Origin of the sequence: [Clostridium] aminophilum DSM 10710, assembly GCF_000711825.1 — a bacterium.
GTDB lineage: Bacteria > Bacillota > Clostridia > Lachnospirales > Lachnospiraceae > Clostridium_R > Clostridium_R aminophilum.
Map to the genome: position 1 here is coordinate 1 of NZ_JONJ01000008.1, position 171,458 is coordinate 171,458.

Below are 171,458 nucleotides of genomic sequence, written 5' to 3' on the forward strand. Positions count from 1 at the left end.
CGGATACACAGGTGCTGGATTCGTAACCGGAACCTCTGTAAAAGAGATGTCTGTTGCCTGCAATGCGGCACGTCGGCTTTTTCGAAGCCAGTAGTAATACGCGTTTTGGGAAAGATCGTGTTCCTGGCAATAGTCTTTGATCGTGAGTCCGCTGGATTTCTGATCCCTGATGATAGCAACCCAGTTCTGCAAACGAATCTGGGAAGTAGCTAATTGAGTATCCATGAGAAACCTCCTGTGAAAACTGGGAAAAGTTGACACCAACTTTTTCAAGTTTTGAAAGTGACAGAATAATTATCTCATGGCCGAGATGCCGTATCACGGCACCGACTATTTACCGTTTACGTGGTTTCGTAGAGGAAAGCTTATTGGAAGAGAGGACGATTCAATGGAAAAAAGAATTGACTTTACAACGGGCGCGATCGTGTTACCGCTTCTCCGGTTTGCCGGACCGGTTCTTATGGCATTGTTTCTGCAGGCTATGTATGGAGCGGTGGATCTTCTGGTTGTTGGAAAGTTTGCGGATTCGACCGATGTATCTGCCGTTTCGACCGGTTCCCAGATTATGGCTACTCTGACGAATATTATCAGCAGCCTGTGTATGGGCATGACCATTTTTCTCGGTCAGAAAATCGGAGAAAAACGTGCGGATGAGGGAGGACAGATTGTCGGCAGCGGACTGGCACTGTTTGCGGTGATCGGGTGTTTTCTTACGGTATTCATACCGGTTATCGCGCCGGGGCTTGCCATGACCATGCATGCTCCGGAGGAAGCATTCGGGCTGACCACCGCATATATCCGAATCTGTGGAGGCGGGATCATCGTTATTATGGCCTACAATATGATCGGTGGTATATTCAGAGGCATAGGCGATTCGAAGACTCCGCTGATCACGGTTCTGATCGCGTGTATCTGCAATATCATCGGTGACATTTTACTGGTGGCTGTTTTCCACATGGGAACAAAAGGCGCGGCTTATGCGACCGTAGGTGCGCAGTTTATCAGTGTTGTCATTTCTTATCTTCTCATTTCACATAAGACACTGCCGTTCACACTGGAAAAGAAAATGCTTACATGGAACAAGCGCATCATCCGAAGAATTCTTGTGCTCGGAATACCGATTGCCGTACAGGATCTGCTGGTTGGCATATCCTTTCTTGTGATACTTGCCATCGTGAATTCCATTGGATTGATTGCCTCCGCCGGAATCGGCGTTGCGGAAAAGGTATGCGTGTTCATCATGCTTGTGCCCATGTCTTTTATGCAGTCGATGTCAGCTTTTGTCGCGCAGAACAGAGGAGCGGGAAAGCTGGACAGGGCATTCCGGGGATTCCGGGCTGCGGTTGGGATTTCCTTTATCTTTGGCGCGGTAATGTTTTATACGGGATTTTTTCACGGAGATCTGCTCTCGGGAGTATTCACTTCGGATGAGGCGGTTGTTGTGGCAGGAGCAGAGTACATAAAGGCGTATGCGATAGACTGCCTGTTTACCTGCTTTCTGTTCTGCTTTATCGGATTCTATAATGGAATGGGATATACGACATTTGTCATGGCGCAGGGCATCCTTGGAGCATTTGCGGTCCGGGTGCCGGTATCCTTTTTGATGAGCCGGATGATGCCGGGGTCTCTCTTCCATATCGGTCTTGCGACACCCTGTTCCACCGTCCTGCAGATTGTTTTGTGTTTTGGCGGTCTGATATACATATCGCGCACGAAGAAATAATAAGAGCAATATGAGCAATAAGCAGATCCGTTGACGAAAGAGATATTCCATTCGCGCAACAGAAGTCCGAAACATCTGGAACAAACTTATCGGTATACAAAGGAAAGCGCCCGGAAACTTCCCGGGCGCTTTCCTTTGTATGGTACGTTGTGATTTGTTGTATTTAATATAGTACAGAATCTGATGACGGAAAAACAGGAATTCTCGGATGAACAGACAAGTCGAAACTTGTCATTGGAGTCGCTGCCACACGTTTTTATACAGTAGAAGCAACCGTTTCTGAAAATGAGCCCTTTTACTTTGGATAATCTTTACGGTACTATAAAACTGGTGTGGCAATAGTCTTTAAATGAGGAATAACGGTATAATCAGATGAATTACGAGATTGATGGAACCAGCCGGATTCCGGCTTACATTCAGCTTTATCAGATGCTTCGCAGTGACATCATTGCGGGCGTTTATTCCTATGGAAGCAAACTTCCGTCCAAGCGGACGATGGCGGAGGAGACCGGTGTAAGTGTCATTACGATCGAGCATACGGTGGAACTTCTCTGCGAGGAAGGGTACACGGAGGCAAGACCCAGAAGCGGCGTCTATGTCATTTTCCAAAAAAGCGACTTTCAGGGTATGCCGGCGATGATTGAGATGGAGCATTCTTCTGCAGGACACAGGATGGAAGCTGATGGAAAAACATGGAGAAGAGAGGTGACGTTTGCTGACAGATCAGAGTCTGTGTCGGCTGGTTCGACGACTTCGGCGGATCCCCTGACGTCAGCGTATTCTACGGCCTCGGCGCACACTCCGGTATCGGCGGGGTCTCCCGGGGCTTCTTCCGCACAATTCCATCCTCATCCTCATCCCCATGTTTCCTCCGGTTCCGAGTTTCCGTACACAGTGCTTGCAAAAACGATGCGCCGTGTTCTGCTGGATTATGGCGAGCGGATCCTTGTGAAATCGCCGAATGACGGCTGCGCAGAACTCCGCTCGGAGATCAGCGCATACATGGCGCGGAGCCGCTCGATCCATGTGAAACCGGATCAGATCATCATCGGCTCGGGGGCGGAGTATCTCTACAGCCTTGTGGCGCAGATGTTCGGGAAAGAGACGGTATTTGCGCTGGAGGATCCGTCCTACGGAAAGATCCGTCAGGTTTACGAGGCATACGGCATCCGGTGTGACATGCTTCCGCTAAAGCCGGACGGCATCGCTTCGGAGGACCTTCGAAAGACCCGGGCGACGGTTCTTCACATCACGCCGTTTAACAGCTATCCCACCGGGATCTCGGTCGGCGGAACGAAAAAACAGGAATATCTTGGCTGGGCCGCGCAGCGGGGCGGCATCCTTATCGAGGACAATTATGACTCGGAGCTTACCATATCGGGCAGGGCGGAGAATTCCCTGTTTTCGATGACTGAGCAGGAAAATGTCATCTACATGAATACCTTTTCCCGGACGATCGCGCCGTCGATCCGTGTGGGCTATATGATCCTTCCGGAGCGGCTGATCGAGATTTTTCACCGGCGGCTGGGATTCTATTCCTGCACCGTTCCGGCGTATGATCAGTATGTTCTGGCAGAGCTTCTGCGGAGCGGGGATTTTGAGCGCCATATCAACCGGGTGCGGCGGAGAAAACGGAAAGAAAAGAAGACGGAAAACTTTACAAAACGGTAGTGGGAGAGGCAGATTTCTAAACAGTGTAAATTGTCCGGCTGCATCGAATTGAATACAATAAAGCTATAGAATATCAGCATCATTCAGGGGGGATTTTCATATGTATGAGGCGGATTTTGAAGCGGTAGCCGGAAATGCGGAGAAAAAGATAGCGTTTATGGAGACAAATCCGGTCGGTTACTTTGTCTCTGCCGCGGTGGCAGGTTCGTTTATCGGATTCGGAAATATATTGACCAATGTCATCGGAGGACAGCTGGCCGGCGCTCCGGCGACCAAGATCGTGATGGGCGGTGCTTTCAGCGTGGCGCTCAGTCTTGTGGTCATCGCGGGCGCGGAGCTCTTCACCGGCAACAACATGGTCATGGCGGCCGGTATGATGAAAAAGAAGGTGACACTCTCGCAGACTCTGAAGTTCTGGATCACCTGCTGGCTGGGCAATCTCGCAGGTTCCGTTCTTCTGGCGCTTTTATTCCGGTATTCCGGACTGTTTGGAGAGGCGACGGAGGCATTTCTTGCCAAAGGTGCACAGGCGAAGGTGGCGGTGCCGTTTCTTCCGCTGGTGATTCGCGGAATCCTCTGTAATGTGCTTGTCTGCCTCGGCGTCTGGTGCGCAGGCCGCTGCAAGTCGGAGAGCGGAAAGCTGATCATGATTTTCTGGTGCATTTTCACCTTTGTCATCTGCGGGTTTGAGCACAGTATCGCGAATATGACGCAGCTGACGCTGGCGCTCATTGCACCGGCAGGCCCTGCGATCACGATCGGCGGTTATGTCTACAATCTTCTGACGGTCACGATCGGCAATATTCTCGGCGGTGCGGTGTTTGTCGCGCTTCCGTATTATCTCGCCGGAAAACGGGACTGAACAGATCGTGCCTCCGGACTGAACGGATCGTGCCTCCGGACTGAACAGATCGGTCCTCCGGCCTGAACGGATCGGGCCTTCGGGACTGAATGGATCGGGAACCGGGAGCGAACGATTCGGAAACTGGTATGACGATAATCGAAATATAATAACGGAAATACAGGAAAAAGGTACAAAATACCGCCGCATCTTCCGGAAGTCAGGGAGGATGCGGCGGTTGTTTTGAATTTTTATGCCTTTGTGAGCACATCGTCTCCGTCGGAGATCAGTGCTCCCTGAATCGCGTTGACGGAATTCTGCGAAATCTTGCCGGCCTGCTGGAGATGGCTCAGAACTTTGGCGCGGTAGACGGTGCTGATTTCTTTGTTCGGAATGGAGAGCTCGCAGATCATGTTGCCGGTTCCGCTGATGCCCTTGCGTTTCGCTTTCAGATATCCGCTCGCGAGAAGGAAGCTGTACATATGGCTCGGGTCGGTCGTGGACATCGGATAGGTGACGCCGGAGTCGAGCGGAGCCAGAACCGCACTTCCCTGCAGGAGATTGTTCATGCGGGTGCTGATATCGTTGGTGGCATTTTTCAGGATGTCATCCAGAATCGCGTTGTTGCCGGTGGAAACCCAATAGGTATCCGGAGTACAGCCATCGTCCACGTAGCTGATGATGGACCACGGGTTGAAGATGGTTGTGTCGCCGATCAGATACCCGTCGTACCATTTGCGGATCTCGCGGTACTTGTTGCCGAGGTGATAGTATTCCAAAAGCTTCTGGACTTCTTCCTCGGTGAAACCGAAATAGGATGCATAATCCTTATCGATCATGGAGTGAACCCGGAGGTTGTTCAGTCCGCTGAAGAGGCTTCCCTGCGCAAATTTCAGAATTCCGGTCATGAAGCCGAAGGACAGATGCGGATTGTCCTTAAAGCCGCCGGAGAAGAAATTGCGCATAAATCCGGTGACTTCTTTATAGAATCCCTTTGAGTAGCCCTGTTCAATGGGGGTGTCGTACTCATCGATGATGATGATCGGGGCGACACCGTAATACGCGTCGAGCATTGCGGTCAGGTATTCAAGAGAAGCCGAGAGCTCGATATCGGACGCCTCGGCGTTGAGGATTTTTTCAAAGTATTCCTTCTGCTTGCGCGAGAGCGTTTCGCCTTCGAGAACCTGACGGTGACGGTCAAACTCTGCCTGGAGAATGTGGGCGATCTTCTGTTTGGAAGACTTCCAGTCCGGGTATTTCACATCTTTGAAGGTCAGGGAGATCACCGGGTAGCGTCCCTGATAGTCCTGATAATCCTTGCCGCATTTCCATATGTTTTTGTCGGAGAAATACACGCTGGTGTCATAATCCGCCTTCTCAAAGAAGACGCGGAGCATATCCATGTTGAGCGTTTTTCCGAACCGCCTCGGACGCAGGAAGAGGGAGACATACGGCTTCTTGTCGAGAATATCCCGGATCAGAAGGGTTTTGTCGACATAGTAGTATTCTTTCTGCACTTTCACGTAATCGGAGATGCCGACCGGAAGAGGAAGAAGACGGGCGTCGCTCTGAGCGGCAGCCTTCGTGAATTTACCGGTTTTGATGCGGAGATCCTTCGGACGGTCCGCATTGTCCGGAATTTTCCAGCTGCGGCCTTCCTTCACGGCACCGGCAATCTTGCCGCTTCGGCACATTTGTGTCACCCATCGTTCGGAAACTCCCCAGAATTTTGCGAGCTCATTGACAGTAAGCATAGGTATACCTCACTTTTTGATGAGAATAATGTAACTATACGTGCGGAATAATTCCTTAATAATCAGCTTTATTGTAACATTCCGCATTTTTGATGTCTATATTGTATAAAAGATAATATAAGAAAAAGCAGTAAGGGGATTTGCCCGAAATCATCGCGAAAAGACCGGCAGATCGGGGAGAGCAGATCCGGAAAAAGCAGATTAAGAAAGCCGTCAGCATTTTGTCAGATACATTCGGAGAAAAATAATATAATATGAGGTTATCCGCCATAAAGATAATGGTCATAGGGTATCTATTTTATAAGAGAACAGGAAAATCATAAATCAGGAGGAGAGAGTTATGAGGAAAATTTGGCTTGCCGTGATGGCGGCGGCGCTTCTTGCGTCCGCCGGCTGTCAGAATGCCGGGAAGGCGCAGGAAAAGGATTCTGCGGCACAGAACGCTTCGGAAACCGGAAGCGCGGAGAAGGATACTGCCGGAGAGAGTTCTGCGGCGGAGGAGAACGAGAGTAAAAAGGACGCGGAACCGTGCTATCCGTATCATATCACCAGCAAAAACAAGGGGGATTGGAAATACTCAAAGAATGAAGAGGCATTGTTGGTCGCTTCGAAATACAATCTTCTCGGTGCGGATGTGTATGTGAATCCGGATACCGGACGTGCGGATGAGGTGAAGCCGGAAATTCTCGCGGCCGTGGACAAGATCAACGGGGATACCGAAAAAATCTCGAAGAACTTTGTGAAGGATAATGCCGCCGAAGCGGAGGAGATGAGAGCGCAGCACGCACAGGACGATTTGTTTAATTCGTTTGAAAATGAGAACATCGTTAGGCCGGTTCGCGCGGATTCGGGATGCCTGACGGTTGTCCGGGAGAATTACAGCTTTCTCGGCGGGGCGCACGGCTTCAGTGAGACGACGGCCTACACCTTCGACGCAGCTACCGGAAAACGGCTGAAACTGGCCGATATCGTGAAAGACACGGAGAACATTCCGGAGATTCTGGCTGCGGAAGTGCCGAAACAGAATGAGAATGCGGACGGCCTGTTTGATCAGGACGGAAAAATGAGTGACGGCGAAAAACTTTCGGACCGGATCCGTGAGATGATGAAAGGGGACGGATATGAAGGGGAGAATGACACCGCATATCTGAACTGGTACGCGGATCGCGACGGCTTGCAGTTTGTGTTCAATCAATATGATATCGGACCGTATGCGGCCGGAAAGTTTTATGTCAAACTGAAGGCGGAAGATTACCCGGAACTGATCGACGCCCGTTTCTTTGAAGTGCCGGAGCAGTATATTGAAGAGCTGGAGGAGGGAAAGACGTATTCCATCGGCGGAGCCGACCTCAAAGTATCATTCCAGTATGATCCGTCGGATGGCAGCAGCTACATCGAGACGCTCAGGGTGGACTATGACGGAAAACAGGCAACGTATCAGCCGTATTCCTATCGGGAATCCATCTATCACCTTCACACAAAAGACGGAGATTATCTGTACTGCAATGACTTTACGGAAAATGACTGGCAGAGCCTGAGCTCCCTCAAGCTTTCAAAAACGGAAGAAATGAAGTTTAATCAGGAAACGGCAGGAGTCTATGACGCGGTTATGATCGATCCGGAGGCGATGATTCTGGGCGGCCGCACGGAACTGCTGTCCTCCATGCAGATGGAGCGAAGCTATCGTGCGGGAAAAGACGGAAGACTTGAGCCGAATGACAAATATTTTGCGCTTAAGCCCTGGGAGGATTTCCAGCTGACGCTGAAACAGGATATCGAACTGGATGTTCTGGAGTCGCTCGAGACGGAGAAAACACATCGGGAAACGGTCAAGAAGGGAACCAAAATCTCCTTTATCCGTACCGATGACAAGTCGATCACGGACTGCCGCACCGATGACGGCAGGATTGTCCGCTTCCATGTGAACGGGGATGTATGGCCGCACATTGTGGAGGATAAGTACCCGATTGAGGAACTTCTCGACAATACGATTTTTGCGGGTTAAGATGGACGCGTCATACAGAACGAGGCGAACCGCGTTTGGCGCGTGTCAGGCATTTTTGCGGCAGCCGCCAGGGCCTCCTGTAGGAAGGGGCGGAGCTGCGTGAATAAAACAGAGCGGCAGCCCGGGCTTTCGAGGCCCGGACTGCCGCCTTTTTTTGGAAAAAAGAAGATAACGCTGCGGTCAGGAATTCTGGCGGTTCAGATAAAGTTCGATGTTGGTGGGATTTGGATGTTTGGCCCAGCTGGCACTTTCTTTCTTCGAACCGGAATAGATCCGGAAATCGTATTCTTCGGAAACATCGTTCCAGCCGTACTCGACCAGATACCAGTCCCATCCGCCGATTCCGTTGACGGTGGTGTTTGAAGCCTTGACAGAAAGGGTATCAAGGTTCAGGCCGGCGGCTTTCATGGCATCTTCGACGCCCTGATTGTGAAAACGGGTTCCTTCCGCTGTTTTCGTCGGCTCGCCGTCGATAATTACGTCTGTTTCTGCGCAGCAGTATACGGTTCTCCCGGAATAATCACTGCTCGGTCCCGAAGATGGATCCCGGGTCACCAGTACCCAGAAGCCGATCTCCTTTTTGTCACCGTGTTTTGCGCCACGATAGTCGAATTCGTCGGCATTTACAATGTTTGCCAGGACGGCCCGGATGGAACGCGCATTGGCGAGATCGACCGCACGGCGGGATTTCTCCAGCCTGGAGCGAAAGATCGGGACGCAGATGGCGATCATCACGCCGATGATGGCGATGACAATAAGCAATTCAACCAGAGTGTAGCCTTTCCGGCTTCGGTTTTCGTTATGCATGGTGGTTCAACTTCTTTTCGTGTTTTGGTTTGATGCTGGAAGCGGAGATACAGCACTTCACTGCATCAACAATTTTCATGTATTCAGGTTTTGCTTGACGTTGGGAGCAGGGATACTGCACCAAACAAAATATCGGCGAAAAGGGACAAAAATTAATATAATTTTGAATAATAGGGTTTGTATATTCAATCACGAAAAACGATGTCATCAAAAACACCGTCAAATGCCTGATTTATGACTGAAAAGGTGATAGAATACTTGCTGTTTCAAGGTATAATAAAGAAAGTTATATATAGTATGAACAAGAATAAAACAGGATGGCAGGTGATGATATGATTCTGAAAGAATGTGACCGGGGCATGGTCTATATGCCGGAAGGCGAGGTAAAGATCCCCGTTGAAGTCCGTTTCAGCAAGGAGAATATTACATTATACTTTGAGGGCTTCCACTTTCAGGATGCCCGGATTCAGGCAAGGGTGGATTTCTATGATGTTCAGAAAGGACTGATCACGACGGAGTCGGAGGTTCTGATCAAGAGAAATCCGGCATATCCGACCAGCCCGTATCCGTGGATTGGCGAGTGCAATGTCATCAAGTGTAATGAGACGAAGCAGCGTCAGATGGATGTCCGCGCGTCTGTGGACATTGAGTGGCAGTTTTATCATGATGATCCGAAGCTGGGCGGAGATTTCTTCGCAACGATCCGGAATCTCAGCGCAGGCGGCGTATACATCGAGACGGTGGAGACTCTGGCACCGAAGGAACTGGTGCGCTTTCGCTTTAAATTCAACAAAAAAGACCGGACCTTCCTTCTCGAAACCGTATGGGGAAAGAAGGCGGATGAGATCCATATGGGATACGGTCTCCGGTTTATCAACCTGCAGCCGGGAGATGAGGCGAACATCCGCAATTATGTATTTCGGAGACTGATCGAGAATCACCGCGCGGGTGAAGAATAAATGGCAGGCCGGATATGAGTTCAGGGAATTTAATCATAAAGAATATATTATAACAGTTATAAAAATACGATTATAAAATACCCATATTTTCATTTTTGTTCAACTAAAAGATGAGGCATTTTGCACAATGAAAGAACTGCAGAATGACCTCGTCTTTTCGTTTTTTCGGTCGAAACTCACAAAAAACACCGATAGAATTTGGAAGAAAACAACGAAAATAATGCATATAAATCAATAAATTTGCGATAAATCAAAAATATTGACATACATTTTGACCGGTTCTATACTCTGCCCATACCTCGAGGAAACAGATCACGATAAGCAGATGCCGTAAATGGCAGACGGTATTTCGAAGCAGTACAGAGGAGGGTATTATCATGTCTTATGTTGATAATGTGTACGAGAACGTAGTTTCCTATTATCCGGATCAGAAGGAGTATCATCAGGCAGTAAAGGAATTTCTGGAGTCTGTCCGCACTGTCGTAGAGAATGACGAAGAGAAGTATCAGCAGGAAGCGATGCTTGAGAGAATGGTCGTTCCGGACAGAGAGCATTCTTTCCGGGTAACATGGACGGATGATCACGGCGAAGTTCAGGTCAATCACGGTTACCGCATTCAGGTCAACAATGCGCTCGGCCCGTACAAGGGCGGACTTCGTTTCCATCCGACCGTAACACAGGGCATGATTAAGTTCCTCGGCTTCGAGATGGTTTATAAGAACGCACTGACCGGTCTTCCGATCGGCGGCGCAAAGGGCGGAGCCGATTTCGACCCGAAGGGGAAATCCGATCGCGAGATCATGCGGTTCTGTCAGGCCTATGTCGGAGAGCTCTTCAAGTACACCGGCCCGAATATGGACGTGCCGGCCGGAGATATCGGTGTCGGCGGCCGTGAGATCGGATACCTTTTCGGAATGTATAAGAAGCTGACGGACCAGTTCGACGGAACACTGACCGGAAAAGGGCTTACCTTCGGCGGTTCTCTGGTCAGAACCGAGGCTACCGGCTACGGCCTGATGTATTTCGTGGATGAGCTCCTGAAGGATCACGGCCAGGAGATCAAGGGCAAGACCGTCACGGTTTCCGGTGCCGGAAATGTTGCAATCTTCGCAATCGAGAAGGCTCAGCAGATGGGCGCGAAGGTTGTTACCTGCTCCGATTCCAACGGATGGGTTTACGATCCGGACGGCATTGACCTCGATCTTCTGAAGGAAGTGAAACTTGAGAAGCGCGCAAGACTGACCGAGTATGCGGCTAAGAGACCGAACGCAGAGTACCATGAGGGTCACGAGGGGCTCTGGGCAGTCAGGACAGATATCGCTCTTCCGTGCGCAACACAGAACGATATCAATCTGGACGACGCAAAGGCACTGGTTGCAAACGGCACCTATGCGGTATGCGAGGGCGCAAACATGCCGACCACACTGGAGGCAACCGAGTATCTCCAGAAGAACGGCGTTATCCTCTGCCCGTCCAAGGCCTGCAACGCCGGCGGCGTCAGCGTATCCGAGCTCGAGATGGCACAGGATTCTGAGCACCTCTACTGGAGTTTCGAAGAGGTTGATTCCCGTCTCAGCGATATCATGAGAAATATCTATCACATCATCGCCGATGCGGCGAAAGAGAATAATCTCGGCGAGAACTATGTTGCCGGTGCCAACATCGCGGCGTTCAACCGTGTTGCAGAGGCGATGGCTGCACAGGGAGTATATTAAAAGAAAACAGATGTTACCGGTCTGAAGAGCGGGAATCTGCTGCGGCAGGTTCCCGCTTCGTTTGTATATTGGGAAGGGTTGTATTACACTTCAGGGGAAGAAGAAAGCCCTTTTTACTAATATATAAGCGATATATATACGAATACATAGATAGAAAATGATCGCTTACATAACAAATATGAATCTGTACATAGCAAATTGGAAGCTGTACGTAGTAAAGTTGAATACGCACGTAGTAAATATGGATTCATACGCAGTATATACGGACACGGAAAACGGAGGTTGTTATGGCATATATTGATGAGATTATCGGGCGGATTGCGGAAGAGTATCCGGAGCAGAAGGAATATCAGCGGGTTGTGAGAGAATTTCTGACTTCCATTCGGCCGGTTGTAGAGAAAGAAGAAGAGAGATACCGCGCGGACGCGATTCTAGAGCGCATGATGTTTCCGGACCGCGAACATGCATTCCGCGTGACCTGGATCGACGATGCGGGCAACACCCGTGTCAATCACGGATACCGCGTGCAGTTCAACAATGCGCTCGGCCCATATAAAGGCGGCATCCGTTTTGAGGAGGATGTCAATGCGGACAAGATGAAGGCCCTCGGGTTTCAGATGGTCTGGAAAAATGCGCTCGCAGGGCTTCCGGCCGGAGGCGCAAAGGGAGGCGCGGATTTTTCGTGGAAAGGAAAATCCGACCGGGAGGTCATGCGCTTCAGTCAGGCATATGCAAAGGAATTGTTCCGGTATCTGGGGGCGGATGAGGATATTCTCACAAGCGATATTGGTGCCGGCATCCGTGAAATGGGGTATCTCACCGGGCAGATCCGGAAACTGACGAACATCTGCGACGGCAGGGTCGTCGGAAAGGGAAGCGCTTTCGGCGGAACACATCTTCGCGATGAGGCGATCGGATACGGAATTCCGTATTATGCGGAAGCGGCGCTGAAAATGGCGGGAGAGAGCGTGGAAGGAAAGACTGTGACGCTGTCCGGAGCGGGTATGGTAGCCATCCATGCGGCGCAGAAGGCGGAGGAGCTGGGCATGAAAGTGCTCACCGCATCCGATTCCGACGGATGGGTGTATGATCCGGAGGGAATCGAACCGGATCTTCTTCGGCAGGTAAAACTGGAAGAGAAGGCGAGAATGAGCGAGTACGCAAGACGGCGTCCCGGTTCGGAATACCATGACGGTCCGGAAGGAATCTGGGAGGTGAAATGCGACATTGCGCTTCCCTGCGCGGTATCGCATGAGATCGGGCTCGACCAGGCAAGGTTCCTTGCGGAGAATGGAACGTTTGCCGTCTGCCCGGGATCGAATGAACCGGCGACGCCGGAGGCGGTGGAATATCTCAAAGCGCATGGCGTGCGGCTTTACCCGTATCAGGCCTGCAACGCGGGCGGTGTAGTGGTGACGAGTCTGGAGTTTTCTCAGGATGCCATGCATCTGCGCTGGAGTGAAAAAGAGGTGGAGTACCAGCTCCGTTATCATATGTATGAGATCTGCCGGCTGGTGGAAGACACCGTACAGGAGTGCGGTCTGAAAAATGATTATATTGCCGGGGCGGATATCGCCGCGTTTCGCCGGGTCTACGATGCGATGTGCGCGCAGGGAATCGTCTGAACAGCCGGAAAAGCGCGGACGAACTGCATTTTTTTAAAATTTATAATAGGGAATATGCACAAAAAAACATCCACAATTTCGGTGACTATTTTTGAACACATTTGATTGAATCTGACTATTTTTGATGATAACATGAGGATACAAAATCAAAAACGTGCAGAGGATTGATCGGCACGGTGATGGAGGTGAGCACTACGCTGACAGAGGAGAGATATGACTCGATTCTTGCCATCGTAAACAGTGAGAGGAGTGCGACGGTTCAGGAACTGGCAGAGCGGCTGAATGTGTCGGAATCGACGGTCCGGAGGGATCTGACTGCACTGGATAAAATCGGACGTCTGATCAAGGTGCACGGCGGCGCGACGGCAGTGGAACTGGAATACTCGACGCGGGACCTGTCAATGAGGGAAAAGCAGAGCCTGAACTATGAGGAAAAAGAACAGATCGCCGCATATGCGGCAAAACTGATCAGGCCGGATGATTTCGTATACATTGACGCCGGATCCACCACGCAGCTTCTGGTGGAGAAGATCACGGAACTCAGCGCCACCTATGTGACGAATTCCATCAGCCACGCTTCGGTGCTTGCGGCAAAGGGCTGTACGGTGTTCATTCTTGGCGGACGTGTCAAGAGCATTACGGATGCGCTGGTCGGCAGCCGGACAGTGGCGGCGCTGGAGGATTACAATTTCACAATCGGTTTTTTCGGAACGAACGGTGCGGATGAGAAACACGGATACACGACGCCGGATCTTGTGGAATCGATGGTGAAAAAGACCGCGATGGAGCACACGCATCATCGCTACGTTCTCTGCGATCACTCCAAGCTGGGAACCATTTCCTCGGTGAAGTTTGCCGAGTTTGGTTTTGCGACGGTGATTACGGGAACACTGAGCAGTGACAAATACAGAAAGTGCAGAAATGTAGTGGAGGTGAGTGGCCCTGATTTACACAGTAACGTTTAATCCGTCGTTGGATTACATTATCCGGGTGGATGATTTCCGGATCGGGGAAGTGAACCGCACTTCTTATGAAAAGATTCTTCCGGGAGGAAAGGGAATCAATGTCTCGATTGTTCTGAAGAATCTGGGACATGAGAGCACCGCACTCGGATTTGCCGCCGGTTTCACCGGACGTGAGATTGAGCGCCGGCTTGCGGAGTACGGCGTAAAACCGGATTTCATCCCGCTGGAAGAAGGATTTTCCAGAATCAACGTCAAGATGAAATCGAAAGAAGAGTCGGAGATCAACGGACAGGGTCCGAAGATCACGGAAGCGGCGATCGAGGCATTGTTTGAAAAACTGGATGCCATGAACGGGGACGACATCCTGGTGATCTCGGGAAGCATCCCGAACACGCTGCCGAGTGATATGTACGAGCGGATTCTGGCGCGGTATCAGGAGAAGAAGATTCCGGTCGTAGTGGATGCGACCAGAGATCTGCTCACAAGGGTTCTGAAGTTCCATCCGTTCCTGATCAAGCCGAACAACCATGAACTTGGTGAGATCTTCGGCGTGGAGCTGAAAACGCAGGAGGAAGTCATTCCTTACGCGAAGAAGCTGCAGGAGATGGGGGCGAGAAATGTGCTGATCTCTATGGCAGGAGAAGGTGCGGTATTCATCTCGGAAAAGGGAGATGAGCTCCGGAGCGGTGCACCGAAGGGAAAAGTGGTAAATTCCGTCGGCGCAGGTGATTCGATGGTGGCAGGTTTTCTGGCCGGCTATCTCGAGACTTCGGGGGATTACCGGACGGCGTTCCGGATGGGTCTTTCCGCGGGAAGCAGCAGTGCATTTTCCGAGGAACTGGCAACCCGAAAAGAGGTTGAGGAGTTGCTGAAGACATTCTGAGAAGGGTAGAAAGAAGGGGTAAAAGGATGAGAATTACGGATCTTCTGAAAAAAGAGAGCATCCGCATCGGAGGCAGTGCTTCCGGAAAGGCCGACGCCATTGACCAGATGGTCGAACTGATGGTGGCCGGCGGCAATATTGCGGATCCGGAAAAGTATAAAAATGCCGTTAAGGCAAGAGAAGAAGAGAGCACGACCGCGATCGGCGACGGCATCGCGATCCCGCATGCAAAGACCGATGCGGTGAAGGCGCCGGGACTTGCGGCGATGACACTGCCGGAAGGCGTGGATTATGCGTCGCCGGACGGGGAAAAATCCGATCTGATCTTCCTGATCGCGGCACCAAATACGGAGGACAATGTTCACCTTCAGGTTCTGTCCCGTCTGTCCACACTTCTGATGGATGATGATTTCTGCGATGCGCTTCGCGGGGCAGAGGATGCGGACGCATTTCTTGCCGTGATCGATAAAGCGGAGAACGAGAAGCTTGAGGCGGAAGAGAAGAAGGAAGAAGAGGCGAAGGCGGCAGCAGGAAAGATTCAGATTGTTGCGGTTACCGCATGCCCGACCGGAATCGCCCACACCTATATGGCGGCGGAGGCGCTGGAGAAGGCGGCAGCAAAGCTTGGGTACACCATCAAAGTTGAGACAAACGGCTCCGGCGGAGCGAAGAATCTTCTGACCGCCGAGGACATCGCCGGCGCGGAGGGCGTCATCATTGCGGCAGACAAGAATGTCGAGATGGCCCGCTTTGACGGAAAGCCGGTTTACAGCACATCGGTTTCCGCCGGAATCAACAAGCCGGAGGAACTGATCGGAAAGATCATGAATCACGAAGCCGCAGTATACAGTGCCGGAAAGAAGGCAGTGTCCGACACGGCAGCGGTGTCTGCGGAGAAGGAATCTGCGGCCCACACCTTATACAAACATCTGATGAACGGTGTATCTCACATGCTTCCGTTCGTTGTCGGCGGCGGTATTCTGATCGCGATCGCCTTCCTTCTGGATGTGGCACATGCCGGAGAAGGATTCTACGGCTCGGGCACACTGCTCGCGAAGTTCTTCAAGCAGAGCGGTGATGCGGCATTTGGCTTTATGCTTCCGATTCTTGCAGGATTTATCGCCATGAGTATTGCGGATCGCCCCGGACTGGCAGTCGGCTTTGTCGGCGGCGCAATCGCGAAGGAAGGATTTACCTGGTCCTATCTTGCCGATCAGGTCAATGTCGGCGTAAACGGTGCCGAACCGGTGATTGAGCTCGTCAGTGCCGGCTTCCTCGGCGCTCTCCTTGCCGGTTTTGCGGCAGGATATCTCACCAAGGGACTGGAGAAGGCCTGTGATGCGCTTCCGGATGCACTGGAAGGAATCAAGCCGGTTCTGATTTATCCGCTGGTCGGCATTCTGATGATCAGCCTGATGATGACAACCGTGAACCCGGTTATGGCAGCAATCAATACCGGCATCACCGGTTTCCTGAACGGAATGGGCACTTCGAATCTTGTGATCCTCGGCGCGATTGTCGGCGGTATGATGTCCATCGATATGGGCGGCCCGATCAACAAGGCGGCGTATGTATTCGGAACGGCTGCGATCGCAACCGGAGAGACCGGAAAGATCATTATGGCTTCGGTTATGGTCGGTGGTATGGTTCCGCCGATTGTGATTGCCCTCTCCACTACATTCTTTAAGAACCGCTGGACGAAACGTGATCGCCAGGCAGGACTTGTGAACTACATTATGGGTCTCTCCTTCATCTCGGAAGGTGCGATTCCGTATGCGGCGGCAGATCCGGGACGTGTTCTTCCGTCCTGTATTTTGGGATCCGCGATCGCGGGTGCGATCTCCGCGGCATGCCGCTGTGCAAGCCCGGCTCCGCACGGTGGTTTCTGGGTAATTGCGGTTATCAGCAATCCGCTGATGTATGCGGCTGCACTCCTCATCGGATCGGCGGCCGGCGCGCTTCTTCTCTCCCTTCTGAAAAAGCCGGTCAGCATGGATTCGGATGTAAACTGATCGCCTGCATTTTCCGGTGATCAGCGGCGCATAACCCCCGCGATCTCCCCTCGGGAAAGAGGGGGAATGGAGTCTGCTTGCGGACCTTGTTCCCGGCGGCACTTCTTCACGAAAGGGTGAAGGAAGCTCCGCAGGAGACGGGAAACTGTGAGAGAAAAAAGTGCAATACAAAAACGGTAATGCAAAAACAGTAATACAAAAACAATGTAATACAGGAATATTTCAGTCATGAAAGGACAATACGATGAAAACTTTTGATTACGTAATTCAGGACAACGACGGAATTCACGCAAGACCGGCCGGCGAGCTGACCAAGCTGTGCAAGACTTTCAGCAGCCTGATCCAGATCAGCAAGGACGGCAAGACCGTAAAGGCAACCAAGATTCTCGGCATCATGTCTCTCGGCGCAACCAAAGGAAGCACCGTAACACTTTCTTTCGAGGGAGACGATGAGGAAGAGGCTTGTGCAGCCGTAAAGGACTTCCTTGAGAAGAATCTCTGATCGATGATTCCGGGATAGGCCAGGAACGCGGATCCGTCGGCTGACGGACACGCCGGAACGGGATGAAGGGCTCCGGCCCGCAGTTCCCGCACTATATTCGTATTATTCGTACTATATGGAAGGTTCGGACAGTGGAAAACTGTCCGGACCTTTTTTTCAAAAGGTATTCCTGCTGTTCATGGTTGTATCACGGTCGTTCACCCATCATTTTTCGCCGTTCGCCCAGAATAATTGAGTATTTTATAAAAATTTTATAAACTTTAATCCGTAATCGTTATTTCTTAAACAAGAGGGGTTTGAGAAGCAATAAGGAGGGTATTCATGAAGAAATTGTTCAAATCGGCAATTTCCTGTGTCCTGCTTGCAGCAACTGTGGTTTCCATGTCAGGCTGCGGCGGCGCAGCATCATCTGCCGCAGCGAACGAGACGGCAGCAGAAGACACCAATGTCAAGCCGTCGAAAGTCGGAATCGATCGCCCACGTGAGTTTGTTACCGTAGCGACCGGTCCTACCAGTGGTATCTATTATCCGATCGGCGGAGCCATCGCAAAGGTTCTGAACAACGCAGGATATAAGACCAGTGCTCAGGCGACCGGCGCATCGGTCGAGAACATCAACCTGATCACACAGGATGACGCAGAGCTTGCCATTGCCATGCAGGATTCCGTTGTGCAGGCATATGAAGGTTTTGCTGCATTTGAAGGAAAGAAGAAAGACGATCTTCGCGCGGTCATGAGACTTTGGCCGAACTATGTACAGCTGGTAACCGTTGAGGGAACCGGAATCAACAGCGTAGAGGACCTGAAGGGCAAGAGAGTCGGCGTCGGCGCTCCGAACTCGGGCGTAGAGCTGAACGCGAGAATGATCTATGAGGCATACGGAATGACTTACGAGGACAGTAACGTCGATTATCTGTCCTACGGTGAGGCCATCGACCAGATGAAGAACGGCCAGTGTGATGCGGCCTTCGTAACATCCGGTATTCCGAACTCCACCGTATCAGAGCTGGCATTCAGCTATGATATGAAGATCGTTCCGATTAACGGCGAGGGCCGTGACCGCCTGATTGAGAAGTATCCGTTCTTCGCGGCGACTACCATTCCGGTGGGAACCTACGGCAACAATGAGGAGGTTGATACAGTATTCGTATACAACATCCTTGTTGCAAACGCGCAGCTTTCCGATGATCTGGTATATGACATGCTCGACTGCATTTTCAATGATGTTGCTGCCATCAAGGCCAGCCACAACACTGCGGATAAGAACATTGACGTCACCTTCGGTGTCAATGATTTGAAGATTCCGCTGCACAACGGCGCGGCAAAATGGTGGAAAGAGCACGGATACGAGACACCGCTCAATCCGTAAGGAAGAGATATGAGATTCGATAAACATCTGAGACTTCAGGCAATGCTCGCGGCCGTGATGACCGCATTGGGACTGGCGCTGATTCCGGGCTCTTTCCTGCTCCGGAGATATTTCCCGGAGGAGGTTCTCATCTGTGAGAATCAGGAGACCGGCGAGATCTACGCCCAGATTCCGATCCGGACGGGGGACAGCGTTGAGTTCCGGTGGATCCACTCTTTTGAGCATATTCCGTGGAATGAATACTATCGGGTTCGCGAGGACCGGACGTTTCTTCTGGAGACGATCTCGGTCGCGGGATTCGGAGCGGGCATTCCGGCGGAAATGGACGTGGACTACCGCTATGAGGACGGCCTGGTTTATATGGACAACATCGGAAGCGTATTCGACCGATTCAACTTCTTCAGCTCGGATACGGCGCTGCAGTCCATTCAGGTGAATGAGAAGGAATGGATCAAAGGTTCCGACATGCCGTATCACGCAAAGGTGACGGTCTATGTCGGTGAAAAATGAAAACAGAATTCTCCGCCGGCGGTGAAGACACCGACCCGGACGGAGATCCTACATGAAGGAGGGTAAGGGTTTGAGCGATAATAAAATGAGCGCGAACCAGACTGCGGATGGAGCGGCGGAGACCGCACCGGCAGTGAATGAGCAGGAACTTCTCGAAAAGTTCGACAAGGAGAGCAAGACGAGAACATTTGTCTCCCCGGTGATGGATAAGCTTTTCAAGATCGTCTGCATGGTGATCACGATCTATCATCTGGTATTTGCAGCAGGTCTCTACACACCGGAGACACTGCGTCACAGAGCAATTCACGTGGCAATGATGCTGGTGCTTTCATTTGCCATGTATCCGGCAACCAAGAAGGCAAGCCGCAAGAAAATCGCATGGTATGACTGGATTCTGATCGCACTTTCGATCGTGACCGCCGTATACATGTATGTCAACTACAAGGCCATTGTAAACCGCGCGGGTGTTGTGAATCCGACCGACGTCATGATCGGTGCGATTCTGACCGTGCTGGTTCTGGAGGCAACCAGACGCGTATGCGGACTGGCTCTTCCGATCCTGTCCCTGATCTTCGTGTTCTACGCCCTGATGGGACGCAGAGCAGGTATGATTCCGGTCAACGTGCCGGGAATCTTCCTCCACAGAGGATACACTCTGCCGAAGATCTTCAGTAACTTTTACACCAACACCGAGGGTATCTTCGGTTCTTCCGTCAACGTAGCATCTACCTATATCTTCCTGTTCATCTGCTTTGGTGAGTTCATGAACAAGTGCGGAATGGGTAAGTTCTTCAATGACATTGCGACCGCACTTGCCGGATGGTCCAAGGGCGGCCCGGCAAAGGTAGCGATCATCGCTTCCGGTCTTCTCGGAATGATCAACGGTGCAGCCGTTGCCGTTGTTGTTACCACCGGTTCCTTCACCATCCCGCTGATGAAGCGCGAGGGTTATGACAAAGAGTTCTCCGGTGCGGTTGTTGCGACCGGTTCTGTCGGCGGACAGCTGATGCCGCCGGTAATGGGTGCTGCAGCATTTATCATGGCAGAGACTCTGGGAATCCAGTACAGCTCCCTGCTGATTTCTGCAGCGATCCCGGCTGTCATCTATTACATGGGTATTCTGTTCCAGATTCAGATGCGTGCTGACAAGCTGAAAATGAAGCCGACCCCGAAGGAAGAGCTGCCGAAGATCAGCGAGGTTATGAAGGAGTCCGGACATCTGGCAATTCCGATCATCTTCCTCGTATACATGCTGTTCTTCTCCGGCAAGACCGTTATCATGGCTGCGTTCTACTCCATCATCTGCACCATCGTGGTAGCACAGCTCAGAAAGAACACCAGAATGAGCCTGAACGACATTCTGGGCGCACTGCAGAAGAGTGCAACTTCCACGGTATCCGTAGCGATTGCCTGCGCCTGCGTAGGATGTATCGTCGGCGTATGCTCCATCACCGGATTTGCACTGAACCTGGCAAATGCCATCGTTATGATCGGCGGAAAGAGCCTGCTGTTCACTCTGGTATTCTCCATGATTACCTGTATGATCCTCGGCATGGGACTTCCGTCCATTCCGTCCTACATCATCACTTCCACCGTTGCCGCTCCGGCTCTGGTACAGCTCGGTATCCCGGCAATCGCAGCCCACATGTTCTGCTTCTACTTCGCGATGTTTGCAAACCTGACACCGCCGGTAGCACTGGCATCGTTTGCGGCGGCAGGTATCTCCGGCGGCGATCCGATGAAGACCGGATGGGCATCCGTAAAACTGGCACTTGCAGGATTTATCCTTCCGTACATGTTCGTTTACAACACAGAGCTTCTGCTGCTTGATACCCCGATTGCAACAGGCCTGCGTGTAGCGATTACCGCGATCATCGGCGTATTCCTGATCTCGGTTGCGGTTGAGGGCTTCCTCTATGCAAATGTCAATGTGGTTCTCCGTGCAGCGGCTCTCGTCGGTGCGTACCTGCTGATCGATTCCGGTATGGTTACCGACCTTATCGGCGTAGCGATCGCCGTTGTTCTCTTTGTGGTTCAGAAGGGAATCCAGAAGAAGAACGGTATCACACCGACTGCGGCGTAAGATAAGACCTTAAGACATGATTTTCAGACATGATTGATATGCAGCCATGGCCTGCCGGAGAAATATGTTCCGGCAGGCTGTGACCGGATCCGCAGCCTCGCATCACCGGATGCGGGGCTGCTTTTTCGTTATACAGGAAAGCACCTCACATTTCCTGTGAAATGAAAAATGCTCTGCGGGACTGCGCACACCGCATGAACGGCAGATGTCACCTTGCGGTGACCAGCGGCGGCGCGCCCAGTTCGCAAGCACCCTTTCAGGAGCGAGAGGGTGGGGAGCCGAAGTCCGCTTGCGGACTTTGCGCCGCCGTCACGTTCGAGCGTAAATGCTCGCGTGGTTCGCGGCTTATGTAGTATAATGATTTCCAGAAATGAGATGGAAGGAGACGGTGAATGGATTACGAGGTTTTCATGAGCCTTCTGATGAATATATCGATCCTCGTGCTGATTGCGGAGGGAATGACGAGTCTTCCGGTTTTCCGGAGAATTCTTGCCGGTGAACTGTACGGGGGCCTGGTTGAGGGACGTTTTTCCGGGAAAAGGAAGGCGGAGCCGGCAGAGGAACGGCGCAGTGAGGGCGAACCCGCGCAGGGCGAAAGTACGGCCGCCTTTCGCATGGTCCGGGGCATTCTGCTCGGCGTCTGCTTCGGCCTGTTCTGCATCGTCTCGGACTGCATCGGCGTTCAGATGAATGGTTCGATTCCGAATGCCCGTGTGATCGGCATCCTTTCCGCCGGCATCCTCGGAGGACCGGAGGCGGGAATCCTGACCTCACTGATCGCGGCACTCCACCGCTATCTGGTCTTTCCACAGCGGGCAAGCACCCTTGCGTGCATTGCGGCGACATTTATTCAGGGGGGCATCGGCGCGGCTCTCGGAGAAATGATCCGCCACGGGAAAATGAAGAGCCAGATGAGGGCGGTCGTTTTGTTTTTTACGGCATTTGTATCCGGTCTGATTCATCTGATTCTGGTCTACGCGCTGGTGGAAGACCGTATGACAGCCGTGGAGATCGTTCGATCCGTGATGATTCCGATGCTGATCATGAATTCGCTCGGGATCATGATTTTCTTCGGCGTATTCAACTCCGCCATGCGGCAGTCGGATCTCGAAGCGGCGGCGAAAGTCAGCAATGCCCTGCGCATTGCCGAACAGTGCGCACCGTTTCTCCGGAACGGGCTGGAGGCGGACGGAAGCGCGGATGAGATTGTGAACATTATCCGGAATGAGGAGCCGGCCTGTGAGGGCGCGGCGATCGTGAAGGATTTCCGTTTTCTTGCCAGAAGCGGGGAGTTCGGCGGAATTACCCTGAATGAGGACAACTATCCGAGACTTCTGATGGCGGCAAAGACTTATAAGAATACGAGAATCAGCCATGTTCCGGTACCGGAGGACGCATTTTATCCGCTCTACGGCAAAAGCCTGATCATGGCCGCACCGATTCAGCCGGATGAGGCGAACTGCTATATTCTGGTTATGCTGTTCCGGCGCGGCGTGCAGTTCATGAAGGCGGATGAGGAAGTCATCGGCGGACTGGCGCATTTTCTGACTTCCCAGCTTCAGCTGGCGAAGATGGAGCACCAGAAGGATGAGCTGCAGAGAGCGGAATACCGCGCGCTGCAGTCCCAGATCAATCCGCATTTTCTCTTCAATGCGCTGAACACGATCTCCTGTTTCTGCAGGGAAAAGCCGGACCGCGCGAGAGAACTTCTCCAGTCGCTGAGTTCGTATTTCCGGAATATGCTGACGGACAGCAATAAAAAGGTTACACTGGAAAAGGAAATGGAGCATGTGGAGGCGTATCTGGAACTTGAGAAGGCGCGGTTCGAGGAGCGGCTGATCGTGGACATCGAAGCGGAGCCGCAGGACTGTGTCTGCCGGGTGCCGAATCTGATCCTTCAGCCGATCGTGGAAAATGCCGTGCATCACGGCGCCATGCAGCGAGAGGTCGGCCGGGTATCCATCCGGATTCACCGGGAAGAGATCAGTACCCTGATCGATGTGGAGGACAACGGGCCCGGGATTCCGCAGTATGTTCTGGATCGGCTTCACGGAGCCGAGACGGAGAGCTTTAAGAGTATCGGCATCGGAATGCTGAACGTGCAGGAACGGCTTCGGGCTGTTTACGGCAAGGCGGCGGGCATGCAGATTCTGACCGGAGAGAGCGGAACAACAGTGCGCCTGGTGCTGCCCAATAATCTAAAGACGGAGGAGGATTCGGAATGAAAATCGCAGTAGTGGATGATGAGAGACCGGCAAGAAGCGAGCTGATCTGGCTTCTTCAGCAGTGTGAGCCGGATGCGGAGATACAGGAGGCATCGACTGCGGACGCATTTCTGAAACTGCTGGAAGAGGATCATTTTGACGTCTGCTTCGTCGATATCAATCTGAATGGGGCAAACGGGACCACCCTCGCGTCCATGGTCCGCTCCAAGGCGCCGGATACCAAGATCGTCTTTGCGACGGCATACCGGGAGTTTGCGGTAAAAGCGTTTGAACTCGGGGCGCTCGACTATGTTCTGAAACCGTTTGATCTCGAACGGATCCGCAAGACCATGGAACGCGTCCGCAACTGGCGAAATCCTTCGGTTTCGGCGAATTCCTCCGCGTCGGGCACGGACGGAAACCATGCGGCGGAGACGGAGACGACGGCGGGCGGTGACCGCGGCCACGAGATTCTGGCGGAAAAACCGGACAGTATCCTCCTGACGCTTGGGACCGGTTTCAGAATTGTGGAAGTGAAGGATATCATCTATATTGAGGCGCAGAACCGACAGTGCCTGGTCCACACGAAGAACGGTTCCTTTGAACAGAAGGAAACCCTCGGGTATTATGAGCAGAAGCTTGCAAGACACCGGTTTTTCCGCATCCATAAGAGCTATATGATCAACCTTGACCGGCTCGAGGAGATGGTGCCGGGGTACAACAACGGCTACAGCGTCCGCATGAAGGGAAGGGACGAGCAGCTCCCCATCGGCCGGACCCAGCTGAAAGACTTCCGGAGCCTGTTTGGAAAATAACGATACATACTAAAAAACAACAGATAAAAGCATAAAAATAAGAATATAACGTACAGAGGATTGTGCGGGATGCGTCGAAAAACGACGTATTCCGCACAATTTTGTCGTAATAAGAAAAAAGCGCAGAAGAACCGCTGCCGGAAGACGGAGAAAGCAAGGATATACGTGGATATACAGGGATTGTCACGCATTCCGATAAACTGGGAGGACAGACAGGAATTATTATGATAATTATGATAAAAAAACGGAATATACAGTTGAAAACGGTTTCGCCGGGAATATAATTAAGGTAATAACAGGCAATCGCCGACCCGGGGGTGCAGGGTCGACAGGGCGAATACTACAGGAGGGGAATAGTATGATAAGCTTTGTTATTTGTTTATGTTTACTTATTGGCGGATACTTCACCTACGGCAAACTTGTCGATAACACCTTCGGACCGGATGATCGTGAGACACCGGCCGTTGCAATCAATGACGGTGTTGACTACGTTGTAATGCCGCAGTGGAAGCTTTTCCTGGTTCAGCTGCTTAACATTGCCGGCCTCGGCCCGATCTTCGGCGCACTTCAGGGTGCACTTTGGGGCCCGATCGTATTTCTCTGGATCACCTTTGGTACGATCTTTGCCGGTGCCGTTCACGATTATTTCTCCGGTATGCTCAGTGAGAGAAATAACGGCGCATCCATCGCCGAAGTTACCGGTAAATATCTCGGCGACAGGATGAAGGCAGTCATGAGAGTATTCTCCGTTGTTCTTCTGGTCATGGTAGGTACGGTATTTGCAGTAGGACCGGCAGGACTTCTGGTTAAGCTTCTCGGCGAAAAGGGTGTGACAGGACCGTTTGCGAATACCGCGGTATGGCTTGCCATCATTCTTGCGTACTATTTCATCGCAACCTTTATCTCCATTGATAAGATCATCGGTAAGATTTATCCGCTGTTCGGTATCTGCCTGATCGTGATGGCAGTCGGCGTTGCAATCGGAATGCCGATGAACGGATTCCACACACCGGAGATCTGGACAAACTTCTACAGCATGCATCCGGCAGGCACACCGGTATGGTCCTTCATGTTCATTACCGTAGCCTGCGGCGCAATCTCCGGCTTCCATTCCACACAGTCTCCGCTGATGGCAAGATGCCTGAAGTCAGAGAGACAGGGTCATTTTGTATTCTACGGTGCCATGGTGGCAGAGGGTGTCATCGCACTTGTATGGGCGGCGGCAGGATGTTCGATCTATGCGGTCACCGATGGACTGAATACCGGACTTTCCGAAGCTCTCGGCGCAGGACAGTCTGCAGCAATCTATGATGTCTGCGTAAAGACCATGGGCTCTCTCGGTGTTATCCTTGCCATGCTCGGCGTTATCGCATGTCCGATTACTTCCGGTGATACCGCATTCCGTTCCGCAAGACTGACTCTTGCCGACTGGATGGGCCTGGATCAGGGTTCCTATGTCAACCGACTGAAGCTCTGCGTTCCGCTGCTCGGCTGCGGCGCATTCCTCGGATTCGGAAACTCCTTCGGACTCTTCTCTTACCAGGTTATCTGGAGATATTTCTCCTGGACCAACCAGACACTGGCCATGCTTGTTCTCTGGTCTGCATCCATGTATCTGGCTTCCGAGAAGAAGAATTTCTGGATCACTGCGGTTCCGGCAACCTTTATGTCCGCAGTATCCGCAACATACTTCAGCATGGCTCCGGAGTGCCTTGGCCTGATTCCGTTCTTTAAGAACAATGCGTCCTTTGCATATCCGTTCGGAATTGTGGTTGCTGCCGTATTCCTGGGACTGTTCATGAAGGCGTCTGCAAAGCACAGACAGTTCGGAGGAACGAAAACTGCCGCATGATCACTGCGCAGGATTCGCCATCTCGCACCGGATGACGGTTAAAATCCGATCACAGAAAGCTACAGTTTTACAAACAAACATCGTTCTCTGACAGAGAACCGACAGGGCGGACGGAGTTTTCTTCATCCGCCCTTGACATACACGGGCAACGGGCCGAAGCTCATGTGCGCACGGGCTTTGGCGGCTGCCGTGATACTGTGTGTCATCCGCAGGGCGGATTCACAGCGTTTGCGCGGGCGAAAACCGAAAAATGTGTTTCGTGTGTTTTGCCCCGCCGTGTCATGGGATTGCCTCCGGCTTTTCCGGAGATGAAGATACGGAAGAAGCCGGAAAAAACAGATGGTTTCAGGGGGAGTGAATATGATTTTAAAACCGGTATGTATCGGCACATCACAACTGAGGGATGACATTCTGAAGGAAGATGCCCGCAAATGCCTTCGGATCGGTCCGTGCGGACTCGGGGAGAAGGCACTTTATATCGGCAGTCTCTTTCTGGAACGCCGGTGCTACATCCGATACAGAGACATCAGCCGCTGCTTTAAACGTGTCGCCATGAGTAAGGGAGGCTTTACCGGAAAGGGAGTGTTTGGGTCCATCGCTTATCTTGTGGTTCAGACCCGTTCGGGGGAAGAGCATCAGTGCAGTTTTAAATTTGAGGACGAAGTCGATCTGTTTCTCGCGCAGCTGAAGACCTCGCATCCGGATATCCGCCTTCACAGCGAAGAAGCGGAGCGGAAACTGAGAGAGGCGGAGGCGAAGGAACGCGCCAGATATCTGGACAAACTCTCTCCGGAACAGAACGCGGCAGTGCGGGATCTCACCGCCGCCGAACACGCGCTCCGCAGACACCCGGTCCAGTATACACAGCTGGCACATGCCGCGAAACAGAAACGCATCATTGACCATATCAGTCCGACCTATCGCCTGGCTGCCATGGTCGTGTTCGGACTCGCCGCCGCTGCGGCCCTGTTCGGCGTATATTCCATCGTTCATGGAATGGGCGGAGCCGTTTATTTCGTGCTTTTTGGCATTGCGACGATCTTTGCGGTGATTTCTTCGAGAATTCTGCCGACCGGCCGCAATAACAGGAAGGCGGCACAGGAAGACTGGGAGTCGGCACTTCAGGCGATGGCTAAGATCGTGGATGAGGAGTCGGACGGCCGGGATACATTTCCGGTTCCGGCGCAGTACGCGCATCCGGTTGTCTTAGAGCGCATGATCCGTGTGGTCCGCGAGGGAAGAGCATCCTCGGCGGCAGAGGCATTGGCGGTGGAGAAGGAAGATCTTCGAAAGCTGAATTATACCGTGGAAGTGTCCCAGAAAGAGCACGATGAAGTGGTCATGGTGAAGCCGATGTTCCTTGTGATGAACTACGAGTGAGGCTGAACGGCGGAGCGGTGAACTGCCGGATGAAAGTTTCCCGGAGAAAGTTCCGGATCCGATTCGGTTCAGGAGGCGGAAGGGACGGACGAGACGGGAATTGAAAAGATTTACGGATGAGAGAGCCGGACGGGGGATTGGATTCTGACCTGTCCGGCTTGATTCTGTTTCAAGGGTTTTCACGGTCTTTCGGCGGTTTTTTGACTGTTTTTTAACGGTGTGATATGCTATACTGTCGAGGTTAATGTGGCAAACTATGTTCGGAGGGTAACATGTCACCGGAGAACGCAATCGAAGTAAAGAACGTTGTTAAAATATACAAGCTCTATAACAAGCCGATCGATCGTCTGAAGGAGTCGATGAATCCGACTCACAAGAGCTATCACAAAGATTTCTATGCGCTGAACGATATTTCCTTTGAGGTAAAAAAGGGAGAGACCGTCGGCATTATCGGAACCAACGGATCGGGAAAATCCACGATTCTGAAGATCATTACCGGAGTGCTCACCCCGACATCCGGAACGGCGCAGGTAAACGGAAAGATTTCCGCGCTTCTGGAACTCGGAGCGGGATTCAATCAGGATTATACCGGGATTGAGAATATCTACATGAACGGCACGATGATGGGATACACCAAAAAAGAGATGGATGAAAAACTCCAGGATATCCTTGATTTTGCCGAGATCGGCGATTTCGTCTATCAGCCGGTCAAGACCTATTCCAGCGGTATGTTCGTCCGGCTGGCATTTGCGCTCGCCATCAATGTCGATCCGGAGATTCTGATCGTCGACGAGGCGCTGTCGGTCGGAGACGTCTTCTTCCAGGCAAAATGCTACCGCCGTATGGAGGAGATCCGCAAGAACGGTACCACCATCGTGATGGTTACGCATGATATGGGTTCGATCATCAAATACTGCGACAAGGTTGTCGTGCTGAACAAGGGCGACTTCGTCGCACAGGGAAGCGCCGGGAAAATGGTGGATCTGTACAAAAAGATTCTTGCCGGCCAGATGGATCAGCTGAGAGAAGAGCTGGAGATGAACGACTATTCCGGAGAGAAGGAAGTCGTTGCCGAGAAGTCCGGAGCACTCGCCCACGGAGAGGGTGCCGCTGGCGGCGCGAACAAAAAGATGCTGGACCAGATGGTGATCAACGGAAACCGCGAAGAGTACGGAGACGGCCGCGCCGAGTTCATTGACCTCGGTCTTCTCGATCAGAGAGGCAATGTCACGAACCTTCTCCTGAAGGGGGAAACGTTCACCATCCGTGAGATTATCAAGTTCCATGCGGATATTGCCGCACCGATCTTTACCTATACGATCAAGGACAAGAAGGGCACGGATCTGACCGGAACCAATACCATGTACGAGGGGACGGATATCAAGCCGGTGAAGAAGGGTGATGTCTACGTCGTGGAATTCCGCCAGAAGATGAATCTTCAGGGCGGTGAGTACCTCCTCTCCATGAGCTGCACCGGATTCGAGCAGGGAGAGCATGTGGTCTATCACCGGCTGTATGACGTGATCAGCATGACGGTCATTTCCAATAAGAACACGGTCGGTCTGTATGACATGGATTCTCAGACCGCGGCCACGAAGACCACGGAAGATCATCTGCAGGAAGCGATTGCGGAACTGGGGAAGGAATAAGGAAAACAACATGAACGGAACGAAGATCAGGGACTTCGGGGAGGAAGTCCTGGCGATTCTTAAGAGATATCACGGCGATACGGAACGGATTCTGCGGGAGAACCGGAATCTGGCTTATCTCCGCGCATTTGCGCCGCTGAGAGAAAATCTTCTGGAGTGGATTGACGTGCGGGAGGGCGCGGAAATTCTGCAGCTCGGCGCGGATTATGGCGCTGTGACGGGACTTCTGGCAAAGAAGGCGGGGCATCTGACCGTGCTTTCTGCGGAGAACGCGTCCCGGAAAGCGGCAGAGTTTCGATACGGTGAGCTGGATCATGTCACCTTTACCGATCGGATCGAAGAGGGCGCGGTCTATGACTGCGTTGTCGCGCTGGGACCGGAGGCATTCGATGCGCTTGCCGGGATGAAAGACAGCCGGAATGAGAACAGCGGGGATGAGAACAGCCGGAACGGGAACAACCGGAACGGGAACAGCGGGGATGAGAACCGTCGGAACGGAAACCACCGGGAGGAAGATGCGGTACGGAAAACGGACGCAAGGGCACTGCTGGAGCAGGCGAAGCGTCTGGTGAAAGACGGCGGCCTTCTGATTGCGGCGGCAGAGAATACGTACGGCTTAAAGGTTCTGGCCGGAGCAGAGAGAGAAAATATCTCCTTCACAAAGGAACAGATGACAGCGACTCTTCCAGATGCGGCCTTCTATTATCCGATGCCGGACTGGCGCTTTGCCGTGGAAATCTTCTCCGACCGCTATCTGCCGAAGCAGGGCGATCTTGCCGGGACGCGGATGATCTATGATTATCCGGAGTATCTTCCGATGAATGTCGGCGCGGAGTTTGAGAAGACCGTGGAAGACGGCAAATTCCCGGATTTTGCCAATTCCTATCTCGCCGTGTGGCAGAAGACGCGGGCCGGTGAATCTCCGGTGAATGCCGCGTCGGACCGTGAGCTTCCGGCCTATATCAAGTATAACAGTACCCGTGAGGCGGCATATCAGATCAAGACAGAGATCTATGAGCGCCCGGAGCGGAATGTCGTAAAGACCGCCCTCTGCCCGGAGGGAAGAGATCACATCACATCGTTTGCGGAGAAATACCGCCTGCTCTCGGAGCAGAATGCGGAGCTTCACTATGCGAAGCCGGAAATCATTGCGGATGGCATGAGTGCCCGCTTCCCGTATTTGGAAGGAGAGACTCTCTCGGAGATCATCACAGAGAAAATCGGAAATGCGCTCGGTGAGGGAAATGCCGACGGAGCGGATGCGCAGGGCGATCTCTCCGCAGTGTTCGACATCATCCGGTCCTATGCGGCGGACATCTTCCGCGTGGCACCGGAGAAGACAGGACCGTTCCGGCTGACCGATTCGTTTCTGAACGTGTTCGGCGCTTCCGGAGAGCTGTTTGATCCGTTTGAGCGCACCAATGCGGAAGGAAAAGAGAATCCGCACCGCACGCGGGAGGAACTGGAGGCACTGCTGGCAGATGAATCGTGGGCGGCGTCCAATATCGATGCGCTCTTTGCGAATATGATCCGCACAAAGGACGGCATGTACGCGCTGGACTATGAGTGGGTGTTCCTTTTCCCGGTTCCGGCCGGATTTGTGAAATACCGCATTTTATCCTACTGTAAGCAGATGCTGCAGGGCTTTTTCAGCGGCATGACCGAGGAAGAATTTCTGGGACATTTTCCGGAGTTTGTCCGCACTGAACCGGAACTGCTGGATCTCTACCGGAAGATGGAGCGCGGCTTCCAGGCGCACGTTCACAGCGCAGATCAGTACGACCTGCAGGAAAAATACATTGTTCCGACCCGGACCATCCGCGATCTGGCGCAGGTCCATCATGAGCGCGACGAGCTGAAAGAGCGGGTGGAGCAGCTGAAGGCGGAGCTTTCCGCCAAGGACACGGAGCTGAAGAAGGTCCGCGAGGTGCAGAGACTCACCAACAACCATGTGACGAATCTGACCGCCATCATCGATGCGCTCCGCCATGAAAACGGGGAGATGGCGAAGACGCTGACATATCTGAACCGCCACGAAGCGCTGATCTTCAAGGGGAAGAGAAAACTCGGAAAAGCGTTCAACCGCCTGTATCCCCAGGGATCGGCAGGCAGAAAGCGCCTCGGCTACATCAAGCGCGGAATTCTGAATCCGGCGGAGGGAATCCGTCTTCTCACAACGGAAGAGGGTAAAAACCTCGTCAAAGGAGATTTTGAGATCGGCGCGGAGTACCGCACATACGGAAAGATCCGGCTGCCGTATTATGAGAATCCGACGGTTTCCATCGTGATTCCGGTATACAATCAGATCCATTACACCTACCTCTGTCTGCAGTCCATTCTGGAACATACTACGGATGTGACGTATGAGGTGATCATCGCGGACGACGTGTCGAAGGATGCGACGGAGCATCTTACGGAGTTTGTGGACAATGTGGTGATCTGCCGGAATGCCACGAACCAGGGATTCCTTCGCAACTGCAACAATGCGGCGAAGTCAGCCCGCGGAAAATATGTGATGTTCCTGAACAACGACACCCAGGTGACGGAGGGATGGCTTTCGAGTCTTGTGCATCTCATCGAGTCGGATGACAGCATCGGCATGGTGGGTTCAAAACTCGTCTATCCGGACGGCCGGCTGCAGGAAGCCGGCGGCATCATCTGGAGCGACGGTTCCGGCTGGAACTACGGCCGTCTCGATAATCCGGATAAGCCCGAGTACAATTACGTCAAGGACGTTGACTATATCTCCGGCGCGGCTATTCTTCTCTCAACCGCGCTCTGGAAGGAAATCGGCGGTTTTGACGACCGGTTTGCGCCGGCGTACTGTGAGGATTCCGATCTGGCGTTTGAGGTCAGACGTCATGGAAAACGGGTGGTCTATCAGCCGCTTTCCAAGGTCATTCACTTTGAGGGCGTATCGAACGGAACCGATGTCAACGGTACGGGACTCAAGCGCTATCAGGTGGAGAACAGCCGGAAACTGAAAGAAAAGTGGAAGGATGTCTTCGCGCATCAGTGTGAAAACACCGGGAATCCGGATCCGTTCCGCGCGCGTGAGCGCAGCATGGGCAAGCCGATGATCCTTGTGGTTGACCACTATGTGCCGACCTATGACCGTGACGCCGGTTCGAAGACGACGTTCCAGTATTTAAAAATGTTCCTTCAGGAAGGCTATCAGGTAAAATTCCTGGGCGACAACTTCCTGCACGAGGAGCCGTACACGACCGCGCTTGAGCAGATGGGAATCGAGGTGCTCTACGGAGCGGAGTATGAGACCGGTATCTGGGACTGGCTGGAGAAACACCAGAACGACATTGCGGTCGCGTATCTCAACCGTCCGCACATCGCGACAAAATATGTGGACTTTATCGCGGAACACACGAACATTTCCATGATCTTCTACGGGCATGACCTTCATTTTATGCGTCTCTACCGGGAGTATGAGCTCTCGGGTGACGTGAAGAAGAGAACGGAGTCCGAATACTGGAAATCGGTGGAATTTACGCTGATGCACAAGGTTGCGATCAGCTATTATCCGTCGCAGGTCGAGATCGACGCGATCCATGCGCAGGATCCGGAGATTCCGGCGAGGGCGATCACCGCGTATGTCTATGACGAATTCAAGGAGAAACTGAACCTCGACTTCGAAAAGAGGGAAGGTCTCCTGTTTGTCGGAGGCTTTGCGCATCCGCCGAATGCCGATGCGGTTCTGTGGTTTATGGACCATGTATGGCCGGAGATTCACGAGGCGCTTCCGGAGGTGAAATTCCATATTGTCGGCTCCAAGGCGACCGATGAGATCAAGGCACTTCATGATCCGGAGAACGGCGTCATAGTCGAGGGATTTGTCTCGGAGGAACGTCTCGGGGAACTCTATGAGACCACCCGGATTGATGTGGTTCCGCTCCGGTACGGTGCGGGCGTCAAGGGCAAGGTGGTTGAGGCACTCTATAACGGTATGCCGATCATCACGACATCGGTCGGCGCGGAGGGAATTCCGGAGGTGGAGACGGTTCTCCGCGTGGAAGACGATCCGGCGGCATTTGCGGACGCGGTCGTAAAACTCTATCAGGATCCGGAGGCTCTTGCACGCATGGCGCAGGGCACACAGGACTATGTGAAGAAGAATTTCTCCACGGAGGCGGCCTGGAGCGTGATCGAGGAAGATTTTCGCATCGCCGGCGCAAAAACGCCGAAAGCGTGACATTCACCGGATAGATGAACACAGATGCGTACGAGCGCAACGTCTGAGAGATCCCCTCAGGAATGATGGGATGGAGAAGCCGAAGCCCGGCGTGCGGGATGCGCCGGGGAATTTTGAAGATAAAGCAGGAAGAGGCATAATTACATGAAAGCAATTCTGTTGGCCGGCGGACTCGGCACGAGACTCCGCAGCGTTGTGGCGGACCGGCCGAAGCCGATGGCGGACGTGAACGGAAAGCCGTTCGCGGAGTACCTTGTGCATGCGCTGGCGTCACAGGGAATCCGGGAGATCACCTTTGCGGTCGGTTATCTCGGGGAGATGATTGAGGAGTATTTCGGCGACGGCTCGAAATTCGGCGTGAAAGCGCGGTATGCGTACGAGAAAGAACTTCTCGGAACGGCCGGCGCGATCAAAAATGCGGCCAAGGCGATGGATCCGGATTTTGACCGGGTTCTCGTTCTGAATGCGGATACCTTCTATGCGATGGATTATTCCCGGTGTTTTGCCTGCGCGGAAGAGCAGGATCTGGATATGGCACTGGTTCTGCGCGAGGTGCCGGATATCCGCCGCTACGGCGAGGCGGTGCTGACGGACGGAATTCTTACCGGGTTCAATGAAAAGAGCGGCGAGGAGCGGCGCGGTACCATCAACGGCGGCGTCTACTGCATTACGAAGGAGCGGATCGACGCCATTCCGGATGGAAAGGTCTCTCTGGAGAATGAGATGATTCCGCTCTGGATGAAGGAAGGCCGGAAACTCGGCGGATACGTGGAAAAAGGGTATTTCATCGACATCGGCGTTCCGGAGGACTATGCGCGTTTCGGACGCGATGCGGCAGACGGAAAAGTGATATGGTGAGCCGGATTTTCGGCACAGGAAGGACGACTCTTGGACAAAATGCAGCACGGCGCGGGCGTGATCTTTCTGGATCGCGACGGAACGCTGAATGAAGAGGTGAATTACCTCCACAGACCGGAAGATCTCCGGATCATTCCGGGGACGGAACAGGCGCTCCGGCGTCTGAAGGAAGCAGGCTTCCTCCTCGTGGCGGTGACCAATCAGGCCGGCGTCGGAAGAGGATATTATCCGGAAGCCGATGTGTCGGCGTTTCACCGGTATTTTAACGGGATTCTCGAAAAAGAAGGCGCGGCGATCGACGCGTTTTACTACTGCCCGCATCACCCGGAGCACGGGATCGGGGCGTATCGGAAGGACTGCCATTGCCGCAAGCCCGAAACCGGTATGTTTGAGCAGGCGGAGTACGATCTTGCAATGGGACGCTGGCCGGTGCGCGGCGGGGCGGACGGAATCTCATTTGACCCGTATGCGGTTCCGGTTACCATCACGGCGGAGGAGTATGCGGAATACCGCAGACGGATGCCGGCGATTGATAAGACGGGATCGTTTATGATCGGCGACAAGCTGATCGACACGGAGGCCGGACACCGCTTCGGCGTCCGCTCGGTTCTGGTCGGAACCGGCTATGGAGCGGAACTCCGGGCAAAGGATGCGGAAACGGAAGGGCTGTGCCCGGACGGCACGCCAAAGAGCGGGAAATACGATTATTACGCGGAGAATCTGATGGAAGCCGCGGACTGGATTCTGACCCGGGCGGGAAGCTGACCCGGGCGGGGTTCAGTCACGGCGGGGCACTGACCAGGGGGGACTGCCCCGGACGGGATTCTGATACGGCTGGATTCTGCCCCGGCGGGATGCGGACTCTGACGGAACGACACATTCCGCAAAGATGACCACCGGCAAAAGACCTATACGACGGCAATCACACAGAAGGGAGCTATGATGGAAAAGCAAAAACTGACGGGAGCAGTGCTGTTTCTGACCGCATTTCTCGGAATTGCGCTCCCTTCATTTGCGCTCTACGGGCCGGACGGCATTGCGGCAGCGGTGATCCGCACGCCGGCTGTCTTCTCGGAGATCGGTCAGCTCCTCGTTCTCGCCGCAGCGTACACGCTGGCGGCGGTACGGTTCCGGGAGAAGAGGAAATTCCTGCTCGCGGTTGGGGCGATTTCTCTGATCTGGCTCTACCTTCATGTTGTGCTTCTTCCGGTGCTGCTGTCGGGGCTGTATTTTGCGGATATGATCCTGATCGGACGTCTGATCCGGCGGCGGGTCCGGAACGGTTCGGAAGACGCGGGATTCCGGCCGGAACAGGCCGGCGTGGACCTTGTGTTCGGTATTTCGGCGATCATCACGCTGTTCTGCATTCTCTCGGCGGCGAATGTCGCATATCTTCCGGTTCTTCGGGGCGCGGCCGTTGCCCTCGGCGTGTTTGCCGCTTTTTTTCAGCGGAAGGACTTTGCGGCGATGTTCGGAAAAGGGGACTCCGGTCCGGAAAAAAGGGAAATGAAGCACCGCCTTCGCAGGGAATATCTGCCCCGACCGGAATTTCTCTTCTGCCTGTGGATACTCATGCTGCAGGCTGCCCGGATCAATATCGCGCTGGACTATGACACACTCTGGTACGGAATGCGGTCTCAGTACGTGCTTCTCGTGAACGGAAGCATTTATCAGAATCCGGGGCTGGTGGGCATGGTCTATGTCTACTCGAAGGGTTTTGAGACGCTGATGCTTCCGCTCAGCGGTCTTGCCAGTCACAGCTATCATCTGTGCATCAGTCTGTGGTTTCTGGCCGCCGGCCTTCAGGAGACGGTGAGGATCGCAAAAAAGCTTGCCGGCGTCCGTATGGCGGTCGCAGCGGCGCTGTTTACGGCGGCGACGCCGGCGATCACGAATATGAGCCTTGCCGGAAAGCCGGATATCATCACCTGGTATGTACAGCTCCTGATGATCGGGTTCTTCTTCCGGTATCTTTCGAGCGGGTATGAGACGAAGAGAGAAGGGCTGAGTCCGGAACGGAAATATCTGCGCCCGCGGAGAAAACGGATGGATGCGTTCTGGCTTCTGATGACGGGAGCAGCGTTTCTTCTCTCGCTGTCGCTCAAGCCTTCCGCGCTGGTGTTCTCCACCGCGATGATGGGCATGATGGGCGTCTTTCTGATTCTGACCGGGAAAATGGATCTGCGGGCAAAAAAGAGAGAATGGGCGGCCCTCCTTCTTCCGGCGGCGACGCTGATTGGAATCTGGATGCGGACCTGGCTGATCACGGGAATGCCGGTGACCAGTGTGTTCACATCGATTTTTGCAAAACTCGGTTTTGAACTGAAATATCCGTTCAAGGTGACGGCGCTGCCGGAGTCGTATCAGTCAGATCCGGCGTGGATCGTGCTTCTGCGCCGCTTATTTCATATCCTGATCTATCCGCACGGAAAAGACATGAACCACGTGGCGATCGCCTGGGCGACGGCGCTGCCGGTCATGTTCCTTGTGATCATTCTTTTTTCCGGGCTGTTCCGGAAACCGCACCGGAGATTTCCGGGAATGCGGACGAAGCTTCTGCATCGCGCGTATCACGTGATCTTCTGGCCGGTGCTTCTGTGCAGCATGATCAGTCTGTGCATGCTGTACCAGATTGACGGAAATTACTATATGCTGCTCTGCAGCATGATCATTTTCTGGGCCAGCGTCGCCCTCCGCAAGCTGGTCGGCACGGGACTGATCTCGCAGATCCGGATGGCGGTATTTCCCATGCTTCTGTTTGCGGCACTGGTGACCGTGACGACCAACTGGAGTATGCGGGAAGGACTCACACCGGTAAAACTCCTGAACAAGGGACGGGAAAACCAGCTCAGCGAAGAATTTGAACGGATGAAGAGCCGCGGAAGCGAGAACATCTGGTACATCCTGGCGGAGGATCCGTCCGCCCGCTGCATCGCGTTCGGCGAGCATCCGTTTGTGCTTCAGTTCCCGTGTGTGATGCAGGCGTACAAGGATATCACAAAACCGTGGGGGAATGTCGATCTGGTCCTTACCCCGGAGAGTTTTGAAGAATATATGGATTATGCGAAGACCGACTACGTCTTTGCGGAACGGGAATATTTTTCCTCCGATGAGGAGGAATGGAATCTGATGATCCTTCGCGGACTGATCCGGTCCGGATGTCTGGATGATCTGATTTTTGAGAACGGAAACTGCCTGATGAAACGTGTGAAGGAACATGTCTCACCGGAAAAGGCAGAGGCAAATCTTCAGGCCTTTGACGCGAATCTCGTAAAAAAAGCGCCGAAGGAAGACGAAAACAGGAGGAACGAAAGACAATGACAGTGGAAGCATATCTGGATCATTTGATTGAGCGGTATCCGGTGCTGGAAGGGCAGAAGGATCATGTGCGGGGAATGTATGAGATCCTGCGGGATTCCTATCGGAATGGCGGAAAGCTGCTGATCGGCGGCAACGGCGGAAGCGCGTCGGACGCCGAGCACATCACCGGCGAGCTCATGAAAGGATTTGTGAAGAAACGTCCGGTGCCGGATGCGCTCCGGAAGTCGCTCTGCGAAGTCTCACCGGAGATCGGCGAAAAGCTGGCGGACCGGATCCAGATGGGCCTGCCGACCATTGCGCTTGACGGTCACCCGGCGCTCACCACCGCATTTCTGAATGATGTGGACGGCAGTCTCGGGTTTGCGCAGCAGGTCTGCGGATACGGAAAGGCGGGCGATGTCTTTCTCGGAATCTCCACTTCCGGCAACTCCGGCAATGTGATCAGCGCGGCGGTCATGGCAAAGGCGCTGGGCATGAAGGTCATCGGTCTTCTCGGAAGAGACGGCGGGAAAATGCTGCCGCTCTGCGATGAAGCGGTGGTCGTCCCGGAGCAGGAGACCTATAAGATTCAGGAGCTTCACCTTCCGGTGTATCACGCGGTATGCCTGATGCTGGAAGAGGAATTCTTTGAGGCATGAGAGTGCTTCTGGCGGCGGTCAACGCCAAATATATCCATGCCAATCTGGCAGTTTTGTACCTCCGGGAAATGACAGGGGATCTGCCGGTGGAGACGCTGATCGGAGAGTACACGATCAACATGCGGAAGGAAGACATTCTGGAAGATATCTACCGGAAGCGGCCGGACGTCATCTGCTTTTCCTGTTATATCTGGAATCGGAATATGGTTTCCGGTCTGATCCGCGATATCCGGCGGATTCTGCCGGAGGTTCCGGTCTGGGCGGGAGGTCCGGATGTGACCTATGAAGCGGAATCATTTCTAAAACAGTTTCCGGAATGCACCGGCGTGATGGTCGGGGAAGGCGAACGGAGCTTTCACGGACTGATCGCTGCCTGCCTGCGGGGAGAGAAGGATCTGTCCGGAATTCCGGGACTGGTTTTCCGCGATGAGACCGGAAGGATTCACCGGAACGCACCGGCGGTGCCGGTGGCGATGGATGACCTTCCGTTTGTGTACTGCCCGGAACTGAATTACGGCGGGGTACCGCAGGACGCGGAGAAAACGCAGGATGCAGAGAAATCGCAGGACATGGCAGAACCGGATGATTTGAGAAACACTCTGCAGCGGAACGGAGACTGGGCCTTTGAAAACCGGATCATCTATTATGAGACGAGCAGGGGCTGCCCGTTTTCCTGCAGCTACTGCCTCTCCTCCGTGAGCGAGCGGACAAGGTTTCGGAGCCTTTCGAAAGTCCTTCCGGAACTTCAGTTCTTTTTAGACCGGAAAGTGCCGCAGGTCAAATTCGTGGACCGCACGTTCAACTGCAATCATGCGCACGCCATGGCCATCTGGAAGTACATCGCGGAGCATGACAACGGGATAACCAATTTTCATTTTGAGATCGGCGCGGATCTTCTGCGGGAGGATGAGATGGATGTTCTCGCGGGACTCCGGTCGGGAGCGGTTCAGCTGGAGATCGGGGTTCAGTCGGTGAATCCGGATACGATCCGGGCGATCGACCGGGTGATGGATCTTGGGATTCTGCACCGCAATGTGGACCGGATTCACCGGGCGGGCAATATCCACTGCCATCTGGATCTGATCGCGGGGCTTCCGTATGAAGATCTCGCCAGTTTCCGCCATTCGTTTGACGAGATCTTCCGCATGAAGCCGGATCAGCTTCAGCTTGGTTTTCTGAAGCTGCTGAAAGGTTCCGCACTGTGCCGGGACGCGGACAAATACGGCATCGTCTGCAGTCCGGAGGCGCCCTATGAAGTGCTTCGGACCAACTGGCTTTCGTACGAGGACATACTCGAACTGCGCGGCGTAGAGGCGATGACGGAAGTTTATTACAACAGCTTCCAGTTCAGCACGAGCGTGCGTCTTCTGGCGGACGCGAAGGGGAGTCCGTACGACTTCTTCCGTGCGCTCTCGGAATTTTACCGGGAGAATCATCTGACCGGCCGGGCGTTTTCGCGGATCCAGCGGATTGATATTCTGAGAGAATTTGTGAAAAACTGGGATCCGGATAAGAAAGAGCGGTATGATGAGCTCTTTCTTCTGGATCTCTATCTCCGGGAGAACAGCCGCCGCCGCCCGGAATGGGCGGGGGAAGCGCTCTCTGCGGAGGAAAAAGACGGTGTGCGGGCGTTCTTCCGCCGGGAGGCATCGCTTCCGGAAGCGGAGCGCCGCCTCCGAGGTTATGAGGCGTATGATTCCAGACAGATGGAGCATATGACCCATGCGGAGACATTTACGGACCCGTATGTCGTCCGTCTGCTGAATGAGGCGGTGAAAAACGGCGGTTTTTCCCGGAACGTGGATGAAAAAAACGAAAATGTGGATAAAGAGGAAACCCCGGTGGACAGAATCACGGTTCTCTTCGATTATCGGAGACGGGATCCGCTGAACGGAAATGCGGACGTGATCCGGACGGATCTCCGGATGACGCCCGGACCGCGGGGGACAGAGAGCAGAACGGACAGGAGGATGTGAATGGAGATCATTAAGGAGACCTTCGGACTCATGGAAGACGGTCACATGGCGCATTTGTACACCATGAAAAATGATCACGGGATGGAGGTGTCCGTCTCGGATTACGGCGCGGTTCTTGTCCGCGTGATTGTTCCGGACCGGGACGGGAATCCGGTGGACGTCGTGCTCGGATACGATGACGTGGAGGGATATATCCGGAATTCCGGCTCGATAGGCTGTTTTGTCGGGAGGAACGCGAACCGGATCGGCGGCGCAAAGGTGACCATTGACGGGAAGGTATATGAGCTGGAGAAAAATGACGGCGAAAACAATCTTCACAGCGGAAGCCTGCGTGCCGGAACCATGTTCTATCATGCAGAGTATAAGAGCTCGGAGGCACTGGCGGCAGTATCCTTTACCACCCGGATGATCACGATGGAACAGGGGTTTCCGGGAAATCTCGACGTGACGGTGACCTATACCCTCGATCAGGAGAATACGCTGACCATTCATTATGAGGCCGTATCCGATGAGGATACCATCGTGAATTTTACCAATCACAGCTATTTCAATCTCTCCGGTCATAACAGCGGATCGGTGCTGGATCAGGAAGTGCAGATCGTATCGCATTACTACACGCCGACGGGACCGGATATGATCCCCACCGGTGAGATCCGGCGCGTGGCCAACACGCCGATGGATTTCCGGATGCCGAAGCCCATTGGCCGGGATATTGACACTCCGTACGATGCGCTGCGGATCGGCGGAGGATACGATCACAACTATATTCTGGAGACGGAAGCGGGAAATCCGGTTCCGGTGGCGGAGATGTTCAGCCCGAAGACAGGAATCCGGATGACGGTTTCCACGGATCTGCCGGGACTGCAGTTCTACACGGCGAACACGCTGAAAACCAGGCTTCCGGGAAAGAATCTCTCGATTTACCTGCCGCACGCCGGCGCCTGCTTTGAGACACAATACTTCCCGAACGTAGTGAATGAGCCGAAGTTCGCGAAATACCGCAATTCGTATGTGAAGGCGGGGGATGTGGTGACAACGGAGACTTCTTTCCGGTTTGCGGCGGAACAGGAGAATGCGGACGTATGACAAAAAAACAGCTTGCATATCTCATCCCGGTGCTGGCGGGACTGGTATTCTGCTTTTATTACGTCAGAACCGCCTGCCTGGATGTGGCATATACGGACTACGTCCGGCTGATCCTCTCGTATCTGCCGGATGTGATGAACCCGGATAAATTTCTGGTTCCGGACATTCTGACCCGCGTGCCCGTGACATATCTCGCGCGGATCGTCAACGTGAAGTTCTTCGGATACAGCACACTCTTCGACATTTCTCTGGGGGTTCTCTCCCTGGGACTCGGAGGCTTTGCCATGGCCCGCTATATGCAGCGGCAGGGCGGCTTCGCGATGTGGATCCTCTGGGTATTCCTGTCGGTTCTGTATTTCGGGCTGAATCAGTGGGAAATGATCACGAACGGAACCGGCTGGGTCTGCTTTCTTTCCATCTCCGGCTTTATCGGACACTTCGTGCTGATCGACCGGATCGCGGCGTCCCGCGGCGAGGTGAGCGGGAAGGATGTCTTTCTTCTCTGTCTGATCCCCCTCGTGTTGGATACTCTGGTCGCGGGGCCCTACTGCGGCGGATATTCCGTCATTTTAGTCCTGACATATCTCGGGCTGATGTTCCGGGAGATCCGGAAAAAGACCTATGCCAGAGAGACGGGACATACCCGCCGGAACCGTTTTTTTGCGTGGTTTTTGTCGGCGGCGGCGGCGGTGGGAAGCCTTGCGCTCTATCTCTGGAGCAATCATTTCGCGGTGTATGAGCACCGCGGCGCGACGGACCGGGCGCTGCTCGATGTGGCGAAAGAGACGCCGTCGTTCTTTGTGCAGTTTCTGCTGAAGGCATTTGCCTCCGATGTGATCGGCCTGAATCAGGTGACCGGGTTCATGAACCGGAGCGAGAATCACATGCGGATGGTCTATGCTCTGGGCGGGCTGGTGATTCTGGCATATCTGGCTGCAGTCTGGCTGAACTGGAAAATGAAGATCACAGCCGACACCATTTTTCCGCTGATTATGGTGCTGTCCGGAGGCCTCAATCATCTGCTGATCCTCGTGTCCCGCTGGATTTTCATGAATCCGGATTACGGCATGTCCTCCCGGTATGCGCTGCAGTATAAGATGGGCGTCATCGGTATTGTGCTGACTTTCGCGATGGCGGCGCGGATCCGCCGCAGCGGCGTGCACGCGTTTCTTCTGACGATGGCGATCCTCGTCTTTGGTGCCGGAAGTCTCTGGACCACCTATAAGGAGCTGGAGACCGCGCCGTACCGGAAGGCGTATCTGGAACGCGCCCGGAAGGTCGGATTAAATTACCGGAACGAACCCGACGAGGTTCTCGCGGCGCAGTTTCAGCATTCCGGGGCAAAAGTCCGGGAGGCGCTGCGGATTCTGGAGGCAAACCGGCTGAACATTTTCCGTTGAGGAAGATAAGAAAGCACCATCGCCGCCGGACCGGCATTTGCAATAAAGCGCTTGAAGCGGGGCTTCAAACTGCTTATTATTAGATTATCTATGTACTTTTTTCGGAGGAACCAAATGAAAGTTGTTATTCTTGCAGGCGGATTCGGAACGCGAATCAGCGAAGAGAGTTACCTCAAACCAAAACCAATGGTGGAGATCGGCGAGCAGCCGATCCTCTGGCATATCATGAAATATTATTCCCAGTTCGGATACAATGACTTTGTCATCTGTCTGGGTTACAAGCAGTACGTGGTTAAGGAGTATTTCGCAGACTATTTCCTGCATACGTCCGACGTCACCTTTGACCTGGCGAACAATTCCATGGAAGTTCACCGCAAGCATGCGGAGCCGTGGAAGGTGACACTGGTCGACACCGGTCTCAACACCATGACCGGCGGAAGGATCAAGCGCATTCAGGAGTACATCGGCAATGAGCCGTTCCTTCTGACCTACGGCGACGGCGTCAGCAACGTCGATCTGAAGGCGCTCGTGGAGTTCCACAAAAAGCACGGCCGGATCGCAACCATCACCGGCGTGAATATCGGACAGCGTTTCGGCGTCATGGTGGTGAAGGATGACGGTCATATCAGCGAATTCCGCGAGAAGAATGACAACGACGGCAAGATCGTCAACGGCGGATTCATGGTCATGAATCCGGAAGTCTTTGATTACATTGAAGGAGATTCGACTTCCTTCGAGAAGGAGCCGCTGGAGCATCTGGCAAAAGACGGCGAACTGATGGTATTCCAGCACTCCGGTTTCTGGAAATGCATGGATACGCAGCGTGACCACAGACAGCTTCAGGAGATGTGGGACACCGGCAATGCTCCGTGGAAGATCTGGGAGTGAATATGAGCGAATTATTTGATTTTTATAAAGGGAAAAAGGTATTTCTCACCGGACACACCGGATTCAAGGGATCCTGGCTTTCCCGCATTCTGATTCTGGCCGGCGCGGATGTGACCGGATATTCCCTGAATCCGCCGACCGATCCGTCCCTGTTCGCAAAACTCGGACTTGAGAAGGAGATGCACTCGGTGACCGGCGATGTCCGGGATCTGGAGCATCTGATGCGGGAAATGCAGGCGGCGCAGCCGGAGATCGTGTTTCATCTTGCGGCACAGCCAATCGTCCGGGAATCCTATCAGGCGCCGGTATACACCTATGAGACCAATGTGATGGGAACGGTCAATATTCTCGAAAGCATCCGGCAGACACCGTCGGTGCGTTCCTTTGTCAACGTTACCACCGATAAGGTGTATCTGAACCGGGAGTGGGAGTACGGCTACCGCGAAAATGAGCGGCTGGACGGCTATGATCCGTACTCGAACAGCAAGTCCTGTTCCGAGCTGGTGACGGCGTCGTACCGGAGATCATTTTTCAGTGACGGAACCCGTGACCTCACCATTTCCACCTGCCGTGCCGGCAATGTCATCGGCGGCGGAGACTATGCTCCGGACCGCATTATTCCGGACTGCATCCGCGCGGCGGAAAAGAAAGAGGCCATCATTGTCCGCAATCCGTATTCGACAAGGCCCTATCAGCATGTGTTGGAGCCGCTGTTTCTCTATCTTACGGCGGCGATGCGACAGGAGCTAGATCCGTCCCTGGCCGGCTGTTACAATGTCGGACCGGATGACTGCGACTGCGTGACCACCGGCGAGATTGCCGATCTGTTCTGCAAGTACTGGGGCGAGGAGATGCATTGGGAAAACCGCTATGTTGGCGGCCCGCACGAGGCGAACTTCCTCAAACTGGACTGTTCGAAAGCAAAGAAGACCTTTGGATGGAGTCCGAAGACCCACATTGATCAGGCCGTAGCCATGACCGTGGAGTGGGCGAAGGAAGACCGGGCCGGAAGCGATATGCGAGGCGTGACCGACCGTCAGATTCTCGCGTTTTTTGAATAGACAGAAACAGCGCCCGGCGCGTAAGGTCCGCTGGACCGCGATATTGAAAAAGGAGCATATATATGACCGATCAGGAGAGAGCGCGAAAAGAGATTCTGGATCTCGTGCGCGATTATTGCGATAAATACCACAATCAGAAGAAAGATTTTCAGGAAGGTGACCGGATTCCGTATGCGTCCCGCGTCTATGACGGCGATGAGATGGTAAATCTCGTGGACAGCGCGCTGGAGTTCTGGCTGACCAGCGGACACTGGACCGATCAGTTCGAGAAGGGACTCGCGGATCTTCTCGGTGTGCGCTATGCGGCACTTGTGAATTCCGGTTCCTCCGCCAACCTTCTCGCCTTTATGACGCTGACCAGCCCGCTGCTCGGCGACCGCCGTGTCAAGCGCGGAGATGAGGTCATCACCGTCGCTGCCGGCTTCCCGACTACCGTAACCCCGATGATTCAGTACGGCGCGGTGCCGGTATTCGTGGATGTCACCATTCCGCAGTACAACATTGACGTCACCAGACTGGAGGAGGCGCTGTCCGAAAAGACCAAAGCGGTCATGATCGCGCACACTCTCGGCAATCCGTTCGACCTGAAGGCGGTAAAAGATTTCTGTACAAAGCACGGACTGTGGCTGGTTGAGGACAACTGCGACGCGCTGTGCAGCCGCTATGAGATTGACGGCGAGATGAAATACACCGGCACGATTGGCGACATCGGCACATCGAGCTTCTACCCGCCGCACCACATGACCATGGGGGAGGGCGGAGCCGTCTATACGGACAATCCGCTGCTGGCGCGCATCGCGAAATCCTTCCGTGACTGGGGACGGGACTGTGTATGTCCGCCGGGACAGGATGACACCTGCCATCACCGGTTTGACGGACAGTACGGCGAACTGCCGGCCGGATACGATCACAAGTATGTGTACTCTCATTTTGGATACAATCTGAAGGCAACCGATATGCAGGCGGCGGTCGGCTGTGCACAGCTGGAGAAGATGCCGGGTTTTGCGGACCGCAGACGGCACAACCATGCGAGACTCAGAGCCGCTCTGAAGGGCCTGGAGGACTATTACATCCTTCCGGAAGCCTGTGAGCACTCCGATCCGGACTGGTTCGGTTTCCTGATCACATGCCGGGAAGGCGTGGACCGCAACAGGATCGTTCCGTATGTGGAAGCGCACGGCGTTCAGACCAGAATGCTGTTTGCCGGAAATCTCATCAAGCATCCGTGTTTCGACGAGATGAGAAAGAGCGGGGAGGGCTACCGCGTTGTCGGCTCGCTGGAGACGACAGACCGCATCATGCGCGACACCTTCTGGGTCGGCGTATATCCGGGCATGACCGATGAGAAGATTGATTATATGGCTCAGGTTCTGCGGGACGCGGTCAAAGCCTGAATGCCCCAAAAGCCGGAAGGTGACTTTTCAGACCTTTCCAGTTCGGAGGGCCGCTCAGACAGGCAGCCTGAATTGGCTGCCTGAGCCGGAGAGACAAAGTTTGAACGTACATTTTCAAACTTCATTGACGGATCAGATCCGGGTACGGAGAAAACCGGCCTGGGCCTGATCTCGGAGGAGAGAAAAATGCAGCAGAAGTTTGATCTGACGGAGGTGCACGCCGCCAACCTGAAGATGCTGAAGGAGATTGACCGGATCTGCCGGAAATACCGGATCCGGTATTTTCTCGACGCGGGGACGCTTCTCGGCGCGATACGCCATAAGGGGTTTATTCCATGGGACGATGACGTGGATATCGCGATGCCAAGGAGAGATTACGAGCGGTTTCTGCGGATCGCAAAAGATGAACTTCCGGAGGGGATCGACCTCCTCCGGCCCGAGGATTTTCGCGGCGGGACGGCATTCTACGACTTCACTGCGCGCCTCATCTATCAAAACAGCCGCCGTTATCCGGACAATGAAGAAATGCGGTTTTATGAGGGGAAACTCAACCACCTCTGGATCGATATTTTCACGATGGACCGGATTCCGGACAATCCCGTTCTGGACAGGCTGTCCAGACTGTCCCAGAAGATCGTCTACGGTCTTGCGATGGGACACCGCCGGGAGCTGGATTATTCCAAATACTCTGCGGCAGACCGCATAAGAGTAAAGATTCTTGCCGGGATCGGAAAGCGGATCCCGATGAAGATGATCTTTGGACTGCAGAGAAGAGCGGCGTCTTTCTGGAATTTCCGGAAAAAGACAAGACACCTGTACTTTACCAATTACGCGCCGGACTGGATGTACTGCACGGCGGAGAGCTCCTGGTTCCGGGAGTCGGTGGACGTGCCGTTTGAGGACACCGTCCTCTCGGTGGCGGCCGGCTATGAGCCGATGCTCCGGCAGCTGTACGGGGACTACAGGAAACTGCCGCCGGAGGAAAAGCGTGTGCCGGAACATTCCGACTTTACGTTCTGGGAGTAAAATGATGGAGAACAAGACAAAACTGCTGTCGATCGTTGTCTCGGTTTATAACGAAGAGGCGGCACTGGAAGAATTTGCCCGGACAGCGGTGCCGGTCTTTGAGGATCTCGCCTGGGATTATGAGCTGATCTTTGTCAATGACGGAAGCGCCGACCGGTCACCGGAGATCCTGCGCCGGTTTGCCGGCGAAAATCCGAAGATCAAGGTGATCAATTTTTCCCGGAATTTCGGCCATGAGGCGGCGATGATCGCCGGCATTGACATGGCAGACGGCGACGGCATCCTCTGTATGGACGCGGATCTTCAGCACCCGCCGGAGGCGGCGCGGGAGATCATCCGCCGATTTGACGACGGCGTGGAAGTGATCACCATGGTCCGGACGGAAAACCGCTCGGCCGGTTTGATCAAAAATGTCACATCGACGGCATTTTACCGTCTGATCAATCATATATCGGATGTAAAACTGATGGAAAATGCCTCCGATTTCTTCGCGGTCACGCAAAAACCGGCGGAGATTCTCCGGAAGAATTATCGGGAAAAGGTGCGTTTTCTGCGCGGTTATGTGCAGAATATCGGCTTTCGCCGGGAGGTTCTGACATACGAGGCGAAGCCTCGCGTGGCCGGACACAGCAAATACAGTATCCGGCGTTTGTTCCGGTTTTCCATCAACACTATTCTGTGTTTTTCCGATCTGCCGCTCCGTCTCGGCACATACTCCGGCCTGTTTGTGGGCTTTCTGGGACTGATCCTGATGGTCTACACGATCTGGAGTCATGTGGTGAACGGAACGCCGAACGGATACGCAACGATCGTTGTTGCACTCTGTTTCATGTTTGCCATGCTGTTTTTTGTGGTGGGCATCATCGGAGAGTACATCGCGATCCTGTTCAGCGAGCTGAAGGATCGCCCGATCTACATTGTGCATGACACAATGAATATGGACGAGAAAGAGGACAGCTGATTTTGAAGTCAAATCTATTTCACTGGAAACGATATCTGTGGATTCTCTCGGCAGCAGGAATTCTGACAGTGTCAGCGACTCCTGCCGCTGTTTTTGCTGCTCCGGAGACCGGAGCGGCATCCGCGGCAGCGCAAAACGGAAGTGAGGCGCGTTCTTCCTCCGAAACGGCGGAGGCTGCGACGAAGGCGCTGTACGGAACGTCTCCGCAGCAGGCACAGTCGGCCCGGGTTGCCTCGATCGCGGCACAGGCCGCGGCAACGGCGGGAACCGGGGAGGAAGCCTCCGCGGCGGTTGCGTCGATTGCGGCACAGGCGGCGGAGACGGCGGCACTGGAAGTGACAGAGGATTCGCAGGCATGGCCGTCCGACACGGGGATCTTCTCGGAGGCGGGCGTTGTGGTCGATGTGGACTCCGGCTGCGTGCTGTTCGGACAGAACATGCATCAGCAGAAAGCGCCGGCCTCGATCACCAAGATCCTGACGGCACTGGTTGTGCTGGAGCATGTCGATAATCTGGATCAGATGATTCCGTATTCGCATGATGCGATATACAATACGGAAGCCGGCAGCGGCAACAAATACGGACTCGACGAGGGCGATTCCCTCTCGGTGCGTGACGCGCTCTATCTGCTGCTTCTGGCGTCCTCGAATCAGTCGGCGAATGCGCTGGCCGAGTATGTGGGCGGGACCCGCGAGGAATTTGTCCGGATGATGAACGACAAGGTGGCGGAGCTCGGATGCAGTGACAGCCATTTTGCGAACCCGTCGGGATTGAATGACGATACTCAGCTGACCAGCTGCTATGATATGGCACTCATCGGCATGGCGGCGTACCGGAACGAGCGGCTTCTGGAGATCGGAAGCACCCGTTCCCATAAGATCACCACGCCGACGAAAAACAATCCGAACGGAATCAACGTGAAAATGGAGCACAAACTCCTGATCACGGAGGATCCGAACAGTGAGAACTATTATCCTTTCGCGGTGGCCGGAAAGACCGGATACACGTCGATTGCGGGACAGACCCTGGTCACCTATGCCGAGAAAGAGGGCCGCAGACTCATCGCGGTTACAATGAAATCCCGGCAGAAGACCCATTACACCGATACGATCAATCTTCTGGAATTCGGATTCAACCGGTTTGACAACGTTCCGGTTGCGGAGCAGGAGACTGCGATCTCGCAGGCATCCGGCAATGTGACGCTGGGGGACAGCACGTATGATGCGGCGGATCTTTCTGTGGAAGAAGCGGTGATGACGGTTCCGAAGAATCTGAGTGTGACGGACCTTGAACGAACCGTTCTCACGGGAGAGGATATGCCGGCTTCCGCGCCGGACGGCGCGGCGGCTTACATCCGGTACAGTTATCGCGACCGCGTCACCGGCGGTGCCTATGTGACGGCCGAGTCTCTCCGGACAAAGGAGACGGTTTCGGCCGGGACGAAAGGAACACACGGGACAAAAACGGAATCGGGTGAAAACATTTTTCTCAGAGCGGCAAAAGGAATCGGCAGTTTCTTCGCCGGGATCGGGGACGCGGTCCGGAACCTGTCCGTTCCGGGAATTATCGCCATCGCCGCCGTGGCCGGACTTGCGATTCTGACGGTAATTGCTTTTTTTACTTATAGCGCCCAAAAGCGCAGAGAGAATGAAAGGCTTGAACGGCGCCGTGCACGTCTCAGAGAAATGGGCGTCAGTGAGGAAGAGTTTGCGGAAATGGTCGGCCGCCGCCGGAGAAGCCGCGGGGAGAAGAACGCCGTCGGAACCCACGCGGCGGATCGGCAGACAGACACCTTGAAAAGAGAAGCACCGGAAAATCCGGAGGACGGTTTTCTGGATGAAGATTTCGGTATGGACGGAGAACTGATCTCCGGATCGGATCCGGAGAAGAAATAACCGTATGTATGAAGATTTCTTGAACTTTTTCGTAATCTGCTGACAACCAAAGTGCGGATAGTATATAATACCGAATAGTTTTTGCAGGAATGCATTTTGGAGGTTACCGAATGAAAAAGCCGTTACTGTCCGCAGCAGTCGTTCTGACATCCCTTGCGATGCTGGGCGGATGTACAAAGAGTAATATTGTCAATGCCGATCACCAGACCGTTGCCGTGACGGGCAATCCGGAGGACGGTGCGCCGGAGAATGTTGAGATTGACTGGGAGCAGGTCGCAGACGACGCTCATTCGATCTTTGATGATAAAACAGAGTATCCGAACAGTGTCAAGTTCAGTATTTATCTGAATCAGGAGACCAAGGAGATCATGCTTCTCTGGGCGGTTGATGATAAGTTCTCCGCCGAGGACCTGGGACGCTATGCGGAAGATGCGCTGAAGATGTTCAACGATATTGTCGCAACGCAGGATGGCAAGATTGCCATGTCGGATGAGAATTCCTACGGCGGTCTCTGGAAGGATTACGGCGTATCGCTCGGGATCATGCCGGACAGCACCAAGGATGACCGGGATACCTGGTATCTTGACTGCGAGTATCCGGCCGGAGAGGATTTCAAGCTTCCGGATACCAAGGCAGCGCTCGAAGTGCTGAAGAAGCATGCGGCCGAAGAGGCGGCTGCGGCGAAGACCTCCGCAGCGGCCGAGGAGACGGAGAGCAGCTCCGAAGCGGAGGAAGAGGAAGCGGACGAGACAGAATCAGAGACGGAGACAAAGGCGCAGTAAGAAACTGCGAAAGAAAGCGGCAGAGGAACCGTTTGGGTACGGTTTCTCTGCCGCCTTTTTGTGTCATGAGACAGCCCGCTGAGCCTGCGTTTTCTGATACGCATGCTCCGGCAGGAATTCGTTGCATTCATTGCGGCCTTCCATTCATCGCAGCCGTCGTTTTTCGGCAGCTATACCGGTAGTTTTGTTTCAACCATCTCGTGTCCGGTCGGAAGGCCGGAGTGATAGGAATTGCTGCCGATGACAGTCAGAAGTTCTTCCAGATTCTGACGCTGGAGCGAGATCGGGCATTCAATGCTGTGATTCAGCATCCGGAAGATTCCGTCGGTTTTTTCGATGGTCTTCCCGAAAAGATCGGGGAAGGATTCCGTGGATATCAGAGACGGATCCCAGGGGTTGATCCACGGCTCATGGGCGGTGTTGAGACATCCGTGGTAGTCGACGACGCCGTCTGTCACCATTTTCGCGGATGCCACCGGACGGCGCATGACCAGCGATTCGAGAACCGCGAGGCCGAGGCGTTTGTGTCCTTTGGAGTCGGAGAGTGTCCGGGTGCCGATCTTCATGGCAATGATCGAGCGGTGCACCATCGCCGGCGTGACGCGGAAGGTCGAGTGCACCGTCACCGGGTAGTAGACGGAATTGATGCATTCCGACAGAAACCGGCTGATAAACTGGATCTCCTGTCCGTTCAGAAGGATCGTCGCCGTCTGGCTGAATTCCGACGGTTTTTTCTTTTTATAATGCCACAGAAGGATGGCGTCGATGTCATTTTCCAGTTCGGCGTGACGGCCGTAGGAAGCGGCGTTCGGGTGTTCCACACAGTGATCCGACAGAGCATAGATATACGGATGGCAGATGGAATCAGCCGCGTAGTGACTCAGAAGGCCGGCGAGGTAGGCGATGGCCTGACCCTGACGGGTGTTGGAGTCGGTCGAGCCGATGTGACGGATGAAGGTCTCGAAGAAATCCCCCGTGCGGTAGGAATGCATGGTCGAGCCGACGTTGTTGAAACCGCGGTGCCGGAGCCCGGGGATATAATAGAAGAACATATCCGGGCCCTGAAGGCCGAGCTGATAGAGACCGCGGTAGCGGGAGATCAGATATTTCAGCCGGCAGCTGTCGAGGTGCCGGTATGATTTCAGACCGAATATATAATGAGTGGTAAATCCGGGCATGTCAGTTCCTTTCTATGTTCCGCACAGCGAGAGAAGTCAGATTCCGGTGTGCGCATTTCTGCATGTTCAGTATAGCACAGAAGTAATATCGGCGATTTTGCCGGGATCATATAGAGAAAATAAAAACTGTTCGGGATATAACAAATGGCCTCCCCAGCAGTGGGAGGCCATTTGAAAAGGGAGGAGAGCTGAACTATGATCAGCTCAGTATTATGAAAAAAACTTGTAAGCAATTTCCGTAATCTCTTTTTGATTACAACTTCATTATAGGGAGCGTTCATGTCGAAACGGTGTTCTTTTTGTAAAAGAATTTCGAATTAAATATGAACGAAATATGAACCGCATCGGGTTTAAGATTTCCGCAGATGCATGATATAATACGCCATGAACCTCGGCAAGACGGACGGAACCGGGAGAAAAAGCGGGGAGATTCCGCGGGTTCCGAATGCGCGGACCGGGGTGGAAAGGCATTTTTCCGGACGGCAGCGGCCTTACGGAAATGCCGCAGAAAGGAAGGCATATATTGAGAATTCTTCACTGTGCCGACATTCATCTGGACTCGAGGATGTCGGCAAATTTTGATAAAGAAGAGGCGGCTGTGCGCCGCCAGGAAATCCTCGGGACATTTCTGGATATGATTGAAGAGGCGGCGAAAGCGCACACAGATCATATCCTGATCGCCGGTGATCTCACGGACAGCGCGAGAGTGACCGCGACGGTACGCAATACCGTCCTCGGTGCCCTGAGAGATCATCCGGAGATGAAATTCTGGTATGTTCCGGGCAATCACGACACCGGCGCGGATTTCCTTGGCGTCACAGAGGATCTGCCGGACAATCTCCATGTATTCGGAAATGAGTGGGAGACGTGTTCTCTGGATGCGGACGGACGAATCCGGCTTTCCGCGGCGGCGATGGACGGGACGCCCCGCGTCGGGGAAGGTCTGGCGCTTTTGCTGAATCCGGAATGTTTCAACATCGTGATGCTGCACGGACAGGCGGCAGGGTACCACGCGCGGTCGAAGGCAGAGACCATTTCCCTCTCCGCTTTTCGCGGGCGGGGAGTGGATTATCTGGCGCTCGGGCATATCCACTCCCATCAGGAAGGCGAGCTGGACGGCCGGGGGATATTCTGTTATCCGGGATGTCTTGAGGGCCGCGGTTTTGACGAGTGCGGCGAACACGGTTTTGTGACACTCGAGATCGACGAGGACACACTGCGGATGAAGCGGCATTTCATCCCGTTTGCGGGACGTTGTCTGTGGGAGATCCCGGTGGATGTGAGCGGATGCGCGGATTCCGACCGGATGGCGAAACGGATCCGTGAGGAGATGGAGCGGCAGAAAGCGGAGAACATCATCCACGAAGGAGACCTGATCCGGGCTCTTCTGGTTGGAAAGATTCCGGCGGATGCGGAGAAGAATATTCTCTTTCTCCGCCGCAGCATGGAAAAAGAGTTTTTCCATTTTGAGGTGGAAGACCGCACCGGGATTGAGATCGATTATGAGAGCTTCCGGTATGACACCTCGCTGCGCGGCGAGTTTGTGCGGCTTGTGGAACAGGCGGAGATTCCGGAGGAAGAGAAGGCAGAGATCCTTCGATGCGGAATCCGTGAACTCAGCGGGGAGGTGGACGAATTATGAGACTTCGGAGTCTGCACATTGAGAACTTCGGAAAACTCTCCGGAACAGACATGACCTTTGACCGGCCGATGACGGTGATCCTTCGGGAGAACGGTTGGGGAAAGAGCACGCTGGCCGCATTTATCCGCATCATGTTCTACGGTTTCAGCGGAGGTGCGAAGCGGAGCGGGCTGGACAATGAACGCCGCCGCTTCCGTCCGTGGAACGCGGGCGGCGCGTACGGCGGTTCGCTTACGTTTGAGATTGACGGACATCCATACCGGATCGAGCGCATTTTCGGAAGCAGGGAAAAAGAGGATCTGTTTCAGGTCTTCGATGAAGTGACCGGAAAGCCGACGGACGTGTTCACGGACCGGATCGGAGAGGAGATCTTCCGGATCGATGCGGAGTCATTTTCCAGAACCGTGTTTACCGCGCAGATGGATGTGTCGACGTCTTCTACATCCGTGATTCACGCGCGGATCGGCGACAAATCGCAGACCGGCGGGGATATGGAGCGATACGGTGAGGTGAAGGAGCGGCTGAAGAAAGAGCAGGACCGGCTGACTCCCGACCGGAAGACCGGCGCGATCTCGAAGACCCGGGAACGCATTGCCGAGCTGGACGGTATTCTGCGCGGACGGCGTTCGGCGGAGGATGCACTGAAAAAACTTTCGGGCGGGATTGCAGAGTGCCGCCGCCGGAAAGATGAGATCGATCTTCAGCAGAAGGAACTGGCGGAAACGGCGTCGAAGATGGCCGAATCCAGCGACCGGATGCTTCTTTTTCAGCGGTATGACGATCTGCTCGGCGCGGAGAAGAGGGCGGCACAGGAAGCCGAGCGTCTTCGGAAAACGTTTGCGGGGGGAATTCCGGCAAATGCGGCGCTTGAGACGATGATCCGGGAGGCGGGGACGCTTTCCGGGGCGGAAATGACGTCGTTTGCCGAGCATCTGAACGAGGCGGAGACCGAAGAATTCAATCGCCTGATCCGGCTGTTCCATGCGGGCATTCCGGAGGAACAGGAACTGGACGATCTGGTGGAGAAATCGCGCCGGATGGAAAAGATGAAACACTGGGTTGCGGAACACCGTCTCACGGAGGAAGAGGAAAAACGGCTCGCCGAGGGATCGGCGTATTTTACGGCAGCTCTTCCGGAGGAAGCGGAGATTCGCGCGGCGGTTGGCGCCTGGGAGCGGCTTGGGAAAATCCGCAGCGAGATTGAGAGCAGCGAAGCGGCCAGAAAAGCGCTTCGGGAGGAACTCCGGCGACGGAGCGGCAGTGAGCGGAGAGCCGCAGCGGAAACAAGTAACCGGATCCGGAGAATCCTCGGAATTCTGATCTTTGCCGCAGGCTGCGCGGCCGTGTTTCTTCTGACAGACGCGGGCGCTTCCATTTCCCGGGTGGGATTCGGAGCAGCTGCAGCGCTGGCAGGTCTTATGCTGATCGGGCTGTCATTCGGCGGTCGGAAGCAGCAGGCGGAAGAGCGGGAATCGGAAGAGGAATTTCAGGAACTCTCCGATCGGGTTCGGACCGCCAGGGAAGATGCGGCGAAACTGGAGAAAACAGTCCGGGATTTCTTTTATCACTGCGGTATGGCTTACGCGCCGGACCGTGTGAGCGACGACCTCTATGAGATCCGGAGCCGGGCACAGGATTACCGGGAACTGCTGAAGCAGTACAAGGAATTCCGCAATTCCGGTTATGAAGAGACCATCGGGGACATTTCGGCCGAACTCACGGAATATGCACAGCGGCATCACATGGAGATTCCGGAAGAAGGACAGTGGACGGAGACACTGGTGCGTATGGGAAAGGATGCGGCGGAATACCGGATTCTCTCCGCAAGAAACGCCGGCGCGAGAAAAGGCCGGGAGGAGATACGGGAGCGGAAGGCCCGGGTGGAGGAGTATCTCCGCACGCTCGGAATCCGGCCGTCGGAGCCGTATCTAAATCAGCTGACGGATCTGCGTGACCGCACGCGGGCCTATGACCGTGCGGAATCCGACTTCCGTGAGGCGAGATGCGCGAGGGAAGTATTTGAGGCGGAGCACGAAGGGATTGCGAAGGCAGACCGATCGGCACCGGTGATGAGCGGCGGAGAACTGGGCGAGAAAAATGCGCGCCTGGAAGAGGAGGAAGAGCGCATTCTGGCAGAAAAGCGGAGGCTTGAGTCACAGGCCGAGGCGCTTCGGGAAGAACTTGGCCGCCTGGATGAGGCGGAAGAAGAGCGGATCGAAGAGACGGAGAAACTGGAGAAGCTGACCCGCCGGTATGCGGTGATCTCAAAAACCGCAGAGTATCTGGAAAAGGCGGCGGAACGATATTCTGCCCGCTTTCTTGATCCGGTCAGCCGTTCGTTCCGGAAATATTACCGGCTTCTGACCGGGGAGGACGGGGATACATTCCGGATCGATTCCTCCCTCTGTGTCCGGGTGTCGGAATGCGGCGCGCTCCGGGAGGAGGCCTGCTTCAGCGCGGGAATCCGTGACATGATCGGTCTGTGCTCGCGAATGGCGATGACGGACGCGATGTATCCGGGCGAAAAGCCGTTTCTGATTTTCGATGATCCGTTCGTCAATCTGGATGACGAAAAGCAGGAGCGGGCAAGAAAATTTCTGGACGCCGTGTCGGCAGAATATCAGGTGATCATTCTCACCTGCCACGGATAATGCGGGGACGGATGGGATGCAGGTCCGGACGGTGGACGGAGGATGCCGGATTCGGCTTCCGGCGGAAGGCGCGAACCGGCAGGGTGCTTATCAACGGTATTTTAAGACGGTTTTCCGAAAAAACAGGTTGTTCGCATCTTTCGCATGCTGTAGAATGAACCTGTATGTATGGAACAGGAAATTTCCGCGCAGATGCGCACGGGAAATTTAAGGAGGGCAATACTATGCAGAACCCGGTGGTAACGATTGAGATGGAAGACGGCGGAGTGATGACAGCGGAGCTTTATCCGGATGTTGCACCGAACACGGTCAACAATTTCGTCAGCCTGATCAAAAAGGGCTTTTACGACGGCCTGATCTTTCATCGTGTCATCAAAGGATTTATGATCCAGGGCGGCGATCCGGAAGGTACCGGCGCAGGCGGCCCGGGCTATGAGATCAAAGGAGAGTTCCGGGACAACGGTTTCCAGAATGATCTTCGGCACACCAAGGGCGTTCTCTCGATGGCGAGAACCATGGACCCGGATTCCGCCGGTTCCCAGTTCTTCATTATGCACGCGGAGGCTTCCTATCTGGACGGCCAGTATGCGGCGTTCGGAATGCTGACGGACGGCCTCGAGGTTCTCGACAAGATCGCAGGAACCCGCACCGATTTTGATGATCGTCCGCTGAAGGACCAGAAGATCGCAAAGATGACCGTGGATACCTTCGGACAGGAATATCCGGAACCGGAGAAACGTTGATCTTGAAATATACGGTAAATGTTTCCGTGGACGGGAGAATCTGCCCGGTCACGGTTTCCGACGAGAACAAGGCTCTCCTTGCCGCGAAAGCAGCAGGGGGAGCCATTGTCGGTATATGGAGGGAAAACCGGGATACTTCCGGGCTGGATGCCTGCCTCTATCTTGTGACGGGCGTGGAGGATGTGACTGCAGAACTTCTGGAAAAAGCGGCACGGCGGCATCTTCACCTTCCGTGGATCATCGCAGACACTCCACGGCTCAGGATCCGGGAGTTTACGGACAGCGACCCTCTGGAGAAACCAAACCCCTGGGACTGCGGCGTCTTCGCCGAAGAGGAGACGCGCAGGGCGTATATTCGTCATCAGTACCGGTTTTCCGAATACGGTCTCTGGGCTCTGGAAGAGAAGGCGAGCGGCCGGATTATCGGGAAAGCCGGGATTACGGATATCGTGGAAGGAGAAGATATCACTGCATGGCAGCAGGCGGCATGTCCGGAGCAGTTAGCGTATGGGCAGACAGTATGCCCGGAGACGTCAGGACAAGGGCAGGCAGCGAGCCCGGAGAAGCCGGGACAAGGGCAGACGGCACGTCCGGAGCGGATTTATGTTCTTGGCTTTGGAGGGGGAAAGCCGGACTGCGGCATTGGCACCGGCGAACTGGGCTATCACATTTACCCGGAATACCGTGGACAGGGTTTTGCGGAGGAAGCCTGCCGTGCGGTTCTCCGCTATGCGGAGGAAGAGATGGAGCTGGGCGGAATGATTCTCCGTATCCGAAATGACAATACCGCGTCGCAGAGGCTTGCGAAAAAACTGGGATTTCGGTGCAATTCCGCCGGAAAAGCGGATGAAATATAGTAAAAAAGGAAATTGTTTTTTATCTGTACATGATATAAAATATATTGTATACATAAATAATATTATATTTATGATCGTGTAAGATTCGGGAGAATTCCTGAACGATTGAGACCGGAGGGAATCACTATGGAACAGTCACTTCGTCTGCGTGCATACGGAAAGATCAACCTCGGACTGGATGTGACGGGGACAAGGGAGGACGGCTATCATCTGGTACGGATGATTATGCAGTCGGTCCGGATCTATGACCGGATCACGGTTACCCGGAAAAAGACACCGGGGATCGTCCTTCACAACAGTCTGTCCTTTCTGCCGACGGATCGAAGGAATCTGGCATACCGCGCGGCAGAACTCCTGTTTCAGGAGACCGGCATGGAAGAAACGGCCGGTGTGGAGATCCGGATTGAGAAATATCTCCCGGTGGCTGCGGGAATGGCGGGCGGCAGCACGGATGCGGCCGCAGTTCTGTACGGCGTGAACCGGCTGTTCCGGATGGGATTCGACGAGAAAAAACTCTGTGAGCTGGGGCTGCGCCTCGGTGCGGATGTTCCGTTCTGTGTGATGCGCGGAACGGTTCTGGCGGAAGGAATCGGTGAGGAACTGACAAAGCTTCCGGATATGCCGGACTGCAGTATCCTTGTGGTAAAGCCGGACTTTCCGGTCTCGACAAAACAGGTATATCAGGACCTGGACGCGGTTATGCCGGAAGACGGAGATCACTCGGAGAGAGCGGAGCGGTTCCGGGAGAGCAGGCCGGATATCGATGGACTGATCCGCGCCATTGAGGCCGGAAGTATCGGCGGGCTTTTGCCGTGTATGGGAAATGTTCTCGAACAGGTCACGGTTCCGGCGCATCCGGAGATTGCGGAAATCGCAGAGAAGATGGAGGCGCTCGGGGCGGACCGGGCGATGATGAGCGGCAGCGGACCGACGGTATTCGGTATTTTCCGGTCCGGAGACGCCGCAGAAAATGCATATCGAACATTCCGGGAGGAATCCCGAAGAGAGAAGGACGGTGCCAGAATTTATCTTACACAGCCGTATGCGCCGTTAAAACCAGAAAGAGAGGTACGAAAGTGACAGATAAGTTTGAAGTTGACATGACGGAATATCTGCCGCTCCGAGATGTTGTCTTCAAGACACTTCGCGCGGCGATTCTGAAAGGAGAACTGGCACCGGGAGAGCGACTGATGGAGATCAAGCTGGCGAATCAGCTCGGCGTAAGCCGTACTCCGGTCCGTGAGGCGATCCACAAGTTGGAACAGGAAGGACTGGTTCTGATGATCCCGCGCAGAGGCGCGGAGGTCGCAAAGATTTCCTCCAAGATGCTGCAGGATGTTCTCGAGGTGAGACGTTCGCTGGAGGATCTCGCGATTACCCTCGCCTGCCGCAGAATGACGCCGGAGCAGTACCATGATCTGGAAGAGGCGGAGAAGGTATTTGTTCAGGCGATTGCCACCGGTGATTCCCTGAAGATCGCGGAGTCTGATGAGGCGTATCATGATGTGATCTACTATTCCACCGGAAATGCAAAGCTTGTTCAGATCCTGAACAACCTTCGGGAGCAGATGTACCGCTACCGTCTGGAGTATATCAAGGACGGAGAGCAACATGATGTGCTCTGCAGAGAACATGAGCATATCATGAAGACTCTTTTGGAGAAGAATATTCCGGAGGCGTCCAAGGCGATCCGCGAGCATATTGACAATCAGGAGTTCACGGTATTAAAGAACCTGAGAGATCAGGAGGCGCTGGAAGAGAAGCAGGCGCAGGCAAAAAAGGGAAAACGCTGACGGAGACACCGTCTGCGACGGATTACGGTCCGGGGCATGTCATTGCGGCATGCTCCGGTTTTTTTGTCAAAGGAAAGAGTTCCGCACTTTCTATGGTAAAAAGCGCTGTGAGGGATGAGCACGCCGCTGAGGGAAAGAAAAAAAATTATCTTTAAACAAAAGTCAGTCGAAGGATAAAAAAACCATAAACAAAGGTGAACTGCGTTGGCAAGGTGACAGGGTGTCACTATAATGGGTGACAGATTGTCACTAAACGGGAGCCATGGAGATACGAGTCTTTCGGTGATCCCTGCCGGTTCGAGGCAGAAGTGGCACCGATGCGGACATAGATCCGGTATGGACCCGGATGGCAGACAGGAGCAAAAGGTTAGGAGGAACCGATATGCCGACAGAACGGTTTTTTCGTCTTCCGATGGAAAAACAGAAGGCGATCAGACAGGCAGCATTTCGTGAATTTGCAGCGCAGACGCTGGACCTTGTTTCGATCAACCGCATTGTCAAAGATGCGGATATTTCCAGAGGAAGTTTTTATACGTATTTTGAAGACAAATGGGATCTTCTGAACTATCTTCTGGAGTCCTATCAGCGGGCCATCGAGCGGGAGGCACAGAAATCACTGAAAAAAACCGGAGGGGATGTATGGGAAATGTTCCGCGACATCTTTCAGATGATCATTGAGCACTGTCAGGATACGCAGGTCCGTGATTTTATCGGCCACATTCTCGTGAATGAGAATCCGGAATCGGCGCTGAAACTTTTTCCCTGTGTGGAAGAAAGTGAGAAAAACGCCGATATGGAGCGGAAACTCCGGGCTTTCTACGAGGCATACAAAGAAGAAAAGTTCCGGAAGATGCCATTTTCCCGATTTCAGAATTTTATGCAGCTTGCGATGCTGTCGATTCTCCGCAGCGGTGTGGCCGTGATCGGAGAGGTCTGTCCGGATGACTGAGATCAGGCGGACGGCAGCGGAAAATACAGAAGGTCCGGAGAGACAGAAGTTCAAAAGGATGCGAAAATCCCGGAGAACGGACCGTAGGATCAAATGACAAAACAGAAGGTCCGATGAAGAAATCGGACCCTGATAAACAGGCGGATGAGAGCCGGAGAGGAAAGAACGTTCTATGAAAAAGAAGAAACTGATCATTGGTGCAGCAGCTGCTGTGCTGCTTGGCGGAATTATCGTATTCCGTTTTATGCAGAAACCCGAAACCGATGTCGCATCGGCAGTGCCCGCTGTCGTGGTTGAAAAACCGTCGACAGGATCCATCTACGTCGAGACGGGACTGACCGGTTCGATTGAGCCGGCGGATTCTGTTTCGGTTATTCCGAAGGCGGCCGGTGAAGTGACTGAGGTGGCAATTCGTGCCGGTGATGTGGTGCAGGAAGGTCAGAAGCTGGTTCATATTGATACCAAAATGGTTGACAGTGCGAGAATCAGCCGGGACAGTGCGCAGATTGCCGCCTCGGATGCGGCAACCAATCTCAGCAGAATGCAGGCGCTTGCCGCGGCCGGAGACATTTCCCAGCAGCAGCTTGAGCAGGCGAGCTCCTCTGCCCGCACGGCGGCGCTTCAGCTGGAATCGGCAAAGCTGAATCTGAAGAATCAGATGGAATACAGTGATATCACCGCGCCGATTACAGGGCGCGTGGAAAGCGTGAGCGTTGAGGTGCATGACAATGTATCCCAGCAGAATGTGATCTGTGTCATTTCCGGAGAAGGGTCCAAAATCGTTTCCTTCAATGTCACAGACCGTATTGTGAAAAATCTGAACGTCGGTGACCGTATCCGCGTTGAGAAACAGGGAAAAGAGTTTTACGGTCAGATCACCGAGATCAGCTCGATGGTGGACAGCCAGACGGGACTGTTCAAGGTGAAAGCGTCCATGGATGGTGCGGACGACCTCGCAACCGGCGCAACGGTAAAACTCTATGTTGTCGGAAGCAAGGCGGAAAACGTGATGACGATTCCGACCGACTGCATTTATTATAACGGCGGCCAGGCGCAGGTATACACGGTGGACGATGACAACACAACGGTTCACCTGATTCCGGTAACGGTTGGCGTGTATGACAGCAAAAACTCGGAGATTCTCGAGGGCATTGATATGAATTCCCGGGTGATCCAGACCTGGACATCCGAGCTCTTTGAGGGTGCGAAAGTCCAGATCACGGAACCGGATACAGCACCGGAGACGGACGAAAATCCGGAGATCGGTTCTGCGGAAGAGAACAGTCAGGCCGGTCAGGCGAAGTAAGGGGGCACGGAAATGGGTATTACAAAATCAGTTCTGAGGCGCCCGGTCACGACATTTCTCGTGGTCCTCTGCCTTCTTGTATTCGGTGTGTCATCCTTTCTGGGATCCAAGATGGAGCTGATTCCGAAGATGGAAATGCCGATGCTGGTCGTTTACGCGACCTATCCCGGAGCCAACCCGGAGGACGTCAATACGCTGGTTACGCAGCCGATTGAGGATTCCCTCGGCACACTGAACGGAGTAAAGGATATCACGTCGTACTCGAATGCGAATATGTCCTTCCTGCTTCTTCAGTATGAGTACGGCTCGGATATGGATAAGGCCTATGATGACCTGAAGAAGGCAATGGACGGCGTCAAAAACAAGCTTCCCGATGATGTGGATACGCCTTCCATCATTGAGATGGATATGAACGCGCAGGCGTCCATGACCCTGGCGGTTAATAATGACGCCGAATCGAATCTCTATAACTATGTGGACAATACCGTCGTTCCGGAATTCAAAAAACTGAGTTCCGTCGCGAGCGTGGATGTCAGCGGCGGCCAGGAGCAGTATCTGAAGATCGAGCTGATTCCGGAGAAAATGAGCCAGTACCGGCTCAGTATTTCTGCGGTGGCTCAGGCCATCTCTGCTGCGGACTTTTCCATCCCGGCCGGAAAGACGAAGGTGGGCGACCAGAAGCTTTCGGTTACCACCGGCGCCACCTTTGACACGGCGGAAAAACTGAAAAATGTTCCGATCACGTTATCTTCCGGCAACACCATTTACCTTCAGGATGTGGCAAATGTCCGGAATACGCTGAAGGATGCGGCCGGTATCGGCCGATATGACAAGAAGGATACCATCGCGTTGGCACTGAAGAAGAACGACAGTTCCTCGGCGGCGCAGGTATCCAGAGAGGCACACCGGGTAATTGACCGCCTGACCGCGGAGAATCCGAATCTTCAGATCGTTGTCGTAAACGACAGCGCAGACAGTATTAACAGCTCGCTGAAGAGCGTAATGGAGGCAATGGTTGCCGCGGTCATCATTTCCATGATCATCATCTGGCTCTTCTTTGGCGATATCAAGGCGTCCATGATCGTCGGAACCTCGATTCCGGTATCGATTCTGGTGGCTCTGATCGCGATGAGCACGATGGGATTTTCTCTGAACGTCGTTACTCTCGGCGCGCTGGTTCTCGGCGTCGGAATGATGGTCGACAACTCCATCGTTGTGCTGGAGAGCTGTTTCCGTTCAACGGAAGGGAAGGGATTCGACAAATTCCATGAGGCGGCGCTGGACGGAAGCGGTAAAGTCCTGATGTCCATCATCGGATCGACCCTGACTACCTGCGTTGTATTCCTGCCGCTGGCGACACTCTCCGGTCTGTCCGGCCAGATGTTCAAGCCGCTGGGATTCACCATTGTGTTCTGTATGCTCGCTTCACTTCTGTCGGCGATGACGATCGTTCCGCTCTGCTATGTGCTCTATAAGCCGAGAGAGCGCGAGAAGGCGCCGCTGTCGAAGGCTCTGATCTGGATGCAGGACGGCTATCGCGGTATTATGGAGGGCTTCCTTCAGAAAAAGAAGAGAGTCATGCTGGTCAGCGTGGCACTTCTGATCTTCTCCTTTTTCCTTGCGACCAAGATCCATACGGAGCTGATGCCGGCAACCGATGACGGAGAGGTGCAGATCAGTATCAGCATCCGGCCGGGCGCCGATATGCAGAAGGCCGGAGAGATCTTCGGCCGGGTGGAGGACTTTATTGAGAAGGATCCGGATGTGGATCATTTCCTTCTCTCCTACGGAAGTACCGGTCTGTCGGTTCAGAGCGGCTCGTCCGGAACGCTTACGGCATATCTGAAGAAGGACCGGAGCCGGTCGACAAAAGAGATCATCAATGAATGGAAGCCGGTTCTCACGGCTTATCCGGACTGCCGGATTACGCTTACGATGTCCAGTTCGACCTCGATGAGCGGATCCTCCAACGAGTCGGATGTTCAGTATATGCTGCAGGGCGCTCAGTATGATGAGCTGAAGAACGCTTCGGACGAGGTTGTGTCGATCCTCAAGGAGAGGGGAGATATCACCCAGATCCATTCCACGCTGGAGAACTCCGCACCGGTAGTCAAGATTGATGTGGATCCGCTGAAGGCACAGGCGGAAGGACTTTCACCGGCGGCCATCGGAAGCACGGTCAACATGATGCTTTCCGGAAACAAGGCGATGACGCTGAAGGTCAATAGTGATGATATCGAGGTTCGGGTGGAGTATCCGGACGATGAATACGATACGGTCGAAGACGTCCAGAGTATCATTCTTCCGAACAGCAAGGGCGGTTCCGTGGCACTGGCGGATGTGGCGGATATCTATTTTGAGGACAGTCCGAGAAGCATCCAGAGAAAGAACAAACAGTATCAGGTGACCATCAGCGGAGCCTTTGCGGGAGACGTTCCGGCAAAGGAAAAGACCGCGATCTCCGATCAGATTTATCGGGATGTCGTGGCTCCGAAGATGCGGAACGGCATCACCCGTGCCCAGAGTCTGCAGACCGAGATGATGAACGATGAGTTTGCATCGCTCGGAAAAGCAATTTTGACGGCGATCTTCCTGATCTTCGTCGTTATGGCGGCACAGTTTGAGTCTCCGAAATTCTCTCTGATGGTTATGTCCACGATCCCGTTCTCGCTGATCGGCGTGTTCGGATCGCTGTTCTTCTTTGATATCTCGATCAGCATGACATCACTTCTCGGCTTCCTGATGCTGGTCGGAACGGTAGTAAACAACGGTATTCTCTATCTGGATACCGCGAATCAGTACCGGATGACCATGGATCAGAAAACGGCACTGATTGAGGCCGGTGCGACCCGACTTCGCCCGATTCTGATGACAACAATGACCACTGTTCTCTCCATGATCCCGATGGCGGCGACCACCAGCGGAAGCGGACAGGTTATGCAGGGGCTGGCGATGGTAAATATCGGCGGTCTGACGGCTTCGACCGTGCTTTCTCTGCTGATGCTTCCGGTTTATTACGCAGTGGTCAGCCGCAGAAGCAAAGTGGATGCAATGGATATCGACTGATCGGAATCGTGATCAAAGAATGATCGAAGACGGACCGGAAGATTGATCTGGGATGGACCGGAAGACTGGTCAGGGACGGACCGGACGACTGGTCAGGGACGGACCGGAAGATTGATCGAACACGGATCGGACGACAGATCATGAACGGATCGGAAGATTGGTCGGAACAGTTCAGAATGCAGGAGGAATGCAGTTGAAATATAAATTCGCGAAACGGTATGCCGCATTTGCGGCAGCCGCGCTTCTGACGCTTTCCGGGGGGACCGCGGCCTATGCCGGTCCGTCCGGCGAGGTCTCGGAAGAACAGATGACGGAGGAGCGGAAGGCACAGCTCGCGGACAAGGTGGTTGAGTTTGATGAGATTGCGGACCGGATTGAACTGTATAACCAGACATACCGGAACACGCTTCTGACCATCAACAGCTCCGCCATCAACAGCGCGGCGGCACATTCGATGGCGGAAGAGGCGGACAGCCTGATGGAAGATGCGAGGGATGTGAAAGAGGCGGACCGCCTTCTCTATGAGGAATATAAATCCGCGGCGAGAGAGCTCCGGAGACTGGCGGCCGAAACCGGCAACAAAGACCTGTCCGGACAGTATGAGAGAAAGCTCCGGCAGGTAAAGAACAATCTGACCAAGAGTGTGGAGGATGTGCTGATCCAGTATCAGCAGACCGAGGCGAACCGGCAGACCGCGCAGATCGCACAGGAGCTTGCGGCGCAGGGATACAAGAGCGCGCAGGACAGCTATGGTCTCGGACTGGCCGCCACCTCGGGAGTTCTTTCCGCCGCGAAAGGTGAGCTTTCGGCGGAAAACAGTGTTCAGAAACTGGATGCCGGACTTCAGACACTGCGGCAGACGCTCCAGGTGCTTCTTGGTTACGGCGCGGATGAACCGGTGACATTTTCCCCGGTACCGGAGCCGGATCCGGAGCGGATTGCGCATCTCGATCTGAATGCGGATACGGACACGGCGATCGCGTCCAACTATACGCTGATGGACACGAGATCCGCTTCCGCGAAGGGAACGAGAGCCCGCGGAATCAAAAACCGTACCGTCGAGAACTCCAAACAGGAGATTCGCTCGGCGATGGAAAATCTGTATCAGGAAATTCTGTCAAAGAAGCAGGCTTATGAGGCGGCGCAGACCGCATTTTCCGCCGCACAGGCGTCAAGGGCTGCAGCGGAGAGAAAATGGAGTCTCGGTATGCTGAACCGTGCTCAGTATCTGCAGGAACAGATGTCCTATGCTCAGGCAGAGGGAGCGAAGACTTCCGCGTCCCTTGCACTGGTCAAGGCGCTGAATGATTATGAGTGGGGCCGCGCCGGTCTGATCACCATCGGCTGACGCCGGGCAGAGGGCCGATTTTAAGCAAAACAGTCATTGCAGGAGGAAACAGGATGAACAGAACAAGAAAGATCGCTGCGCTTTGTCTGGCCGCCGCGATGTCGGCACTTACGCCGGCAGCGGCATTTGCGGCCAGCCCGCAGTTTGCGCATGACGAGGCAACCTGGGCGAGACTCCGGGACAATGTCATGGAATATGATGAACTGGAAATGCTGGTGGAGGAATACAATCCGGATTATCTGAATAATCAGGCGGAATATCAGGGCAATAAAGGCGTTGAGGACGCCAATGCCGTCCGGCAGAAAAAACTGGACAATGCCAATGATCTACGCGATCAGGCGGAGTCCATGCGGGACCGCGCTTCCTCCATGGAAGCGATGTTCTCTTCGATTGAAGATCTGACGGGAATGCTGCCGGTGATGAATGATACAACCCTGAAGGGAATGGGGGTGACATCTTCCGGTCTCAGCGCGGTCGGATCCGGCTATGCATCGATGCTCGCTGCAGCGGCGATGCTGGAGCAGAGCGCCCTTTCCACGGAACAGTCGGCGGCGGCCTCTTATGAGGACAGTGAGTCGAGAAGTCTGAGCCTTCAGAATAAACAGCTGGGACTGAAAGCGCAGACCAAAGCGCTCTTTGCTTCCTATAATCTGACGAAGAAATCCGTGGATTCCCTGAACGCCAATCTTGCGGTGGTACAGAAGTCCTGTGAGACGGTTCAGCATCAGCAGGCTCTCGGAATGGCGACATCCACCGATGTTCTGAAAGCGCAGAATTCCCTCCAGTCTCTTCAGTCGTCCATCACTTCCACGCAGGCGACGGCGGAGCAGCTTCGCCAGAAACTCTGTCTGGCAACCGGGTGGAAATACAATGATCAGCCGGAGATTCAGGATATCCCGGCTGCAGACCCTGCAAAGGTGGATGTGCTGAATCCGTCGGAGGATATTCCCAAAGCGATGGATGCCAACCTGTCGCTGAAATACAATCAGCGGATGTTTGCCAATATGTCCGAGGGATCGGTGGATTACAAGAATATGAAACGCACCATCGAGAATCAGAAGGAGAATATCAAGACAAAAGTCAGCACACTGTATAATACCGCTGTTCAGAACCGCACTGCCCGAAAAGTGGCAGAGGCGGCGCTCAGTGAGAAACAGCAGGCGCTGAACAGCGCGCAGACACGGTTTGCGCTCGGCATGGCTTCTTCGTCGGAACTGCTGAGCGCCCAGTCACAGCTCTTCGCGGCGCAGATCGATCTGGCTACTGCGGATGCGAACCTTCAGCAGGCTCTGGAAAATTACGATTTTGCGATGAGAGGATATGTGGCGCAGAACTGATCCAATGGGTCGGTGAGGCAGAAGAAAGGAAAAGAATAATCCGATCGGGAAACTTCCGCATATGCACGGAAATGGTGCATATGCGGAAGTTTTGTGCTATATTAGTGCGGTATTGGCAATGGAAATCGCGCTTTCTGCGCGGAAAGGATATAAAGAAGTTATGAAAAAGACAGTACTGGTTCTGTTCGGCGGACAGTCGTCCGAGCATGAGGTTTCCTGCAAATCGGCAATCAACGTGATCCGGAATGTGGATCCGGAACTTTTCGAGACGGTTCTGATCGGAATCACAAAGACGGGTGAATGGCTCTATGTGGATTCGGTCGGGGAGATTGAGAAGGATACCTGGAGGAATTCCGCGAAGAAGGCATTTATGGCACCGGATGCGGTGGAAAAGGCTGTCGTGATCCTGGACGGAGAACATTTCTCCAAAAAGAGAGTGGATGTCGCCATTCCGGTTCTGCACGGTCTCTACGGTGAGGACGGGACGGTTCAGGGCATTTTCGAACTCGCGAAGCTCCCGTATGTCGGCTGCGGCGTGTTCGCGTCCTCCGCGTCCATGGATAAATTCTATACCAAGGTTGTGGTTGACCGCGCAGGGGTCCGCCAGGCGGCATATGAGCCGGTATTTAAGGATGAACTGGGGGATATGGATGCCGTGACTGCCAGAATCGAGGGACGCTTCAGCTATCCGGTTTTCATCAAGCCGGCAAACGAGGGTTCCTCCTGCGGCATCACCAAGGCTGAAAACCGCGACATGCTTGTGTCCGGTCTGAAACTGGCCGCGGAGCATGACCGCAAGATCCTGGTGGAAGAGACGATCGTCGGCCGGGAGATCGAGTGCGCGGTCTTCGGAGGCGGAAAAGATCCGGTGGTTGCATTCGGCGTGGGCGAGATTCAGGCGGCTGCCGATTACTATGATTATGATGCAAAGTACAACAATCCGGAATCCAAAACCATTGTCGGACCGGAACTTCCGGGAAATGCGGCGCAGGAGGTTATGGATTCTGCGGTGAAGATCTTCCGTGCAGTGGACGGCTACGGCCTTGCCCGCGTGGACTTCTTTGTGTGCGAGGACGGAACCGTGGTGTTCAACGAGCTGAACACACTTCCGGGCTTTACGGCCATCAGTATGTATCCGATGATCGCGGAAGCGGCTGGATATGATAAGATGGCTCTGATCTCGAAACTCATTGACAGCGCCATGAAGAGGTACGAACGATAATGACAGAAGATGTGCTTGTCCGTGTAACCGGCAGACACCTTATGGAACAGGACAGCGGCGAGATCGGAGTGACCGCGGAGGGATCCTATTACGAAAAGAGCAGCGGACATTTTCTCGCGTACGATGAAATTCAGGAAGGCGGAGAAAAAGTCCATGTGGTTCTGAAGATAGGAGCGGACCGCGTCGATATGATGCGGAGCGGCGCGGTGAAAACGCATATGGAGTTTCTTCCGGGCCGGACCACGAAGAACTGCTATTACACGCCGTACGGCGAAATGCTGCTCAGCGTGACGACGAAGGAACTGGCGACGGACATCCGGGAGGATCGGATCGAGGTGAGAATCCGATATCTTCTGGAGATCGACGGCGGCGCGGGAAGCAGCGCCGAGATCCGGATCACGGCGGTTCCGCGAAAATGAGATGATCCACCGGAAGACGGTTTTACCGCGCTTCCCCGTATTGCCGGAATCGGCAAAGGAATGCTCCGGAGTTTCGGTCCCGGCCGGTGTTCGTATGACTGTGTGACCGAATGACCGGAAAATGTCTTTCTATGAAAAAAGATGCCGTGCATCAGCTGACTGATCAACTGATGCACGGCATCTTTTTGTATTTACGCGGCTGAACCGCAAAAGCCCACGCCATAGGGAGGCATTGGCGACTGCCGCTTTTTGGTTTTGATATCATTCGCGGCCGGTGAAAACCGGATCGCGATTACTTTTTCCTGCTGTTGGCCTGAGCTCTGTTCGCAGCGCCTGCAGCTTTCTCTGCAAGCCATGCGCGCCAGCCGGTCGGTTTCTTGACCGGAAGAAGGCTTCCGCCGCGAACACTCTTTACATCGGTGATGTAAAGTCCGCTGATGATGACATTGCATTCCTTTTTCAGCGGAAGCTGCTCGAAGACATTGCCGTCCGCGATCATGGTCATGACTCTCGGTCCGATCTTTGCCTTGACAATCGGGAGCTTCATGCGTTTGGAGTACCACGGAACCTGGTCGATCACCTGCTTCGGAAGTCCGGACTCTGTGATCTTGAGTCTCTTTTTGTCAATTACCAGAATAGTTGCGGGCTGCTTCGCTGCCTCCAGCATCTCCTGCGACTGCGCCTGATTCTTCTGCGCTTTATTACCCATAAAGTACAGAACCACAAGACCGACGATCAGGATGATGAGGATGACCAGCAGAACGATGGTCAGTGTGCTCATATTATCTTATACCTCCGGTTGAAATGCTCCGCGGCCTAAGGAATCCCACATATGACCCGCTTCAGCTTCCGCAGATGCTCATACAGAAAGGTATTATAGCATTTGAAGGGCAAATTAGCAAGATACAACGGCGGAATCGGCGGCATTTTCGGCAATTTTGTTCCTTATTATACGTTGACGTATTGACATTCAGATGATATTATGGAATGTGCACTATTGTGGATTCGTGGGCCTAACAGCCCGGGGAGAAACAACAGAAGAGTCCGCTTTTAAAAGGGATTCGGTACCTCACAAAGCCGAAAGGCTCTTCGTGCTGTAAGGCGCGAAGCGTACATGCATAAGAAAGAATACAGGGGTGAAACGTCGAATGGAAAAATGCAGAATGCATCCGGTCAAATCCGGCAAGGGCCAAAGAATGACATTTGCCAGACACAAGGAAGTTCTTGATATCCCGAATCTTATCGATGTCCAGAAGAACTCCTACCAGTGGTTCCTTGATCAGGGACTCAGGGAGGCTTTTGATGACATCTCTCCGATCAGGGATTTCAACGGCAACATGAGTCTGGAATTTGTCAGCTTCTCGCTCAAGAAGAAAAGCAGCGGCGAGTACGATACAAAGTATTCCATTGAGGAATGCAAGGAAAGAGACGCGACATACGCAGCTCCGCTTATGGCGAAAGTTAGGCTTTTACTGGCGGACGGAACCTTCAAAGAGCAGGAAGTCTTCATGGGCGACCTGCCGATCATGACGGATACCGGCTCCTTTGTCATCAATGGAGCAGAGCGTGTTATCGTCAGCCAGCTGGTACGTTCTCCGGGCATCTATTATGACATTACCGCTGATAACAAGATGAATAAAGACCTCTACTCCTGTACTGTCATCCCGAACAGAGGTGCATGGCTGGAGTATGAGACCGACGCGAACGATGTGTTCTGGGTTCGTGTCGACAGAACCAGAAAAGTTCCGGTTACTGTTCTGATCCGTGCACTTGGATACGGAACCAATGCTGAGATTCTCGAGCTGTTCGGCGATGAGCTGAAGCTGGAGAAGAGCTTTGAGAAGGATACTTCCACCAATGTGAAGGAAGGTCTTCTGGAACTCTACAAGAAGGTACGCCCGGGCGAGCCGCTTTCCGAGGACAGCGCGCGCAGCCTGTTTGACGGCATGTTCTTCGATCCGAAGCGCTACGACCTTGCAAAGGTTGGACGCTACAAGTTTAATAAGAAGCTGAGCTTCCGCACACGCCTTGACGGACATACTCTTGCAGAGGATGCGGTAGATCAGACCACCGGCGAGATCATCGCCGAGGCAGGCACCGCACTTGACCGGGAGACTGCACAGAAGATCCAGGATGCGGGCATCCCGTTCGTATTCATTGCGGGTGAGAAGAAGAACAGCAAAGTTCTCTCCAACCTGTCTGTCAACATGGCAAACTATGTTGACTTCGATCCGGCTGAGGTCGGCGTGGAAGAGGCGGTTTACTATCCGGCACTGAAGGCAATCCTCGACAAGGCCGAGGCGGAAGAGCTGGATCAGGATACCGTAAAGGAACTGTGCCGCGAGAATCTTCACGAGCTCGTTCCGAAGCACATCACAAAAGAAGATATCATTGCGTCCATCAACTACTGCATGCACCTCGAAGAGGGCATCGGTCAGCACGATGATATCGACCATCTGGGCAACCGTCGTATCCGTTCCGTAGGTGAACTCCTTCAGAACCAGTACAGAATCGGTCTTTCCCGAATGGAGAGAGTTGTTCGCGAGAGAATGACCACACAGGAAGCAAAGGATATCTCGATCCAGGGCCTGATCAACATCAAGCCGGTAACCGCAGCAGTGAAGGAGTTCTTCGGAAGTTCCCAGCTGTCCCAGTTCATGGATCAGAACAACCCGCTTTCCGAGCTTACACATAAGAGACGTCTTTCTGCCCTTGGTCCGGGCGGTCTGTCCAGAGACCGTGCGGGATTCGAGGTTCGAGACGTACACTATACCCACTACGGACGTATGTGCCCGATCGAGACACCGGAGGGTCCGAACATCGGTCTGATCAACTCTCTTGCAACCTATGCAAGAGTCAATGAATACGGATTCGTCGAGGCTCCGTACCGCGTTGTGGATAAGAGTGATCCGAAGAACCCGCGCGTAACCGATGAGGTTCGTTATCTTACGGCGGATGAAGAGGATGATTTCATCGTAGCGCAGGCGAACGAGCCGCTGGATGAGGAAGGCCATTTCATCAATAAGAACGTTTCCGGACGTTACCGCGAGGCGACCGCATCCTTCCCGAAGAGAAGCGTGGATCTGATGGACGTATCCCCGAAGATGGTATTCTCCGTGGCAACATCCATGATTCCGTTCCTTCAGAACGACGATGCGAACCGTGCGCTGATGGGATCCAACATGCAGCGTCAGGCCGTTCCGCTGCTCACAACCGAGAGATGTGCAGTCAGCACCGGTATTGACGCGATCGCCGCAGTTGATTCCGGCGTCTGCGTTGTCGCAAAGAATGCGGGTACGGTTGTGATGGCTGCATCCAACTGCATCACCATTCGCAGAGACTCTGACGGTGTGATCGATACCTATCACCTGACCAAGTTCATGCGCAGCAACCAGTCCAACTGCTACAACCAGAAGCCGATTGTCAACAAGGACGAGCACGTAGAGGCCGGCGATGTCATCGCAGACGGTCCGTCCACCTGCAACGGCGAGATTTCCCTCGGTAAGAACCCGCTGATCGGATTCATGACCTGGGAAGGTTACAACTACGAGGACGCGGTTCTGATCAGTGAGCGTCTGATCAAGGAAGACGTATATACTTCCGTTCATATCGAGGAGTACTCCGTTGAGTGCCGCGACACCAAGCTTGGACCGGAAGAGTTTACCAGAGACGTACCGGGCGTCGGCGATGCCGCTCTCAAGCAGCTTGACGAGCGCGGAATCATCCGCATCGGTGCAGAAGTACGTACCGGAGACATCCTTGTCGGTAAGGTTACCCCGAAGGGTGAGACCGAGCTGACCGCGGAAGAGAGACTTCTCCGCGCCATCTTCGGTGAGAAGGCAAAGGAAGTCCGCGATACATCCCTGAAAGTTCCACACGGAGCATACGGTATCGTCGTTTCTGCGAGAATCTTCTCCAGAGAGAACGGCGATGAACTTCCGCCGGGTGTAAATGAGTCCGTTCGCATCTACATTGCACAGAAGAGAAAGATCTCTGTCGGCGATAAGATGGCAGGACGTCACGGTAACAAGGGTTGCGTATCCCGTATCCTTCCGGTAGAGGATATGCCGTTCCTGCCGAACGGCCGTCCGCTGGATATCGTGCTGAACCCGCTGGGCGTTCCGTCCCGAATGAATATCGGACAGGTGCTTGAGATCCACCTGAGCCTTGCTGCAAAGGTTCTCGGTGTGGATATCGCCTCCCCGATCTTTGACGGCGCAACCGAGAAAGAGATCCAGGATCTTCTTGAGCTGGCAAACGATTACGTAAACTCCAGCTGGGAAGACTTCAAGGCAAAATACGAAAACAACTGTGATCCGGAACTTCTGGCAGTTCTCGGCGACGAGGAGCACCTCGCGCACAGAGCACTCTGGAGAGGTGTTCCGATCAGCCGTGATGGTAAGATCCGTCTCCGCGACGGACGTTCCGGTGAGTTCTTTGATAACCCGACCACTGTCGGACACATGAACTACCTGAAACTCCACCATCTGGTAGATGATAAGATCCATGCACGTTCCACCGGACCATACTCCCTCGTTACACAGCAGCCTCTGGGCGGAAAAGCTCAGTTCGGCGGCCAGCGTTTCGGAGAGATGGAGGTTTGGGCTCTCGAGGCGTACGGTGCATCCTACACACTGCAGGAGATCCTGACCGTGAAGTCGGATGACGTAGTCGGACGTGTTAAGACATACGAGGCGATCATTAAGGGCGAGAACATTCCGGAGCCGGGTATTCCGGAGTCCTTCAAGGTAATGCTGAAGGAACTTCAGGCACTTGCACTGGATGTCAAGGTTCTTGATGAGAATGGCCAGGAGGTTGACCTGTCCGAGAACATCGACGAGCAGGAACCGACATTCCGCTCTGTTCTTGAGGCTGACAGCAGACGCTATCAGAGGGAAAATGAATCCCTCGGACAGCTCGGCTACCAGGAGCAGGAATTCAGAGACGGAGAACTGAAGAGCGTAGAGGGCGCACCGACACTGAGCGATGGCGCAGAAGTAATCACGAATGATGACGAATTCGGCGATGATTTCAGTGTAGCTGACGATTTTTCAGGTTCAGACGAGGAATAACGGAAGGGAGTTCTGTTCATGCCAGAGACAAAGACAACATTCAAGCCAGTGACCTTTGAGTCCATGCAGATCAATCTGGCTTCTCCGGAGAGGATCCTTGAGTGGTCCCACGGAGAGGTCACCAAGCCGGAGACCATCAACTACAGAACTTTAAAACCGGAAAAAGACGGTCTGTTCTGTGAGAAGATCTTTGGCCCGACCAAGGACTGGGAGTGCCACTGCGGTAAATATAAGAAGATCAGATATAAGGGCGTCGTCTGCGACCGATGCGGCGTTGAGGTAACCAAGTCCAGCGTCCGCAGAGAGCGTATGGGCCACATCACCCTTGCCGCTCCGGTATCCCATATCTGGTACTTTAAGGGTATCCCGAGCCGTATGGGACTGATCCTCGGACTGTCCCCAAGACTGCTCGAGAGAGTTCTCTATTTCGCATCCTACATTGTTCTCGATGCCGGTAATACAAGCCTCAACAAGAAGGATATCCTTTCCGAGGCTGAGTACCGTGAAGCGGTAGAGACCTGGGGCGCAGATGCTTTCGACGCACAGATGGGCGCCGAGGCGATCTACAAGCTCCTCAAGGAGATCGATCTTGAGAAGGATTCCGTAGAGCTGAAGGCGGAGCTGGAGACAGCAACCGGCCAGAAGCGTGCGAGAATCATCAAGCAGCTCGAAGTAGTTGAGGCATTCCGCATCTCCGGCAACCGTCCGGAGTGGATGATCCTCACCGTTGTTCCGGTTATTCCGCCGGAGATCCGTCCGATGGTACAGCTGGACGGCGGACGTTTCGCTACTTCCGATCTGAACGATCTGTACAGAAGAATCATCAACAGAAACAACCGTCTTGCAAGACTGATCGAGCTCGGCGCTCCGGACATCATCGTCCGCAACGAGAAGCGTATGCTTCAGGAGGCTGTCGATGCTCTTATCGATAACGGCAGACGCGGCAGACCGGTAACAGGACCGGGCAACCGTGCGCTGAAGTCCCTTTCCGACATGCTGAAAGGTAAGCAGGGACGTTTCCGTCAGAACCTTCTCGGTAAACGAGTTGACTATTCCGGACGTTCCGTTATCGTCGTAGGACCGGAAATGAAGATCTACCAGTGCGGTCTCCCGAAGGAGATGGCGGTAGAGCTCTTCAAGCCGTTCGTTATGAAGGAGCTTGTTCAGAACGGTACTGCGAACAACATCAAGAATGCGAAGAAGATGGTCGAAAAGTACGATCCGGAAGTTTGGGACGTACTCGAAGACGTAATCAAGGATCACCCGGTTATGCTGAACCGTGCTCCTACACTGCACCGTCTCGGAATTCAGGCGTTTGAGCCGATTCTGGTAGAGGGACATGCGATCCGTCTTCATCCGCTGGCTTGTACCGCGTTCAACGCGGACTTCGACGGAGACCAGATGGCTGTGCATCTGCCGCTGACCGTGGAGGCGCAGGCAGAGTGCCGCTTCATGCTTCTGTCCCCGAACAACCTTCTGAAGCCGTCGGATGGTGGCCCGGTAGCAGTTCCGTCTCAGGATATGGTACTCGGTATCTACTACCTGACACAGGAGAGACCGGGATCCAAGGGCGAAGGCATGTGCTTCAAGAGCGTCAACGAGGCTCTTCTTGCATATGAGAACGGCCTGGTAACCTATCAGACCAGAGTCAAGGTCAGAATGACCAAGACAATGCCGGACGGCAGAACTGTCAGCGGCATGGTTGAGTCCACGGTAGGACGTTTCCGCTTCAATGAGATCATCCCGCAGGACCTTGGTTTTGTCGACAGAACCATCCCGGGCAATGAGCTCAAGCTGGAAGTTGACACCCTTGTCAGAAAGGGAGAGCTGAAGGATATCCTTCAGCGCGTCATCAACGTTCACGGCGCGATTCAGACCGCGATCACACTGGATGATATCAAGGCAATGGGTTACCACATCTCCACGAGAGCTGCGATGACCATTTCCGTAGCAGATATTTCCGCTCCGAGCGAGAAGAAAGACATTCTTGCCGAGGCTCAGGCCAAGGTTGACGAGATTGCAAAACTGCACCGCCAGGGTCTTTCCACCGAGGAAGAGCGTTACAAAGACGTAGTCAAAGTATGGGAAGAAGCCGATAAGCACCTGACCAAGGTTCTTCTGGACGGCATGGACCCGTACAACAACATTAAGATGATGGCTCACTCCGGAGCCCGTGGTTCCGATAAGCAGATCAAACAGCTTGCCGGAATGCGAGGCCTGATGGCGGATACAACCGGACACACCATCGAACTTCCGATCAAGTCCAACTTCCGTGAGGGTCTGGACGTACTGGAATACTTCATTTCCGCGCACGGTGCCCGCAAGGGACTTTCCGATACCGCGCTCCGTACCGCCGACTCCGGTTACCTGACCAGACGAATGGTTGACGTAACCCAGGATCTCATCGTTCGTGAGGACGACTGCTGTGCCGGAACCGGAAAGATTCCGTTCATGGAAGTTAAGGCATATCACGACGGCGATGCGGTAATCGAGTCTCTGGACAAGAGAATCAACGGCCGTTTCAGCGCAGAGGATATCTATGATCCGGATACCAACCAGCTGATTGTCGGCAAGAACCAGATGATCACACCGGCAAGAACCGAGAAGGTGATGGCCGCGCTGAAGAAGACCGGCAGAGATTCCGTCAAGATCCGTACCGTCCTCTCCTGCAGAAGCCACCACGGTGTATGCGCAAAGTGCTACGGTGCGAACATGGCATCCGGACAGCCGGTACGTGTCGGTGAGGCAGTCGGAATCATCGCTGCTCAGTCTATCGGTGAGCCGGGTACACAGCTGACCATGAGAACATTCCATGCCGGCGGTGTCGCAGGTAACGATATCACACAGGGTCTTCCGCGAGTTGAGGAGCTTTTCGAGTCCCGTAAGCCGAAAGGTCTTGCTCTTCTCTCTGAGATCGACGGTGTGGTTACCATCAAGGAGACCAAGAAGAAGCGTGAAGTTATCGTCTCCAACAATACAACCGGTGAGTCCAAGACTTACATTCCGTCCTACACATCCAAGCTTCTGGTTGCGGACGGTCAGACGATCGAGCACGGCGCGAAGCTGAACGAAGGTTCCGTCAACCCGCACGATCTTCTGAGAATCTCCGGCGTTGAGGCAACGCAGGACTATCTCATCCAGGAAGTTCAGAGAGTTTACGGACTCCAGGGTGTAGATATCAACGATAAGCATATTGAGATGATCGTTCATCAGATGCTGAAGAAGATCCATCTGGATGATGCCGGTGATTCCGGTATTCTTCCGGGCCAGAATGTGGACCGTCTGGACTTCGAGGAGACCAATGAGAGACTCCTTGCCGAGGGTAAGAAGCCGATGGAAGGTACTCCGATCATCCTCGGAATCACCAAGGCATCTCTGGCAACCGATTCCTTCATGTCCGCCGCTTCCTTCCAGGAGACGACAAAGATCCTGACCGAGGCCGCGATCTACGGCAAGACCGATAACCTTGTCGGCCTGAAGGAAAATGTTATCATCGGTAAGCTGATCCCGGCAGGTACCGGTATGAAGCGTTATCGCTCCATTCACCTGAGCACGGACAAGCCGGAAGTGGATGAGACTCTTCTCATGGACGATGCGGACGAACTGGCTCAGGGTCAGTACTTCGGAGAGACACCGGAAAATGATGTCATCGACGAAGCTGCCGTTACCGTTATGAACGAAGACGATCACATGAACGACTGATTTTCAGACAGAACAAAGCCTTTGGAGGGCACATTCCTGTTGTGAAGATGATCCCGCGGGGGCTGCCGCAAGGCGGAACCGCGGGATTTTTTATTTCAAAGGAAATTTCTCCGAAATTCCCTTTGAAATAAAAACGCTCCGCGAGGATGCGCACGCCGCTGTAAGGAAGCTGTCACCTAACGGTGACCGCCGGCGGACTTTGTTCTATATATTATGGAGAGAAAACAGATGAAAAAGAGAATGGAACAGGCATTGCGGTTTGCCGCTGTCACCATGGTGACAGCAGGACTTGCACTTTCCGGCTGCGCGTCCCGATCGGAAGCGGCGGAGGCGAAGGGACCGGCGGCGGAGATTGAAGCAAAACAGACGGCAAAAGCTACCGAAGAAGCGGCGAAATCCGCCGGAGAGACAAGTGAGGCAGAGACAGCCGAGGCAGCGGAAAAAACGGCAGCATCGGAGACGGCCGGGAAGGCGGAGCAGACAACCGCCGCGGACACCGCGGCAGAAGGCGGCAAGTCTGCGCGGAAGGAAGGCGAGATCGGTCTGGATCCCTCCTGGAAATATGCGGCGAATTCCAAGATCAACTCAGGAAAGGCGGTTCTCTATAAAGCTTCTGCCAACCGGAAGGGAAAAGTGATCTGTGTCAATGCAGGCCACGGAACATCCGGCGGAGAAAAGGTGAAGACTTTAAGCCATCCGGACGGATCGGCGAAACTTGTGACCGGAACCAATGCGGCCGGAGCGGTCAGTTCGAAGGCGATCTCTGCCGGAACCACATTCCAGGACGGCACGTCGGAAGCGAAGGTTACGCTGGCGACCGCAAAGATTCTGAAAAAGAAACTGCTTGCGGAGGGATACGATGTACTGATGATCCGCGAAAGCGATGATGTCCAGCTGGATAATATTGCAAGAACGGTTCTGGCGAACAACGCGGCAGACTGTCACATTGCACTTCACTGGGATTCGACTGCGAGTGACAAGGGCGCGTTTTACATGGGAGTTCCGGAAGGAAATTACCGGAAGATGGAGCCGGTGGCTTCACACTGGCAGGAGCATGAGAAACTCGGTAAGGCGCTGATCGAAGGCCTTCGCGAAAAAGGCGTTAAGATCTGGTCGAATGAAAAAATCGACAACGACCTGACGCAGACTTCCTACTCCACGGTTCCGAGCATGGACATTGAACTCGGTGACACGGCATCGGATCACAGCGAAAAGTCACTCGAAAAGATCGCGGACGGTCTGGTCGCCGGTGTGAATAAGTTCTACGGAAAATAATTTCCGAAAAGAGCGGAAAAACGTGTAAATTCAATAAAAAACAGAGGCATGGGTGTCGGAAAAATATTTATCATGTTTTTCTTGACACCCTTTTTTTATGTGTATATAATCTTATGGTGCGCCACTAAAGGCATAAGTGCGCGCAAATTTATCAAAAAGCAACCACAGACAATATCACAGGAGGTGAAAGGGATGCCTACATTTAACCAGTTAGTAAGAAAAGGTAGAAAGACATCTGTGAAGAAACCGACCGCTCCGGCGCTGCATAGAGGATACAACTCTCTGCAGAAGAAAGCAACGGACGTTTCTTCACCGCAGAAGAGAGGTGTTTGCACAGCTGTTAAGACTGCAACACCGAAGAAGCCGAACTCTGCTCTTAGAAAGATCGCGAGAGTACGTCTCTCCAACGGAGTTGAGGTAACAAGCTACATCCCGGGTGAGGGACATAACCTTCAGGAGCACAGCGTTGTTCTGATCAGAGGTGGACGTGTAAAGGACCTTCCGGGTACCAGATACCACATCATCAGAGGAACTCTTGATACTGCAGGCGTAGCAGACAGAAAACAGGCTCGTTCCAAGTACGGAGCAAAGAGACCGAAGGCTAAGAAGTAATCACAAATCATTGTAGGGATTTGTTGTACCGGATTTTGATATTGACCTGTGGGTTGCAGGAATCATAGATTCGGACACGAACGCCCAGGTGACGGGTGAGTACCTGAGATCTAATGAAAAAGCTTCGACGAAGCCGCGTGCTGCGAAGCAGATATTAAGGAGGGAAGTAACGTGCCACGTAAAAAACGTAATTTTAAAAGAGATGTATTAGCAGACCCGATGTACCAGAACAAGGTAGTTACCAAGCTGATCAACAACATCATGCTTGATGGTAAGAAGGGCGTTGCTCAGAAGATCGTATACGGTGCATTTGACCGTATCGCTGCTGAGACCGGTAAGGAAGCCGTAGAAGTATTCGAAGAGGCTATGAACAACATCATGCCGGTTCTCGAGGTAAAGGCAAGACGTATCGGCGGAGCTACATATCAGGTTCCGATCGAGGTTAAGCCGGAGAGAAGACAGACTCTGGCACTTCGCTGGATCACTGAGTATTCCCGCAAGAGAGGCGAGAAGACTCAGGAAGAGCGTCTTGCAAGAGAGCTTATGGATGCTGCTAACAACACCGGCGCATCTGTAAAGAGAAAAGAAGATATGCATAAGATGGCAGAGGCTAACAAGGCATTTGCTCATTACAGATTCTGATAGGAGGAATAAGCTTTGGCTGTAAGAGAATATCCGCTGGAGAGAACCAGAAACATCGGAATCATGGCTCATATCGATGCTGGTAAAACAACACTGACAGAGCGTATTCTGTACTACACAGGTGTAAACTACAAGATCGGTGATACCCACGAGGGTACTGCTACCATGGACTGGATGGCTCAGGAGCAGGAGCGTGGTATCACAATCACATCCGCAGCTACCACCTGCCACTGGACACACGAGAAGTTCCACAAGAAGATCGAGGGTGCTCCGGAATACAGAATCAACATCATCGATACTCCTGGACACGTAGACTTCACTGTAGAGGTTGAGCGTTCCCTTCGAGTACTCGACGGCGCTGTCGGCGTATTCGATGCTAAGAGTGGTGTAGAGCCGCAGTCTGAGAACGTTTGGCGTCAGGCTGACACATACCACGTACCGAGAATCGCATTCATCAACAAGATGGATGTAGTCGGCGCAGATTTCTTCCATTCTGTACAGACTATCCACGATCGTCTCGGCAAGAACACCATCATGACTCAGATCCCGATCGGTGCTGAGGATACCTTCGAGGGTATCATCGACCTGTTCGAGATGAAGGCATATTATTACAGAGATGACAAGGGCGATAACATCGATATCCTTGACATTCCGGATGATCTGAAGGATGACGCAGAGCTCTACAGAACCGAGATGGTTGAGAAGATCTGCGAGCTCGACGACGAGCTGATGATGAGATACCTCGACGGTGATGAGCCGAGCGAGGAGGAGCTGAAGGCTGCTCTTCGTAAGGGTACTATCGCAAATGAGGCAATTCCGTGTCTGTGCGGTACCGCATACAGAAACAAGGGTGTTCAGAAGCTTCTGGATGCAGTTCTTGACTTCATGCCGGCTCCGACAGACGTTCCGGACATCACAGGTACAGACCTTGACGGCAATGACATCGTAAGAAAGTCTTCCGATGAGGAGCCGTTCGCCGCTCTTGTATTCAAGATCATGACGGACCCGTTTGTAGGTAAGCTTGCTTACTTCAGAGTTTACTCCGGCGTCTGCAAGTCCGGTTCCTACGTTCTGAACGCGACAAAGGACAAGAAGGAGCGTGTTGGACGTATCCTTCAGATGCACGCAAACAAGAGAAACGAAATCGACGAGGTATTCTCCGGCGATATCGCTGCTGCGGTAGGTTTCAAGAACTCCACAACAGGTGATACCATTTGTGACGAGCAGCATCCGGTTATCCTTGAGTCCATGGAGTTCCCGGAGCCGGTTATCTCCATCGCGATCGAGCCGAAGACCAAGGTTTCTCAGGGCAAGATGACCGATGCTCTTCAGAAGCTTGCTGAAGAGGATCCGACCTTCCGTGTAAGAACCGATACAGAGACAGGCCAGACCATCATCTCCGGTATGGGTGAGCTTCACCTGGAGATCATCGTTGACCGTCTGCTTCGTGAGTTCAACGTAGAGGCTAATGTAGGCGCACCGCAGGTAGCTTACAAAGAGACCTTCACAAAGCCGGCTGAGGTTGAAGTTAAGTATGCTAAGCAGTCCGGTGGTAAGGGTCAGTACGGTCACGTTAAGATGAAGTTCGAGCCGATGGATGCGAACGCAGAAGAAACCTTCAAGTTCGAGTCCACCGTTGTCGGCGGTGCTATTCCGAAGGAGTACATCCCGGCTGTCGAGGATGGTGTACGTGAGGCTGCCGGTGCTGGTATCCTTGGCGGATTCCCGGTTCTCGGTGTTCACGCAAACGTATACGATGGTTCCTACCACGAGGTCGATTCTTCCGAGATGGCATTCCACATTGCCGGTTCCATGGCCTTCAAGCAGGCTATGCAGAAGGCAGCTCCGGTTCTCCTTGAGCCGATCATGAAGGTTGACGTTACCATGCCGGAAGAGTACATGGGCGACGTTATCGGTGATATCAACTCCAGACGTGGTCGTATCGAGGGTATGGAAGATATCGGCGGCGGTAAGATGGTAAAGGCTTACGTTCCGCTGGCTGAGATGTCCGGTTATGCAACCGACCTTCGTTCCAGAACACAGGGACGTGGTAACTACTCCATGTTCTTCAACAACTATGAGCCGGTTCCGAAGAATGTTCAGGATAAGGTTCTGTCTGATAAAGCGGCTAAGTAATAGAAAAGACGCTAAAAGACTTGATAAAATCAGCATTCGATGATAAAATCTACATGATTGTATTGTCGAATGCTGTACACAAAAGATTTAAACATCATAATCTTAGGAGGATTATAACAATGGCAAAGCAGCACTTTGAAAGAACAAAACCGCATTGTAACATTGGTACCATCGGCCACGTTGACCATGGTAAAACAACTCTGACAGCAGCTATCACAGCTGTTCTGGCTGAGAGACTTGGTGTAGATCCGGCCGTTCCGTTCGATCAGATCGATAAGGCACCGGAGGAGAGAGAGCGTGGAATCACCATCAACTCCGCACACGTTGAGTACGAGACAGAGAAGCGTCACTACGCTCACGTTGACTGCCCTGGACATGCTGACTACGTTAAGAACATGATCACCGGTGCTGCACAGATGGATGGCGCAATCCTCGTAGTTGCTGCTACAGATGGTGTTATGGCTCAGACTCGTGAGCACATCCTTCTTGCTCGTCAGGTAGGTGTTCCGGCTATCGTTGTATTCATGAACAAGTGCGACATGGTAGACGATGAGGAGCTTCTTGACCTCGTAGAGATGGAGATCAGAGATCTTCTTTCCGAGTACGACTTCCCGGGTGATGACATTCCGGTAATTCGTGGTTCCGCTCTGAAGGCTCTTGAGGATCCGAAGTGCGAGTGGGCTGACAAGATCATGGAGCTCATGGATTCCGTTGACTCCTACATTCCGGAGCCGGAGCGTGAGACAGATAAGCCGTTCCTTATGCCGGTTGAGGACGTATTCACAATCACAGGTCGTGGTACTGTTGCTACAGGCCGTGTAGAGCGTGGAACACTTCACGTAAACGATGAAGTTGAGATCGTAGGTATCTCTGAGGAGACTGAGAAGTCTGTCTGCACAGGTATCGAGATGTTCCGTAAGACTCTTGACGAGGCTCAGGCTGGTGATAACATCGGTGCTCTTCTTCGTGGTATCAACCGTGACCAGATCGAGCGTGGACAGATCGTTTGTAAGCCGGGTACTGTAAAGTGCCACAAGAAGTTCACCGCTCAGGTTTACGTTCTTACAAAGGACGAGGGTGGCCGTCATACTCCGTTCTTCAACAACTATCGTCCGCAGTTCTACTTCAGAACAACTGACGTTACTGGTATCTGCCAGCTCCCGCAGGGCGTAGAGATGTGCATGCCGGGCGATAACGTAGAGATGGAAGTAGATCTGATCCATCCGGTAGGTATGGAAGAGGGACTTCGTTTCGCTATCCGTGAGGGTGGTAGAACTGTAGGTTCTGGCCGAGTTGTTAAGATCCTTGAGTAATCCTCATCGAATATAACAATACTGAACTTAATGGAGCTCCGGGCTTTGCCCGGGGCTCTTTTTGAGTTATAGGAAATATCTCCAAAATTCCCAATAACACAAAAACGTTCCGCGAGGAAGCGCACGACGCTGAATTGGCAAATCCACTAGGATCGAAGAATCAGCCTTTGCACGCTGTTTCACTATGGCAGCATAGCCACAAGGAGAAATATGCGTCGTTAAGTATTTCACTGACAATGATGTCATCTTCCGGTGAACAGCGGCGGCGCGCAAAGTTCGCAAGCCCTGAGGAGTGAGGGAATGGGGGAGACGTAGTTGTCTTGCGGACTTTGGCCCTGTCTCCTGAACGTATTGTTGTCTAAGTTAATCTGATGACAGAAGAATAAGTTATTGACAACTAACCATCGCTTATGTAAAATATAGTTAGTCAAGGGCAACCAAAGTGAGGAAGAGTTAAACTAAATGCGCACATCGCGCATCAATTTTTTTGAATAGAAGTTAGAGAAAACTAATATACATAAGATAAAACTAATCATCAGAAAGCTCAATCGGACGGGGGAGAACATGGACAGCATTTTTGAGAAACTTCTTGTGGAGCATTGCGCACCGGCACTGTGCGGGTTGAAAGCAGCAAACCTGTTCCGTGTGACCGGAATGGACGGTGCGACGGTCTGCGGGATGATCGATTGCTGGAACAAAAAGCTCAACCCCTGCGGAATTTCCCTGCGAATTGTCAAACAGTGCGGGACCGATTCTTTTCTGATCTATGTGTGGAGGAGAAAATGGCTTTCTCATCTGCTGAATGGAGAAAAAACAAGAGCGTTTCTTCGAACACAGGGGTATCGCGTGGATTGTGATGCGAATGAGATGATCCGTCAGCTGACCATCCGACTGGTCCAATCCGAAAACTTCCCTCATGAGATCGGTGTCTTTCTCGGCTATCCGTTGACCGACGTTCTCGGTTTTATCCGCAACAGCGGAAAGAACTATACCTGTGCCGGATACTGGAAATCCTATTCCGGCAATGCGGAGCGGGCCAGAAAAGGATTTGAAGCGTATATGAACTGCTTCCGGACCTGCATGGATGCCTACAGACATGGCGTTGGCGTGATGCAGATGGTGGCTGTTGCTTAATGACGGAGCAAAGATGGAACTAAGATGAAACAAAGATGTAACAGGTCAGGCAAGCCCGGAAAAGATCCTACAGGATTGTCCGATACCGTATCCAATGTGACGGTATTTCAGACATATAAGAAGTAATGTAAAGGCAACAGGAGGTAGACAAAAATGAGTAAAGTTGCAGTTGTGTACTGGAGTGGAACAGGTAATACGGAGGCGATGGCTGCGTATGTTGCGCAGGGCGCAAAGAATGCCGGTGCTTCTGTATCACAGTTTACGGCCGCAGAGTTTTCGGCAAGCAAGCTTGGCGAATTTGACGGCATTGCATTCGGCTGCCCGTCCATGGGAGATGAGGTTCTGGAAGAAACCGAGTTCCAGCCGATGTGGGATGAAGTAAAAGGAAGACTTGCCGGTAAGAAGGTCGGTCTTTTCGGCTCCTGGGGCTGGGGCGGAGGAATCTGGATGGATAACTGGAAAGCAGAGTGCGACAGCCTTGGAATTGCCCTCTCCTCTGCACCGGTAATCTGCAATGCGGCACCGGATGCGGAAGCGGGTGCGGAGTGCGAGGCACTCGGCCAGGCGGTTGCGTAACACCGGTATTACAGCAAACATTCTGTCAAAGTAGTCTTTGAGGATTATTTTCAACATCCGGCGTCGTTTGATGCCGGATGTTTTGCTGTAAATATGGGGCATTATTCTGTTAAAAAAAGTGCAAATCATGGAAATTATAACTATGGAAGAAATTCATATTGACAAAATGTCGCTTTTCTTTTAACGTGTACATGTGCAACGACGATATATGTCCGGTAATATGGGTCCGGACGTCTCTACCATGGCACCGTAAGGCCATGACTATCGGTCGTCAGAAATAAGTATCGGCGGATAGGAATCCGTTATGCTTTTGTTTGTCGGCTGACACTCATCGGAGTGGACAGTCGATTTTTTTGTTTCATAGGAAGTGTTTCACATTTACGATGAGACGAAAACGCTCCGCGAGGATGCGCACGCCGTTGAACAGAAGATGTCACCCTGCGGTGACCGGCGGCAGGCACATTTCTCCATCCCATCAGGAATGAGGGTGGCGGGGAGCCGAAGTCCGCTTGCGGGCTTTGCTCTGGCAAAAGAACGCCAGGCGGCTGATATAAGACCGGGATCGGGTTGCACAATCAAAAACATTCTATCTTCAAAAAGGGAGGACATCATGAAGAAGAAAGTTGCAGCTTTACTGGCAATGGCAATGATCACAGCAGCACTCGGAGCATGCGGAGGCAGCTCTGCACAGACAACAACAGCGGCAGCGGCAGCCGGTTCTACCGCAGCAGCGGCAGAGTCCAATGCAGAGACCAAGGCAGAGGCGAAGAGCGACGTTAAGGTAGGTTTTATCTGCCTTCACGACGAGAACTCCACCTATGACCTCAACTTCATCAATGCAGCAAAGGCAGCATGTGAGAAGCTTGGCGTAGCTTACGAGATCAAGACAAACATTCCGGAAGGCCAGGAGTGCTATAACGCAGCAGCAGAGCTTGCAGACAGCGGCTGCAGCATCGTCTTTGCAGATTCCTTCGGACATGAGGATTACATGATCGAGGCGGCAAAGGAGTTCCCGGAGGTTCAGTTCTGCCATGCAACCGGAACCAAGGCTCATACCGAGAATGTAGAAAACTACCACAATGCGTTTGCTTCCATCTATGAGGGCCGTTATCTTGCAGGTGTCGCTGCAGGAAAGAAGCTTGAGCAGATGATCGCAGACGGTAAGATTACGGAAGATCAGGCAAAGATCGGTTACGTTGGCGCATTTACCTACGCTGAGGTTATCTCCGGTTACACATCCTTCTTCCTCGGCGCGCGTTCCGTTGTTCCGAGCGCAACCATGGATGTTACATTTACCGGTTCCTGGTACGATGAGACCGCAGAGAAAGAGGGCGCTACAAAGCTGATCAATGACGGCTGTGTACTGATCTCCCAGCATGCGGATTCCATGGGCGCTCCGACAGCCTGCGAGATCGCCGGCGTTCCGGATGTTTCCTACAATGGAAGCACACTGGATGCATGCCCGAATACATACATTGTTTCTTCCAGAATCGACTGGACACCGTTCTATGAGCACGCGATCAAGGCGGTTATGGAAGGTTCCAAGATCGAGGCAGACTGGACCGGAACACTTAAGACCGGTTCGGTTCTTCTCACCGATCTGAACACCAAGGTTGCCGCTGACGGCACACAGGAAGCAATTGACGAGGCGGCTAAGAAGCTGGAGTCCGGTGAGCTTCACGTATTTGATGTTACCAAGTTCACAGTTGACGGCAAGCATCTCGACAGCTACATGGCTGATGTAGACACGGATCCGGAGTTCAAGGGGGATACAGAAGTTATTGCCGACGGTTACTTCCATGAGTCCGAGTACCGCAGTGCTCCGTACTTCGATCTGAAGATCGACGGAATCAAGCTTCTGGATACAGCACAGTAAAAGCGGTATCAAAAACCTGAGAGTTTTCGGAAGGGGCTGTTTTCAGCCCCTTCCTTCTCTTGTTCCATAGGAAAATGCTCCGCAAGCTCCCTTCCGGAGTGAGGGGATAGGGGAGTTGAAGTTCGCTTGCGTACTTTGTTCATTTTCTTCTGGAGCGATATGCGGAATGACATCTGCAGTTTTGGACAATGTGCCCGACGGGGAGAGCCGCGGGGGCATTGTCCAGACCTGCAGGAACAGATAACACAGCAGGCAAATATAGGAGGAAAACAGACGTGGAGACAAGAAAACCATCTGTTTCAATGAGAGGCATTTCCAAAACATTCGGCACGATTCATGCGAACACCAATGTTGATCTGGATATCTATCCGGGCGAGATTCTCGCACTGCTTGGAGAAAACGGAAGCGGAAAGACCACACTGATGAATATGCTGTCCGGAATCTATTATCCGGACGAGGGCCAGATTTTTATCAATGGAAAAGAAGTGGCGATCGGATCGCCGAAAGACGCATTTTCCTATGGGATTGGAATGATTCACCAGCATTTTAAACTGGTGGATGTTCTGACGGCGGCGGAAAACATTGTTCTCGGATTAAACGAACCGGGACGTCTCGACCTCGATGCGGCATCCAAAAAGATTCAGGCGATCTGCGATGCGTATGGTTTTGATGTGGACCCGAAGCAGAAAATCTACAATATGTCCGTTTCCCAGAAACAGACGGTGGAGATCGTAAAAGTGCTTTACCGCGGCGCCAACATCCTGATCCTCGATGAGCCGACGGCGGTGCTGACTCCGCAGGAGACGGATAAGCTCTTCTCGGTTCTCCGGAACATGAGAGCGGACGGAAAGACTATCATCATCATCACCCATAAAATGCATGAGGTGGAAGCGCTGAGCGACCGTGTTGCGGTTCTGCGCCACGGTGAGTACATCGGCGATATGCCGACCAAAGACACCAATGCGCAGGAAATGACCAATATGATGGTGGGCCATACCGTTGCGCTGAACATTGAGCGCCCGGAGCCGGTCAACCCGGAAAACCGGATTCTCATCCAGAATCTTACGGTGAAGTCTTCGGACGGCGTCACCAAAGTGGACAATGTATCCTTTGAAATCCGCTCCGGTGAGATTCTCGGTATTGCCGGAATTTCGGGAAGCGGACAGAAGGAACTTTTGGAGTCCATCGCCGGACTTCAGAAAGTGGAGAACGGCCACATTACCTATATTAATGAAAATGGAGAGAGAGCCGAGCTGATCGGAAAAGACCCGCTGGATATCGCATCCATGGGAATCGCACTCTCCTTTGTCCCGGAGGATCGTCTCGGCATGGGACTGGTCGGCAACATGGATCTGACCGACAATATGATGCTCCGCTCATACCGGAAGGGACACGGTTTCTTTACAGACCGCAAGACTCCTAGAAAACTCGCGCAGAGAGTTGTGGAAAAACTGGAAGTCAAGGCACCGGGGCTCTCGGTTCCGGTACGCCGTCTTTCCGGCGGAAATGTTCAGAAGATCCTGGTTGGACGTGAGATCGCTTCTTCGCCGAGAGTTCTTCTGACCGCTTATGCGGTCCGCGGACTGGATATCAACTCTTCTCATATGATTTACGGCCTGCTCAATGAGCAGAAGCAGAAAGGCGTGGCGGTTGTCTATGTCGGCGAGGATCTGGATGTGCTTCTGGAACTCTGCGACCGGATCGTCGTTCTCTGCGACGGAAAACTCAGCGGAATCGTTGATGGAAGAAAGACCGACAAACATGAAGTCGGCATGATGATGACGAAACTCGGAGGAGAGAAACAGAATGGATAACAGGAAAAAAAGCCCCCTGATCTATATCACAAAGAAAGGCATGCTTCCCATGCGGGTGGAGTGGGGCATCCGCATCGTTGCCATCATCGCGGCAATGCTGGTGAGCGCTCTGGTGACAACACTTCTGACCGGTGACAACCCGGTTTCCGTATACGCAACCATGATCAAAGGCGCCTTCGGTTCAAACCGTAAGGTGTGGATTCTACTTCAGGAGACGTCGATGCTTCTGTGCGTCGCACTGGCGCTCACACCGGCGTTCCGCATGAAGTTCTGGAACCTCGGTGGCGAGGGTCAGGTCCTGATCGGAGGCCTTGCCGCGGCAAGCTGTATGATCCTGTTCGGAGAGCGCGTTCCGAATCCGGTCCTCATTCTTATGATGATCGTGACCAGCATTGCGGCGGGGGCGATCTGGGCAGCCATTCCGGCCTTCTTCAAGGCCAAATGGGGCACCAATGAGACACTGTTCACCCTGATGATGAACTACGTTGCCACGCAGATTGTCGCATTTTACGTAATCATCTGGGAAGTTCCGAAGGGCTCCGGCAAGATCGGAATCATCAACCAGAACAGCATGGCCGGATGGTTCCCGCAGATCGGCGACGCAAAGTATCTGCTGAACATTATTCTGGTTGCCATTCTGACGGTGATCATGCAGGTTTACATGAAATATTCCAAGCACGGATATGAGATCTCCGTTGTCGGCGGCAGTGAGGCGACCGCCCGCTACATCGGAATCAATGTCGGCAGGACGATCATCCGCACGCTGCTTTTGTCCGGCGCGATCTGCGGCTTCTGCGGACTTCTTCTGGTCGGTTCCACAAACCACACGATCACGACAACCATTGCCGGCGGACGCGGATTTACCGCCGTTCTGGTCGCGTGGCTCGCAAAGTTCAACCCGGCCGGTATGGTCCTCAGCTCTCTTCTTCTGGTCTTTATGTCCAGAGGAGCGGCGGAGATTGCAACGGTGTTCGGCCTGAACCAGTCGTTCGGCGATATTCTGACCGGAATTATCCTGTTCTTTATCATCGGAAGCGAGTTCTTTATCAATTACCGGATTCATTTCCGTAAATCAGAGAAATCGGCGAGTGCCGGTAAGGAGGCATAAGGAAAATGTTTGATTTGGTAAGCTTTATCCCGCGAGCGGTCGCACAGAGCATTCCGCTTCTGTACGGAAGTACCGGCGAGACGATTACGGAGAAATCCGGAAACCTGAACCTCGGAATTCCGGGAGTCATGTATGTCGGCGGTATCTGCGGCGTTATCGGCGCCTTCCTTTACGAGCAGTCATGCGCAGGCGCTCCGCTCAATCCGGCTCTTGCTATCCTGATTCCGATGGCGTCCTGCCTGTTCGGATCGTTCCTGATGGGACTTCTCTACTGCTTCCTGACTGTAACGCTTCGCGCGAATCAGAACGTAACGGGTCTTGCGATGACCACCTTCGGCGTCGGTTTCGGAAACTTTTTCGGTGGATCTCTGATCAAACTGACCGGATCCGAAGTTCCGTCGATCGCACTGTCCAACACTTCTGCAGTGTTCGCAAAACACCTTCCGGTTGCGGAAACCACCGGCTGGTTCGGTCAGATATTTCTTTCCTACGGTTTCCTGGCGTACCTCGCGATCGTGATCGCGCTGACCGCGTCCACGATCATCGAGCATACCCGCATGGGACTGTATCTCCGCGCGGTCGGTGAGAATCCGGCGACGGCGGATGCGGCAGGTATCAGCATCACAAAGTACAAGTACTTTGCAACCTGCATCGGCTGTATGATCGCAGGTCTCGGCGGACTGTATTATGTTATGGATTATGCGAGCGGCGTGTGGTCCAATGATGCCTTCGGCGACCGAGGATGGCTTGCGATCGCGCTGGTTATCTTTACCATCTGGCGTCCGAATGTCGGCGTACTTGCGTCCATTCTGTTCGGCGGACTGTACATTCTGTATCTGTTCATTCCGACCGGAACAAATCTTGCATACAAGGAGCTTTACAAAATGCTTCCGTATGTCGTCACGATTGTCGTTCTCGTCATCACTTCCATGCGGAATAAGCGCGAGAATCAGCCGCCGGAGAGCCTTGGCCTTCCATATTTCCGGGAGGACCGATAACGCTGTTTCCGAAAACGGAAAATGGAAAAACAGCTTTGTAATATTGCCTTCGTAATAGCAGCTTCACGGAAGCGGAATGCGCCTTGCCGGATGCAGGGACAAGCCCGCGGGCGTGCAGTGTGATAAGTAAAACCGGACCGGAACCTGTCTGCTCATCAGGGTTCCGCGTCCGGTTTTTTCAGGATTATACTGCCATTCTCCGGGGGGAGCAGCACCGCCCCGGCTTCCGGTGGATGCGGTAACTTCGGATCGGAAGAAGCCTCACTTACATCTTTCTTACTCTTTAAGGGAAATGGTAATGATTTTGAAAGTGGACAGTAAAGACTTGCATCCCTAACGTGTGTTATTCTTTCGATGCACGCGGAAATGTGCCAATGAAAGAAGATAGATTCTGTGATCCTGTGAAAACAGATGAACATGGAAAGAAAGATGGACCATAATATAAAACCAAAGTGATATGACCGGATCCGGAAAGGAACCGGTCCATGGCAGAAACGGTCTGAAAGCAGAAAGGAGGAAAAATGCGGGAAAAGGGAAAAATCACGCGGGGCGATATCTTGCTGTCCGGCGCGCTGGCGGCGGTAATCGTTCTGATTGCAGCGCTCCCCTACCGGATGAACATTCCGGCTCTTCCGCCCGGAAGCTGGAAGCTCAGTACGCTTTCGGTGATCCTTTCGTTCTTTCTGCTGACGAATGTCTGCCGAATCTTTTTCAGCCGCCGGAAAGCGGGTGTGTTTCTGCGGATTTTTCTGATCCTTCTGGGACTTCTTGCATTTCTCCGGCTGTTTCAGGTGACTGCCTCGGTGCAGGCGAAAACCGTGACGAAGACGGTGACCGCATATGACTCCCGTTCTCTGCCGATGGCGGCGGAAGGAAATGAGCGGCCCGAGACCGTCCGGAGCAGCTCCGGCACGGCCGAAGAAACACCGGCGGCGCACGGTCCGTATTCCGCGACGGTACATACGCAGGGGAAATAATTGTGATATCCCGTTCTGTCTGATACAATGTGCATGGAAAACGCATATTGAACAGACAGGACGGGATATTATTATATGAACGAACACAATCAGAATCCGGAAGCGGAACCGGAACTCTCCGCACAGGCGAAAGAGGCAAAGGAGGAAATCCGCAGATCCATGGCAGAACACGGCGGCGTGCTTCGCGCGTCCGCGGCAGACCTCATTTTCCGCAGAAAGATCCTCACCATTCCGAATCTGATCCGGATTCTTCTGGACATTTATCAGGAGACGGGCAGACTACCGTTTGATGCGGAAGAGACGGAAGACTGGGAAAACAAGATGATGGACATGGTACGCAAAGAGGCCGGGGACGATCCGCGTATCGCACAGGTCATCGGGACGGCGGCAGCGATGACGGCGGTTGATCCGCTGACACTCCCGGATGACGCGGAAGTGATGAGCGCGGAAGAATGGGATCAGGCGATGAGAGAGTCACATCTCCGGCGGATGGTTACCTTCCTTTTACTGTTCCGGGAGCGGGGCCTTGGGGCGGCGACACTGCTCTCCACCGGGCTTTCCGCGATGAACCGCTGGATGGACGCCTTTTCCATGATGGATGACGACGATGTGCCGCCGATGGAGGTCGTTCTCATGCAGGAATTGATCGACGCCTGGGTTTCGGACAGCATGAAGAAGATTCATGTTGACTGAGGACTGCATAGCCGGGGACGTCGTGGCAGCATTCTGCTGAAACTTCGCACGGAATGCACTAAATGGGCAGAATCCGCCGGAAGGGCAGAATCCGCCGGAAGGGCAGAACCCGCCGGAAGAGCAGAATTCGCCGGAAGGGCAGAACCTGCCGGAAGGACAGAACCCGCCGGGAAAGGACCGTATTTATAGACAGAAGAGAGGACGGACATGGGAAATCACAGTCATATGGAGATTGAACGGAAATGGATGGTTGCCGGTTGGCCGGAACAGGATTTTCCGCTGATCAAGGAAGAACAGCAGAATCAGGGATATGTCACCACCGAACCGACGGTGCGGATCCGGGAGGAAAATGTCACCGTCAGCAATTCTCCGGAGATTTCGGTGAAGGATGCCTTTGTTCTCTGCTTTAAATCCTCCGGCCGGCTGGCTCGGAAAGAGATCGAGTTTGAGATCGAACGGGAACATTTCGATCAGATCCGGGATCTGATCGGTCTTCCGCTGATTGCGAAGATCCGCAGGACCTATCTTCTCCCGGACGGGCATCATCTGGAAGTCAATCTTGTCGATCCGGGCATGGAGACCGAATTCATGTATGCCGAGGTGGAGTTTGAGAGCGAGGAAGAGGCGGAAAAATGGGAACCGGAGGCGGTCGGTCTCGGGACATATCTGAGCGATGACGTCACGAAGAAACCGGGACAGTCCATGGGGGCTTACTGGGTTCAGACGAGACAGAACGGGAAATGACCGAAATGACACAGGAAAAGGCACGGAAAGCGGCGAAATTTGGGCATTTTAGCGAGAAGCTTTTTTGTTGACGAACCTATGTGTCTGTGCTATAGTTAGAAAGCTATGGAAGAACCAAAGTTTTTTTTTTGTGCGAAAAATCGGACAAACCGCGGCTCTGCCGCCCGATGCCGTGATCCTGTAGCCGTTTTCTCCAACCCTTGGACGGCTATCAATGAGGATCTTCTTCCCATCATAGTTTCGCAGTGACGACTGCTCCCACGATTGAGGAGAAGACCATTACGCCAAAAAAAAGAACGAGCTGAAAACACAAAATGGAGGTGGAAGTCGTGCGCACAAAGATTACTCTGGCATGCACCGAATGCAAGCAGCGCAACTACAATCTGACCAAGGATAAGAAGACTCATCCGGACAGAATGGAAACAAAGAAGTACTGCAAATTCTGCAAGAAGCACACAAATCACAAAGAGACGAGATAATCGGAACTTCGAAACAGAAGGACGATTGTTCGAACACTTTGGAGGTCGATGATGGGTGACACAGGAAATACCAGCAAACCAAAGAAAAAGAGTTACTGGGATGGCCTGAAAGCTGAGTTCAATAAGATCATCTGGCCGGACAGAGATACTGTGGTATCGGAGACAAGCTCCGTTGTTGCAGCATCAATCGCACTGGGACTTATCATCGCAGGACTCGATACGCTGATCGTATGGGCACTGCATTTTGCGATCTGAAAGGTAGAAGAATATGGCAGATGAAAATATGACTCCGGAAGGAAAATGGTATGTTGTACATACCTACTCCGGATATGAGAACAAGGTTAAGGCCGATATCGAGAAGACGAGAGTGAACCGTCATCTTGAAGATCAGATCCTTGATGTCTGGGAGCCAACCCAGTCCGTTATCGGGGATAAGGTTGACAAGAACGGAAAGCAGAAAGAGCTGTCCCGCAAGATTCTCCCAGGTTATGTACTCATTAAGATGGTAAGAGATGATAAATGGAATGACGTCTGGTATGTAGTACGTAACACCCGAGGAGTCACCGGTTTCGTAGGACCGGACAGCAAGCCGGTTGCACTGACCGAGGCGGAAGTTGCCAATATGATGAGAATGGAGAAACAGACTGAGTATGAATCTTCATTCCATAAGGGCGATGAAGTTGCGATCATCAACGGTTCCTGGAAAAATCAGGGAACAGGTATTGTTGAATCCGTCGACTCGGAAAAGAAGACTCTGACCATCAACGTTGAGCTCTTCAACCGTTCTACACTGGTTGAGGTTGGTTTTGACGATGTGGAATTGAAGACAGACTAATTAGAGGAGGTCTCTAAAAATGGCAAAGAAAGTTACCGGATATATCAAATTACAGATCCCGGCTGGAAAGGCAACCCCGGCTCCGCCGGTAGGTCCGGCTCTCGGACAGCACGGTGTAAACATCGTACAGTTCACAAAGGAATTTAACGCAAAGACAGCGGATAAGGGCGACCTGATCATCCCGGTTGTTATCACTGTTTATGCAGACAGAAGCTTCAGCTTTATCACAAAGACTCCGCCGGCTGCTGTTCTGATCAAGAAGGCATGCAAGCTCCAGAAGGCTTCCGGTGAGCCGAACAAGACAAAGGTTGCTGAGCTCTCCAAGGAAGATCTGAGAAAGATCGCGGAGACAAAGATGCCGGATCTGAACGCTGCTTCTATCGAGGCTGCTATGTCCATGATCGCTGGTACAGCAAGAAGCATGGGAGTTACTGTTGCCGAGTAATTACTGAATCTGACAATATAATGGCATGCAGAAATGTCGCTCAGACAGGGCATTTCGAAGCGTTTCATATGAGTGGGAGGGCATTCCCGACATAACCACAGGAGGTTATTCAATAATGAAGACAGGAAAAAGATATAACGAGGCTGCTAAATTAGTAGACCGCTCTATCCAGTACGACCTTAACGATGCAATCGATCTCGTCAAGAAGGCTGCTTCTGCAAAGTTCGACGAGACCGTAGAGCTTCACATCAGAACCGGCTGCGATTCCCGTCATGCGGATCAGCAGGTTCGTGGTGCGGTAGTTCTTCCGCACGGAACAGGTAAGAAGGTTCGTATCCTTGTATTTGCTAAGGGACCGCAGGCAGATGCAGCTCAGGCAGCTGGCGCAGATTACGTTGGCGCTGAGGAGCTCGTACCGAAGATCCAGAACGAGGGATGGCTTGATTTCGATGTAGTTGTAGCTACACCGAACATGATGGGCGTTGTAGGACGTCTTGGTAAGGTTCTCGGACCGAAGGGCCTTATGCCGTCTCCGAAGGCTGGCACCGTTACCATGGATGTAGAGAAGGCTGTAGCCGACATCAAAGCTGGTAAGGTTGAGTACAAGCTTGACAAGAGCAACATCTTCCACGTAACCGTAGGTAAGGCTTCCTTCGCACAGGAGCAGCTCGCAGACAACTTCCAGGCACTGATCAATGCACTGCTGAGAGCTAAGCCGGCTACACTTAAGGGCGCTTACTTCAAGAGCATTACCCTGACCTCTACCATGGGCCCGGGCGTTAAGCTCAACGTCAATAAGGTTGTAGGCTAATCGCTTAACGATCGAATAAATGCTGCCGACGGGCAGCGTACATTGATAGAAAAGGCATATCCTTTCGGGGGTATGCCTTTTTGTTTTTTTGGAAAGTGTTCCGCCAACGAAGATGATACCTTCCGGAGACCAGCGGCGTCGCGCAAAGTTCATGGCACGTCCCGCAGGATTGCGGGGATAGAGGTGATAGAGGTGATGGGACAATGGGACGATGGGGGAGCCGAAGTCCGCTTGCGGACTTTGATCTGCAGACTGCGGGCTGTATCGATTCGATATTATTACAGGTTATATTAAAATAGAATATCAGAAATAATTGACATAGCAATTCCTTTGCATTAGACTCTCTATAACTTTAGAAACAAAAAGTGATGTAAAAGTACGGCATAGTAAAAAAATTGCGGCTTTGACTGTCGGCTCAGACCGACAATCCGGTATGTCTCCTTGATCGTGGAGGAAAAAAAACGATGCGGATGTGAAACATATCAATTGTATGTATACTTTTGTTCGTGTATAATATGAAAATAAGTCATCAGAGACATGCACGAACAAGCCGTTCTCGAATATGGCTCCACACAGGAAGTTATCGAAAGGGAAATTTGCAGGGGGTAAATCAGCATGATGAATTACAAGAAGTACAAGCGCGTTCCGGTCGTCAATTTTCCGGAGAGGGAGTGGCCGAATAAGGAAATCGAGAAAGCTCCGGTCTGGGTCAGCGTGGATCTGCGCGACGGCAATCAGGCGCTCGTTGAGCCAATGGTTGTGGAAGAAAAGGTTGAAATGTTCAACATGCTGGTGAAAATGGGGTTCAAGGAGATCGAGATCGGATTTCCGGCTGCGTCCCAGATTGAGTTCGACTTCCTTCGTCAGCTGGTGGAGCGGAAAATGATCCCGGATGATGTCACGGTTCAGGTGCTCACCCAGTGCCGGGATCATCTGATCAAGAGAACATTTGAGGCGATTCAGGGAATTCCGAAAGCAATCGTTCACATCTATAATTCCACATCTACCCTTCAGAGAGATGTTGTCTTCCATGATTCCAAAGAAGAGATCAAGAAGATTGCAATCGACGGTGTAAAGATGGTACAGCGCTATATGGACACGTACAGCGGAAAGGTGATTCTGGAGTATTCTCCGGAGAGCTTTACCGGAACTGAACTCGATTATGCGAAAGAGGTCTGCGATGCGGTTGTCGCCGAGTGGGGGGCGACACCGGAGAACAAGGTGATCATTAACCTTCCGGCAACGGTGGAGATGAACACTCCGAACGTCTATGCGGACCAGATTGAATGGATGAATAAGAACCTGAACAACCGTGAGAGCATCATCCTTTCCATTCATCCGCACAATGACCGGGGAACGGGCATCGCGGCGGCGGAGCTGGCAATGCTTGCCGGGGCCGAGCGCGTGGAGGGAACCCTTCTCGGAAACGGTGAGAGAACCGGAAATGTCGACATTCTGAATCTTGCATACAATATGTTCTCTCAGGGAATTGACCCGAAGCTGGAGATCAGCGATATCAAGAAGATCGTCGAGGTGTGCGAGCGCTGCACCAAGATGGCGGTGGATCCGAGACACCCGTATGCAGGAAAACTCGTATTTACCGCATTTTCCGGATCTCATCAGGATGCCATCAGCAAGGGGGTTGCGGCGCTTTCGGAGAGAGAAGACGGCATCTGGGAGGTGCCGTACCTTCCGATCGATCCGGCGGATATCGGGAGAGAGTATGAACCGATCGTCCGCATCAACAGCCAGTCCGGCAAGGGCGGCGTAGCCTTCGTCATGGACACCTATTACGGCTTCCACCTTCCGAAGGGAATGCACAAGGAATTTGCCGACTACATTCAGGCAATCGCCGAAAAACAGGGTGAGGTTTCTCCGGAACAGATTATGGAGGAATTCAAGAAAGAGTACATCGAGTGCAAGGAACCGCTGCATTTCCGGAAATGTCAGATCGTTGATCAGGAATTCGAAGGCGGCGCGTTTCAGACCGTCGCACAGCTCATCTACACCGACCACGGCCGTGAAAAAAAAGTAGAGGGCAGAGGAAACGGACCGGTCGACGCCGTTCAGAGAGCGCTGGAGAAAAGTCTCGGCATCCGGATCCGGGTGCTGGATTATTCTGAACATGCACTGACCATGGGATCCGAGGCGCAGGCGGCATCCTACATTCACCTCCTCAACCAGGAGACCGGTGAGGCGACATACGGCGTCGGTATCAGCTCCAACATTACCCGGTCCTCCTTCCGCGGCATTTTCAGCGCGGTCAACCGCCTGTTCTATCGCGGGAATGACTGACGGAAATCATTGGCGGGACTTTACAGCATGATTCCGCCTACGGTATAATTCGTATAAATTCAGCTCCTGTCCGGGAATGGATGGGAGCTTTTTTGTGGTATAGGATATTTCTTCGAAATTCCCCATATCACAAAAAATGCTTCGCGAGGATGCGCACGCCGCTGAATGAAAAAAGCTCCGCGAGGATGCGCACGCCGCTGAATGAAAAAAGCTCTGCGAGGATGTACATGCCGCTGAGTGGAAAAAACAATCCGCGAGGATATACACGCCGCTGAATGAAAAAAAGCTCCGCGAGGATGTATATGTCGTTGAGCGGAAAAACGTTCCGCAGGAATGCGCACGCGCGGGAGAGAAGAAGAAACGGGCAGGCGTCAGCCTGCCCGATGGTCAAGGGATGTCAAAATGAGATGGAATAAATGGCTCCGCAGGACCGCTGTTATGCTGGGACTTGCGGTGACGATGACTGCAGGATGCGGAAAAAGCGATTCCGGGATGGTGACTGTTCCGGCGAAGGAACAGACGACGGAGAATACCTCGGACAAAACCGCCGGAAAGGCGGCGACCGATGGCGCAGGAAGTGCGCAAAGCGACGGGGAAAATGCGGAGAGTTCAGAGACGGCCGAACGTGCCGGGGAAGAAAACGGAACGTGGGATGAGACTGCGGTTCCGGAGATCCGGGGACTCACCTTTCTTCGGGAGGCGGAGCGAAAATACGCAAGAGGATTCCGGATTTTGTATTACCAGGATGCGGCCGGGGCGGAGTATACCAATATTCTCATCCGGAATGGCGTGAATGCCGTTCTGATTCCGGAAGGAGGGAAAAGACCGGATTCTCTTTCGGCCGGAACCATTGTCCTGAAAAAACCGGTGGACCGGATCTACCTTGCGGCGACGGCGGCCATGTCGCTCTTTGACCGTCTGGACGCGTTAGACCGTATCGCGTTCAGCGGAACGCGGGCGGAGGGATGGTATGTTGAGAACGCAAAGAAGGCGATGGAAGACGGTACCATCCGGTTTGCGGGAAAATACAGCGCGCCGGATTTCGAACAGCTGCTGGCAGACGGATGCAGACTGGCGGTCGAGTCAACCATGATTCTGCACGTGCCGGAAATCCGGGAAAAACTGGAATCGCTCGGCATTCCGGTGTTCCTCGACCGGTCAAGTTATGAAGACCATCCGCTTGGCCGAACCGAATGGATCAAGGTCTACGGTGCGCTTCTCGGAAAAGAGGCGGAGGCGGAGACATTTTTCGCCAGTCAGACGGCACTGCTGGAGGATCTGGGAAGGAAGAAACCGTCTGGAAAGACGGTGGGAATCTTCTATATCAATTCGCTCGGAGAGGCCGTGGTGCGCAGCGCGGAAGACTATTCGGCGGAGATGATCCGGCTTGCCGGCGGAACCTATGCATTTGAGAATCTGAAGAATCCGAATCCGGGAAATCATATGGGATCGGTGCATCTGTCGATGGAAGAATTTTATTCCGGGGCGAAGGATGCGGATTATCTGATTTACAACGCGACGATTGAAGATGCACCCGCATCGCTCAGGGAGCTTACCGAAAAGAATCCGCTCTTTGGGGATTTTAAAGCGGTCAAAGAAGGACGGGTTTACTGCGCAGACGGGTATTTCTATCAGGCGACGGATCAGATTGCACGGTTTATGAAAGATGTTCACACGATTCTTTCGGGCGGTGATGAGAGTGATATGCTGTTCCTGAAGAAGCTTTCGTAAGAGGTTTGCTTAGAAGGAATCACAGAAGATTTTTAAAGGAATTACAGAAGATTTTTAAAAGGAACCACAGGGGATTTTTAAAAGGAATCACAGTCGATGAAATCGGAATATCCGGGAAAGGAGAAAAGCGTGAGTGAGAGAGAACGCCGGTTCCGGCGGTATACGCTGGTGTTTTCGGCTTTGGCGGTATTGCTTTTTGCTGTGTTTCTCCTGAATCTTTCCATGGGAAGCCAGCGGATCCCGATGCGGGATGCCCTTGAAATTCTTGCGGGAAAAGAGGATCCTTCACTCGAGACCGGGAGAGCGATTCTGATGAAGATTCGGCTTCCGCGCATTCTGATGGCACTCATTCTGGGCGGTGCTCTGGCGGTCTCGGGTTTTCTGCTTCAGACATTTTTTGCCAATCCCATCGCCGGACCGTTTATTCTCGGGATCTCGTCCGGAGCCAAAATGGCGGTTGCGGTTGTGATGATCACGGTTGTCACCAGATTCCATACCTCATCTTCCGGAATGCTGGTACTGACGGCATTTTTCGGTGCTCTTGGCGCAACGTCGATGATCCTTCTGCTTTCACAGCGGATCCGGAATATGGCGGCGCTTCTCGTCGCCGGAATCATGATCGGATATATTTGCTCGGCGATCACGGATTTTCTCGTGACATTTGCGGAAGATTCCCAGGTGGCAAATCTCCGGAACTGGTCGATGGGAAGCTTTTCCGGGATGGCATGGGAGGATGTACGGACGGCGGGCTGCATCATTGCGGCCGCGTTTCTGGTGGCTTTTTTTTTGTCGAAACCCATGGGGGCATATCAGCTCGGTGAGGCGTATGCGCAGAGTATGGGGGTCAACGTCCGGCTTTTCCGCGCGGCGCTGATCCTGATTTCGAGTCTCCTTTCCGCGGCGGTGACGGCTTTTGCCGGACCGATTTCCTTTGTCGGGATCGCGGTGCCGTTCCTTGTGCGGGCGGCCTTCGGGACTGCGAAGCCGCTGATCGTCATTCCGGGATGCTTTCTGGCCGGAGCGGTTTTTATGGCGCTGTGCGATCTGATCGCAAGGATGGCGCTCTCGCCGATGGAACTGAACATCAGCACGGTGACCGCGATCTTCGGTGCACCGGTGGTGATCTTTATGATGGTGAGGCACAGACGTGACCGACATCAGGAAGGATGAAAGAAGAACCGAAAGGTGATAAGATGGTAGATGGGATTCCGGCGTGATTCCGGATGAAGAAGACAGAAATACAGGAGTTTTGATATGAAGTTACATCGACACGGAGAAGACGAAGTTCTCCGGCTGAATCAGGCGATGAATCCGGACGGAACCGTTTTTCCGTACCTGACCTTTCCGAATCTGGAAAAAACGGGAATGGTCCGTCATCTTTTTACCACGAGAGACGGCGGCGTGAGCGGAGGAATGTTCCGCTCCCTGAACCTCAGTTTTCTTCGGGGCGATGACGAAGCAGCCGTACAGGAGAACTATCGGCGGATTGCCCGCGTGATGGAGAGTGATGTAGAGCATTTTGTGCTGACGGATCAGACGCACACGACGAATGTCCGCCGCGTGACCGGGGATGATGCGGGAAAAGGACTTGTCCGCGAACGCGATTATGAGGACGTGGACGGTCTGGTGACCAACGTCCCGGGGCTTGTCCTCGGCGCTTTTTTTGCGGACTGTGTTCCGCTCTTTTTTGTGGACCCGGTGCACCGCGCCATCGGTCTGTCCCACTCCGGCTGGCGCGGAACCGTGAACCGCATGGGAAAGGTGACCGTTGAAAAAATGATGTCGCTCTACGGTACGGATCCGAAGGACCTGATCTGCGCCATCGGCCCGTCTATCTGTCATGAATGCTATGAGGTGGGCGACGATGTGGCCGTGCAGTTCCGGGCGGCATTTCCGGGACGGGAGAATGAGGTGCTGAGCCCGGAAGTCCGGAACGGAAGAGAAGTTCCGGGGAAATCCCTGCTCGACCTCTGGCAGGCCAACCGGATCGTGCTGGAAGAAGCGGGAGTTCTGCCGGAGCATGTCGCATTGACCGATATCTGCACCTGCGAGAATGGAGACGCGCTCTTTTCGCACCGGGCAAGCAACGGGAAACGCGGCAATCTCGGCGCGTTTATGAAACTGATCTGATGGATAAAGATGCAGTTTGCGCTTGAGCGCAGATGTTTAAAATTATATGACGGTTCAGATACGAGACCGGAGCGATCCGGCCTGTGCCTGAGCCCGGGAGATGAATATGGGAACATTTTACACACCGGAGACACTGGAAAAGATACAGGGAGAGATTTTATCCATTCTGGACGATTTTCTTGTGATCTGCCGGGAACATCATCTGGAATACTACGGCATTGCGGGAACCGGAATCGGAGCAATCCGCCACGGCGGTTTTATTCCGTGGGATGATGACATCGATCTGGCGATGCCGAGAAAAGACTATGAGAAACTTTGCCGTATCGTGAAGAAAGACTACGGTGACCGCTACTATATGCTGAACGCGAAGACCAGCGAAGAATATCCGCTGATGACGGCAAGACTCTGCAAACGCGGAACCGTCTTTGAGGAGGAAGTCATGAAGGGCGTCCATTGTCCGTTCGGCATCTTCCTGGATCTGTATCCGCTCGACAATGTCCCGGACGGGGAGTTTGCCCGCAAAAAGCAGGCGTGGACCGCATGGTTTTTCAGTAAACTTATGATTCTTCGCCGGATTCCGCGGCCGACACTGGCGCAGAGCGGTCTGAAGGCAAAGCTGATCTATGCGGTCTGCGGCGCGGTGTACCGTCTGATGCTGGCGGCGAATATGTCGCCGGAATATCTCCGGAAGCGGTGCGAGGCGGAATGCCGCTGCTATGAGGGGAAGAAGACGAAGAAGATGGCATTTCTCGCGGATACCAATCCGTACTGGAACACCATCGACAAAGAGAACCTTTACCCACTGAAGAAGATCCCGTTTGAAGGACGGGAACTGGATTTTCCGGCGAATATCGACGCGATGCTGCGGTTTCAGTATGGCGATTACATGGTGATGCCGCCGGAGGACAAGCGGAAGACGCACACGCCGTACCGGCTGATATTCTCCGACGGGACCGTCGGGGCGGGACCGGAGATCCCAAAAGCGGAACACCATGGGGATACGGAAGAAGGGCGCACGTCCGGCACAGGGCTGCCGGAAGCGGGCAGAGAGCAGCAACGGACCGGCGGATTTGATGCAACCGGCGGAGGAAGCGTATGAGCGCGCTGGCAAACCTCCTCATCGGCTCCGATCAGGATCTTGACCGCAGAAACATGACCTGGAATATGCTCGGAAGCTTTATCTACGCCTTTGCGTCCATGGCGCTCACCATTGCGGTTGTGGCGATCTCCGGTGAAGACGAGGGCGGAATCTTTGCGTTCGCTTTTTCCACCTTCGGACAGCATATGTTTATGGCTGCGTACTTCGGAATGCGGCCGTTTCACATTACGGACATCCTGCACCGGTACAGCTTCGGAGAATATCTTCGCCTCCGGATCCTTACCTGCAGCGGCGCGGCTCTTTTCGGTCTGTTCTATGTGCTGGCGGGCGCAGGGACCTACACCGTTCACAAATGCGCCGTGATCATGCTGATGGTACTCTATAAGGTGATCGACGGATTTGCGGATGTGTATGAAGCAGAGTTTCAGCGGGACGGGCGGCTCTATCTGACCGGAAAGTCCAATACATTTCGAACCATTCTGTCGGTGAGCGTGTTTCTCGGAACGCTTCTCGCATTGCGGCAATCCGGGCCCGCGGGACTGACGGGGGCCTGTGCGGCGGCGGTTCTCGCCCAGGCGGCCGGCGTGGTCCTTCTTGACGGCTCGGTCATCGGCCGGATCGGCAAGGTGACGTGGGACGTGCGGCCTGGAAAGGTGTTCTCGCTGTTTCGGGAGAATCTGGTCCTGTTTCTCTCGGCGATTCTGGACTTTTACGTGTTTTCCGCGGCGAAATACGCGATTGACGCCAACATGGCGGATCGCTATCAGGCGGTGTTTACGGCAATCTTCATGCCGACGAATGTCATCAACCTCGTGGCGGGATTCGTCATTCGTCCTTTCGTGACGAAAATGTCGGATGCCTGGAATGCGGACCGCCCGGAGGACTTCCGGAAGACAGTTCAGAAACTGGCGATGATCATTGCCGGCCTTACCGTCCTTGCCGTGGGCGGAGCGTGGTTCCTGGGCATTCCGGTGCTGTCGCTTCTGTATCCGAAACTCGGATACATGCTGGCAGACTGCCGCAGCGCCCTGATCGTCATCATTCTCGGCGGCGCGTGCAACGCGTATATCAATCTCTTTTATTACACGCTTGTGATCATGAACCGGAAGTCGTGCATCTTTGCCGGCTATGTGCTGGCGGCGGTTTTTGCGGTTCTGGTTTCGAATCCGGCAGTCCGCGCGGCCGGAATCTTCGGCGGCGCGGTGTCGTATCTTCTGCTGATGATACTGCTCGCCGGCTTCTTTATGATCCTGTCGGGTATCTTTTATCTTCGAAGGAGGAAACCGTTATGATAAATTTCACTGTCGGCCCCGTTCAGTCCGATCCGGAAATCCGTGAGATCGGGCGGGAGGATGTGCCGTATTTCCGCACGCCGGAATTTTCCGCGCTGATGAAGGAAAACGAAGAATGGCTCCTGAAACTTGCCAATGCGCCGGCGGACAGCCGCGTGGTCTTTTTGACCGGTTCCGGATCCGCCGCCATGGAATGCGCGGTCATGAATCTGTTTGGACCGCAGGATAAGCTGATCGTCATCAACGGAGGAAGTTTTGGCGCCCGTTTTGCAAAGATCTGCGATATTCACAAGATTCCGCACGATGAGATCCGGCCGGAGTTCGGCTGCGGCGTGACGGAAGACGACCTTGCCGCTTTTGCCGGAAAGGGATATACGGGTCTTCTGGTCAATGCCGGCGAGACGAGCACCGGAGTTCTCTACGACGTGGAGATGATCGGACGTTTCTGCAGAGAACAGGGGCTGATTCTGGTGGTGGACGCCGTCAGCAGTTTTATCGCGGATGAGATGCAGATGGAGCAGTGGGGCGTGGATCTGGTTCTCACCGGCTCCCAGAAGGCACTGGCGCTGCCGCCGGGCATTTCCCTTCTCATGATGGGACCGCGGGCGATCCGCCGCGCGATGGAGCATGAGACGGAATCCCTTTACTTCGACGTGAAGGATTATCTGAAAAACGGAGAGCGCGGCCAGACGCCGTTTACTCCGGCCGTCGCCATTTTGATCCAGCTTCACCGCCGTCTGGAAAAGATTTTTGAGGAAGGCGTGGAAAAAGAGAGGGCCCGGGTCCGGGATCTGGCTGCCGATTTCCGGGAGAAAATCAAAGATCTTCCGCTGGAGGTTCTGACGAAATGTCCGAGCAATGCGGTGACTTCGCTTCATCCGACCGGAACAAGAGCCGACGGAACGCCGGTAAAGGCGACGGAGATTTTCTCGGTGCTGAAGGACGAGTACGGAATCTGGATCTGCCCGAGCGGCGGCGATCTCGCGGATTATATGTTCCGTGTCGGCCATATCGGGTATCTGACGACCGAAGACAATGACAGACTGATCGGGGCATTCCGCGATCTGATGAGGAGGGGAATCCTGTGAAAGCATTTATTCTCGCGGCAGGCCGCGGAACCCGGATTTCAAGATATTTATCCGGAAAACCGAAATGTACCGTCGATATCGGCGGAATCCCGCTGATCCGCTATACGGTGGATCTTTTGAAGTCCAAGGGCGTGACGGAGATCGCGCTGGCGCTGGGATACAATCAGCAGGCGATCCGGGATGTCCTGGAGGGAACCGGCGTAAAATTCTACGTCAACCCGTTTTATGATGTGACGAACAGTATTGCGTCCGCCTGGTTTGCGAAGGACTTCCTTCAGGGCGATGACATGCTGATCATGAACGGCGACGTCTACCTGGACGAGACACTCCTGGATCTCCTTCTGGCAGAGAAGAAGCGCCCGGTGATGTTTGCGGACGGAAGCCGGAAAGAAACGGCGGATTACAAATTCTATTATCCGCAGGGAAGGCTGCTGAAATACGGGAAAGAACTCGAGGGCGATGACATCACGGGAGAGTATATCGGGCTCGGCCTTTTTGCCAAAGACTTCATGCCGCATTTCGTGGACCGGATGGAAGAGATGATCGCCCGTCAGGAACACGGTGTCTGGTGGGAAAATGTTGTCTACAGCATGACGGAGGAAGACAGCATTCACGTCACAGACGTCAAGGGAAACTTCTGGGCGGAAGTCGATTACATTGAAGATTACGACCGGATCCTGAAACATCGGGGAGTCGGGCGAAGAGAGATGGAATGAACGCAATCGTACATAGAATCAAAATTTTTCCGATATGGGTGAAAATACCGGCAGTTCTTCTTCTGGTATTTCTGCTCGGACTGGGGGCGGAGTATGGTTTCCGGCTCCCGGCGATCCGGGCGGCAGCAGTTCATGGAACCGGCGCCGCAATTGATCCAGCGGCGGCAGAACTCTCCGGCGGCTTTGACCGGAGGGACGGAGTCATCGGTCTATCGGGGGAGAGCGGAACGATTCGCATCCCGCTGGACGGAAGCTATATTTCCGACTTTGTCTACTCTTATCGCTATGATGGCCTGATGAACGCGTCCGTGCGGATCGGGACGAAGAACCTCTATGGGGAGACCCGGGAAAAGGAAGCGGTGGAACGGATCGACCGGAATATGTCGGTTCTGCCGGAATCCCATATTCCGGTAAACGGAAATGCAGACTGGGCGGAAATCACCGTGACCCGGGACGGTCTCGACGAGGCCGGGCTTTCCCACATGAATTTCCGTGATATGACACTGGAGATGACCGGCTTCCGAACGGAAGTGAACACCGGCATCAATCCGTACCGGCTGGCGTTCTGCTGGAGTGTGCTTCTCCTTCTTGCGGGCGCAGTTTTTGCGCGGAACCTGTTCTTCGGACGGATGGAGACCGGATTTCTCGTGACGGCACTTCTTCTGGGCACACTGCTCTCGGTCTCGCTTCCGGCCAACAAGATCGGCTGGGACGAAGAGGTACATTTTCGTCAGGCATTCTGGCTTGCCAATTACCGTCAGCCGGTGGATGTGACGCAGGCGGTGATGAACGAGTTTATCACCGGGATGGACACCTGGCCGTATAATCAGCCCGGAAGCCGCGATGAGCAGAACATGCTCGAAGACTATCTGGACACGAATGCCCGGACCGTCGGCGGAGAGCACCACTGGAGCACGGACCTCAACTGGACGACGGTCACCGGCTATGCCGGCGAGGGGCTGTTTCTGAAGATCGGAGAGATCCTGAAGCTGCCGTTTTCGGCGCTGTTCCGGTTGGGGCGCCTCGGAAATCTCTATGTCTATATTCTGGTGATGGCACTTGCCATCCGGATCACGCCGGTGGGAAAGCCGATTCTGGCATTTCTGGGACTGATGCCCGAGCCGCTTTTTCTGGCCGGTGTCTACTCCTACGATCCGACAGTCACCGCTTTTCTCTGCCTGTTCTTTGCGATGCTTCTTCGCGTCTGGGCGGACCCGGAGCAGAAGATGACCTGGCTCCGGTATGCGGAAATGCTGCTGGTCTTTGCCTGGGGCTGCCGGATCAAGGCCGTTTACGCCCCGCTTCTTCTCATGGGACTTCTGATTCCGAAGGAGCGGTTCCGGAGCGAAAGGGAGCGGAGAATCATGCGCGCAGGTTTTGTTCTGGCAACGGTTCTGCTTATGGCATCCTTTGTCCTTCCGGTGGTATTTGCACCGCGGGATGTGGGCGATACGAGAGGCGTGGAGACCAGCGAGAAGGGACAGATGGCCTACATCTTCGGACAGCCGCTTTCCTATGCGCTGATCCTTGCGCAGAATATGATCCGCACGCTTCCGGCCTATGTCCTCGGCGAGGAATCGCTGGGACAGCTCGGACATCCGCTTCCGGCGGCATTTCCATGGATCTTCTATGCCGGAAGCCTCTGGATGATCCTGACCGGGAACCGGGAGGCTGTCAAAATGACGCCGGCCGGTCTGTTCAACCGGAAATCCCGACTCTGGATGTTTCTTCTGATTGCCGGGACTGCCGTGCTGATCTGGACGTCGATGTACATCGCGTTTACGACACCGGGAAATACTTATATTGACGGAGTGCAGGGCCGGTATTATCTGCCGCTCCTGTTCCCGCTGTGGCTGATCATGGTGCCGTCCTTTATCCGGATCCGGATGAGTGAGCGGATGCAGAATGGGATCACGCTTCTTCTTTCCGGCGGAATCCTGACTGTGGTCTGGTTTGCGCAGGTGTATCTGTCTTTCTGCCGGTAGAATTCCGGGATGAACGGAAGAATTCCGGGACGAACGGAATCTGCCGGACGATGAACGCATGGAGTACAGCGCATATGTTCGGCATAATATTGTATAATTATAGTGTTGCGGAAAGAACAGTGGTTGGATCATTTCCGATCAGAGAAAAGAAACAGGAGGCGTGAGAAATGCAGAAATTTGTTTATTATGCACCGACTGAGATTGTGTTCGGACAGGATACGGAACTTCAGACAGCGGGACTGGTGAAAAAGTACGGCGGAAACCGTGTCGTTCTCATCTACGGCGGAAAATCCGCAGTGAAGAGCGGTCTGATCGGACGTGTGGAAGAGAACCTGAAAGGGGAAGGGCTGGAAGTGCTCTCCTGCGGCGGCGTTGTGCCGAATCCGCTTCTCTCCAAAGCGCGTGAAATCGCAAAGGCGGCCGTGGAATTCAAAGCGGACTTTGTTCTGGCGGTCGGCGGCGGAAGCGTGATCGATACCGCAAAGGCAGTGGCGCTCGTTCTCGCGGCTCCGGAACATGATGTATGGGATTTCTGGAGCAAAAAGGCTCCGCTGGATAAGGCAGCTCCGCTCGGAAGCATCCTGACCATTTCGGCAGCAGGTTCCGAGACCAGCAATTCCACCGTTCTTACAAAGGACGACAAGACACCGCCGACCAAGAGGGGAATCAACAGCGATTCGTTCCGCTGCCGCTTCACGATCATGAACCCGGATTTGACGATGACGCTTCCGGTATGGCAGATCGGCGCCGGCGCCGCGGACATTTTCATGCACACGTCCGAGCGCTATTTTGCGAAGATTCTTGGCAATCACCTGACCGATGAGATCGCGGAGGGACTGTTCCGTGACATTATCAAATACGGTCCGATCGGCGTGAAGGATCCGAGGAACTACGAGGCGATGAGCGAGATCATGTGGTGCGGCAGCGTATCGCATGTCGGTCTCACCGGTATCGGAGCGAAGGGAGACACCGCGCGCGAGGGAGACTGGGCGTGCCATCAGCTGGGCATGGCGATCTCCGCACTCTACGATTCCACGCACGGAGCGACGCTCTCCGCAGTCTGGGCTTCCTGGGCGAGATACGTGAAATCTCAGAATCTGCCGCGTTTTGCGGAGTTTGCCCGCAAGGTGTACGGCATCGCGGAGACAGATGATGAGAAAGCTGCGGACGAGGGAATTCAGAGAACCAATGAATTTTTCCGGAGCCTTGGCATGCCGCTGACCATTACCGAGCTTCTCGGACACGAGCCGACCGATGAAGAGCTTACAAAGCTTGCGGATGAGTGTTCCTACGATCACACGAGAAGCATCGGAAGCTTTAAGACGCTGGACTATGATGACATTCTGGCGATTTACCGGATGGCAAAGTGAGATCGCAGATCACGACCGACGGCCGGTTCCGGTGACAAAAAACGCTTGCGAAAAGCGTATCCATGATGTATCCTATCAGACATACGACAACAGATTAGCACGTTAACATGATAAAGCAAAAGAGAAAAGCGGAAGGTGAGGCCGGATACTGCGGTTTTCACCGGCGATCAGACGCAGATCGGACTGCCGGAAATGTTCCGCGGCTGTCTTTTAGCGATCGGGATACGTGTATAATGAATGGAATAGCAGGAATCGAAAGGGAGCAGACATGGAATATCTGAAGAAGCCGGCGGTACGACCGGAGGAAGAGACCGAGAAGAAAGTCGCGGACGTAGCGGCGATCATCGCCGGAGTCCGAAAGAACGGAGATGAGGCGGTCCGCGCCTGCAATACGAAGTTTGACGGCAACACCCGTGAACTGTTTCGGGTTTCCCGGGAAGAGATTGATGCCGCTCGCGCGAAAATGACGCCGGAAGAGATCTCGGATCTCGAGGCGGCAGCGAAAAATATCCGGGAATTCGCGAAAGCGCAGTTGGACTGCGTGAAGCCGCTTGACGGCGTCTCCGTCATTCCCGGAGCCCGTCTCGGTCACCGCGTCATTCCGCTTGCTTCCTGTGGATGTTATGTTCCGGGCGGTTCTTATCCGCTGTTTTCCACTGCGCTGATGCTGGTTGTCCCGGCGAAGGTTGCCGGTGTCCGGCGGGTGGTAGCCGTTTCACCGACCGTTAAGGGAACGACGGAGATCGATTACCGGACGCTCGCGGCGATGGATATCGCCGGCGCGGATGAGATCTATGCGATCGGCGGCGTTCAGGCGATCGCGGCTCTCGCCTACGGAACGGATCAGGTGAAGGCGGTGGACAAGATTGTCGGACCGGGCAATCAGTATGTTGCGGAGGCGAAGCGCCAGTGCTTCGGCCAGGTCGGCATTGACTTTGTTGCAGGCCCCTCGGAAGTGCTTGCGATTGCGGATGAATCCGCCGATCCGGAGATCCTTGCCGCAGATATGCTGGCGCAGTCCGAGCACGACCGCCTTGCGAAGGGGATTCTTGTGACGACGAGCCGAAAACTCGGCGAGGATGTGATGGCAGCCGTGGAGCGGCAGCTGAAAGCACTGTCCACGGCGGATATAGCGGCGGACTCCTGGCACACCTACGGAGAAGTGATTCTGGCGGAGTCGCTCGAGGAGGCGTGTACGATCTCTGATGAGATTGCGCCGGAACACCTGGAGATCTGCGTAAGAGAAGAGGATCTTGAACCGGCGGAGGCGATGCTGACGAATTTCGGATCTCTCTTCATCGGACAGGAAACCGGAGAAGTCTTTGGCGATTACGCGTCCGGAACGAATCACTCTCTTCCGACGATGCGCGCGTCCCGCTATACCGGCGGCGTGTGGGTCGGTACTTTCCTGAAGGTCTGCTCCTTCCAGCGGTATAACCGGGAGGCAATGATGGCGGTTGCTCCCCTCGTTTCCCGGATGGCGAACGGGGAGGGGCTGATGGCGCACAAAAATGCGGCCGATATCCGGATGAAGCGATGATCGGAAATGGTTTGTCCTGCGGATGGATTTCAGATAATTTATAATATGTTTTGCGACAGTCAACGAGTCAGGGTCTCATGCGATTATGGACCCCGGCTCGTTGTTTGTTGTGACCGAAAAAATTAAAAATGATAATTTCTGCAAAGTGGAATACAATGGTGTTAAGGCGTGAAAACCGGAAAAACACAAAGAACTATAACTGACAGGGAGGACATGACAGAATGAAACTGCTTCATTTGGGGGACCTTCATCTCGGGAAGTCCCTCGGGGATTTTGACCTGACAGAGGATCAGAAATATATCCTTGATCAGATCCGGAAACTGGTGGAGAAAGAGAAAATTGACGCCGTTCTGATCGCTGGGGATGTCTATGACAAATCGATTCCCAGCGAGGCCGCGACAAGACTTCTGGACCGGTTTCTGAGTGAACTGTCCTCTCAGGGCGTGAAAACGTACATGATCAGCGGTAACCATGACTCCGACGACCGGCTGAACTTTGGAAGCACACTGTTTGAGAAGAACAGGGTATTTATCTATTCGGTGTTTGACGGCCATCTCCGGAAATATGTTCTGAATGACGGTGACACGGAGGTGAACATTTACCTTCTCCCGTTTGTAAAAGCATCGCAGGTAAGGCATTATTATCCGGAGGCAAAGATCGAGAATTACGAGGACGCTGTGAGGACGATTCTCGCGGACGCTGACATTGACCGGACGAAAAAGAATGTACTCATCGCACATCAGTTTGTCGCGGGGAAAGGGAACGATCCGGTACTGGGCGGCTCGGAAGGCATGGGAACGCAGAGCGTAGGCCTTGTGGAGCGGATCGGTTTTGACCTGTTTGACGCATTTGACTATGTCGCTCTCGGGCATATTCACTCGCCGCAGCAGGTGGGGAGGGCCGAGGTGCGTTATTCCGGTTCGCCGTTAAAATACTCTCTGAGTGAAGTGAACAACGAAAAGTCGGTTCCGGTTATCACGGTCGATTCCCGGAGCGGTGTGACCGTGGAATGCATTCCGTTAAAGCCGCTTCGCGATCTGCGCCATATCAAAGGGACGAGAAACGACCTTCTGAAGAAGGAAAATGTGACCGATCCGGACGATTACCTCTATGTGACACTGACGGACGAAGAGTTTGTCACCGATGCGATGGGAATCTTTCAGCAGATCTATCCCCACACGGTAAAGATTGATTATGACAACTCGCATACAAGGGAGATCGAACAGGTTGACATCTCGCAGATCGCGGAAAACCGGTCTTTCGAAGATCTGATCCGGGATTTCTACCGCCAGATGTACAACGACAGGGAGATCAGCGCCGCGGAAATGGATATGATGCGGACAGTCGCAAGAGAGGCAGGTGTATTGCATGAAGCCGATTAAGCTGATTATGAGCGCATTCGGGCCCTATGCGGGCGAAATGCCGCCGATCGATTTTACGAACTTTGAGGAGAAAGGTCTGTTTCTGATCTCCGGGGACACCGGAGCCGGAAAAACCACAATTTTTGACGCGATCATCTATGCGCTGTATGGGGATACCAGCGGTTCTTACCGTGGTGTCAAAAACCTGCGAAGCGAGTACGCAAAAGAGGATGTGAAGAGTTATGTGGAATTCTATTTTTCGCACCAGGGAAAGGAATATCATATCCGCCGCGAGCCGTCCTATGAGCGGATCAATCGAAACGGGAAAATCACGGAAGAACCGGAGAAGGTGACCTTCTATTATCCGGACGGAAGCACCGTGGAGGGGAGCCGGAATGTCGATGGATTAAAAAGCGATCCGGGGATTGTGCGCGGGCTCCTTCATATCGACAAGGATCAGTTTAAGCAGATCGCGATGATCGCACAGGGGGAATTCTGGTCTCTTCTGAACGCAAAGACTGACGACCGGACGAGGATTCTCCGGACGATTTTCCGGACAAGCGGTTACAACAGCATGGAGTATAAGCTGAAAGAACGGCAGGATGAAAGCGGAAGAAAGAAGACGAAGATCGAGGACAGCATTGTCCAGTATTTTCACGACGTGAAAGCCGATCCGGAAGACGGTCGGGCGGAGGAACTGGCGCTTCTTCAGGAACGGGCTGAGAAATCCGGAAGCGTGTGGAATCTGGACGAGATGACGGGACTTCTGAAACAGCTGATCGAGTCGGATCGGGAAAGAAAACAGGACGCGGACGAAAAGCAGAAGGAAGCGGATCAGCTTCTCAATGCCAGCCGGGTGGAGCTCGCGACCGCGGAGGACAATAACAGGGATCTGCGCAGATGTGAGGAACTGAAGAAGAAAGAAGCGGAACTGGCCGGAAGAAAAGAAGAAATCGATCGAAAAGAGACGGTTCTTACAAGACAAAAGCTGGCATCCCGGGAATGCAACCAGTTCTATCTGTCCTGGAAGGAGAAGGAAGCTTCGGTTCAGCGGCTGGAACGACAGGCGGAGGAGAAGACCGAAGCGGTAAAAGCGGCATCGGAACGAGCGGAGGACGCGAAGCGAGCGTTGGAAGCGGCGGAGAGAGAGCGGCCGGATGCGGACCGGCTCCAAAAACAGGCAGAGAAGATTCGGGATGAGGAGAAAAATTATCAGAGAAGAGATGCGCTGGCCGGAGAAATCGCGGAACTGAAGAAAAAAGCGGCCGGATTTGCCGGTACAGAGAAGGATCTGAGTGACCGGGATAATGCGCTGAAGGAGAAAATCAGCGCTCTTCAGGACAGACAGAAGAAACTCAGAGAAACTCCGGAAAAACTTGCAAAGGCAGAGGGAGAGGAAGAAAAACTCCGGAGTCTTTGCACGGACATCCGGGAGATTCTGGACTGTAAAATTCCGGCCTGGGAGTTAAAACAGAAAGTCCGGAAAGAGAAGCAGGACGCATTTTCCAGAGCGTTTGCGGAATTTGAAGCGGCAAATCAGAAGCGGATCGAGGCGGAGAAGATTCTGGACTCATGCCGGGCGGGAATTCTGGCGCAGACACTGGAGGAAGGAAAAAAATGTCCGGTCTGCGGGTCCACACACCATCCGGATCCGGCTGTAATGCCGGAGAAAGCCGTTACCGAGGAGGAATTCAGGAAGCGGAAGCGCGAGGAGGAACGCTGTCAGGAGAAGAAAAATGCCGCCAATGCCGCGGCAGAAGCGTCCAATTCCGCACTCGAACAGTATGAGGAGCAGCTCCGGAGCGATATGCTTCGGTGTCTGGAGAATCCGGTCATCGGGATGGAAAACCGTACCGGCGGACCGGAGGAACTCCGGAGAGAGATCGGGCAGGCGGAGACTCTTCTGGCGGAAAAGATACAGGAAAATCAGAAAGAACAGTCCCGGCTGACAAGAGACCGTGCCGCGCTCAAAAAGGCGGAAAACGATCTGGACCAGGCCCAAAACGAAGAAACAGAGGCACTCGAAAGGGATAAGAAGCTTTTCGCGGAGACAAAGCAGGAGACAGAGCGGGAACTGGTTGCCCGACAGGCGGAGTACCGGACGCTGGAGGATCTGAGCTTTGAGACCTGGGAGGCGGCGGAGGCAAAGCTCCGGGCCGCGCAGGAGAAGGAGACGGCGATCCGAAGCCGGTTGGAGGCGGCCGGTCAGGAGACGAAGACGGCGGACGAGCATCTCGCCGCGGAGAAGGCGTCTCTCCGAACGATCGAAGAGAATCGGGAAAAGGAACGGAGAGAGGAAAAAGAAAGAGGAGAGAAACTGGACGAGGCGATCCGGAAGAACGGATTTTTGTCGGTGGATGAACTGCTGGAATTTGTCCGGACAGAGGACGAGATCTCCGCAGCGGATCAGGAGATCGAGGACTACCGGCAGGATGTTCACGTCAACCGGCAGCAGCTGGCGGATGCGGAAGAACGTGCCCGGGGAAAAGTCCTCATCGATGTGGAGGCGCTGAACGAGAGGTGCATCCGGCAGGAAAGTGCCGCGGCGGCAAGTCGCAGTGCCGTGAATGAGATTGCGAACCGACTGCAGAACAATCAGGAAAAACTGGAGAGAATGGAAGCACAGGCGCCGGAACTGGAGAAGGCGAAAAAAGAGAATGACATCTGTGTGAGATTATACAATCTGGTCAGGGGAACGACCGGAAACGGAAAGATCACACTGGAGCAGTTTATTCAGGCCGCCGGCTTCGACGGAATCATTGCGGCGGCAAACCGCCGGCTCCGCCCGATGAGTGACGGGCAGTTTGAACTGTTCCGTCAGGATAAGCTCGGAAAGAAAAGCAATACCTTCCTCGATCTGGGGGTTCATGATAACTTTACGGGACATGATCGTCCGGTGGGGAGTCTCTCCGGTGGCGAGAGCTTTAAAGCATCGCTGAGTCTGGCACTCGGCCTCTCCGATACCGTGTCGATGAGCAGCGGCGGTGTTCAGATGGACGCGCTCTTTATCGACGAGGGATTCGGAACGCTGGACCGGAATTCGATTGAGAATGCGATGGACATCCTGATCAATCTTTCCGGGAAGAATAAGCTGGTCGGCGTCATCAGCCACCGTGAAGAACTGATGGAGAGTATTCCGCAGCAGATCCATGTCACGAAAGACAGGGACGGAAGTCACATTAAAACGGAACGCGGAATCTGACGGAAAAAAACATTCCATTATCTTCCGGCATCCGGGAGGACAGTTCAAAGTGACTATCCTCTGTATCTGTGGTAGAATATCACAGAGTATGTCCGCTTGCGGACTTTGTTAACAGAAGCAGCAGAAGACACAGAAAAGGGAGGTCAGTCATGGACAGAGTGCTTCATACATTTGCCGTATGTGCATACGGAGATTCGCCGTATCTGGAACAGTGTATCCGTTCCCTGACGGGACAGACGGTCCGGAGTGAGATTATCATCTGTACGGCGACGCCCAGCGATTATATCCGCCGGATTGCGGAGAAATACGGCATTTCCCTCTGCGTCCGTGACGGAGAGCCGGGAATCCGCGAAGACTGGCAGTATGCCTGGGAAAAATCGGGCGGAACGCTGGTGACCATCGCGCACCAGGATGACATCTACCGCAGAACCTATACGGAGGAACTGATCCGCGCATACGGAAAATATCCGGATCTTTCCCTTTTCGCCAGCGATTATATGACGATAAAGATGAAGAACGGGAAAGCGGTGGACGACACGTTCAACGCAGTCTGGCTGGTGAAGAAGATTCTTCGCCTTCCGCTTCGCCTGCAGCTGATCTCCGACCGCACCTGGCTGAAACTGTCCGGTCTTGTCTTCGGCAATTCCATCTGCTGTCCGACCTGCACATACAACAAGGCGCTGATCGGAGACCGGAAAATGTTCCCGTCCGAGATGAAATTTGCCCTCGACTGGGACAATCTCGTCGATCTGTCATCGGCAGCAGGACGGTTCGTGATCACCGAAAAGCCGTTGCTTGCCTACCGCGTGCATGACGGCGCAGCGACATTCCGCTCCATGCAGGATGACGGAAGAAACAGGGAGGAAGAGGCGATGTTCCGGAAATTCTGGCCGGAGTCCATTGCGCTCTTTCTCATGAAACTCTACAAAAAAGCAGGAAATGAGTATAAATGAAATGACGATCGATGCCGTAATTCCGACCTACAAGCCGGATGATACGTTTTATGAGCTGATCCGGCGGCTGCTTGCGCAGAAATGCCCGCTTCACCGGATCATCGTGATGAATACCGGAGAGGAATTCTGGGACGAAGAGCGGATCGCGAAGGTTCTGGATGCCGCCGGCGTATCGGAAGCGATGCTGGAGGTGCATCACCTGAGACCGGAAGAATTCGACCACGGCGCGACCCGGTCGGCAGGAATCCGGTACAGCAGTGCGGATGCCGTTCTTTGCATGACACATGACGCCATCCCGGCGGACCGGGAACTCACGGAGCATCTCCTCCGGGCACTGACGCAGGAACCGGACATTGCGGCCGCATACGGCCGTCAGCTTCCGGCGAAGGACTGCCGTGTGATCGAGCGCTACACCAGAAGCTTCAATTATCCGGAGGAGAGCCGGATCAAATCGGAAAAAGACCTTCCGGAACTGGGGATCAAGACGTATTTCTGTTCCAATGTCTGTGCGGTCTACCGAAGAGACCTCTGGGAGAAACTCGGCGGTTTTACACAAAAAACGATCTTTAACGAGGATATGATCTTTGCGGCGGGAGCCGTGAAGGCGGGATACCGCATCGCCTATGCGGCAGATGCCCGCGTGATCCATTCTCACAACTATACATGTATGCAGCAGCTTCACCGGAACTTTGATCTCGGTGTGTCACAGGCGGACCACCCGGAAATCTTCGGCGGCGTGCCGTCGGAAGGAGAAGGCGTGAAAATGGTGAAGAAGACCGCAGACTGGCTGATTCACAGCGGCCATGCGGGACTTCTGCCGGAGCTTGTGCTGCAGAGCGGGTTCAAATATCTCGGCTATCGTCTCGGGAAAGCATACCGGGCGCTGCCGGAAAAGGCGGTCATGGCGCTTACCATGAACCGGAATTATTGGAAAGAGTAACTGGGGGAGCTATGTCTGATCTGCTGATAGTGATACCGGCCTACAATGAGGCCGACAACATTGAAAAAGTGGTCCGGCATCTGACGGAGGTGTGTCCGGACTATGATTACATCGTGGTCAATGACGGATCACAGGATGACACGGCGGAGATCTGCCGGAGAAATCATTTTCACCTCCTCGATCTGCCGGTGAATCTGGGACTGGCCGGCGGGTTTCAGGCCGGTCTCCGGTATGCGGAGAAGCACGGATACCGTTATGCGATCCAGATCGACGGAGACGGTCAGCACCGGCCGGAATTCATTGAATCCATGCGGAAAAAGATGGATGAGGGATATGATATCGTCATCGGGTCGCGCTTTGTGGACGCGGAAAAGCCGCGGACCATGCGGATGTTCGGATCGAATCTGATCGAGCTTGCGATCCGCCTCACGACGGGGATGCGGATCAAAGATCCCACCAGCGGAATGAGGCTTTTCAACCGGAAGATGATCTGCGAGTTTGCGAAGGGGCTGAACTACGGGCCGGAGCCGGATACGGTGTCCTATCTGATCCGGTGCGGAGCGAGAGTTGCGGAGGTCCCGGTGGTGATGGATGAACGGCAGGGCGGGGTGAGCTACCTCACACCGATCCGTTCGGCACGGTATATGTTCCGGATGCTGGTGTCCATCCTGCTGATCCAGAGTTTCCGCAGAAGAAAGGTGTAAGGGATTATGACGGCAACACTTCGAATCATTCTGGTATTGATTTCATGCGTTACGGCGTTCTGCATTGTCAGAAAGATCCGGCAGTCGTCTCTTCAGATCGAAGATTCGCTGTTCTGGATCTGTTTTGTTGCGATTCTGCTGATCTTCAGCATTTTTCCGCAGGTCCCGACGTTTCTGTCGGGGATTGTCGGGACGATGGCGCCGGTCAACTTTATCTATCTGCTGATCATTTTCCTTCTGATTGTTCAGCTGTTCCGTATGACGGTGCACCAGTCCCAGTTGGAGGCAAAGCTTAGAAGTCTCATTCAGGAGATCGCCATGGATCGGAATGAGCAGGAGAAGGCGGAGGAAAAACCGGAGGCGTTTTCCCGGACGTCGGCATCAGAATGCGGAGAGAACCGCGGGGGAAATGCGGAAAGTATGAAAAATGCGGAAAGTGCGGAGACAAAGCCCGGGCTTGAAGTCGACGGCCGATGATGCTAAAATGTGCAATGGTTTTGCACCGGAAAACAGGTTTGGGACAAAACCAAATGATTGGAGGATATGAAAATGGGACAGATTAAAGTAACCAGGTGCCCGATCGAGGGACTTTACGTGATTGAACCGACGGTTCACGGAGATGACCGCGGTTATTTCATGGAGACATACAATCAGAATGATATGCACGAGGCGGGCCTTGACATGGTGTTCGTTCAGGATAATCAGAGCATGTCCACTAAGGGCGTTCTGAGAGGCCTTCACTTCCAGAAGGAGTATCCGCAGGGAAAGCTTGTCCGCGTGATCCGCGGAAGCGTTTTTGACGTTGCGGTGGATCTCCGTCAGGGAAGCAAGACCTACGGCCAGTGGTACGGCGTGGAACTGACCGCGGAGAATAAGAAGCAGTTCTACATCTCGGAAGGTTTTGCCCACGGTTTTCTCGTTCTCTCCGATGTGGCGGAATTCTGCTATAAGGTAACGGATTTCTGGCATCAGGGAGATGAGTCCGGTCTTGCATGGAATGATCCGGAGATCAACATTCAGTGGCCGCATTTGACCGGCGAATACAAGGGCACCGCATCCGCAGAGGGATATGCGCTGGATGACGGAACCCCGCTCAACCTCAGCGACAAAGATCAGAAATGGGCCGGTCTGAAAGATACCTTTAAATTCAACATCTGATCGAAGGATACCATATGATTTCACTTTTTAAGCTTTTCCGGGATCTCTGGGAGAACAGGAAGATGGTCGCCGAGCTTGCAAAGGCGGATTTCCGCAAGCGGTTTGTCGGTTCCTATTTCGGCATTGTCTGGATGTTTGTCCAGCCGCTCGTCACCATCGCGATCTATGCCTTCATCTTCGGAGAACACGGAATGAAAAATGCCCCGCCGGTGCCGAATGCATCCTATGTCATCTGGCTGACGCCGGGCATGATCCCCTGGTTCTATTTCAGCGAGTCGCTGAATATGGGTACCGGGACACTGCAGGAATACAACTATCTGGTCAAGAAGGTCGTCTTTCAGGTCGAGCTTCTTCCGGTGATCAAGCTGGTCAGCTGTTTCATGGTTCACCTGTGCTTTATGGCGATTATGTTCGGTCTCTACCTCTTTGACGGGAGAATGCCGATGGCATCGTGGATCCAGGTGCTCTACTATGCCTTTGCGCTGTCCATGTTCACGCTGGCGCTCGTATATTTCACCTCGAGCATTCAGGTGTTCTTTAAGGACATGTCTCAGATCGTGTCGATTTGCCTTGCCTTCGGGATGTGGCTTACGCCGATCATGTACGACGAGGCCATCTTTACCAGCCGTCACGAGTGGATCGGAACGTTCTTTAAAATGAATCCGTTCTACTACATCGCGGCGGGATACCGCGATTCCATGCTCACTGGACACTGGTTCTGGGAGCGCCCGACGATGACGGTGTACTTCTGGGCGGTGACGCTGCTCCTGATGATCTTCGGACTTCGGAGCTTTAAAAAGCTGCGCCCGCATTTCTCGGATGTGCTGTAATGTCGGACGCGCTGCAAATGTAAAAATGGCAGATTTGAAAAAATCCCTTCTGCTTCCTGTTTTCACAGAGAGCGGAAGGGATTTTTGCGTATGTCAGGGGAACATTCTCCGGTTTTTCCGAAGGAAAAAAATGTTTCCCCACTTTTTTGGGACAAGCTTCCGGAAGGATTCCGTCACTCTTTATTTTCGGCTTCCAAAGCGTTTTCGCCATCGGCGCGGGAAGAATCCGCTGTCCGGATGAAGTCCATCCATTCGGCGATCTTCTTTTCATATCCGTTTCCGGAGGGCTCATAGAAGACTGTGCCGACCAGGTCGTCCGGAAGATACTGCTGCGTGACATAGTGGTTCGGGTAATCGTGGGCGTATTTGTATCCGATACCGTGCCCGAGTTTTCCGGAACTCTTGTAATGCGCGTCCTGAAGATGAGGCGGGATCGGACCGAGTTTCCCCTTTGCCACCGCGTTCTGTGCCGCGAAGATCGCATTGGTGGTCGAATTGCTCTTTGGCGCGGATGCGATATAGGCAGCCGCTTCCGCGAGGATCAGATTGGATTCCGGAAGCCCGACCCGTTCCGCCGCGAGAGAGGCGGAGACAGCGATGTTCAGGGCATTCGGATCCGCAAGCCCCACATCCTCGGCGGCGCAGATCATCATGCGGCGGGCGATGAATTTGATGTCTTCTCCGGCATAGAGCATCCGGGCGAGATAGTAGATTGCCGCATCCGGATCCGATCCGCGCATGCTCTTGATGAAGGCGGAGATGGTGTCATAGTGGCTGTCGCCGTTTTTGTCGTAGCGGACCGCCCGCTTCTGAATACACTGTTCCGCGACTTCGAGTGTGATGTGAATCTGGCCGTCACCGCTCTTTTCCGTGGTGAGCACGCCTAGTTCCAATGCGTTCAGCGCGGCCCGGGCGTCTCCGCCGGCCATATCGGCGAGAAAATCCGCGGCATCGTCCGCAAGGACTGCTCCGTAGCTTCCCATTCCCTTTTCGGCGTTCGTGACAGCCCGTTTCAGGAGGGTGACGATGTCCTCTTTTTTTAGCGGTTTCAGCTCAAAGATCCGCGAGCGGGATAAGAGAGCGCCGTTGACTTCAAAGTATGGATTCTCCGTGGTTGCGCCGATCAGCGTGATGGTTCCGTCCTCCACATAAGGGAGAAGGTAATCCTGCTGGCCCTTGTTGAAGCGGTGGATCTCGTCGATGAAGAGAATGGTGCGTTTCTGGTACATTCCCAGTTCATCCTTTGCCCGTCGGACCACCTCTTCCATGTCCTTTTTTCCGGCGGTGGTGGCATTGATCTGCTCAAACCGGGATTTTGTTGTGTGAGCGATGACCTGCGCGAGCGTCGTTTTCCCGGTGCCGGGCGGGCCGTAGAAGATGAGGGACCCGAGTTTGTCCGCCTTGATGGCGCGGTAGAGGAGCTTCCCCGGACCGATGATGTGCTGCTGACCGACGACTTCGTCGAGGATCTGCGGCCGCATGCGGGACGCCAGCGGGGCATCATTTTCCATCGTCTTCTGACTCATATAATCAAATAAGTTCATATCCATATGTTATCCTCGAAGACCGGATACGGGACAGCTCAATCTGCGCCCGTATCGGAGCTGTCAATTCGGTTTGACCGGTTACACTTCGCGGGATGTTTCGGAAACATATCCTGCATCCCGGATCAGGCGATCAGGGCGGTGATTCCCGAGTATACGAGAACAATGACGCCGAGCACGATCCGGTAGTATCCGAAGAAGCGGAAATCATGATTTTTGATGTAGCGCATCAGGAAACGGATCGAGAGGACCGAAACGATGAACGCGACAAACATGCCGACAATCAGATACAGGAACTCCGCGCCGGAGAACATATTTCCCTTGAGGAAAAACTTCAGAATCTTCAGACCGCTGGCACCGAACATGATCGGAATGCCGAGAAAGAAGGAAAATTCCGCGGAGAGTTCTCTCGAACAGCCGAGAAGCATGGCGCAGAGGATCGTAGCGCCGGAACGGGAGGTGCCCGGAATCATGGCAAGAATCTGGGAGCAGCCGATCAGCATGGCGGTCGTCAGAGGCATGCGGCTGATCCGGTCGATCGGAAATTCGGCGTCTTCATTGCGTTTTTCGAGAAGAAGGAAAAAGACGCCGTACAGGAGCAGCATGGAAGCGACGACGAAACCGTTCATCAGCTGATCCAGAATCTCGTCGAGAAAGACACCGACGATGGCCGCCGGCGCACAGGCACAGATGATCTTGATCCACAGCTGTAAGGTCAGACCTTTCTGCTTTTTCGTTTTCTTCGGTGAGAACGGATTCAGCCGGTGAAAATAGATCACACAGACGGCCAGGATTGCGCCGAGCTGAATGACAACCATGAACAGTTCCCGGAAAGGCGCGCTGACATTGAGCCGGATCAGGTCATCCACAAGAATCATATGTCCGGTGCTGCTGATGGGGAGCCATTCGGTAAAACCCTCGACAATGCCGAGGAGAAGGACTTTTAACATTTCAATCATCATAGGAACGGATTCTCCTTGCGGTTATTTCAGATGTTCTCAATCTGCCAGTCGATCGGCTCGATTCCGTGTGATTTCAGGAAATCATTGGCCCGGCTGAACGGGCGGCTTCCAAAGAAACCGCGGTAGGCGGACAGCGGGGACGGATGAGGTGACTCGATGATCAGATGATTCGGATTTGTCAGCATGGCCTTTTTCGCCTGAGCGGGACGTCCCCACAGAAGGAAGACCATCGGACGGTCCACCTCGTTCAAAACACGGATCGCCGCGTCGGTGAAGGTTTCCCAGCCGATGTTTTTGTGGGAATTGGCGCGGTGCGCCTGCACGGTGAGAACCGTGTTCAGAAGAAGGACACCCTGGTCCGCCCATTTTTTGAGATAACCGTTGTTCGGAATATCGCATCCGAGATCATCGTGAAGTTCCTGGTAAATGTTGACGAGAGACGGCGGAATCTGGATATTCGGCTTGACCGAAAATGAGAGTCCGTGCGCCTGTCCCGGCTCGTGATACGGATCCTGCCCCAGAATCACCACTTTTACGCTCGAAAGCGGGGTGAACTCGAAGGCGTTGAAAATGTCGCCGGCCGCCGGGTATACGGCTCCGGTCTCGTATGCTTTTTTGACGGTATAGTAAAGATTTTTGTAGTATGGCTTGGAAAACTCCGGTTTCAGCGGTTCCAGCCAGTCATTTTCGATCGCACCCATTGCGCACTCCTGATAAAAAAACAAATAACAAAACACTCTGCGGATTTAAAGCCGCATACTCCTATAATTGTAATCGAAATGAAACAATATTGCAAAAAAAATCACAGTTCACTTCTTTACATTGAGAAAGGAATGAATATAATAGAACATATGAATTCTTACTGGTGGAGCACCCGGCGGCATATATTTCACCTGGCGGCAGTACCGCATTGGTGAATGGCATGCGGAGGCATGAGGATTTGAGCCCGGTGCGTACCATGGAATCCGCATGTCCGGGAGTTTCCGGGCCCGGCGGATTTGCTTTCTTTATATCTTTTCGATGAATCTGACACAATCAGATGATTTTATGTTTTCTAAAACCAAATCCGGCATCGTTTCATAAAAATCCCTTTTGGGGCAGAGAGAACCGCTGTGACGGTGTAAGTGCCCTGTTTGATAAGTCCCGGCAATCGCCGCGGGATTCGGGGAGAGATGCGGATGATCGGGCGGAAAATCAGATATTTAAGACAATAAAGATAATGATTCAGTGACGGAACATGCCGCCCGACGGCGGCTCAGAAACAGGAGTACGGAGAATGGATGAAAAACTGAAAGATCTTTCCGTGATCGAATTGAGAAAACTGGCGAAGGACCGGGGAATTGCCGGCACCAGCGGACTCCGCAAGGCGGAATTGATCGAGAAGCTGACGGCGGACGGCGCTTTGGCCGCAGGAAAAACGGAATCTGTGCCGAAGACCGCAGAGCGCGCACCGAAGCGTGTTCCGGCGGCACCGGCCGGAAACGGCGCATCGGAGCCGGTACCGGAGAGAGAGCGCGCGGTGAACAGAGGCCGGGGTGACGCGGCGCAGAAGGGAAATGAACCGGATTCCCGGGAGAATGTTCCGGCCGCAAGACGCCCGGAACGGCGGGAATATGCGCCGAGAACCGGCGGCTCGCGCACCGTGACGAACCGTGTGAAGACGGGAGAGAACGGCAGGGTAAGACCGGATGGGAAAAACGCGCCGAACCGAAATACCCGGATCGTGCGCAATTCGAGAAATGAACGGACAGAGCGGAGCTATGAGAACCGGACTCCGGCGGCCCGGAATGAGACGGATGCGCCGGCAGAGCGGAGAACGGCGGAGATTCGTACCGCCGAGCCGGGAAATCCGGAGAACCGCATGGACAACCGCGTGGAGAACCGCATGGACAACCGCGTGGAGAACCGTCTGGATAACCGCCCGGAGAGCCGCATGGATAACCGCGCGGAGAACCGTCTGGATAATCGCGTAGAAAACCGTCCGGACAACCGCGCAGGTGAAGCGCGCATGACGGAGCAGAGAACACCGGAAAACCGCATGAACGATAACCGCACAATGGAGAGTTCCGGAGCGGGCCGCATGCAGGAGAACAAAGCGCCGGATTTCAACGAACTGGACAGCGGCGTGGAGGCGCACGGCATTCTGGAAGTCATGCAGGAGGGCTTTGGATTCATTCGATGCGAAAACTTTCTGCCGGGCGAAGATGATGTGTACGTGGCACCGTCCCAGATCCGACGCTTCGGACTCCGGACCGGTGATATGATCCGCGGAAGAAAGCGGGTAAAGAGCGCGACCGAGAAGTTCGGCGCACTGCTCTATATCAATGATGTCAACGGCTACCCGGCGGCGACATTGGCCAGAAGACCGAAGTTTGCCGACCTGACGCCGATCTTCCCGAATGAGCGCATCCGTCTGGAACGCCCGGACGAAGAGAACTCCGTGGCGCTGCGCGTGATGGATCTCTTAAGCCCCATCGGAAAGGGGCAGAGAGGTATGATCGTGTCTCCGCCGAAGGCCGGAAAAACCACCCTTCTGAAGCAGGTGGCCAAGAGCGTGACCGAGCAGTATCCGGAAATGCATCTGATCATTCTTCTGATCGATGAGCGGCCGGAGGAAGTTACCGATATGAAGGAGTCGGTGACCGGCTCTCAGGTGGAGGTAATCTATTCCACCTTCGATGAGCAGGCGGACAATCACCGGCGCGTATCCGAGATGGTAATCGAGAGAGCGAGAAGACTGGTGGAACACGGCCGCGATGTCATGATTCTTCTCGACAGTATCACGAGACTGACCAGGGCATACAACCAGACGGTACCGCCGAGCGGAAGAACCCTTTCGGGCGGTCTGGATCCGGCGGCGCTCTATATGCCGAAGCGGTTCTTCGGCGCAGCGAGAAATATCCGCGAGGGCGGAAGTCTCACGATTCTGGCGACCGCGCTGATCGATACCGGAAGCCGTATGGACGATGTGGTGTACGAGGAGTTCAAGGGAACCGGAAACATGGAGATCGTGCTGAACCGGAAACTCTCGGAAAAGCGCATTTTCCCGGCTATCGACATTCTGGCGACCGGAACGAGAAGAGACGATCTGCTTCTCACTCCGGGAGAGCAGGAGGCATCCGACATCATCCACCGCGCGACCAATTCGACGAGACCGGAAGACTCGGTGGAGAAGATTCTGGATCTGTTCGCGCACACCAAAAACAATCCGGAATTTGTGGCGCTGACAAGGCGCAGGAGAATGTTCTAAAACGCTTGCATTTTGGCATTTGCCATGATATACTATTCGAGCTGTTGTACTGAGCTGACATCAGCGGGCCTGATATCTGCGTGAGTTGTCTTACGGAAAAGGATGTGCAGGACCTGACAACAACGACTTAGGCGGTCGGAAATCGCACATATTTTCAAAATGAGGTGAAAGAAATGAGAGAAGGAATCCATCCAGAGTATCAGCAGGCTAAGGTAGTATGCAACTGCGGCAACGAGTTTACCGTAGGTTCCACAAAGCCGGAGATCCACGTCGAGATCTGCTCCAAGTGCCATCCGTTCTATACCGGACAGCAGAAGGCATCTTCCATCCGTGGACGTATCGATGCATTCAACCGTAAGTACGGAATCAAGAACGCATAATCAAAAGAATTGCCGGGGGGTTGAGTTCTCAGAACTCGGCCCCCTGTTTTTGTTTCATAGGAATTTCTCCGAAATTCCCTATGAAACAAAACGCTTCGCGAGGAATTGGCGATTGCCGCGAGGAATTGGCGACTGCCATGATAACGAGTGAAACTCGTGAAGCGTGTTTCGGCTCGTTCGCTTATCTTTTCAGCCATGGGGGGACTTCGAAAGAAGCATGACGGAAAGAAGAGGGGGAAAGTAAGGATATGAAATATTCAGGAATCGGAGGACAGGCGGTTCTCGAGGGCATCATGATGATGAACCGGAACACGTTCGCCGTTGCGGCCCGCCGGAGTGACGGCGGGATCGAAGTGAGAAAGGATACGTATCATTCGATGACGGAGAAGTCGAAACTTCTCCGGCTGCCGTTTGTCCGCGGCGTTTTCCGGTTCGCGGACTCCATGATTGTCGGCACGAGAGCGCTCAATTTTTCGGCAGAGGTCTATGGAATGGAAGAAGAGGAAGGGGAAGAAGAACCGTCCCGGTTTGAACAGTTTCTGGACCGCGTCTTCGGCGAGAAACTGGAAAAGATCATCATGGCGGCAGTCATGGTATTCTCCTTTGCGGCGGCGATCGGGATCTTTATGGTGCTTCCGCTCCTCCTTGCCGGCGTGTTCCGGAAGATGACGGAGTCGGAAACCCTGATCGCATTTCTGGAGGGACTGCTCCGCGTTCTGATCTTTGTGACGTATATAAAACTGGTCTCCCGTATGGAAGATATCCGGCGGACCTTCATGTACCATGGCGGTGAACACAAATGCATCAACTGCATCGAACACGGGCTTCCGCTGACCGTGGAAAATGTCCGCGCAAGCTCCAAGGAACACAAGCGCTGCGGCACAAGTTTTCTTCTGATTGTCATGATGATCAGCATTCTGGTGTTCATGGTGGTCCGGGTGGACGGGATCGCCGCGCGGATCATCAGCCGGATCGTGCTGGTGCCGGTCATCGCCGGAATCTCCTATGAGGTTCTGCAGGCCGCGGGACGAAGCAGTTCAAAGCTTTCCGATATCATTGCAAAGCCGGGACTCTGCATGCAGGCGCTGACCACGACGGAACCGGATGATTCCATGATCGAGGTTGCGATCGCGGCGACCGAGGCGGTCTTCGACTGGAGAGCATATCTCCGTGAAAATTTTCCGGACACGGTGATCCCGGAGAATATTTCCCGGCCGGAGATCCGCGTGACGGATGCGGCGGACGGACCGTGGAAGAGTGAAGCGGACGAAAAAGAGAGCGGTCCGACAGAGCAGGAAGGAGATATACGGCTTTGATCCTGAAACGAGAAGAAAACGGACCGGTCTGGAGAGAGATTCTGAATGACGGAATCGCGATTCTGGAAGCAGCCGGGGTTCCGGACGCGGATCATGATGCGTTTGAACTCCTGTCCGCGGCGTTCGGCGTCAGCCGGACACATTTTTATCTGGATGCGGACCGGCCGGTGCGGGGCGAACTTTTGGCAAAATGCGGCAGCACGTACCGGGAGAACCTGAAAAAACGCGCGGAGCGGATTCCACTTCAGCAGATTCTGGGCAGTACCTGGTTTATGGGACTGGAATTTGCGGTCAATGAGCATGTGCTCTGTCCGAGACCGGACACCGAGACGCTGGTGGAAGCGGTTCTCGCGGATGTGCCGGATCCCGATGCCGGCATTCTGGATCTCTGTACCGGATCCGGCTGCATTGCCATCAGCCTTGCGTACCACGGGAAATACCGGAAGGTCGAGGCGGTGGATATCTCGAGAGACGCGCTGAACATCGCGCGGACAAACGCGAAGAAGATCCTTTCCGTACAGAAGGGAATACTGACGAGCCGGGTGCGGAATATCGCGGCCGATCCGCTGGAGATGCATCTCACGGGGCTTTTCTCCAAAAATGGAGGAAAGGCAAATCTCTCCGCAGGCGGAGCGACGGAAGAACGGGAATTCATTCTCCGGGAGGGGGACCTCTTCGGCGCGGTACCGGACGGCGAAAAATACCGCGTGATTGTCAGCAATCCGCCGTATATTCCGACGGCAGACTGTGAGACGCTGATGCCCGAGGTGAGAGACCACGAGCCGAGGATCGCGCTGGACGGTGATGCGGACGGACTCCGGTTTTACCGGATTCTCGCGGAAAAAGCCGCAGGCTGTCTGGAGCGCGGCGGAAGAGTGTATTATGAGATCGGCTTCGATCAGGCGGAAAGCGTGTCCGGACTTCTGGAGAAGGCCGGATATTCCGACATCCGAGTGCTGAAAGACCTTGGCGGACTTGACCGTGTCGTGACCGCAGAGTATAGTTAATTTCGCAGGAAATCAGGGGGACAGATCCTGAGAAAACTGCGATGAAGAGGAAAATTCCGGCGTCCGGTCGGTGGAAGACTGTGCCGTCTGTGGAGCGGCTGTACCTGTGAAGACAGCCGCAGCATCGATGGGAACGCGGAAGGATGATATTGAGGAGGAAATGGATGTTTGACAGACTGGACGATCTCGTAAAGCGTTACGAAGAGCTGATGAAACTGATCTCCAGCCCGGATGCAGCCATGGATCCGCAGCGGTTTCAGAAACTGATGAAGGATCAGGCCGATCTGGCACCGATCGTGGATACTTACCGGGAATACAGACAGGCCTGTGAGGATGAGGCGGCGAGCCTTCAGATCCTTGAGGAAGAAAAAGACGAAGAGATGCGTGAGATGGCGAAGGAGGAACTTTCCGACGCCAGAGAGCGCACGGAGAGACTTGCCGGAGAACTGAAGATCCTGCTTTTGCCGAAGGACCCGAACGACGAGAGAAATGTCATCGTAGAGATCCGTGCCGGCGCCGGCGGCGATGAGGCGGCGCTGTTTGCCGCGGAACTCTACCGCATGTATATCCATTATGCGGACAGCCGCGGATGGAAATCCGAGATGGTGAACCTCAGCGAGAACGGACTTGGCGGCTTTAAAGAAGTGGATTTCATGATCCGGGGTAAGGGCGCCTATTCCCGCCTGCGCTATGAGAGCGGCGTGCACCGCGTGCAGCGCGTTCCGGTGACCGAGTCCGGCGGACGGATTCACACATCCACCGCGACGGTGGCAATCATGCCGGAGGCGGAGGAAGTCGATGTCAGAATCGACGAGAAGGATATCCGGATCGACGTGATGCGAGCATCCGGAAACGGCGGACAGTGTGTCAATACCACGGATTCCGCGGTCAGACTGACGCATTTCCCGACCGGAATCGTGATCTACAGCCAGACGGAGAAGTCACAGATTCAGAACCGCGCGAAGGCATTTGCGCTTCTGCGCTCCAAACTCTATGATCTGGAACTGCAGAAAAAGCAGAGCGAGGAGGCGGCGAACCGCCGCAGCCAGATCGGAACGGGAGACCGCTCGGAGAAGATCCGCACCTACAATTTCCCGCAGGGAAGAATCACGGATCACCGGATCAAGAAAACCATTTACAAGATCGATCAGTTTATGAACGGTGATCTGGATGAGATTCTGGACAGCCTGATCGCAGCGGATCAGGCGGAAAAGCTTGCGCAGATGAATTCGGAATCGGTGTGACGGACAGAGGATGTTCCGGAAAACACCGGGGCAACATCCGGACATCCGCTTTGAACGTCCGTGCGATGAGCATAAGATAAGCTGAGATAAGAAAGAATCCGATTGGATGTGAAAACCGCACCGGCTGAGAATGACCGGTGAAGATACGGAGGAAAAACGATGGAAGCTACGCAGCGACGCGACAAGATCAACTATTATCTGGATCTTGCCGAGATGGTTCTGCAGAGAGGAACCTGCCTCAGAAGGCTTTACGGCGCCGTGATTGTGAACGAGGATGAAGTTGTCTCGACCGGATATGTCGGTGCGCCGCGCGGCAGGGCCAACTGCACGGATATCGGAACCTGTATGCGCGAAAAACTGCATGTCCCCCGCGGACAGCGCTATGAGATCTGCCGGAGTGTTCATGCCGAGGCGAATGCGATTATCTCCGCACCGCGAAATCGCATGCTGGGCGCGGCGCTCTATCTCTGCGGAAAAGATGCGAAAACAGGCGAGTATATCCGTGAGTCAAACAGCTGCAGCATGTGCAAGCGCATGATCATCAATGCCGGCATTGAAAAAGTGTATATTCGCGATTCCAAGGACCAGTACCGCGTTGTGGACGTGGAAAAAGACTGGGTTCAGAACGATGAGACCGTGGACGGCGAATTCGGATATTAAGATTTGGAAATGAGGAAATGACATGAAGTTTTTTGTGACGGGAGTCGGCGGCCAGCTCGGCCACGATGTAATGAATGAACTTGCTTCAAGAGGATACGAGGGCGTTGGAAGCGACATTGCGCCGGAATACTCCGGGATCGCGGATGGCAGCGCGGTGACGAAGATGCCGTATGTGCCGGTGGATATTACGGACCGCGCGGCGGTGGAGAAGGCCATTGCGGATGTGAAGCCGGATGTGATTGTTCACTGTGCGGCATGGACCGCCGTGGATCTCGCAGAGGATGAGGACAAGAAGGCGAAGGTTCAGGCCATCAATGTGGACGGCACAAAGAACATCGCTGAGGCGGCAAAGAAGACCGGAAGCAAGATGATCTACATTTCCACCGACTATGTATTCAACGGCCAGGGCACCGAGCCGTGGGATCCGGACTGCAGAGATTACGCACCGCTCAACGAATACGGAAAGTCCAAGCTTGGCGGAGAGCTCGCCGTGAGCCAGACGCTGGAGCGCTATTTCATCGTCCGAATCGCATGGGTATTCGGCCTGAACGGCAAGAATTTCATTAAGACCATGCTGAATGTCGGAAAGACTCATGACGAGGTCCGCGTTGTCAACGATCAGATCGGAACACCGACCTACACCCTTGATCTCTCCCGACTTCTGGTGGATATGGCAGAGACGGAAAAGTACGGCTATTATCACGCGACCAATGAGGGCGGATATATTTCCTGGTATGATTTCACCTGTGAGATCTACCGTCAGGCCGGCATGGCTACCCGGGTGACACCGGTTACCACGGCGGAGTACGGTCTGTCCAAGGCAGCGCGTCCGTTCAACAGCCGTCTTGACCGATCCAAACTGGTGAGAGAAGGATTTACACCGCTTCCGGACTGGAAGGATGCGCTGAAGCGCTATCTGGAACAGATCGGAGAGCTGGGATAACAGAAGATATTCTGCTCAGATTCGGAAAAATCAGAGCGGCAGGATCCGTTTGAACGCGGACGTTCACAATTTCATTGGCGGATCAGATACGGGGGCGGATCAATCCTGCCCGTGTGTGATCCCGGAGGAGAAAAAAATGGGTAAGTATTTTGGTACGGATGGATTTCGGGGTGAGGCCAATGTCACACTGACCGTGGACAAGGCCTTCCAGGTCGGCCGTTTTCTCGGCTGGTATTACGGACAGCAGGCGCGCGGCGAGGTTTGCCGCATTGTCATCGGCAAGGATACCAGACGGAGCAGTTATATGTTTGAATATGCACTGGTGGCAGGACTGACTGCATCCGGCGCGGACGCATATCTTCTTCATGTCACGACGACGCCGAGCGTGTCCTATGTGGTCCGCACCGAACAGTTCGACTGCGGAATCATGATCTCCGCAAGCCACAATCCGTACTACGATAACGGAATCAAGGTGATCAACGGCAGCGGCGAAAAGCTGGAGGAGTCCGTGATCGGGAAGATCGAGGCGTATCTCGACGGCGAGTCCGGCGAGATCCCGCTGGCGGAGCGCGACCGCATCGGCCGTACGGTCGACTATGCGGCGGGCAGAAACCGTTACATCGGATATCTGATCTCTCTGGCAACCCGTTCCTTCAAGGGAAAGCGAGTTGCCCTCGACTGCTCCAACGGAAGCGCGTTCTCGGTTGCAAAGAATGTGTTTGATGCCCTCGGCGCAGAGACCTATGCGATCAATGATCAGCCGGACGGCTTCAACATCAACACCGACTGCGGTTCCACACACATCGAAGGACTGCAGAAATACGTCGTGGAACATCACATGGACGTCGGTTTCGCCTACGATGGCGATGCGGACCGCTGTCTTGCGGTGGATGAGAACGGCGAAGTGGTGGACGGAGACCGCATCCTCTATGTTTGCGGCAAGTATATGAAAGAAAACGGAATGCTCGTGGGCAATACCATTGTGACCACGGTCATGTCCAACTTCGGTCTGTACAAGGCGCTGGACCGCGAAGGCATCCGTTATGAGAAGACGGCGGTCGGCGACAAGTATGTCTACGAGAATATGTCGAAGAACGGTTATGTCCTCGGCGGCGAGCAGTCCGGCCACATCATTTTCAGCAAGTATGAGACCACCGGCGACGGTATCGTGACAAGTCTGAAGGTGATGGAGGCGATGCTCGAGAAGAAGGAAACTCTTGGAAAAATGGCGTCGGAAGTCACCATTTACCCGCAGGTTCTGAAAAATGTCCGCGTGAAGGACAAAAATGAGGCGCAGGCGGATCCGGAAGTGCAGAAGGCAGTGGAAAATGTGACCGAGGCTCTCGGCGACACCGGAAGAATCCTTCTTCGTCCCAGCGGCACCGAGCCGGTGATCCGCGTCATGGTCGAGGCGGAGACGGACGAGATCTGCCATATGCATGTTGACCGTGTGATCAGGGTGCTGGAAGAACGCGGACTGACCATCGAATAAGATCGGGATGCAACACGCTCTGCGAGTTTCGAGCGTTTGGCGGCAGTCGTCGGGGGCTCACCGGGGTGTGGGCTTTGGCGAGTTAGCTGTATAAATAAATCGGGTAGGGGAGAGTGTATCTTCCCTACCCGTTGTATCAATGGAAGAGGTTGGATTATGGGAGAAATACTGATTCAGGCGGATGTTGACAAGATCGAGGCGGAGATCCGTCACCGCGAGCTGGAAGTCCGTCCGCAGATTCTTCAGGAAGTGAAAGAGGCGAGAGCCCAGGGAGATCTGAGCGAGAATTTCGAGTATCATGCCGCAAAACAGGCGAGAGGTAAGAACGAGGGACGGATCAAATATCTGAAGAACGTTCTGAAATTCGCCAAAGTGATCTCAGATGAATCCAAACCGGACGAGGTCGGCATGAACGACACGGTTACCGTCTACAATCTCGACGAAGAGGAAGACGAGACCTACCGCATTGTGACCAGTATCCGCGCCAATGCGCTCAAGCATCTCGTCTCCATCGGTTCTCCGATCGGAAGTGCGCTGTTAGGCCACAAAGTCGGTGATACCGTGACCGTTCATGTTCACTCGAAGGACAACGTGGGCAGAGAACACATTTACGATTATGATGTGGAGATCACAAAGATCGAAAAGACGGGAAATCTTCCGACGGATGAGATCGGCACCTACTAAACACTTGAAAAATCACAGAAAAGAAGTTTGAAAGGAGATATTCGGACTTCATGGGCGGATCAGACGGAAACTCCGGTTCTTCGGGCGCTTTCCGGATCCGGGAGGAAAAAGTATGGAAAAAGGACCGGCTGAAATTGCGGGATTTCCGGTCAGACTCTATCTGATCATTCTGGCGCTGACGGTGGCTGCGATGTATACCGGCGCGCTCCCGTCGGGAATGGTGGGCGGCATGATCGCCCTGATGGTTTTCGGCGAGGCGTTCAATTACATCGGAAATCATGTTCCGGTTGTGCGGACGTATCTCGGAGGATCCGTCATCTGCATTCTCGGCGCGGCAGTGGTCCGCGCGTGCGGTCTGATTCCGGATTCGTCGCTGGCCGTCATGGATGAGTTTGTCAACCGTCAGGGATTTCTGGTGTTTTATATCGCAGCCCTGATCACGGGAAGTCTCTTTAATATTGACCGGGGGCTTCTTCTCCGGGCGACGGTAAAGATTCTTCCGACCGCAGTGACCGCCATTGCGGCCGGCATGGCGGCAGTATGTGTTTTGGGGCTCTTTCTCGGCAATTCGTTTCTGGAGAGTCTGCTCTATATCGGCATTCCGATGACGAGCGGCGGCATGACGGCAGGGGCGGTTCCGCTCTCGGCGATGTATGCGCAGGCGACCGGCGCGGATGCGGGACAGATTCTCACCCGGATTGCTCCGGCGACAGTTCTCGGCAATGTCATCGCGATCATCTATGGTGCGCTTGCGGACCGGCTTGGGAAAAAGCATCCGGAGCTTTCCGGCGGAGGCAATCTGGTCAATGACGGAAAACCGGTTCCGGAGAGACCGCCGATGAAACCGACCTTTCAGAACCTTCTGACCGGACTGCTCATTGCACTGGCATTTTACCAGCTCGGCGCGGTGCTTCATCGGTTTGTGGCCATCATTCCGACCTACGCCTGGATGATCATTCTGGTGGTTCTTGTCAAGGGAACCGGTCTTCTGAGCGAGAAGATTGAGGATGCGGCCCGGGAGTGGGGGCAGTTTGCGATCAAAGCGTGGACTGCGGCGGCGCTCACCGGCATCGGTTTTACGCTCATTGATCTGAAGACCATTCTCTCCACGATCACTCCACTCTATCTGGTGATCATTATTCTGGTGGAGACAGTGATTACATTCACCGCAGCCATCGTCGGAAAAATGGTGGGATTTTATCCGATCGAATCCGCGATTGCCGCCGGCATGTGCACGACGAATATGGGCGGTTCAGGCAATGTCGCCGTTCTCAGCAGTTCCAACCGCATGGATCTTCTTCCGTTTGCGCAGATCGTAACCCGGTCCTGCGGCGCGCTTATGCTGACGATCGGCGGAGTGCTCATTCAGATGATGCCGTGAGGATCCGAAGAAACGGAGAAGAGAACGATTCACGCGGAACCGGTGGGATGACCGCCAGGTTTCTCTGCGAATATAACGGGTCGAAATACGCCTCGCAAGTTTCGAGCGTTTTGCGGCAGTCGCCAGGGCCACACCGGGGTGTGGGCTTTGGCGAGTCAGCCGCACAAATAAAAGACCGCAGGTACCCTTCATTCCGGAAGGGCGCCTGCGGTCTTTGTGTACCGCCGCCGGTCACCGCGCAGTGATATCTGCCTGCCGATGAACGGCGTGCGCAGTCGGCGGCGAGGTTGTCTATGCGTGTTCACGACGGGGCGTGATCTGCAGTTCTTCGATACATTTGGTGGTTGTATTCGGGAGCGGGGTGGCGACCCGGACATTCAGGCCGTAGCCGCGGAGAAAGGCGGCGTATCGGAGAAGCCGGACATGCGCGGCGGTAAAATCGGAATTATTCTCTTTGGCTTCGCCGTCCTGGAACGATGCGCTCGCGTGGATTGCATATTCGCTGGCGGCATTTTCGAGGGTGAACTGATGCGTGTTCATCATGACAAAATCCACCAGACAGACATTCCGGACCCCGTGTTCGATCAGAAGCGTCCCGAACTGTTTGGCATCAAACAGCGTGTCGTTGACACCCTTGATGAGGGAGATACGGACTTCATAGAGCTGATCCATCATCAGGGCCGCGTCCAGATTGGCCAGAATGGTGTGCGTGGACACACCGGTATAGCGGATGTGTTTTTTCTCATCGTAGTGTTTGAGATCGATGGAGACGGAATCAGCCCACCGCGCAAGCGTTGTGAACGGGAGCGAGTGAAGGAAACCGGTCGTATAGACAGAAGTGTGGAGATTCATTTCCCGGCACTTCTTCAGGACTTCCACGGTGAAGAGCACCTGATTGTCAGTGTTGACATTCTGGAAGCTGATTTCCCCGCCGCGATGGTATTCCTCCTGATGGGAGCGGATCATCGCGAGGATCTCTTCGGAATCAATCATCTCTTCGGCAAAGCTGAGACGGCGCGTCGGACAGTTGTCAACGCAGGTAAGACAGAGACAGCACTTGGAGGCGTCGAAGACAAAACGGTCTTTCTGGAATTCGATCGCTCCGGTCGGACACATCTGCTCACACAGACCGCAATACAGGCAATTCTTATTATCCCAGAGGATAGAAGTCGGTTTTGCGGGAGCGGGGCGGCTGCACCACGAGCAGCGAAGCGGACACCCATGGAAGGATATAATGGTATTCAGACCGCCGTTGGGCAGCGGAACGGAGAGAATCCGGAAAATATTTGCCTGCATGTCTACCTCGGAAACAGAATAATGTTTATGAAAACGTAAAAACCAGTAAAAAATCTTAAATGTGGCTCATTATGTGGAACGTTTTAGGAAAGCCACGCAGTGATTCTATTATGGGGAAATTGCAAAGTCAAGGCCGCTTCGCCTTTTTGGGGATAATGACCGTTTTCACCCTGCGCATGTTCATTTTTTTGTCATGGATTTCATGCTGAAAACAGGTTGCACGGGACGATTAAAAAGATTATTATTTTACTTACGGGCCTGAAAAGACCCGATATTATAAATATGTAGTGTTTAATCCGCCGACCGGGAAAATGATCCGTATGAAAATGTATTCGGATCGGATGCGGAGCGGATTTAAGGGAGAATAATGTCTAATTACAGCGAGCGCAGGGATTCATCAGAGAGAAATTACAGACATGCAGGATCGGAAGGAAGAGCCGGAAACGGAACGAGAAGAACCTCGAACGGAGAGGCGAGAGGATCAAGGTCTTCGGGACGGTCATCGTCAAGAAACGGGGCCGGAATGAACCATTCCGCCCGGAATTATGAGCGCAGGACATCCGGTGAGTATTACCGCGGCACAAGAGGCGGCTCCGGAAGAAGATCCGGCGGTAGAAAGGGACGCAGAAACGACAGAGGTATTTTCATTCTGGCAGGTGTTCTGGCGGCCCTCATCATTGTGGCCATCGCCATCGCGGCAGTCAAAGGGCACGGAGGCGGTGAGACGTCGGAGACCAGCGCGGAAGAGACCATTTCCAAAGAAAAGATGGCGGTGGATGTGCTCGTCGATTATTCCGCGATCAAGGGAAGCGGCGACAATGCGGTTCTCAACCTGAAGGGACTGGACCGTGAAACGGCCGGAAAGAAGCTGAAAGAGACCTACAGCTGGTCCATGAAGGTTCTGAACACAAACCCGGATCTGGACAACTTCAAGATGCCGACCATTTCCCGCAAGGCGGAGGCCGAAAAGGAGACCGGCGCGGATTCGGAGGGTACCGTTTACGAGGTTGAGGTCGATGACCCGCTGGCAAATGTTACCATCATGCCGGAGAAGGAGCAGTTTGAGGTTCCGGATGTGATCGGAGAGGAGATCGATCTTCTTCTCGATAAAATCTATGAGGAAAAACTCGGCATCCGGATCAACCGCACGACCGATGCGGCTCTTGCAACCGCAGAAATGCAGAGCGGTGCGGAGACTGCCGCACAGAAAGCGGACTACACACTGGAACTTCCGGAGTTCAATAAGCTGGCCGGGGAATATGCCTCCCAGCTGGCGGTGATCTGGGAAGACAAGCCGAAGAACGGAGACATTGCCTCTCTGGACAAAGAGACCGGCAAATGGGTATTCGGCGGATTTGAGGACGGATACCGGTTCAACAGCGACAAGATTGCCGAAAAACTCGCGAAAGCGATGAAGGACGGCGATTATTCCGCGGAGATCCGGGCGGACGGAGAGGTGGTTTCCGGATCGGCCGCTTCCTCCAAGGATAAGTATAAGACCATGGCGACATTCACAACGCACACCACGGCCAATGAAGTCCGCAACAAGAATGTCAAACTGGCTGCGCAGGCTATTGACGGAACCGTGCTCAGACCGGGTGAGGAATTCTCGTTCAACACGACGGTCGGCGAGCGGACCGAGGCAAAGGGCTTCGGCGCGGCAGGCGCGTATAACAACGGTGAGGTTGTTCAGGAGATCGGAGGCGGTGTATGCCAGGTTTCCTCGACTCTCTTCAACGCGGTATTCCGCGCAGGTCTCACCACAACCTACCGGAGATCGCATACCTTTGAACCGAGCTATGTAACACCTGGTATGGATGCGACCGTTTCCTGGGGCGGACCGGATTACCGGTTTGTCAACAATTCCGATCACGCAATCGGTATCCGCGCATCCTATTCTGACCGCACCTGCACGGTGTCCATCTATGGAGTGCCGGTTCTGGAAGACGGGGAGAAATGGTCTCTTGAGTCCAAAAAGGTCAAGGATCTTCCGATGGCGGAGCCGCAGGAGATCACAACCGGAACACCGACCAAGGGCACGGCAGGAAGTGTCTGGGAAGTATATAAAGTAGTGACCAAAGACGGAAAAGAGTCTTCCCGCAAGCTGGATCATACAACCAACTATAAAGGTCATACTCCGACGTTCCTGAAGGGAACCGGAGAGTCTTCGTCTGAGAGTGAGTCAGCTGAAAATGCGTCCGGAGCATCCGGTGAGTCCGCAGAGCCGACGGCACCGGGACCGGGCGCGGAGACCGCGTCCGCACCTGCTGCGCACTCGACCGAGAGCGAGCATAAGTCAACGGCAGCGGCGACCACGGAGGCGGAGGCGCAGGCGCAGCATCCGGCGGCTGAAACGACCACTCATGCAGTGGTTCAGCATGCCGGCGCGCCGACCGCGGCGAACTGATCGGCTGGAGACAGCATTGAAATACGAAGTGCAATATGCTTCGCGGGTTACGTCATGTTATCACATGCTATCGTGGTAGTCGCCGGGGTCTCGCGCAAACGTGGCCGATGGCTTGCTGCTCGCACAATAAGAAAAAAAGAAAAAAGAAAAAGCCCCGGGTCTTCGGTGATGTCCGAAGCCCCGGGGCTTTTCGCTAAGATGAAAATTATCTCTTGTTGGAGTTTCTCCAGATGCCCATCTTCTCAGCATCCTTGATCAGCTGATCGCGGAACTGCGGATGTGCAATGCTGATGAGACGCTCGGCTCTCTGCCACATGGAGCAGCCCTTCAGGTTGACCATGCCGTACTCGGTTACCACATACATGGTAGCGGTTCTCGGATCGGTAGCGGTCGCGCCTTCTGCCAGTGTCGGACGGATACGGGACTGCAGTTCGCCGCCCTTCGGCTGGAAGGTGGAGGACATGCAGATGAAGCTCTTTCCGCCCTTGGACATATACGCGCCCATGACGAAGTCAAGCTGGCCGCCGGTTCCGGAGATCTGATGGAAGCCGTTCGACTCGGCGTTGACCTGACCGAAGAGGTCGATGTCAACCGCATTGTTGATGGAAATGAAGTTGTCGAGCTGAGCGACAACATACGGATCGTTGGTGTAGTTGACACAGGAACTCATGCAGCCCGGGTTGTGATCCAGGAAATCATAGAGCTTCTTTGTGCCGGCACCGAACGCGTAAGCCTGACGGCCCTTGTCGATGTTCTTTTTGGCACCGGTGATTTTTCCGGCATTGTAAATATCGACAAATGCGTCAACATACATTTCGGTGTGAACGCCGAGGTCCTTCAGATCGGACTCTGCGATCATGGCGCCGACGGTATTCGGCATTCCGCCGATGCCGAGCTGCAGGCAGGCACCGTTCGGAATCTCCGGAACGATGAGGTTTGCCACTGCGCGGTCCACATCGGTCGGCTCTCCGCCACCTCCGAGTTCTGCGATGGCCGGGTTTTCGCCTTCCACGATCATATCGACGTCGGAGATGTGAATCTCGGACTCGGTTCCGCCGAAGCAGTACGGCATGTTGGTGTTGACCTCAACGATGACCTTTTTTGCGGTCTCGCATACAGCAGCCAGATGGGAAGCATTCGGACCGAAGTTGAAGTAGCCGTGCTCATCCATCGGAGCAACCTGGAATACGGCGACATCCGGTGTCGGTACATTTCCGTCACGGTAGTATCTCGGGAGTTCGCAGTAGCGGATCGGAGCATAGTAAGCGTAGCCTGCCTTGACCGCCTTTCTCTCGATGCCGCTCAGATGCCAGGAGTTCCAGGTCAGATGCTCACCCGGATTCTCGATCTTGAAGATCTCCGGTACCCAGCAGAGGATACCGCCGCGGAAGTTCACATCGTGAAGTTCCGGCAGTCTCTTTGCAATTTCACGGTCTACTGCCACCGGAGTTCCGGTTGTCCATCCGTAATCTACCCAGTCACCGGATTTTACAACAGAAGCAGCCTGTTCGGCAGAAACCAGCTTTTCCTGGTACATTTTCTGAAAATCCATTCTGTTCACCTTGTCTTTCTTTTATTATAGTAGGCAAATTATTATAGATAGCCTGTTCAAGTGTAACATCGTGAAAAAACATTGTCAATTAAACACAAAGACAGGGAAAGAAACCGACATAATAAATTGTAAAATAACTATAATAATCTGCCGAATGCTTTGACACGTTTTATGCATTGCGATATAATGAGGAAGCTATGATGAATAAGTGTCGATTCCGGTAGGGGATCGGCGGACGTATCTTAAGGAGGATTCTACACTATGGCAAAGAAAGTCGTAATTGCAAGCGCTTGCCGTACAGCAGTTGGTAAGATGGGCGGTGCGCTCAGCACAGTACCGGCAGCAGAACTTGGTGCTGTTGTTATCAAGGAGGCACTCAACCGTGCAGGCGTAAAACCGGAGATGGTTGACGAAGTTCTTATGGGTTGCGTAATCCAGGCAGGTCAGGGCCAGAACGTTGCAAGACAGGCAACACTGAAGGCTGGACTTCCGATCGAGGTTCCGGCAGTTACCATCAACGTTGTTTGCGGTTCCGGTCTTAACTGTGTAAATATGGCAGCAGACATGATCCTTGCTGGCGATGCTGATATCGTCGTTGCAGGTGGTATGGAGAGCATGTCTCTTGCACCGTTCGCGCTGATGAAGGCTCGTTTCGGTTACAGAATGAACAATGGTGTTCTGGTAGATACCATGATCAAGGATGCTCTTTGGGATGCATTTAACGATTATCACATGATCCGCACAGCAGACAACGTTGCTGCAAAGTGGAACCTCACACGTGAAGAGCTTGACGAGTTCGCAGTAAAGAGCCAGAACAAGGCTGAGGCTGCTCAGGCTGCAGGTGCATTCAAGAAGGAGATCGTTCCGGTTGAGGTTAAGGGCAAGAAGGGCGCTGTTACGGTAGTAGATACCGATGAAGGCATCCGCGTAGGCTGCACATACGATTCTGTTGCAAAGCTTAAGCCGATCAACGCAGACGGCGTTACCACTGCTGGAAATGCATCCGGTATCAACGACGGTGCAGCAGCAGTTGTTGTCATGAGCGAGGAGAAGGCAAAAGAGCTCGGAATCAAGCCGATGGCAACATGGGTAGGCGGTGCGCTTGCAGGCGTTGACCCGACCATCATGGGTATCGGTCCGGTTGCTGCAACAAAGAAAGTTCTTGCAAAGACAGGCCTTAAGGTATCTGATCTTGATGTATACGAGGCAAATGAAGCATTTGCTGCACAGTCCGTTGCAGTAGGCAAGGAGCTCGGTTTTGATCTTGAGAAGCTGAACCCGAACGGCGGTGCAATCGCAATCGGCCATCCGGTTGGTGCTTCCGGCTGCCGTATCCTTGTTACACTTCTTCACGAGATGGAAGCTAAGGATCTGAAGAGAGGCCTTGCTACTCTGTGCATCGGCGGTGGCATGGGATGCGCTACAATCGTAGAGCGCGACTAATATAATTCGGTGCAGGTTCTGCAGAGTATCGCGGAACCTGCCCTTTCTGCTTTATGGGGCTTTAACACAGTAAAGCATTTTTACGGGACGGGGTTCTGTCATCCGGATCAGTCCGGGAACGGCGGAATGCATGTTCCGGCAAGGCAGAATCCGTAGGTTTCTGAATTTTGGTAAACCTTGTGAGGTATGATCGGATTCGGAGCCGACATGTATGGTATGGCGATAGGACAAAGAGGAGAAATGGGAAATGAGTCTTGTTCTTTATGAAGTCGAAGAATCGGTCGGAATCATCACAATCAACAGACCGGAAGTACTGAATGCTCTGAACTCTGCGGTTCTGGATGAGCTGCGGGATGTTCTCAGAAAAGTTGATATCAATAGCGTTCGCTGTCTGATCGTAACCGGCGCGGGCGATAAGTCCTTTGTTGCCGGCGCGGATATTGCTGAGATGAAGAATCTTAACTCCAGAGAGGCGATGGAATTCAGCGTAAAGGGAAACAATGTGTTTGAAAGCCTTGCAAAGTTCCCGATTCCGGTTATCGCGGCAGTAAACGGATATGCACTTGGCGGCGGATGTGAGCTCTGCCTTTCCTGTGACATCCGTATCTGCTCCGAGAATGCGGTATTCGGTCAGCCGGAGACCGGCCTCGGAATCACACCGGGATTCGGCGGAACACAGAGACTGATCCGTATGGTCGGCGAAGGCATGGCAAAACAGATGATCTATACCGCCCGCAACATCAAGTCTGATGAAGCATATCGCATCGGCCTGGTGAACAGCGTGCATCCGGTAGGCGAAGTTCTGAATGCTGCGAAAAAGATCGCAAAACAGATCGCGGCAAACGCTCCGATCGCGGTTCGCGCTTCCAAGGAGGCAATCCACAGAGGACGTCTTCTTCCGATCGAAGGCGGAAAGCTGGTTGAGGAGAGAGCATTCGGTATCTGCTTCGAGACACATGATCAGCAGGAAGGAATGGGCGCATTCCTTGAGAAGAGAAAAGAGAAGAATTTTACAAATAACTAATGTGTGGTATTTATTCTTCTTATGACATTTCTACAGATATTGTTTGCAAATTAACATTGTTTCTATTATTATAGTTATTGGCGGATCTATTGACACAGATTTAACTAACAGAAATGACAGTTGTGTGTTACGGATCCTATCACGATCTGCAAATAATCGTGAGCATCCGGTTTAATTAAGTAGGAGGATTTCAAAAATGAAGGTTGCTGTTATTGGTGCTGGAACTATGGGTTCAGGAATCGGACAGGCATTCGCACAGTATGAAGGCTGCGATACCGTATATCTCTGCGATATCAAGCAGGAATTTGCTGACGGCGGTAAGACTAAGATTCAGAAGAACCTGGAGAAGCTGGTTTCCAAGGGCAAGATGGAGCAGGCTCAGGCTGATGCGATCATTGCAAAGATCAAGACCGGACTGAAGGATATCTGCGGAGATGCGGATCTCGTTGTAGAAGCTGCAATCGAGAACCTTGCCATCAAGCAGCAGACATTCCAGGAACTGGATAAGATCTGCAAGCCGGAGACCATTTTTGCGACTAACACATCTTCTCTTTCCGTAACTGCGGTTTCCAAGGGCGTTGACAGACCGGTTATCGGTATGCACTTCTTTAACCCGGCTCCGGTAATGAAATTAATTGAAGTTATCGCAGGCCTTAATACTCCGCAGGAAATTGTCGATAAGATTGTAGAGATCAGTGAAGCGATTGGCAAGACTCCGGTACAGGTCAACGAGGGTCCGGGCTTTGTTGTTAACCGTATCCTGATTCCGATGATCAATGAAGCAATCGGTATCTATGCACAGGGAATCGCTTCTGTTGAGGGTATCGATACCGCTATGAAACTTGGCGCAAACCACCCGATGGGCCCGCTGGCACTCGGCGATCTGATCGGTCTGGATGTTGTACTTGCTATTATGGAAGTAATGCAGGCTGAGACCGGTGATCCGAAGTATCGTCCGGAACCGCTTCTGAGAAAGATGGTTCGCGGCGGAAAGCTCGGACGCAAGACCGGAGAAGGTTTCTACAAGTATTGATCTGCGGACTCGCATGCGAGTTCTGAATGTGGCCGCTGGGGCGGTTTTTACAGCCGCCCTTTAAAAGGTATATATTTTATGATGGAGGACAAGAAACATGGATTTTACACTGGACAAACAGCATGAAATGGCGAGAAAGTTATTCCATGACTTCGCCGAGACTGAGGTAAAACCGCTCGCTCAGGAAATCGATGAGACAGAAGAATTCCCGAGAGAGACAGTAGCAAAGATGCAGAAATACGGATTCCTGGGAATTCCGTTCCCGAAGGAGTACGGCGGCCAGGGCGCTGACGAGCTTACATACGCTATGTGCGTAGAGGAGCTTTCCAAGGTTTGCGGTACTACAGGAGTTATCGTATCTGCTCACACATCTCTGTGCGGCGACCCGATCTGGGAGTTCGGTACAGAAGAGCAGAAGCAGAAATTCCTCAGACCGCTGGCTTCCGGCGAGAAGCTTGGTGCTTTCGGTCTTACCGAGCCGGGCGCTGGTACCGATGCTCAGGGTCAGCAGACAAAGGCTGTTCTTGACGGCGATGAGTGGGTTCTGAACGGTTCCAAGTGCTTCATCACAAACGGTAAAGAGGCTGATATCTACATTGTTATCGCTGTTACCGGTAAGGTTGAAAAGCATGGAAGAATGATGAAGGAGATCTCCGCATTCATCGTTGAGAAGGGAACTCCGGGCTTCACATTCGGAACAAAAGAGAACAAGATGGGTATCCATGCTTCCGCTACATACGAGCTGATCTTCACAGACTGCCGTATTCCGAAGGAGAACCTCCTTGGCTCTCTTGGACAGGGATTCAAGATCGCAATGCACACACTGGACGGCGGACGTATCGGTATCGCTTCTCAGGCGCTTGGTCTTGCAGAGGGCGCACTCGAGAGAACCATCGAGTACGTTAAGGAGAGAAAGCAGTTCGGACGTACTCTGGCTCAGTTCCAGAACACTCAGTTCCAGCTTGCTGACATGGCTACAAAGACAAAGGCAGCTCAGATGCTTGTTTACAGAGCAGCTATGGCGAAGGATACTCAGAAGGTATTCTCCGTTGAGGCAGCTATGGCAAAGCTTTACGCAGCAGAGACCGCTATGGAAGTTACCACAAAGGCTGTACAGCTCCACGGTGGTTACGGCTACATGAAGGAGTACGATGTTGAGCGTATGATGCGTGATGCGAAGATCACCGAGATCTACGAGGGAACATCTGAGGTTCAGAGAATGGTTATCTCCGGTAACATTCTGAAAGACTGATAAAACAAGCGACAAGACGACGTATCGAATGATATGTAATCATAAGAATAAGGAGTGAATATACCGTGAAAATTGTAGTATGCATTAAGCAGGTTCCGGATACCAAAGGCGGAGTTAAGTTTAACCCGGATGGCACTCTTAACAGAGGCGCAATGCTTGCCATCATGAACCCGGATGACAAGGCAGGACTTGAGGCAGCACTTAGACTGAAAGATCAGTACGGCGCACACGTTACCGTTGTAACCATGGGACTTCCGAAGGCTGAAGAGGTTCTTCGCGAGGCTATGGCAATGGGCGCTGACGAGGGTATCCTTGTTACTGACCGTGTTCTCGGCGGTGCTGATACATGGGCAACATCCCAGACTATCGCAGGTGCACTGAGAAACCTTGAATATGATCTGATCATCACAGGCCGTCAGGCAATCGATGGCGATACCGCTCAGGTAGGTCCGCAGATCTCCGAGCACCTTCAGATCCCGGTAATCTCCTACGCTCAGAAGATCGTAGAGGTTAACGAGGCAGAGAAGTACATCGTTGTTGAGCGTCAGTACGACGACAGATATCACGTTGTAAAGGCACAGCTTCCGTGCCTTGTAACAGCTCTCGCAGAGCTTAACGAGCCGAGATACATGACTCCGGGCGGCATCTTCGATGCATATGCGAAGGACATCACTGTATGGCACAGAGCAGATCTGAAGGACGTTCTTGATTCCAACCTCGGACTTGCAGGCTCTCCGACAAAGATCGCGAAGGCTTCCGATAAGGTTAGAAAGGGCGCTGGACAGAAGTTTGAGCTTGATCCGGCTGCTGCAGCTGACAAGATCGTTGAGACACTGGCACAGAAGCATATTATCTGATCAGACTATAGAAGAGAGTGGTGAATAGAATGGATATCAAAGAATATAAAGGCGTATTCGTCTTCGCACAGCAGGTAGACAACAAACTCAGCAACATCGCTTTCGAGCTCGTTGGAAAGGGCAAATCCCTGGCAAATGACCTCGGCGAGACTGTTACAGCTGTTGTTGTAGGTTCCGGCGTTAAGGGACTTGCAGATCAGCTCGCAGAGTACGGCGCAGACAAGGTTATCGTTGTTGACGATCCGGCACTCAAAGAGTACAGAACCGAGCCGTACACACACGCTGTTTCTGAAGTAATCAATCACTTCAAGCCGGAGATCTTCCTGATCGGCGCTACAGCAATCGGCCGTGACCTTGGCCCGCGTGTTTGCGCACGTATCCACACAGGTCTTACCGCAGACTGCACAAAGCTCGATATCGGTGATTTCCCGATCAACGCTATCCCGGGCAAAGAGAATGAGCAGAAGCACAACCAGCTTCTCATGACTCGTCCGGCATTCGGCGGTAACACCATCGCAACCATCGCTTGCCCGGATTTCCGTCCGCAGATGGCAACCGTTCGTCCGGGTGTTATGCAGAAGCTTCCGAAGGAAGCCGGCCGCAAGTGCGAGGTTGAGGAGTTCAACCCGGGCTTCACAGAGAACAACATGTATGTTCAGATCATGGAAGTTGTTAAGAAGGTATCCGAGGCAGTTGATATTCAGGATGCGAAGATCCTGGTATCCGGCGGCCGTGGTATGGGTACTCCGGAGAACTTCAAGATCCTTGACGAGCTTGCTGAGGTTATCGGCGGAACTGTTTCCTGCTCCCGTGCAGTAGTAGATGCTGGCTGGAAGCCGAAGGATCTTCAGGTTGGACAGACTGGTAAGACTGTTCGTCCGCAGGTTTACTTCGCAATCGGTATCTCCGGTGCAATCCAGCACCTTGCAGGTATGGAGGAGTCTGACCTCATCATCGCAATCAACAAGGATGATACAGCTCCGATCTTCGACGTTGCTGATGTTGGTATCGTAGGCGACCTGAACAAGGTTGTTCCGATGCTCACTCAGAAGCTCAAAGAGGCTATGGCTGCAAACAACAACTAATTTCAGTTGCTGAGAGGAATTCTGCGCAGCAGGAGATTCCTCATCATACGAAAACCTGTATTTCAAATCGAGACCGGTGCTGTGAATCCGGTATCAATTGAAGAATGATTCCGGCGGACCGAAAGCGGACCACACACCTGCGGACGGTCACCGGAACGGGTATATAAAAAGGGTCGCCCCGATGTACCGACCCCCAAAAGTTAGACCAAAAATCTAACTTTTGGGAGGTCGGTATTTTTATGTCTAAGTATTCTTTTGAATTCAAAAAGAAAGTTGTCAAAGCCTATTTAAACGGTGAAGGTGGTTATGGATATCTTTCTAAAACTTATGGAGTCCCCGCCAAAAGCAAAATTGAAGAATGGGTCCATAATTACCAGAAATTCGGAGATGCGGGACTAATTCGCTCCCGTAAGAACCAAACATATTCTTTTGAAAAGAAGCTTTCTGTTGTAGAGTTATATTTATCAAGTGAAATCTCATATCAGGATTTAGCTCTACAAGAAGGAATCACTAATCCAAGCATGATTGTTAACTGGGTAAAACGCTTTCGTGTAGCAGGTCTTGATGCATTGAGACCTCACAAGAAAGGTCGAAGGAAAACATTGGAAAAGCCAGAAAAGAAATCTTCTACTCTGCCTATTGAGAGTCCAGTTGATACAAGTGCAGAGCATGTTAAAGAGTTAGAGGATGAGCTGCTGAAGCTAAGAATAGAGAATGCATTTTTAAAAGAACTGAGGAGGCTGCGTTTAGAGGACGAAGCAAAAATGAGAGAACGGCGCGAATCATCAACAGCCTCCGAAGACAGTTCAAACTAAAAGACCTTCTCTCATATACAGGTATGCCAAAGGCAACATTTATGTACTGGCAAAAGAGATTTGACCGGGAGAATCCAGATAAAGTGCTAGAAGAAACGATTCTTGCTATACGCGCGAGTAACAAGGACTATGGTTATCGTAGAGTGGTAGGCGAATTAAATAACCAGGGATACAAAGTCAACAAAAAGAAGGTTCAACGAATTATGCAGAAGCTAGGACTCCAGGTGACATCCTTTACTCGTAAGAGCAGAAAATACAGTTCCTACAAAGGGAAAGTAGGAACCGTTGCTCCTAACAGGATTAAGAGAAGGTTTAATACCCATATACCGCACCAGAAAATAACCACCGATACAACAGAGCTAAAGTACTATGAAGTAGATACAAAAGGTCACATGACCATGCACAAGCTCTATCTGGATCCATTTATGGATATGTGTAATGGAGAAATACTAAGTTTTGGAATAGATAAACATCCATCTGCCAAGAATGTAATGGATGCTCTTGAACAGGCGATAGAAATCACATCAGACTGCCCTTATCGTAGGACCTTCCATTCAGATCAGGGATGGGCTTACCAGATGAAGGCTTATTCCCATCGGCTAAAACAAGAACGCATCTTCCAAAGCATGTCCAGAAAAGGTAACTGCTTAGATAATTCGGTAATGGAAAACTTCTTCGGACTGCTAAAGCAAGAAATCTATTATGGGGTAGTATATTATAGTTACGAAGAATTGAAAGCTGAAATAGAGCGATATATAAAGTATTACAACGAACAAAGAATTAAAGAGAAACTAGGATGGATGAGTCCTGTCCAGTATAGACTCAACCTCTTGGCTGCATAAAAACAGCGTAGCAGCCATAAAACTGCTACGCTTAAAAGTCTAACTTTTGGGGGTCACCTCACGAATCGGGACGGCCCTTTTTGCTTGCTTCTTATACAATCCATCCGCCGGTGAAGGGAATGATCTGGCCGGTCAGATAGGAACCCGCCGTTGCGATATGATATATGAATTCACCCGCTTCATCCGCAGTCGCAAGACGTCCGGCCGGGATTTCCTCCTCCAACTCCTGAAGCGCATCGCCGTCCAGAAGTTCGGAGTTCATTTCCGTGTCAACACAGCCGAAGGCGACGGCATTTACCGGAATGTTGCTTGGAGCCAGTTCCTTTGCCAGTGCCTTAGTGAAGGAATTGACGGCGCCCTTTGTTGCGGAGTAGGCGACCTCGCAGGAGGCGCCGCTGATTCCCCAGACCGAAGAAACGTTGATGATCTGTCCCGAATGCTGTGAGACCATGGAGGGAACGGCGAGCCGGCAGGTGTTATAGACCGAGTAAAGATTCGTGTGCATCATCCGGTCCCACTCAGCTGGCGTCATATCCTGAAAGAGGCCGATCCACGCAATGCCGGCATTATTGATTAGAACGTCGATATGACCGAACCGGGAGTGAATCTCCCCGAACAGGCGCTCGCAGTCCTCGAAATTTCCGATATCGCCGACAAAGGAGAGGCACGGAACGCCCATGGCTTCAATCTCAGACTGTACCTGCGCAAGACGGTCGGCACTCCGAATGCAGGTGATCACACACTGATATCCTTCACGGGCGAATTTCAGGGCAGCGGAGCGCCCGATTCCGCGGGATGCTCCGGTGATGAGTACGGTTTTAGTCATAAAAAACTCCATTCTGACGCATTGGATTGCGGCACAAAAGTCAGTACAAAAAGTCAGTACAAAAAGTCAGTACAAAAAGTCAGCACGAAAGGCAATTCAAAAGGCAGTGGCATTTTTTTGGGAAAAGTTGAAAAACCAATGTTTGCCGAACGAAAACGGTAATCTATCTTATTGTAACATGAGACGGCGATTCCGGATATGGGGCATAAAACGAATCCAATCGGTATGCCGGAGAATATGCCATAACATTTGTGTAATAAATCCGTAAGACAAATTTGACACAAAGCGGTGTAAGTGAAGGCTTATGAGTAGTATAATAAGGACAGTATGAACAGGAAACGTTTGACCGGAGGAAAAGACTGGATGAAGAAATTCTTGAAATTAGTAGTGGCGACAGGTGCGATTCTGACGCTGATGCCGGCAAGTTTCAGTGCCGCGGCGGCGCAGAAGGTGCAGCCTCTTCCGGAGACCGTACAGACTGAAACCAATACCCTGCAGACTGCAGCACCGACGGTGAGTGTCGGAAGCGTAGCGGTTCCGCAGGTTCGCAATAATGTAAATGTCCGCGCAGAAGCGAATACGAGCAGCTCTGTTGTGGGAAAAATGAATAGCGATATGAAAGCGGACATCCTTGAGACCGTAGAAGGCGAGGATGGAAAATGGTATAAGATTCAGACCGGTGACATCATCGGATATGTGAAGGCGTCTCTGTTTAAGACAGAAGCGAAAACCGAAGCAAATACGGACTCTGCAGTGTCAGAAAAGCCGGAGAGCAATGCACAGACGTCGAAACCGGCCGGCACAGCCGAGACGGAAAAACCGGCAGCGGAACAGACCTCAAATCCTGCTGTGACAGCTCCGGCAGAGCAGACCTCGAAGCCCGCAGACACCGGGAATACAGCGATAAAGGAAGAAACGGGGAAGGCGGAAAAACCGGCAGCTGCTTCCGGAACGTCCGCTCCGGCGAATGCGGATGACGGGACAGTGAAGGTTGCAAGAGTCAATGTCGCTGTCCTCAATGTCCGCAAGGACGCATCCATTGACAGTGAGAAACTGACTTCGGTGGAACGGGGAGAGACCTATAAGATTCTCGGTGAAGAGAATGAATTTACCAAGGTCAAAATCAGCGATTCCGTGATCGGATATGTGGCAACCGAGTATATCACGATTGATGAGGCGGATGAGTGTGATTCGATTGCAAAGGGGAATACATCCCAGACTTCTCCGTCCGGGACGACACCGGATTCTTCGAATTCGGAGAAGACCGGCAGCGACACCGCAAAGAACAGTGGAAAGACCTCAGCTGAGAACGGCACCGCAAACGGTCCGGGAACCGGCGGAAGTTCTTTTGGAACCGGATCGGAAACGACCGATGAGGCATCGGACAATGCTGCAAAGCCGACCGATTCCGGCAAGGCAACCGGTACAAGAGCGGAGATTGTTGCATACGCAAAACAGTTTGAAGGAAATCCGTATGTTTACGGCGGAACCAGTCTGACCGATGGTGCGGACTGCTCCGGTTTTACTATGAGCGTATACAAGCATTTTGGTATCTCCATCGGAAGAAGCTCCCGCGACCAGGCGGCGAACGGCAAGACGATCGCCATCTCGGATCTTCAGCCGGGTGACCTGATCTTCTACGGATCGAAGGGGTACATCAACCACGTTGCGCTCTACATCGGCGGCGGCCGGATTATCCACGCGAGCACAGCGTCTACCGGAATCAAGATTTCGAACTATGATTACAAGACACCGGTGAAGGCGGTTACTTTCCTGAATTAAGTAAAACATATCCGTAATACAGAAGAATATGAAAGCGAACGACAGATACTTTTGGACGAAAAAGCCGGAAGCATCTGTCGTTTTATATTTCACAGGAAAGTGCTCCGCATTTCCTGTGAAAAAAAACGATCCGCGGGGGTGCGCATGCCGCTGAAATGGAAAATGTCACCTTTCGGTGACCAGCGGCGTCGCACATCGTCCGTGGCGCTCCCTGCAGGATTGAGGGGATGGGGGAGCCGGAGTCCGCTTGCGGACTTTGATATAGGACGCCGGGCGGCATTTTATCTTTTTCGGTGATTTTTGATGCTTCGGATAAAGAGAAAAACGGAAACTTGTTGAATATTAATGATAAAATAATCCCTTTTATTGAAAATAATTCATGAAATAGCTTGAGAAAATCCTCTTAATACGGTAAAATTTTTGTATAAAATACTTGGGAGGAAACAGTATGATTAAAGACGGATTTGTTTACTTTTCAATTCTTATCCTTCTCATGGGGATAATCGTGATGCTGCCCAAACTATGCAAGGGCAAGGGCGCACAGAAGTTTTTCGGTATCATACCGCCTGTCGTCATCATTTACGTAGGCTTCATGCTTTTGTGCTCCGTTAAGCTGTGGGATCTGGAATCCACGGCCGGCCTTTACAGCAGCATGAAGAACCCGGTTCTCTATGCGATGGTATTCCTGATGCTGCTCCGGTGCGACATGAAAAAGATTGTCCGCCTCGGGCCGAGAATGCTGATCGCATTCTTCTGCGCAAGCATTTCCATCGGAATCGGTTTTGTTGTCAGCTATGCGGTGATGCATAATTTCCTGGGGCTCGAGGCATGGCGGCCGCTGGGCGCTCTCTGCGGAAGCTGGATGGGCGGAACCGGCAACATGCTGGCAATTCAGGCGGCGCTGCATGTCGATGAGGGCAACATGGTATACGCCCTGATCATGGACACCATCTGCTGCAACATTTACATTCCGTTCCTTCTGTGGGCGCTGACGAGAAATGAAGCCTTTAACCGCTGGACAAAGTCCGACACTCATCTGATCGATGAGGTTGGTGAGTCTCTCCGCAAGGCGACGGAGGCGAACAAGAATCCGCTCCTGTGGCAGAACCTTGCATTTCTCCTCGGTCTGGGATTTGCAGTGTCCGCGCTGGCTCAGTATGTCGGCGTATACCTGAACTCGATGATTCCGTTTTTTGATAAAGCGACATGGACAGTCCTTTTCGTAACGGTTCTCGGAACTGCACTTGCGGTGACTCCGCTCGGCAGCATGAAAGGAATTGAGGAACTCTCCAACATTCTTCTCTACACGGTTATCGCGCTGATTGCATCCAGAGCAGACCTCGGCGGCGTGACCAACGGACACCTCTGGATCCTCACCGGATTTATGACCATGGCGATCCATGTTGTGGTTATGGTTGTGATGGCAAAACTCCTTCGCCTGGATATCTTCACCTGCGCGGTTGCCTCGGTGGCAAATATCGGAGGAACAGCGACAACACCGGTTATTGCCGGATCCTACAATGACGCTCTTGTGCCGGTCGGCATTGTAATGGCGCTTTTAGGATATGTCATCGGTACCGGAGGAGGACTTCTGGTTGCGAACGGCATGAGTATCTTCGGATAAACGGAAACGACTTTTTCAGAGATGAGAACAGGCTCCCTAAACAGAACCGGAAAAACGGCATCTGTATAGGGAGCTTTTTTCTGTGACAGGCACGAGGGGATCGGGAGATTCTTCGCTTGCGTTAAATAAATAACGGCATTTACCAAAAGATACCTGAATTTTTTGAGAGAAATTAGTGAAGTTGCCCCGAAAAAGAATCGTTTTACTTGAACTGAACAGGAAATAATGATAAAATAAGCCCGTGAAAAGACGAATATGTGATGCAGAGACAGAGAGCAGCGTCAGAAAACAAGGCCGGCATGAGAAGGCTCTTTTTTTCGGACCGCTGTTATTTTTATGCGTAATCGGATCGGCTGTCCGCCGGTTCCGATTGCGGAGACGCATTGCATGAAACGTGCGGCCGACAGCGGCGCACCGGAACGGATCGACCCGGGACATGCGAATGACCGCATCCCGATCGAATATAAAGGAGGAGAAAAAATGAAGAAAATGGTAAAGGCAGCAAGCCTTGTTGCAACAGCAGCAATGGCAGCATCCCTCGCAGCATGCGGCGGCAGCTCCGCACAGACGACAACTGCAGCAGCGACTACAGCAGCGGCAGCGGAGTCCAAGGCAGAGGAATCCAAGGCGGACACAGCAGAGTCCAAGGCTGACGGTGCGGTTGATCTCAGCGGTGTAGATGCAAACTACAAACTGGAGCTCAAGCTCAGCCATGTATTTGCTCCGGATGAGGCCCTTACAAAGAACATGCAGGCAATTGCGGACTCCATCAAGGACAAGTCCAACGGAATGGTTGACATCCAGTGCTTCCCGCAGTCTCAGCTGCCGGTATATCAGGATGGCGTAGCACAGGTTGTTGCCGGTGCGAACTTCATTTCCGTAGAGGATCCGTCCTACCTCGGCGATTACGTTGCAGACTTCAACGTACTTGCAGGACCGATGCTGGTTACATCCTATGATCAGTTCGGCGCTCTTCTTGAGACAGACGAAGTAAAGGATATGTTCAAGAAGGCAGAGGAGAAGGGAATCAAGATCCTGAACATGGATTACATCTTCGGTTTCCGTTCCATGATGACCAACAAGGAGATCAAGACCCCGGACGATCTGAAGGGAATGAAGATCAGAACTCCGAAGTCCGAGCTCTATGTTAACACTCTGAATGCTATGGGTGCTACCGCAACTCCGATGGGATTTGCTGACACCATCGCGGCAGTACAGCAGGGTGTTGTTGACGGTCTTGAGGGTACCATCGATGCATACGGTTCCAACGGTTCCGCAGAAGTTGCAAAGAAGATGGCACTCACAAAGCATCTCCTCGGCGTATGCGGTGCTTACATCAACCCGAACGTATTCAACGGTATGCCGGAGCCGCTGCAGAAGCTGGTTCAGGATGAGTTCGATGCAGGCGCAAAGAACATGGTTAAGCAGGTATCCGAGAACGAAGAGGCTCAGAAGAAGAACCTTTCCGAGAAGTACGGTATCGAGTTCAACGATGTTGACGTCGATGCATTCAAGGCAACTCTTGCTCCGATCTACAAAGAGATGGAGACCAAGAAGGGCACAACTCCGGGTCTGTATGACAAGTTCCAGGAGTACATCAAGGACGTAAAGTAATCAACGGATTATAACGTAATACAACACGGAATTTTGAAAAATACAAAGTGAAAAATTCCCATGTATGTACTGTTACGGTACGGGGGAGGAGGCATCCCCTCCTCCCCATCTTTATGCGCGTACAACGGGCCAAAGACCGTTTCGGGACGGGCTGTGGCAGCTGACGCGATAACGGGAGAAACCTGCAAAGTGTGTTTTGTCCCGGCAGCAATTTCAGTATTAAGCACCAAATGTGTGGAGAAAAACGGGTATGAAAAAATTTATTCGCGAAAATCCCGAGGAGTTTATCGCGGCGATCCTGATCGTCGTGACGACAAGCCTCGTTCTGTTAAATGTCTTCTTCCGGTATTTCCTGAACTCCGGTATCTACTGGAGCGAGGAAGTCGCAACGACATGTTTCGTATGGAGCGTGTTCGTCGGGGCAGCCGGAGCCTACCGCAACGGCGCGCAGCTCGGTATCGACCTTCTGGTCAACAAGCTTCCGGCCGCGGCATCCAGAGCGGTCAAGCTGATCGTTCAGTGCATTCTTCTTCTGATCAATGCGTATATTCTGTATCTTGCGGTCATCTATGTTCAGCGCACTTACACCATCGCGACATCGGTACTTGCCGTGTCGAGCGCGTGGGTCAGCTCTTCTCTGATTGTCGGATTCGGACTGACAACGGTCTATTCGCTGATGCATCTTGTCAACATGTTCCGCCGCACAGGAAAGGAGGCGTAAGTATGGGATTCGCACCTCTTTTTATCGTATTGCTCCTGTACTTTACCGGAATTCCGATCGCGTACGCTCTGTTCGGCGCAACCATGGTCTATTTCGGTTTCATGAACACCGGCTCGCCGGCGTATCTCATTCTTCAGAAATTTATCACCAGCGCGCAGTCATTTTCCCTTCTGGCGATTCCGTTCTTCGTTATGGCCGGATCCATTATGAACTATGCCGGTATTTCCAATAAACTGATGGCTTTTGCCGATGTGCTGACCGGTCACATGCCGGGTGCACTGGCGCAGGTAAATGTCCTTCTGTCCATGCTGATGGGCGGCGTCTCCGGTTCTGCGAACGCAGACGCGGCGATGGAGGCAAAAATGCTTGTTCCGGAGATGGAGCGCCGCGGTTACGACCGTGGATTTTCCGCTGCGATCACGGCGGCGTCCTCTGCCGTCACGCCGGTCATCCCGCCGGGCATCAACCTGATCATCTATGCGCTGATCGCAAATGTATCCGTCGGAAAAATGTTTATGGCCGGTTATATCCCGGGCATCTTCATGGCTCTCTGTCTGATGGTGGTGGTTCACTTCATCTCCAAAAAGAGAGGATATATGCCAACCCGGGACAAAATCGCTTCTCCGCTGGAGATGGGAAAACAGGCCCTTGACTCCATCTGGGCGATCTTCTTCCCCATCGGCATTATCGGCGGTATGCGAATCGGTATCTTCACTCCGTCGGAGTGCGGCGCGATCGCGGTTCTCTACTGTATCGTAGTCGGTGCGTTCATCTACCGCGAGCTGAAGCCGGCTCACATAGCCCCGATTCTTCAAGAAACCGTTGAAGGTACTGCTGGCGTTGTTCTGATCATTGTCGCGGCCAATGTCTTCGGCCAGTACATGACATGGCAGGGCATTCCGGGCATGATCTCCAAGGCCCTTCTCGGTGTGACCACCAACAAGTATGCAATGCTCCTGATTATTAACGCCATCCTTCTGGTGGTCGGCATGTTTATGGAGGGCGGCGCGGCCATGATCATTCTGGCTCCGCTCCTGATTCCGGTTGTCCGCACCATGGGCGTCGATCTGGTTCATTTCGGCCTGATTATTATTGTCAATATTATGATCGGCGGTCTGACGCCGCCGTTCGGATCGATGATGTTTACGGTCTGCAGCATCATCGACTGTCCGATTCCGGATTTCGTCAAAGAAGCTCTGCCGTTTATCGCGGCACTGATCGTGGCGCTGCTGATTGTTACCTACTTCCCGCCGCTGACACTGCTGATTCCGAACCTTGTCTTCGGAGCGTAAGGCGGATACGGATATGAGAAAATGAGTCCGTTCCGCGGCTTCGCGGAGCGGACTTTTGCGCAGAGCACTTAGCGAGGTATTACACGAATTTTGGCTTGTTTCCTGCGCAAATATAGTCTGGATTTTACCGGTGAACATCCGGGGGATTCGGATACAATAAAAGAAGGGAAAAATACACTTCAGGGGGAAAACGAAATGGCAAAAGGTGAGTACATCATGGCGCTTGACGCCGGAACGACAAGCAACCGCTGTATCATTTTCAACAAGCGAGGCGAGATGGTCAGCGTCGCGCAGCAGGAATTTCAGCAGCATTTCCCGAAGCCGGGCTGGGTTGAGCACAATGCGAACGCGATCTGGTCCACGATGCTCGGTGTCTGTGTCCAGGCAATGGCGAAAGTCGGGATCAATGCGGACGAGATCGCAGGCATCGGCATTACCAATCAGCGTGAGACGACGATCGTGTGGGAAAAAGAGACCGGCGAGCCGATCTGTCGTGCCATCGTATGGCAGTGCCGCCGAACCGCTGAATACTGCGATCAGCTGAAGGCGCAGGGATTGACAGACATGATCCGGGAGAAGACCGGACTTGTCATCGACGCGTACTTTTCCGGCACAAAACTCAAATGGATTCTGGACAATGTGCCGGGGGCGCGGGAGAGCGCGGAGCGGGGAGAACTCCTCTTCGGAACGGTCGAGACCTGGCTGATCTGGAAACTGACCAAGGGGAAAGTTCATGTGACGGATTACTCCAATGCGAGCCGTACTATGCTGTTCAATATCAACACTCTGGAGTGGGACGATGAGATCTTAAAACTTCTGGGTATTCCGAAATGTATGCTTCCGGAAGTCAAGCCGTCCAGCTGCGTTTACGGCATGACCGATCCGAGCGTGCTCGGGGGAGAGATTCCGATCGCCGGCGCGGCGGGAGACCAGCAGGCGGCATTGTTCGGACAGACCTGCTTTAAGCCGGGCGAGGCGAAATCCACCTACGGAACCGGCGGTTTCCTTCTGATGAATACCGGAGAGAAGCCGGTATTCTCGAAGAATGGTCTGGTTACGACCATCGCGTGGGGCATCGACGGCAAAGTCACCTATGCGCTGGAAGGATCCATCTTCATTGCCGGCGCGGCCATCCAGTGGCTCAGAGATGAAATGCACCTGATTGAGTCCTCTGCGGATTCGGAGTACATGGCAAAGAAGGTAAATGATACCAACGGCTGCTATGTTGTCCCGGCATTTACCGGACTTGGCGCGCCGCACTGGGATCAGTACGCGAGAGGAACCATCGTCGGCATCACCCGCGGTGTCAACAAATACCATATCATCCGCGCGACATTGGAATCTCTGGCCTTCCAGGTCAATGATGTTCTTCAGGCGATGAAGCAGGATTCCGGCATCGACCTCAAAGCACTGAAAGTGGACGGCGGTGCATCCCTGAACAACCTTCTGATGCAGATGCAGGCAGATCTCATTCGTGTTCCGGTCAATCGTCCGCAGTGCGTGGAGACCACGGCGCTCGGCGCTTCCTATCTTGCCGGTCTTGCGGTCGGATACTGGAAGAGCATGGACGATGTGGTCCGCAACTGGAGCATTGACCGGACCTTCGAGCCGGAGATCACCGAAGATGTGTGCTCGGAAAAGATCCGTATGTGGAATAAAGCGGTCAAGTATGCCTATGGCTGGGCCAAAGAGGACTGAGTGATCCGGAAAAACGGCGGAAGCGGCTGCTCATCCGGGGAGGGCAGCCGCCTGACGGCGGAATGATATAATTGTGTAAGAATAAATGGATTTATAATCAATGTGCTGTCGCATCCGTTGTTCCATCAACCGGTGCGCGGCACATTTTCGGATTTCAGAAAAAGGATCTGCGGCATTATAAAAAGGGACAGTCATACCAAAAGGGACAGCCACACCAACTTGTGTCGGTGCGGCTGTCCCTTTCCGCTTACGCGGTCATATCATTATGATGGATTGTCAATCTGGATGTCTTATGCGAGTTCCGGCTCGATCAGTCCGTAGGAGCCGTTCTTTCTCTTATATACGACATTTACCTCGTCTGTGTCCGCATTCAGGAATACGAAGAAGTTGTGTCCGAGAAGCTCCATCTGTACACATGCCTCCTCTGGGTCCATCGGCTTGATCGCGAATTTCTTCATCTTCTCGATGTGAACTTCTTCCTCGCTGGTCTCCTCTTCATTGATGTACAGGTCGGAGAAGGAAACTGCGGACTGCTTCTTATCGACGATCTTCGATTTATATCTCTTGAGCTGGCGCTCAATGATCTCTTCTACAAGATCGATGGAAACATACATATCATCGCTGACCTGCTCGGCACGGATGATGGTTCCCTTAACCGGGATGGTAACCTCGATCTTCTGGCGATCTTTCTCAACACTTAAGGTAACGACTGCCTCAGTGTCTTCGTTGAAATACTTTTCGAGCTTGCCGATCTTTTTGATTACATCAGCTCTGAGTCCAGGTGTGACATTGATGTTTTTTCCGGTGATGGTATAACGCATAGACATCGCTCCTTTACTTTATGATGTGATTCACATCATTTAATCATCTTTAACGAGGACGGATCGGGAATCCCTTCCGGTTCCGCTTCGTTTGGTATCTGTAGTTTATCACATTTATAGAAAAAAGACAATAGAAAATGTAAATTGTCAAAAAACTTAATATTATTGAACAAACTCGACTGTCGTTACAGCGGAAACACTGTAAAAATAAGGATTTGCGGCACTTTTTTCTTTCGCGGTGCAAGGTAAAAAAGATGGGATTTGTCAAGGGGAGATCACGTTTATAAGCACAATAAACGGAAGTTTATGAGAAATTCACAAAATTTTTAGAAATGAGTATTCCCTCCACAAAAGGGGGGCGGTGCGTAACAAAAGTGTGGATAAAGTGGATAACTTTGTGCATAAGTCAAAAATGTTGTAAATACGCGATTTGGGGAAAAGGATGGTTATCCACCGAAAATGCGTTCTATACTGTGGATAAAGTGGATAACTCTGAAACGCATCGTGGATTTTGTACATTTTGCAGAAAATGATGCCGGAGAAAAAAAAACTCTTGACGAAATGGCGGTGGTTGCGTTACCCGCGCGCGTCCGCATCGGTACCGGAAAAGACCGCATATATGTAAACTTTTTATGAATCCATTGATTACCGCGGCTTCGAGTGCTAAAATTACTAAGATTGTGTAACTGTCACTATATTGGAAACGTGTGCGTTTCTGTTGATTGCGGGAATACCGTTTGAATGGAGAAGTTCAGACGTTGATCGGTTCCGACAGGCAGGAGTGTCTGTCTGCGGAACCGGCAGGAGAAGTCGGAATGGGATCCATGAAACGATACTTGGCGGCTCCGATACGAGCCCGGATAAATCTGGCCCGTGCCAGAGCCTGGAGGATAAAAATATGAATCTGGTAGAAAAACTGTTTGGAACACACAGCGAGCGTGAGCTGAAGCTGATCCAGCCGGTCATCCGGCAGATCCTTGATCTGCAGCCGACCATGCAGGCGATGTCCGACGACGAACTGAAAGCGCAGACTCCAAAGTTTAAAGAGAGACTGGCGCAGGGCGAGACATTGGATGATATTCTTCCGGAAGCATTTGCCACGGTCAGAGAAGCCGCAAAGCGTTCGGTCGGAATGGAGCATTTCCCGGTACAGCTGATCGGTGGTATGGTTCTTCATCAGGGCCGTATCGCGGAGATGAGAACCGGTGAAGGAAAGACGCTGGTATCCACCTGTCCGGCGTACCTGAACGCGCTGGAAGGAAAAGGCGTCTTCATCGTAACGGTCAACGATTACCTGGCGAAGCGTGATGCGGAGTGGATGGGACAGATCCATCAGTGGCTGGGCCTGACCGTCGGCGTCGTTCTGAATGAGATGAAGCCGGAGGAGAGACGGGCGGCTTATAACTGTGACATCACCTACGTGACGAACAACGAGCTCGGATTTGATTATCTGAGAGACAATATGGCGATCTACAAGGAGCAGCTTGTTCTGAGAGATCTCCATTACTGCATCATCGATGAGGTCGATTCGGTTCTGATCGATGAGGCGAGAACCCCGCTTATCATTTCCGGACAGAGCGGAAAGTCCACCAAGCTCTATGAGGTATGCGACGCATTTGCCCGCACCCTTCAGAGAGGTGAGGAATCTGCGGAGTTCTCCAAGATGGCGGCCATCATGGGTGAGGAGATCACCGAGACCGGTGACTTCATCATCAATGAAAAAGACAAGGTTGCAAACCTGACCGAACAGGGTGTGCACAAGGTGGAGCAGTATTTCCATATCAATAACCTTGCCGATCCGGAAAACCTTGAGATCGAGCACAACATGATTCTGGCGCTGCGCGCAAACTACCTCATGGAGCGCGACAAGGACTACGTGGTAAAAGACGATGAGATCCTGATTGTCGACGAATTCACCGGACGTATCATGCCGGGACGCCGTTACAGCGACGGTCTCCATCAGGCGATCGAGGCGAAAGAGCACGTTAAGGTCCGCCGTGAGTCCAAGACGCTGGCAACCATCACCTTCCAGAACTTCTTCAACAAGTTCGACAAGAAGGGCGGTATGACCGGTACGGCGCAGACCGAGGAAAAAGAGTTCCGCAACATTTACGGCATGGACGTTATCCAGATCCCGACCAACCGTCCGGTACAGCGTATTGACCACGAGGATGCGGTATACAAGTCCAAGAAAGAGAAATTTGAGGCGGTTGTCGACGATGTTGTCCGCACCCACGAGACCGGTCAGCCGGTGCTGGTCGGCACCATCACCATCGAGACATCCGAGCTTCTCTCCAGAATGCTGAAGAAGAGAGGCATTGCCCATAAAGTTCTGAATGCGAAGTATCATGAGCTGGAGGCGCAGATCGTTGCCGATGCCGGAATCCACGGCGCGGTTACCATTGCGACCAACATGGCCGGCCGAGGAACTGACATCAAGCTGGACGACGAGTCGCTGAAACTCGGCGGTCTGAAGATCATCGGTACCGAGAGACATGAATCCAGACGTATCGATAACCAGCTCCGCGGACGTGCGGGACGTCAGGGCGACCCGGGTGAGTCCATTTTCTACCTCTCCCTGGAAGATGACCTGATGAGACTGTTCGGCTCCGAGAAGCTGATGAGTATGTTCACCGCCATGGGTGTGCCGGAAGGCGAGCAGATCCAGCACAAGATGCTGTCCAAGGCCATCGAGAACGCGCAGAAGAAGATCGAGACCAACAACTACGGAATCCGTGAGAACCTCCTCAAGTACGATGAGGTTATGAATGAGCAGCGTGAAGCGATCTATGCGGAGCGCCGCAAGGTTCTGAACGGCGACAACATGCGCGACGTTGTCATGAGCATGATCAACGGCGTGGTGGAAAATGCGGTCGACATGTCCATTTCCGACGAGCAGGGCCCGGAGGACTGGAATCTCACCGAGCTGTCCACCCTGCTGTTGCCGATCATTCCGCTTCCGCCGATCCGTCTCACAGAGGATCAGCAGAATATGACCCGCGAAGAGCTCAAGCACATGCTCAAAGAGCAGGCAACCCGCCTTTACGAGGAGAAGGAGACCGAGTTCAATCCGGTCGACCGTCTGCGCGAGGTGGAGAGAGTTGTTCTGCTGAAGGTCATCGACGCAAAGTGGATGGACCACATCGACGACATGGATCAGCTGCGGGAAGGTATCGGCCTTCAGGCATACGGACAGAGAGACCCGCTTGTTGAATACAAGATGGCCGGCTATGATATGTTTGACAACATGATGGCAGCGGTTCGCGAGGACACTGTCCGTGTTCTGATGCACATCCGTGTAGAACAGAAAGTAGAGAGAGAACAGGCTGCGAAGATCACTGGAACCAACCGTGACGGTGAGACGATGCACACACCGGTCAAGAGAAAAGCGAGAAAGATCTATCCGAACGACCTGTGCCCGTGCGGCAGCGGCAAGAAGTTTAAACAGTGCCACGGAAAAGCGATTTTTGAGAGCATCGCAAGAGGCGAGAAACCGTCGCCGGAGGCACTGCAGAACGCAGCGATGGCTGCGTCTCAGGAGAAAGGAGGCAGCGCGAATGCTTGATCCCGTTGTACTGGATGGATTTAAGTCTACCCTCGGATCATACGACAGCACGCTTGCAGAGGTAAAAGATTCCCTGAATCTGGATGTTAAGAAGAAGAGAATCGCGGAGCTTGACAAAATGATGGAGGAGCCGGGGTTCTGGGATGATCCGGAGAAATCTGCGAAATATGTTCGCGAGAACAAGAGCCTGAAAGACTCCGTTGATACATATGCAAAGCTGGAACAGCAGCATGAGGACATCGAGCTGATGATCGACATGGGCGCGGAGGAAGATGATCCGTCCCTTCTGGATGAGATCCGTGAGATGCTCGATGACTATACATCGACCATCGAATCTGTTCGACTGTCCACGCTGCTCACCGGCGAGTACGATCATGAGAATGCGATCGTGAAGCTGAATGCCGGTGCCGGCGGTACAGAGGCGATGGACTGGTGTTCCATGCTGTTCCGTATGTACCAGAGATGGGCGGAAAAACGAGGTTTCTCCGTCGACATTCTGGATTCTCTGGACGGCGATGAGGCGGGTCTTAAGTCTGTCACCATGCAGATCAACGGTGAAAACGCCTACGGCTTCATGAAGTCCGAGAAAGGCGTGCACCGTCTCGTCCGCATTTCCCCGTTCAACGCGAATGCGAAGAGACAGACCTCTTTCGTTTCCTGCGATGTCATGCCGGACATCGAGGAGGATATCGACATCGAGGTTCGCCCGGAGGATATCCGTATCGACACCTATCGTTCATCCGGTGCCGGCGGTCAGCATATCAACAAGACATCGTCCGCGATCCGAATCACACATTTCCCGACCGGTATCGTTGTCACCTGTCAGAATGAGCGTTCCCAGTTCCAGAACAAGGACAAGGCGATGCAGATGCTGAAAGCAAAACTCCTGATGCTGAAGCAGCAGGAAAATGAAGACAAGCTTTCCGACATCCGCGGCGAGGTAACGGACATCAACTTCGGAAGCCAGATCCGCTCGTATGTTATGCAGCCGTACCAGATGGTAAAGGATCTCCGCACCAATGCCGAGACTGGAAATATTTCGGCCGTGTTGGACGGTGATCTGGATCTGTTCATCAGTGAATATCTGAAGTGGATCAATCGATAATGAGACAAAATGCGTGAAAACATGGTTCTTCTTGAATTATGGCGGAACGCATATCAGCAGTATTTTATAAGTGACAAGTCCCGGGCGATGGCGCGCGGGATTTTGTCGTATTTGAAAAGGAGGTTTTCCCATGATTCAGGCGGCGGTAATGGGCTTTGGCACGATCGGATCCGGTGTGGCGGAAGTACTTGACATCAACAGAGAGGGCATTCTTCAGGCGACCGGGCAGGAAATCGGCGTGAAATATATTCTGGATCTTCGGGAATTTCCGGACAGTCCCTACGGCGACCGGATCGTTCATGACATTGAAGTGATTCTCAAAGATCCGGAGGTTCAGATCGTTGTCGAGACCATGGGCGGCGTTCATCCGGCGTTTGAATTTACGAAGCGCTGCCTGGAGGCCGGAAAACATGTCGTTTCCTCCAACAAGGCGGTCGTAGACGCGAAGGGAACCGAGCTTCTCGCGATTGCCCGCGAACATCATGTGAACTATCTCTTTGAGGCGGCGGTCGGCGGCGGAATTCCGCTGATCCGTCCGCTCACCACCTCGCTGAAGGGTGAGACGATTCAGGAGATCAGCGGCATTCTGAACGGAACGACCAACTACATTCTGACGAAAATGAGCCGCGAGGGGCAGGACTTTGCCCGGGCACTTCGGACCGCTCAGGAGCTCGGCTATGCCGAAAAGAATCCGGAAGCGGATGTGGAAGGCCATGACACCGGCCGAAAGATCGCCATTCTGACGGCTCTTGCAACCGGAAAGGAAGTAAAATTCGAGGATCTCCACGTGGAGGGAATCACGCATATCACGGCGGAGGATTTTCTCTATGCGAAGAAGCTCGGCTTCTCCGTAAAACTTGTGGGAATTAGCCATATCGAAAAAGGAAGAGCCTGCGTTTTTGTCTGCCCGGTGATGTTGGATTCCGGGAACCCGCTGTTCGGGGTAAATGACGTCTACAACGGAGTTATGGTAGACGGAAAGACCGTCGGAAAGATCATGTTCTACGGTTCCGGCGCCGGAAAACTTCCGACGGCCAATGCGGTCGTCAGCGATCTCGTGGATATCGCAGGACATTTGACGGAAAATGTTCCGTTTGGCTGGAAGGAAGGAAAATTCCCGCTGAAGAGTTTCGAGACGGAAAAATTCCGCTATTTTATCCGTGTTTCGGGCGATCCGACCGAAGATATCGACGGTGTGAGAGCTGCGTTCGGATCGGTGAAAGTGATCGAAGTTCCGGAGCTCTCCGGCGAATTTGCGGTTCTGACCGGCGAGATGGAAGAAGAGCGGTTTCAGAGAGTGTCCCCGGCGGTACGCGGCCTGATCTCATCGATCCGCGTACGCTGAGAAGCAGGCAGAGGAATAATATATGAAGATTATCGAGACAAACAGCCCGGAAGAGACCTATGAACTTGGAAAAAAACTGGGAGAAGAGGCACATGCCGGCGATGTGTGGACACTGGACGGGGATCTCGGCGTCGGAAAAACCGTTTTCACGCAGGGATTTGCGGCAGGAATCGGCATCACCGAGCCGGTCAACAGCCCGACCTTCACCATTGTCCAGGAATACCATGACGGAAGAATCCCGCTCTACCATTTTGATGTGTATCGTATCGAGGACCCGGATGAGATGGAGGAGATCGGCTATGACGATTATTTCTTCGGCGATGGAGTCTGCCTGATCGAATGGGCGGATCAGGTCCGGGAGATTCTTCCGGAGCATCTTCACCGCGTGACGATCGAGAAAGATCTGGAAAAAGGGTTCGACTACCGGAAAATTACGATAAGTGAGGAAGAATAAAGCAGTATGAAAGTTCTTGGGATTGAGTGCTCTTCGCTGACCGCGTCGGTTGCTGTAAGTATCGACGGAGAAATGGCGGCGGAGTACACACTGAATCAGAAAAAAACACATTCGCAGACGATTTTGCCGATGATTGACCAGATGCTGGGACTTCTGGAAATGGAGGCCGGCGAGTTAGACGGTATCGCGGTCGCGGCAGGACCGGGTTCATTTACCGGACTCCGGATCGGCGCGGCAACGGCGAAAGGCATCGGTCTGGTGATCCGAAAACCGCTTATCCACGTTCCGACGATGGATGCGATGGCATACGGACTCTTCGGCGCGGAGGGCATACTCTGCCCGATGCTGGATGCCCGAAGAGGAAATGTATACACCGGAATCTATGAGTATCGCGACAGTTTCCGCGTGCTGAAAAAACAGTGCCTGATCAGCGTAAAAGACCTGATCGCGGAGCTGAATGAATCGGCGGAAGGAAAGAGAGTCGTTTTCTTTGGAGACGGCGCGGATGCAAACCGCGGGCTGATCGAGGAAACGGTAAAGGTTCCGTATATCTTTGCGGCGGCACCGTCCAACCGTCAGAGGGCCGCATCCGTGGCTGCATTGGGTGAAAAACTCCTTCTGGAAGGAAAAACCGTATCCGCTGCGGATTTTGCGCCGGATTATCTCCGCAAATCCCAGGCAGAGCGTGAGCGTGACGTTGCGGAAAAACTCGGCGTTATGGATCAGCTTGCAGCCGGTATTGTTGTCCGCAATCCAGATGGAACCGACGCTTGATTTTCCGGGAAAGGACAGTCAGGATGAATGAGAATCGCGACGGAATGTCGTATGAAATCCGCAGGATGAGGGCAGAGGATCTGCCCTCTGTTTCGGCTTTGGAGAAAACCTGTTTCACGGAGCCCTGGAGCGATGCGACGCTTCGGAGTATTCTGGAGAGCAGTCTCGATACCCTCTGGGTATTGCAGGCACGGGATACGGATCTTACGGCGGCCGGACGAACCCGTGACTTCACGGGGGAAGACCCGGCACCGCAGATCATCGGCTATCTCAATTACCGCGAGATCGCGGGAGAAGGAGAGCTGGACCGTGTCGGTGTCCTTCCGGAATACCGCGGTCAGGGACTCGGAGAAAAGCTTCTCGTCACCATGCTCGAATACGCGAAAGATCGCGGTGTGAAGGATATCACGCTCGAAGTGCGTGCGGGAAATGAGCCGGCGAAAGGTCTGTACGGGAAATACGGTTTTCAGACCGAGGGCGTCCGGAAAAATTATTACACGCATCCGGCGGAGGATGCGCTCATCATGTGGAAACACGAATAGAATTGGAGAAATAGATATGTTAGATCTTTGTCTGCTCGGAACGGGCGGAATGATGCCGCTTCCGTATCGCTGGCTGACATCCCTTGTCTGCCGGTGCAACGGCAGCAGCCTTCTGATCGATTGCGGCGAGGGAACCCAGATTGCAATGCGCAAGCGGGGATGGACACCGAAATCGGTGGATGTCATTCTGTTCACGCATTATCACGCGGATCACATCAGCGGTCTTCCGGGCTTTTTGCTCTCGATGGCAAACAGTGACCGGACCGAACCGCTGACCATGATCGGACCCCGCGGGCTGGAGCGAGTGGTCAGCGCACTTCGCGTGATCACGCCGGAATTGCCGTTTAAGATCAAATACATCGAATTAAATGAACAACGGGAACATTTTTCCATCGGTCCTTATGAGATCGATGCGTTTCGCGTTAATCATAACGTGATCTGCTACGGGTATTCCATCCGGATCCTGAGAAAGGGAAGATTCGATGCCGAACGCGCGAAGGCGCTGGATATCCCGCTGAAATTCTGGAATCCGCTGCAGAAGGGACAGACGATGACCGACGGGGATAAGACCTACACACCGGATATGGTCATGGGGCCGGACCGCAAGGGAATTCACGTTACCTACTGTACGGACACCCGTCCGGTCCCGGTGATCGCCGAATACGCCGAGGGAGCGGATCTCTTTATCTGCGAGGGAATGTACGGCGAAAAAGAAAAGGCGCAGAGCGCCCGGGAAAAGAAACATATGACTATGCAGGAGGCGGCGAATCTGGCGAAAATGGCGCAGCCGGCGGAAATGTGGCTGACGCATTACAGTCCGTCTCTCATTCATCCGGAAGAATATGCGGATGAAATCAAGGAGATTTTCCCGAATGCAAAGACTGCGCGCGACGGATGGATAAAGACCATCGACTTTGAAGAAGAGGATACGGAAGATCATGAGAAAACACAGTGTTGATGAGGATGTATACATTCTTGCGATCGAGAGCTCCTGCGACGAGACCGCAGCGGCTGTCGTAAAGAACGGAAGAGAAGTTCTTTCGAATATTATCTCCTCGCAGATCGCCCTGCACACGCAGTTCGGAGGCGTTGTGCCGGAGATTGCTTCGAGAAAACATATTGAAAAGGTAAATCAGGTTGTGGAAGAGGCGCTGGAAGAGGCTCACATGACGCTGGATCAGATCACGGCGGTTGCCGTGACATACGGTCCGGGTCTGGTTGGCGCGCTTCTGGTCGGCGTCGCAGCAGCGAAAGCCATTGCCTGGGCGGCGAAAAAGCCGCTTGTGCCGGTGCATCACATTGAAGGCCATGTGTCGGCCAATTTTATCGAAAACAAAGAGCTGGAGCCGCCGTTTGTGTGCGAGATCATTTCCGGCGGCCATACCCATCTTGTGATTGTCAAAGATTACGGCGAGTTCGAGATCATCGGCCGGACCAGAGATGACGCGGCGGGAGAAGCGTTCGATAAAGTGGCCCGCGCGGTCGGACTCGGTTATCCGGGCGGTCCGAAAGTCGACAAGGCGGCCAAAGATGGGAATCCGCACGCATACGAGTTTCCGCGGGCGAAAGTCGGTGAAAACCCGTATGATTTCAGTTTCAGCGGACTCAAGAGCGCGGTGCTGAATGATATCAACCGCGCAAAGATGACCGGAGAGGAAATCTGCGTGCCGGATCTTGCGGCTTCCTTCCAGAATGCGGTGGTTGAGGCCCTTGTCAGCCGTGCCATCGCCGCATGCAAAGAATATCATTACGATCAGCTCGCCATCGCCGGCGGAGTTGCCAGCAACTCTGCGCTTCGGGCGGGGATGGAAGAGGCCTGCCGGAAGAATCATATCCGGTTCTACCGCCCGTCTCCGATTCTCTGCACCGACAATGCTGCCATGATCGGCGCGGCAGGTTACTATGAATATATCAACGGTGTCCGTGCAGGCTGGGATCTGAACGCGATTCCGAACCTGAAACTCGGCGAACGCTGAGAATTACGAGGCCAAAGTCAAAAAGAAAGGGCGGACTGTTCCATACATGAGGGCAGCCTGCTCTTTTCCGTGACAGCACACGGTACCGGTGAGGCAGATTGAATGGCGTCAGCGACAGAGCGGTAAAAAAACGGCGATGGAGCCCGGGTGAAGTAGATTGAATGATGTCAGCGACGGAACGATATAAAAAACGGCGATGGGGACCCGGAGAAAGTGGATAGAACGACGTCAGCGACAGACTGGCATAAGAAAACGGCGATTTGACTCGGGTAAGAAAGAGGCAACGATCATTACGGAGGCGTAAGCATGAAGACAGGAGCAATTGTTCTGGCGGCCGGAAACGGGAGCCGGATGCATTCCGCGGTAAAGAAACAGTTTATGACGGTCGGTGGCAAACCGCTGATCTGGTATTCGCTGCAGCATTTTACCGCAGCCGGAGTGGATGACATCATTCTTGTGACCGGAGAAAGTGACATCGAATACTGCCATAAAATGGTGTCAGACTATGGATTTGACCGCGTCCGCCGGGTGACGTCCGGCGGAAAAGAGAGGTATGACTCGGTCTACCGCGGACTTTGCGCACTGAAAGAACTGGGATACGGAGAAAATGACGTCGCCGCGATCCACGACGGTGCCCGTCCGTTTGCAGATGCGGAGATCATCCGGAGAACCATATCGGATGTGCAGGCTTACGGGACATCCATTGCAGCCATGCCGTCGAAAGATACCATAAAAATTGCGCGGAAAATGAACGACGGGGCATATGAGGCGGTCAGTACGCCGGACCGAAGTGCCTGCTGGATGATTCAGACGCCCCAGACCTTTTTCTTTTCGCAGATCAAAAACGCGTATGACGGCATATATGCCGATCCGGCTCTCCAGGCAGGCGTGACGGATGATGCGATGGTCATGGAACGGGTATTGGGTGTAAAATGCCATCTGACAGAAGGCGCGTACCGGAATATAAAAGTAACCACACCGGAGGATCTGATGATCGCTGAGGCATTTCTGCGCGCCGTAGAATAAGAAGGCGGAGTAATGTGTCATCAGGCAGAATCCTGCGGGATGAACAAGATATAGGGATGAGGAACACTCATACACAAATTGTTGTGGTTGTGAAAACAATTGCAAAATATTCTGCAAAAAAATCAAAATAGTCGTTGACACGAGGAAACGACAGTGATAATATAAGGGACGTCGCTGAAAACCACAGGCCAAACGGCCCGGGGGCTGCAGGACGGAAGTGAAAAGAGTGTGAGCTCTGACGCCTGAGGAACTTGAAAAAGTCCTTGACAAAAGGTTCACTGCCTTGTATAATGGCAAAGCACGTTTGGAGAGATATCGAAGCGGTCATAACGAGGCGGTCTTGAAAACCGTTTGTCCGAAAGGGCGCGTGGGTTCGAATCCCACTCTCTCCGCTTTATATAATCGAATATTCCAATCGATTCAAGCACTGCAGAAGTACCCAAGTGGTTGAAGGGGCTCCCCTGGAAAGGGAGTAGGTCGCTAGTAACGGCGCGAGGGTTCAAATCCCTCCTTCTGCGTGATCTCTTCGGAGATCGGAACATTGAAAACTGAACAGTATATAAAACCCTGAAAATTCCAAGAACAAAGGCCGATAAGGTAGAGGCCTTAAGTTCGAGAGATTTTCAAGAACAAAACCTTAAACAGTAATAACGGTTAAGAATAAGCCAAGCTTAAGTCTAAACCGGATCAAACTTTTAACGAGAGAGTTCGATCCTGGCTCAGGATGAACGCTGGCGGCGTGCCTAACACATGCAAGTCGAACGGAAATTACAGAAGGAAGTTTTCGGATGGAATTTTGTAATTTTAGTGGCGGACGGGTGAGTAACACGTGGGTAACCTGCCCTGTACCGGGGGATAACAGTT

General features: G+C 53.2%; 132 protein-coding genes, 2 tRNA genes, 1 rRNA gene and 1 riboswitch. Of the genes, 123 read left to right on the plus strand and 12 right to left on the minus strand.

All coding sequences use genetic code 11. The features are described from left to right. Positions 1 to 225: IS66 family insertion sequence element accessory protein TnpA (gene tnpA / locus BR86_RS15185; RefSeq protein WP_031472615.1), on the minus strand; the 225-nt coding region annotated here is incomplete at its 3' end. A gap of 163 nt (positions 226 to 388) precedes the next feature. Between tnpA and BR86_RS0106610 the strand changes: the two genes are divergently transcribed. From BR86_RS0106610 to BR86_RS0106620, 3 genes are all read left to right on the plus strand, one after another. Beyond that, positions 389 to 1,723: an MATE family efflux transporter gene (locus BR86_RS0106610; RefSeq protein WP_031472356.1), complete on the plus strand. Its 1,335-nt coding sequence runs from the start codon at positions 389 to 391 to the stop codon at positions 1,721 to 1,723. A gap of 372 nt (positions 1,724 to 2,095) precedes the next feature. Continuing rightward, positions 2,096 to 3,394, plus strand: a complete 1,299-nt coding sequence (pdxR, locus tag BR86_RS0106615) for a MocR-like pyridoxine biosynthesis transcription factor PdxR (RefSeq protein WP_038288115.1) — start codon at positions 2,096 to 2,098, stop codon at positions 3,392 to 3,394. Between the two features lie 100 nt (positions 3,395 to 3,494). Beyond that, positions 3,495 to 4,256 (plus strand): formate/nitrite transporter family protein, encoded by a 762-nt coding sequence (locus tag BR86_RS0106620; protein WP_031472360.1) that lies wholly within the window; start codon positions 3,495 to 3,497, stop codon positions 4,254 to 4,256. Between the two features lie 230 nt (positions 4,257 to 4,486). On the opposite strand, the gene BR86_RS0106625 is transcribed toward BR86_RS0106620, so the two are convergent. Continuing rightward, the gene (locus BR86_RS0106625; protein WP_031472362.1) at positions 4,487 to 5,989 is read right to left on the minus strand and encodes an AAA family ATPase; all 1,503 of its coding nucleotides are present in this window, start codon (positions 5,987 to 5,989) and stop codon (positions 4,487 to 4,489) included. Between the two features lie 340 nt (positions 5,990 to 6,329). Here BR86_RS0106625 and BR86_RS0106635 point away from each other — a divergent pair, with 340 nt between their 5' ends. Then, the gene (locus BR86_RS0106635) at positions 6,330 to 7,994 is read left to right on the plus strand and encodes a DUF3298 and DUF4163 domain-containing protein (RefSeq protein ID WP_031472364.1); all 1,665 of its coding nucleotides are present in this window, start codon (positions 6,330 to 6,332) and stop codon (positions 7,992 to 7,994) included. 180 nt (positions 7,995 to 8,174) lie between these two features. On the opposite strand, the gene BR86_RS15190 is transcribed toward BR86_RS0106635, so the two are convergent. Further along, on the minus strand, positions 8,175 to 8,801 hold the full coding sequence (locus BR86_RS15190; protein WP_051684644.1) for a type II secretion system protein: 627 nt from the start codon (positions 8,799 to 8,801) through the stop codon (positions 8,175 to 8,177). A gap of 317 nt (positions 8,802 to 9,118) precedes the next feature. Here BR86_RS15190 and BR86_RS0106645 point away from each other — a divergent pair, with 317 nt between their 5' ends. The 30 genes from BR86_RS0106645 (at position 9,119) to BR86_RS0106810 (ending at position 50,813) form a co-directional block, all read left to right on the plus strand. Further along, positions 9,119 to 9,760 carry a PilZ domain-containing protein gene (locus tag BR86_RS0106645; RefSeq protein ID WP_051684645.1) on the plus strand — a complete coding sequence of 214 codons (642 nt, stop codon included), beginning with the start codon at positions 9,119 to 9,121 and terminating at the stop codon, positions 9,758 to 9,760. Positions 9,761 to 10,137: 377 nt separating this feature from the next. Next, complete coding sequence (gene gdhA, locus BR86_RS0106650; protein WP_031472370.1) at positions 10,138 to 11,475, plus strand: NADP-specific glutamate dehydrogenase; 1,338 nt, start codon at positions 10,138 to 10,140, stop codon at positions 11,473 to 11,475. A gap of 287 nt (positions 11,476 to 11,762) precedes the next feature. Next, the gene (locus BR86_RS0106655; RefSeq protein ID WP_031472372.1) at positions 11,763 to 13,100 is read left to right on the plus strand and encodes a Glu/Leu/Phe/Val dehydrogenase dimerization domain-containing protein; all 1,338 of its coding nucleotides are present in this window, start codon (positions 11,763 to 11,765) and stop codon (positions 13,098 to 13,100) included. Between the two features lie 179 nt (positions 13,101 to 13,279). Then, entirely contained in the window at positions 13,280 to 14,065 is a 786-nt protein-coding gene (locus BR86_RS0106660) for a DeoR/GlpR family DNA-binding transcription regulator (RefSeq protein ID WP_031472374.1), read from the plus strand. Then, positions 14,043 to 14,948 carry a 1-phosphofructokinase gene (pfkB, locus tag BR86_RS0106665; RefSeq protein WP_031472376.1) on the plus strand — a complete coding sequence of 302 codons (906 nt, stop codon included), beginning with the start codon at positions 14,043 to 14,045 and terminating at the stop codon, positions 14,946 to 14,948. The genes BR86_RS0106660 and pfkB overlap by 23 nt, the downstream gene beginning before the upstream one ends. Positions 14,949 to 14,974: 26 nt before the next feature. Then, on the plus strand, positions 14,975 to 16,960 hold the full coding sequence (locus BR86_RS0106670; protein WP_031472378.1) for a PTS fructose transporter subunit IIABC: 1,986 nt from the start codon (positions 14,975 to 14,977) through the stop codon (positions 16,958 to 16,960). Between the two features lie 244 nt (positions 16,961 to 17,204). Continuing rightward, positions 17,205 to 17,462 carry an HPr family phosphocarrier protein gene (locus BR86_RS0106680; protein ID WP_031472380.1) on the plus strand — a complete coding sequence of 86 codons (258 nt, stop codon included), beginning with the start codon at positions 17,205 to 17,207 and terminating at the stop codon, positions 17,460 to 17,462. A 321-nt stretch (positions 17,463 to 17,783) separates the two neighbouring features. Further along, the gene (locus tag BR86_RS0106685; RefSeq protein ID WP_031472382.1) at positions 17,784 to 18,830 is read left to right on the plus strand and encodes a TAXI family TRAP transporter solute-binding subunit; all 1,047 of its coding nucleotides are present in this window, start codon (positions 17,784 to 17,786) and stop codon (positions 18,828 to 18,830) included. Positions 18,831 to 18,839: 9 nt separating this feature from the next. Beyond that, positions 18,840 to 19,340 carry a DUF1850 domain-containing protein gene (locus tag BR86_RS0106690; protein WP_031472384.1) on the plus strand — a complete coding sequence of 167 codons (501 nt, stop codon included), beginning with the start codon at positions 18,840 to 18,842 and terminating at the stop codon, positions 19,338 to 19,340. Between the two features lie 70 nt (positions 19,341 to 19,410). Then, positions 19,411 to 21,423: a TRAP transporter permease gene (locus tag BR86_RS0106695; protein ID WP_242841578.1), complete on the plus strand. Its 2,013-nt coding sequence runs from the start codon at positions 19,411 to 19,413 to the stop codon at positions 21,421 to 21,423. A 392-nt stretch (positions 21,424 to 21,815) separates the two neighbouring features. Further along, positions 21,816 to 23,648 carry a LytS/YhcK type 5TM receptor domain-containing protein gene (locus BR86_RS0106700; RefSeq protein WP_031472388.1) on the plus strand — a complete coding sequence of 611 codons (1,833 nt, stop codon included), beginning with the start codon at positions 21,816 to 21,818 and terminating at the stop codon, positions 23,646 to 23,648. Then, a complete protein-coding gene (locus tag BR86_RS0106705; RefSeq protein ID WP_031472390.1) occupies positions 23,645 to 24,442 on the plus strand; it encodes a LytR/AlgR family response regulator transcription factor in 798 nt (265 codons plus the stop codon). The genes BR86_RS0106700 and BR86_RS0106705 overlap by 4 nt, the downstream gene beginning before the upstream one ends. A gap of 358 nt (positions 24,443 to 24,800) precedes the next feature. Next, positions 24,801 to 26,294: a carbon starvation CstA family protein gene (locus tag BR86_RS0106715; protein WP_038288123.1), complete on the plus strand. Its 1,494-nt coding sequence runs from the start codon at positions 24,801 to 24,803 to the stop codon at positions 26,292 to 26,294. A 360-nt stretch (positions 26,295 to 26,654) separates the two neighbouring features. Next, complete coding sequence (locus tag BR86_RS0106725) at positions 26,655 to 27,674, plus strand: hypothetical protein (RefSeq protein WP_031472394.1); 1,020 nt, start codon at positions 26,655 to 26,657, stop codon at positions 27,672 to 27,674. 272 nt (positions 27,675 to 27,946) lie between these two features. Continuing rightward, positions 27,947 to 29,323: an ABC transporter ATP-binding protein gene (locus BR86_RS0106730; RefSeq protein ID WP_051684647.1), complete on the plus strand. Its 1,377-nt coding sequence runs from the start codon at positions 27,947 to 27,949 to the stop codon at positions 29,321 to 29,323. 961 nt (positions 29,324 to 30,284) lie between these two features. After that, positions 30,285 to 33,527: a glycosyltransferase gene (locus BR86_RS14605; RefSeq protein ID WP_408644331.1), complete on the plus strand. Its 3,243-nt coding sequence runs from the start codon at positions 30,285 to 30,287 to the stop codon at positions 33,525 to 33,527. 144 nt (positions 33,528 to 33,671) lie between these two features. Beyond that, positions 33,672 to 34,385: a nucleotidyltransferase family protein gene (locus BR86_RS0106740; protein WP_031472400.1), complete on the plus strand. Its 714-nt coding sequence runs from the start codon at positions 33,672 to 33,674 to the stop codon at positions 34,383 to 34,385. Positions 34,386 to 34,424: 39 nt separating this feature from the next. After that, the gene (locus tag BR86_RS0106745) at positions 34,425 to 35,150 is read left to right on the plus strand and encodes a D-glycero-alpha-D-manno-heptose-1,7-bisphosphate 7-phosphatase (RefSeq protein ID WP_031472402.1); all 726 of its coding nucleotides are present in this window, start codon (positions 34,425 to 34,427) and stop codon (positions 35,148 to 35,150) included. A 174-nt stretch (positions 35,151 to 35,324) separates the two neighbouring features. After that, the gene (locus tag BR86_RS0106750; RefSeq protein ID WP_051684648.1) at positions 35,325 to 37,706 is read left to right on the plus strand and encodes a hypothetical protein; all 2,382 of its coding nucleotides are present in this window, start codon (positions 35,325 to 35,327) and stop codon (positions 37,704 to 37,706) included. Continuing rightward, on the plus strand, positions 37,703 to 38,344 hold the full coding sequence (locus BR86_RS0106755; protein WP_031472406.1) for a D-sedoheptulose-7-phosphate isomerase: 642 nt from the start codon (positions 37,703 to 37,705) through the stop codon (positions 38,342 to 38,344). Before BR86_RS0106750 ends, BR86_RS0106755 begins: the two co-directional genes overlap by 4 nt. Next, complete coding sequence (locus BR86_RS0106760) at positions 38,341 to 40,320, plus strand: B12-binding domain-containing radical SAM protein (RefSeq protein ID WP_038288126.1); 1,980 nt, start codon at positions 38,341 to 38,343, stop codon at positions 40,318 to 40,320. The genes BR86_RS0106755 and BR86_RS0106760 overlap by 4 nt, the downstream gene beginning before the upstream one ends. After that, complete coding sequence (locus tag BR86_RS0106765; RefSeq protein WP_031472410.1) at positions 40,321 to 41,406, plus strand: aldose epimerase family protein; 1,086 nt, start codon at positions 40,321 to 40,323, stop codon at positions 41,404 to 41,406. Then, positions 41,403 to 42,806 carry a hypothetical protein gene (locus BR86_RS0106770; protein ID WP_031472412.1) on the plus strand — a complete coding sequence of 468 codons (1,404 nt, stop codon included), beginning with the start codon at positions 41,403 to 41,405 and terminating at the stop codon, positions 42,804 to 42,806. The genes BR86_RS0106765 and BR86_RS0106770 overlap by 4 nt, the downstream gene beginning before the upstream one ends. 114 nt (positions 42,807 to 42,920) lie before the next feature. After that, positions 42,921 to 43,694, plus strand: a complete 774-nt coding sequence (gene rfbF / locus BR86_RS0106775) for a glucose-1-phosphate cytidylyltransferase (RefSeq protein WP_031472414.1) — start codon at positions 42,921 to 42,923, stop codon at positions 43,692 to 43,694. Further along, the gene (rfbG, locus tag BR86_RS0106780) at positions 43,691 to 44,755 is read left to right on the plus strand and encodes a CDP-glucose 4,6-dehydratase (protein WP_334291605.1); all 1,065 of its coding nucleotides are present in this window, start codon (positions 43,691 to 43,693) and stop codon (positions 44,753 to 44,755) included. Before rfbF ends, rfbG begins: the two co-directional genes overlap by 4 nt. Positions 44,756 to 44,817: 62 nt before the next feature. Beyond that, a complete protein-coding gene (gene rfbH, locus BR86_RS0106785; protein WP_031472418.1) occupies positions 44,818 to 46,149 on the plus strand; it encodes a lipopolysaccharide biosynthesis protein RfbH in 1,332 nt (443 codons plus the stop codon). A 186-nt stretch (positions 46,150 to 46,335) separates the two neighbouring features. After that, on the plus strand, positions 46,336 to 47,175 hold the full coding sequence (locus BR86_RS0106790; protein ID WP_031472420.1) for a LicD family protein: 840 nt from the start codon (positions 46,336 to 46,338) through the stop codon (positions 47,173 to 47,175). Between the two features lie 4 nt (positions 47,176 to 47,179). Further along, complete coding sequence (locus tag BR86_RS0106795) at positions 47,180 to 48,136, plus strand: glycosyltransferase family 2 protein (protein ID WP_031472422.1); 957 nt, start codon at positions 47,180 to 47,182, stop codon at positions 48,134 to 48,136. Positions 48,137 to 48,138: 2 nt separating this feature from the next. Further along, positions 48,139 to 50,031, plus strand: a complete 1,893-nt coding sequence (locus BR86_RS0106805) for a D-alanyl-D-alanine carboxypeptidase family protein (RefSeq protein WP_051684649.1) — start codon at positions 48,139 to 48,141, stop codon at positions 50,029 to 50,031. A 110-nt stretch (positions 50,032 to 50,141) separates the two neighbouring features. Next, complete coding sequence (locus tag BR86_RS0106810) at positions 50,142 to 50,813, plus strand: hypothetical protein (protein ID WP_051684650.1); 672 nt, start codon at positions 50,142 to 50,144, stop codon at positions 50,811 to 50,813. Between the two features lie 170 nt (positions 50,814 to 50,983). Here the strand turns inward: BR86_RS0106810 and BR86_RS0106815 are convergent, their stop codons facing one another. After that, positions 50,984 to 51,991 (minus strand): zinc dependent phospholipase C family protein, encoded by a 1,008-nt coding sequence (locus BR86_RS0106815; RefSeq protein WP_051684651.1) that lies wholly within the window; start codon positions 51,989 to 51,991, stop codon positions 50,984 to 50,986. A 523-nt stretch (positions 51,992 to 52,514) separates the two neighbouring features. On the opposite strand from BR86_RS0106815, the gene BR86_RS0106820 reads away from it, so the two are divergent. From BR86_RS0106820 to BR86_RS0106890, 13 genes are all read left to right on the plus strand, one after another. Then, entirely contained in the window at positions 52,515 to 53,633 is a 1,119-nt protein-coding gene (locus BR86_RS0106820) for a metallophosphoesterase family protein (RefSeq protein ID WP_031472430.1), read from the plus strand. Then, the gene (locus BR86_RS14610) at positions 53,630 to 56,284 is read left to right on the plus strand and encodes an AAA family ATPase (protein ID WP_038288129.1); all 2,655 of its coding nucleotides are present in this window, start codon (positions 53,630 to 53,632) and stop codon (positions 56,282 to 56,284) included. The genes BR86_RS0106820 and BR86_RS14610 overlap by 4 nt, the downstream gene beginning before the upstream one ends. 224 nt (positions 56,285 to 56,508) lie before the next feature. Continuing rightward, positions 56,509 to 57,027 (plus strand): peptidylprolyl isomerase, encoded by a 519-nt coding sequence (locus BR86_RS0106835; protein ID WP_031472434.1) that lies wholly within the window; start codon positions 56,509 to 56,511, stop codon positions 57,025 to 57,027. A 2-nt stretch (positions 57,028 to 57,029) separates the two neighbouring features. Beyond that, positions 57,030 to 57,884: a GNAT family N-acetyltransferase gene (locus BR86_RS14615; RefSeq protein ID WP_038288135.1), complete on the plus strand. Its 855-nt coding sequence runs from the start codon at positions 57,030 to 57,032 to the stop codon at positions 57,882 to 57,884. A gap of 126 nt (positions 57,885 to 58,010) precedes the next feature. After that, entirely contained in the window at positions 58,011 to 58,964 is a 954-nt protein-coding gene (gene ispE, locus BR86_RS0106845; RefSeq protein WP_038288137.1) for a 4-(cytidine 5'-diphospho)-2-C-methyl-D-erythritol kinase, read from the plus strand. Next, the gene (locus tag BR86_RS0106850; RefSeq protein ID WP_031472440.1) at positions 58,961 to 59,677 is read left to right on the plus strand and encodes a GntR family transcriptional regulator; all 717 of its coding nucleotides are present in this window, start codon (positions 58,961 to 58,963) and stop codon (positions 59,675 to 59,677) included. Before ispE ends, BR86_RS0106850 begins: the two co-directional genes overlap by 4 nt. Before the next feature lie 382 nt (positions 59,678 to 60,059). Further along, positions 60,060 to 60,626 carry a TetR/AcrR family transcriptional regulator gene (locus BR86_RS15195; protein WP_051684653.1) on the plus strand — a complete coding sequence of 189 codons (567 nt, stop codon included), beginning with the start codon at positions 60,060 to 60,062 and terminating at the stop codon, positions 60,624 to 60,626. Positions 60,627 to 60,798: 172 nt separating this feature from the next. Next, complete coding sequence (locus BR86_RS0106865) at positions 60,799 to 61,932, plus strand: efflux RND transporter periplasmic adaptor subunit (RefSeq protein ID WP_031472444.1); 1,134 nt, start codon at positions 60,799 to 60,801, stop codon at positions 61,930 to 61,932. A gap of 12 nt (positions 61,933 to 61,944) precedes the next feature. Next, positions 61,945 to 64,998, plus strand: a complete 3,054-nt coding sequence (locus BR86_RS0106870) for an efflux RND transporter permease subunit (RefSeq protein WP_031472446.1) — start codon at positions 61,945 to 61,947, stop codon at positions 64,996 to 64,998. Positions 64,999 to 65,191: 193 nt separating this feature from the next. After that, positions 65,192 to 66,346 carry a TolC family protein gene (locus BR86_RS0106875; protein ID WP_031472448.1) on the plus strand — a complete coding sequence of 385 codons (1,155 nt, stop codon included), beginning with the start codon at positions 65,192 to 65,194 and terminating at the stop codon, positions 66,344 to 66,346. Positions 66,347 to 66,399: 53 nt separating this feature from the next. Beyond that, entirely contained in the window at positions 66,400 to 67,683 is a 1,284-nt protein-coding gene (locus BR86_RS0106880) for a TolC family protein (RefSeq protein ID WP_031472450.1), read from the plus strand. Between the two features lie 160 nt (positions 67,684 to 67,843). Next, on the plus strand, positions 67,844 to 68,905 hold the full coding sequence (locus BR86_RS0106885; RefSeq protein WP_031472452.1) for a D-alanine--D-alanine ligase family protein: 1,062 nt from the start codon (positions 67,844 to 67,846) through the stop codon (positions 68,903 to 68,905). Continuing rightward, positions 68,905 to 69,324 carry a YwiB family protein gene (locus BR86_RS0106890; protein ID WP_031472454.1) on the plus strand — a complete coding sequence of 140 codons (420 nt, stop codon included), beginning with the start codon at positions 68,905 to 68,907 and terminating at the stop codon, positions 69,322 to 69,324. Before BR86_RS0106885 ends, BR86_RS0106890 begins: the two co-directional genes overlap by 1 nt. 292 nt (positions 69,325 to 69,616) lie before the next feature. On the opposite strand, the gene BR86_RS0106895 is transcribed toward BR86_RS0106890, so the two are convergent. Continuing rightward, entirely contained in the window at positions 69,617 to 70,105 is a 489-nt protein-coding gene (locus tag BR86_RS0106895) for a hypothetical protein (protein WP_031472456.1), read from the minus strand. A 367-nt stretch (positions 70,106 to 70,472) separates the two neighbouring features. On the opposite strand from BR86_RS0106895, the gene rpoB reads away from it, so the two are divergent. The 40 genes from rpoB to BR86_RS0107115 all read left to right on the plus strand — a co-directional run bounded on the left by rpoB (position 70,473) and on the right by BR86_RS0107115 (position 120,960). After that, on the plus strand, positions 70,473 to 74,396 hold the full coding sequence (gene rpoB / locus BR86_RS0106900) for a DNA-directed RNA polymerase subunit beta (protein ID WP_031472458.1): 3,924 nt from the start codon (positions 70,473 to 70,475) through the stop codon (positions 74,394 to 74,396). Positions 74,397 to 74,414: 18 nt separating this feature from the next. Next, entirely contained in the window at positions 74,415 to 78,098 is a 3,684-nt protein-coding gene (gene rpoC / locus BR86_RS0106905) for a DNA-directed RNA polymerase subunit beta' (RefSeq protein ID WP_031472460.1), read from the plus strand. A gap of 228 nt (positions 78,099 to 78,326) precedes the next feature. Further along, on the plus strand, positions 78,327 to 79,373 hold the full coding sequence (locus BR86_RS0106910; RefSeq protein WP_242841579.1) for an N-acetylmuramoyl-L-alanine amidase family protein: 1,047 nt from the start codon (positions 78,327 to 78,329) through the stop codon (positions 79,371 to 79,373). A 192-nt stretch (positions 79,374 to 79,565) separates the two neighbouring features. Next, on the plus strand, positions 79,566 to 79,985 hold the full coding sequence (rpsL, locus tag BR86_RS0106915) for a 30S ribosomal protein S12 (protein ID WP_031472464.1): 420 nt from the start codon (positions 79,566 to 79,568) through the stop codon (positions 79,983 to 79,985). A 171-nt stretch (positions 79,986 to 80,156) separates the two neighbouring features. Beyond that, positions 80,157 to 80,627 carry a 30S ribosomal protein S7 gene (rpsG, locus tag BR86_RS0106920; protein ID WP_031472466.1) on the plus strand — a complete coding sequence of 157 codons (471 nt, stop codon included), beginning with the start codon at positions 80,157 to 80,159 and terminating at the stop codon, positions 80,625 to 80,627. Positions 80,628 to 80,642: 15 nt separating this feature from the next. Further along, positions 80,643 to 82,763: an elongation factor G gene (gene fusA, locus BR86_RS0106925; RefSeq protein ID WP_031472468.1), complete on the plus strand. Its 2,121-nt coding sequence runs from the start codon at positions 80,643 to 80,645 to the stop codon at positions 82,761 to 82,763. A 119-nt stretch (positions 82,764 to 82,882) separates the two neighbouring features. Beyond that, complete coding sequence (gene tuf, locus BR86_RS0106930; protein ID WP_031472470.1) at positions 82,883 to 84,076, plus strand: elongation factor Tu; 1,194 nt, start codon at positions 82,883 to 82,885, stop codon at positions 84,074 to 84,076. 564 nt (positions 84,077 to 84,640) lie between these two features. After that, complete coding sequence (locus BR86_RS0106935) at positions 84,641 to 85,210, plus strand: DUF3793 family protein (protein WP_031472472.1); 570 nt, start codon at positions 84,641 to 84,643, stop codon at positions 85,208 to 85,210. A gap of 153 nt (positions 85,211 to 85,363) precedes the next feature. Next, on the plus strand, positions 85,364 to 85,786 hold the full coding sequence (locus BR86_RS0106940; protein ID WP_031472474.1) for a flavodoxin: 423 nt from the start codon (positions 85,364 to 85,366) through the stop codon (positions 85,784 to 85,786). 182 nt (positions 85,787 to 85,968) lie between these two features. After that, positions 85,969 to 86,071, plus strand: a riboswitch (purine riboswitch). 325 nt (positions 86,072 to 86,396) lie between these two features. Then, positions 86,397 to 87,662, plus strand: a complete 1,266-nt coding sequence (locus BR86_RS0106945; protein ID WP_031472476.1) for a BMP family ABC transporter substrate-binding protein — start codon at positions 86,397 to 86,399, stop codon at positions 87,660 to 87,662. 302 nt (positions 87,663 to 87,964) lie between these two features. Beyond that, entirely contained in the window at positions 87,965 to 89,476 is a 1,512-nt protein-coding gene (locus BR86_RS0106950) for an ABC transporter ATP-binding protein (protein WP_031472478.1), read from the plus strand. Further along, entirely contained in the window at positions 89,469 to 90,584 is a 1,116-nt protein-coding gene (locus BR86_RS0106955; protein WP_031472479.1) for an ABC transporter permease, read from the plus strand. The genes BR86_RS0106950 and BR86_RS0106955 overlap by 8 nt, the downstream gene beginning before the upstream one ends. A 5-nt stretch (positions 90,585 to 90,589) precedes the next feature. Further along, positions 90,590 to 91,582, plus strand: coding sequence for an ABC transporter permease (locus tag BR86_RS0106960; RefSeq protein WP_031472480.1), 993 nt, complete (start codon positions 90,590 to 90,592; stop codon positions 91,580 to 91,582). Positions 91,583 to 92,103: 521 nt separating this feature from the next. Then, entirely contained in the window at positions 92,104 to 92,559 is a 456-nt protein-coding gene (locus BR86_RS14625) for a hypothetical protein (RefSeq protein WP_051684655.1), read from the plus strand. 75 nt (positions 92,560 to 92,634) lie between these two features. Then, complete coding sequence (locus BR86_RS0106975; protein ID WP_031472481.1) at positions 92,635 to 93,252, plus strand: hypothetical protein; 618 nt, start codon at positions 92,635 to 92,637, stop codon at positions 93,250 to 93,252. 207 nt (positions 93,253 to 93,459) lie between these two features. Next, complete coding sequence (locus BR86_RS0106985; protein WP_330372112.1) at positions 93,460 to 93,996, plus strand: CYTH domain-containing protein; 537 nt, start codon at positions 93,460 to 93,462, stop codon at positions 93,994 to 93,996. A gap of 314 nt (positions 93,997 to 94,310) precedes the next feature. After that, positions 94,311 to 94,475, plus strand: a complete 165-nt coding sequence (gene rpmG, locus BR86_RS0106990; protein ID WP_278245597.1) for a 50S ribosomal protein L33 — start codon at positions 94,311 to 94,313, stop codon at positions 94,473 to 94,475. 51 nt (positions 94,476 to 94,526) lie between these two features. Then, entirely contained in the window at positions 94,527 to 94,730 is a 204-nt protein-coding gene (secE, locus tag BR86_RS0106995; RefSeq protein WP_031472487.1) for a preprotein translocase subunit SecE, read from the plus strand. A 13-nt stretch (positions 94,731 to 94,743) separates the two neighbouring features. Further along, entirely contained in the window at positions 94,744 to 95,310 is a 567-nt protein-coding gene (gene nusG / locus BR86_RS0107000) for a transcription termination/antitermination protein NusG (RefSeq protein ID WP_081844175.1), read from the plus strand. A 19-nt stretch (positions 95,311 to 95,329) separates the two neighbouring features. Beyond that, positions 95,330 to 95,755, plus strand: a complete 426-nt coding sequence (gene rplK / locus BR86_RS0107005; protein WP_031472491.1) for a 50S ribosomal protein L11 — start codon at positions 95,330 to 95,332, stop codon at positions 95,753 to 95,755. Between the two features lie 115 nt (positions 95,756 to 95,870). Further along, positions 95,871 to 96,566 carry a 50S ribosomal protein L1 gene (gene rplA, locus BR86_RS0107010; RefSeq protein ID WP_038288148.1) on the plus strand — a complete coding sequence of 232 codons (696 nt, stop codon included), beginning with the start codon at positions 95,871 to 95,873 and terminating at the stop codon, positions 96,564 to 96,566. Between the two features lie 615 nt (positions 96,567 to 97,181). Next, positions 97,182 to 98,861: a 2-isopropylmalate synthase gene (leuA, locus tag BR86_RS0107015; protein ID WP_031472495.1), complete on the plus strand. Its 1,680-nt coding sequence runs from the start codon at positions 97,182 to 97,184 to the stop codon at positions 98,859 to 98,861. Positions 98,862 to 99,263: 402 nt separating this feature from the next. Further along, positions 99,264 to 100,592, plus strand: a complete 1,329-nt coding sequence (locus BR86_RS0107025) for an ABC transporter substrate-binding protein (RefSeq protein ID WP_031472499.1) — start codon at positions 99,264 to 99,266, stop codon at positions 100,590 to 100,592. 96 nt (positions 100,593 to 100,688) lie between these two features. Further along, complete coding sequence (locus tag BR86_RS0107030) at positions 100,689 to 101,762, plus strand: FecCD family ABC transporter permease (protein WP_031472501.1); 1,074 nt, start codon at positions 100,689 to 100,691, stop codon at positions 101,760 to 101,762. 84 nt (positions 101,763 to 101,846) lie between these two features. Further along, positions 101,847 to 102,722 carry a peptidoglycan editing factor PgeF gene (gene pgeF, locus BR86_RS0107035; protein ID WP_031472503.1) on the plus strand — a complete coding sequence of 292 codons (876 nt, stop codon included), beginning with the start codon at positions 101,847 to 101,849 and terminating at the stop codon, positions 102,720 to 102,722. Between the two features lie 106 nt (positions 102,723 to 102,828). Continuing rightward, complete coding sequence (locus BR86_RS0107040) at positions 102,829 to 103,821, plus strand: LicD family protein (RefSeq protein ID WP_075034449.1); 993 nt, start codon at positions 102,829 to 102,831, stop codon at positions 103,819 to 103,821. Then, positions 103,818 to 105,113 carry a lipopolysaccharide biosynthesis protein gene (locus tag BR86_RS0107045; protein WP_031472507.1) on the plus strand — a complete coding sequence of 432 codons (1,296 nt, stop codon included), beginning with the start codon at positions 103,818 to 103,820 and terminating at the stop codon, positions 105,111 to 105,113. The genes BR86_RS0107040 and BR86_RS0107045 overlap by 4 nt, the downstream gene beginning before the upstream one ends. Further along, complete coding sequence (locus tag BR86_RS0107050) at positions 105,110 to 106,201, plus strand: pyridoxal-phosphate-dependent aminotransferase family protein (RefSeq protein ID WP_031472509.1); 1,092 nt, start codon at positions 105,110 to 105,112, stop codon at positions 106,199 to 106,201. Before BR86_RS0107045 ends, BR86_RS0107050 begins: the two co-directional genes overlap by 4 nt. Next, on the plus strand, positions 106,198 to 106,917 hold the full coding sequence (locus BR86_RS0107055; RefSeq protein ID WP_031472511.1) for a phosphocholine cytidylyltransferase family protein: 720 nt from the start codon (positions 106,198 to 106,200) through the stop codon (positions 106,915 to 106,917). The genes BR86_RS0107050 and BR86_RS0107055 overlap by 4 nt, the downstream gene beginning before the upstream one ends. Then, positions 106,914 to 108,902: a DUF2142 domain-containing protein gene (locus BR86_RS0107060; protein ID WP_051684656.1), complete on the plus strand. Its 1,989-nt coding sequence runs from the start codon at positions 106,914 to 106,916 to the stop codon at positions 108,900 to 108,902. The genes BR86_RS0107055 and BR86_RS0107060 overlap by 4 nt, the downstream gene beginning before the upstream one ends. A gap of 167 nt (positions 108,903 to 109,069) precedes the next feature. Then, positions 109,070 to 110,272, plus strand: a complete 1,203-nt coding sequence (locus tag BR86_RS0107065) for an iron-containing alcohol dehydrogenase (RefSeq protein WP_031472515.1) — start codon at positions 109,070 to 109,072, stop codon at positions 110,270 to 110,272. A 268-nt stretch (positions 110,273 to 110,540) separates the two neighbouring features. Beyond that, positions 110,541 to 111,812: a histidinol dehydrogenase gene (gene hisD, locus BR86_RS0107075; RefSeq protein WP_031472517.1), complete on the plus strand. Its 1,272-nt coding sequence runs from the start codon at positions 110,541 to 110,543 to the stop codon at positions 111,810 to 111,812. A 221-nt stretch (positions 111,813 to 112,033) separates the two neighbouring features. Further along, entirely contained in the window at positions 112,034 to 113,194 is a 1,161-nt protein-coding gene (locus BR86_RS0107080; RefSeq protein ID WP_031472519.1) for an exonuclease SbcCD subunit D, read from the plus strand. After that, a complete protein-coding gene (locus BR86_RS0107085) occupies positions 113,181 to 116,375 on the plus strand; it encodes an AAA family ATPase (protein ID WP_031472521.1) in 3,195 nt (1,064 codons plus the stop codon). Before BR86_RS0107080 ends, BR86_RS0107085 begins: the two co-directional genes overlap by 14 nt. Before the next feature lie 149 nt (positions 116,376 to 116,524). Next, the gene (locus BR86_RS0107090; RefSeq protein WP_031472523.1) at positions 116,525 to 117,328 is read left to right on the plus strand and encodes a glycosyltransferase family A protein; all 804 of its coding nucleotides are present in this window, start codon (positions 116,525 to 116,527) and stop codon (positions 117,326 to 117,328) included. Next, positions 117,315 to 118,268 (plus strand): glycosyltransferase family 2 protein, encoded by a 954-nt coding sequence (locus BR86_RS0107095; protein ID WP_031472525.1) that lies wholly within the window; start codon positions 117,315 to 117,317, stop codon positions 118,266 to 118,268. Before BR86_RS0107090 ends, BR86_RS0107095 begins: the two co-directional genes overlap by 14 nt. Positions 118,269 to 118,279: 11 nt before the next feature. Next, positions 118,280 to 118,972: a glycosyltransferase family 2 protein gene (locus BR86_RS0107100; RefSeq protein WP_031472527.1), complete on the plus strand. Its 693-nt coding sequence runs from the start codon at positions 118,280 to 118,282 to the stop codon at positions 118,970 to 118,972. Positions 118,973 to 118,978: 6 nt separating this feature from the next. Then, positions 118,979 to 119,449, plus strand: a complete 471-nt coding sequence (locus BR86_RS0107105) for a DUF2304 domain-containing protein (RefSeq protein ID WP_075034450.1) — start codon at positions 118,979 to 118,981, stop codon at positions 119,447 to 119,449. A gap of 72 nt (positions 119,450 to 119,521) precedes the next feature. Further along, positions 119,522 to 120,130 carry a dTDP-4-dehydrorhamnose 3,5-epimerase gene (gene rfbC / locus BR86_RS0107110; protein WP_031472531.1) on the plus strand — a complete coding sequence of 203 codons (609 nt, stop codon included), beginning with the start codon at positions 119,522 to 119,524 and terminating at the stop codon, positions 120,128 to 120,130. Positions 120,131 to 120,144: 14 nt separating this feature from the next. Then, the gene (locus BR86_RS0107115) at positions 120,145 to 120,960 is read left to right on the plus strand and encodes an ABC transporter permease (protein ID WP_031472533.1); all 816 of its coding nucleotides are present in this window, start codon (positions 120,145 to 120,147) and stop codon (positions 120,958 to 120,960) included. A 173-nt stretch (positions 120,961 to 121,133) separates the two neighbouring features. Here BR86_RS0107115 and BR86_RS0107120 read toward each other — a convergent pair whose 3' ends face one another. From BR86_RS0107120 to BR86_RS0107130, 3 genes are all read right to left on the minus strand, one after another. Next, entirely contained in the window at positions 121,134 to 122,504 is a 1,371-nt protein-coding gene (locus tag BR86_RS0107120) for a replication-associated recombination protein A (protein ID WP_031472535.1), read from the minus strand. Positions 122,505 to 122,629: 125 nt separating this feature from the next. Further along, the gene (locus tag BR86_RS0107125; protein ID WP_031472537.1) at positions 122,630 to 123,463 is read right to left on the minus strand and encodes an undecaprenyl-diphosphate phosphatase; all 834 of its coding nucleotides are present in this window, start codon (positions 123,461 to 123,463) and stop codon (positions 122,630 to 122,632) included. A 29-nt stretch (positions 123,464 to 123,492) separates the two neighbouring features. Further along, a complete protein-coding gene (locus BR86_RS0107130) occupies positions 123,493 to 124,167 on the minus strand; it encodes a uracil-DNA glycosylase (protein WP_031472539.1) in 675 nt (224 codons plus the stop codon). 575 nt (positions 124,168 to 124,742) lie between these two features. Between BR86_RS0107130 and rho the strand changes: the two genes are divergently transcribed. The 10 genes from rho (at position 124,743) to BR86_RS0107190 (ending at position 135,823) form a co-directional block, all read left to right on the plus strand. Next, complete coding sequence (gene rho / locus BR86_RS0107135) at positions 124,743 to 126,716, plus strand: transcription termination factor Rho (protein ID WP_031472541.1); 1,974 nt, start codon at positions 124,743 to 124,745, stop codon at positions 126,714 to 126,716. Positions 126,717 to 126,889: 173 nt separating this feature from the next. After that, the gene (gene rpmE / locus BR86_RS0107140) at positions 126,890 to 127,096 is read left to right on the plus strand and encodes a 50S ribosomal protein L31 (protein WP_031472543.1); all 207 of its coding nucleotides are present in this window, start codon (positions 126,890 to 126,892) and stop codon (positions 127,094 to 127,096) included. Between the two features lie 248 nt (positions 127,097 to 127,344). Further along, positions 127,345 to 128,412: a DUF1385 domain-containing protein gene (locus BR86_RS0107145; protein WP_081844177.1), complete on the plus strand. Its 1,068-nt coding sequence runs from the start codon at positions 127,345 to 127,347 to the stop codon at positions 128,410 to 128,412. After that, positions 128,409 to 129,419 carry a N5-glutamine methyltransferase family protein gene (locus BR86_RS0107150; RefSeq protein WP_051684657.1) on the plus strand — a complete coding sequence of 337 codons (1,011 nt, stop codon included), beginning with the start codon at positions 128,409 to 128,411 and terminating at the stop codon, positions 129,417 to 129,419. The genes BR86_RS0107145 and BR86_RS0107150 overlap by 4 nt, the downstream gene beginning before the upstream one ends. 164 nt (positions 129,420 to 129,583) lie before the next feature. Then, entirely contained in the window at positions 129,584 to 130,663 is a 1,080-nt protein-coding gene (prfA, locus tag BR86_RS0107160) for a peptide chain release factor 1 (protein ID WP_031472549.1), read from the plus strand. 159 nt (positions 130,664 to 130,822) lie between these two features. Beyond that, positions 130,823 to 131,323 (plus strand): deoxycytidylate deaminase, encoded by a 501-nt coding sequence (locus BR86_RS0107165; protein WP_031472551.1) that lies wholly within the window; start codon positions 130,823 to 130,825, stop codon positions 131,321 to 131,323. A 22-nt stretch (positions 131,324 to 131,345) separates the two neighbouring features. Beyond that, the gene (rfbD, locus tag BR86_RS0107170; RefSeq protein WP_031472553.1) at positions 131,346 to 132,266 is read left to right on the plus strand and encodes a dTDP-4-dehydrorhamnose reductase; all 921 of its coding nucleotides are present in this window, start codon (positions 131,346 to 131,348) and stop codon (positions 132,264 to 132,266) included. Positions 132,267 to 132,402: 136 nt separating this feature from the next. Beyond that, positions 132,403 to 133,758, plus strand: coding sequence for a phosphoglucosamine mutase (gene glmM, locus BR86_RS0107175; RefSeq protein ID WP_031472555.1), 1,356 nt, complete (start codon positions 132,403 to 132,405; stop codon positions 133,756 to 133,758). Between the two features lie 156 nt (positions 133,759 to 133,914). Next, positions 133,915 to 134,442, plus strand: coding sequence for a transcription elongation factor GreA (gene greA / locus BR86_RS0107180; RefSeq protein WP_031472557.1), 528 nt, complete (start codon positions 133,915 to 133,917; stop codon positions 134,440 to 134,442). A 112-nt stretch (positions 134,443 to 134,554) separates the two neighbouring features. After that, positions 134,555 to 135,823: a 2-hydroxycarboxylate transporter family protein gene (locus tag BR86_RS0107190; RefSeq protein ID WP_031472559.1), complete on the plus strand. Its 1,269-nt coding sequence runs from the start codon at positions 134,555 to 134,557 to the stop codon at positions 135,821 to 135,823. A gap of 291 nt (positions 135,824 to 136,114) precedes the next feature. Here the strand turns inward: BR86_RS0107190 and BR86_RS0107195 are convergent, their stop codons facing one another. Next, positions 136,115 to 137,119 (minus strand): 4Fe-4S binding protein, encoded by a 1,005-nt coding sequence (locus BR86_RS0107195; RefSeq protein WP_075034451.1) that lies wholly within the window; start codon positions 137,117 to 137,119, stop codon positions 136,115 to 136,117. A 367-nt stretch (positions 137,120 to 137,486) separates the two neighbouring features. Here BR86_RS0107195 and BR86_RS0107205 point away from each other — a divergent pair, with 367 nt between their 5' ends. Continuing rightward, positions 137,487 to 139,526, plus strand: a complete 2,040-nt coding sequence (locus BR86_RS0107205) for a VanW family protein (protein ID WP_051684658.1) — start codon at positions 137,487 to 137,489, stop codon at positions 139,524 to 139,526. Between the two features lie 205 nt (positions 139,527 to 139,731). Here the strand turns inward: BR86_RS0107205 and BR86_RS0107210 are convergent, their stop codons facing one another. Then, complete coding sequence (locus BR86_RS0107210) at positions 139,732 to 141,078, minus strand: butyryl-CoA:acetate CoA-transferase (protein WP_031472565.1); 1,347 nt, start codon at positions 141,076 to 141,078, stop codon at positions 139,732 to 139,734. A gap of 261 nt (positions 141,079 to 141,339) precedes the next feature. Between BR86_RS0107210 and BR86_RS0107215 the strand changes: the two genes are divergently transcribed. From BR86_RS0107215 to BR86_RS15625, 7 genes are all read left to right on the plus strand, one after another. After that, a complete protein-coding gene (locus tag BR86_RS0107215) occupies positions 141,340 to 142,521 on the plus strand; it encodes an acetyl-CoA C-acetyltransferase (protein WP_031472567.1) in 1,182 nt (393 codons plus the stop codon). Between the two features lie 247 nt (positions 142,522 to 142,768). After that, positions 142,769 to 143,545, plus strand: coding sequence for an enoyl-CoA hydratase-related protein (locus BR86_RS0107220; protein WP_031472569.1), 777 nt, complete (start codon positions 142,769 to 142,771; stop codon positions 143,543 to 143,545). 196 nt (positions 143,546 to 143,741) lie between these two features. Further along, complete coding sequence (locus BR86_RS0107225; RefSeq protein WP_031472571.1) at positions 143,742 to 144,578, plus strand: 3-hydroxyacyl-CoA dehydrogenase family protein; 837 nt, start codon at positions 143,742 to 143,744, stop codon at positions 144,576 to 144,578. A 97-nt stretch (positions 144,579 to 144,675) separates the two neighbouring features. After that, complete coding sequence (locus tag BR86_RS0107230; RefSeq protein ID WP_031472573.1) at positions 144,676 to 145,830, plus strand: acyl-CoA dehydrogenase; 1,155 nt, start codon at positions 144,676 to 144,678, stop codon at positions 145,828 to 145,830. A 65-nt stretch (positions 145,831 to 145,895) separates the two neighbouring features. Next, entirely contained in the window at positions 145,896 to 146,687 is a 792-nt protein-coding gene (locus BR86_RS0107235; RefSeq protein WP_031472575.1) for an electron transfer flavoprotein subunit beta/FixA family protein, read from the plus strand. Positions 146,688 to 146,716: 29 nt separating this feature from the next. Next, positions 146,717 to 147,772 carry an electron transfer flavoprotein subunit alpha/FixB family protein gene (locus tag BR86_RS0107240; protein ID WP_031472576.1) on the plus strand — a complete coding sequence of 352 codons (1,056 nt, stop codon included), beginning with the start codon at positions 146,717 to 146,719 and terminating at the stop codon, positions 147,770 to 147,772. A gap of 239 nt (positions 147,773 to 148,011) precedes the next feature. Continuing rightward, a protein-coding gene (locus BR86_RS15625; protein ID WP_242841581.1) for an IS3 family transposase occupies positions 148,012 to 149,429 on the plus strand; the annotation gives its coding sequence in 2 pieces (ribosomal slippage) (positions 148,012 to 148,495 and positions 148,495 to 149,429; 1,419 coding nt in all). 91 nt (positions 149,430 to 149,520) lie between these two features. On the opposite strand, the gene ymfI is transcribed toward BR86_RS15625, so the two are convergent. Further along, the gene (gene ymfI, locus BR86_RS0107255; RefSeq protein ID WP_031472581.1) at positions 149,521 to 150,255 is read right to left on the minus strand and encodes an elongation factor P 5-aminopentanone reductase; all 735 of its coding nucleotides are present in this window, start codon (positions 150,253 to 150,255) and stop codon (positions 149,521 to 149,523) included. Positions 150,256 to 150,618: 363 nt separating this feature from the next. Between ymfI and BR86_RS15200 the strand changes: the two genes are divergently transcribed. The 6 genes from BR86_RS15200 (at position 150,619) to glpK (ending at position 158,986) form a co-directional block, all read left to right on the plus strand. Then, entirely contained in the window at positions 150,619 to 152,037 is a 1,419-nt protein-coding gene (locus tag BR86_RS15200; RefSeq protein WP_161767290.1) for a C40 family peptidase, read from the plus strand. A 448-nt stretch (positions 152,038 to 152,485) separates the two neighbouring features. After that, on the plus strand, positions 152,486 to 153,661 hold the full coding sequence (locus BR86_RS0107270) for a DUF819 family protein (protein ID WP_031472585.1): 1,176 nt from the start codon (positions 152,486 to 152,488) through the stop codon (positions 153,659 to 153,661). A 387-nt stretch (positions 153,662 to 154,048) separates the two neighbouring features. Continuing rightward, on the plus strand, positions 154,049 to 155,275 hold the full coding sequence (locus BR86_RS0107280; protein WP_242841582.1) for a C4-dicarboxylate TRAP transporter substrate-binding protein: 1,227 nt from the start codon (positions 154,049 to 154,051) through the stop codon (positions 155,273 to 155,275). A 250-nt stretch (positions 155,276 to 155,525) separates the two neighbouring features. Beyond that, on the plus strand, positions 155,526 to 155,996 hold the full coding sequence (locus BR86_RS0107285; RefSeq protein ID WP_031472589.1) for a TRAP transporter small permease: 471 nt from the start codon (positions 155,526 to 155,528) through the stop codon (positions 155,994 to 155,996). Between the two features lie 2 nt (positions 155,997 to 155,998). Next, complete coding sequence (locus BR86_RS0107290; RefSeq protein ID WP_031472591.1) at positions 155,999 to 157,288, plus strand: TRAP transporter large permease; 1,290 nt, start codon at positions 155,999 to 156,001, stop codon at positions 157,286 to 157,288. Between the two features lie 195 nt (positions 157,289 to 157,483). Continuing rightward, positions 157,484 to 158,986: a glycerol kinase GlpK gene (glpK, locus tag BR86_RS0107295; protein ID WP_031472593.1), complete on the plus strand. Its 1,503-nt coding sequence runs from the start codon at positions 157,484 to 157,486 to the stop codon at positions 158,984 to 158,986. Positions 158,987 to 159,276: 290 nt separating this feature from the next. On the opposite strand, the gene hpf is transcribed toward glpK, so the two are convergent. Beyond that, entirely contained in the window at positions 159,277 to 159,807 is a 531-nt protein-coding gene (hpf, locus tag BR86_RS0107300) for a ribosome hibernation-promoting factor, HPF/YfiA family (RefSeq protein ID WP_031472595.1), read from the minus strand. A gap of 898 nt (positions 159,808 to 160,705) precedes the next feature. Between hpf and secA the strand changes: the two genes are divergently transcribed. The 12 genes from secA to BR86_RS0107365 all read left to right on the plus strand — a co-directional run. Next, positions 160,706 to 163,372, plus strand: a complete 2,667-nt coding sequence (gene secA / locus BR86_RS0107310) for a preprotein translocase subunit SecA (protein WP_081844179.1) — start codon at positions 160,706 to 160,708, stop codon at positions 163,370 to 163,372. Beyond that, the gene (gene prfB / locus BR86_RS0107315; RefSeq protein ID WP_075034452.1) at positions 163,365 to 164,477 is read left to right on the plus strand and encodes a peptide chain release factor 2; all 1,113 of its coding nucleotides are present in this window, start codon (positions 163,365 to 163,367) and stop codon (positions 164,475 to 164,477) included. The genes secA and prfB overlap by 8 nt, the downstream gene beginning before the upstream one ends. A 130-nt stretch (positions 164,478 to 164,607) precedes the next feature. Continuing rightward, positions 164,608 to 165,822, plus strand: a complete 1,215-nt coding sequence (locus BR86_RS0107320) for a homoserine dehydrogenase (protein ID WP_031472601.1) — start codon at positions 164,608 to 164,610, stop codon at positions 165,820 to 165,822. A 22-nt stretch (positions 165,823 to 165,844) separates the two neighbouring features. Beyond that, a complete protein-coding gene (gene tsaE, locus BR86_RS0107325) occupies positions 165,845 to 166,276 on the plus strand; it encodes a tRNA (adenosine(37)-N6)-threonylcarbamoyltransferase complex ATPase subunit type 1 TsaE (RefSeq protein WP_031472603.1) in 432 nt (143 codons plus the stop codon). A gap of 6 nt (positions 166,277 to 166,282) precedes the next feature. Beyond that, positions 166,283 to 167,050, plus strand: a complete 768-nt coding sequence (gene tsaB, locus BR86_RS0107330; RefSeq protein WP_031472605.1) for a tRNA (adenosine(37)-N6)-threonylcarbamoyltransferase complex dimerization subunit type 1 TsaB — start codon at positions 166,283 to 166,285, stop codon at positions 167,048 to 167,050. Between the two features lie 23 nt (positions 167,051 to 167,073). Next, a complete protein-coding gene (rimI, locus tag BR86_RS0107335; RefSeq protein WP_051684660.1) occupies positions 167,074 to 167,592 on the plus strand; it encodes a ribosomal protein S18-alanine N-acetyltransferase in 519 nt (172 codons plus the stop codon). Between the two features lie 16 nt (positions 167,593 to 167,608). Continuing rightward, positions 167,609 to 168,550, plus strand: a complete 942-nt coding sequence (locus tag BR86_RS0107340) for a ribonuclease Z (RefSeq protein ID WP_031472609.1) — start codon at positions 167,609 to 167,611, stop codon at positions 168,548 to 168,550. Beyond that, complete coding sequence (gene tsaD / locus BR86_RS0107345) at positions 168,531 to 169,568, plus strand: tRNA (adenosine(37)-N6)-threonylcarbamoyltransferase complex transferase subunit TsaD (RefSeq protein ID WP_031472611.1); 1,038 nt, start codon at positions 168,531 to 168,533, stop codon at positions 169,566 to 169,568. Before BR86_RS0107340 ends, tsaD begins: the two co-directional genes overlap by 20 nt. 306 nt (positions 169,569 to 169,874) lie before the next feature. Beyond that, positions 169,875 to 170,594, plus strand: coding sequence for a 2-C-methyl-D-erythritol 4-phosphate cytidylyltransferase (gene ispD, locus BR86_RS0107350; protein WP_031472613.1), 720 nt, complete (start codon positions 169,875 to 169,877; stop codon positions 170,592 to 170,594). 306 nt (positions 170,595 to 170,900) lie between these two features. Continuing rightward, a tRNA-Ser gene (locus tag BR86_RS0107355) sits at positions 170,901 to 170,986 on the plus strand. A gap of 37 nt (positions 170,987 to 171,023) precedes the next feature. Next, positions 171,024 to 171,112 (plus strand) — tRNA-Ser (locus tag BR86_RS0107360). A gap of 178 nt (positions 171,113 to 171,290) precedes the next feature. Beyond that, positions 171,291 to 171,458: ribosomal RNA gene (locus tag BR86_RS0107365) — 16S ribosomal RNA — on the plus strand; the annotation flags it as partial.

What these genes read in the sequence shown, in the direction of transcription:
- BR86_RS0107100 (WP_031472527.1), top strand. Translation starts at nt 118,280, where the DNA reads ATGTCTGATCTGCTGATAGTGATACCGGCCTACAATGAGGCCGACAAC.
- BR86_RS0107120 (WP_031472535.1), bottom strand. Translation starts at nt 122,504, where the DNA reads ATGAACTTATTTGATTATATGAGTCAGAAGACGATGGAAAATGATGCC.
- BR86_RS0106635 (WP_031472364.1), top strand. Translation starts at nt 6,330, where the DNA reads ATGAGGAAAATTTGGCTTGCCGTGATGGCGGCGGCGCTTCTTGCGTCC.
- BR86_RS0107205 (WP_051684658.1), top strand. Translation starts at nt 137,487, where the DNA reads ATGTCTAATTACAGCGAGCGCAGGGATTCATCAGAGAGAAATTACAGA.
- prfA (WP_031472549.1), top strand. Translation starts at nt 129,584, where the DNA reads ATGTTTGACAGACTGGACGATCTCGTAAAGCGTTACGAAGAGCTGATG.
- nusG (WP_081844175.1), top strand. Translation starts at nt 94,744, where the DNA reads ATGGCAGATGAAAATATGACTCCGGAAGGAAAATGGTATGTTGTACAT.
- greA (WP_031472557.1), top strand. Translation starts at nt 133,915, where the DNA reads ATGGGAGAAATACTGATTCAGGCGGATGTTGACAAGATCGAGGCGGAG.
- BR86_RS0107115 (WP_031472533.1), top strand. Translation starts at nt 120,145, where the DNA reads ATGATTTCACTTTTTAAGCTTTTCCGGGATCTCTGGGAGAACAGGAAG.
- rpmE (WP_031472543.1), top strand. Translation starts at nt 126,890, where the DNA reads ATGAGAGAAGGAATCCATCCAGAGTATCAGCAGGCTAAGGTAGTATGC.
- prfB (WP_075034452.1), top strand. Translation starts at nt 163,365, where the DNA reads ATGCTTGATCCCGTTGTACTGGATGGATTTAAGTCTACCCTCGGATCA.
- BR86_RS0106945 (WP_031472476.1), top strand. Translation starts at nt 86,397, where the DNA reads ATGAAGAAGAAAGTTGCAGCTTTACTGGCAATGGCAATGATCACAGCA.
- pdxR (WP_038288115.1), top strand. Translation starts at nt 2,096, where the DNA reads ATGAATTACGAGATTGATGGAACCAGCCGGATTCCGGCTTACATTCAG.
- BR86_RS0107095 (WP_031472525.1), top strand. Translation starts at nt 117,315, where the DNA reads ATGAGTATAAATGAAATGACGATCGATGCCGTAATTCCGACCTACAAG.
- rplA (WP_038288148.1), top strand. Translation starts at nt 95,871, where the DNA reads ATGAAGACAGGAAAAAGATATAACGAGGCTGCTAAATTAGTAGACCGC.
- BR86_RS0107130 (WP_031472539.1), bottom strand. Translation starts at nt 124,167, where the DNA reads ATGGGTGCGATCGAAAATGACTGGCTGGAACCGCTGAAACCGGAGTTT.
- BR86_RS0106950 (WP_031472478.1), top strand. Translation starts at nt 87,965, where the DNA reads ATGAGAGGCATTTCCAAAACATTCGGCACGATTCATGCGAACACCAAT.
- BR86_RS0106975 (WP_031472481.1), top strand. Translation starts at nt 92,635, where the DNA reads ATGAACGAACACAATCAGAATCCGGAAGCGGAACCGGAACTCTCCGCA.
- BR86_RS0107105 (WP_075034450.1), top strand. Translation starts at nt 118,979, where the DNA reads ATGACGGCAACACTTCGAATCATTCTGGTATTGATTTCATGCGTTACG.
- BR86_RS0106795 (WP_031472422.1), top strand. Translation starts at nt 47,180, where the DNA reads ATGGAGAACAAGACAAAACTGCTGTCGATCGTTGTCTCGGTTTATAAC.
- BR86_RS0106620 (WP_031472360.1), top strand. Translation starts at nt 3,495, where the DNA reads ATGTATGAGGCGGATTTTGAAGCGGTAGCCGGAAATGCGGAGAAAAAG.
- BR86_RS0106835 (WP_031472434.1), top strand. Translation starts at nt 56,509, where the DNA reads ATGCAGAACCCGGTGGTAACGATTGAGATGGAAGACGGCGGAGTGATG.
- BR86_RS15190 (WP_051684644.1), bottom strand. Translation starts at nt 8,801, where the DNA reads ATGCATAACGAAAACCGAAGCCGGAAAGGCTACACTCTGGTTGAATTG.
- BR86_RS0107320 (WP_031472601.1), top strand. Translation starts at nt 164,608, where the DNA reads ATGATTCAGGCGGCGGTAATGGGCTTTGGCACGATCGGATCCGGTGTG.
- BR86_RS15200 (WP_161767290.1), top strand. Translation starts at nt 150,619, where the DNA reads ATGAAGAAATTCTTGAAATTAGTAGTGGCGACAGGTGCGATTCTGACG.
- BR86_RS0107215 (WP_031472567.1), top strand. Translation starts at nt 141,340, where the DNA reads ATGGCAAAGAAAGTCGTAATTGCAAGCGCTTGCCGTACAGCAGTTGGT.
- BR86_RS0106985 (WP_330372112.1), top strand. Translation starts at nt 93,460, where the DNA reads ATGGGAAATCACAGTCATATGGAGATTGAACGGAAATGGATGGTTGCC.
- BR86_RS0106870 (WP_031472446.1), top strand. Translation starts at nt 61,945, where the DNA reads ATGGGTATTACAAAATCAGTTCTGAGGCGCCCGGTCACGACATTTCTC.
- BR86_RS0107240 (WP_031472576.1), top strand. Translation starts at nt 146,717, where the DNA reads ATGGATATCAAAGAATATAAAGGCGTATTCGTCTTCGCACAGCAGGTA.
- BR86_RS0106760 (WP_038288126.1), top strand. Translation starts at nt 38,341, where the DNA reads ATGAGAGTGCTTCTGGCGGCGGTCAACGCCAAATATATCCATGCCAAT.
- BR86_RS0106715 (WP_038288123.1), top strand. Translation starts at nt 24,801, where the DNA reads ATGATAAGCTTTGTTATTTGTTTATGTTTACTTATTGGCGGATACTTC.
- gdhA (WP_031472370.1), top strand. Translation starts at nt 10,138, where the DNA reads ATGTCTTATGTTGATAATGTGTACGAGAACGTAGTTTCCTATTATCCG.
- BR86_RS0106865 (WP_031472444.1), top strand. Translation starts at nt 60,799, where the DNA reads ATGAAAAAGAAGAAACTGATCATTGGTGCAGCAGCTGCTGTGCTGCTT.
- glpK (WP_031472593.1), top strand. Translation starts at nt 157,484, where the DNA reads ATGGCAAAAGGTGAGTACATCATGGCGCTTGACGCCGGAACGACAAGC.
- BR86_RS0107085 (WP_031472521.1), top strand. Translation starts at nt 113,181, where the DNA reads ATGAAGCCGATTAAGCTGATTATGAGCGCATTCGGGCCCTATGCGGGC.
- BR86_RS0107080 (WP_031472519.1), top strand. Translation starts at nt 112,034, where the DNA reads ATGAAACTGCTTCATTTGGGGGACCTTCATCTCGGGAAGTCCCTCGGG.
- BR86_RS0106610 (WP_031472356.1), top strand. Translation starts at nt 389, where the DNA reads ATGGAAAAAAGAATTGACTTTACAACGGGCGCGATCGTGTTACCGCTT.
- BR86_RS0107090 (WP_031472523.1), top strand. Translation starts at nt 116,525, where the DNA reads ATGGACAGAGTGCTTCATACATTTGCCGTATGTGCATACGGAGATTCG.
- BR86_RS0106655 (WP_031472372.1), top strand. Translation starts at nt 11,763, where the DNA reads ATGGCATATATTGATGAGATTATCGGGCGGATTGCGGAAGAGTATCCG.
- BR86_RS0107065 (WP_031472515.1), top strand. Translation starts at nt 109,070, where the DNA reads ATGCAGAAATTTGTTTATTATGCACCGACTGAGATTGTGTTCGGACAG.
- BR86_RS0106700 (WP_031472388.1), top strand. Translation starts at nt 21,816, where the DNA reads ATGGATTACGAGGTTTTCATGAGCCTTCTGATGAATATATCGATCCTC.
- BR86_RS0107285 (WP_031472589.1), top strand. Translation starts at nt 155,526, where the DNA reads ATGAAAAAATTTATTCGCGAAAATCCCGAGGAGTTTATCGCGGCGATC.
- tsaB (WP_031472605.1), top strand. Translation starts at nt 166,283, where the DNA reads ATGAAAGTTCTTGGGATTGAGTGCTCTTCGCTGACCGCGTCGGTTGCT.
- BR86_RS0106960 (WP_031472480.1), top strand. Translation starts at nt 90,590, where the DNA reads ATGTTTGATTTGGTAAGCTTTATCCCGCGAGCGGTCGCACAGAGCATT.
- rfbD (WP_031472553.1), top strand. Translation starts at nt 131,346, where the DNA reads ATGAAGTTTTTTGTGACGGGAGTCGGCGGCCAGCTCGGCCACGATGTA.
- BR86_RS0106690 (WP_031472384.1), top strand. Translation starts at nt 18,840, where the DNA reads ATGAGATTCGATAAACATCTGAGACTTCAGGCAATGCTCGCGGCCGTG.
- BR86_RS0107145 (WP_081844177.1), top strand. Translation starts at nt 127,345, where the DNA reads ATGAAATATTCAGGAATCGGAGGACAGGCGGTTCTCGAGGGCATCATG.
- pgeF (WP_031472503.1), top strand. Translation starts at nt 101,847, where the DNA reads ATGAAGTTACATCGACACGGAGAAGACGAAGTTCTCCGGCTGAATCAG.
- BR86_RS0107050 (WP_031472509.1), top strand. Translation starts at nt 105,110, where the DNA reads ATGATAAATTTCACTGTCGGCCCCGTTCAGTCCGATCCGGAAATCCGT.
- BR86_RS0106755 (WP_031472406.1), top strand. Translation starts at nt 37,703, where the DNA reads ATGACAGTGGAAGCATATCTGGATCATTTGATTGAGCGGTATCCGGTG.
- BR86_RS0106770 (WP_031472412.1), top strand. Translation starts at nt 41,403, where the DNA reads ATGACAAAAAAACAGCTTGCATATCTCATCCCGGTGCTGGCGGGACTG.
- BR86_RS0106935 (WP_031472472.1), top strand. Translation starts at nt 84,641, where the DNA reads ATGGACAGCATTTTTGAGAAACTTCTTGTGGAGCATTGCGCACCGGCA.
- BR86_RS0106885 (WP_031472452.1), top strand. Translation starts at nt 67,844, where the DNA reads ATGAAAAAGACAGTACTGGTTCTGTTCGGCGGACAGTCGTCCGAGCAT.
- BR86_RS0106725 (WP_031472394.1), top strand. Translation starts at nt 26,655, where the DNA reads ATGATTTTAAAACCGGTATGTATCGGCACATCACAACTGAGGGATGAC.
- BR86_RS0106680 (WP_031472380.1), top strand. Translation starts at nt 17,205, where the DNA reads ATGAAAACTTTTGATTACGTAATTCAGGACAACGACGGAATTCACGCA.
- rpmG (WP_278245597.1), top strand. Translation starts at nt 94,311, where the DNA reads ATGGAGGTGGAAGTCGTGCGCACAAAGATTACTCTGGCATGCACCGAA.
- ispD (WP_031472613.1), top strand. Translation starts at nt 169,875, where the DNA reads ATGAAGACAGGAGCAATTGTTCTGGCGGCCGGAAACGGGAGCCGGATG.
- rfbH (WP_031472418.1), top strand. Translation starts at nt 44,818, where the DNA reads ATGACCGATCAGGAGAGAGCGCGAAAAGAGATTCTGGATCTCGTGCGC.
- BR86_RS0106745 (WP_031472402.1), top strand. Translation starts at nt 34,425, where the DNA reads ATGCAGCACGGCGCGGGCGTGATCTTTCTGGATCGCGACGGAACGCTG.
- tuf (WP_031472470.1), top strand. Translation starts at nt 82,883, where the DNA reads ATGGCAAAGCAGCACTTTGAAAGAACAAAACCGCATTGTAACATTGGT.
- BR86_RS0107195 (WP_075034451.1), bottom strand. Translation starts at nt 137,119, where the DNA reads ATGCAGGCAAATATTTTCCGGATTCTCTCCGTTCCGCTGCCCAACGGC.
- ispE (WP_038288137.1), top strand. Translation starts at nt 58,011, where the DNA reads ATGGAACAGTCACTTCGTCTGCGTGCATACGGAAAGATCAACCTCGGA.
- BR86_RS0106750 (WP_051684648.1), top strand. Translation starts at nt 35,325, where the DNA reads ATGATGGAAAAGCAAAAACTGACGGGAGCAGTGCTGTTTCTGACCGCA.
- BR86_RS0106810 (WP_051684650.1), top strand. Translation starts at nt 50,142, where the DNA reads ATGAAAAAGCCGTTACTGTCCGCAGCAGTCGTTCTGACATCCCTTGCG.
- BR86_RS0106645 (WP_051684645.1), top strand. Translation starts at nt 9,119, where the DNA reads ATGGCAGGTGATGATATGATTCTGAAAGAATGTGACCGGGGCATGGTC.
- BR86_RS0107280 (WP_242841582.1), top strand. Translation starts at nt 154,049, where the DNA reads ATGAAACGTGCGGCCGACAGCGGCGCACCGGAACGGATCGACCCGGGA.
- BR86_RS0107210 (WP_031472565.1), bottom strand. Translation starts at nt 141,078, where the DNA reads ATGGATTTTCAGAAAATGTACCAGGAAAAGCTGGTTTCTGCCGAACAG.
- BR86_RS15195 (WP_051684653.1), top strand. Translation starts at nt 60,060, where the DNA reads ATGCCGACAGAACGGTTTTTTCGTCTTCCGATGGAAAAACAGAAGGCG.
- BR86_RS0106815 (WP_051684651.1), bottom strand. Translation starts at nt 51,991, where the DNA reads ATGCCCGGATTTACCACTCATTATATATTCGGTCTGAAATCATACCGG.
- BR86_RS0107230 (WP_031472573.1), top strand. Translation starts at nt 144,676, where the DNA reads ATGGATTTTACACTGGACAAACAGCATGAAATGGCGAGAAAGTTATTC.
- BR86_RS0107060 (WP_051684656.1), top strand. Translation starts at nt 106,914, where the DNA reads ATGAACGCAATCGTACATAGAATCAAAATTTTTCCGATATGGGTGAAA.
- BR86_RS0106740 (WP_031472400.1), top strand. Translation starts at nt 33,672, where the DNA reads ATGAAAGCAATTCTGTTGGCCGGCGGACTCGGCACGAGACTCCGCAGC.
- leuA (WP_031472495.1), top strand. Translation starts at nt 97,182, where the DNA reads ATGATGAATTACAAGAAGTACAAGCGCGTTCCGGTCGTCAATTTTCCG.
- BR86_RS0106625 (WP_031472362.1), bottom strand. Translation starts at nt 5,989, where the DNA reads ATGCTTACTGTCAATGAGCTCGCAAAATTCTGGGGAGTTTCCGAACGA.
- BR86_RS0107040 (WP_075034449.1), top strand. Translation starts at nt 102,829, where the DNA reads ATGGGAACATTTTACACACCGGAGACACTGGAAAAGATACAGGGAGAG.
- BR86_RS0107190 (WP_031472559.1), top strand. Translation starts at nt 134,555, where the DNA reads ATGGAAAAAGGACCGGCTGAAATTGCGGGATTTCCGGTCAGACTCTAT.
- BR86_RS0107165 (WP_031472551.1), top strand. Translation starts at nt 130,823, where the DNA reads ATGGAAGCTACGCAGCGACGCGACAAGATCAACTATTATCTGGATCTT.
- glmM (WP_031472555.1), top strand. Translation starts at nt 132,403, where the DNA reads ATGGGTAAGTATTTTGGTACGGATGGATTTCGGGGTGAGGCCAATGTC.
- BR86_RS14610 (WP_038288129.1), top strand. Translation starts at nt 53,630, where the DNA reads ATGAGACTTCGGAGTCTGCACATTGAGAACTTCGGAAAACTCTCCGGA.
- BR86_RS0107125 (WP_031472537.1), bottom strand. Translation starts at nt 123,463, where the DNA reads ATGATTGAAATGTTAAAAGTCCTTCTCCTCGGCATTGTCGAGGGTTTT.
- BR86_RS0106880 (WP_031472450.1), top strand. Translation starts at nt 66,400, where the DNA reads ATGAACAGAACAAGAAAGATCGCTGCGCTTTGTCTGGCCGCCGCGATG.
- BR86_RS0106955 (WP_031472479.1), top strand. Translation starts at nt 89,469, where the DNA reads ATGGATAACAGGAAAAAAAGCCCCCTGATCTATATCACAAAGAAAGGC.
- rfbC (WP_031472531.1), top strand. Translation starts at nt 119,522, where the DNA reads ATGGGACAGATTAAAGTAACCAGGTGCCCGATCGAGGGACTTTACGTG.
- BR86_RS0107340 (WP_031472609.1), top strand. Translation starts at nt 167,609, where the DNA reads ATGTTAGATCTTTGTCTGCTCGGAACGGGCGGAATGATGCCGCTTCCG.
- rfbF (WP_031472414.1), top strand. Translation starts at nt 42,921, where the DNA reads ATGAAAGTTGTTATTCTTGCAGGCGGATTCGGAACGCGAATCAGCGAA.
- BR86_RS0106910 (WP_242841579.1), top strand. Translation starts at nt 78,327, where the DNA reads ATGAAAAAGAGAATGGAACAGGCATTGCGGTTTGCCGCTGTCACCATG.
- rpoC (WP_031472460.1), top strand. Translation starts at nt 74,415, where the DNA reads ATGCCAGAGACAAAGACAACATTCAAGCCAGTGACCTTTGAGTCCATG.
- BR86_RS0106890 (WP_031472454.1), top strand. Translation starts at nt 68,905, where the DNA reads ATGACAGAAGATGTGCTTGTCCGTGTAACCGGCAGACACCTTATGGAA.
- BR86_RS14625 (WP_051684655.1), top strand. Translation starts at nt 92,104, where the DNA reads ATGCGGGAAAAGGGAAAAATCACGCGGGGCGATATCTTGCTGTCCGGC.
- BR86_RS0107270 (WP_031472585.1), top strand. Translation starts at nt 152,486, where the DNA reads ATGATTAAAGACGGATTTGTTTACTTTTCAATTCTTATCCTTCTCATG.
- rimI (WP_051684660.1), top strand. Translation starts at nt 167,074, where the DNA reads ATGAATGAGAATCGCGACGGAATGTCGTATGAAATCCGCAGGATGAGG.
- tsaD (WP_031472611.1), top strand. Translation starts at nt 168,531, where the DNA reads ATGAGAAAACACAGTGTTGATGAGGATGTATACATTCTTGCGATCGAG.
- BR86_RS0107025 (WP_031472499.1), top strand. Translation starts at nt 99,264, where the DNA reads ATGAGATGGAATAAATGGCTCCGCAGGACCGCTGTTATGCTGGGACTT.
- rpoB (WP_031472458.1), top strand. Translation starts at nt 70,473, where the DNA reads ATGGAAAAATGCAGAATGCATCCGGTCAAATCCGGCAAGGGCCAAAGA.
- BR86_RS0107290 (WP_031472591.1), top strand. Translation starts at nt 155,999, where the DNA reads ATGGGATTCGCACCTCTTTTTATCGTATTGCTCCTGTACTTTACCGGA.
- BR86_RS0107045 (WP_031472507.1), top strand. Translation starts at nt 103,818, where the DNA reads ATGAGCGCGCTGGCAAACCTCCTCATCGGCTCCGATCAGGATCTTGAC.
- BR86_RS0106940 (WP_031472474.1), top strand. Translation starts at nt 85,364, where the DNA reads ATGAGTAAAGTTGCAGTTGTGTACTGGAGTGGAACAGGTAATACGGAG.
- BR86_RS0107030 (WP_031472501.1), top strand. Translation starts at nt 100,689, where the DNA reads ATGAAATCGGAATATCCGGGAAAGGAGAAAAGCGTGAGTGAGAGAGAA.
- BR86_RS0106895 (WP_031472456.1), bottom strand. Translation starts at nt 70,105, where the DNA reads ATGAGCACACTGACCATCGTTCTGCTGGTCATCCTCATCATCCTGATC.
- tsaE (WP_031472603.1), top strand. Translation starts at nt 165,845, where the DNA reads ATGAAGATTATCGAGACAAACAGCCCGGAAGAGACCTATGAACTTGGA.
- BR86_RS0106730 (WP_051684647.1), top strand. Translation starts at nt 27,947, where the DNA reads ATGTCACCGGAGAACGCAATCGAAGTAAAGAACGTTGTTAAAATATAC.
- BR86_RS0106705 (WP_031472390.1), top strand. Translation starts at nt 23,645, where the DNA reads ATGAAAATCGCAGTAGTGGATGATGAGAGACCGGCAAGAAGCGAGCTG.
- BR86_RS0106660 (WP_031472374.1), top strand. Translation starts at nt 13,280, where the DNA reads ATGGAGGTGAGCACTACGCTGACAGAGGAGAGATATGACTCGATTCTT.
- BR86_RS0107225 (WP_031472571.1), top strand. Translation starts at nt 143,742, where the DNA reads ATGAAGGTTGCTGTTATTGGTGCTGGAACTATGGGTTCAGGAATCGGA.
- BR86_RS0106685 (WP_031472382.1), top strand. Translation starts at nt 17,784, where the DNA reads ATGAAGAAATTGTTCAAATCGGCAATTTCCTGTGTCCTGCTTGCAGCA.
- BR86_RS0106765 (WP_031472410.1), top strand. Translation starts at nt 40,321, where the DNA reads ATGGAGATCATTAAGGAGACCTTCGGACTCATGGAAGACGGTCACATG.
- hisD (WP_031472517.1), top strand. Translation starts at nt 110,541, where the DNA reads ATGGAATATCTGAAGAAGCCGGCGGTACGACCGGAGGAAGAGACCGAG.
- secA (WP_081844179.1), top strand. Translation starts at nt 160,706, where the DNA reads ATGAATCTGGTAGAAAAACTGTTTGGAACACACAGCGAGCGTGAGCTG.
- BR86_RS0106670 (WP_031472378.1), top strand. Translation starts at nt 14,975, where the DNA reads ATGAGAATTACGGATCTTCTGAAAAAAGAGAGCATCCGCATCGGAGGC.
- rpsL (WP_031472464.1), top strand. Translation starts at nt 79,566, where the DNA reads ATGCCTACATTTAACCAGTTAGTAAGAAAAGGTAGAAAGACATCTGTG.
- BR86_RS0107220 (WP_031472569.1), top strand. Translation starts at nt 142,769, where the DNA reads ATGAGTCTTGTTCTTTATGAAGTCGAAGAATCGGTCGGAATCATCACA.
- rplK (WP_031472491.1), top strand. Translation starts at nt 95,330, where the DNA reads ATGGCAAAGAAAGTTACCGGATATATCAAATTACAGATCCCGGCTGGA.
- BR86_RS0106790 (WP_031472420.1), top strand. Translation starts at nt 46,336, where the DNA reads ATGCAGCAGAAGTTTGATCTGACGGAGGTGCACGCCGCCAACCTGAAG.
- secE (WP_031472487.1), top strand. Translation starts at nt 94,527, where the DNA reads ATGGGTGACACAGGAAATACCAGCAAACCAAAGAAAAAGAGTTACTGG.
- rho (WP_031472541.1), top strand. Translation starts at nt 124,743, where the DNA reads ATGGATGAAAAACTGAAAGATCTTTCCGTGATCGAATTGAGAAAACTG.
- ymfI (WP_031472581.1), bottom strand. Translation starts at nt 150,255, where the DNA reads ATGACTAAAACCGTACTCATCACCGGAGCATCCCGCGGAATCGGGCGC.
- hpf (WP_031472595.1), bottom strand. Translation starts at nt 159,807, where the DNA reads ATGCGTTATACCATCACCGGAAAAAACATCAATGTCACACCTGGACTC.